This window comes from Glycomyces sp. NPDC048151, assembly GCF_043202775.1.
Lineage (GTDB): Bacteria > Actinomycetota > Actinomycetes > Mycobacteriales > Micromonosporaceae > Glycomyces.
Window position 1 is genome coordinate 451,701 of the sequence record NZ_JBIDBB010000004.1, and the last position, 173,751, is coordinate 625,451.

At 68.8% G+C, this 173,751-nt stretch carries 170 protein-coding genes, 3 tRNA genes and 1 pseudogene (1 of these 174 cut by a window edge); 74 read left to right on the forward strand and 100 right to left on the reverse strand.

Annotated features, from left to right (window positions below; translation table 11 throughout):
* The 5 genes from ACGGCP_RS11890 to ACGGCP_RS11910 all read left to right on the forward strand — a co-directional run.
* Positions 1-815, forward strand: partial view of an ABC transporter substrate-binding protein gene (locus ACGGCP_RS11890; protein ID WP_392965108.1) — the 3' portion only. Its footprint begins 478 nt before the window's first position; only the last 815 of its 1,293 coding nucleotides appear in the window; its start codon lies beyond the left edge, outside the window; the stop codon is at positions 813-815.
* Positions 816-829: 14 nt separating this feature from the next.
* Complete coding sequence (locus ACGGCP_RS11895; RefSeq protein ID WP_392964617.1) at positions 830-1,693, forward strand: carbohydrate ABC transporter permease; 864 nt, start codon at positions 830-832, stop codon at positions 1,691-1,693.
* Positions 1,693-2,511, forward strand: coding sequence for a carbohydrate ABC transporter permease (locus ACGGCP_RS11900; protein ID WP_392964620.1), 819 nt, complete (start codon positions 1,693-1,695; stop codon positions 2,509-2,511). The genes ACGGCP_RS11895 and ACGGCP_RS11900 overlap by 1 nt, the downstream gene beginning before the upstream one ends.
* On the forward strand, positions 2,508-4,388 hold the full coding sequence (locus ACGGCP_RS11905; protein ID WP_392964623.1) for a glycoside hydrolase family 127 protein: 1,881 nt from the start codon (positions 2,508-2,510) through the stop codon (positions 4,386-4,388). The genes ACGGCP_RS11900 and ACGGCP_RS11905 overlap by 4 nt, the downstream gene beginning before the upstream one ends.
* A 167-nt stretch (positions 4,389-4,555) precedes the next feature.
* Positions 4,556-5,344, forward strand: coding sequence for an inositol monophosphatase family protein (locus ACGGCP_RS11910; protein WP_392964626.1), 789 nt, complete (start codon positions 4,556-4,558; stop codon positions 5,342-5,344).
* Positions 5,345-5,426: 82 nt separating this feature from the next.
* On the opposite strand, the gene ACGGCP_RS11915 is transcribed toward ACGGCP_RS11910, so the two are convergent.
* On the reverse strand, positions 5,427-5,813 hold the full coding sequence (locus ACGGCP_RS11915) for a helix-turn-helix domain-containing protein (protein WP_208494340.1): 387 nt from the start codon (positions 5,811-5,813) through the stop codon (positions 5,427-5,429).
* A gap of 200 nt (positions 5,814-6,013) precedes the next feature.
* Here ACGGCP_RS11915 and ACGGCP_RS11920 point away from each other — a divergent pair, with 200 nt between their 5' ends.
* Entirely contained in the window at positions 6,014-7,468 is a 1,455-nt protein-coding gene (locus ACGGCP_RS11920; protein ID WP_392964630.1) for an MFS transporter, read from the forward strand.
* A 60-nt stretch (positions 7,469-7,528) separates the two neighbouring features.
* Here the strand turns inward: ACGGCP_RS11920 and ACGGCP_RS11925 are convergent, their stop codons facing one another.
* The 4 genes from ACGGCP_RS11925 to ACGGCP_RS11940 all read right to left on the reverse strand — a co-directional run bounded on the left by ACGGCP_RS11925 (position 7,529) and on the right by ACGGCP_RS11940 (position 11,210).
* Positions 7,529-8,077 carry an RNA 2'-phosphotransferase gene (locus ACGGCP_RS11925; protein ID WP_392964633.1) on the reverse strand — a complete coding sequence of 183 codons (549 nt, stop codon included), beginning with the start codon at positions 8,075-8,077 and terminating at the stop codon, positions 7,529-7,531.
* 43 nt (positions 8,078-8,120) lie between these two features.
* Complete coding sequence (locus ACGGCP_RS11930; RefSeq protein ID WP_392964636.1) at positions 8,121-8,501, reverse strand: DUF1304 domain-containing protein; 381 nt, start codon at positions 8,499-8,501, stop codon at positions 8,121-8,123.
* A 44-nt stretch (positions 8,502-8,545) separates the two neighbouring features.
* The gene (locus ACGGCP_RS11935; RefSeq protein ID WP_392964639.1) at positions 8,546-9,340 is read right to left on the reverse strand and encodes an FHA domain-containing protein; all 795 of its coding nucleotides are present in this window, start codon (positions 9,338-9,340) and stop codon (positions 8,546-8,548) included.
* Between the two features lie 85 nt (positions 9,341-9,425).
* Entirely contained in the window at positions 9,426-11,210 is a 1,785-nt protein-coding gene (locus tag ACGGCP_RS11940; RefSeq protein WP_392964642.1) for a serine/threonine-protein kinase, read from the reverse strand.
* A gap of 195 nt (positions 11,211-11,405) precedes the next feature.
* On the opposite strand from ACGGCP_RS11940, the gene ACGGCP_RS11945 reads away from it, so the two are divergent.
* The 4 genes from ACGGCP_RS11945 (at position 11,406) to ACGGCP_RS11960 (ending at position 28,117) form a co-directional block, all read left to right on the forward strand.
* Positions 11,406-12,038, forward strand: coding sequence for a TetR/AcrR family transcriptional regulator (locus tag ACGGCP_RS11945; RefSeq protein WP_392964645.1), 633 nt, complete (start codon positions 11,406-11,408; stop codon positions 12,036-12,038).
* A gap of 30 nt (positions 12,039-12,068) precedes the next feature.
* On the forward strand, positions 12,069-14,504 hold the full coding sequence (locus ACGGCP_RS11950; protein ID WP_392964647.1) for an MMPL family transporter: 2,436 nt from the start codon (positions 12,069-12,071) through the stop codon (positions 14,502-14,504).
* Positions 14,505-14,587: 83 nt separating this feature from the next.
* On the forward strand, positions 14,588-20,959 hold the full coding sequence (locus ACGGCP_RS11955) for a collagen-binding domain-containing protein (RefSeq protein ID WP_392964649.1): 6,372 nt from the start codon (positions 14,588-14,590) through the stop codon (positions 20,957-20,959).
* 186 nt (positions 20,960-21,145) lie between these two features.
* A complete protein-coding gene (locus ACGGCP_RS11960; RefSeq protein ID WP_392964652.1) occupies positions 21,146-28,117 on the forward strand; it encodes a DUF5979 domain-containing protein in 6,972 nt (2,323 codons plus the stop codon).
* Between the two features lie 44 nt (positions 28,118-28,161).
* On the opposite strand, the gene ACGGCP_RS11965 is transcribed toward ACGGCP_RS11960, so the two are convergent.
* A complete protein-coding gene (locus tag ACGGCP_RS11965; RefSeq protein WP_392964654.1) occupies positions 28,162-28,581 on the reverse strand; it encodes a RidA family protein in 420 nt (139 codons plus the stop codon).
* 92 nt (positions 28,582-28,673) lie between these two features.
* Between ACGGCP_RS11965 and ACGGCP_RS11970 the strand changes: the two genes are divergently transcribed.
* Positions 28,674-29,144 (forward strand): MarR family winged helix-turn-helix transcriptional regulator, encoded by a 471-nt coding sequence (locus ACGGCP_RS11970; RefSeq protein WP_392964657.1) that lies wholly within the window; start codon positions 28,674-28,676, stop codon positions 29,142-29,144.
* A 10-nt stretch (positions 29,145-29,154) separates the two neighbouring features.
* A pseudogene (locus ACGGCP_RS11975) lies at positions 29,155-29,328 on the forward strand (TetR family transcriptional regulator); the annotation flags it as partial.
* A gap of 60 nt (positions 29,329-29,388) precedes the next feature.
* Here the strand turns inward: ACGGCP_RS11975 and ACGGCP_RS11980 are convergent.
* On the reverse strand, positions 29,389-29,877 hold the full coding sequence (locus ACGGCP_RS11980; RefSeq protein ID WP_392964660.1) for a hypothetical protein: 489 nt from the start codon (positions 29,875-29,877) through the stop codon (positions 29,389-29,391).
* Between the two features lie 118 nt (positions 29,878-29,995).
* The gene (locus tag ACGGCP_RS11985; RefSeq protein WP_392964662.1) at positions 29,996-31,360 is read right to left on the reverse strand and encodes a cation:dicarboxylate symporter family transporter; all 1,365 of its coding nucleotides are present in this window, start codon (positions 31,358-31,360) and stop codon (positions 29,996-29,998) included.
* Between the two features lie 107 nt (positions 31,361-31,467).
* Here ACGGCP_RS11985 and ACGGCP_RS11990 point away from each other — a divergent pair, with 107 nt between their 5' ends.
* The 7 genes from ACGGCP_RS11990 to ACGGCP_RS12020 all read left to right on the forward strand — a co-directional run bounded on the left by ACGGCP_RS11990 (position 31,468) and on the right by ACGGCP_RS12020 (position 37,765).
* The gene (locus tag ACGGCP_RS11990) at positions 31,468-33,066 is read left to right on the forward strand and encodes an ATP-binding protein (protein WP_392964665.1); all 1,599 of its coding nucleotides are present in this window, start codon (positions 31,468-31,470) and stop codon (positions 33,064-33,066) included.
* A complete protein-coding gene (locus ACGGCP_RS11995; RefSeq protein WP_392964667.1) occupies positions 33,063-33,740 on the forward strand; it encodes a response regulator in 678 nt (225 codons plus the stop codon). The genes ACGGCP_RS11990 and ACGGCP_RS11995 overlap by 4 nt, the downstream gene beginning before the upstream one ends.
* 63 nt (positions 33,741-33,803) lie before the next feature.
* Entirely contained in the window at positions 33,804-34,208 is a 405-nt protein-coding gene (locus ACGGCP_RS12000; protein WP_392964668.1) for a hypothetical protein, read from the forward strand.
* Between the two features lie 44 nt (positions 34,209-34,252).
* On the forward strand, positions 34,253-34,945 hold the full coding sequence (locus ACGGCP_RS12005) for a hypothetical protein (protein WP_392964671.1): 693 nt from the start codon (positions 34,253-34,255) through the stop codon (positions 34,943-34,945).
* A 124-nt stretch (positions 34,946-35,069) separates the two neighbouring features.
* Positions 35,070-35,897 (forward strand): alpha/beta fold hydrolase, encoded by an 828-nt coding sequence (locus tag ACGGCP_RS12010; RefSeq protein ID WP_392964674.1) that lies wholly within the window; start codon positions 35,070-35,072, stop codon positions 35,895-35,897.
* Positions 35,898-35,971: 74 nt separating this feature from the next.
* Complete coding sequence (locus ACGGCP_RS12015; RefSeq protein WP_392964677.1) at positions 35,972-36,604, forward strand: DUF998 domain-containing protein; 633 nt, start codon at positions 35,972-35,974, stop codon at positions 36,602-36,604.
* Between the two features lie 141 nt (positions 36,605-36,745).
* Positions 36,746-37,765 carry a methyltransferase gene (locus tag ACGGCP_RS12020; RefSeq protein ID WP_392964679.1) on the forward strand — a complete coding sequence of 340 codons (1,020 nt, stop codon included), beginning with the start codon at positions 36,746-36,748 and terminating at the stop codon, positions 37,763-37,765.
* A 25-nt stretch (positions 37,766-37,790) separates the two neighbouring features.
* Here ACGGCP_RS12020 and ACGGCP_RS12025 read toward each other — a convergent pair whose 3' ends face one another.
* Both ACGGCP_RS12025 and ACGGCP_RS12030 read right to left on the reverse strand, forming a co-directional pair.
* Entirely contained in the window at positions 37,791-39,005 is a 1,215-nt protein-coding gene (locus tag ACGGCP_RS12025; protein ID WP_392964681.1) for a glutamate-cysteine ligase family protein, read from the reverse strand.
* Between the two features lie 407 nt (positions 39,006-39,412).
* Positions 39,413-39,486: transfer RNA gene (locus ACGGCP_RS12030), tRNA-Leu, on the reverse strand.
* 234 nt (positions 39,487-39,720) lie between these two features.
* Here ACGGCP_RS12030 and ACGGCP_RS12035 point away from each other — a divergent pair.
* On the forward strand, positions 39,721-39,879 hold the full coding sequence (locus ACGGCP_RS12035; protein ID WP_392964683.1) for a hypothetical protein: 159 nt from the start codon (positions 39,721-39,723) through the stop codon (positions 39,877-39,879).
* 81 nt (positions 39,880-39,960) lie between these two features.
* Here ACGGCP_RS12035 and ACGGCP_RS12040 read toward each other — a convergent pair whose 3' ends face one another.
* From ACGGCP_RS12040 to ACGGCP_RS12050, 3 genes are read right to left on the reverse strand one after another with little or no spacing between them, the layout of a single operon-like run.
* Positions 39,961-40,191: a hypothetical protein gene (locus ACGGCP_RS12040; RefSeq protein ID WP_392964686.1), complete on the reverse strand. Its 231-nt coding sequence runs from the start codon at positions 40,189-40,191 to the stop codon at positions 39,961-39,963.
* Positions 40,188-40,409: a hypothetical protein gene (locus ACGGCP_RS12045; protein ID WP_392964688.1), complete on the reverse strand. Its 222-nt coding sequence runs from the start codon at positions 40,407-40,409 to the stop codon at positions 40,188-40,190. The genes ACGGCP_RS12040 and ACGGCP_RS12045 overlap by 4 nt, the downstream gene beginning before the upstream one ends.
* On the reverse strand, positions 40,406-40,711 hold the full coding sequence (locus tag ACGGCP_RS12050; protein ID WP_392964691.1) for a hypothetical protein: 306 nt from the start codon (positions 40,709-40,711) through the stop codon (positions 40,406-40,408). The genes ACGGCP_RS12045 and ACGGCP_RS12050 overlap by 4 nt, the downstream gene beginning before the upstream one ends.
* 267 nt (positions 40,712-40,978) lie before the next feature.
* On the opposite strand from ACGGCP_RS12050, the gene ACGGCP_RS12055 reads away from it, so the two are divergent.
* Both ACGGCP_RS12055 and ACGGCP_RS12060 read left to right on the forward strand, forming a co-directional pair.
* Positions 40,979-41,809: a helix-turn-helix domain-containing protein gene (locus tag ACGGCP_RS12055; RefSeq protein ID WP_392964693.1), complete on the forward strand. Its 831-nt coding sequence runs from the start codon at positions 40,979-40,981 to the stop codon at positions 41,807-41,809.
* A complete protein-coding gene (locus ACGGCP_RS12060; RefSeq protein WP_392964696.1) occupies positions 41,806-41,982 on the forward strand; it encodes a DUF397 domain-containing protein in 177 nt (58 codons plus the stop codon). The genes ACGGCP_RS12055 and ACGGCP_RS12060 overlap by 4 nt, the downstream gene beginning before the upstream one ends.
* A 354-nt stretch (positions 41,983-42,336) precedes the next feature.
* Here ACGGCP_RS12060 and dcd read toward each other — a convergent pair whose 3' ends face one another.
* The 15 genes from dcd to ACGGCP_RS12135 form a co-directional block, all read right to left on the reverse strand.
* Positions 42,337-42,915: a dCTP deaminase gene (gene dcd, locus ACGGCP_RS12065; protein WP_392964699.1), complete on the reverse strand. Its 579-nt coding sequence runs from the start codon at positions 42,913-42,915 to the stop codon at positions 42,337-42,339.
* 111 nt (positions 42,916-43,026) lie between these two features.
* The gene (locus ACGGCP_RS12070; RefSeq protein WP_392964701.1) at positions 43,027-43,233 is read right to left on the reverse strand and encodes a hypothetical protein; all 207 of its coding nucleotides are present in this window, start codon (positions 43,231-43,233) and stop codon (positions 43,027-43,029) included.
* A 561-nt stretch (positions 43,234-43,794) separates the two neighbouring features.
* On the reverse strand, positions 43,795-44,106 hold the full coding sequence (locus ACGGCP_RS12075) for a hypothetical protein (protein WP_392964704.1): 312 nt from the start codon (positions 44,104-44,106) through the stop codon (positions 43,795-43,797).
* A 4-nt stretch (positions 44,107-44,110) separates the two neighbouring features.
* Complete coding sequence (locus tag ACGGCP_RS12080; RefSeq protein ID WP_392964707.1) at positions 44,111-45,052, reverse strand: hypothetical protein; 942 nt, start codon at positions 45,050-45,052, stop codon at positions 44,111-44,113.
* A complete protein-coding gene (locus ACGGCP_RS12085) occupies positions 45,052-45,234 on the reverse strand; it encodes a hypothetical protein (protein WP_392964710.1) in 183 nt (60 codons plus the stop codon). Before ACGGCP_RS12085 ends, ACGGCP_RS12080 begins: the two co-directional genes overlap by 1 nt.
* A 29-nt stretch (positions 45,235-45,263) precedes the next feature.
* On the reverse strand, positions 45,264-45,743 hold the full coding sequence (locus tag ACGGCP_RS12090; RefSeq protein ID WP_392964712.1) for a hypothetical protein: 480 nt from the start codon (positions 45,741-45,743) through the stop codon (positions 45,264-45,266).
* An 8-nt stretch (positions 45,744-45,751) separates the two neighbouring features.
* Entirely contained in the window at positions 45,752-46,255 is a 504-nt protein-coding gene (locus ACGGCP_RS12095; protein WP_392964715.1) for a hypothetical protein, read from the reverse strand.
* On the reverse strand, positions 46,252-46,749 hold the full coding sequence (locus ACGGCP_RS12100; RefSeq protein ID WP_392964718.1) for a hypothetical protein: 498 nt from the start codon (positions 46,747-46,749) through the stop codon (positions 46,252-46,254). Before ACGGCP_RS12100 ends, ACGGCP_RS12095 begins: the two co-directional genes overlap by 4 nt.
* Before the next feature lie 16 nt (positions 46,750-46,765).
* On the reverse strand, positions 46,766-47,275 hold the full coding sequence (locus ACGGCP_RS12105; protein WP_392964721.1) for a hypothetical protein: 510 nt from the start codon (positions 47,273-47,275) through the stop codon (positions 46,766-46,768).
* Entirely contained in the window at positions 47,275-50,046 is a 2,772-nt protein-coding gene (locus tag ACGGCP_RS12110; RefSeq protein WP_392964723.1) for a hypothetical protein, read from the reverse strand. The genes ACGGCP_RS12105 and ACGGCP_RS12110 overlap by 1 nt, the downstream gene beginning before the upstream one ends.
* Positions 50,046-52,745, reverse strand: coding sequence for a phage tail tape measure protein (locus ACGGCP_RS12115; protein ID WP_392964726.1), 2,700 nt, complete (start codon positions 52,743-52,745; stop codon positions 50,046-50,048). Before ACGGCP_RS12115 ends, ACGGCP_RS12110 begins: the two co-directional genes overlap by 1 nt.
* Before the next feature lies 1 nt (position 52,746).
* The gene (locus tag ACGGCP_RS12120; protein ID WP_392964728.1) at positions 52,747-53,016 is read right to left on the reverse strand and encodes a hypothetical protein; all 270 of its coding nucleotides are present in this window, start codon (positions 53,014-53,016) and stop codon (positions 52,747-52,749) included.
* 131 nt (positions 53,017-53,147) lie between these two features.
* Positions 53,148-53,600: a hypothetical protein gene (locus tag ACGGCP_RS12125; protein ID WP_392964731.1), complete on the reverse strand. Its 453-nt coding sequence runs from the start codon at positions 53,598-53,600 to the stop codon at positions 53,148-53,150.
* Positions 53,600-54,082 carry a hypothetical protein gene (locus ACGGCP_RS12130; RefSeq protein ID WP_392964733.1) on the reverse strand — a complete coding sequence of 161 codons (483 nt, stop codon included), beginning with the start codon at positions 54,080-54,082 and terminating at the stop codon, positions 53,600-53,602. The genes ACGGCP_RS12125 and ACGGCP_RS12130 overlap by 1 nt, the downstream gene beginning before the upstream one ends.
* A 3-nt stretch (positions 54,083-54,085) precedes the next feature.
* Positions 54,086-54,223, reverse strand: a complete 138-nt coding sequence (locus tag ACGGCP_RS12135) for a hypothetical protein (RefSeq protein ID WP_392964736.1) — start codon at positions 54,221-54,223, stop codon at positions 54,086-54,088.
* Between the two features lie 81 nt (positions 54,224-54,304).
* On the opposite strand from ACGGCP_RS12135, the gene ACGGCP_RS12140 reads away from it, so the two are divergent.
* A complete protein-coding gene (locus ACGGCP_RS12140) occupies positions 54,305-54,550 on the forward strand; it encodes a hypothetical protein (protein ID WP_392964739.1) in 246 nt (81 codons plus the stop codon).
* Here the strand turns inward: ACGGCP_RS12140 and ACGGCP_RS12145 are convergent.
* The 52 genes from ACGGCP_RS12145 to ACGGCP_RS12400 form a co-directional block, all read right to left on the reverse strand.
* Entirely contained in the window at positions 54,547-54,951 is a 405-nt protein-coding gene (locus ACGGCP_RS12145) for a DUF3168 domain-containing protein (protein ID WP_392964742.1), read from the reverse strand. The two genes, ACGGCP_RS12140 and ACGGCP_RS12145, sit on opposite strands and share 4 nt — an antisense overlap.
* Positions 54,944-55,327, reverse strand: a complete 384-nt coding sequence (locus ACGGCP_RS12150; RefSeq protein WP_392964744.1) for a hypothetical protein — start codon at positions 55,325-55,327, stop codon at positions 54,944-54,946. Before ACGGCP_RS12150 ends, ACGGCP_RS12145 begins: the two co-directional genes overlap by 8 nt.
* Positions 55,324-55,719 (reverse strand): DUF6093 family protein, encoded by a 396-nt coding sequence (locus ACGGCP_RS12155; RefSeq protein ID WP_392964747.1) that lies wholly within the window; start codon positions 55,717-55,719, stop codon positions 55,324-55,326. Before ACGGCP_RS12155 ends, ACGGCP_RS12150 begins: the two co-directional genes overlap by 4 nt.
* Positions 55,716-56,267, reverse strand: coding sequence for a hypothetical protein (locus tag ACGGCP_RS12160; protein ID WP_392964750.1), 552 nt, complete (start codon positions 56,265-56,267; stop codon positions 55,716-55,718). Before ACGGCP_RS12160 ends, ACGGCP_RS12155 begins: the two co-directional genes overlap by 4 nt.
* Before the next feature lie 3 nt (positions 56,268-56,270).
* Positions 56,271-56,471, reverse strand: a complete 201-nt coding sequence (locus tag ACGGCP_RS12165; protein WP_392964751.1) for a hypothetical protein — start codon at positions 56,469-56,471, stop codon at positions 56,271-56,273.
* 10 nt (positions 56,472-56,481) lie between these two features.
* Complete coding sequence (locus tag ACGGCP_RS12170; protein ID WP_392964753.1) at positions 56,482-57,702, reverse strand: DUF5309 family protein; 1,221 nt, start codon at positions 57,700-57,702, stop codon at positions 56,482-56,484.
* A 39-nt stretch (positions 57,703-57,741) separates the two neighbouring features.
* The gene (locus ACGGCP_RS12175; protein ID WP_392964754.1) at positions 57,742-58,353 is read right to left on the reverse strand and encodes a hypothetical protein; all 612 of its coding nucleotides are present in this window, start codon (positions 58,351-58,353) and stop codon (positions 57,742-57,744) included.
* Positions 58,354-58,400: 47 nt separating this feature from the next.
* On the reverse strand, positions 58,401-60,353 hold the full coding sequence (locus ACGGCP_RS12180) for a hypothetical protein (RefSeq protein ID WP_392964757.1): 1,953 nt from the start codon (positions 60,351-60,353) through the stop codon (positions 58,401-58,403).
* Positions 60,289-61,776 (reverse strand): phage portal protein, encoded by a 1,488-nt coding sequence (locus tag ACGGCP_RS12185; RefSeq protein WP_392964760.1) that lies wholly within the window; start codon positions 61,774-61,776, stop codon positions 60,289-60,291. The genes ACGGCP_RS12180 and ACGGCP_RS12185 overlap by 65 nt, the downstream gene beginning before the upstream one ends.
* 10 nt (positions 61,777-61,786) lie before the next feature.
* Complete coding sequence (locus ACGGCP_RS12190) at positions 61,787-63,415, reverse strand: hypothetical protein (RefSeq protein WP_392964763.1); 1,629 nt, start codon at positions 63,413-63,415, stop codon at positions 61,787-61,789.
* A complete protein-coding gene (locus ACGGCP_RS12195) occupies positions 63,396-63,866 on the reverse strand; it encodes a hypothetical protein (protein ID WP_392964765.1) in 471 nt (156 codons plus the stop codon). Before ACGGCP_RS12195 ends, ACGGCP_RS12190 begins: the two co-directional genes overlap by 20 nt.
* Before the next feature lie 713 nt (positions 63,867-64,579).
* Positions 64,580-64,843, reverse strand: a complete 264-nt coding sequence (locus ACGGCP_RS12200; protein WP_392964768.1) for a hypothetical protein — start codon at positions 64,841-64,843, stop codon at positions 64,580-64,582.
* Positions 64,840-65,064: a MerR family transcriptional regulator gene (locus ACGGCP_RS12205; protein WP_392964771.1), complete on the reverse strand. Its 225-nt coding sequence runs from the start codon at positions 65,062-65,064 to the stop codon at positions 64,840-64,842. Before ACGGCP_RS12205 ends, ACGGCP_RS12200 begins: the two co-directional genes overlap by 4 nt.
* Before the next feature lie 123 nt (positions 65,065-65,187).
* Positions 65,188-65,499, reverse strand: coding sequence for a hypothetical protein (locus ACGGCP_RS12210; RefSeq protein ID WP_392964774.1), 312 nt, complete (start codon positions 65,497-65,499; stop codon positions 65,188-65,190).
* Between the two features lie 18 nt (positions 65,500-65,517).
* Positions 65,518-66,123 carry a DUF6221 family protein gene (locus ACGGCP_RS12215; protein ID WP_392964776.1) on the reverse strand — a complete coding sequence of 202 codons (606 nt, stop codon included), beginning with the start codon at positions 66,121-66,123 and terminating at the stop codon, positions 65,518-65,520.
* Positions 66,117-66,488, reverse strand: coding sequence for a hypothetical protein (locus ACGGCP_RS12220; RefSeq protein ID WP_392964779.1), 372 nt, complete (start codon positions 66,486-66,488; stop codon positions 66,117-66,119). The genes ACGGCP_RS12215 and ACGGCP_RS12220 overlap by 7 nt, the downstream gene beginning before the upstream one ends.
* Positions 66,489-66,526: 38 nt before the next feature.
* On the reverse strand, positions 66,527-67,219 hold the full coding sequence (locus tag ACGGCP_RS12225; RefSeq protein WP_392964781.1) for a hypothetical protein: 693 nt from the start codon (positions 67,217-67,219) through the stop codon (positions 66,527-66,529).
* 59 nt (positions 67,220-67,278) lie between these two features.
* Complete coding sequence (locus ACGGCP_RS12230; RefSeq protein WP_392964784.1) at positions 67,279-67,767, reverse strand: hypothetical protein; 489 nt, start codon at positions 67,765-67,767, stop codon at positions 67,279-67,281.
* Positions 67,764-68,036, reverse strand: coding sequence for a hypothetical protein (locus ACGGCP_RS12235; protein ID WP_392964786.1), 273 nt, complete (start codon positions 68,034-68,036; stop codon positions 67,764-67,766). The genes ACGGCP_RS12230 and ACGGCP_RS12235 overlap by 4 nt, the downstream gene beginning before the upstream one ends.
* A gap of 161 nt (positions 68,037-68,197) precedes the next feature.
* A complete protein-coding gene (locus tag ACGGCP_RS12240; protein ID WP_392964789.1) occupies positions 68,198-68,386 on the reverse strand; it encodes a hypothetical protein in 189 nt (62 codons plus the stop codon).
* Positions 68,383-68,694, reverse strand: coding sequence for a hypothetical protein (locus ACGGCP_RS12245; protein ID WP_392964791.1), 312 nt, complete (start codon positions 68,692-68,694; stop codon positions 68,383-68,385). Before ACGGCP_RS12245 ends, ACGGCP_RS12240 begins: the two co-directional genes overlap by 4 nt.
* A complete protein-coding gene (locus ACGGCP_RS12250; protein WP_392964793.1) occupies positions 68,691-68,945 on the reverse strand; it encodes a hypothetical protein in 255 nt (84 codons plus the stop codon). Before ACGGCP_RS12250 ends, ACGGCP_RS12245 begins: the two co-directional genes overlap by 4 nt.
* Entirely contained in the window at positions 68,938-69,114 is a 177-nt protein-coding gene (locus ACGGCP_RS12255; protein ID WP_392964796.1) for a hypothetical protein, read from the reverse strand. Before ACGGCP_RS12255 ends, ACGGCP_RS12250 begins: the two co-directional genes overlap by 8 nt.
* Positions 69,107-69,697 carry a hypothetical protein gene (locus tag ACGGCP_RS12260; protein WP_392964799.1) on the reverse strand — a complete coding sequence of 197 codons (591 nt, stop codon included), beginning with the start codon at positions 69,695-69,697 and terminating at the stop codon, positions 69,107-69,109. Before ACGGCP_RS12260 ends, ACGGCP_RS12255 begins: the two co-directional genes overlap by 8 nt.
* Positions 69,697-70,053 carry a hypothetical protein gene (locus tag ACGGCP_RS12265; protein ID WP_392964801.1) on the reverse strand — a complete coding sequence of 119 codons (357 nt, stop codon included), beginning with the start codon at positions 70,051-70,053 and terminating at the stop codon, positions 69,697-69,699. The genes ACGGCP_RS12260 and ACGGCP_RS12265 overlap by 1 nt, the downstream gene beginning before the upstream one ends.
* Entirely contained in the window at positions 70,053-70,718 is a 666-nt protein-coding gene (locus tag ACGGCP_RS12270) for a hypothetical protein (RefSeq protein ID WP_392964804.1), read from the reverse strand. The genes ACGGCP_RS12265 and ACGGCP_RS12270 overlap by 1 nt, the downstream gene beginning before the upstream one ends.
* Positions 70,715-71,596, reverse strand: coding sequence for a DUF433 domain-containing protein (locus ACGGCP_RS12275; RefSeq protein WP_392964807.1), 882 nt, complete (start codon positions 71,594-71,596; stop codon positions 70,715-70,717). The genes ACGGCP_RS12270 and ACGGCP_RS12275 overlap by 4 nt, the downstream gene beginning before the upstream one ends.
* A complete protein-coding gene (locus tag ACGGCP_RS12280; protein WP_392964810.1) occupies positions 71,586-72,113 on the reverse strand; it encodes a hypothetical protein in 528 nt (175 codons plus the stop codon). The genes ACGGCP_RS12275 and ACGGCP_RS12280 overlap by 11 nt, the downstream gene beginning before the upstream one ends.
* On the reverse strand, positions 72,113-72,523 hold the full coding sequence (locus ACGGCP_RS12285) for a hypothetical protein (RefSeq protein ID WP_392964813.1): 411 nt from the start codon (positions 72,521-72,523) through the stop codon (positions 72,113-72,115). Before ACGGCP_RS12285 ends, ACGGCP_RS12280 begins: the two co-directional genes overlap by 1 nt.
* On the reverse strand, positions 72,523-73,068 hold the full coding sequence (locus ACGGCP_RS12290; RefSeq protein ID WP_392964815.1) for a hypothetical protein: 546 nt from the start codon (positions 73,066-73,068) through the stop codon (positions 72,523-72,525). Before ACGGCP_RS12290 ends, ACGGCP_RS12285 begins: the two co-directional genes overlap by 1 nt.
* Positions 73,065-73,379 carry a hypothetical protein gene (locus tag ACGGCP_RS12295; protein WP_392964818.1) on the reverse strand — a complete coding sequence of 105 codons (315 nt, stop codon included), beginning with the start codon at positions 73,377-73,379 and terminating at the stop codon, positions 73,065-73,067. Before ACGGCP_RS12295 ends, ACGGCP_RS12290 begins: the two co-directional genes overlap by 4 nt.
* Entirely contained in the window at positions 73,376-73,840 is a 465-nt protein-coding gene (locus ACGGCP_RS12300) for a DUF4326 domain-containing protein (RefSeq protein ID WP_392964821.1), read from the reverse strand. The genes ACGGCP_RS12295 and ACGGCP_RS12300 overlap by 4 nt, the downstream gene beginning before the upstream one ends.
* A 70-nt stretch (positions 73,841-73,910) precedes the next feature.
* The gene (locus ACGGCP_RS12305; RefSeq protein WP_392964823.1) at positions 73,911-75,521 is read right to left on the reverse strand and encodes an AAA family ATPase; all 1,611 of its coding nucleotides are present in this window, start codon (positions 75,519-75,521) and stop codon (positions 73,911-73,913) included.
* On the reverse strand, positions 75,512-76,354 hold the full coding sequence (locus ACGGCP_RS12310) for a hypothetical protein (protein ID WP_392964826.1): 843 nt from the start codon (positions 76,352-76,354) through the stop codon (positions 75,512-75,514). The genes ACGGCP_RS12305 and ACGGCP_RS12310 overlap by 10 nt, the downstream gene beginning before the upstream one ends.
* On the reverse strand, positions 76,355-76,942 hold the full coding sequence (locus ACGGCP_RS12315) for a hypothetical protein (RefSeq protein ID WP_392964828.1): 588 nt from the start codon (positions 76,940-76,942) through the stop codon (positions 76,355-76,357).
* A complete protein-coding gene (locus ACGGCP_RS12320; RefSeq protein ID WP_392964830.1) occupies positions 76,939-77,328 on the reverse strand; it encodes a hypothetical protein in 390 nt (129 codons plus the stop codon). The genes ACGGCP_RS12315 and ACGGCP_RS12320 overlap by 4 nt, the downstream gene beginning before the upstream one ends.
* Positions 77,321-77,557 carry a hypothetical protein gene (locus ACGGCP_RS12325; protein ID WP_392964833.1) on the reverse strand — a complete coding sequence of 79 codons (237 nt, stop codon included), beginning with the start codon at positions 77,555-77,557 and terminating at the stop codon, positions 77,321-77,323. Before ACGGCP_RS12325 ends, ACGGCP_RS12320 begins: the two co-directional genes overlap by 8 nt.
* Positions 77,550-77,780 carry a hypothetical protein gene (locus ACGGCP_RS12330; protein WP_392964835.1) on the reverse strand — a complete coding sequence of 77 codons (231 nt, stop codon included), beginning with the start codon at positions 77,778-77,780 and terminating at the stop codon, positions 77,550-77,552. The genes ACGGCP_RS12325 and ACGGCP_RS12330 overlap by 8 nt, the downstream gene beginning before the upstream one ends.
* Positions 77,777-78,151 (reverse strand): hypothetical protein, encoded by a 375-nt coding sequence (locus ACGGCP_RS12335; RefSeq protein WP_392964838.1) that lies wholly within the window; start codon positions 78,149-78,151, stop codon positions 77,777-77,779. The genes ACGGCP_RS12330 and ACGGCP_RS12335 overlap by 4 nt, the downstream gene beginning before the upstream one ends.
* On the reverse strand, positions 78,148-78,564 hold the full coding sequence (locus ACGGCP_RS12340) for a WhiB family transcriptional regulator (RefSeq protein WP_392964840.1): 417 nt from the start codon (positions 78,562-78,564) through the stop codon (positions 78,148-78,150). Before ACGGCP_RS12340 ends, ACGGCP_RS12335 begins: the two co-directional genes overlap by 4 nt.
* On the reverse strand, positions 78,557-79,396 hold the full coding sequence (locus ACGGCP_RS12345) for a hypothetical protein (protein ID WP_392964843.1): 840 nt from the start codon (positions 79,394-79,396) through the stop codon (positions 78,557-78,559). The genes ACGGCP_RS12340 and ACGGCP_RS12345 overlap by 8 nt, the downstream gene beginning before the upstream one ends.
* Positions 79,393-80,253, reverse strand: coding sequence for a PD-(D/E)XK nuclease-like domain-containing protein (locus ACGGCP_RS12350; protein WP_392964846.1), 861 nt, complete (start codon positions 80,251-80,253; stop codon positions 79,393-79,395). Before ACGGCP_RS12350 ends, ACGGCP_RS12345 begins: the two co-directional genes overlap by 4 nt.
* Positions 80,246-80,638: a hypothetical protein gene (locus ACGGCP_RS12355; RefSeq protein WP_392964848.1), complete on the reverse strand. Its 393-nt coding sequence runs from the start codon at positions 80,636-80,638 to the stop codon at positions 80,246-80,248. The genes ACGGCP_RS12350 and ACGGCP_RS12355 overlap by 8 nt, the downstream gene beginning before the upstream one ends.
* On the reverse strand, positions 80,635-80,922 hold the full coding sequence (locus ACGGCP_RS12360; protein ID WP_392964851.1) for a hypothetical protein: 288 nt from the start codon (positions 80,920-80,922) through the stop codon (positions 80,635-80,637). Before ACGGCP_RS12360 ends, ACGGCP_RS12355 begins: the two co-directional genes overlap by 4 nt.
* Before the next feature lie 88 nt (positions 80,923-81,010).
* Positions 81,011-81,646 carry an RNA ligase family protein gene (locus ACGGCP_RS12365; RefSeq protein WP_392964852.1) on the reverse strand — a complete coding sequence of 212 codons (636 nt, stop codon included), beginning with the start codon at positions 81,644-81,646 and terminating at the stop codon, positions 81,011-81,013.
* Between the two features lie 54 nt (positions 81,647-81,700).
* Positions 81,701-82,057 (reverse strand): hypothetical protein, encoded by a 357-nt coding sequence (locus ACGGCP_RS12370; protein ID WP_392964855.1) that lies wholly within the window; start codon positions 82,055-82,057, stop codon positions 81,701-81,703.
* A 181-nt stretch (positions 82,058-82,238) separates the two neighbouring features.
* Positions 82,239-82,403: a hypothetical protein gene (locus tag ACGGCP_RS12375; protein WP_392964857.1), complete on the reverse strand. Its 165-nt coding sequence runs from the start codon at positions 82,401-82,403 to the stop codon at positions 82,239-82,241.
* Positions 82,400-82,903: a hypothetical protein gene (locus ACGGCP_RS12380; protein WP_392964860.1), complete on the reverse strand. Its 504-nt coding sequence runs from the start codon at positions 82,901-82,903 to the stop codon at positions 82,400-82,402. Before ACGGCP_RS12380 ends, ACGGCP_RS12375 begins: the two co-directional genes overlap by 4 nt.
* A complete protein-coding gene (locus ACGGCP_RS12385; RefSeq protein ID WP_392964863.1) occupies positions 82,900-83,052 on the reverse strand; it encodes a hypothetical protein in 153 nt (50 codons plus the stop codon). Before ACGGCP_RS12385 ends, ACGGCP_RS12380 begins: the two co-directional genes overlap by 4 nt.
* Positions 83,049-83,531 carry a hypothetical protein gene (locus tag ACGGCP_RS12390; RefSeq protein ID WP_392964865.1) on the reverse strand — a complete coding sequence of 161 codons (483 nt, stop codon included), beginning with the start codon at positions 83,529-83,531 and terminating at the stop codon, positions 83,049-83,051. The genes ACGGCP_RS12385 and ACGGCP_RS12390 overlap by 4 nt, the downstream gene beginning before the upstream one ends.
* Before the next feature lie 270 nt (positions 83,532-83,801).
* On the reverse strand, positions 83,802-84,047 hold the full coding sequence (locus ACGGCP_RS12395) for a helix-turn-helix domain-containing protein (RefSeq protein ID WP_392964868.1): 246 nt from the start codon (positions 84,045-84,047) through the stop codon (positions 83,802-83,804).
* Positions 84,044-84,325, reverse strand: coding sequence for a hypothetical protein (locus ACGGCP_RS12400; protein WP_392964870.1), 282 nt, complete (start codon positions 84,323-84,325; stop codon positions 84,044-84,046). The genes ACGGCP_RS12395 and ACGGCP_RS12400 overlap by 4 nt, the downstream gene beginning before the upstream one ends.
* 245 nt (positions 84,326-84,570) lie before the next feature.
* On the opposite strand from ACGGCP_RS12400, the gene ACGGCP_RS12405 reads away from it, so the two are divergent.
* From ACGGCP_RS12405 to ACGGCP_RS12415, 3 genes are all read left to right on the forward strand, one after another.
* Positions 84,571-85,068, forward strand: a complete 498-nt coding sequence (locus tag ACGGCP_RS12405) for a hypothetical protein (protein WP_392964873.1) — start codon at positions 84,571-84,573, stop codon at positions 85,066-85,068.
* A gap of 179 nt (positions 85,069-85,247) precedes the next feature.
* The gene (locus ACGGCP_RS12410) at positions 85,248-85,775 is read left to right on the forward strand and encodes a hypothetical protein (protein WP_392964875.1); all 528 of its coding nucleotides are present in this window, start codon (positions 85,248-85,250) and stop codon (positions 85,773-85,775) included.
* A gap of 74 nt (positions 85,776-85,849) precedes the next feature.
* Complete coding sequence (locus ACGGCP_RS12415; RefSeq protein ID WP_392964878.1) at positions 85,850-87,043, forward strand: tyrosine-type recombinase/integrase; 1,194 nt, start codon at positions 85,850-85,852, stop codon at positions 87,041-87,043.
* Positions 87,044-87,068: 25 nt separating this feature from the next.
* Here ACGGCP_RS12415 and ACGGCP_RS12420 read toward each other — a convergent pair.
* Positions 87,069-87,135: transfer RNA gene (locus ACGGCP_RS12420), tRNA-Leu, on the reverse strand.
* Between the two features lie 138 nt (positions 87,136-87,273).
* On the opposite strand from ACGGCP_RS12420, the gene ACGGCP_RS12425 reads away from it, so the two are divergent.
* From ACGGCP_RS12425 to coaE, 4 genes are all read left to right on the forward strand, one after another.
* Positions 87,274-87,891 carry an ANTAR domain-containing response regulator gene (locus tag ACGGCP_RS12425; RefSeq protein WP_091038394.1) on the forward strand — a complete coding sequence of 206 codons (618 nt, stop codon included), beginning with the start codon at positions 87,274-87,276 and terminating at the stop codon, positions 87,889-87,891.
* A gap of 117 nt (positions 87,892-88,008) precedes the next feature.
* Positions 88,009-90,717: a DNA polymerase I gene (gene polA, locus ACGGCP_RS12430; RefSeq protein ID WP_392964882.1), complete on the forward strand. Its 2,709-nt coding sequence runs from the start codon at positions 88,009-88,011 to the stop codon at positions 90,715-90,717.
* A gap of 211 nt (positions 90,718-90,928) precedes the next feature.
* Positions 90,929-92,422, forward strand: coding sequence for a 30S ribosomal protein S1 (rpsA, locus tag ACGGCP_RS12435; RefSeq protein WP_208494375.1), 1,494 nt, complete (start codon positions 90,929-90,931; stop codon positions 92,420-92,422).
* A 72-nt stretch (positions 92,423-92,494) separates the two neighbouring features.
* Complete coding sequence (gene coaE / locus ACGGCP_RS12440; RefSeq protein ID WP_392964886.1) at positions 92,495-93,685, forward strand: dephospho-CoA kinase; 1,191 nt, start codon at positions 92,495-92,497, stop codon at positions 93,683-93,685.
* Between the two features lie 61 nt (positions 93,686-93,746).
* On the opposite strand, the gene ACGGCP_RS12445 is transcribed toward coaE, so the two are convergent.
* Positions 93,747-95,099: a hypothetical protein gene (locus ACGGCP_RS12445; RefSeq protein WP_392964889.1), complete on the reverse strand. Its 1,353-nt coding sequence runs from the start codon at positions 95,097-95,099 to the stop codon at positions 93,747-93,749.
* Positions 95,100-95,225: 126 nt separating this feature from the next.
* Between ACGGCP_RS12445 and uvrB the strand changes: the two genes are divergently transcribed.
* Entirely contained in the window at positions 95,226-97,283 is a 2,058-nt protein-coding gene (gene uvrB / locus ACGGCP_RS12450) for an excinuclease ABC subunit UvrB (RefSeq protein WP_392964892.1), read from the forward strand.
* A 151-nt stretch (positions 97,284-97,434) separates the two neighbouring features.
* Here uvrB and ACGGCP_RS12455 read toward each other — a convergent pair whose 3' ends face one another.
* Positions 97,435-97,725, reverse strand: a complete 291-nt coding sequence (locus ACGGCP_RS12455) for an antibiotic biosynthesis monooxygenase family protein (RefSeq protein WP_392964894.1) — start codon at positions 97,723-97,725, stop codon at positions 97,435-97,437.
* 268 nt (positions 97,726-97,993) lie between these two features.
* Between ACGGCP_RS12455 and ACGGCP_RS12460 the strand changes: the two genes are divergently transcribed.
* On the forward strand, positions 97,994-99,067 hold the full coding sequence (locus ACGGCP_RS12460) for a TerC/Alx family metal homeostasis membrane protein (protein WP_392964897.1): 1,074 nt from the start codon (positions 97,994-97,996) through the stop codon (positions 99,065-99,067).
* A 59-nt stretch (positions 99,068-99,126) separates the two neighbouring features.
* Here ACGGCP_RS12460 and ACGGCP_RS12465 read toward each other — a convergent pair whose 3' ends face one another.
* Entirely contained in the window at positions 99,127-100,029 is a 903-nt protein-coding gene (locus ACGGCP_RS12465; RefSeq protein WP_392964900.1) for an NlpC/P60 family protein, read from the reverse strand.
* Positions 100,030-100,280: 251 nt separating this feature from the next.
* Here ACGGCP_RS12465 and bioB point away from each other — a divergent pair, with 251 nt between their 5' ends.
* Positions 100,281-101,348 (forward strand): biotin synthase BioB, encoded by a 1,068-nt coding sequence (bioB, locus tag ACGGCP_RS12470; RefSeq protein ID WP_392964902.1) that lies wholly within the window; start codon positions 100,281-100,283, stop codon positions 101,346-101,348.
* A 139-nt stretch (positions 101,349-101,487) separates the two neighbouring features.
* Positions 101,488-102,747 carry an ABC transporter substrate-binding protein gene (locus ACGGCP_RS12475; protein ID WP_392964904.1) on the forward strand — a complete coding sequence of 420 codons (1,260 nt, stop codon included), beginning with the start codon at positions 101,488-101,490 and terminating at the stop codon, positions 102,745-102,747.
* On the opposite strand, the gene ACGGCP_RS12480 is transcribed toward ACGGCP_RS12475, so the two are convergent.
* Positions 102,744-103,763, reverse strand: coding sequence for a LacI family DNA-binding transcriptional regulator (locus ACGGCP_RS12480; RefSeq protein ID WP_392964907.1), 1,020 nt, complete (start codon positions 103,761-103,763; stop codon positions 102,744-102,746). The two genes, ACGGCP_RS12475 and ACGGCP_RS12480, sit on opposite strands and share 4 nt — an antisense overlap.
* A gap of 267 nt (positions 103,764-104,030) precedes the next feature.
* On the opposite strand from ACGGCP_RS12480, the gene ACGGCP_RS12485 reads away from it, so the two are divergent.
* The 8 genes from ACGGCP_RS12485 to ACGGCP_RS12520 all read left to right on the forward strand — a co-directional run bounded on the left by ACGGCP_RS12485 (position 104,031) and on the right by ACGGCP_RS12520 (position 115,932).
* A complete protein-coding gene (locus ACGGCP_RS12485; RefSeq protein ID WP_392964910.1) occupies positions 104,031-106,358 on the forward strand; it encodes a glycoside hydrolase family 3 N-terminal domain-containing protein in 2,328 nt (775 codons plus the stop codon).
* A gap of 55 nt (positions 106,359-106,413) precedes the next feature.
* Positions 106,414-107,511 (forward strand): Gfo/Idh/MocA family protein, encoded by a 1,098-nt coding sequence (locus ACGGCP_RS12490; RefSeq protein ID WP_392964913.1) that lies wholly within the window; start codon positions 106,414-106,416, stop codon positions 107,509-107,511.
* A 29-nt stretch (positions 107,512-107,540) separates the two neighbouring features.
* Positions 107,541-108,452: a PmoA family protein gene (locus ACGGCP_RS12495; RefSeq protein ID WP_392964915.1), complete on the forward strand. Its 912-nt coding sequence runs from the start codon at positions 107,541-107,543 to the stop codon at positions 108,450-108,452.
* Positions 108,453-108,454: 2 nt separating this feature from the next.
* Positions 108,455-109,174, forward strand: a complete 720-nt coding sequence (locus ACGGCP_RS12500) for a cupin domain-containing protein (protein WP_392964917.1) — start codon at positions 108,455-108,457, stop codon at positions 109,172-109,174.
* A gap of 112 nt (positions 109,175-109,286) precedes the next feature.
* Positions 109,287-111,134, forward strand: coding sequence for an RNB domain-containing ribonuclease (locus ACGGCP_RS12505; RefSeq protein ID WP_392964920.1), 1,848 nt, complete (start codon positions 109,287-109,289; stop codon positions 111,132-111,134).
* Between the two features lie 65 nt (positions 111,135-111,199).
* Positions 111,200-112,456 carry a tyrosine--tRNA ligase gene (tyrS, locus tag ACGGCP_RS12510; protein ID WP_392964923.1) on the forward strand — a complete coding sequence of 419 codons (1,257 nt, stop codon included), beginning with the start codon at positions 111,200-111,202 and terminating at the stop codon, positions 112,454-112,456.
* 49 nt (positions 112,457-112,505) lie between these two features.
* Entirely contained in the window at positions 112,506-114,821 is a 2,316-nt protein-coding gene (locus ACGGCP_RS12515) for a hypothetical protein (RefSeq protein WP_392964925.1), read from the forward strand.
* A 91-nt stretch (positions 114,822-114,912) separates the two neighbouring features.
* Entirely contained in the window at positions 114,913-115,932 is a 1,020-nt protein-coding gene (locus tag ACGGCP_RS12520; protein ID WP_392964927.1) for an HAD-IIA family hydrolase, read from the forward strand.
* A gap of 90 nt (positions 115,933-116,022) precedes the next feature.
* Here ACGGCP_RS12520 and ACGGCP_RS12525 read toward each other — a convergent pair whose 3' ends face one another.
* Positions 116,023-116,370 carry an SCP2 sterol-binding domain-containing protein gene (locus ACGGCP_RS12525; protein ID WP_392964930.1) on the reverse strand — a complete coding sequence of 116 codons (348 nt, stop codon included), beginning with the start codon at positions 116,368-116,370 and terminating at the stop codon, positions 116,023-116,025.
* Between the two features lie 191 nt (positions 116,371-116,561).
* Entirely contained in the window at positions 116,562-116,900 is a 339-nt protein-coding gene (locus ACGGCP_RS12530) for an SCP2 sterol-binding domain-containing protein (protein ID WP_392964933.1), read from the reverse strand.
* Between the two features lie 202 nt (positions 116,901-117,102).
* Between ACGGCP_RS12530 and ACGGCP_RS12535 the strand changes: the two genes are divergently transcribed.
* Genes ACGGCP_RS12535 through ACGGCP_RS12545 form a run of 3 tightly spaced genes read left to right on the forward strand, consistent with a single transcriptional unit; the run spans position 117,103 to position 118,535 of the window.
* Positions 117,103-117,516: a hypothetical protein gene (locus tag ACGGCP_RS12535; RefSeq protein ID WP_392964936.1), complete on the forward strand. Its 414-nt coding sequence runs from the start codon at positions 117,103-117,105 to the stop codon at positions 117,514-117,516.
* Complete coding sequence (locus ACGGCP_RS12540) at positions 117,513-117,713, forward strand: hypothetical protein (RefSeq protein WP_392964939.1); 201 nt, start codon at positions 117,513-117,515, stop codon at positions 117,711-117,713. Before ACGGCP_RS12535 ends, ACGGCP_RS12540 begins: the two co-directional genes overlap by 4 nt.
* 33 nt (positions 117,714-117,746) lie before the next feature.
* The gene (locus ACGGCP_RS12545) at positions 117,747-118,535 is read left to right on the forward strand and encodes a TlyA family RNA methyltransferase (protein WP_392964941.1); all 789 of its coding nucleotides are present in this window, start codon (positions 117,747-117,749) and stop codon (positions 118,533-118,535) included.
* Here the strand turns inward: ACGGCP_RS12545 and ACGGCP_RS12550 are convergent.
* Complete coding sequence (locus tag ACGGCP_RS12550) at positions 118,532-120,124, reverse strand: GMC oxidoreductase (RefSeq protein ID WP_392964944.1); 1,593 nt, start codon at positions 120,122-120,124, stop codon at positions 118,532-118,534. The genes ACGGCP_RS12545 and ACGGCP_RS12550 overlap by 4 nt on opposite strands.
* 221 nt (positions 120,125-120,345) lie before the next feature.
* Between ACGGCP_RS12550 and ACGGCP_RS12555 the strand changes: the two genes are divergently transcribed.
* From ACGGCP_RS12555 to ACGGCP_RS12595, 9 genes are all read left to right on the forward strand, one after another.
* A complete protein-coding gene (locus ACGGCP_RS12555) occupies positions 120,346-121,245 on the forward strand; it encodes an NAD kinase (protein WP_392964946.1) in 900 nt (299 codons plus the stop codon).
* Between the two features lie 47 nt (positions 121,246-121,292).
* Complete coding sequence (gene recN, locus ACGGCP_RS12560; protein WP_392964949.1) at positions 121,293-123,029, forward strand: DNA repair protein RecN; 1,737 nt, start codon at positions 121,293-121,295, stop codon at positions 123,027-123,029.
* Positions 123,030-123,120: 91 nt separating this feature from the next.
* Positions 123,121-124,308, forward strand: a complete 1,188-nt coding sequence (gene steA, locus ACGGCP_RS12565; RefSeq protein WP_392965111.1) for a putative cytokinetic ring protein SteA — start codon at positions 123,121-123,123, stop codon at positions 124,306-124,308.
* Positions 124,305-125,234 (forward strand): copper transporter, encoded by a 930-nt coding sequence (locus tag ACGGCP_RS12570; protein WP_392964952.1) that lies wholly within the window; start codon positions 124,305-124,307, stop codon positions 125,232-125,234. Before steA ends, ACGGCP_RS12570 begins: the two co-directional genes overlap by 4 nt.
* Before the next feature lie 10 nt (positions 125,235-125,244).
* Positions 125,245-126,141: a hypothetical protein gene (locus ACGGCP_RS12575; protein ID WP_392964954.1), complete on the forward strand. Its 897-nt coding sequence runs from the start codon at positions 125,245-125,247 to the stop codon at positions 126,139-126,141.
* On the forward strand, positions 126,138-127,835 hold the full coding sequence (gene murJ / locus ACGGCP_RS12580) for a murein biosynthesis integral membrane protein MurJ (protein ID WP_392964957.1): 1,698 nt from the start codon (positions 126,138-126,140) through the stop codon (positions 127,833-127,835). Before ACGGCP_RS12575 ends, murJ begins: the two co-directional genes overlap by 4 nt.
* Complete coding sequence (locus ACGGCP_RS12585; RefSeq protein WP_392964960.1) at positions 127,832-128,929, forward strand: glycosyltransferase family 4 protein; 1,098 nt, start codon at positions 127,832-127,834, stop codon at positions 128,927-128,929. The genes murJ and ACGGCP_RS12585 overlap by 4 nt, the downstream gene beginning before the upstream one ends.
* Positions 128,930-128,936: 7 nt before the next feature.
* Positions 128,937-131,177 (forward strand): hypothetical protein, encoded by a 2,241-nt coding sequence (locus tag ACGGCP_RS12590; RefSeq protein WP_392964963.1) that lies wholly within the window; start codon positions 128,937-128,939, stop codon positions 131,175-131,177.
* A gap of 145 nt (positions 131,178-131,322) precedes the next feature.
* Positions 131,323-132,933, forward strand: coding sequence for a CTP synthase (locus ACGGCP_RS12595; protein WP_392964966.1), 1,611 nt, complete (start codon positions 131,323-131,325; stop codon positions 132,931-132,933).
* Between the two features lie 58 nt (positions 132,934-132,991).
* On the opposite strand, the gene ACGGCP_RS12600 is transcribed toward ACGGCP_RS12595, so the two are convergent.
* The 3 genes from ACGGCP_RS12600 to ACGGCP_RS12610 all read right to left on the reverse strand — a co-directional run bounded on the left by ACGGCP_RS12600 (position 132,992) and on the right by ACGGCP_RS12610 (position 135,531).
* On the reverse strand, positions 132,992-133,354 hold the full coding sequence (locus ACGGCP_RS12600; protein WP_392964969.1) for a DUF805 domain-containing protein: 363 nt from the start codon (positions 133,352-133,354) through the stop codon (positions 132,992-132,994).
* A 182-nt stretch (positions 133,355-133,536) separates the two neighbouring features.
* Positions 133,537-133,923, reverse strand: coding sequence for a DUF805 domain-containing protein (locus ACGGCP_RS12605; RefSeq protein ID WP_392964972.1), 387 nt, complete (start codon positions 133,921-133,923; stop codon positions 133,537-133,539).
* Positions 133,924-134,013: 90 nt separating this feature from the next.
* Positions 134,014-135,531 carry an MFS transporter gene (locus ACGGCP_RS12610; protein ID WP_392964974.1) on the reverse strand — a complete coding sequence of 506 codons (1,518 nt, stop codon included), beginning with the start codon at positions 135,529-135,531 and terminating at the stop codon, positions 134,014-134,016.
* A 131-nt stretch (positions 135,532-135,662) separates the two neighbouring features.
* Here ACGGCP_RS12610 and ACGGCP_RS12615 point away from each other — a divergent pair, with 131 nt between their 5' ends.
* The 12 genes from ACGGCP_RS12615 to ACGGCP_RS12670 all read left to right on the forward strand — a co-directional run bounded on the left by ACGGCP_RS12615 (position 135,663) and on the right by ACGGCP_RS12670 (position 146,177).
* Positions 135,663-136,202 carry a TetR/AcrR family transcriptional regulator gene (locus ACGGCP_RS12615; protein ID WP_392964977.1) on the forward strand — a complete coding sequence of 180 codons (540 nt, stop codon included), beginning with the start codon at positions 135,663-135,665 and terminating at the stop codon, positions 136,200-136,202.
* 32 nt (positions 136,203-136,234) lie between these two features.
* On the forward strand, positions 136,235-136,789 hold the full coding sequence (locus ACGGCP_RS12620; RefSeq protein ID WP_392964979.1) for an NUDIX domain-containing protein: 555 nt from the start codon (positions 136,235-136,237) through the stop codon (positions 136,787-136,789).
* 199 nt (positions 136,790-136,988) lie between these two features.
* The gene (gene ald, locus ACGGCP_RS12625; RefSeq protein ID WP_392964981.1) at positions 136,989-138,110 is read left to right on the forward strand and encodes an alanine dehydrogenase; all 1,122 of its coding nucleotides are present in this window, start codon (positions 136,989-136,991) and stop codon (positions 138,108-138,110) included.
* A gap of 225 nt (positions 138,111-138,335) precedes the next feature.
* Positions 138,336-139,208: a ParA family protein gene (locus tag ACGGCP_RS12630; protein ID WP_344468997.1), complete on the forward strand. Its 873-nt coding sequence runs from the start codon at positions 138,336-138,338 to the stop codon at positions 139,206-139,208.
* 77 nt (positions 139,209-139,285) lie between these two features.
* Positions 139,286-140,158 carry a segregation and condensation protein A gene (locus ACGGCP_RS12635; protein ID WP_392964984.1) on the forward strand — a complete coding sequence of 291 codons (873 nt, stop codon included), beginning with the start codon at positions 139,286-139,288 and terminating at the stop codon, positions 140,156-140,158.
* Positions 140,155-140,916 carry an SMC-Scp complex subunit ScpB gene (gene scpB, locus ACGGCP_RS12640; protein ID WP_392964986.1) on the forward strand — a complete coding sequence of 254 codons (762 nt, stop codon included), beginning with the start codon at positions 140,155-140,157 and terminating at the stop codon, positions 140,914-140,916. The genes ACGGCP_RS12635 and scpB overlap by 4 nt, the downstream gene beginning before the upstream one ends.
* Complete coding sequence (locus ACGGCP_RS12645) at positions 140,903-141,640, forward strand: pseudouridine synthase (protein WP_392964989.1); 738 nt, start codon at positions 140,903-140,905, stop codon at positions 141,638-141,640. Before scpB ends, ACGGCP_RS12645 begins: the two co-directional genes overlap by 14 nt.
* Positions 141,641-141,684: 44 nt before the next feature.
* Positions 141,685-142,059 (forward strand): YccF domain-containing protein, encoded by a 375-nt coding sequence (locus ACGGCP_RS12650; protein WP_392964992.1) that lies wholly within the window; start codon positions 141,685-141,687, stop codon positions 142,057-142,059.
* A gap of 62 nt (positions 142,060-142,121) precedes the next feature.
* A complete protein-coding gene (gene cmk / locus ACGGCP_RS12655) occupies positions 142,122-142,799 on the forward strand; it encodes a (d)CMP kinase (protein WP_392964994.1) in 678 nt (225 codons plus the stop codon).
* Complete coding sequence (gene der, locus ACGGCP_RS12660) at positions 142,792-144,183, forward strand: ribosome biogenesis GTPase Der (protein ID WP_392964997.1); 1,392 nt, start codon at positions 142,792-142,794, stop codon at positions 144,181-144,183. The genes cmk and der overlap by 8 nt, the downstream gene beginning before the upstream one ends.
* An 85-nt stretch (positions 144,184-144,268) precedes the next feature.
* Positions 144,269-144,342: transfer RNA gene (locus ACGGCP_RS12665), tRNA-Pro, on the forward strand.
* 389 nt (positions 144,343-144,731) lie between these two features.
* On the forward strand, positions 144,732-146,177 hold the full coding sequence (locus tag ACGGCP_RS12670) for a tyrosine-type recombinase/integrase (RefSeq protein WP_392965000.1): 1,446 nt from the start codon (positions 144,732-144,734) through the stop codon (positions 146,175-146,177).
* A gap of 235 nt (positions 146,178-146,412) precedes the next feature.
* On the opposite strand, the gene ACGGCP_RS12675 is transcribed toward ACGGCP_RS12670, so the two are convergent.
* From ACGGCP_RS12675 to ACGGCP_RS12690, 4 genes are all read right to left on the reverse strand, one after another.
* Positions 146,413-147,972 carry a pentapeptide repeat-containing protein gene (locus ACGGCP_RS12675; RefSeq protein WP_392965002.1) on the reverse strand — a complete coding sequence of 520 codons (1,560 nt, stop codon included), beginning with the start codon at positions 147,970-147,972 and terminating at the stop codon, positions 146,413-146,415.
* A gap of 526 nt (positions 147,973-148,498) precedes the next feature.
* Positions 148,499-149,689, reverse strand: a complete 1,191-nt coding sequence (locus ACGGCP_RS12680) for an IS701 family transposase (protein WP_392965005.1) — start codon at positions 149,687-149,689, stop codon at positions 148,499-148,501.
* Between the two features lie 433 nt (positions 149,690-150,122).
* The gene (locus tag ACGGCP_RS12685) at positions 150,123-150,671 is read right to left on the reverse strand and encodes a hypothetical protein (RefSeq protein WP_392965006.1); all 549 of its coding nucleotides are present in this window, start codon (positions 150,669-150,671) and stop codon (positions 150,123-150,125) included.
* Positions 150,661-151,767 carry a helix-turn-helix domain-containing protein gene (locus tag ACGGCP_RS12690; protein WP_392965009.1) on the reverse strand — a complete coding sequence of 369 codons (1,107 nt, stop codon included), beginning with the start codon at positions 151,765-151,767 and terminating at the stop codon, positions 150,661-150,663. Before ACGGCP_RS12690 ends, ACGGCP_RS12685 begins: the two co-directional genes overlap by 11 nt.
* Positions 151,768-152,337: 570 nt before the next feature.
* On the opposite strand from ACGGCP_RS12690, the gene ACGGCP_RS12695 reads away from it, so the two are divergent.
* Complete coding sequence (locus tag ACGGCP_RS12695; protein ID WP_392965011.1) at positions 152,338-153,789, forward strand: tyrosine-type recombinase/integrase; 1,452 nt, start codon at positions 152,338-152,340, stop codon at positions 153,787-153,789.
* 215 nt (positions 153,790-154,004) lie between these two features.
* Here the strand turns inward: ACGGCP_RS12695 and ACGGCP_RS12700 are convergent, their stop codons facing one another.
* The gene (locus ACGGCP_RS12700; protein ID WP_392965013.1) at positions 154,005-155,120 is read right to left on the reverse strand and encodes a hypothetical protein; all 1,116 of its coding nucleotides are present in this window, start codon (positions 155,118-155,120) and stop codon (positions 154,005-154,007) included.
* 853 nt (positions 155,121-155,973) lie between these two features.
* On the opposite strand from ACGGCP_RS12700, the gene ACGGCP_RS12705 reads away from it, so the two are divergent.
* On the forward strand, positions 155,974-159,882 hold the full coding sequence (locus ACGGCP_RS12705) for a CHAT domain-containing protein (RefSeq protein WP_392965016.1): 3,909 nt from the start codon (positions 155,974-155,976) through the stop codon (positions 159,880-159,882).
* Positions 159,883-159,892: 10 nt separating this feature from the next.
* Here the strand turns inward: ACGGCP_RS12705 and ACGGCP_RS12710 are convergent, their stop codons facing one another.
* On the reverse strand, positions 159,893-160,057 hold the full coding sequence (locus ACGGCP_RS12710; RefSeq protein WP_392965018.1) for a hypothetical protein: 165 nt from the start codon (positions 160,055-160,057) through the stop codon (positions 159,893-159,895).
* Positions 160,050-160,736: a DUF6338 family protein gene (locus ACGGCP_RS12715; RefSeq protein WP_392965020.1), complete on the reverse strand. Its 687-nt coding sequence runs from the start codon at positions 160,734-160,736 to the stop codon at positions 160,050-160,052. The genes ACGGCP_RS12710 and ACGGCP_RS12715 overlap by 8 nt, the downstream gene beginning before the upstream one ends.
* 441 nt (positions 160,737-161,177) lie before the next feature.
* Between ACGGCP_RS12715 and ACGGCP_RS12720 the strand changes: the two genes are divergently transcribed.
* Positions 161,178-161,393 (forward strand): hypothetical protein, encoded by a 216-nt coding sequence (locus ACGGCP_RS12720; RefSeq protein WP_392965022.1) that lies wholly within the window; start codon positions 161,178-161,180, stop codon positions 161,391-161,393.
* 71 nt (positions 161,394-161,464) lie between these two features.
* Here the strand turns inward: ACGGCP_RS12720 and ACGGCP_RS12725 are convergent, their stop codons facing one another.
* The gene (locus ACGGCP_RS12725) at positions 161,465-165,667 is read right to left on the reverse strand and encodes a WD40 repeat domain-containing protein (RefSeq protein ID WP_392965025.1); all 4,203 of its coding nucleotides are present in this window, start codon (positions 165,665-165,667) and stop codon (positions 161,465-161,467) included.
* Positions 165,668-165,904: 237 nt separating this feature from the next.
* On the reverse strand, positions 165,905-166,051 hold the full coding sequence (locus tag ACGGCP_RS12730) for a hypothetical protein (RefSeq protein ID WP_392965026.1): 147 nt from the start codon (positions 166,049-166,051) through the stop codon (positions 165,905-165,907).
* Positions 166,052-166,148: 97 nt separating this feature from the next.
* Between ACGGCP_RS12730 and ACGGCP_RS12735 the strand changes: the two genes are divergently transcribed.
* The 5 genes from ACGGCP_RS12735 to ACGGCP_RS12755 form a co-directional block, all read left to right on the forward strand.
* On the forward strand, positions 166,149-166,841 hold the full coding sequence (locus tag ACGGCP_RS12735) for an NUDIX domain-containing protein (protein WP_392965029.1): 693 nt from the start codon (positions 166,149-166,151) through the stop codon (positions 166,839-166,841).
* Positions 166,841-168,010: a purine phosphorylase gene (locus ACGGCP_RS12740; RefSeq protein WP_392965032.1), complete on the forward strand. Its 1,170-nt coding sequence runs from the start codon at positions 166,841-166,843 to the stop codon at positions 168,008-168,010. The genes ACGGCP_RS12735 and ACGGCP_RS12740 overlap by 1 nt, the downstream gene beginning before the upstream one ends.
* The gene (locus ACGGCP_RS12745; protein ID WP_392965035.1) at positions 168,007-170,010 is read left to right on the forward strand and encodes a hypothetical protein; all 2,004 of its coding nucleotides are present in this window, start codon (positions 168,007-168,009) and stop codon (positions 170,008-170,010) included. Before ACGGCP_RS12740 ends, ACGGCP_RS12745 begins: the two co-directional genes overlap by 4 nt.
* 187 nt (positions 170,011-170,197) lie before the next feature.
* Positions 170,198-171,460, forward strand: a complete 1,263-nt coding sequence (locus ACGGCP_RS12750) for an ATP-binding protein (protein ID WP_392965038.1) — start codon at positions 170,198-170,200, stop codon at positions 171,458-171,460.
* A 578-nt stretch (positions 171,461-172,038) separates the two neighbouring features.
* Positions 172,039-173,751, forward strand: a 1,713-nt coding sequence (locus tag ACGGCP_RS12755; protein WP_392965041.1) for an NB-ARC domain-containing protein, incomplete at its 3' end; no start/stop codon positions are given.

Genomic DNA, 173,751 nt, shown 5'->3' on the forward strand with positions numbered 1-173,751 from the left:
TCCTGTTCTACAACAAGGACCTCTACACCCAGGCCGGACTCGACCCCGAGCAGCCGCCGACCACGCTGGCCGAGTTCGCCGAGCAGGCCCGCGCCGTCGACGCGCTCGGCGGCGACGTCAGCGGCACCTTCTTCGGCGGCAACTGCGGCGGCTGCTTCGTCTTCACCTGGTGGCCGACCCTCTGGGCCGAAGGCGTCGAGGTCATGAACGAGGAAGGCACCGAATCCCTCCTCGCCTCCCCGGAGGCGCAGCAGCTGTACGCCACGTACCGCAGCCTCGTCGAGGACGACGTCGTCGCCCCCGGCCACAACGAGGAGACCGGCGCGACCTGGGTGTCCCTGTTCCCCGAAGGCAACATCGGCGTCATGCCGATGCCCTCCACGATGCTCGGCCTCATGCCCGAGGACATGAACATCGGCGTCGCGCCCATCCCGGGCCTCACCGGCGGCCAGTCCACGTTCGTCGGCGGCGACTCGATCGGCATCAGCGCCAACTCCGAGAACCCGAACCAGGCGTGGGACTTCCTGCGCTGGAGCCTCGAAGAGGAGCAGCAGGTCGGCCTCCTCGCCTCCAACGGCGACGTCATGGCCCGCACCGACCTCGGCGACAACGAGTTCTACGCGGACAACCCGAACGCGGTCATCATCAACGACCTCGTCCAGGTCGGCCGCACCCCGTACTCGCTCAACTTCGGCCAGACCTTCAACGACCCGCAGGGCCCCTGGCTCCCGCTGGTCCGCGAGGCGGTCTACGGCGACGCGGGCGCGGACCTCGACGCCCTCAACGAAGACGTCACGGCTTCACTGTCGAGTTAGGAAGCAAACTCCATATGCGTCACTCGCGCAAGCTGGCCGGCATGCTCTACGCCGCACCCGTGGCGGCCTTCGTGCTGGTCTTCTTCGTCGCGCCGCTGCTGCTGGTCGGACGCATGTCCGCGTCCGACTGGCCGCTGCTCAAGGGCGACCTCGGCATCAACATGCCGCAGAACTACGCCGGCATCGCCGACAACCCGCTGTTCTGGCCCGCCGTGGGCTTCACGCTCAAGTACACCGGGATCGTCGTCGTCATCCTCATCGGGCTCTCGCTGCTCCTGGCGCTCATCGTCGCCGACCGCCGCAAGGGCACCGGGTTCTTCCGCACCGCGTACTTCCTGCCGACCACGCTCGGGCTCGCCTCGGCGTCGCTGCTGTTCTTCGGGTTCTACAGCCCCGCGATCGGCCCGCTCGACCCGATGCTGGAATTCCTCGGCCTCGAACCGGTCTCCTGGCTCGGGACGCCCACGGCCGCCCTGTGGTCCACAGTGCTCGTCGTCGTCTGGAAGATGGCCGGGTTCTTCATGATCATCCTGCTCGTCGGCCTCCAGGGCATCTCGCCGGACGTCTACGAGGCCGCCCGCCTCGACGGCGCGAACCGCTGGCAGTCCTTCTGGCACGTCACGATCCCGCTCCTGCGGCCCGCGCTCGGACTCGTGTTCATCCTGTCCGTCACCGGCTCGCTCCTGGCGTTCGACCAGTTCTTCATCCTCACCAAGGGCGGCCCGGACAACTCCACGGTCACCGTCGTGCAGCTCGTCTACCGGGAGGCCTTCCAGCGCTTCGACCTCGGCGCGGCCGCCGCGATCTCCGTCGTGATCCTCGCCGCGCTCCTCGTGCTCAACATCGGCCAGTTCCGGGCCCTCAGAAAGGAAAGCTGATGAGCACCAAGCTCTGGACGACGTCCTACTACGTGCTCGCCGGGGGCCTCTCCGTCCTCTTCCTGTTCCCCCTGATCTGGACCGGCTACGCCTCGGTCGCCCCCGCCGGGGCCACCAACCAGCAGGAGGGCTTCGGCTTCGGGAACTACGCGAGCCTCCTCGACTACGACGCCGGGCTCGGCCGCTACCTGTGGAACAGCGCGTACGTCTCGGTCCTCACCGTGGCGTTCACGCTCGCGCTCTCGATCGCGGGCGGGTACGCGTTCGCGCGCTTCACCTTCCGCGGCCGCGACACCCTGTTCCTGCTCACCCTCGCGATCCTCATGGTCCCGTACTCGACCCTGCTCATCCCGCTGTACACGATGCTGGGCGACCTGGGCCTGCGCAACACCCTGTTCGGGCTCGCGCTCGTCCTCACCCTCTACCAGCTGCCGTTCGCGGTGTTCATGATGCGGATCTCGTTCGAGTCCGTGCCCAAGGAGATCGAGGAGTCGGCGATGTGCGACGGCGCGGGGACCTTCGGCGTCCTCACCCGCATCATGCTGTTCGCGGTCTGGCCGGGCCTCATCACCGTGGGCCTCTTCTCGTTCCTCGCCGCGTGGAACGACTTCATCGCCCCGCTCATTCTCGTCAGCGAGGCCGACAAGGCCGTGCTGCCGGTGGCCATCGCCAACCTCCGCCAGCAGTCGATGGGCGCCGTCGACTTCGGGGCGACCCAGGCGGGCGTGGTCGTCATGGCGCTGCCGTGCCTGGTGCTCTTCGCCCTGCTCCAGCGCCACTATGTCCGAGGATTCATGTCAGGAGCACTCAAAGGATGACGACACCCGTCGTACCCGGGCGCGGACCGCTGCGCCCGCTCGGCCTCAACGAAGTCCGCCTCACCGGCGGGCACTGGGGCGAACGCCAGGCCGTCAACGCCGCTAACACGATCGGCCACTGCCTGCACTGGCTGGAGCAGCTCGGCTGGATCGACAACTTCACCAGGGCCGCCACCGGCGCACCGTTCGAGCGGGCCGGGCGCGAGTTCTCCGACTCCGAGGTCTACAAGCTCGCCGAGGCCATGGCCTGGGAGATCGGCCGCACCGGCGACCCGGGCCTCGAAGCGCGCTTCGCCGAACTCACCGCGATCATCGGCGCCGCCCAGGAGGAGGACGGCTACCTCAACACCATGTTCGGCCACCCCGGCCAGCGCCCGCGCTACTCCGAACTGGAATGGGGCCACGAGCTGTACTGCTACGGGCACCTCCTCCAGGCCGGGGTGGCGCGGCTGCGGTGCTACGGCGAGGACGGGTTCACGCGGCTGTGCCGGCGCGCCGCCGACCACGTGTGCGACGTGTTCGGCCCCGGCGGCGCCGAGAAGGTCTGCGGCCACGCCGAGATCGAAGTCGGACTCGCCGAGTTCGCGCGCGCCACCGGCGAGACCCGCTACCTGGAGCAGGCCCGCCTCTTCATCGAACGGCGCGGCACCCGCACCCTCGGCGACGGGGGCTTCGGCCGCGCCTACTACCAGGACGACGTGCCGGTCCGCGAGGCCGAGGTGCTGCGCGGCCACGCCGTGCGGGCGCTGTACCTCTCGGCCGGGGCGGTCGACGTCGCGGTCGACACCGGCGACGACGCGCTCCTGGAAGCCGTTCGCCGCCAATGGGACCGCACCTTGGCGCGCCGCACGCACCTCACCGGCGGGATGGGCTCGCGCTACATCGACGAGGCCTTCGGCCCGGACTTCGCGCTGCCCCCGGACCGCGCCTACTCCGAGTCCTGCGCGGGGGTCGCGGCCGTCATGACCGCGTGGCGGCTCATGCTCGCCACCGGCGACCTGGGCTACAGCGACCTCATCGAGCGGGTCGCCTGGAACGTCCTCTCCGGAGCCGCCGCCCCGGACGGCAGGTCGTTCTTCTACGCCAACCCGCTCCACGTGCGCACCGCCGACCCGCTGCCGCCCGGCGACGGCGCCCTGCCGCACCAGGCCGCGGGTGGCCAGCGCGCGCCCTGGTACGACGTGTCGTGCTGCCCCACGAACCTGGCGCGCACGTTCGCGCAGTTCGCGGTGTACCTGGCGACCGCCGACGAGACCGGGGTGCAGCTCCACCAGTACGCCCCGGCGTCGGTCGACACGGTCGTGGGCGGTTCGCGGTTCGCGCTCACCATGGTGACCTCCTATCCGGACGACGGCGCGGTCGTGGTCCGCGTGGAGGCCAACGACGGCGGCGAGCGCACCGTCTCGCTCCGGATTCCGGCCTGGGCCGAAGGCGCTTCGGTCACCGGCCCGGACGGCACGACCACCGAGGTCGAGGCCGGGAGCACGGCCGCGGTGACCGCCGATTTCGGCCCAGGCGACGAGATCCGCCTGCACCTGCCGGTGACCGCGCGGTGGACCGTGCCGGACCCGCGCATCGACGCCGTGCGCGGCTGCGCGGCGGTCGAACGCGGCCCGGTCGTGTTGTGCGCGGAGTCGATCGACCTCCCCGGCGGAGCCGACGTGGCGGAACTCACGGTCGACGCGTCGGTTCCTCCGGTCGAGCGCGACGGCCGGGTCTTCGTGTCCGCGCAGGTCCACGACCGCGACGGCGACTGGCCCTACGGTCCGGCCACACCGGACGGCGAGGGCAAGTCCGCCGAGGTCGCGCTGATTCCCTTCCGCCGCAGGGCGACTCGCGGCCCGGCGTCCATGCGCGTGTGGCTGCCGCTGGGCTGACCGGATTGGGCCGGTGTGACCCATATTGCGGGGGCACCGGCCTCTTTCATGTAACACGACGGAAATATCCGGTGGAACATCGCACTGGGAGTCCAAGTGCCGCATGGCCTTGCACCTTTAGGATGAGGTCCGTCGGGTGGGGTCGTACGGAGACGAGGAACCGAATAATGAGCGAGCTGCTGGAAATCCTGGGCACCGCCGAGCAGGCGGCCGAGACGGCGGTGGCGGCGATCCGGGCGGGGCTCGGACGCGAACGCTCCATCAGCGGCAAGGGCGACCGCGACTTCGCCACGGACCTCGACTACGCCGCCGAGGACGCGGTCCGCGCGTTCCTCGAGCAGGAGACCCCCGAGATCCCGCTGCTGGGGGAGGAGCGGGGCCGGACCGGCGACACGGAGTCCCACTACGAGTGGGTGCTCGACCCGATCGACGGGACCATCAACTTCGCGCACGGCTCGCCGATGTTCGGCGTCTCGCTCGCGTTGATGCGCAACGGGATGCCCGTGGTCGGCGTCGTCCACGCCCCCGTGTCCGAAGAGCGCTTCAGCGCCGCCCTCGGCCACGGCGCGGCCTTGAACAAGCAGGCGCTGCACTCGACTGGGCCCGCCGAGCTCGCCGAGGCCGTCGTCGCCATGGGGGACTTCTCGGTCGGCCCGGACGCGGACAAGCGGAACCTGCGCCGCCTCGCCACGCTCCAGCGGCTCGTGCCGAAGGTGCAGCGCATCCGGATGCTCGGCACCGCGGCGCTCGACATGTGCTGGCTCGCCGCCGGACGCGTCGACGCGGTCTTCCACGAACGCGTCAACCTCTGGGACGTCGCCGCGGGCACGGTCATCTGCCGCGAGGCGGGCCTCCTCGTCACCGACCTCGACGGCGTCGACTACGGCGACGGCGCCCTCTCAGTCCTCGCCGCGAACCCTCAGATCCACCGGGCCCTCCTCGCCGAACTCGCCTGACCCTCGATGTCGGACCCCTGTGGGAGAGTCGTCTCATTTCTTCGGTCGGTAGGAGGCGGATGCGGGTGGGAATGGGCGTGCCCTACGCCGCGAGCGCCTGCTCGTCGTAGGCCTTCCTGGCCTCGATGATGTCGGGCTGGTGGCGTTCGGCCCATTCGAGGAGGCCGGTGAGGTGCCCGTACAGCTCGCGGGCGCTCGGGGTCGCGCTGTACTCGACCTTCGGCGGCACGGTCGGGTAGACCGTGCGCTCCAGGAGGCCGTCGCGTTCGAGGTTCCGCAATGTCAAGGTGAGCATGCGGCGGCTGATGCCGGGCACGGAGCGTTCGAGTTCGGTGTAGCGCACCGGGTTCCGGATGGCGGCCACCAGGATCGAGACCGACCACTTGCCCGCGACGCGGTCGATGATCTGGACGATCGGGCAGGCCTCGGCCTGCACGTCGGACTTCGGCAGCACGCAGTCGTCGCTCATTCGAACCTCCATCGGCGCGGTCCGGGCCACATGTGACCCGCTTCATAGTGGGGGTTCCGGGCGGATGACCTGGACAGGAACATCGCTGTACCCCCTGGCACATGAAAGTGCCTTCTTACGGATTCCTTCATTGGAACACATGATTACCCCAGGAACAAAACGTTCCCCATGAGGAATCAAGCCCTTCCAAGGAGACTCCGATGTCACCCATTGCAGCGCAAAGCCTTCGCACCCGTTGGCTCGCGGTGATCGCACTCGCGGCCGCCCAGGTCATGATCGTCCTGGACCAGAACATCGTCAGCATCGCCCTCCCGGCCATCCGCGAAGACCTCGCGTTCAGCCAGGCGAACCTCGTGTGGACCGTCAACGCCTACGTGATCCCCTTCGGCGGCCTGCTGCTCCTCGCCGGACGGCTCGGCGACCTCATCAGCCGCAAGCAGGTGTTCCTCGCCGGTCTGGCGCTCTTCACCCTCGCCTCCGTCGCGGCGGCGCTGGCCGACTCGCAGGGCTTCCTGCTCGCGGCCCGCTTCGTGCAGGGCATCGGCGGCGCGATCACGGCCGCCGGTCTGCTGGGCATGATCGTCACGATCTTCCCTGAACCGCAGCACCAGGTGAAGGCCATCGGCGTCTACGGCTTCGCCTCCGCGGGCGGCGGCGCGGCGGGCAGCGTGGTGGGCGGCGTGCTCACCGAGACGCTCGGCTGGGAATCGGTGTTCTACGTGAACCTCCCGCTCGGCCTGATCGTGGCCGCGATGGCCTGGAAGCTCCTCCCGACCGACCGCGGCATCGGCCTCAAGGCCGGGGCCGACATCATCGGCGCGACCCTCGTGACCTCCGGTCTCATGCTCGGCGTCTACACCCTGATCGAGACCGAGCGCTACGGCCTGACCTCGGCCCGCACCCTGGGCTTCGGCGCCCTCGCGATCGCCCTGCTCGCCGGGTTCGCGATCCGCCAGGCCAAGGCCGCCTCGCCGCTGATCCCGCCGCGCATCCTGCGCTCCCGCAACGTGTCCGGCGCGAACATCGCCCAGGCGCTCATGGTCGGCTCGGCCTTCGGGTTCATGTTCTTCACCGTGCTCTACCTGCAGCAGGTGCTCGAGTTCGCGCCGCTCGCGGCGGGCCTGGCGTTCCTGCCCGCCCCGATCGTCATCGCGGTGGTCTCGATGTGGCTGGCCCCGAAGCTCCTGACCCGCTTCGGCGCCCGTCCGCTGGTCCTGACCGGCCTGGCGCTCATGGTCGCGGGCTTCATCCTCTTCGCCCAGATGCGCGCCGACGGCAACTACCTGGTGGACGTGCTCCCGGGCATGGTCACCGCGCCGCTCGGCTTCGGCATCGCGATGCCCGCCCTCATGACGCTCGGCATGGCCGACTCCAAGCCCGAGGACGCCGGCGTCACCTCCGGACTGTTCAACACCGCCCAGCAGGTCGGCGGCGCGGTCGGCCTCGCGGTCATCTCCACGGCGGTCTCGGCCCGCACCGGCAGCCTCCTCGAAGGCGGCGCGGCCCAGGCCGAGGCGCTCACGGGCGGTTTCCGACTCGGCTACGGCGTCGCCGCCGGACTCGCGGCAGCGGCGCTCCTCATCGCGATCACGGTCATCAAGGCCCGCAAGGCGTCGGCTGCGGAAGCCGAGCAGATCCCGGTCGCGATCGGCTAGGACGACCCACGCCCGGGGCCGCCGTCCACTTCGGACGGCGGCCCCGGGCGTCTCCGGGTCTCAGGCGTCGTCGGGGAAGCCGATCGCCCAGGAAGGCACGTACTCGGTGAGCCAGACGCCGTTCTCGGACTCGTAGAAGGTGTGGCCCTCCTCGGCCATGCGCGCCGCGTCGATCTTGAGGACCACCGGCCGCCCGCGCCGCGAGCCGACCTTCACGGCCGTGCCCCGGTCGGGGGAGAGGTGCACGTCGTGGCGGTCCATCGCCTTCAGGCCCTCGTCGCGGATGGCGTCGAGGAAGCGGTCGGTGGTGCCGTGGAAGAGCACCGGCGGGGGATAGGCCGGCTCCAGGTCGAGGTCGACGGCCACCGTGTGGCCCTGGCTGGCCCGGATCTTCCCGTCCCGCACGGCGAACCGCTGCTTGTCGTTGCGGGCGACGACCTCGTCCAGCTCCTCGCGGGTGACGTGGAACCGCCGGTCCGCGAGGGCCTTCAACAGGACGTCGACGTCGACCCAGCCGTGCTCGTCGAGTTCGATCCCGATCCGGCCCGGGTCGTGCCGCAGATGCCGCGACAGGTACTTCGAGACCTTCACCATCCGCCGGTCGTCCACTTGCAACTCCGTTCTGAGGGGAGGCTCAGACTATCCCGGCACCCTACAGCTGCGTCAACGCGAAAACCAGGGCCAGCAGCGGGAACAGGCCCTGCTTGAGCGCGGCCGAGGCCATCGACCGGTCCCTGAGCACGAGCACGAGCGCCGCGCCGAGCATCGAGCCGCACGCGAACACGATGAGCGTCATGCCCACCGCCGCCTCGGCCTGCACGACGGCGACGCCGACGAGCGCCCCGATCGCGAGGAACAGGTTGTACCAGCCCTGGTTGAACGCCCAGGAGCGCACGGTCTCGACGTTCTCGGTCGCGACCCGGAACACCCCGCGGTGCACTTTCGGGTCGGAGAAGCGCAGGCACTCCATGACCCAGATGTAGACGTGGAGGAGCCCGGCGAGGGCGGCGGAAATCTGGACGGCGATCAACATGGACAGCATTCTCCCCGACGCGCCGCCGCGATGTCGCCGGTCCGCTAGCTCCCGTCGAGCACGAACAGGTCCGGCGGCACGAGGGTCCGCGTGCGCAGCAGCTCGGTGACGAGGTTGTGGTTGAGCATGTTGCCCACCGGCTCCCCGACCTCCTCTCGGGTCAGGCCCGGCACGCCCGCCGCCGACAGCCGCTTGCGCACGCCCGCCACCAGGTGCTCGGCCTTCTTCGGCCGCCAGCCGCCGCCGGGGTGCAGCTCGGCGAGCTCGGCGGCGACCTGCTTCCACGACACGGGCTGCGGGTAGGCGTCGTGCAGCAGGTACCGCTGGGCGAGGCACACGAGCGCGAGCCGCTCGTCCGCGTCGAGCTTCCACGGCTTGTCCTTCAGCGTGGACGCCTCGGGCGCGGGCGTCGGCAGCCGCCCGTCGACGCCCGCGACGTACAGCTCCACGAGGTGCCGCCGCCGCGCGGTGCCGCTGATGAACACCGGCGTGTACCCGGTCTCGAGCGGATACGCCTCGTCCTCGGGGAACAGCATGCGCGCGCCCGGCAGCTGGAGCGGCAGGTGCCCGGTGTTCGCGAGCCACCAGTGGTCCCCGCGCCGCGCGAGGCGGCCCTGGCTGCGGCTGACGCGGCGGTCGTCCTCCCCGACGCACACGTGCACCTCGGGCCGGTTGCGTCCGAACAGGACGACGCGTTCCTCCTTGGGCCGGAACCGGACCCCGCCGGAGACGGAGAGGGCGTAGATCGTGCCCGGCTCGGACTCGGGCACCCCGAACGCGAGGCTCGCGTGGCTCGCGGGCAGCGGTTCGAGGCCCTCGACCTGGGGGATGTCGGTCATGGCGACTCCTTTCCGCCTCCAGCCTGGCACGTCCCCTCGGGACCCGTCCCGAGCCGCGTCGCCTGCAACGGAACGTCAAGGGCCGCTAGGCGTCCGGCAGCGCCTCCGCTGCGGGCCCGGCCATGGTCACGGCGAGGTCGCACAGCTCCTCCTGCGAGTCGCCCTCTTCGCCGAGCACCCAGACGCGCAGGTTCTCGGCGGTGATGGTGCCGTCCTCCTCCGCGCTGTGGGCCTGGCGGTAGATGACGCTCACGAGGCACGAGTCGTCGCCCCAGTGGTCGCCTTCGATGTACGCGGGCAGCCCGGCGAGCTCGATGCGCTCGCCGTCGTCGGCCTCCGGCGGGTCGTCCCGGTCGAAGAGGACCCGGACCGCCGTCTCGCTCGTGGTGCTGAACCACCAGCAGCTCCAGCCGCCGAAGCCCTCGAGCGGGTCGTCGGCGGCGACGCCGGGGAAGCCTTCGAGCGCTTCGTCGTCGAGCAGGGTGCAGGCGTCGAGGTAGAACAGCGACTCGGGGTCCTCTTCGTGCTCGCGCCGGGCCAGCGGGCCCTGTTCGAGGATCGCGAGGGCGGCGTTCGCGGCGGTGTCGACGACGGCGCAGATGTCGCTGTCCTCGCCGGGGTCCTGTTTGGAGTACATCTCCACGAAGTGCTCGCCGTCGGGGAAGATCAGCGTCCGCATGCACTCGTCGTGCGTGCCCTCTTCAGTGATGAGCCCGAAGTCGCCGACCATGGCGGTCTCGCCCTGCTGGTGCGGGTCGCCGTTCGTCTCGTAGAAGTAGAGGTTCAGGTCGACGCCGCCGGTGGCGTTCTCGATGCGCAGGTCGCAGGCTTCGAAGGGGCCGTTGTCGGCGTCGACGTTCGTCGGCCCGTAGACGCCGAGCGCGGCCTCGTCCCACAGCGCGCACGGGTCGGCGGTGGTCTGGTCGCCCACGAAGTCCCACGGGTCGAGCTCGGCGGCCTCGCCCTGCGGCGTCTCCTTCTCCTTGTCGGGCAGGCCGTTCCACACGAACGCGGCGAGCACGACCAGGGCCGAGGCGGCGGCGCCGCCGACGACCCAGCGCCGTCGCAGCCCGGTCCGGCGCGCGGCCCCGACGGTCGGCTCGCCGCCGATCCTCCCGAGCTCGATCCGGGCCTCGTCGATCTTCATGCGCTGCTTCGGGTCGGTGTGCAGCAGCCGGTCGAGCAGCGGTGCGAGCGCCCCGGCCCGCTTCGGCTCGATCCGGTCGCCCTTCGCGGTCCGCCACAGCAGCGAGTGCGCGTTCCCCTCGCCGAACGGCGACATGCCCTCGACGAGGTGGAAGATGGTGGCGCCCAACGAGAAGACGTCGGCGGCCTGCGTGAACTTCCCGCCCCGCACCACCTCGGGCGCGACGTACCCGGGCGTGCCGGTGACCGCGCCCGTCCCGGTCAGCGTCGGCTCGACGTGGACCTGCCGCGCGATCCCGAAGTCGGCGAGCTTCGCGTGCCCGGACCCGGTGACCATGACGTTCGCGGGCTTGATGTCGCGGTGGAGGATCCCCTTGGCGTGCACCGCCTCCAGGCCCCCGGCGAGCTGCGCGCCGTACCGCGCGGCCTGCTCGGCGCCGACGAGGCCGGTGTCGGCGAGGGTCCGGCCGTCCACGTACTCCATGACGTTCCACCAGTCGCCGTCCTCCTCGACGGCATCGTAGACCGTGACCACGTTGGGGTGGTTCACGCTCGCGAGCACCTCGGCCTCGCGCCTGACCCTCGCGGCGGCGGCCGCGTCACCGCCTGTGAGCGCCCGTTTGAGCGCCACCGACCGCTCGCGCAGCCTCAGGTCCGCCGCACGCCAGACCTGACCCTGGCTGCCCGAACCGAGCCGCTCCTCCAACCTGTACCGATCGCCCACAACCTGCCCAGCGCGCAACCGTCTCTCCGCTCGCCGAAAACCCGAATCGCCCCCATGTGTCGCGCTCCACATTAACGCACCCAAGTGACGCAAACCCGTCGCGGAAGACTCGATCCGGTCGCGACCGCGGCTGTGGCCGGAACCACGGGCCGAAGAATTTGCACTCAGTGCGTCGTTGCACTTAGTGTAATCAGCGTGACCGCGAAACCCGAGGCCGTCGACCGCCGCACCGCCCTGAAGGCCAAGAGCCGCAAGGCGATCCTCGACGCCGCCGCGGCACTCATGCGCGAGCGCCGCTCCGCGAACTTCTCCGTCGACGAGCTCGCCGCCGCCGCCGACGTCTCCCGCCGCACCGTCTTCAACCACTTCGACTCCCTCGAAGCCGTCGTCACCGCCGTCGCCGGGCACATGCTCACCGACATCGTCGACGCGATGGAAGCCGAAGCCGCCAACACCTCCGGCGACGGCGCCACCGTCCTCGGCGACCTCGCCGCGACCGGCTCGGCCGACCACCTCGTCCCGACCATCGCCTACCTCATCGAAGTCCTCGGCGGCAGCTTCGAAGACCCCGGCGAACGCGGAGCGGTCCTCATGGAACGCGCCCTCTCCCTCTTCACCGCCCAGATCTCGGCCCTCATCGCCCGCCGCCACCCCCGCGTGGACGAACTCCGCGTCGCCCTGGTCGTCGCCGCCTTCAGCGGCGGCCTCCTCGGCCTCGTCGCCCACTGGAGGACCGCCACCGGCGGCACCGACACCCCCGCCTCCCGCCGCACCTGGAACGACCTCCTCGCCGAACTCGTCGCGCTCCTGCGCGAACCCGAAGCCTGACCTCCCGATCCTCCGAACCGAAAGACCGCCATGGCTGAATTCCTCTACCGCGTCGGCCGCTGGTGCGCCCGCCGCGCTAAGACCGTCATCGCCGCCTGGGCCGCGGTCCTCGCCGCCGCCGCAGGGGCCTTCCTCCTCTTCGGCGGCACCCTCACCAGCGTCGTCTCCATCCCCGGCACGCCCACCGAGGCCGTCACCGAACAGCTCCAGGACGCCATCCCCGCCGCCGCCGGAGGCTCCGGCAAGATCGTCCTCAGCACCGAGAACGGCGAGGCCTTCACCGCCGAGCAGCAGGCGGCCATCGCCGACCTCACCGCCCGCGCCGCCGACCTCGACGGCGTCGAGACCGCCGTCGACCCCTTCGCCACCGAGGCAGAACGCGCCGCCCAGGCCCAGGCCCTCGCCGACGGCCGCACCCAGATCGAAACGGCCCGAGCCGGACTCGACGCCGCCCAGGCCCAGCTCGACCTCGCCCGCGAACAGCTCGGCGACACCCCCGAGCTCGCCGCCCAGCAGGCCCAGCTCGACGCCGGACGCACCGAACTCGACCTCCAGGCCGCCGCCCTCGACCACGGCACGAGCCTGCTCCAGCTCGCCGACGGCATCACCCTCGTCGCCGAGGACGGCAGCGCCGCAGTCGTCAACATCGCCTTCACCGAACCCCAGATGGAGGTCACCCCCGAGACCAAGGCCGCCGTCACCGACCTCTTCGACGACAACCCGATCGACGGCGTCGCGACCGACTACTCCTCCGACATGCTCGAATCCGTGCCCAGCGTCTTCGGCATCGGCGAGGTCATCGGCCTCGTCGTCGCCGCCGTCGCGCTCATCGTCATGCTCGGCACCCTCATCGGCGCGGCCCTCCCGCTCCTCACCGCGCTCGTCGGCGTCGGCGTCGGCGCCATGACCGTCATGTCCCTCTCCGGCGTCATCGACATGACCTCCGTGACCCCCGTCCTCGGCCTCATGCTCGGCCTCGCCGTCGGCATCGACTACTCGCTGTTCATCGTCAACCGCCACCGCCGCCAGCTCAAGGAGGGCTACGACCTCGACGAGTCGATCGCCCTCGCCACCGGCACCTCCGGCAACGCCGTCGTCTTCGCCGGGGCCACCGTCCTCATCGCGCTGGCGGCCCTGAACGTCACCGGCATCCCGTTCCTCGGCCTCATGGGCACGGCCGGGGCGCTGTGCATCGCGGTCGCCGTCCTCGTCGCCGTCACCTTCATCCCGGCCCTGCTCTCCTTGGCGGGCATGAAGATCCTGCGCCGCTCCGAACGCGCCGCCATCGCCGCCGAGCACCCGACGCCGGAGACCGCCGCCGCCGGAAGGCCCGCGTTCAAGGCCATGCGCACCCCGAGCGCGCTCCTGCGCGTCCTCGTCGGCATCGGCGCGCTCCTGGTCGTCGCGATCCCCGCGATGGACCTGCGCCTCAACCTGCCCGACGGCTCCTCTGAAGCGCACGACACCACCCAGTACCAGGCGTACGCCACGGTCGCCGAGCGCTTCGGCGAAGGCGCGAACGGGCCGCTGCTCGTCGTCGCGAACCTCCCCGGCAGCCCGGACGAGGCCGAAGCCGAGGCCGCCCAGCTCACCATCGCCATGGCGCTCGGCTCCCAGGAGGGCGTCGTCGCCGTCGCCCCCATCGGCGCCTCCGAGGACCGCACCGTCGCGGCCTTCCAGGTCCTGCCCGAATCGGGCCCGACCAGCGAGGAGACCGAGGCGCTCGTGCACGCGCTGCGCGGCCTCGACATCGTCGGCGTCGACTCGATCGGCGTGGCGGGCAACGCGAGCGGCAACATCGACATCTCCGACAAGCTCGCCGACGCCCTCCCGGTCTACCTCAGCGTCGTCGTCGGCCTCTCGCTCCTCATCCTCGTCCTGGTGTTCCGCTCGGTCCTCGTGCCGGTCATCGCCACGCTCGGGTTCGTCCTCAGCTACTTCGCCGCCCTCGGCGGGGTCGTCGCGATCTACCAGTGGGGCTGGCTCGCCGACGTCTTCGGCGTCGACAGCCCCGGCCCGATCCTGAACTTCCTGCCGACCCTGCTCGTCGGCATCCTGTTCGGACTCGCCATGGACTACATGCTGTTCCTCGGCTCGGGCATGCGCGAGGCCTACGCCCACGGCGTGCCCGCCCGCCTCGCCGTCGTCCACGGCCTGCGCGCCGGACGCTCGGTGGTCACGGCCGCCGCGATCATCATGATCGCCGTCTTCGGCGGGTTCGTGTTCTCGCACTCGGCGATGATCCGGCCGATCGGCTTCGCGCTCGCGTTCGGCGTCCTGGTCGACGCGTTCCTGGTGCGGATGCTCATCATCCCGGCGCTCATGCACCTGTTCGGGAAGCACGTCTGGTGGCTGCCCAAGTGGCTCGACCGCCTGCTCCCCGACGTGGACGTGGAAGGGGCGGCCCTGGAACGCCGCCACCCGCACGTCGAGCACGCCGAACGTGAGACAGTGCCGAGTGCCTAAATAGAGCGGTTTGACCACATTGTGTAATAACGTGACAGCATTCAGTAGTCGATGCGGTCGGGGGCGGCGTGGTCAGCTCGCAAGTGGAACTGAAGCGAAACACGAAGACCTGGAAGCGAAGGGCGGGTGCGCTCATCGCCGTTGCCATGGCCGCGTCGGTCCTGTCGGCCGGTCCGCTCGCCGGACCGGCCGCTGCCGACTCAGGGTTCGAACCGCTCGCGGGCGGCCACGGGGCGGGCCTGCTGTCCTACAAGGACGCGGTGCTCGACCTCCCCGCGCCGGCCGAGGCCGATGCCGACGTTGACTTCGACTTCGACGCACTGTTCTCCTCGTTCAAGGACCGCGCCGACCGCATGGCCGGCTGCGAGGCCGACGAGATCCTGAACGACGGCACCGCCGACCTCCGGCCCGGCCGCACGAACTGCCTCACGCTCACCGGCGACGCGCTCAACGCCCTCGACCGCCTGTGGTTCACCGAGCCGCCCAGCGCCGACGCCCCGCTGATCGTCAACGTGGACGCCCCCGGCGCGTTCAAGTGGGACGTGCCCGACGCGGGCAGCGCCTACTCCAGTCACATCATCTGGAACTTCGCCGACACCGATGACCTCGTGGTCACCGGAGGCGGGCCCGCCACCGGCACGATCTACGCCCCGCGCGCCAAGGTGAAGGTCCGCACCGACGTCGACGGCGCGGTCGTCGGCGAGCGGGTGGTGCTCAAGGGCGGCGAGATCCATGCCGATCCGTTCGCCGCCGGCGTGAACCCGGAACGCGAGCCCTATGTGCCGCCCCAGGAGGCACCGGAACCCGAGGCCGAACCGACCCAGGCGAAGGCCGAGGAGCCCGCCGCTCCGACCACCGCTCCGCCCGCCGAGCAGGACGCGTGCGCCGCACCGGTCACGCTCGCCAACGGCGACTTCGAACTGCCCGACTACAAGAACAAGAGCGTCAACTACCCCAACGAGACCGCGGTCCCCGGCTGGGAGACCAACGCGACCGACAACCTCATGGAGATCTGGGCCAACGGTTTCAACGGCGTGCCCGCCGCCGAAGGCACCCAGTTCGCCGAACTCAACGCCTACGAGGTCTCCACGCTCTACCAGGACCTGCCGACCACCCCCGGCCAGTCGCTGAACTGGGGCCTCTACCACCGCGGCCGCAACGGCACCGACACCATGCGCGTGATCATCGGCGACCCCGCGGCGCAGCTCACCCCGCAGATCCCGAACGGCCAGACCAAGGCCGAGATCGCCGACGGCAAGGCCTGGAAGCACTACACCGGCTCGTACACCGTGCCCGAAGGCCAGACCACCACGCGTTTCGCGTTCGAATCCGTGTCGGCCGCGGGCGGCAACCCCGCCATCGGCAACTTCCTCGACGGCATCGAGTTCGGCACCGAGCCGTGCATGGGCGCCGCCAAGACCTCCGTCCCCGCCACCGGCACCGCCGTCGACCCGGGCGACACCATCACCTACACCGTGACGGCCACGCACGGCGGCGGCGTCCCCGCCACCGAGGTGTTCCTGAGCGACCCCATCCCGGCCGGTACCGCGTTCGTGCCCGGCTCGATCACGCGCACCGACCCTGACGGCAAGACCAAGGCCGTCACGGACGCGGTCGGCTTCGACGGCTCCCAGGTCAAGGTCGCGGTCGGCACCCCGCTCAGCGAGACCGCCGGAGGCACCGTCTCCAGCGGCGAGACCTGGTCCGTCACCTTCCAGGTCGAGGTGGACCCCGACGCCGCGCCAGGCCCCGTCGAGAACACCGGCACGCTGACCTATGTGGACTCCACGATCGACGAGACCGAGACGGTCGCGACCGAGACCACGAGCCACCCGGTCGACACGCCCGATATCGACATCACCAAGACCGTGGACGACCCGAACGCCTCGCCCGGCGAGACCGTCGAGTACACCGTGGACATCGTCAACAACGGCCAGACCGTGCTGACCGGCGGCACCGTCACCGACGACCTGAGCGCGGTCCTCGACGACGCGGTCTTCAACGACGACGCCGACGCCACCGCGGGCACGGCGGACTACCTCGCGCCGAACCTCACCTGGACCGGCGACCTCGACCCCGGCGAAGCCGCGAAGCTCACCTACTCGGTCACCGTGAACGACCCGGCCACGGGCGACGGCGTCCTCACCAACGCGGTCACCTCGACGATCACCGGCTCGAACTGCCCGCCGGGATCGCCAGCGCCCGAATGCTCGACCTCGGTTCCACTGTCCGACATCGAGATCGCCAAGAACGCCTCGAGCGCCTCGACCTACGAGCCCGGCGACACCGTCGACTACGCGATCTCCGTCCACAACCCCGGCCCCGCCGACTACACCGGCGCCACGGTCACGGACGACCTGACCGGCATCGACGACGACGCGACCTACAACGGCGACGCCGCCGCCTCCGACGGCGGCCCCGTCGACCTCACCGGCACGGTCCTCACCTGGACCGGCGACGTCCCGGCCGGGCAGACCGTCCTCATCACCTACTCGGTGACGATCGACAGCCCCGACACCGGCGACACCGTCCTCCAGAACACGGTCGTCGGCCCGCCCGGCTCGAACTGCGAAGCCGGCTCGACCGACCCCGACTGCACGACCCGCACCATCGTGGACACCCCGCCGGTCTGCCACGACGAGGCCTACCTGATGACGACCGCGAACGGCTCGACCAGCCTCGACCGGTTCGACCTCGGCACCGGCGAGACCACGAAGATCGCCGACCTCGCCACCGCCGCCTACGGCATCACGTACAGCCCGGTCGACGGCTCGATCATCGCCGTCGACTCGCCCTACACGATCAAGCGGTACGACCCGGTCACCGGAGCGCTGAAGTCGAGCAAGGCGGTCACGGGCCTGCCCGCGAACATCGCGGGCAACGCCGTCTCGGCCTCCCTCGACGGGAAGCTGCTCTACCACTACGACTACCAGAACAACCGCTTCCACACGATCGACCTGGACCCGCGCAGCGACACCTACGGCACCAGGCTCGCCACGGCGACCCCGTCGCCCGACGTCGACAACGTGCCCGACCTCGCGATGCACCCGAAGGACGGCTACCTCTACGGCGTCCGGGTCGACAACGGCGCGCTCGTCCGCATGGACCCGGCCACCGGCCAGTGGACGGGCTTCGGCCCGAAGTTCGCGGCGACCGCGTACGGCGGGACGTTCTTCGACGCGGCCGGGAACCTCTACGCCTTCCGCAACAACGAAGGCGACATCTACCAGCTCGACCTGACCGCGTCGACCGCCTCCGCGCCGATCACCCAGGGCCAGATCGGGAACCCGGTGAAGGTCGCCGAGTCCAGCCCCGTCTCCGGCGTCGACTCCGGGTCCTGCCTCTCGGCGTGGGACTACGGCGACGCTCCCGACTCCTATGGGACGTACAAGGACTCAGGCGGCCCGCGCGCCCACTTCGACGAGCGGCTGACGATCGGCGGCGGGGTCACCGCCGAGGCCGACGCCAGCGCCACCGTGTTCGGACAGCCGCTCGACGCCACGGGCGACGAGGACGACGGCGTCTCGGCCTGGCCCGAGCTGAGCGAGGTCACCGGTTCCTACACGGTGCAGGTCGCCGTGAACAATGAGCTCAACTCTGCCGGGACGCTCGCGGGCTGGATCGACTTCGACGGCGACGGCGAGTTCACCGCCGACGAACGCGCCACCGTGCCCGTCCCGGCCGGGGCGACTTCGGTGGACCTGAGCTGGACCGGGCTGAGCCCGACCGCCGGGGACACGTTCGCGCGCCTGCGCCTCTACCAAGGCACCGTGGCCGATCCGCAGCCCACCGGCGGCTTCGGCGACTCGGGGGAGATCGAGGACCACCCTGTCACCGTGGCCGACGCGGGGCTCGCGATCACCAAGTCCGCCAATACGACCCAGGCCGAACCCGGCGATACGGTCGAGTACACGGTCACCGTGGAGAACACCGGCGCGGTCGCCTACCCGGCGGCCGCGGTCACTGACGACCTGACCGGTGTGCTCGACGACGCGGTCTACGGCGACGACGCCTCCGACGGCGGCGCCGGCGGCGCGTTCGACTACACCGCACCGAACCTCACGTGGACGGGACCGGTCCCTGTCGGCGCGACGGTGACGATCACGTACCACGTCACTGTGGACTCGCCGCCGGGCGGCGACGGCGAGCTCGTCAACACCGTGACCGCGCCCGGCTCCGACTGCTCGACCGGCTGCACCACCGAGGTGCCGCTCGGCAGGCTCGTCATCGCGAAGACCTCCGAGGCGTCGGCGACTCCGCTCACGCCAGGGGGCACGCTCACCTACACCGTGACGATCGAGAACACCGGTCAAGGCGACTACACTGGCGCGACGGTCACGGACGACCTGTCGGGCGTGCTGGACGACGCGACGTACAACGGCGACGCGACAGCGGGCGCGGTGCTTGAGGGCGAGTCGCTGACCTGGACCGGTGACGTCCCGGCCGGTGCGACCGTGACGATCACGTACTCCGTCACCGTGGACGACCCGCCCGGCGGCGACCTCGTGCTCGTCAACGGCCTCGTCGGACCGGACGGCTCGACCTGCGACCCGGACTGCGGCACTGCGGACCCGATCGCGCGGCTCGAACTGCGCAAGTCCGCCGAGGCAAACACCGAACCGGTCCGGCCCGGCTCGACCGTCGTCTACACGGTGACAATCGAGAACACCGGCCAGGCCGACTACACGGGCGCGACGGTCACGGACGACCTGTCGGGCGTGCTCGACGATGCGACGTACAACGGCGACGCGACCGCAGGCGCGGTACTCGACGGCGACACGCTGACCTGGACCGGTGACGTCCCGGCCGGGCAGACCGTGACGATCACCTACTCGGTCACCGTGGACGACCCGGACGAGGGCGACCAGGTCTTGGCGAACGCGCTGGTCGGGCCCGGCGGCTCCACCTGCGTCGCCTGCACCACAGAGACTCCCGTGGCGGTCCTGGAGATCGCCAAGTCGAACGACGGCGCACCTGAGTGGCCGCTCCAGCCTGGAGCGACCGTGGACTACACCGTCACGATCACCAACACCGGCGAGACCGCCTACACGGGCGCGGAAGTCCGCGACGACCTCACGAAGGTCCTTGACGACGCCGCCTACAACGGTGACGCCCAAGCGGACTCGGGCGACATCGACTACGAGGTGCCGGAGCTCGTGTGGACCGGCGACGTGGCGGTCGACCAGACCGTCACCATCACCTACTCGGTCACCGTGGACACGCCGCCGGGCGGCGACGCGGTCCTCGTCAACACCGTCACCGGCCCTCCGGGCACCAACTGCGCCGAGGACAGCGGCGACCCGGCCTGCACCACCAGGGTTCCGAGCGTCGACCTCGTCACGAGCAAGTCCGCCGACACCGCGACCGCCGCGGCCGGCGACACCGTGACCTACACGATCACGGCCGCCAACCGCGGCGAGGCGGACTACCCGGGCGTCACGCTCACCGACGACCTGACCGGCGTCCTCGACGACGCCGTCTACAACGGCGACGCGACCGCCTCCGACGACTCCGCAGTGGACTTCGACGGCGCGCTCCTGACCTGGACCGGCGATGTCGGTGCGGGCGAGACGGTGACGATCACCTACTCGGTGACGCTGGGGAACCCGTTCCCCGCCGGAGACGGCCTGATGCGCAACGCCGTCGCCGGCCCGCCCAGCGGCACCTGCGACCCGTGCGAGGTCGAGGTTGACGCGGACAAGCACGACTTCGGCGACGCGCCCGACCGCTACCAGACGAGCGCGAGCGACGACGGCGCTTACCACCAGATCACCGACGCGCTCCGCATCGGCGGCACGATCACGGTGGACCAGGACGGCAACCCGACCCCTGACGCCACCGGCGACGCGGACGACGCGGTCGTGTTCAGCGGCGCGTTCGTCGGCAGCACCGAGGTGGTGGCCGAAGTGGAGGCGACCAACACCGGTGCGGCCGACGCGGTCCTGGCGGGCTGGATCGACTTCGACCGCGACGGCGACCACGAGGGCTGGGAGGACGCCCGGGTGACCGTCCCGGCCCGGTCCGGCACGGGCATGTACGAACTGCGCTGGACCACAACGGTCCCCGATTCGGGGACGTTCCACTCGCGGCTGCGGCTGTTCGGCGAACTGCCTCCGGCTCCGGCCAGGGGCGAGGCCGCCTCGCCGTTCACCGAAGCGATGGCCGACCGCACCGAGGCGGTGGCGGCGATCAGCCCGGTCGGCTACGGCGGCGCGGGCGAGGTCCAGGACCACGTCGAGGTCGTCGACCAGGCCCCGGACACACCGGGCACCCCGGGCACGCCGCAAACCCCGGGCACGCCGGACGAGCCGGGAGCGCCCGGCGAGCCGGGCGACGACGGCCAGGCGATGCCGGTCACGGGCGAATCGAACGGCGTCATGGCACTCGGCGTCCTGCTGGTCGCGCTCGGAGCGCTGGCGCTCCTGGCGAGCCGCAGGCGTCCGGCCGGGCGGTAGCGACAGGCGCGGCCCGTCCGTTCCGGCGGGCGGGCCGCACCGTGCTTTGTCGACAATCCGAACCGCGTGCGCCGAATGCCCGAACTCCATGTCTCTCAGTGTTAGCGTGCTTACCATCTGTGGTTTTTGCTGGTGATGAGCGGTTCGGGGGCGCGGGAAATCATGTGGTCGGCGGGTAAGCGCGCGTTGCAGGCAGTCCTGGTCCCCCTACTCGCTCTGGGCCTCGTGCTCGTCCCGTCGCTCCCGGCGATGGCGCAGGAGCAGGCCTTCTTCCTCATCACGAAGGAAGCCTCCGTCGCGACCGTGCAGCCTGGCGGCACCTTCACCTACACGATCCAGGTGAGCTGCACCGGCACCGACGGCTGCGTGGACGCGGTCCTCACCGATCCCGTCCCCGACGAGTTCCTCATCGAGGGCACGCCGCAGGTGAGCGGCGTGGACGCCGACGCCGCAGTGGACGGCCAGAACGTCACGGTCACCTTCACCGAGGCACTGTCGGTCCCCGCCGGAGCGGTCGGCATGCCCGGCGGCTCGACCGCCGAGATCCAGATCCAGGTCCGCGCCGACCCCGACCTGCCCTACTCGGCCAACGGCGTCCCGGTCACCAACACTGCCACCGTGGACGCCGACAACGCCGACCCGAAGCCAGCCAGCGCCGACGTCACCCCCGAAGTGCCCCTCGACCTCGCGGCCTCCGCCGCGAAGTCGATCGACCCGGCCCAGGCCGTCGCCGAGCCCGGCACCACCGCGACCGCGACGCTCACCGGCACGAACGACGCGAACGCCGAAGTGGACTACCTGCGGATCACCGACCCGACCGACCCGTCCGCGAGCGGCAACCCCTTCGAGTACCTCGCCTTCACCGGGTTCGGCGCGGTCACCTTCCCCGAAGGGGCAGACCAGGTCCAGGTCGACGCGTGGACCGGCTCGGCGTGGGTCGACGGGACCCCGGCCGCGACCGCCGCGCTGCCCACCGGTGTCAGCGCGGACGCCGTCATGGGCCTGCGGTTCACGTTCACGGCCTCCTCGGGCGACCCGCTGCCGATCGGCGCGAGCGCATCGGTGGAACTGCAGCTCGAACAGCGCGACAACGTTGTCGACCTGACCGCCCAGACCACGCTCACCAACACCGTCCAGAGCGAGGTGGCCGCCGACGGCGAGACCGCCACGGGCGACGCGAGCGACACGTACGTGCTGACGCCGCAGCAGATCACGGCCGGTGCCGCGAAGTCCTTCGACCCGGACCAAGTTCCTGCGGGCGAGCCGAGCACAGTCACGCTGACCGGCACGAACGCCGGAACGCCGGTCGATACGATGACCGTCACCGAACCCGACCCGGCCGCCGCGTCGAACCCGTTCACGAGCGGCCTCACCTTCACCGGCTTCACCGACGGCGTGGTCTGGCCCGCGACCGCCACGAGCGCCGAGATCACCTACACCTACGACGACGGCACGACCGAGACGCTGTCGACGACCACCGCGGACACGCTGCCCGCGCCCACGGGCACGGTCACCGGGTTCTCCGTGGTGTTCACCGGCGACATCGAGGCCGGCGCTGTCGCCACGATCCCCTTCACCGTGGACACCGACCCGGACCAAGTCGAAGAGGAAGTGCTGCACGACAACCAGGTCCTCGTCGAGGTCGCGCGCGGCGGCCGCACCGCCACGGACACCGCGACCGCCTCGCTGACGACGATCGCCGCCCGCCTCGCGGTCGACGTGGACAAGAGCATGACGCCCGACGAGATCCTGTCCGTCGCGGGCGAGACCACCGTGGTGGAGCTCCCGGCGCAGATCGAGCCGTTCCCGGCCTCGTCCACCGACGCGACGCACTTCATCGTGCAGGACCCGCCGACCGTGCCGCCGAACCCGTCGCCCGACGAGTTCTGGAACTCGTTCGACGCCATCGCGATCACGCAGACCGCGATCCCGGCGGGCGCGACCCTCACGATCTACTACTGGGACGGCTCGCAGTGGCTCGTCCTGCCCGGCGCACAGGACCTGGCGGGCCCCGATGTCGTGAACATTCCGATCGACGCGTCGATCCGGGACGACGTCCAGGGTCTGCGCTTCGACTACTACGACCCCGACGGCTTCCCGCCCGGGACCTCGGTGCAGCCCAACTTCACCGCCGAGCTGCGCGACCAGAAGCGCGACGGCTCCGGCGCGGCGGCCGGGGGAGCGGACGAGATCAGCGACTGCGCCGGGGCGACCGCGAGCACCGACGAGGTGAGCGGCACCGCCGTCGTGCCCGACCCGTGTCCGATCGTCACCCTCACGCCGGTCACGCCCGGCGAGGGCGACCTCATGTCGAAGAACTTCGTCGAGCCGACCCCGGGCGCGGGCACCACCGTGGTCGCGCGCTCCCAGCAGCAGATCGACGCGCAGCTGCACTGGTCCACCGGCGGCTACTCCGGTCTCGACGAGGTCGTCGTGTCCGATGTGGCCGACCCGGAGACGACGGCCGTCGCCGACTCGTTCTTCAACGCGTTCGACCTGGTCGCGATCCCGGCGATCAGCGCCGCGCAGGACCCCTGGCTCACCTACGACGCCGTCTCCACCGTGGAGCTGTGGAACGGCTCGGCCTGGGTGCAGGCCGCGAACGACCCCTGCCCGGGCGCATGCGACGGCACCTTCCCCGGCCTGACCCTCACCGACGCCGAGCAGGAGTCGACCACCGGCGTGCGGCTCGTGTTCGTCGAGAGCCCGACGCGCGCCGACCGGATCGGCACCGACCCGACGCTGCCGCAGGTCGGCTCGGGTGTCTCGCGCTCTTCGGGCGACGACCGGCTCGTGACGCTCACGTTCGCGGTGCGCGACGAGGTCCGCGACCCGCAGTCGACGCCGGACCCGGCACTCGGCTCGCGCGAGTACAACGTGGCCGGTTCGCCCGGCGACGTGCTCGACACGGCCCGCGCCACCGGCTACCAGGACGGGACGCAGGTCGCGACCGACGCCGACTCGGACGACGTGACGATCATCGACGTGCCGCTGAACACCGAGGTCACGAAGGAGTGGACCGGCGGCCCGCTCGGTCTGCCGCCCGCTGGTACCGACCCGGACGACTACCCGTCGGGCCGGATCACGATCGAGGGCACCAACAACACGGCCGCCAAAGTGGACGAGCTGCGGATCGCCGACCCGCTCACGACCGACCCGATGGACGTCTTCGACATCACCGACATCGTCACGGCCACACCGGCTTCAGGGACCGAGACCGCCGCGGTCGTCCTGACCTACGAGGACGGCTCGGCGATCGAGTGGACCGTCGACGAGGCCCTCGCCCTGACCGAGGCGCAGCTGGCGAGCGTCGTCGGAGTCACCTTCCGCAACACCGGCCGCATCGACGCGGGCGCGACCGCGACGCTCGTGTTCGACACGCGCCTGCGCGCCGAGCACCGCTCCAGCGGCGACGCCGTGACGCTCGCGGACTCGCCGATCACGAACGACACGCAGGTCACCGTGGCCGACCTCGGCGGCACCGCCGACGACGCGCCCACGGACACCGACGACGCCCAGATCGAGCTCGCGCCGCTCGACATCTCGGTCACGGCCGGGAAGTCGTTCAGCCCGAACGAGATCACCGAGCCCTCGAACGGGCCGGTCACCATGCAGCTCACTGGGCAGCCCGACGGCGACACCCGCACCGAGTACATGACCGTGACCGATGACGAGCCGAAGCTGTGGAACCAGTACGACTTCGCCGGGTTCGGCGACTTCTCGTTCGCCGCGCCGATCGACCGCGTCCAGGTGGACGCGTTCACCGGCGCGACCTACACGGCCGGAGCCGACGGCGTCACCGTCACCGGCGGCTCCTGGACCGAGGGCACGCCGGGGACGGCCCCCGCACTGCCGGACGGGGTGGCCGCCGCCGACGTCCAGGGCCTCCGCTTCATGTTCACCCGCGACGACGGCGACATCTGGGAGAACCCGCACAACCCGCTGCAGGCGGTGAACGTGCAGCTGACCCGCCGCGACGAGATGCGGACCGGCGGGCCGGTGCCGAGCGACCTGGCCGCGAACGACCCGGCGCCCGGCGAGACCGAGCCCGGCGTCGCCTCGAACACCGTGGAGGTGACGGCGACCAGCGCGACCTCTGGCGGGCAGTCGATCAGCGACACCGACACTGCTGACGCCCAGGTGCGCTACAAGCACGCGGTGAACGGCGTCTCGGTGGTCAAGCTCGCTGACGGCGCGGCGAACGGCGGCGTCAAGCCCCCGGGCCAGGCCCTCCCGTACACGCTGCAGGTCACCAACACCGGCGACCGCGCGATCGTCGACCCGGTCGTGCGGGACGTGCTCCCGACCGACGCGGACGGCGCGCAGCTGATGTTCGACCCGGAGGACAACCCCGGCGGCGACGGGGCGTTCTCCTACGCCCTCACCGGTTCCGCGCCGGACCCGGCCAACGGGACCGCGATGCCGACCGACCCGGCCGATGTCACCACGGACATCACCGGGGACGTCGAGCAGATCGTGTTCACCTTCCCCGAAGGCACCGTGCTCGAGGTCGGCCAGGTCTACACGATCACCGTGCAGCTCATGATCCGCCCGGGCCTCGCCGGAGACACCTTGGTGGCCAACACCTTCGGCGTCACGGGCGACCGCGCCTGGGACGAGTGCGACGGCACGCTCGACGCGGCGACCGGCGAATGCCAGGCGTCCGCGTCCGTCACCGTCTCCACGACGGCGTCGCTGCGCGGCGTGAAGATGGTCCGCGCCGTGGACGACGAGCTCGGCGAGCTCTCGGTCTCCGACGACGTGCCCGCCGAGGACTGCGTCGAGAACGACCAGGGCTTCCATGTGCAGCCGTGCGTCCCGATCACCAAGCCCGGCGGCGACCACATCTGGCGGGCCAACATCGCCAACACCGGCAACGTGGCCATGACCAAGGTCATCGGCGTCGACCAGCTTCCGGCCGTGGGGGACACGGGCGGCATCAACCCGACGCCGCGCGGCTCGCAGTGGCGGCCGCTGTTCGAGGGCACGACCGAGATCGTCAGCGGCGCCCCGGCCGGGACCGACATCCTGTACGAGTGGACCGACGACCCGGATCCGTGCGTCTCGGTCGACGGCTGCCCGGACGGCTCGTGGACGCCGTCGCCGCAGGACGGCGGCCCGGCCTACACCGAGGAGATCCTGAAGAGCGTCACCGGGCTGCGCTACGAGATCACGTTCCCCGAGGACGACCTGTTCGAGCCGCTCGACGTCCTCACCTGGGAGCTCACCACCACGACACCGCACTACTCCGAGACCGCCGGGGCGGACACGATCGCCTGGAACACCGAGGCGCACGCGGCCGTGACCGACGAGTCCGGGCGGGTCACCGAGGCGACCGTGCTGCCTTCGGAGGGATCCAAGGTCGGCGTCGCGCTCGCGACCGGGCACCTCGCGATCGAGAAGACCGTGACCGGCGACGGCGCGGCGTACGCGCCCGACGAGTTCACGCTGAACCTGCAGTGCACGTCCGCTGTGGGCACCTGGGTCGAGGGGGAGGTCCCGCTGGGGGACAAGGCGACCCAGACCGTGACCCCGGGGGAGACCACCGTCGTCACGGACCTGCCGTACGACGCGGAGTGCACCGTGACCGAGGACGACGCCGGAGGCGCGACCTCGTTCACCGCGACCACCGTGAACGTGGTCCGCGAGACCGAGGACCCGCTGGTGATCCAAGCCGAGAACGTCTTCGACGCGGCCGGACTGGTCGTCGAGAAGACCGTCACCACGGACGCGAAGGACGCCGACGGCAACCCGATCACCTACGGGCCGTTCACCATCGATGTGGCCTGCACCTTCCTCGGCGAGGCCGTCTACGGCACCGGCTACAGCGCCGCGAACCCGATGACCGCCGCGCTGGACGACGGCGAGCAGGCCGAGTTCACCGGCCTGCCAGCCGGTGCGGAGTGCACCGTGACCGAGACCGACACGATGGACGCCGCGAGCACCACCGTCACCACGGTGAGCGGCACCGACACGCCCGTGGTCGTCGACGGGGCCACCGCGCCGATCACGCTGTCGCCCGACGACAACGGTGCGACTGCGAACACGGCGACCGTGACGAACGCCTACGAGGCCGGGCAGGTCCTGCTCGAGAAGCGCGTCTTCGGGCCGGGCCAGGACCCGATCGACGAGGGGCCGTTCATCATCGACGTGACCTGCACCCTCGACGACGCGAGCGGCAGCCGCGTCGTCTGGGAGGGCGAGTTCAGCCTCGGCGGCGGCCAGCCGCTCGAAGCGCGGATCGACGACGTGGCGGCGGGCGCGACCTGCGAGGCGACCGAGACCAACGACGGCGGCGCGTCCCTCTCGGTGGTCCTGCCGAGGTCGGTCGCCGTCGACTCCGGTAGGCCCGTGACGATCTACGCGGTCAACGCCTTCGGCGCGGGCTCGCTCCAGGTCGTCAAGGAGGTCACCGGCGACGGCGCCGAGCTGTACGGCGCCGGACCGTTCGAGGTCGCCTTGGACTGCACCTTCGACACCGGGGTCGGCGTCGTCGGCGTCGACATCCCCGGCGGCCCGACCCGTGAGTACTCAGTGGACGAACCGGCGGTCTACGACGGCCTGCCGATCGGCTCCGAATGCGTCCTCACCGAGACCGCCACGGGCGGCGCGACCGAGACGGTGATCTCCGGCGGCACCGGCGACGGCGACACCGTCAGGATCCCGCGCACCCAGGCCGACCTCACCGTGACGAACCGCTTCGACCTCGGCGGCCTCGCCGTCGAGAAGTACGTGTCCGGCGCGGACGCGGCCGAGTACGCGGACCGGACCTTCACGGTGAAGCTGGTCTGCACCCGCGATGTGAACGGCGACAGGGTGGCCGTGGACGTTCCCGGCGGCGCGTCCCGCGAGATCGAAGGCGGCGAGACGGTCACGTACACCGGCCTGCCCGCCGGGGCGGCCTGCTCGCTCAGCGAGACCGACGACGGCGGCGCCCATGACACCGCGATCGAGGTCAACGGCGAGGACACCGCCGACTTCGAAGTGACCGCCTGCGACGCGGCGGCCTGCGACGAGGCCGAGGTCTACAACTACTGGAGTGCGGACGCGCTCTCGGTCACCGGCCTCGACCTGCGCACTGCCCTGATGGGCGCCCTGCTGCTCCTCGCGGCGGGCATCTTGATGATCGTCAGCGGACGCATCGGCGCGCAGCGTTAGCGCAGCGGCCGGTCGGCGGTGCACCGCCGACCGGCCGCTCGCGTTCAGTCCCGGCCGAGGATCGCGGTCACCCGGATCTCGACGCGCATCTTCGGCGCGCCGAGCGCGGCGACCCCGAGCTGGGTCCAGATCGGGGCGCGGTCGCCCATCCGCTCGCGGAACTGCTCGGCCATGACGCGGGTGGGCCGCTCGCCGATGGTGTCCGCCTCGTCGGGCAGGTGGTACGAGTTGACGTGCACGACGTCCCGCCAGGTCGCCCCGGCGGTCGCCAGGGTCCGCTCGACGTTGTCGAAGGCCCGCACGATCTCCGCCTCGAGGTCCTCGGGGAAGTTCAGGTCGTCGTCCCACCCGCCCTGCCCCGAGATCTCGACGCGGTCCCCGATCCGCAACGCCTGCTTGTAGTGCAGCATCGCCTCCAGCTTCTCTCCCGCGCCCGGCGTGACGAAGAATTCCGGCTTGTCCATGACGGCCTCCTCAAAGTTGACTTCAAGCTTGAAGTCAACCTAGCACGTTTAACTTCAAGCTTGAAGTCACGGTCCGTGGGTATATTGCTGCCATGACCGAACCCGATGAGCGGCTGTGGCTCGACGCCGAGGAGAAGGCGGCCTGGACCGGTGCCGCCTCCTTCGCCTGGCTGCTCCCCGGGCGGCTCGAAGCGCCGCTGCAGCAGGAGTTCGGGCTCAGCCTCTTCGACTACCTGACGCTCAGCCACATCTCGGAGGCCCCCGGCCGCCGCATCCGCATGAGCGAGCTCGCCTACCTCGCCAACGGGTCCCTCTCGCGCCTGTCCAACGTGGTCAAGCGGTTCGAGCAGCGCGGCTGGGCCGAGCGCTCGCCCGACCCCGACGACGGGCGGTACACGATCGCTGCGCTCACCGACGCGGGCTTCGCGGTCGTGGAGGCCGCCGCCCCCGTGCACGTCCGCGCGGTGCGCCGGTACGTCATCGACCCGCTCGACGAGGAGGACCGGCGGGCCCTCGCCCGCATCGCCGCGAAGCTGAGCATCCGCCCCGAAGACCTCGGCTGAGCTCCGCGAGGACGCCGACCTCGACCTGCTCCTGGACCTCCTCGCGGCCACCGCCTGCCACCGGATCCTCTTCGGACACCTGCCCGTCGACGGCCGCCTCGCCCACGACGCCGTCATGACGGTCCTCGAAGGCGCGGCCGCGCCGCGCTGGCGCGAGCGCTACGGCGAGCGGCACGCCCACTGAAGACGCGAAGAAGCCGCCGCACGGCGATGCCGTGCGGCGGCTTCCATGTCGAGCCTGCGACTAGATGTTCTCGACGACCTCGTAGTTGCCGTCGCTGTCGTTGTCCTCGGCGTACGTGTCGTAGTAGCCGTCCCCGTCGGTGTCGGACGTGACGGTGTTGACGAAGCCGTCGCCGTCCGTGTCGGTGCCCTCGGTGTCCAGGAACGTGTCGCCGTCGGTGTCCACGAGGATCGTCTCGGAGTAGCCGTCGCCGTCCGCGTCCGTCGTGACGGTGTCGACCCAGCCGTCGCCGTCGAGGTCGGACTCGATCGTCTCCTCGTAGCCGTCGCCGTCGTAGTCGTACGAGGTCGACTCGTTCACGCCGTCGCCGTCGACGTCGGTGTCGGCCACCGAGGTGTAGACGTCGTCCGACGAGTCGTCGGTGTAGGCGTCCTCGGTGTACGAGTCTTCCGTGTACGAAGTGGAGTCGTCGGTGGAGAACTCGTCGACCGAGTCGGCTCCGTAACCGTCGGTGGTGTAGTCGTCCTCGACGGTGTCGAATTCGCTCATCGCTAGCCCTGCCTCGGGATTGAGAAGTGTTCGGTGCTGTCATCGGAAACCATAGATCGCAATCGCAAACCGGTTCCTCCCAGGATCGTGCCACTCCTGTAGCGCGCCTCCCGGGCCCTCAGACCGACACCGACTCCTTCGGCCGGGCCTGCTTGGGCGGCAACGTGTTCGCCGGGACGTGGTCGTCGACCAGCACCGACTCGTCGAACGGCTCGCCGCCCGCGAACACCCGGTTCGCCCGGTCGCGGTCGAAGCCCTTCGTCCACGTCCCGATGAGGACGGTCGCGACGGCGTTGCCCGCGAAGTTCGTCACCGCCCGCGCCTCGGACATGAACCGGTCGATGCCGAGGATGAACCCCACGCCGTCCACCAGCTCCGGCCGGTGCGACTGCAGGCCGCCCGCGAGCGTCGCGATGCCCGCGCCGCTCACCCCGGCCGCGCCCTTCGACGCGATGACCATGAACACCAGCAGCGAGATCTGCTCGCCCAGCCCCAGCGGCTGGCCCTGCGCGGTCGCGATGAACAGCGTCGCCATCGTCAGGTAGATCGCGGTGCCGTCCAGGTTGAACGAGTACCCGGTCGGCACGGTGATGCCGACGACCGGCTTGCTCACGCCCAGGTGCTCCATCTTCGCGATCAGGCGCGGCAGCGCCGACTCCGACGAGGACGTCGACACGATGAGCAGGAACTCCCGTCCCAGGTAGCGCAGCAGCTTGAACAGGTTGACCCGCGCCGCCAGCCACAGCACCGCGCCGAGCACGCACACGACGAACACCAGGCACGTCGCGTAGAACCCGAACATGATCACCGCGAGGCTCTTCAGCGCGTCCCAGCCGGTCTCGCCGACCACGGCCGCGATCGCCCCGAACGCGCCGACCGGCGCCGCCCACATGATCATCGCGAGGATCCGGAACACCAGCCGCTGCAGGTGCCCGATGCCGCGCAGGATCGGCTCGCCCGACTTCCCCATCTTCTGCAGCGCGAACCCGGCGAGCAGCGCCACCAGCAGCGCCTGCAGCACCGAGCCGTCGGTGAACGCCGAGACCATGCTCTCGGGGATGATCCCGAGCAGGAAGTCGACGGTGGTGTGCGAGCCCGCCTCGGCCGCCGTCTCCTGCGCCGTGCTCGCCGCCTCCGGGTCGAGGTCCATGCCCGAGCCCGGGTTCAGGAGGTTCCCGACGACCAGGCCGATCGCCAGCGCGCACGTCGACATCAGCAGGAAGTAGCACAGGGCGATGAGCCCGACCCGGCCGACGCTCGCGGCCTTCGCCACCGAGCCGATCCCGAGCACGATGGTGCAGAAGATGATCGGCACGATCATCATCTTGATCAGGGCCACGAACCCGGTGCCGAGCGGCTTGAGCTGCACGGCGAGCTCCGGGGCCGCGAAGCCGACGAGGACGCCGAGCACCACGGCCGCGATCACGGCCAGGTAGAGGTAGTGGGTGCGGTCGCGCCGCTTCGGGGGTGGGGGAGTGGACATCTTCGTCTCCTCGGTTCAGGTGGGGAATGACGAAAGTTTCCACCGAGTTGTGAAGCCAGTCACGATTCTGTTCATTTCGGTCTCGTGGCGGCCGCGTGTACACATGGATGGTGACCAAACCCTGGACCCTCGCCAGGCAGCTCCTCGTGCTGCAGCTGGTCCTGGTCGGCCTGCTCGTGGGCTCCGGTGCGGCACTCGCCTACGTCGACGCGGGGCGCGCGACCGAGGACAACGCGCGCCAGACCGCCGTCGCGGTCGCCGAGACCGTCGCCGACTCGCCCAGCGTCGCCGCCGCCCTCGCGACGCCCGACCCCTCCCGCGACCTGCAGCCCTTCGCCGAGCTGGTCCGCGCCGACACCGGGGTCGACTTCATCACGATCATGGACCCGGACGGCATCCGGTACACCCACCCCGACCCCGCGCGCATCGGCGAGCCGTTCCTCGGCAACACCGAACCGGCCCTCGCGGGCAAGGCGTTCACCGAGACCTACACCGGCACGCTCGGACCGTCCATCCGGGCGGTCGTGCCCGTCTTCGACGGCACCGGGGACGTCGTCGCGCTCGTGGCCGCGGGCATCACCGTCGAGGCGATCTCGGACGAGCTCAACGAGCGGCTCCTGCCCCTGGCCGGGGTCGCGGCCGCCGTGCTCGTCGGCGGGATCGCGGGCAGCTACTTCGTGAGCGCCCGCCTCGGCCGCCAGACCCGCGGCGTCGCGCCCGACGAGCTGCGCGACATGTTCGAGTACTACCAGGCGATCCTGCACTCGGTCAGGGAAGGCCTCGTCCTCGTCGGCAGCGACGGCCGCGTCGTCCTCTGCAACGACGCCGCACGCGACCTCCTCGACCTGCCCGACGACATCCGCAACCTCCCCGTCGCCGACCTCGGCCTCGCCCCCGACCTCTCGGAGGCGTTCACCGCGGCCGAGCCGCGCAGCGACGAACTCCACCTCACCGACAGCGGGCTGCTCCTGGTCAACTCCGTGCCCGTCCTCTCCGGCACCCGCCGCATGGGCAACGCCGTCACCCTGCGCGACCACACCGAGCTGCAGAACCTCACCGGCGAGCTCGACACCGTGCGCGGCTTCGCCGAGTCCCTGCACGCCCAGGCCCACGAGTCCGCGAACCGGCTGCACGCCGTGATCTCGCTGATCGAGGTCGGTCGCGTCGACGGGGCCGTCGCGCTGGCGACGGCGGAGCTGGAGGTCGCGCAGCAGCTCACGGACCGGGTCGTCGGCTCGGTGGCCGAACCGGTGCTGGCCGCGCTCCTGCTCGGCAAACTGAGCGAGGCGAGCGAGCGCGGCGTCGAACTGGAGCTGACCTCGGACACGGCGATGCAGGACTCCGAGGGCGTCGACGCGCGCGACCTCATCACGATCCTGGGCAACCTCATCGACAACGCGATGGACGCCGCCGTGGAGCACGCCGCCGAGCGCGCCCCGAAGGTCGAGGTCACCGTGCGGTCGGATCCGGACGGGCTGTTCTTCCGGGTCGCCGACACCGGTCCGGGCGTCGCCGACCAGGCGGACATCTTCCGCCGCGGCTGGTCGACCAAGCCCGCCGCCGCGACCGGCCGGGGTCTGGGGCTGGCCCTCGTCGGGCAGGCCGTGCGCCGCTACGGCGGCCGCATCAGGGTCGCCAACGGCAGCCCGACCGAGGGCATCGGCGCCGTGTTCACCGTCCGCCTACCGATATCGTCGGGCCGATGATACGAGTACTCGTCGTAGAAGACGACCCGGTTGCGGCCGACGCCCACCGGGCCTACGTCGAGCGCGTCGCCGGGTTCACCGTCGCCGGCGTCGTCCACTCGGGCAACGAGGCGATCCGGTTCTGCTCCCGCAACCCCGTCGACCTCGTCCTCCTCGACTTCTACCTGCCCGACACGCACGGCCTCGCGGTGTGCGCCGCGTTGCGGGCCGCGAGCGCCCCCGTCGACGTCATCGCCGTGACCTCCGCGCGGGACCTCTCGGTCGTGCGCGCCGCCGTCTCCTCGGGCGTCATGCAGTACCTGCTCAAGCCCTTCACGTTCGCGACCCTCCGCGGCAAGCTCGAGACCTACGCCGCCTGGCGCGCCCAGGTCGTCGGGCCCGGCGAGGTCGGCGGCCAGAACGACGTCGACCGGATGCTCTCCGAACTGCGCACCCCCGGCCAGGGCCCGCTCCCGAAGGGCCTCAGCGCCTCCACTTTGGAATCCATCAGCGCCGCGCTCGGCGACGCGGCCGAGGGCATGTCCGCCGCCGCCATCGCCACCACCGTCGGGATCGCCCGCGTCACCGCCCGCCGCTACCTGGAGTACTTGGCGGACAACGGCATCGCGCAGCGCCGCCCCCACTACGGCAGCGTCGGCCGCCCCGAGGTCCGCTACCTCCTCGTCAAAGGCTGACGACGCGTTTCCGCGCCCGGAAATGGGGAACTCCCGACGGGCCGATCGTGGGAGGATGTGACGATGAAATCACAGCGGGACATGCCGAAACCGGACGCCGAACCCGGCGTCGAGACCGACGCGCTCCGCCTGTCGGACATCGCAGGCGACGACCGGCCCGAGCTCTACGAGGCCGAGATCCACGACGACCTCCCCGTCCCCGCCTCCGAGGGCCGGACCGCGCGGATCGTCATGATCGCCGCCGTCGTCGGCATCGCGGCCGCCGCAGCGGTCGGCGCCAAGATCGCCTACGACCGCCGCAAGTCCGCCCAGGGCTACCGCAAAGCCGTCGAATACCTCGACGACGCCCGCGAGGCGCTCCTGACGGCCGCAGCCGAACTGCCCGACCGCGGCCGCGAGGTCCTGTCCGCGGCGGCCGAGCTCCCCGAGCGCGGCCGCGAGGCCCTGCAGCGCGTCAGGCACCGCTGACCCGCCTGTAGCGGACCGCCCGGATCCGGGGTTGGATGGCACCCATGGCCCTCCACTCCTTCCACCTCGCGCACGCGCCCCTGCGCCGGTCCGTCGGCGCCATCGCGCGCCCGCCCGCCGCCCCGGGGCTGCGTCACGTCGAAGTCCTCGCCGCCATGGAACTCGGCGCGCCCGTCGTCTCCCCGCGCCGCATGCAGCTGCGCCACCTCGCCGTGTTCGCCGAATGGGCCGACGACGCCGCCCTCGACGCGTTCCTAGCCGAACACCCCCTCGGCCGCGTCCTCGGCACCGGCTGGCACGTCCGCCTCCAGTACCTCCGCCGCTGGGGCGAGGTCCGCGAACTCGCCCACCTCCCCGCCGAGACCGGCCGCACCGACCCCGCCGAACCCGTCGTCGCCGTCACCCTCGCCCGGATGCGCCTGCCCGAACTCCCGCGCTTCCTCCACTGGGGCCGGCCCGTCGAACGCCAGGTGCGCGACCACCCCGAGACCACCCTCGCGCTCGCCGCCATGCGCCCGGCCCGCACGGTGAGCACCTTCTCCGTCTGGACCAGCTCCCGCGCCATGACCGGCATGGTCCACGGCCGCGACCCCGGCCCCGCCGCCCGCCTCCACCACGAGGCCATGGCCGAACGCGAACGCCGCGACTTCCACCGCGAGTTCACGACGCTCCGCTTCCGCCCCCTCGCCGAACACGGCGCCTGGGAGGGCCGGGCGAACATCGTCCCGACGACATGACAGTCGACGCAGGCGTCGCCTGATCCGGGCCGGCCCGCAGCTCCCTTGTGGCCAGCCGTCGCACTTCACGTTCCCGAAGGACCGCCGCGGCGATACCCTCATTCCACCGTGAAAAGGGGGTGCGATGCGCGACTGGGACTGGCGGCGCCTGCGCGAGCGCTACCGGGTCGCCATGGCCGCGCCCCGGCCGGACGCGGTGTTCGAGAGCCGCTGGGCCCGCGTCGACGGCGTGCGCCTCCACTGGCGGGCCACCCGCGAAGATCCGCCGGGAACACCGGTCCTCCTGGTCCACGGCATGGCCGTCTCGCACCGGTACCTCATGCCGCTCGCGGCGCGGCTCGCCGAGCGGTTCCCGGTGCGGGCACTCGACATGCCGGGCTTCGGCCTCAGCGGCGACCCGGGCGCCCCGGCCGACGTCCCGGCCCTCGCGAAGTGGATCGCGGCGTGGCTGGAAGCGACCGGCGAGGGGCCGGTCGCCGCCGTCGGCAACTCATTCGGCGCGCAGGTCGCGACGGCCCTGGCCGCGGAGCACCCGGCGCACGTGCGGAGCCTGGTCCTGGTGGGGCCCACCATGGACCCGGCCTACCCCACGAAGACGCGGCAGGCGTGGCACTGGGTCCGCGGCCTCCCGCAAGAGGACCCCGGCCAACTGCCGGTGATCCTGCGCGACCTGGCCGACGCCGGCCTGCGACGCGCCTGGCGGACCTTCGACATCGCCCTCGCCGACCGGATCGACCGGCGCCTGCCGCAGGTGCAGGCCCCCGTCTTGATCACCCGTGGCGCAAAGGAGACGGTGGCCTCGCAGCGCTGGGTCCGCGAGCTCGACCGGCTGCTGCCGAGAGCCGAGACCGCAGTCGTGCCCGGCGCGCCGCACGACGCGAACTACACCACGCCCGACGAACTCGCGGCGATCGTGATCCCCTTCCTCGAACGCACCGCAGATCATCCCTGAGCGGTATCTTCACCGCTCAGATCAGCGACCACAGGAGTACGACGAGAACTGTTGCGCCACTTTAGATTCACGTCATGCGAATCAAGACCTCCACCGTCGTCGCCGGCGCCGCTCTCACCGCCGCCGCCTTCCTCGCCTCCGACCTCGTCAACCACGAGTACAGCCCGGTCGCGGAGACCGTCAGCCGCTTCGTCAACACCGGCCACGGCTGGCTGGTCACCGCGGGGCTCTGCTCCTTCACCGCCGCGGCGCTGGCGCTGGCGCTCGCCGTTCGCGAACGCGCCGTCCGCGTCCTGTTCGGCGTGTTCACCGCCGGGCTGCTGCTCGCCGCGGTCTTCCCCGCCGACCCGCCCGGTCAGTGGGCGAGCCCCTCGGTCTCGGAGCAGGTGCACGGGTCGGCGGCGTGGGTCGGTCTGCTCTGCTTCAACATCGGCGCGGTGCGGTTCAGCCGCCGCTGGCGCTCCGAACTCCCGACGGGCCTCGTGCCGACCGCCGTCGCCGCCGCCGTCGCCATGGGGCTCTTCATGGTCTGCACCTTCGACGCCATGTTCTTCCGTGAGCTGCCGAACCTCATCGGCCTGACCGAGCGCCTCGCGATCGCTGCCGACCTGGCCTGGATGTGCCTGGCGGCGAGGGCGCTCGCGGCGCCGGGGCCGGTCGCGGCGACCGATCGAGTCGGCACGGAGGCCGCGGTCAGCGGCGGCTGAGGCGAAGCGCGCCCGTGGTCGCGGCGGCACCCGGATTCGACTCTGGCGATCATGGGGCGTAGTTGCTAGACTGCCGAGAGTTATTCTAAAGTGGATCTGCACGAATCCCTTGCGCCCCTTGCGCCTCAGAGGAGCTGTGAAATGAGCATCGACCAGAGCGACGCCGACCGCGCGAACGCGTTCTTCCTCCTCGACGAAGTCCTGCAGTTCTTCTGGCCCGCGGCGCTCCGCGCCGCCGCCGAGCTGCGGGTCGCCGACCACCTCGCCGACGGGCCGCTCCCGGTGCAGGACCTGGCGAAAGCAGTCGGGGCCGACCCGCGCAACCTGTACCGCGCGCTGCGGCTCCTCGCCACCCGCGGCGTGTTCGCAGAGGACGCCGAGGGCCGCATCGCCTTGACTCCCAAGGCCGACCCGCTCCGCAGCGACGCCCCGAACTCCGTCCGCTCGGGCGTCATCATGGTCACCGACGCGATGTTCTGGTCCACCTCTGGAGCGATCACCGACTCGGTGCGCGAAGGCGGGCCGGTCTTCGAGCGGATCTTCGGCGTGCCGTTCTTCGAATACTTCGCCACCGACCCGGCCACGGTCGCGCTCTTCCACGAGGGCATGGCCTCCTACTCCGACTCCGAGAACCTCCCGGTCGCCCGAGCGCTGCCCCTCGCCGGAGGCACCCGGCTGGTCGAGATCGGCGGCGGGCACGGCCACCTGCTCCGCACCGTGCTGCGCGAGCACCCGGGCGTGCACGGCGTCCTGTTCGACCGGCCGCACGTCGTCGCCGAGCACGGCCTCGGCGAACTCGGCGACGACACCCGTTGGGAGACGGCGGAAGGCGACTTCTTCGACAAGGTGCCCGCCGGCGACGCCTACCTGATGAAGCGGGTCCTCCACGACTGGAGCGACGACGAGTGCGTCGAGATCCTGTCGCGCTGCCGCGACGCGATGCACCCCGGAGGCCGGATCTACGCCGTCGACACCGTCATCCCCGAAGGCAACGCCTACGACCACGGCAAGGTCCTCGACGTACTGCTCATGGTCGCCTTCACCGGCCGGGAGCGGACGGCGGCCGAATTCGCGACCCTCTTCGACCGCGCCGGTCTCACCGTCGAACGGGTCATCCCCACGGACTCGGTCATGTCGGTGGTCGAAGGCTCCCGCGCCTGACGCCGGCGACGGACCAAGAGGGCCGTCACCGCATCGGTGCGGCCCCTTCGGGTTCGCGGGCGCCCGCACGGAGGGAATCGAGCCGGTCGTCCGCCGGGCACCGGCCCTTGTCGGTGTAGCGGAGCCGGAACTCGGCCAGGCGCGAACGCAGCCGCTGCGGGGCGCCCGTCCGTGCCAGCGCCGCAGCCGAGGCCGCGAAGCACGCGAGCGCCGCCTCGTGGAGTTCCCTGTCCGCCAAGCCGATGCGCGCGGCCCGCTCCCACACCGTCGCGGGCGGCTGCGGTCGGCCCCCGCACAGCGCCTCGGTGGCCTCGTACGCGGCGTCGGCGGCGCGCGGATCGTCGATGAGGGTCGCCGCGACGATCGTGGGGACGATCCAGCCGTCGCCGTCCTGCTGGTCGATCATGCGCAGCTCGAGCCAGCCGCGCGGCCGCACGGGCGGGAAGAGCGTGCTCATGTGGTACTCGAGGTCGTCGCGCGTGGGCCGTCTGCCGTCGTGGCCGTCGCGGATCCAGTCGCGCAGGGTCAGGCCCGGCGGGACGTCCCATTCGGCGGGCGGATCCCCGCGGTCGCACATGACCTCGGCGTCCAGCACCCATTGAGCGAAGTCGCGCCGCAGGTCGCCGTCCTCGGAGACCGGGCGGCCCCATCCGGGCAGTTCGCACCACAGCGCCCAGCGGGTGGAGTTCCACCCGCTGGGGCGTCCGCCAAGCTCGGGCGAGTTCGCGAACGCGGCTACCAGGACCGGCCCGAGCCGGTGGGCGAGGTCCCAGCGGCGGCGCAGGTCGGCGTCGTCGTCGCCGGAGTCGAGGTTGACCTGGACGGACGCGGTGCCGCACATGACCATCCGGCCCCACGGCCCCTCGCGGTCGTAGTAGGCCTCCATCGCCCGGTACCGCGCTTCGTCGACGTAGCGGACAGGGTGGCGGACGCCGTCGAAGCCCCCGCCGCGGACGGTCTGGCCCCGCGCCGCCAGGGCCGCCTCGAGCGCGGCCTGGTCGGCCTCGGCGGAGGCGACGCACGCGGCGAGGTCGTCGGCAGGGGCGGAACTCATCTCCACCTGCCCTCCGGCCTCGCGGCTGACGCCGCCGCCGTTGGGCAGCTCCCATCCGGTCTCCAGGTCGCCCCGGGGGGCGACGAGCCACTCGAGCTCGACGCCGACGCGCCGCGAGGGGCCGGTGGTGAAGCTCCTCTCCGCGATGAACGCGGCAGCTTCGTCCGCGGTGAACATCGTGTCCATGAGGCCTCCTTCCTCCCTGGTGGGGGCGTCCCGCGCGGACGCGAGCCCGCCGGGAGACGCCGAAAGGATGCCCGAGAAGTGCGCCCGCTAAGCCGTGCGGGCTCGCCGGCCGGCCTCCGAGCCCTCGGCTGCTCCCGCGCCGGGCCGCCGTTTCGCGAGCGCCCGCCAGGATCCGCTTCCCGGAAAGCCAAAAACCCGCACGGGCATCAGATGCCGTGCGGGTCAATGCTGTAGCCCGGGTGGGATTCGAACCCTGACTTCTCTGCTCGCCACGCGTGCTCCGTAGCAGGTGACTGGCACTGTCCAGTTGCAATGTGGACGGTGGTGGGGGAATAGTGGGGGAATCCCCCCTCGGACACGAAGAGGCCGCCACCTGATCCAGGTGGCGGCCTCGTGTCGGTGTGCTGTGCCCTACCTGGGATTCGAACCCAGACTTTACGGGTTTTGAATCCGTTCTCTCTGCCAGTTGGAGTAGTAGGGCGGGACCGCGCAATATGTTACCCCCCGATCTACCTCGGCCCGCTGGTGGTGGCCAGACGCAGCAGTGTGGCCCGGCTCCTCGTGGAGCCGGGCCACTGTCCCACTCGGTGTGAGACATCCCGCCGACGCTGCAGCGGGAGCACCTGGGGGTGAGTCCGAGACGATATCGCGCCTGCGCAGACCTGTACAGGTCTGCGCAGACCTCATCGTGTCTGGGGTGAGCGAAAAAGTAGGAATGAATCGATCGATCTATGTGCGTGCGGCCGACCTTGATCTGTGGAGGCGTGCCGAGGCGTACGCGCGCGATCGCAGGATGACGACGAGCGGCCTGGTGATGCTCGCGCTCGAGCAGTACCTCAACGAGGCCGACTCCGACAAGAACGAGGCTCGATAGGAGGTGTCCCGGACCCTCCCCCACCACTGGAGGGTCCGGGAGCGGGCCGCCGGAACGTGTCATGCACAGCGGCCCGCGCTATCAGGTCTCTCGAGAGTCGGCTGCCAGATCCGAAGGGACGGGAATACCGACCTGCTGCGCGTACGCGACGATGATCCCCTGGGCAAGCCGCCACGGGTCGCATTCGCCCGCCCGGACACGAACATGGAAGTGCACACGGTGGTGACCACACCAGCCGTCCTGGTCGGCGCGGTGGCGCCGCTGGACCTCCTCGGCGCGCCTCACCGTCGCCAGCGACACGTACGTGGTCATGCCGCAGCCTTCGCCGAATCGTCCACCGCGGCCTTGAGCACGTCCTCGTCGAGGTACCGGTGCTTCGGCTGGATGTAGACGCCGTAGTCGTGGACGTGGGCGACGGGCGCCTCCGGGTGGAGGTCCGTCCGGTAGATCCATGTGATGGACTCACGACTGCTCGGGTCGGTGGCGGTGTGGGCCCGGAATGACATGCCGCCGAGAGTGAACGTGCTCATCGGTACCGCATCCACTTCGCGAGTGCGTAGTAGAACTCGGTGTCGTGGAGGTCGCGCGAGTTCTGCTCGATCGAGGAACGTCCGAGGCCGTTCCACTCGACGACGTGGCGGCCGTACTCCTCGTCGTACCCGACCTCCCCGAACTCCTCGGGGGCGTTGTCGCCGACCGCGCACATGATGGCGGCGTCATACCCGCCGGTGGCGGCGAGCCAGATGCGGTACCCGTTCGTTCGCCACGACCGGATTACCTCGCGCGCGTCTTGCTCGGGGGGGCTCTCGGTCCGTACGATAGGTGATGCCATGAGAGGTCTCATCTCTGTTGGCGCGTGGGTCCCCGCCAGGCCTTAACTGGCGGGGACCTTTTTACTTGGGGCCCAGCAGATGTGCGAAAACGCTGGAACCCCGCATGACCGGACGGGGCAGTGAGCTGCGACGCCGGTCATACACTGACGGTAAGGCAGGTTTGCGGAGGTTGGGAAGGGGCGCGCCCAACTCCGTTTTGGAGCCTCCGTTGAGGAGTCTCCGTGTTGGAGGTTGAAATACGGAAGATCCCATGCGATCCTGCCTGTATGACCGAATCACAGCCGACGATCGCCAGGCGCAGCCTCGGGCGCGCGCTCGAGCGGCACCGCGAGTCGCACAATCTGAGCCGGGCCCAAGCCGGGCGCGCCATCGGGTACTCCGGGCAGACCATCCAGCGCATCGAAGAGGGCACGCAGGCGACGCGCACCATCGTCGTGGAGAAACTCTGCGCCCGCTATGGCATCTCGCCCGGCGAGATGAGCCACCTGACGACGCTCGCGTCCCGCAGCAAGGAACGCGGCTGGTGGGAGCCGTACTTCGACATCGGCGCCGAGGAGACCTCAAGACCCAAGATCCCCCTGTTCCTCGAGACCGAACAATCCGCCCTGCGGATCTCCGTACTCGAGACCGAGGTCATCCCCGGGCTCCTCCAGACGCCTGAGTACCTGCGGGTCCTGCAGGCCGCGCAGCTGCCCATGTCCGACGAGGTCGCAGAGAACTGGCGGGGGCTGCGGACGAAACGCCAGGAGCTCCTGTACGGGCGCGACCCGTTCCCCGTGCTCGAGTTCGTCATCGGACGGGCCGCCATCGACTACCTCGATGCGATGCCCGCCGCCGTACGTGACGGGCAGATCGCGCGCCTCCTCGAGGTCGCTGCGATCCCGAACGTCCAGATCCGGGTCCTCACACAGCTGCACGCCGCGTCGGCCGGGTCGTTCAACATCCCCTACCCCGGTGACGCGACTGACCCGTTCGTGTTCATGGACGCACAGGATGGCTGCAGGTACATCGAAGAACGGCGGATAGTCTCAATGTTCGAGCAGACCTTCGGGTCGGCTCGCGAGAAAACCGTTCAAGTAGAGGAGTACCTGCGATGACGACAGAGTGGCGCAAGTCCAGCCGCTCGAGCAGCCAGGGCAACGGCGACTGCGTCGAGGCCCGCGCCAGCGAGGGATCGTTCGAGGTCCGCGACTCGAAGCTCGGCGATGACTCGCCGATCTTCGGTGTCAGGGTTGAGGACTTCCAGAGTTTGCTGCGCGCCGCCCGCTAGTCTCCGGCGGCCCCGGCAGGACTAGTTGAGCGACGGCAACACGCACATCTGAGAACTAAGAGTAGCGGCTCCCGGTGACTACCGGGAGCCGCTTCGTGTTGCCCTGAAAACTTCCAAGATTCCTCGCCGAGAACCGCATGGAAGCTGCCCTGTCGGCCGCCGTCCAGTATCTCCTTGGTGACGCCACTATCGACGAGATTGGAGGCACGCGAGCGCAGTCACGGGAAGCGGCACTGCGGGACTCCGCCGCGGCAGGTTAGCCTGTGCGGGTGTCCGGTCCTCCGTGGTCGAGTGGGATCGAATAGCGGCACTCCGGGCACAACGAAAGCCCCCGCACTTGGTGCGGGGGCTTCGCTACGTCGTCGGCCAGGTGCGCCAGCCCTGCCAGGACCGCGACGGCGTCGGGCCCTCCTGCCCCTGATACCGCGACCCCGACGCCCCCGCCCCGTACGGCCGCTCCGCCGGAGACGACAGCCGGAAGACGCACAGCTGCCCGATCTTCATGCCCGGCCACAGGGTGATGGGGAGGTTGGCGACGTTGGAGAGCTCGAGGGTGACGTGCCCGGAGAAGCCCGGGTCGATGAACCCGGCGGTGGAGTGGGTGAGCAGGCCGAGGCGGCCGAGGCTGGACTTGCCTTCGAGGCGCGCGGCGAGGTCGGCGGGGAGGGTGATGACCTCGAGGGTGGAGGCGAGGACGAACTCGCCGGGGTGGAGGACGAACGGCTGGTCGTCGGCGACCTCGACGGCGGAGGTGAGGTCGTCCTGCTGCTTGGAGGGGTCGATGTGGGTGTACTTCTGGTTGTTGAACACCCGGAAGCGCCGGTCGAGGCGGACGTCGATGCTGGAGGGCTGCACGAGTTCGTCTTCGAACGGCTGGATGCCGAGGCGGTCGTTTTTGATCGCCGCCAGCAGGTCACGGTCACTGAGAAGCATCCGCCAAGCGTATCCAGTGGACACGACGAAAGGCCCCGGCCGAAGCCGGGGCCATCATGCACACTCACATGCCACCAACGCTGGTTGGCATGATCAGGCAGATCTCAAGCCTCAGGTCCCAGAGTTGGTGTCCTTCTTAGCGGCGCGCTGCTTCCAGGTCTTGACCGCGGCCATCAGGAACGCGGCAGCGGCGAGGGTCTGCGCGCCAGCGGCCGTGTACGCCTCGGACTCTTCAGCCGTCACCCAGCCCTGGCCGGACAGCAGCGCGAGCACAGCGACGAACACGGCGTAGATCGCCGCGCGAGTGGTATCGGACATTTCAGTTCTCCTAGTGGGTCTCGGTTGGTTCAGAATCAGGCCAACAAGCCCATCCGGGCTCGTAGCCGTTGCCGGTCAATACCTGTCGTTCCTGCCAGGAGTAGCCCTCAGGGCAGTCCTCGGCGTCCTCCCCGGCAGGACCCTGAGGCCCCGGCGGGCCAGACGGCCCGGCAGGGCCTGGCGCGCCATCAGCCCCATCCGCGCCGTCGCTCCCGTTCACACCCGGTGCACCCGTAGGTCCCGGCTCCCCGGTCGGACCTGCAGGTCCAGTAGGACCCGCATCGCCTTCCGGGCCAGTCGGACCCGGGTCACCCTCAGGCCCCCGGGGGCCCTCCGCGCCCGGGTCGCCACGGAGCTCCTCCAGGTCCTCGACACACGTGGCCCCCAGCCGCTCAACCTGAGCGCACGCTCCCTCGGCCATCGAGACGGCCTGATCGGCGCGTTCGGTCTGCTCCTGCTGCTGCGTCCACAGGTAGAACATGGACCCACCAACACCGCCGACGCCCCCAACGAGGAACGTGACGATCGCGATGACCACCCGCATCCTCGGCAGCCCCTTGGTCATGTCACATGCTCCTCAATCGACGTGACCTGCTTCCGCAAGCCAGCGATCTGAGCTGTGAGCTTCTCGACCTCCGCAGCGAGCTTGTCCGCGCGCGCATCAGCGGCCCGGCGGGCAGCGTGCGCTTCCTCTTCCCGTTTCTCAGCGGCAAGGCGGCGTTCATCAGCGGCGTCAGCGCGGCGCTCGGCCGCGTCGATCCGCTCCTCCGCCTGCCCGCGGTCCGCCCGGTTGTTCGTGAGGAGATAGACGATGACGAAGGCCAGCACGCCGAGACCGCCACCTGCCGTGACGAGTGGAGCCAGCTCGCCCACACGACTACTCGCCAGCCCCGGTAAGCGTGCCGCTTACGGTGCCGATCTCCACTCGCACACCGGTTGGGACCTTGACCGGGTTCGCGGCGAAGAACTTGGCGACGGCGGCGTCCACCTGTGCCTGAGTCGGGGCTGTGGCCGTCGGCAGCTTGGCGACAGCCGCGGCGATCGCCGCAGTAGTGCGGCGGTCCTGGTCGCGGCGGATGAGCTCGCGCAGGATCCAATCGGTCATGGCGCGGCCGTTGTAGCTGGCCGCCGAACCTCCGAGGCGGTTGACGAACACCCACTTGGCGGCGGCGGTCGTCTCGTCGCCCCACCGGCCGTCGCGAGTGAGCTTGGCGCCCTCGTCATGCAGGTAGCGTTGCACGAACGCCACCCACATGCCCGAGTCGCCGTGCTCGGCGATGATGCGTTCCATGGTGCCTCCGAGGTATTCGTCGAGTGATTCGCCGATGAGCACCGAGACGATGCCTGCGAGTGCCGACCAGTCGTCGGCGAACGGCGTGAAGAAGCTGAGGTGGATGTGCCACAGGTGAGAGTCGTCGGCGCTTGATGCGTACCAGGCGGTGTCGGGGCCCAGCCGTGAGCGGCCGTAGACCTCGTCGCCGTCGAGGGTGCCGAAGAACTCGCGCAGGCCCTCAAGCCGCGGGTCGTCGGCGCGCACGGCGTCGGCGAGGCGCCGCGTGAGCGTGCGCATATCGCTGTCGGACAGGGTGATGTCGAGGGCGCGGGTGACGGTGCGCGGGTCGCGTCGGTTGATGGCCTCACGGACCGAGTAGTTCGACGGCCATGACGCGAGGTTGTCCTCGACTGAGGCGTGAAACCCGGGTTTGCGCACGTAGGCCCCGCCGTAGCGCGCGCTAGGGACGCGGGCCTTGACGTGGTGGAACACCGAATAGACGGCGTCGGGCGTCTTGGCGTACGGGGAGCCGATGAGTGCGAGCATCACAGGCCCCGCGGGTTCGGGCCGTCGGCGCGCAGCTGCTCGAACTCGTCGTCGTCGAGGACGACGACACGGTCGGAGCGGTCGCGGACCTCCCACCGGTTGCCTTCGGAGCCGGGTGTGGTCTGGCGGACCTCGTAGCCGCATTCAGCGTCGAACTCGTGCCAGTCGTGCGGGTCAGCCATGGCGCCCCTCCTGCCTGTAGTTGCGAGGCCTATGCGGGGATGCAGCGGCCGGAGATCCAGATGTTCGAGCCCGACGCCCAGTCCGTGGTCGGGTCCCACACGTCCGCCGCGGTACCGGCGTCCGAGCCGTCGTTGATAGAACCGGAGATCAGGGAGTACGAGAGGCCCACACTGGCGCCGAACGTCGCGCCGTACGTTTTCGCGTACGTGTCGTCAGGAGTGACCAGGACGGAGATGATCTCCGCGCAGGCCGGGTAGTCGACCCGGACCGACGTGGAGGTGACCGCGCCGATCGTGATGTCGTCCGGGGTGTGGGCGGCGTCGTCGATGACGTACCAGCCGCTGGAGTTCGCGCGGATCGTCCCGCCGAAATCCTGGTAGGTGACGGTGTTGTTGGCGGTGTACGTGGACCCGGATGAGGGCCCGCCGTTGGCGAGGAACACGACCGCGACGAATCCGATGACGAGCAGGCCCGCGAATACTCGTCGGGCCGAGACAGTGGTGGACATGGGTCTCCCTAATCGAGGCGGTGGGCGACAGCCCACCCGTAGTCGGTGACGCTCGTGGCAGTGGTTGAGCTGGTGTTCTGCGCCCACCGGAGCGTCAATGTGGAGGGCTGGTTGCCGGTGACGACGACGAGTTTTTCCCGCACCGCGCACGGCGCCGGCGTCAGTGCCGTGCCCGACGCCCACGCACTGGTGGACTGCTTGCATGAGATGACGGTCGTGTCGCTGGAGGTGGTCCCGGCGAGCGTCATCGCCTGCGTGGACCGGTGGACCGTGGCGTCGCCGGTGACGTCCCACCCGCAGGTGATGTCGCCCGCGGTGGCACCGGTGGTCCCGAAGTTCACTTCGACGAGGTAGGTCCCGCCTGCGGGGAGGACCATTTTCAGGTCCGCATCGGACTGCAGGGAGGTCGTGGAGGAGTAGGACTGCTTGCCGTTCTTGAACGCCACGAACGGCCTGCGGGCCTGGAATTTGCGGCCGGTCAGCAGCTCCGAGGCGTTCCATGCGAGGCTCATCCGATGACCTGCCGTGTCATCAGGAACGAGCGCGCCTCGATCGTCACCGCGGTGGCGTCCACGAAGTTCTGCGCCCACTGCGCCTGCAGGAGCCCGCCGGTGCCTTCGGTGAACAGGACGCCTTCCTCGATGATCGACACGGGCGTGCCGGTCACCGTCCCGTAGGAGACCGCGGTCGGCCAGGCGTGCATCGACACCCGGAACCGGTCGGTCGTGGTCGTGGCGGTGTGCGCGGGCCCGAAGTTCGTGCGCCGCCCCTGCACCCCGGCGGGCACCGCATACCCGAACCGCAGTTTCGCGGCGGTCGGTCCGCTCACGGACAGGCACGTCGTCACGAGGTAGACGGAGAACGGTTCGAGTGGGAGGAACAGTTCGTCGTCGAGCTGGTCGACATCGGAGCTTGTCACCGACTCCGCAACGGTTTTCCACGCGTACTGGGGCTGGCCGAGGTTGAACCCGTGCGCGGTGAACCGGTCCCCGGCTCTGAGAGGCATCGCGTTGACGGACACCTCACACCACCCGGTACGCGGACATGTACGACCCCGACCACACGGTGGTGGACCCGACCGTGGCCACGAGCTGCGCCCACGTCAACGTCAGGTTTCCGGCGTTGGTGGTGGTCATCCAGATCTCCTCCCTGATCGCGGAGATCTCCGTGCCGTCGGTGTTGTAGGACAGGCTCGTGGTCAACGGCGCCGACCGGAAGTTCACGTTGTTGGCCCGCACCGAGCTGGCCCCGGTGGAGGGCCCGTGCGTGAACCGGGTCCCTGTCGCCCCCGCGGGGGCGGTCCACTGCTGTTTCCAGTCCGCAGCGCTGGGCCCGGACACGTTGACGACGAGGGACACGTGGTAGGTCGAGGACGCGGCGAGCGCGAGCGTCAGCGTGTCGTCGTTGACGAACGTCGTCGAGTTGTTGACGGTCTGGTTGCCTGTCCGGATCACCGACAAGGGCTCCCGGTCGTCCAAGAGAGCCTTGGTGGCGGTGTCCCCGGCCGTGAGGTACCGGTAGTAGTGGGTCATCACAGCCCCAAGTAATTCGGCTGGAACAGGCCCACCGCGGCGCCCGCGGCGTGGGATTTCACCACGCCGTTGACGGAGCGGGTGACGGTGAACTTCTGCGGGTGGAGGGTCGCGTCGTCGTCGACTTGGATGGCGATCGGCGTGACGTTCGTGTTCCCGGCGTTGGTCACGCACCGGACCCCGAATGCGCCCGCGGCACTGATCTGGTCGTCCCAGGCGCAGTCGCTCCACTGGGCCGGTTCAGATGCTGCGGCGGACCACACCTTCGCGCACAACGAGTTCCCCTGGACCTTGAACCGGATCCTGAAATCCGTGGTCGTGGTGTGCGTCAAACCGGTGATGGTTTTCTGCCGCAGCGTGGTCGTGGACCCGGCAACGACCCGCAGGAGCTGCAAGGTGACCGCCTGCGTGGTCTCGACGCGGACCATCGCCGCGTAGTACGTGTTCGCGGCGACATCCCACCGGGCGGCGTTACGGACCTGGATGCCCGCGCCGGTCGCCAGGACCGGGACGCGGACCGTGACCGTCCGGTCGATATTCGCCACCGGCAGGGCGCTGATGTAGGTGGAGCGCAGCGAGCCGACCGTGGTCAGGTTGATGATGCCGCGTGTGCCGTTGACGCTGTAGTCGGCGGCGACACCGCCGGTCGTCGACCAGGCGTGCCCGGACGTGGAGGTGCCCCACCCGTTCGACACCGAACGGGTGAACGTGTCCGAGAACGATCCGGTGACCGCGGAGACGCTCATGTGTTCCCCCCCGACACCCAGACTGAACCCTGACGCGGCCGTCGACCATTCGGCGCCCTCCACGGTCTCCACGTCCAGGCTCGTTCCCGTGGTGGCGGCGGCGTTGACGAGCCTCGACGAGGCCGTGTCCATGCGCCCGTACGTGGTGTGGTCCAGTTCAGCGACCCGGTACCGGGACGCGGGGGAGCAGTACGGCTCCACCGTCCACGAGAACTGGTCGAACGACTCCGTGTAGCCCTCCAGGATCAGGTCGATGTCGTCGACCACCCCCGGCGGCGGGCCGGTGATGAGGATGCGGTCGCCGAGCTCGGTGGTTTTCCAGTCCGCGATGAGGCTCGTGGCGCCGTTCAGGAGGAAGCGGATGCGAGGGTACCGGTAGTCCCTGCGGGTCCCCTGGTACAGGGCCCACCCCGCCAGGTCCGGCAGCCGGTCAGGGAACCTGACGTTCCTGGAGGTCGACGTTTCGTTCTCCACCGGCCCCGCGGCCGCTGTCGCCGACGATCCCGCGCCCGTGACCGTGACCCTCGTCGTCAGGTAGTGGTCGTCGTCGTCCTGCTCCGGGGCCGCGTAATCGTCCTGTGTGAGCGTCAGCGCGGGCGTGTCGACCGTGTGCGCGTTGATCGCCGACCGCGACACGAACTCCAGCGACCCGTCCTGGAAGTCCCTGGGTTCGTAGAGGATCCCGCCGTCGGCTTCGGCGGCGTCCTCCATCGCCGACAGGATCGTCCCGTGCGCCTGCGACCCCGACTGCTCGATCATGTCGACCTCGCCGGGGATGGTGTTGACCGAGTCCAGCACACCCGACTCCCTGCCGAGCCGGGACAGGCGCAGATCCACCCGCTCCCCGTCATCGGTCAGATGGGACCGCATCGCGTCCGCGTAGGCGTCGATCGAGTTGTGCGACAGGTCGTCGTCGTAGACCGCGAGATGCCCGACCGCGAGCAGCTGCCCGGCGGTCGCGATCGACGTAGCCGGGAATGCTGCTTTACGGATCGTCCCCAGGGTCTTGCCGGACACGGTGAACCCGAACGTGGCCCCCTCGTACCGGTAGTCGAAGTCGACATCGGCGCCCGCCTGGGTCGCGATCACCGCGATCGCATGCCACCCGCCGTCGTTCGGGGGCACCGTGAGCGCCGCCCCCGGGTACACGCCCAACGCGGTGCCGTCCTGGTCGTACGCCTCCAACTGGATGGCGTTGCCCTCGATCACCACCCGCACCTGGGACGGGTCCGTGGAGCCCTCTCCGACGTTGATGTCCAGCGACATCAACACCTGGTCGATGATCGACTCCGCGTCAACCTTGAAGGCTCCCAGGACCGTCCACGTTCCCGTGCCCGTGTACGGGCGGACGACCCCTGACAGGCTGGGCGGGTTCGCTTTCATGAACGCATAGTCGGACTGCGCGGTCGCCCGTGAACCAGACGGCGGCGAGGACGCGCCCATGTCGATACTCCCGGACGCGGTCATCGGCACGCCCGCAGGGAAGTACGAGGCGGCCTCGGTGGCGTCCTCGTCGTCTTCCATCGGCCAGTACTCGATGCACGAGCCCCCGGACACCAGCGCCGGTGTCGTCCACCGCATCGGCGACGCCGACGGGCCCTTGCCCAGACGCCGCAGCACACTGTCCGCGGTCACCGACACCCACGAATCCGAGCCCGCCGCGCCACGCCAGTTCGTGGGGAGTTTCGACAAGTAGCCGGAGAACCGGACCGACCACGTCGCGCCCGAATCCGTGGACACCGACAGCCTGACCGGCGTGTTCACCTGCAGCAGCGGGTAGTACGGGCTGGTGGGGTTCTGGGTGCAGAACCTGCCGCCGGTGTTGTCCAGGTCGAACGTCGCCGTCGCTGGAGGCGTCGACCCCGAGTCGTTCCGGCGGCCCCGGTTCACCTGGACCTTCGTGCCGTCGGCGGTCCGCACGTACGCGGAGATGTCCGTCCATGACCACGATGCGGGGTCGCCGTTGATGTCCGCGCCCAGCGCGATCTCTGCTTTGACCTCGAGCGGGTCGGTGGGGAACACCATCAGCGGCTCCCGAACGCGACTTGGACGTTGCCGTTGCCGTTGATCCGCACAGAGTCCTTGATCGCTCTCTCAAGCGACCCGGACACGTTCGAGAAGTCGAAACTGACCCGGACAACGCTCCGTTCAACGCCCATGCCCGCCATCGCATAGCCTGCGTTCATGCCGCGGCCCATGCCCGCCCACGCCGAGATGCCGCGCCCGGAGTTGATCGCCTCCAGCAGCGACCGGTACCGCGCGGTCGAGGCCGCGTTGACGATGAACTCGCCGTCGCTGACCGCGATGATGTTCGCGTCCTCGCGGGGTCCGCCGCGGCCATGGAACAGGCCGCCAGTGGGAAAGCGGGGAATGCCGCCGTTCGCGAACCCCGGCACGTAACCGCCGTCTGCGTACGCGGGCGAGAACCCGCCATGCCTAGGCATCGGGGCAGGGTTCCCTGAGGTCACGTAGGTGGTCCTCAAGACCGTCTCGACAAGGTCAGGGACGGCGTCGAATGCCTGGGCGTAGTGGTCGATCTGGTCCTCGGTGAGTCCCAGCCGCCTCCCCAGTGCACGGAACTCGGCCTCAAGGGCCTCAGCGGTCGCGATCGCGTCCTCTTGCGACCCGGTCGATTCGGCCACCGCCGAAATCTGGGCCAGGTAGGCGTCGATCAGGCTCAGAATGGTGTCCCTGTTGTCCAGGGCCTCCTCCGAGTTGCCCGACATTGCGCCGCCGTTCTCCTCGAACTGCTCCGTGGCCTCATTGACGATCCGCGCAACAGCGTCCTCGGCTTCTTCGACTGCGAACAGGGTCTCAGTGATCGCCCGGAACGCCTCGTCGAGTTCCTGCACCGCTGACTGTGCGTCCGTCGCAGACTCTGCCGTGAAGCCGAGCGCATCCGCGTACACCTGGGTCGCGGCGGACGCACCACCGGCGGACTCGGTCCCCGCGGCGATCGCGGCAGACAGGTTCTCCTGCCGCTCCTGCGCATCCGAGAACGTCCCCTGCTGCTCAGACATGATGTTGTCCAGCTGCGACAGCGTGTCGTACTGCTCCTTTTGGCCTTCATTGAGATCGCCGACGACACCGCCCGCGGCGCTCACGTCTTCGAGCCAACGGTTCACCTCGGCGCGGTTGGCCGCGAACGCGTCAGTCCCATACAGGACCGAGTCGACCAGTTCCGCCTGGGACACCCCGAGCTTCTTCGCCATCTCGAACGCGCCCTGGTCCTCCAGTTCCTTGGCGACCATGGCACGGGTGTTCTCCGTGATCGCCCCGGTCTGCTGGTCGAGTGTGTCCGCGAGCTGGTCGGTTTTGGCCTTCGATTCGGCTTGCTTGGCGGCGAACGCGCCCAAGGCGGCGACGGCTATCCCGAGCGCAGCACCCCACGGGCCGAACAGGAACCCCGTCAGGCCGCCGAGGGCCTTCTTCGCCAGCAGCGCCCTGCTGGTGCCCATCTCCGTGAGCGCCACGTTCATGGCGTGTACCTTCGGTACTGCGACGATTGCGGCCCCGCCCAGGAGCGTGATTGCCGCGCCGGCCGCGCCGACCCAGACGGCGGCCTGTTGGACGGGCTCAGGTAGGGAGGAGAACGCCTGCACTGCGTTGGTCACGTTCTGCGTCATTGACCTCAGCGCATCGTTCGCGCCCGAACCCGACTGGATCAGCGCCGTCTCCAGTGTCGACTGGAGCGTCTTCAGGTCCCCTTGGAGGTTGTCCATGCGGTCGGCGGCGACCTCGGCGGCGTACCCGGAGTCGTTGACAGCGAGGTTCCAATCGCGGATGCCTGCAGAGCCCTCCTCGTAGAGGACGTTCGCGGCCCGCAGGGCGTCGGTGCCGAAGATCTGCGCGAGCGCCTGGTCCCGCTGAGCCTGCGTCAACCCGCCCATCTGCGATTCAAGCTGCCCGGCGAGGTTCGTGAGACCGACGAACTGCCCAGAGGCGTCGTAGGCGTTGATCCCGAGCTCTTCCATCAGCTGCGCTGATTCCTTGGACGGGTTGGCGAGCATGGTGAGCATGGTTTTGAGGCTCGTACCGGCGTCGGAGCCGATGAGGCCCGCCGAGGCGAACGCGGCCAGGGCGCCAGTCGTGTCCTCGATGGAGAGCCCGAACTGGTTAGCGACGAGGCCGGACTGCTGCAGGGCCATGCGGAGGTCGTCTACGGACCCGAGGCTCTTGCCTGCCGCAGCCGCCAGCAAGTCCGCGACGTGCGGGATCTCGTTGCCGGAGAGACCGAATTGCTGCATGGCAAGCGCGGCGACCTCGGCGGCATCCGCGACCGCCATGCCGCCAGCAGCGGCGAGCGAGAGAGCACCGTCGAGTCCGCCGCCGAGGATGTCCGCTGTCGAGATACCAGCCTTGCCGAGCTCCTCGATCGCCTGCGCCGCCTCAGTCGCGCTGAAGACCGTGGTCTCTCCGGCCTTGAGTGCGGCTTCGCGGAGCATCTCCATGTTGGCGTCGGTTTCGCGCATGACCGCGTTGACGTTGGACATCTGGGCGTCGAACTCGGCGAACTTCGCGACCGCGAGTCCCACGCCGGCAGCGAGCCCGGCTCCGGCGATCATGGCCGCGTGGGAGATCTGGTCGGCCGCGTCGCGGTGGGCGAGGATGTTCTTCTGGAGCTCGTCGCGGGCATCGACCCACGCCCGCCGGTAGTTTTTGACTGCCGCGATGGCTCCGGCCATCTGCATGCGGAGGGCGACAGAGACTGTCCGTTCGGCCATGTCACCCCCGCTCTTTCACTCTGGGAAACAGGGCCTGCGGCTGCGGGCTCTTGCGGTCCCGGATCTGGTCGGCGCCGATCGCCAGCGCGGTGCACCGGTGGCACCGGGCGGGGTCGTCGGGGAGGTACCTGCCGTCGTTCTCCGGGAGCGTCGTCTCAGAGAAGCGGCCGTGGCAGCCGGGGCATTCGTCGGCCTCGGCGAGTGCGAGGGCGAGCATCCAGTCCTGCTGCTCGTCGTCCCATTCGGTTTCGCGTTCGGTGACGGTAACCATGCGGCCGTCGCGTTTCTCGCGCCACGAGTAGGCGCGGGGCTCCCAGCCGTCGAACCGTTTGAGGCTGATGCCGAGGGTGCGGGCAGTCTCGACTTTCGTTCTGAGCTCGGCTGATTCGTGGAGCCGCTCCGCTAGAAAGGGAGTTTCGAACCGATCAGGTTCAGGGTCTGCGCCACTGTGACCAGGCGAGTCCACTCGCCTTGCGTCAAGGCCTCGTCGATCTGCTCCCACTCTTCGTCGGTGGGGACCGGGTCGACGATGCACTTGCGGACCAGCGCCTCATACAGGGTGTCCTCGTTGAACCCGACCTTGCGGTCTTCGAGGTTGTCCTTGCGCGGTGGGTGCGACTTGAGCAGTTCAGTCCACTGCTTGCGTGGAAGGCCTCGCATCGTGAACCGGATCGTGGCCGCCTCGACCGCGGTCGCGAGCTCTTCGGGGACGGTGATCTTCCCGCCGAGGGAGTCCGCAGCGGCGCGGGCGGCTTCCTGCTCGGCCTCCCGGTAGGCCTCGATCGCGGACGCGTCGAGGCACACCGGGACGACCTTCTCGGGGAGTTTCGCCTTCTTGACAGCTTCAATTGCCATCAGGCGGCCACCACGGCGTTCAGCGACGGGGAGCTGGTGATCATCGTGGGCACTTCGTACCGGGCGGTCGTGTTCGCCTCAGGGGCGAGGTCGCGGCGCTCACCGCACTGGATCGGGTACACCGCGACCTTGTCGGCAGCCGTCCACGCGGCGGACGCGGCGGTGTACCGGCGGACCACGATGTAGCCCTCCACGCCTCGCACCAAGGTGGTGTAGGTGGTGTCGGTGCCGGTTTGCTTCTTGATGCGCAGCATCGTGCCGCTGAAGCTGGCGCGGCCGGGCCGCTTCGTGTCGAACGTGGACGACAGGGCCGTGGTGTCCACCTCGGCGGTCTCCGGCTCGAAACCCACCAGGCCGTCGGCGGTCATGAACCCGTCGATGTCGTCGCCGGCGTTGATCTCGGTCGTGGTCGGCGCGGCGAGCGCGGCGATGGTCGGCACGTAGGCAACCTTGACGGTGCCGTCGACAATGATGTCGCCCATGGCTTACTTGTCCTTCCCGGTGGTCGGCGCCGCCGCGGGTGCGTCGGCCTTCTTCCAGCCCTTCGCCAGCCACGCCTCGACGGCGGCCTCCGGGCACATCCATTCGCCACCCGTCTTCGGGTGGCACAACTTGACGAACATGAGTGCTCCTGGTGTTCATGTGGTTACGAAACGGCACGTTCGGCCGATGTGGAGCGGCGTGGCCGCAGGTACGGTGAGGGGTTGAACCCCAAGAGAGAGGCCCCGATGAGCCGATTTGCCCTCGTCTATCTGCTCGGCGCAGCACTTGTCGCCGTCGGCGTGTCCGTGCTGATCGCCAGCACCGACTTCGACCCGAACCCGTTCATGGAGAACCTGACGAACGAGACCGGGCAACTGTCCGGTGTTGTCGTCGCATCGGCCGGTGCCGTAGTGGTGGCGATCGCCGCCGCAGCGCATTCGGTCCGCAAGGCGTTCGACAAGGACTAAGCAGCAGCCATCCGCCACAGGTAGACGTCGATCTGGTCCATGACCGCGACGCCCGTAGACTCGTCGCGCTTCGGCGGGTTCGTCAGCTCGCGGCGGATCGGCCCGCACGCCCAGCCCGACACGGTCAACCGTGCGTCGAGGAGGGTCGCGGCGGCCTGCCCGGCGACGATCCGGGCCGCGGCCGCGGTGTTGCCGACCGAGTGGACGTAGGCGCGGATCGTGGCCTCGTTCGACGAGCGGGCAAGGTTGTCGCCGCCGTCATGCCCGCCCGCGAAGTACACGACCGCATAGGGCGGGTCCTGTTCGTTCGGGACGTCACCGTCGACGACGGTCAGGTTCACGTTCGTGCCCAGCAGGGCAAGGAACGCGGCGGCCGCGGGCTGCGCGACAGGGCTAGGCACCGAGCACGTCCTCAACGGCGTCGCCGAGGTACCGTTCCAGGCGCGGGGCCTCACGGTCCAGGGCGGGGAGGCCGCCGGGGATCGGCGGGTTGTTCACCGTCCCGAACTCGATGATGTTCCCCAAAGGGCCCTGTGGGCGGGACTTGTCGGGCCCGATCTCCCACTCGATCTCGTTGCCGCGGATACGCCGGTCGTAGTTGACCGCCCCCGGCAACGCCGGAATATGGGCGTGCCCGGACCAGGCCCGGGCCCAGTCCTTCTTGATGTTCAGGGCGGCTTTCTCCCCGACCTTCACGACCTCGTCGTGGAGGTCCTTCGGAAGGCGCCCGAGCTCGGTGATGTAGGCGCGGATCTCGGAGTCATCAATGTCGATCACCCGGTCACCTCCGTGCACATGACCCGCCGTGAGGTCGCATGGGACTTGTGGTGCAGGTCCTTGATGCGCACGACACGGCCGACCAAATCGGGGTCGTGCACGGACGCGTCGATCGTGATCTCGTCGGCTTTCTGCAGGCCCACAACAGCGATCGGCAACTGCACCTGGAGTGTCAACAGGACCAGGGCGGCCTCGCCGACGTCCCTCGCCTCGCCCCAGTTCCCGCTGGTCTGTACACGGCACTTCCCCGTGTACAGCACCGAGTAGGTCGGCGTGACCGCGCCCGTGTCCGGGTTGGTGGTGGTGCCGGTGCGGCGCCGGATCGTGCACGAGTCGACCATGATCGCCTCCGCTGCGGCACGGCCCCGCGCGAGCGCGCCTTCGAGGCTCACCAGTTCCCCGCCTTCCCCGCGTACGCGTCCAGCAGGTTCGCGCGCGCGGCATCAGGGAGGTCTTCGGCGGTGACGGCGTACCGGACCCGCCAGTCGTCGATGGACTCCGAGACCGCCGATGTCGGGTTCGCGAGCTTGTTCGCCGCCAAGGTGAGCACCATCGACCTTGCGGTCTCCAGGTGCCAGTCCCCGGCGGCCCACCCGTGCGTGTAGACGACGGTGACGGCGGTCGGCTCGGACGGGCACGGGCGCCAGCCCGTGCCCCTCCACAGCCGGTCCCCGAACCGCTTGTAGTCGTCCCCGACAGTGAGCGCGTCCCCGTCCAGTTCGACGGAGGCGACAGCGGTGACCGGCGATTCGGGCAGTTGAAGCCAGACGCTCGTAGTGCCCATGATGGTCAACTCGTCGTCGACCACCTGGGAGAGCGTCTGGCCGACCGCGCCCCGCACGACACCGCTCGCCGTGTTCAACAGCAGTGCGGCTTTGTCGGAGTCGATCTGCTGCCCGGTGAGCAGCTCCAGTTCAGCCTCGGTCGCCAGCGCCGCCATCGCCTACCCCTTCGACCTCGGGGTCGCTTTCTTGACTGGCTTCTTCGGCTCCTCCCAGGAGATCCCGAACGAGCCCGGGACTTCCTTGAGGGCCGCGGCGAGGTCGCCTTCGACGTCGGCGGTGCCGTCAACGAACATGACGACACCGGCCTTGGTGCGGATCGGCACCTCCCCGACGGGGAAGCGCGAGCACGTGAAGCGCATGACTGCCCCCTTAGGCGGCGGCGCCGACGCGCAGCATCTTCGCGTGGCGACGCTCGTTGCCGAACTTGAGGCCGACCTCGCCGTACATCTGCCGCTTCTCCGAGGCGCCCACCTTCGAGAGCTCCTCGACGAACAGGAACCCCTTGTCAGGGATCGGGAAGAACACCGGGGCGCACTCCCCGAGCGACACGATCTGGAGGGCCGCGGTCGGCATGTGCCGCTCCAGCATCAGATTCAGGCGACCGAAGTCGGTCTCGATGGTCTGCACAGCGACACCGCCGATGTTGCGGGTCTGCTCCTGGTAGTTCTTGTCGGTGATGAACAGCTTCGTGAGCGCCCGCTTCATGGTGGCGTTGCACAGGACCGTGCCCAGGCCGCCGGAGAGGCCGCCGTTCTCCCACGCGAGCTGCATGAGGTCGAGGACGAGCGCCTCCGTGAGCGGGGTCGGCTCGTACACGACCGCGCCGCCGTCGGTCGCGAACGCGATTGCGGAGCCGCCCGCGCGCGCGGACACGGTGAACGTGTTCGGGTCCGGGACGGTGGCGACGTAGTAGAGCTGGTTCTCGACCAGCACGCCGTCGGCACCGCCGGTGGGCGTGGTGATGACGATCTCGTCGCCCACGGCCAGGCCGTGGCCGGTGATCGTCCACACCTCAGTGTCCGATTCGATCGTGGCCGTACCGACCGCGGCGCCGCCCTGGGTGGACACGTTCGTGGAGGTGGCCTCCATGATGCCCTTGGTGCGGCGGGCGGTCGCGTTCGTCGACGGGTTGTTGAACGTCCCCGTGATGAACGACTTGTTGATGTCGAGCGCCACCTGGGTGAGCGCCTGCGTGATCTGCCAGCCGAGCTCGTCGGCGATCGGGTTCGACCCGGCGATCCCGACGGCGCCCGCGTGCGAGGAGCCGGTCGAGTTGTACTGGCCGGTGGCGCCCATCTTGGTGTAGGAGACCTCGACGGCTTCCTGGTGGATCTCGACGACGTTGACGACGTTCGAACGGGTCCGCTCCTCAGCGGTGGGGGCGTTCGCACCCTCCAGGCGCTGCCGGGTCGCCGACGCGTCGCGGAGGTCGTAGCCCTGCCACTGGAACAGGGTGTGGTTGACGCTCTCGCCGCCGGTGAGCCCGCCGATCGCGGACAGGAACGGCGTGTCGGTGGGCGTGATCGCGAACAACTCGCCCACGTAGTTCGGCAGGTTGAAAGTCGTGCCCTGCCCGGTGATACCAGCCATGCTGGTGTCCTCCTTGGTGTTTGGGCAGGCCGGGCCTGCCTAGTTGATCAACATCTGGTTCTTGAGCGCCATCGCCTGCTGCCAGTCGCCTGCCTTCTCGGCGGCGGCGATCTGGGTCTGCAGGTCTGGCGGTGCGCCTCGGCCGCCCTGTGTCGGGTCCGGCGCGGGACGGCGCGGCCCCTCCTGGACGGCGGGGAATAGTTCCTTGAGTGCCGCGGCGTCGGCGGCGAGCTCTTCCCGCGTCGTGCCCTGGAGCCGGGCGGCCTGCTGGGCGGTGAGCCCGGCTTCGGTGGCGACTTCCAGGCGGAGCCGTGAGAGCCGTTCCTGGTCGGCTTCGGCGCGGATCGATTCGAGCTCTTCGCGGAGCCGTTCGACATCGGTCTTGTCCTCGTCGGCCACGCCCTGCTTGCCGCCGCGGATCGCCTCCACGAGGCCCTTCAACGGCGCGTAGGTGTCGCTGAGGTCCTTGAGTTGCTTCTCCAGTTCGGAGCGGGCCTTCCGTTCGGCCTCAAGGGCTCTCTTGCCGCCCTCGCCGAGCGGTTCGTCCTGCGGCTGCGGGTCGCCCGCGGCAGGGTTCGCGGCCGGGTCGCCCGGCTGCTGGGTCGGGTCGGCAGGCGCCGACGGTTGGTTGGTGTTGTCCGGGTCGGCCATCGCGGTCTCTCCAGGTCGGGCCCGGCATCGCGCCGGGCAATGGGCGGCTACACGAAGCCGCGCGTCCGCAACAGGCGGGCGCGCCAGTCCTCGGTGATGTAGCCGTTGGCGGCGAGCAGTTGAAGCGCGTGCTCCCTGTCGCGTGCGATCTCATATATGGCTTCCGGCATGAGCTGGACACGCCGGTCGTTCTTGCGCCCCGAGTAGGTGACGGGGACGTTGAGGCCGTTCGCCAGCTCAACCCGCTGCAAGGCCCTGCGGGCGCCGGGGATGGAGTCGGCGACGGACAAGCCCGCGGCCCGGCGGCGGACGTTGACGACCCTGCGGAGGTCGGCGCCGTCGCGGATCGCCTGCGCGCCCGCGACGGTGAACACCCGGTCCTGTTCGGCGCGGGAGAGTGAATCGAAGTACACGTTGGGGTCCGTTACCGCGTCGGTGTCCTGGGAGCCGAGCGGCACTTGGATGCAGTCGCAGTTTGATACAATGAGATTGTTAGCGCTGTACCAACCCTCTGAGGAACTGAGGTTGTAAACGTGACCGCTCCAGTGGACCCTGCGAAGCTCGACAATGCGATCCAGCTCTACCTGGTCGGAGAGCCGATCCAACAGATCCTGTCCACGACTGGCGTATCCAGCACGCGATTCCACCGAGAACGCGTCGCCAGGGGCATCCCACCTCGCCGCATCCGCAACGACCTGCCCGCCGAAGCGATCGCCGCCGCCTACGAATCCGGGGCTAGCGAATTCGCGCTGAGCCGCCAATACCAGGTCTCCCGGCAGGTAATCTCGCGTCTGCTGAAGGAATCTGGCATCGAACGACGAGGAACCAGCGAAGCTGGTGTAGTCAGGGCCAGCCAGATGACCAGCGCTGAACGGAAGAAGCAAGCCGCTGCGGCCAACCGTGCGGCACGAATGCGCCGCTCCAGCCAGATTGACAAACTCCGGCATGCACTCGCTGTTGAGTCCGCCGGAGCCGCCCAAAGCGAAGGCGAAACCCTGCTCCACGACCTGCTCGTCGAACGCGGTCTGCAACCGACGCGACAACGCGCCATCGGAGTCTGCAATGTCGACCTGGCCGTGCTGCCCGTCGCCGTGGAAGTCCTCGGGGGAGGATGGCACGCGGCTAAAACCATCCACACTGAACGAACCCCATACATCCTCGATGAGGGATGGCATCTCGTGATGGTCTGGGATTACGAGGGGCGTAGCGCCCTCGGGCCTGGTGCTGCGGACTACCTCATCGCCTACATCGAGGAGGTTCGCCGGAACCCACCCGCGACGTGTCAGTACCGGGTGATTACCGGTCAGGGGGAGCTCCTGGCCGCTCGCGGTCGTGAGGACAACGAGTTCCCCCTCGTACCACCGCCTCGTGGTCGCCTCGAACTGAGGCCCTGACACCACCGCCCCCGCCGGAAGGCACCTGGGGTGGCGTTTGAACGCGGTCCGCCACGAGGAGACCTCGCCGAGGAGGACCACACAGCGGGAGCACGACGGAGGGGACAGGGCCCTGGTGTACATCTGGACGCCCCGGGTGGCGCCAGAGATGGTCCCGGCGACCCGGAACGCGTCCTCCACTTGGGTTGCGACGATCGTCAACAGGGCCGCGAGGCCTTGCGAGAGCGCTGCCTCCAGGGCGGCGCCTTCGGAGATCGCGGTCAACGTCGTCACTGTCGGCTGCATCAACAGGGTGTCCAGCGGCCGCCCGTCCGACGCGACACCCACGAGCCCTTCAGGGTTGATGACCCCGTCCGGTTCACGCTCGATGCCCTGCTCGTTCAGTGCGGCCGCGATGTACCCGTCCGCGGTCTGCCCGGCCAACAGCTGCGAGGCGGCCACCACGGTCAGGAGCCTGGGGACCTGCGCCGCCCAGGAGGAGCGGATGTTCCCGGTCTCGACCAGCCGCCACAGGCGTTTCGCCTCAGCGGTCGCCGTCGAGCTAGTCGCCTTCAGCAGGCGCTGTCTGCGGTGCGCGATCCCCAGCAGGCTCTGCGCCTCCGTCATCGCCGGTGCCGTTCGTCGAGTTCATGTCCAGTGCACGGCCCAGCGCCGCCACCGGGTCCTGCTGGCGGGCCTTCTCGTCCTCTTCCTCCATGCGGGAGATCTGGACGTCCGTGTACCCGAGGTCTTCGCGGGTCTGCCTGAGCGGGACGATCGGCATCTGCCCGGCAGGCGCCGCATACAGCTTGATAGCCCGGTCCGCGGCCTGCGCGATCGTGGGTGTGGCGGCGTTGCGCCACATCGTCTCCATGCGGTGCAGCGCGGGGTCGTCCTTGGAGGAGGGGTCCTGGAAGCGCCGTACGAGACGCATGACCCGCTCCCACGAGCCGCCGAACGCGACCTGCTTCCGCTCCGCCCGCTTGATCAACCGGGACTCGGCCGACCGGATCGCATCCGCCGAGGCGGGCTGGTCGGACGCGTACCCGAGGTACTGGGGCGGCAGGCCCGCCATCGCCGCGACGACATGCGCGAGCGCGTTGATCGCCTGAATGAACTTGTTCAGGTCCGCCGTGGAGAACTCGAACGTTTTCGCGTCAGTGCCCTTACCGGGGATGGCGAGGAGCTGCCCCATGAGCACCTGGGTGGGGGAGAGCTGGTTGCCGTTGCCGTCGCGGAACTTGTCCGGGCCGACGTTGAGGAACCCGCGCTGCGGGATCGCGACGAACTCGGCGGCGACCATCATGTCCGTCGCCAATTTGTTCGCCGCGTCCGACAGCGGCAGCACCGATGCGAGCTCGCTTCGTCCGTACCGGAGCTGGTAGGCGTTCGTGCGCGTCTTTCGTGCCTGGCGCAGGCGCGGCCGATTCACGATCGGCGTCACCGGGACCTCGCCCAGCTTGTGCTCGTCGCGGTCGACTTCCTTCCAGGCGCCGCCCGACCAGTCGTACCAGATCGTCTCGTCCGGCAGGTACAGCGTCGCGGTGCGTTCAGCGACCCGCGCGAGGTCTTCAGGCTGGTTGACGCGCCGCAGCGCGGCCCGGACGGACCTGTCTCGCGGGTCGATCGCCGCGAACAGCTCCAGCGGCGACTCCGCAGTCACCAACGGAATGTCACTGCCTTCACGGCTGCCGACCGTCACATACGAACGAGACAAGGCGAGGGCGTCCACATGCGCCTGCGGGGCCTGCTCGTCGAGGTCGTTGTACTGCCAGACCTTCCACAGGTCCTCGTCAGCGCCCGTGGCGCCAGGAAGACGGAACCCGGTGATGTCCAGGCGTTCCTCGATCGCGTCCACCACCAGCTGCGGCCAGCCGATGATCACGGCTTTGAGCCGGTCCTGGACCTCCGCGAGGATCTCCGGGTTCATGTAGGTGAGCGGCTGCTCGCCCTCGTAGTAGGCGTCCAGGCCCTCCAGGGAAGGCAGTTCGGTGTCGTGCAGCCGCTGGAGGTACAGGACCCATTCGTCAGGTGTGGTCGGGTAGGTCACGGGCACCTCCTCATCGCATGACGATCACGTACTGGTCGGCTTCGGGCCACAGCTCGGCGGCGGTCGCGTCACACGCCGCTTCATGGCACAGGATGGAGGTCACGCAGGCGTCGATCTTCTGCGTCGGTGAAGGCTTCTCCAGGACGTACCGGTTCATCGTGCGAGGTGCCTTGCGGGCGTTCTGGACATGAAGCTTCGTGATCGGGCAGTCGTCGTGCGACCAGGTCGCCTCGTCCTTCGTGATATCCACGTGCAGGCGTTCGGCGGCGGCGTGCATCTGCGTGATCCGGCCCGTCGCCCAACGGAACACGATGTCGTCCCCGTACATCGCGGACCAGTTGTCGATCTCCGTCGACCACCACCACGGGTCGCAGTACATGCGCACCACCTGGAAACGGTCCATGAGCTCCTCGACCGCCGCAGCAACCTGGAGCCGCGGGATCTGCCCGCCGTGGTCGGCAGGATTCCAGATCGTCGGCAGCCCATCCCCGTAGGTGGGGGTGAACTGGTAGCCGTCCTCGGTCTCCGCCCTGATGGCGGTCCAGTCCTCCGTGTCCGAGCCGTCGAAGCCGAGCACGATCGCGGTGCCGTCCTCGACTGCCTTCGGTGCCGCGCGGCGCTTCCACTCGACGGTTTCGAGCCAGTGGCCCGCGCCGTACACGATCCGGTTCCCGTAGAACCGCTCCGCCTGTGCGGCGTCTTTCTCCATGAGCTCCAAGGCCTCAGCCTCGATGCCGTCAATGTTGACGTGCTTGGAGCCCGTGTAGACGTAGCGGAGGATCTTGCGCCGCTCGACCTTGTTCTTGAACGACCACTGCTCCGGCGGCGGCTCGTAGAACTTGAAGATGTCCTTCACGTTCGACTCGAACGTGCGTTGCGCCACCGAGTCCTCGGACGGGTCCCACGGGTTCGTCGTCTCGATCGACCGGCCGCCCATACCGGCGAGGCCGCGCCGCATCGTTTCCGCGACCTTCCGCAGCTTGTTCGTGTCGTTGTACAGGCCCGACTCGTCCATCATGGCGTGATGGATCGGGTTGCCGAGGCGAGCCTGCGCGGAGGCCGTCACCGTGTCGATCCGGCCGCCATTGGAGATGCGGATGAACTGCTCGCCCACGCGCATCTGCTCACCCAAAGGGCCGAGCCGGATCATCTCCTGCAGCGGCCCGAAGATGTTGTCGGTCTGGTCCTCAGCGGTCGCGAGCAGTTGGATCAGCGGTTTCGGCCACGGCATGCCCATCGGCTCGCCCGGCTCGTACTCGTACACCCAGCCGCAACCACACCCGTGGTCCTCGCACCGGTACACCTCGCCGCCGACCGCCCAGCCCGCGAACACCACCGGCCCGACCGCCTCCGCAGAGACCGTCGCCGCCGACCACGGGCCCTTACCGGTCTTCTGTGGGGCGACAATCAGGCTGCGGCGGTTGTGGAACGCCGGGGCCAGAATCGGCCGCTCCGGTATCCACGGCGTACCAGGTTTGATCCGGTAGTGGTTGACCAGGCACCAAAGCTGCCAGTCGTAGAGGTCGAACGGCTTCCCCCGCTGGAACCCGTCCGGGACTAGGCAGTGCGCTTGAATCCAGTCCGGGACGATCCACAACGTCGGGAAGTCGACGACATACTCAGGCCGCGCCAGTGCCATTGATGACCTTGAAGCGCGACTTCGACGACGGTGCCGCCGGAGCGTCAGGCTTCGACTCATCCTGGCTGGCCGAGGCCTTCTGCCCGCCGATCGTCCAGCCGTTCTCCTTCAACCCCGCGGGCGTCATCCCGATCTGGTCGCCCAGGCGGATCATCGCCGCCACGTCAGCGGCCGTCGCATCCCCCGATTCGGCGATCGCGGACCGACGCACCCACAGAGCGATGGTCTGCCACCGCCAGGACTCCTCGATCCACGCCCACGCCTGCGGAGACTTCCACGCCGCGTTCCACAACGCCACCTCGCGCGGCGTCGCGTCCGGGAGCGGGACCTTCGGGTACGCCCGGTTGAACTCCTTCGCCGGCAACACCCGCAATGCCGCCCGAGAGGCCCCGCGAAGCGAGTTCGGATCGGGCTGCGGGCCCGAGCGGATGCGTGCGCCTCCACTAGCCATGGTGGTCTCCTTCGGCCGCATCGCACGGCACTCAGGGTCGCAGGACGGCATCGCACCGACCTGGATGGTTGTCACTTTGGGTAACCGGGTCTGGAATTTGAACCTGCCGGACCAGGCAGCGCCCTCCCCGGCGGTCCGGGCCCCTGCCGGTCGAGGGGTCTCCCCCCGGGTTTTCGTCACTGTGTGTGACGATCGATTGATGTGGTTCGATGGCTGTTCGGGGTCAGCTGGTCTGGTCGCTGTTGTTCCATCCGCCTTGCTGGGTGGTGGCGGTGTGGTGGTTGTGGCATGGGGTGCATAGGCCCCGGCCGTGCTTGGGATCGTTGGGGTCGAGGCCGAGTGCTTCGAGGTCGCGTCTGCTCTTGGGGTGGTGGTCGGCGATGGTGGACCAGTGGGTGCATGGCCTGCCCTCGTGTGCAGTGTGGTCTGGTGGGCAGGTGCAGATGGGGTCACGCTGGAGTACTGCTGGCCTGAAGTACTTGGTGTGTCGGTGTCCGTAGCCTCGCTGTGCTGCGGTACCCCTGGCCTGGTCTGCCTGCCGGGTGTGGGTGGGGCACCGGGAGGTGCCGACGGGTACTGGTGTGGGGCATCCGGGTACGGAGCAGGGGCGTTTAGCGCGGGGCATGGGCTAGCCGTGGTGGTCCTTGTGGATGGGGCAGGCGTCCCATCCTTCAGGGCGGAAGCAGTAGGGGCAGTTGTTCATGCCTGCTCCCTCAGTCTTCGTGTTCGGCGTCTTCGTAGTCGAGGATGGGTACGTGGCTGACGATCCAGTAGGCGCCGTCGACGTGGTTGGGCATGAGTTCGACGTCGGGGCGGCAGAGGCAGTGTTCGTCCTGGTGTAGAGAGATCTCGTCGGCGGGGAGGTCTTGCATGGCGTGCCGGTGGCGGATGCCGTCGAGGAGACGTTCCGCGTGTGAGAGCGCGAGGGCTGCGAGGTCGTCGAGGATGCGCAGGGAAGGTGGGAGGTGGTGGTTCATGCGGTTACGAGCTTGCGTCGTCGTGACCGTTGCGTCTGGCTTCGGGCTTTCATTTCGGCTTCGCGGAGGTCGGCGAGCCTGTAGCGTGCGCCGTTGCGTGGGCCGTTGTGGTCGGCGGGGGTGAGGTAGCCGCGTCGGGCCCAGTTGTGGATGGCTTGGGGGGTGATACCGAACCAGTGGGCGACGGCTTTGGGGGTGACGGGTTCGTTGGGGTTGAACATGGTCGCCTCCCGGATATGACGAAACCCCGCCTGGCGAGGGGCGGGGTTGGTCGTGTTCAGGGCACAGCACAGCTGTCTAGGTCGATGGTAACGCGAGATGTTTACAGTGTCAAGGAGACTGGTTCAGAAGTTGAGTTTCCATCCGTCGTCTCCGGTGGAGAAGATCATGACCTCTTCCGCTCCTGGCCGCAGCCCGGCATCGATGCGCATGGTTCCCTCTTCGAGGCCGTAGTGGGTGTCACCGATTTGGAAGGCAAGCTTCAGGCCAAGGTGGGCGTCTCCGATGAGGTCGACTTGTTGCTTGGTCAGAGGGTTGACGTGCAGTCTGATGGCTGCGTAGTTCCCTCCCTGGAACAGCCATTCGATGCGTCCGGTCAGGATGTGCCGGTCAGCCCAGTAGAGGTTGCCTTCCAGTAGCTGATCGTGTTGGTCCATGCCCTGATGGTAGGGCTGTTAGTCGGTCTCTGGGCTGGTTTCAGGTGCCCACTCAGACCGGTAGTCGGGGTGGTCGCTGTAGACGGCGGCGAGGCGCCGGAGGGTCGCATTTGCTTCAGGCAGGTGCTGGCGGATCCAGTCTTCAGCGAACGCTTGGCAGGCGGTTCGGGTCTCCCTGGCAACGATGCCGGAGGCTGCGATCCCGGGACCTTCTTCGCCGCCGATGCTGGCACTGACGGTGTTGTCGGGCCAGTAGTTCGCGAAGAACCCGGGGCCGCTGAGGCACCAGTCGCCGCCGCAGTCGGGCGTCCACTCAGGCAGGTCGACCCTTGACTCGCGCTGGATGATCGCCCGCTTGGCCGCGACCTCGCGGAGGACACGGGCAGGGTCGTGGCGGGCGACGTGCTCGATGATCCCTCCGAGGTCAGGTGTTCCGTCCTCGGCCCACGGACCTTGCTCAAGGCAGGTGACTTCCCAGAACGGGTCTCCGCCGTAGACGCGGGCCATCCAGCCTCGGTCGTACACGTCCCACGGCGGCGGGTAGTACTTCGCCATGAGGTTCGCTGCGTCCTCGTCCTCTTGGATTCGTTCGCGGAGAAAGTCGACGATGGAGAGGGTCACCACTGCTCCAGTCTGCCGATGACGCGGAAAATGACTTCGCTCTGCATCGTGTCCCGGTAGTCCGGGGGGAGCGGCGGCCAGTCCTTCGGTCTCAGGCCGGGAACGTCGTGGAGTTGGTTCCAGATCTGTTCGATGTCGCGGCCCGCGTTCGTGATAGATCGCCTCTGGTCAGGAGAGAGGTGTTCGGGGCCGGGGTGGGTCATGGTGCGACCGTCGGTGAACGTGAACTCGAAACGCTCGAACCGGTCCTGGATCTCACGGATCTTGATGATGCTGGACGGGACGAGCCCGAGTTCGATGATGTACGCCCGGAGCTCCATGAGCCATCGGACCCGTTCAGGTGTCGGGTAGGACTGCTGGTCGGTCATCCTTCATTCTCCCATACTGGCAAGACAGTTCACGCAGGTCATGCGGCCTGTTGGTCGGTCATTCGGGTCACCGCGTCAGCGATCGCGTCCACCCACGCTCCGGAGTACTGGGAGCAGTTGGTGCACACCACTTGGGTGTCGACGCGAACGAGTGCGATGTGCCCGCACTTCTTGCAGGGCGTGGCGGGCAGCGGCTCGGGGTCGCGGCTCCGGGTGTTGCCGTTCAACGCGTGCAACCTGCCGCAGAGGGCCCGGATCTCGGTGGCGTTGTCGCCGATGGAGTCCGGGAGGCGTTCGCACGCCCAGTCCAACCGGTCCGTGAGCCACGCGCACAGGTTGACGACGGTCGGGACAGGACGGTGCTCGCGGAGGCCACGTTCGCGCCGGACCTCCAGCCACTCCTTCGCGATCGCGTCGAGGACGGCGGCGGCTGGTGTCTCTCCCACCTGGTCCCGGTAGAGATCCCGGATCGGTGCGTCCGTGTAGGGGCCGACGGGAAGGAGCTGGTCGAGGACATCGACGCGGGCGCCGATCGGGGCCTCCCTTGACCCGGTGACCTTCTCGCTCGCGGTCCCGCCGGGGGTGGGGTCGAGGAGCAGCCACTGCTCGGCGATGCCGTTCAGGTGGTGGCGGAACCGGTCTCGGCACGGGAAGCAGGCGTGGGCGTGCTCGTAGTGGACGGGTTCTTGCCCGTAGGCGGCGCAGAGGACGCATTTGCGGTTGGTGTTCATGGTTCCCCCGTGATGTGGACGATCGATGGTGTCAGTTCGGGCAGTGCATGTGTAAGCGTCTATTCGTTGAGTCCGGTGAAGATCTCGTCGGTGACGGCATCGAGGTTGCGTTGGATCCTGGCGAGATCGGCTGCCATCGAGTCGGGCGGCGGCGGGTACTCGTCCGGTGGCTGTTCAGCGCGGCGCCTGCGGTCTTCCAGGAGGTCTGCGGCGAGCTGCGCCTGCCAAGGGTGGAGGTCTTGTCCTGTTGTGGCTTTCATGAAGTCGCGGATCTTGTCGGCCATGGTCGGCGTCCATCGCATGGTGTCGCCGTCGGACTGGTACGGCTGCGTGCGTTCGAGGGCAGCCGTGACCTGCTGGTTGAGGGTGGGCCCGTCGGGGAGGCCGTGGCCGAGCCGGTAGCGGTCCCGGGGACCGGTGTACCCGTACTGGCATGCGGGTGAGCAGTAGTCGAGGGACGCGCCGCCTTCGGGGATCTCCCGGCCGCAGATGCAGAGCGCGGTCTGGGCGTCGATCGCTGCCAGGACGTCGTTGATGCGGTCACTCATCGCTTGATCTCCTCAACGGCATCGAGGATCACGCTGAACTGCTCGTACATCCGGCTGACCTCTCTGAGGGCTGCATCCCGCTCAAGGAGGGCCTTCTCCAGCCGTTCCTTCAGCTCGTCATTGCCGCGCTTGTCGCGGATCTCGTCGATTTCTGCAGCAGCCGCGGCCGAGAGCCCGCAGCTTGGGCACGGGTCTCCGTTGCGCCATGCAATGCCGATGCTGGATGACCAAGAGTTGCATCCGGGACAGGTGCGCTTTAGGTCACTCATTGGTCCTCCTCTTCGAACTGGTCGCTGTAGCAGTCCTCGCAGAGTCCGTCGGCGCCGTCCTCGGCGTCGTCGTACTCGCCGTAGCAGTTCTCGCAGGATCGGATGGTCATGTCGTTCCTTTCGTTGGGTGGGGCGCGGGTGCCGGACCCGCGCCGGGTCGTCTACTGGTTGCGCAGTTCGATTGCGCGGGCGATCATGGCGTCCTTGTGCGTTCTCGCGGCGGCCGCGGCCGTCTTGGTGCGCTTCGCGTCGCTCTCGGCGCGGAGCGCCCAGTGGCGGGCCCGGTAGCAGAAGGCGATGCTGACCGCCAGGAAGGCGGCCTCGATGGTCAGGGTCACGATGTCGTTCATGTGGTTCCTTTCGTGCCGAGTCGTTGCTGGACAGCGTCTTCGACGAGGTGGAGGATGCAGTCCGCGTGGAAGTCGTAGCGGCGCTGCCGGTTCTCGGGCTTCTGCTGCTCCTCCCATGATTGGCGGCGCTTGCGCAGGTCTGGCGGCCACAGCAGCCAAACGCGTTTGGTGCGTGGCATCTCGACCTTGCGGGCGATCCACCCATCGGTGAGTGATCCGCCCTCATCGGGTCGGCCTTCGGGGATCTCCTCGTCGCACAGGTCGCAGACAGTCATGAAGGTCGGCTTTGGCCGGTGGGTCTGGGTCATGCGAGGTGCCTTCCGTAGTAGAGGCGGTCCCCGGGGTACTCGGCGGGGGCAGGGTCGGTGTCGGTGATCCACTGCCGGAGCGCGGGATCGGTGACGGGCGGGCAGTGGCCGCAGCCGGTGACGCCGCAGGTGCGCAGCCCGGGGTCGTCGCGGTAGGCGGTGGTGTTGGTTCCGAGGCCAGCGAACAACTCCCCGGTGCAGCACGGCTCGGTGCACGGCGGCTGCGGGGCGGGCTTCCAGGGCTCACTCATCGGCCACCACCACGACCACGAGCCCGCCGTACACGACGGCCAAGCCGATGAGCGCGCACACCCACCAGGGGATCTGGGTGCCGAACACCGGCTCGTCGAGGAACCCGACAGCGACGGCGATGACGGCCGACAGCGCGAGCAGGCCGAGGTGCGCGAGGACGTCACGCATCGGGTTCACCTCCGAGGCCGAGGGCGCGCGCGATCGTGAGGAGGCGTGCCGGGATCGGGTCGACCAAGCGAGCTGAGCTTGCCGCGTCCTCGTGGTCCGCCGGTCCGTAGATGTCGATGACGAGTCGGCCGGATCGGCGTCGGGCCCTGCACCATCCGTGCTGGTGCTCGATGAATCCGTTCGGGTTGCGGCGGCCCCAGTGGACCTCGCCGGGCATCCATACCTCGGCGGTGAACCCGGCAGCACGAGCGGCCTTGCCGACGTGCGCCCACGTGACCCGGGCTCGTGCGCCGGTCTTCATCAGCGGGGCCAGGAACGGGTAGGACCTGTCTTCCTGGGTGGTGCAGGCGTCAAGGACGCGGACGATGATGTCGAGGTCGGTTGGGAACTTGTGGAAGTCGCCTCGGTGGACCTCGCCGTGCATGTTGCCGTGGACGAAGCCCATGACGGCGGCGTTGTGGAGGAGCTTCCGCTCGTCCTCGGTCATCGCGCGGATGGCGGCGTTTCGAGCGTCGCGGCGCTCCTGGTCGCGGGCGGTGAGGTATTGCGCGAACCGCGCCTCGGTGGTCTGCTCGGTGCCCATCAGGAGCCCCCGCCCAGCTCGGTTCGTGCCTCGGCGATGATCGCGTCGGTGTCGAGGCCGAGTTCGCGGCCCCGGGCGACGTCGCGCGCCAGCTCGTCCAGGCCGTGCGTGACGGCGTACCAGATGTGGTTCCGGGTGAGGTCCTGTGCGGCGCACCGGTCCTCGAAGATCGGGTGCTCTCCTCGCGGCGCCCCGTAGACGGTGCCGTCTTCTTCGATGCCGTGGTTGATGAGCAGCAGGTAGGAGTTGGGTTCCTCGGTGCCGCAGCAGGGGCAGGTGGCTGGGAGGGCCGCGGCCCGGTCGCGTTCCTGCCGCGCCTCCCACTCGCCGAACAGGTCGGGCTGGACGAGGGCCATCACTCGCTGCCTCCGTCCTCACCGAGAGCGGCGGCGATGGCGCGGACATCACGGCCCGCGTCCCCGTACCCCATGCGGTAGCTGGTGGACCATGTGCCGGGTCCCGGGTTGTCCGGAAACGAGCGGAACTGGTCCAGGGCGGCGGCGAGCGTGTCGCGTTCGCCGGTCACGGCCGCCAGAGCAGTCTCGGCCTTGTGCTTGTTGAGCTCGACCTGGCGCAGCATCTCCTCGGTGACGAGGAGATCCCGGCGGCTGGGTCTGTCGGCCAGCTCGGCACGGAGCCGGTCGACCCACCGGACCAGGGACACGATCCGGGGGCCTGGGTCCCGCTGGTCCGGCCCCGCGATGGTCGGGAAGATGTTCTCCGGGTAGTGCTGCTCCACAAGGGCCATGAGGCCGTCCCACGAGTGGTGGAAAGCAACCTCTCCGTGAGCCTCGTCCAATTCCTGACGGAGCTGGTGGTAGCGGCGGCGGGCGTGCGAGCGCTGGTCCTTCAGCCGGTCGACCTCGGCGAGGAGAAGGCGGATGTCGTGCACCCAGTTCCCCTGGTACTCGATGTCGTTGATGACGTACCCGTAGATGCCGCCACGGCCGTGCGCGCTGGTGCGCTGCTGGATGGCGTCCAGCTCCTCGCCGGTGAGTGGCTGGGTGGGTTCGGTGGTCACTGGTGGGTCCCTTCGGTGTCGGTGAGGGCGTCGTCGAGGTCGTCGGCGGTGTGGCGCAGGAGGGTCGCGGCGTAGGCCACGCCTGCCCACCACTCCGGGGTTTGGGCGGTGGCGGCATCGGCGATCTGGTCGAGCGAGTCCGCGGCCTCCCTGAGGTGGACGGGGCGGGCGGCGTCGGCGGCGAGGACGGCCATCTCGTCGGCGTTGTCGTAGCCGTGCGCGTAGTCGGAGTTGAAGCCGCAGAGAGCCTTGAAGACCGCGGCGGCGGCAGGCTCCAGGGCGGCCGTCGTGCGGTCGGCGAAGCAGTCACATTGGCGGCCGGTGCACATGGTGCCCTCGGGGACCGGGATGGACGGGTAGTACTCGTGGATGTTGCTCCAGGGGAGTCCGTCGTGGAGCAGCCCGGCGACGTCGGCGGCGGGAACGCGGGTGCCGCGCATGACGGGCTCGCCGCCGCGGATGCCCGGGTGGGATTCCACGAGGGCCGCCGGGATCAGGGCCGGTCGGGAGTCCATGTCGTCCAACGAGGTCTGCGCGCCACAGGTCTGGCACCAGAACTCGTCGAGGTCCTCGCCGTCCGAGGCCTGGAGGCCGTCGGTCCACTCAGCCCAACGGTCGCACTGCGGGCAGCAGTATTCGACGGCCTCAGGACGCGCGTGCGGGTTTCGGTCTCCCGTACCCCGGATCTCGGCTGCGGGAGCCGCCACGGGCTCCACAGCGGGCGGACGGGGCGCTTCCGCAGGCCGCCCGCCCATCTCGAAATCGTTGAAGCAGTCGTACGAGCAGTAGCCCGAGGGGTGGCCCTCGGCGGACTGGCCGCACGGGCAGCGGGTGTCGGGGCCGATGATCTCCTCGGCGCGCGTCGGTTCAGGTTTCATCGGTGGCCTCCCCGAGTCCGAGGGCCTTCGCGGTAGCGCACGGCCACATCGCGTCCATGTAGTCGGCGATGGGCACTGAAAAGGACATCTCCAGCTCGCCGCAGTGAGCGCAGATGTCGAAGTGCTCGACCTCCGCCATAGGAATGTCGGCTTCGGCGGAGCAGCGGGCCGCGGTTGTCCAGGAGCCGTTGCCGTCCGGGTCGGTGTAGCGCCGTTCGCGGACGTGCAGGGCGCCGACCGCACCGCGCTGTCCCTCCAGCTCCTCCACGCGCCCCAGGAGGTACGCGAGGTCCGTGGGGGCGTTGGCGATCAAGGCGGCTTCGGAGCGGTGCCTCCCGGCGAGGACCCCGCAGTCGTCATCGCCGAAGGACAGCACGTTTTCGCCGTCCCCGCTTGAGCCACCGAACCACCATTCGTCGCCGTAGTCGTTGTACTCGGTGGACCACGGTCCAGTGCTGACGGCGTCGAGGCGCGCGCGGATCTCGGCGGCCCGGTCTGCGGGCGGGACAGAGGACATCAGGACTCCTCGCGGACGACGGTCAGCGTGCAGAGGTCGTCGTCCCAGTCGTCCTCGACGATCCACTTGCCGGGTCGGAGCGGGCGCAGCTCGTCGGGCACCTCGACGTCGTTTCCCTGGACGACGCACCCCACATAGGGGACGGTCCAGCCGTGGTAGTCGACCCACTTGTGCTCTTGGCCGTGGAACTCGAACTCATCCAGGCCGTCCCAGGGCGCGCCTTCTTCGGCGTCGTACGGGCCGTTGGCGGCGCTGACGCCGTTGGCCTCGTGGGTCTTGTTGCACTCCTGCCAGCCCTTGCACTGGTCGGGGTACAGGCAGGTGATCCCCCAGCGGTGCTGTGCTTCGGCGTCCGGGAAGCGCTCGGCGTACTCGGTGTCGACTTCGACGGTCAGCAGGTGGTCGATCATCAGGACTCCTCCTTGGAGCCGGGCCCGAACGTGTTGAACGAGAACGACAACGCCATGCAGATCTCGTCCTGGAGGTGCCAGACGGCCTCGTTCCAGCCCCGCTGCGCGTCCCGGTCCTCCTCAGCCACCGACTCGGGATCGGTCTGCTCGACTGCGAGCGCCGCGAGCAGCGCCTTCATCAGGTCGCCGACAGGGACCATCTCGATCTCGGTCGCGCCGTTGTGGCCGTGGATCCGCTTGACGTGGTGCGGGGAATCCCACACGCAGGTCTGGGCGATCCCGGACGTGCCGCCGCGCCAGCGGGTCACGGTCTTCATGTCGGGGAAGATCACCCCGTCGGCGACGACCCCGGTGCCGGAGACGCCGGTGACGTCCTCGGTGCGGCGGAGCACGAACGGCGTCACCGAGTTGGTGAACGTCTTGATCCACTCGGCGGCCTGCGCGGGCTTCGGGTCGTTGGCGTAGTCCTCGGACATGTGGGTCTCGTATTCGTAGTCGGGGTCGCGTTCAGGGGACTGGTCGTCCCACAGCTCGTGGTCGGTCATCGGTTGGTCTCCTCAGAGGTGGAAGGGCGGGCGGCGACGGCACGGCTGACGAGCCACTCGGGGCCGCCTGCCTCGTACATCCGCCAGAAGTCGTAGGCGCCGTCGTTGTCTCGGCGGTGTTCGAGGAGGTATGCGGATGCCTCGCGGAGCGCTTCCTCGGCGATCAGCGGCCTCGCTGCGGCGACCACCGCGCGAGCTTCGCTCTCGAAGTCGTCCGGCCGGAGACGTTGGATGCCGTCACCGTGGTTGATGTTGAAGTCCCGCGCCAGCGCCTCGGCGGCGGCGTGTTCGGCTGGGGTGAGATCACTCATCGGGTGGCCCCGTTCGCAACCCGCAGCAGCACATCCGCGTGGCACGGCGCATCCGGCTCGCACCAGCAGGCGAGATCCTTGCCCGCCAGCTCGGTGCGCACCTGGTCGGCAGTGAACGCCGCCGAGCCCCACTCGATGTCCTGCTCGAACAGGTCGACCGCGTGGACGATCGCCGCGCGGTGCTGCAGCTCGTCCGAGGGCGAGGGGCCCGGGTCGAGCACGATGCCCATGGTCGCCTTCTCGCCCCGGGCAGCGGCGTGGTCGACGTGGTGGGACACGCCGTTGTCGTCGATCACGTCCCAGTGGCCGCAGCAGTCGCAGCGGTAGACCCGGAACGGATTGCCGAACACGGTGCGCCGGTCAACGATCACGGCGTCCGGGTTCAGGTCCCGCCAGGTCTTCCCGTCGGCGTCTCGGGTGCGGGTGATCCGCACCCGCTTCGGTGTGGTCAGGGTGCTCATCGGTTTGCTTCCCTTCGTGCGTTGTTGATCTGGGTGAGGGCCTCGGCGCGGCCGAGAGATTGCGGGTCGGTCATGTTGCGGCTCGATTCGAGAGAGCGTCAGCGGACAGCACCCCAGGGTTGGGCTTGATGGGCCACTCCGGCATCCACGGCCAGTCACCGGATCGGCCATGCCGGAACCCGACCGGCCAATCCCGCTCATCACGGGCCCCGCGCCACGCCTCGAGGTCGACCAGGGACGGCCGCGGGTCGGACGGGTCGCACTCCTTCGCGCGCCTGAGCCCGAACCCGAACTCCGGCCACCGCAGCAACAGCGACGAACCAGCGGGGCGGAGCATCCGGCCAGCGCCGTCCTTGGTGTGCCCGGCGTGCGCCTCCATCAGGAGCACACAGCCGCTACCGACGGTCCGGATAGCGTCGAGGACTGCGACGGTCTTGCGGGCGGCGACCTCGTCGTTGATGTCGGAGTTGTGGAGCCGGTAGAACGGGCCGATGTAGACGACATCCGGCTTGTGCGCGTGGATACGTTCGAGGAGCCATTCGGCGTCGTCGCCGCGGACGAGGTCGATGCCTTCGGGGCGGTGAATGAGCCGCAGCCCGCCTTCTGGGACGCGGCGTCCCTTCGTCACCGACAGGCCTGCGAGCGCCCCATAGTGGCGGCGGTTCTGCCGCGGCGAGTTCTCGCAGTCGACCACGAGCCCGCGCAGCGGCTTCACGGTCTCCTCGTGACGGAACGGGTGAATGCCCGCGGCCAGCATGACGAGGAGCTGTCGGCACCACACGGACTTGCCCAGGCCTTCGGCGCCGGTGACCATGAGCCGGTCACCGCGCTCGAACAAGTCCGGGACGAGCCAGTCGTAGGCGTCGTCACCCGCGGCCAGGAACGCCCACAGGTCGGGTGCGAGCACAGGTGCGGTCTCGTCGCCGGAGACGCGAGTCTCGACGAGGTCCTCGAGGCCGTGACCGGCGCCGAGGTGGTCGGCGATGTCCTTGTGGTTCGGGGCCTCGTAGACGGTGACTTCACAGTCGACCTTCGCGAGTGCCTCAGCGACCATGCGGGCGTGGGCGCGGCCGGGCTTGTCGGCGTCAGCGCAGATCGCGACAGCGGCGTCCCGGAACACCTCGGAGTACTCCAAGAGCCACTTCCCGGCCCCGCCGGGGTTACAGGTGGCGACCATGCCGGCGTGCTCGACGGCATGGACATCCTTCTCGCCTTCGACGATCCACACGAGCTCTCCGGCGGCGACCGCCTTCACGACTTCGGGGAGCCGGTAGAGAACGCGGGGGGTATCGCCGAGCCGCCAGTCCCAACCGCCGCGGCCGTCGGGTTTCCGCTGCCGGAACGACTTCGGTTGGAGGCGGCACACCTGGAACAGGAGCTCGCCGTGTTCGTCGAGGTAGTCGTAGGTGGAGATGATCTCGGTCTTGCCGAACCGTTGGGCGCGTTCTTCCTTCGGCGCGGACAGGTCCGCCCATTCGAGCCCGAGGGCTTTGAGGATGTCCTCGGGGGCGCATCCGGCGTGGCAGTTGAAGATCACCGGGTGCGTGGTCCCGTATGTGAGGGACAGGGACGGCGAGTTGTCCTCGTGGGCGGGGCAGCGGGCGGTGAACCCGTCGGCGGTTTTCTGGACGCGGTCGAGCTTGGGGAGGACGATCTCGCGGAGCACATCGGTCAGTCCCATATCGAGCTCCCGGCGCCTTGCATCGGACGCGGCTCGGGATGCTGCTCGTCTTCCCACCGGCGGCCGTTGATCCAGCCTTCGGCCATCTTGATGTGCTTGCGTTCGGTGCCGTCGCGGCGGACACGCTCGGCGTAGGCGAGCATCCCGGCGATGATCACGTCAGGGTCGGTCTGCTTGATCGGCTGGCCCTTGTACGTGCCTTTCCCTTGGACATGCTTGGCCCAGGCGGCGCGAGCGTCGTCTTTGCCGTCCTTCTTGGGGACCGCGGCCCAGAACTCGCAGAACTTCGGGTCGTCGTCGGAGCCGATCACATACGTGGGATCAATCAATGGCTCGTCGAGTTGGAAGTCCTCGAACGCCTCGGTCGACGAAGTCGATCGAGATATGTGTTTCCCTGTTCCCTGTTCCCTGTTCCCTGTTCCAGCACTGCTTTGTGTGCCTGTTGCACTTTCTTGCACACTTCCGCGTGAACCAAGCGTTTCGATCTCTTGACCTGCGGAAACAGGCGGGTACTTGGCTTCGCCCCTGCGGTAAGCCGCGGCCTGGTGCTGCTCCCACTTCACGACCTCGTAGTAGGCCTCATCATCGATCTGATACAGCCTGATGTGGCCCGTCGCAGCCAGCATGTCGACGTGTGCAGAAACGTGCAAGAAAGTGACGTCGTCGTCAAGCGGCCAGATCGCGCCCTTGAGAAGTCGCGCATCAGCGATCCCGCGACCGTGATCGTCAGCCTCACACCACATGCCCGCGAACGTCAGACGAGCGTCACGCGGCAGCTTCGCCAGCGACCGGGACTTGAAAAACCCGGGCTTCAGCGTCCTGATCCTCGCCATCTACGCGGCCCCCTCGTTGAAGAACTCGTTGAGTCGCTGCGTCTCGCGGCGCCCCCGCGGCGCGCGAGTGAACGGCAGCTCACCGGGACGGAACAGGTCGCCCTCGGGCTCGGTCCAGAACTTGTTGGGCTCCTTGCGGATCCGCATGTGGCTCCTGCACGACCACGTACCGGCGAGGTCCATGAATCCGTGGTGGCCGCATTCGGGGCACAGGACCATGACGAGGTCCTGGCCGTTGACGGCGTTCTCCCACCAGGCGCGTTCACCGATGCCGTTGCGGCCGACTCGAGGGGGCCGGAGGATGACGACGAGGTCGGTGTCCCAGTCGAAGGAGTCGGTGGACAGGCCCGCCTGCAGCGTCGATGCTTTGTCGATGCGTTCGTTGTGCGGACCTTTCACCTCGGCCCAGACACGTTGTACCGGCAGGTAGAAGTCGGGCCGGTACCACTGGCCGTCGTCGAGCTGGACGCCCACGGGCTCGTACTCCCACGTCCAGCCGAGGTGGTCGAACATGGCGGCCCAATCGGCCTCCAGGGTTGAGGCGAACTTGATGCCGCGGTAGACGGTGGGGATCGGTTTGATGTTCACGAGGCCTCCTCTTCGGAGATCTCGATGACGAGCACGCCGAGCGGGTGCTGCTTGCGGTCGACGGGTTCGCCAGCGCGCATGGTGACGGCGGTGACGTGCTTGTCGTTGTCGTCGTCGAGGATTCCGGCGTCGACGAGGCCATCGATGACGGCTTTGACGGTGAGGATGCGGTTGTGGGCGTCGGCGCGGCGGGTGTCGGTGCGGCAGACCCAGCCGGTGATGTGGACCGGGGTGTCGATGTGCGGGAGTTTCGCGGCGCGTGCGTGGAGGGCTCCGGCTTCGCGCCAGATCTTCACGAGGCGCGCTTTCGACTGCCAGTGGGACCGGTCGTTCGCGGACACCCATTGGGTGGGTGCGGGGATGGTGAGCGTCCAAGAGTCAGCCACAGTCGTGCTCCGCTCCGATGCGGCAGCAGGTGCCGATGCTGGTGTAGTAGTCGTCGAGGTAGTCGCAGACGAGGCATTCGTTGTCGTCTTCTTCGACCCAGTTCGATTCGGTGCAGTCGGCGCCGCAGAGGCCGAGGTTGGTGTCGCAGACGCAGACGGTGTGGGTCAGGTTGTCGTCGTCGCTGGTAGACGCGGATACGGGTTGCGGTGCCGGAGCGAGGTCAGCCACGGTCGTCTCCGTCCACGACGGCAACCCACGTCTCGTACATGGAGGCCGCGGTCTGCGCGCGGGAGATCAGCGTGAGTTCGCCGGGGTTGGTCTGGGCGGCGGTGATGGTGGTGGCAAGGATCTGCCAGAGGCCAGCGCCGATGCGTTCGATCTGGGCGGCCATGGCGTCGCGTTCTTTCTCGGCGGCGGCGCGGAGGTTGTTCAACGGCTTCGTGTCGCTCACGCCGCACCGCCTTCTGTCAGCTCGTTGAAGAGCGTGTCTGTGGCAAGGTCGACCACGTGCTCAAAGGTCTGCGCGGCTCGGTAGGCGAACGCCTTGCCCTCGGTAGGGTCGTCGGCGTATCCCACTTCGTAGATACCCACCATCCGGTTGACCTGCTGATTTACGCGAGCCAGCTGTTGTTCGAGTTCGACGGCGATCCGGCGCGCCCGGTCGCGCTCCTCGGTGCGCTCCGCAGCTTCCTCGGCGAATGCGTCGCGGTCCCTTCTGGCCTCATCGCGCTCGTACTTCAACCGGTCGCGCTCCGACTTGAGCGCAGAGATGGTGTCCTGGGCCGCCCGTGAAGGGCTGCTTCCTCGTCCGTCGATGCTCATGCCGACACTCGCTTCCGGTTGGTCTTCCGCTTCGCAAGCAGTCGGTCCTGGTAGCACTGACGACAGGATCGTTTGCCCGCGTAGACGATGGTGTTTTCCTCGGTGAATTCGTGCTCGTACTTGCAGTGGGTTTTCGCAGCGTTGACAGCGGCCATGCCGCCCGGTGCGACCGTGCGCGTGACCCTCCCAGTGGGAGTGGTCTTCGCAGTCAGCCGGGACCGCTGGGTTTCCGACAGGCCGCCCCACACGCCCTTCGTGCCGGGGACCTGGAGCGCGGCTCGCAGGCACTCGTACTGGACGGGGCATCTGCGGCAGATGAGTTTGGCGAGAGGCATGGTGGTTTCGGCCGATCCGAACCAGATCTCGGTGTTCATGCCCTGGCAGGCGGCCCGTTCGTCCCAGCGGTCAGCCATCGGAGGGCTCCTTCGCGGGTGCGGCGGTGAGTTCGGCGGCGGTGACAGCGGGTGGCGGGAACGCCTCCTCTGCGTCGAGCTCGTTGCGCTGGATCGCCTTGTACGTGACGATCAACTGGGTCACGTCCTGCACCGTCCACTTCGCCGAGGGGCGGCCGACCCGCTGCTCCAGCTGATCCTCGGAGACGTTCAGGTCGTTCTCGAACGTCTTGATGGCGCCCGCGATCCGTTCCGCGAGGGGCTTCTCGCCCGCGCCGCCTGCGAGGGTGCGCCGGCAGGCTTCTTCGGCGCGTTCGACGAACCAGGTGGGTAGGACGGATTTGATCGCTTCACGGACGCGGCGGGCGCCGTTGTTCGCGGTCGCTTCGTAGATGTCGCGCAGGTCGGTGAGGTCGGTTGCGCCGCCGCGCTTGTCCCTCTTGTGGGGGACGATGAAGTTCTGGACGGCGCGCGTGTTCGTCTCGAGGTCCCACGCCCACGCCTGCACTTCGGATTCGCGGCGGATGTCGTCGCGGCGGAGCTCGGAGATCCCGTAGGTGACGTTCCCGAAGACGCGGGCGAGCTCCCTCATGAGGTGCACGGTCGGGCCGGAGACGGCGCCGCCGCCGCGCGAGAACGAGTAGAAGGCCCGTTCGGCGAGGGCCATCTGGGAGCAGGACTCTTCCATGCGGGCGAGCGCGGAGGCGACGTTGCGGGGGCACTGCTGGGCGACGACGACCATGGCTTGGACTTCGGCGATGGCGCGGGCGCGTTCGATGTTCCCGGCTTCGGAGGCGGATGAGGGCAGGTTGATGGTGTTGGTGGCGGCCTGGGCGGGCAGGTTCGTGTTCACAGGTACTCCTCGGCTTCGCGGTTTTCTGCCCAGGCGGGCATGGAGATGGAGGTGACGAGGTCGCCGTAGCCGGGCCAGGTGCCGGTGTCGGTGCACTCGCGGTAGATCTGGAGGGCGCGCTTGTTCTTGGCGGCGCCGATGTTGAGGTTGTAGGCGTCGATCTCGACGACGTTGACGAGGAACGGCGGGGTCTTCTCTTGGAAGATGTGGACGAACGCCGGGTTCTCGTCGAGGCCGGTGGCGCGCATGCCGGTGAGGTAGTGGGCGGCCTGCTGGTGGTAGCCGAAGTCGTGGACGGCTTTCGCGATGTCGGGGAGCGCGGCGGACCGGCAGGTCTTGTATTCGGCGGCGATGAGCCGCTGCCCCTCGTTGCGGTCGGGGAGCCAGTCGAGGCGGCCCCTGCACCACACGCCGGTGTCGGGGTCGACCCAGAACATGGAAAGTTCGGCCTGCCCGGGACGGTTGAACAGGGGCCCTGCGATCGGGTGGCGGCGGATCATGGTCGCCATCGCGAGGACGTTCTCGTATTCGTGGGCCAGGAGCGGCACGGCGCCGTCCGAGTAGGCGGCGTCCCGCTGGTTCTTCGCGTCCTTCGTGGTCCAGTTGTCGGCTTCGATGACGGCGATCTCGGGGCCGGTACCGAGGATGAGCTTGTGCGCTGCGGACCCGTAGTCGAACGCTTTCTTGTGGACGGTGCGGCCGCGCTCATAGTGGTACTTCGCGGGTGTCCCGGGCGGGAGGAGCGCGCGTGCCCCGGTGGAGGACAGGGACCCGCCGGGGACGGGGTCGGCGTGGTAGATGGCCTCGTCCATGTCTTCGTAGACGCAAGCCTCGGTGACGGTGACGCGCTCAGCCACGGGCCTCCTCCCCCCAGTCGGTGAGGCGCGTGCGGGCGATCTCGGGGAGGCGGTCGACGTCCAGGCCGTGGTTGAGGTCGTCGATGAGGTCGGCGGCGATGTCGTCGAGGACGTTCTCCGGGACCTCGTGGTCGTCGGTGCCGTCGGAGACGCCCCGCAGGACTCCGATGTTCGTTTCGATGACGTGGCAGACGAGGACTTTGTGGAGGTGGGCTTCGTGGCCGTCGGCGCGGTTCTTCTCGTTGTCGGCGAGGGTCTCGGCGCGTTCGGTGAGGATGATCTGTTCGGCGACCCGGTCTTCGGCTTGCTGCCGGGCGGCGCGTTCGTGTTCGAGGTCGCGGCGGGCGCGGTACAGCTTCGTCTGCATGGGGATCACGTCGGTCATGAGGCACCACGATCTGCCCGCAGCGACCGCATCCGGGCAACCCTGTTGATCTGGGAGTAGGCCCGAAATGCGGCGTACCAGTCGTCCCAATCGAGAAGCTGGGCCTCATCCCACAGGGGGATCTCAGCGCCGAACTTCTCAACGACGAACGCCGCAGGGGCTGGAGTTGGGACCTGCTGGTGCTCCGGCGGGTACTTCTTGCGCCAACCGATGACGGTCACGTGGTGCACGTTGAAGCGGCGAGCGATGGTCGAGTTGTTGACGTATCGGGGCTCGGTGCTCATTGCTCCTCCTCTGTGCGAACGGGTGTGGGTTTGGGTCGGTGTTTACGTCCACCACGACGGCCAGGACGGCGACGGCGAGGCGCGGGCATCAGTGCCCCTCCCGCTTGAAGTCCTTCGCCTTGACCTTCACCGAGATCCGCTTCCCCGCCCGGTCCAGCAGGCCGCACTTCGGCACACCCACCAGGCCTTCGGCGGTGAACGGCCCCCACGACGAGTCCAGGCCACCGGAGACGCGCGCGATCGCGTCGTGGAGTGTCCCCTCCAAGACAACCGGGACGACGTCGACGCCGAGCTTCTCGGCGACGTCCTCGACCGCATCCCGCAGCAGCCACCAGCCGCCCACCGACACGTCGAACAGCACGAACCCCATGTCGGGCCGGTACGTGCCGCCGGACTGGATGCCCGCGCCGTAGCCCTCACCGAACAAGGTCGCGGTGTTCTCTCCGAAGGTCTGCTCGAACAGCTCCTCGGGGAACAGCCCATCGAGGACGGCGATGAGCTTCGCGGGGATCTGGGCCCGGTCGGTGCGGCCCCCGTAGTTGACCTTGTGGCCGTCCCAGTGGACGCGGATGTTCGTACCGTCGACCTTCTCGGTGAACAGCCACGTGGTGTGCTGGAGCGCTTCGAGGGCGGGGTGAGTCCACACGCCCTCGATCAGCTTGTTCCGGTCGGGGCCTTCGGTGTGGCGCTTGTAGGGGCCGTAGATCTTCGGGTACTCGTGCATGGTGTTCCTTTCGGGTGGTGCCGGGCCGCGAGCAGCAGCGGCCCGGCAGGCGAATCAGGTCTTGGAACGGGTGGTGCGGGCAGCAGCCCGCAGGCGAAGCCGGAAGCGGAAGTCACGGCGCAGGTGGTAGGCGATGACACGGAACCGCGCTTCGGTCCACGCGTCCGTGTCGGCGTCAAGCTCGCGAGCCAACTGGGCAGCCGATTCCGGGTCCTCAGCGAGGATCTCCGCGACCGTCTTCCCATGGACCTCACGCCGGAACTCCGACGCCCTGGCCTGGAACATGTCCCGGAGACGGGCGTCCATCTCGGCCCGCTGCCGCTCACGGGCCTCCAGGCGCGCGGTCCACCAACGCCACAAGCGCGAGCAGCCCGCGACGGCCAGCAGGAGAGCGCACGCGATCGCGGTCATGACCGGCCCCTCTCGGACTGGTCGCCGTCATACGGAGCGAAGCTCGTGCCCCCGTGGTGGCAGGTTCGAGCCCGCCACGAGTCGGCCTCACGGTGCGCCTCAGCGACCCGCGTTTCCTCGACCACCAACAACGTCACCAGGAGGACGGCAGAGAGAACCAGCACGATCCACAGATGCAAGGTCACCGGGACCACCGCCCGGCGCGGTGCCCCGGCACGAACCGCAGCGACTCCACCTCAGGCTCCGGGGACGACCACGCGCCGACAGCAGCCATCACAGCCACCGTGCCAGCGACCACGACCACCACGGCCAGCCAGAACAGAAACACCACCATCAGCGGGGTCATGACACACCCCCGTCCACGCTCGACACGACATCGTCGTAGACAGCAGCGGCCTCGACCTGGGCGTCCGAACACAGGACCGCGTCCGCCTTCGCCTTCAGCGCCTGCGCGTTCGCGATCACCGAGGAAGCCAGCCGGGCAACCTCACGGGCACCTTCAACGGAGTCGATTGCCGCGAGCGCCTTTACGATCTGGCGGGCATCCTGGACGAGGTCGCCAGCGAGCACGACCGTCGCGGCCTCCCGCTCGTCCCGTGCGAGGTGCGCGGTCGCGTACTGGCCGCCGAGTGCCGAGTCGTGCTGGGTGATGGCCTCGGTGAGCCGGTAGCCCTTGGAGCGCAACTGAACCATGGCGGCCTCGGCGGCGGCGGACATGCCGTCGTTGGTGCGAACGTCGAACGCTTCGACCACGATCATCGGGTCGGTGCTCGCCACGGTCACGTGGTACGAGGGGGTGAAGATCGCACGCTCGCGGCGTACGACGAGTTCGAGGTCGGTGCTCATCGCTGCACCCCCTGAGCGGCCACGCGGGGGTTGTCCCACCGCTCGTGGACCTCCGTGCAGTACGCCGAGCCAGGCATGGCGGCGGCGCTGCACCCGCGGCGCTTGCACACCTTGACGGCAGGGGACTGGTCCTGCATGAGGATGGTCATCGGGACTCACCGTCCTCGCGGGCCTGGTAGCCCCGGTCCTGCCACGCGGACTGGGACTTGACGTGCCGAGCCGCCATCGTGAAGTCGGCGGCGTCGTTCTCGTCGAGCGCAGCCGCGACGGACTCGCGCACGACCAGGGCGCGGTCCCGCAGCGCCCACAGGTAGTCGTTCTCGGCCTCGGGGGTCCGCGCGGGGAGCGGCAGGGTCAGGGCCTTCGCGACCTCACTCAGCAGGTCGGTGCTGGCGTCGAGCTGGTCGATGAGGGCGCCGACGTTCTTGTCGTGGAACGCGCGGAGCTTCGCGTGCATCTCGCGCACACGCTCGACCTCGTCGCACAAGGCCAGCAACTGGTCCTCGGCGCGATGCTTGGTGACCTCGCCGGACTCGACGATCTCGCGGATGGCGTCGACGTCGACGTGACCGTCCTCGCGCCACCCTTGCCGCGCCTCGGCGGTCTGGTTATCGTTCTGCTTGGACATCCACTTCTCCTTAGATCTGGTTGTCCGCCTCCGACCGTCAGCCGTTGCATCGGCTGGCGGTCCTTGTCGTTGTGCCCCGCCCGGTTCTCGTTCCCCATGCGACCGGGCGGGCGCTGTCCTGTTGATTCAGTTGCCGCGTCCCCGAACGCGGGGCTTAAACGGGGTCCCCGGTACCCCTCGAACCGAGGACCCCAATGGGGCGAGCCGTAAGCGGCTCAAGCCCCGTCCCTGCCACACCCCACCCCTCAAGGGCGTGGCCGGGAGTCTGCGTCAGGCCGGTGCGCGGAGCCTGGAACGCGCCGGCTGTTCGTAGTGCCACACCGGCTGTTTGCCGTCGGCAACGATCGCGGCGAGGTCGTCTGCGTCGAAGCGCACGTGCTTTCCCAGGCGGGTGCACTGGACATCTCCGGCGCTGACCTTCTTGCGAAGCCACCCCTCGGGGACGTTCAGCCACTCGGCGGCAGCGGGGATGTCCAGCAGGCCGTCGGGGTAGACGGTCACGGATTCACGGTTCATTGCTGCCTCCCAGGTCCATCTGAGGGTTTGGGGCCAGGCCGGGGAGCTCCTTGCGGGCGATCTCCGTCCGGGGTGCGGGCGAGGTAGAAGCGCTCTACTTCGTCGGCCGGCACGCAGATGCCGTTGGGGTACTCGACGCGGGTGAGCTTGCCGTCTTCCAGCCAGCGCATGACAGTCCGCCACTCGACGCCGAACATGGCTTCGATGTCTTTGACCAGGTAGTGGTCTCTGTCCTTGATCCGGATTACGCAGTCCGGACGACTGAGTGTCATGCTCACATGACGAACTTAGCAGAGCGGTGTCATGTTTGTCATGTGTCTGGAGGTCATACTTTCGGTCAGCACATGACAGTCGTTTGGATGATCGTTGTCATGTGCACATGACATACGATTGCCTGATGACCCGCGTAGTAGCAACCGCGAGAGCGAAACGCAAGGCCCGAACGGGCATCGTTCTCAGCCGACCACATGACAGTCCGTCCACTTATCGGCGCCGTCATGCACATGACGGGTATGCTGTTCGTATGTCATCCGGACATGACAATTCGGGACAGCTCCAGGACTTCCAAGGCGCCATCAGGGCCACGGTCCGGGAGCTCGAAGACGACCCCGAATACCCCATGTCAAGGACCGCCATCGCCAAGGCCGGTGGCCTCTCGAGGAACCAGCTCTACGCCTGGATGGGCAAGGGCTCCCAGGGCATCAAGCAGGTCCCGCCGAAGGAACGCGTCGTTCGCTTCTACAAGGGCGTCCGAAAGTCGTGGCGGCCGATCTTCGAGAAGCTTGGCTGGTCCGTGGTTGGCGAGTTCGCTGAACCTCCGCCTGCTCCGGAACCTGCTCCGTTGTCCGGGATTGATCGCCGGATTGATCTCCTCTGGCTTGCCATCAACAGGCCCGGCATCAAGCCGGAGGAGCGACGAGAACTCGAGACGCAGATGGTTCGGCTGCAGGTGGCGAAGCAGATGAGCGACGACGCACTCGCTTCTGCCGACAAGGCGTTGAAGCGGCACGGCGCGGCATAGGTTGCGGTTGCACTGATCCCCTGCATGGTTGTTCACATGGTGGACACCATCGTCCATTCGGGTGAAGCGTGGGTCACAGTACTGTCGGTAACCTGACACTTACCGTTCTCAGACGGACAGGGAGTCCGGCACCCTCTCGCCCCACAACAGGACACACAACGTCACGGGGGACCACACCTATGACCGCACCCACCTCTCCACCCGACAGCCCATACAACCCAGTCAGCCGGTTCCTCCTCGGAGCAGCACCACCCGCCGTCGCCACCATCGCCGCCCTCTGGCAAGTCCTCGAGCCCTACATGCCACCAGGACACCGCGGATTCCTCTTCATCACCGTCCTCATCGCCTGGATCTGGCCGATCGCCGTCTGGATCGCAGGCAAAGTCGACCGCACCGACCGTAAGTTCGACGACAACGACAAGGCCGCCGAACAGCGAGAAATCCAGCGACACCAGAAAACCGTCGACCGCATCGAGCGGTTCCAACAGGAGATGTTCGTCCTCGGGGAAACCCTCGAGCAGAACCAGAACGTCATCCTCGAGAAGCTCGAAGCGATGGAACGGTCCATCAAAGGCCTGCACCGGCACCTCGACCAGACCGACGAGGCCCTCGACGAGGTCACCAAGGAAGTCGCACACCTGCGCAAGCTCGTCCTCGGGGTTGACGAGACCCCAGCACAGCGGCTCGGCCCGCGGTCGCTGCCATAGAACGAGTGGCCCCGGGCTCGTGGGGACCAGCCCGGGGCCACCTCCCTGTCCCCGGTCCCCTGAACGGAGACCCCGTGTGGATCGAACAGCATAAGAGCAAGTACCGAATCCGAGACCTGGTCAACGGCAAGAAGATCACCGTCGAATCCGGCATCCCCACCAAGACCATCGCCCGCCAGCGCAAGCAGCGACTGGAGATCGAGCAGGCCGACTACGGGCCCATCAAGGCCGGAGCCGACAAGATCAGCTTCAAGGAATGGGCCGAACCCTGGTGGAACGCCCACGAGCGGACCCTCGGCTCGGAAGCAACCAAGAAGTCCGAACGGTCCAGATTCACCCGCCACATCGTCGGACGCCTCGGGCACCTCTCCATCCGCGAGGTCGATGCGTCCGTTGTGCGCTGGTGGATCGACCAGCTCGCCGAACCCGACGACGCCGACTACGACCCCATCAGCGCCAAGACGATCAAGAACACCCACGCCTACCTGTACATGTGCATGGAGGCTGCGGTCGCCGAGCGGGTTATCCGGGCGAACCCGTGCGGTCATTCCAAGCTGCCGAAGTGGGAGCCGCCGCAGCACCGGTACCTCACGCAGACCGAGCTGGGGGAGGTAATCGCGAAGATCCCGGCCCATTGGCGCCCCTTGGGCCTGTTTATCGCCGCGACCGGGTGCCGCGTGAGCGAAGCCCTGGGGATGAAGCAGCGGTGCGTGGATGTCCTCGGCGCGCGGGTGCGGTTCGAGTCGCAACTGTCCTACGTGAAAGGCGTCTACGTTGACGTGCCACTCAAGACGAAGGCGTCTCGCCGGACGATCGGCATCCCGCCTTCGCTGGTGGCGATGCTCGCCGAGCGGGCCGACATCGACGAGGGAGCGTACGTGTTCACTGCGATCCGCGGGGGGCCGATCTTCTACGACTACTTCAGGGAGGTCTGGCAGAAGGCGTTGAAGACGACAAAGTTCGAGGGGGTGCGGATCCACGACCTGCGGCACACGCACGCCGCGCACCTTATCTCTATCGGACGGCCGTTGACGGTGATCCAGCGCAGGCTCGGGCACTCCTCGATCCAGGTCACCTCCGACGTGTACGGCGGGCTGCTGCCAGAGGTTGAAGATGACACGGCGGCGGCCGTGGAGGGGTTCATCTCGGGTATCGATCTCGGGGGGATTGGTGGGGGAATAGTGGGGGAACAGGTCGGCGCACAACGGCCTACATTGACCGACGACGATACGCAAGGAACAAGAGAACCCCAGGTCAAGGCCGATTAGCCGCTGTGACCTGGGGCTGGGGAAGTAGCCCGGGTGGGATTCGAACCCACACTGTACGGGTTTTGAACCCGTACAGCGCGGGTTGCGCCGCTCACGTTTCGGTTCCATCGTCCGAAACGCTCGGCATAGGAACGTGCGGGCCCGGAACGCGGCGGCTAAGCTAGCGTCCTGGTGTGCCGGAAACGACGCACGCCCCCACACCGTCCAGCGCACGAAAGGTACGGACCCGCATGACGAGCAAGGCCGCCGAGGAGCCGCGCAAGCGCGTGCTCATCGCCGAAGACGAGGGGCTCATTCGCCTCGACCTGGCCGAGATGCTCACCGAGGAGGGCTACGAGGTCGTGGCCGAGGCCGCCGACGGCGAAGCCGCCGTGCGCCTCGCCCAGGAGCACCAGCCCGACCTGGTCATCTGCGACATCCAGATGCCGATCATGGACGGCCTCCAGGCCGCGGAGAAGATCGTCTCCGCGCGCATCGCCCCGGTAGTGATCCTCACCGCCTTCAGCCAGCGCGACCTCATCAGCCGCGCCCAGTCCGCCGGCGCCATGGCCTACCTCGTGAAGCCCTTCCAGAAGTCGGACCTGGTCCCCGCGATCGAGCTCTCCCTCACCCGCTTCGCCGAGATGACCGCCCTCGAGAAGGAGGTCGCGAACCTCACCGAGCGCCTCGAGGTCCGCAAGCTCGTCGACCGCGCCAAGGGCCTCCTCATGACCCAGTACGGCATGCCCGAGCCCGACGCGTTCCGCTGGATCCAGCGCGCCGCGATGGACCACCGCCTCTCGATGCGCGCCGTCGCCGAGCGCGTCATCGCCGAAGCCGAGCAGAAGGAAGCCCAGGAAGCCGAGTAGGCCTCCCACAGGTTCCACAAGGCCCGCGTCACCTGACGCGGGCCTTTCCTCTTGCCCGGGCCACGCCGTCACCGGCTTGTGCCGGACTTGTCGGACCCACTCGCTAGGCTCGGGGACGTGACCGCTTCGCAATCGCGCCTGCTCCTGATCGACGGCCATTCGATGGCCTTCCGCGCCTTCTTCGCGCTGCCCGCCGAGAAGTTCGCCACCGACGACGGCCAAGTCACCAACGCCGTCTACGGGTTCGCCTCGATGCTCATCAACCTGCTCAAGGCCGAGGAGCCCACCCACGTCGCGGTCGCCTTCGACGTCTCCCGCAAGTCCTTCCGCACCGAGGAGTACGCCGGGTACAAGGACGGCCGCGGCGAGACCCCCGAGGAGTTCAAGGGCCAGATCCCGATCATCCAGGAGCTCCTGGACGCCTTCGGCATCAAGTGGCTCACCAAGCAGAACTTCGAGGCCGACGACATCATCGCCACCCTCGCCACCCAGGGCGAGGCGGCCGGGTTCGCCACCCTCATCTCCTCCGGCGACCGCGACGCCATCCAGCTCGTCAACGACGCCACGACGCTGCTCTACCCGATCAAGGGCGTCACCGAGCTCGCCCGCTACACCCCCGAAGCCGTCGAGGCGAAGTACGGCGTGACCCCCGACCGCTACCGCGATCTCGCCGCGCTCGTGGGGGAGAAGGCGGACAACCTCCCCGGCGTCCCCGGCGTCGGCCCCAAGACCGCCGCGAAGTGGATCGTCAAGTACGGCTCCCTCGACGGCCTCGTCGCCAAGGCCGACGAGATCACCGGCAAAGCCGGCCAGAGCCTGCGCGACCACCTCGACGACGTCCTGCGCAACTACCGCCTGAACTGCCTCGTCTGCGACCTCGACATCGACCTCCACACCGGGGTCGAAGACCTCGAATGGCACGGCTGGAACGTCGCCGACACCAACCGCCTGTTCGACGCCCTCCAGTTCCGCGCCCTCGGCGAACGCCTCAACGCCAACCTCGCCGCGAAGGCCGTCGGCGCCGTGGCCGCCGTCCCCGCCGTCGAGGTGAGCAACACCGAGGCCGCCGCGCTCGTCCCCGGCGGGCTCGCCGCCTGGCTCGGCGAACGCGAAGCGGAGGTGGCGATCGCCTACTCCGGGACCTTCGCGTCCGGCGCGGGCTCGTTCGAGTCGATCGCGCTGGCCGAAGGGGGCCAGGCGCTCTGGTTCGAGCCGTCGCAGCTCGACGCCGAGGACGAGTCGGCCTGGGCTGCGTGGCTCGCCGACCCGGCGAAGGCCAAGGTCGTGCACGACGCGAAGTCGTTCCTGTGGGGCGCGGACGCGGCGGGCTGGCCCGAGGTCGCGGGGCTGAAGGCCGACACGGTGCTCGCCGCGTACCTCCTCAAGCCCGAGCAGCGCTCGTACGCGCTCGGCGACCTCGCGATGCAGTTCCTCGGCCGCGAGCTGGAGACCCCGGAGACGCCCGCCGACGACGGCGCCCTCGTGGGCCTCGACGCCGCCATGAACGACTCGACCGCGAAGCTCGAAGCCGACTGCGCCGCCGCAGCGGTGATCGCCGACCTCGCGGTCGAGCAGACCGCGCGCCTGGCCGACCGCCACCAGGCGAAGCTCGCCGAGCAGATGGAGTACCCGCTCGCGGGCGTCCTGGCGCGCATGGAGATCACCGGCATCGCCGCCGACGAGGGCCACTTCGCCGACATCGAGGCCGGGTTCGCGATGCAGTCGAAGGAGGCCACGGACCGCGCCCACGAGATCGTGGGCCGCCCGTTCAACGTCGGCTCCCCGAAGCAGCTCCAGGAGATCCTCTTCGAGGAGCTGAAGATGCCGAAGACGAAGCGCACCAAGACCGGCTACACCACCAATGCCGAAGCGCTGCAGCAGCTCTACGCGAAGAACCAGCACCCGCTGCTGGAGCAGCTGCTGCGGTTCCGCGATGTGGAGAAGCTCAAGCAGATCGTCGCCACCCTGCGGGCCACGATCCAGACGGACGGGCGCATCCACACCACGTTCCACCAGACCGTGGCCGCGACCGGGCGGCTCTCCTCGGCCGACCCGAACATCCAGAACATCCCGGTCCGCTCCGAGGCCGGGCGCAACATCCGCGCCGGGTTCGTCGTCTCCGAGGGCTTCGAGTCGCTCATGACCATCGACTACAGCCAGATCGAGATGCGGATCATGGCGAGCCTCACCGGCGACGAGGGGCTGATCGACGCGTTCGTCGCGGGCGAGGACATCCACAACGCCGTCGCCGCGAAGGTCTTCGCCGTCGCGCCCACCGCGGTGACCGCCGAGCACCGCCGCAAGATCAAGGCCATGTCCTACGGGCTCGCGTACGGGTTGTCCACGTACGGGCTCAGCCAGCAGCTCGCGGTCTCCACCGAGGAGGCCCAGCAGCTCTCGAACGACTACTTCGACCGCTTCGGGAAGGTCCGCGACTACCTGCACCGCGTCGTCGAGGAGGCCCGCAAGACCGGCTACACCGAGACGATCATGGGCCGGCGCCGGTACTTCCCCGACCTCACCTCCGACAACCGCCAGCGCCGCGAGATGGCCGAGCGGGCCGCGCTCAACGCCCCGATCCAGGGCAGCGCCGCCGACATCATGAAGACCGCGATGCTCGGCGTCGACCGGGAACTGCGCGCCTCCGGGCTCGCCTCGCGCGTGCTGCTCCAGGTCCACGACGAATTGGTGTGCGAAGTCGCACCCGGTGAGTCGAAGGCGCTCGAAACGCTCGTGCGCGAGCAGATGTCGAACGCCGCCGAACTCGCGGTGCCCCTCACGGTGTCGGCCGGGTTCGGCGAATCGTGGGAAGCCGCTGCCCATTAGCCGTGGCTGTCGACACGAGGTACAGGCCCGGACTGGCGCGCGGTAATCGCGCACGGTAACCTGGACTGGCCTGGGCATGTCCGCGTCCTCAGAAGGGAGCAGGACGCGTTGCCAGCGGCAAGGGCGGCCCGGGAACGAACTGCGAGCATTCGCGTCTAGCGAGGGCGCGGGCGCGAGCCCACGAATTTACGTATCCGGAGCACCAGCCCACATGACGAGCAGCATCGAGGCCACCTCGAGCAACGCTGAGAACAGCACGGTCGAAGAGTTTCTTTCCGACGAGGACCTCCTCGCCGCGATCGACGCGACCATCAAATACTTCAATGACGGCGATATCGTCGAAGGTACCGTCGTCAAGGTCGACCGGGATGAAGTCCTGCTCGACATCGGCTACAAGACCGAGGGCGTCATCCCCTCGCGCGAGCTGTCGATCAAGCATGACGTCGACCCTGAAGACGTCGTCTCTGTGGGCGACCACGTCGAGGCCCTCGTCCTCCAGAAGGAAGACAAAGAAGGCCGCCTGATCCTCTCCAAGAAGCGCGCCCAGTACGAGCGCGCCTGGGGCACCATCGAGAAGATCAAGGAAGAGGACGGCGTCGTTCGCGGCTCCGTCATCGAAGTGGTCAAGGGCGGTCTCATCCTCGACATCGGCCTGCGCGGCTTCCTGCCCGCGTCCCTGGTCGAGATGCGTCGTGTGCGCGACCTGCAGCCGTACGTCGGCCGCGAGCTTGAAGCCAAGATCATCGAACTCGACAAGAACCGCAACAACGTGGTCCTGTCGCGTCGCGCCTGGCTCGAGCAGACCCAGTCCGAGGTCCGCACTGAGTTCCTGCACCAGCTCGCCAAGGGCCAGGTCCGCAAGGGCACGGTCTCCTCGATCGTCAACTTCGGCGCGTTCGTCGACCTGGGCGGCGTGGACGGCCTCGTGCACGTCTCCGAGCTGTCCTGGAAGCACATCGACCACCCGTCCGAGGTCGTCGAGGTCGGTCAGCCGGTCGAGGTCGAGGTCCTCGAGGTGGACCTGGACCGCGAGCGCGTCTCCCTGTCGCTGAAGGCGACCCAGGAAGACCCGTGGCGCCAGTTCGCCCGCACCCACGCGATCGGCCAGATCGTGCCGGGCAAGGTCACCAAGCTCGTCCCCTTCGGCGCGTTCGTGCGCGTCGAGGACGGCATCGAGGGCCTGGTGCACATCTCCGAGCTGGCCGAGCGCCACGTGGAGGTTCCCGAGCAGGTCGTCAAGGTCGGCTCCGACGCCATGGTCAAGGTCATCGACATCGACCTGGACCGCCGCCGGATCTCGCTCTCGCTCAAGCAGGCCAACGAGGCCTACGTCGAGAACGAGGAGCAGTTCGACCCGACGCTGTACGGCATGGCCGCGCAGTACGACGACCAGGGCAACTACATCTACCCGGACGGTTTCGACTCCGAGACCGGCGAGTGGATGGAAGGCTTCGACGAGGCCCGCGAGGAGTGGGAGCGTCAGTACGCCGAGGCCCGCACCCGCTGGGAAGAGCACGGCAAGCAGATCGCCGAGCGCGTCATCACCGAGGCCCCCGCCAAGCCCGCCGAGGGCGAAGCGGCTCCGAAGGGTGACAAGAAGGGCGGCAAGGCCCCTGAGAAGAAGTCGGCCCCGGCCGAGCCTCAGGGCACCCTCGCCACCGACGAGGCGCTCGCCGCGCTTCGCGAGAAGCTGGCCGGCAACTAGTCGTCGCCCGTTTAGCTGAAATACACACTGCCCGTCCCAGGCCGTTCGCCTGGGGCGGGTAGTGTTTTATTTGTGCTTAGAGTCGCATTGACAGGTGGCATCGGAGCCGGTAAGAGCACGGTCGCAGCGAAGCTGTCAGATCTCGGGGCCCGCGTCGTCGACGCGGACGCCCTCTCCCGCGAAGTCGTCGCCCCGGACACCGAGGGCCTCGCCGCGGTGGTCTCCCGTTTCGGACCCGCAGTCCTGGACGCCGACGGCGCGCTCGACCGCGCCGCGCTCGCGAAGATCGTCTTCGACAGCCCGGCCGCCAGGTCCGAGCTGGAGGCGATCGTGCATCCGCGCGTCCGCGCCCGCGCCCGAGAACTCACCGACGCCATGCCCGACGACGCGATCGTCGTCCAAGACATCCCGCTCCTGGCCGAAACCGGCCAGGCGCCCGGCTTCCACCTCAACATCGACGTGGAGGCGCCGCGAGAGCTCCGGCTCGAACGGCTCGAACAGCGCGGCCTGCCCCGCGCCGACGCCCTCCGCAGGATCGACGCGCAGGCCTCCGACGCGGAGCGCCGCGAGGTCTGCGACGTGGTCCTCCAGAACGGGGGCGACCGCCACGAGCTCGAACGACGCGTGACCCTCCTGTGGGAGGACCGCATCGTGCCGTTCGCCGAGAACCTGCAGCTCGGCCGCTACGAACCGCGGCCCGAGAAGCTCCAGCTCGTCGAGACCGACCCGTCCTGGGCGCACCGCTTCGAGCACCACGCCGCGCGGCTGCGCCGCGTCATGGGCCCCAGCGCCGTCCGCATCGACCACGTCGGCTCGACCGCCGTCCCCGGGCTCATCGCGAAGGAGGTGATCGACATCCAGGTCACCGTGGTGACGCTGCACATCGTCGACGCCTTCGCCGAGTCCCTGGGCGACGCCGGGTACTTCGGCAAGGTCCTCCACGACTCGGTCAAGCCCGAGTTCCCGGACCCGGCCCAGTGGGAGAAGCGCTTCTACGGGTACGCGGACCCGGGCAACATCGCCCACATCCACTTCCGGCCCATCGAGAGCCCCGGCCAGCGGTTCGCGCTGCTGTTCCGCGACTGGCTCCGCTCGGACGCGCGGGCGAGGGACGAGTACGCCCACGCCAAGCGCGCGCTCGCCGCGAAGTTCGAGCTGGCCGGCGACTACACCGCGGCCAAGGAGCCCTGGTTCGACAACGAGGCCTGGACCCGTGCGAACCGCTGGGCCGACGAGACCGGATGGCACGCCCCGGTTTGCTGATCGGGAGGTGATGCAGACGGGCCCGGTCATTCTCGACCGGGCCCGTCGCATCGCCGAAGGGTCAGCCGATCTGCTCGGCGAGCTCCAGGGGGATCTCCGTCATCGGGAAGTCCTCATCGGACAGTTCGGCGCTCGCGACGCCGTAGAACGACATCATCTCGACCTCGGCCAGGTCCTCGCCGCTGAGGTGGTAGCGGAACGCCGACTGGCCCGCGGCGGCCTCCGCGTCCCCGGCGACCGGGAACTCGACCACCTGCACCTGGTCGCCGTCCCGTTCATCGGTGCGCAGCAGGAACGCCTTCTCCTGCATGGTCTTCGGGTCGTCGGCCTCCGCAGCGGCCATCTCCAGGAGCCGGAACACGAGCGACTCGACCGCGCCGAAGTGCTCGGCCGCGTCCTCGTCCGCCAGCGCGTGCGCCTCCCAGCCCTCGCTCGGCGGCGTCTCGGGCAGCTCATCGCCCTCGGCCGCGACCGTGGCGTACCCGCCGGGCCTGGCCAGGAACAGCCGCTGGCCGCTCGCGTCCGTCAGGTGCAGGTAGGCGGTCATGGTGCGCCAGTCGACCGAGCCGTACCCCGTGGTCACCTGGCCGTCGCCGGTCGGCACGGTCAGCTCCACCTCGGCGGTGTCCTCCCAGTTGCCCTCACGCACGGCGGCGATCGTCTCCGCCAGGTCCTCGTCGACCGGGGCGGGCGCGATCACCGGGCCGCCCAGGAGGTCGTTGGCGACCAGCCCGCTCGCGTCGAACTCGACGTCGCGCAGGAAGTCCACGGACGAGAGGCTCGCCTCGCCGGTGTTCACCTGGAACCGGCGCAGGTCCCCGGCCGCGTCGAGCGAGTACAGCGCCTCGGGGCTCGCCGCGCCCCGCTGGCTCGACTCGACCATGATGGGCGCGCGGAACGAGTCGACGGGCTGGCCGTCGATGACGCCCTCTTCGCGCCAGGTGGCCTTCTCGGCCAGTTCGGCCGGGTCGTCCGCTTCGGCGCTGGTCAGGGTGAACAGCGACGACGCGAGGATGTCGACGGTGGTCTCCAGGGGCGTGGCCGCGCCGGAGAGCATCTGCCGGGTCGTCCAGCCGTCCTCGGGGACGCGCAGCTCGTCGAAGGCCGCCTCGTCGTCCGCGTGCGTCGCGATCAGGCCCGGGATGGCCTGGACCAGCCGGTGGCCCTCGCCGTCGGGCACGCGCGCGTACAGCAGCGGCACCTGCCAGTCGAGGTAGCCGTCCGCGACGACCGTCTCGCCGTCCATCGGCACGCTGAAGCGCAGCGCGACCGGCTCGGCGCCGAAGTTGCGCTCGCGCATCCCGGCCAGCAGCGCGGCCTCCTCCTCGTTCACGGGCCGCTCGGCGTTCGTGCCGCCGGGACTGCAGGAGACGGCGAACCAGCCGGCGACCGCGATCGCGACGAGGATGGCCATGACCCACATCAGGGCCGATTTCCAGGGAACTGCGGTAGTGGAGCTCACGCAGGGACCAACGAGTCGGACCGGGAAAAGTCACCGCCGATCGCGAAGTGTGTCGTACCCCGGCGCTACGGTTGGGCCGTGGCATTCGATATTCCGCGCGCCGAGGGGCGCTTCGAGGTGGTATCCGACTGGGAGCCGTCGGGGGACCAGCCGACCGCGATCAAGCAGCTGACCGAACGCGTCGAACGGGGCGAGCGGGACGTGGTCCTGCTCGGCGCGACCGGCACCGGCAAGTCGGCCACGTCGGCGTGGCTCATCGAGCAGCTCCAGCGCCCGGCGCTGGTGATGGTCCACAACAAGACCCTCGCCGCGCAGCTGGCGAAGGAGCTGCGCGAGCTGCTGCCGAACAACGCGGTCGAGTACTACGTCTCCTACTACGACTACTACCAGCCCGAGGCCTACGTCGCGCAGTCCGACACCTACATCGAGAAGGACGCCTCGATCAACGAGGAGGTCGAGCGGCTGCGCCACCGCGCCACCTACTCGCTGCTGACCCGCCGCGACGTCGTCGTGGTCGCCACCGTCTCGGCGATCTACGGCCTCGCCACCCCCGCCGAGTACCTGGAGCAGGCCACCGAGGTCGCCGTGGGCCAGGAGTGGGACCGCGACAAGCTGCTGCGGCGGCTCGTCGACGTCCAGTACGGCCGCAACGACGTCGCGTTCACCCGCGGCACCTTCCGGGTGCGCGGCGACACGATCGAGATCATCCCGGCCTACGAGGAGCTGGCGATCCGCATCGAGATGTTCGGCGACGAGATCGACCGGCTCTACTACCTGCACCCGATCACCGGCGACGTCATCCGCGAGGTCGACCGGGTGCTCATCTTCCCCGGCTCGCACTACGCCACCGGCAACGAGCGGATGGCCCGCGCGATCCGCGACATCGAGGTCGAGCTGGAGGAGCGGCTGACGGAGCTGGAGTCCCAGGGCAAGCTCCTGGAGGCGCAGCGGCTGCGGATGCGCACCGTGTTCGACCTGGAGAACATGAAGCAGATCGGCACCTGCAACGGCATCGAGAACTACTCGCGGCACATCGACGGCCGCGCGGCGGGCACCCCGCCGCACACGCTGCTCGACTACTTCCCGTCCGACTTCGTCACCATCGTCGACGAGTCGCACCAGACCATCCCCCAGATCGGCGCGATGCACGAGGGCGACGCCTCGCGCAAGCGCAACCTCGTGGACTTCGGGTTCCGGCTGCCCAGCGCGCTCGACAACCGGCCGCTGCGCTTCGACGAGTTCCGCGAGCGCGTGGGCCAGAGCGTCTACCTCTCGGCCACGCCCGGCAAGTGGGAGCTGGAGCAGACCAAGGGCCAGTTCGTGGAGCAGGTCATCCGCCCCACCGGCCTGGTCGACCCGCACGTGGAGGTCCGCCCCACCAAGGGCCAGATCGACGACCTCATGCACGAGATCAACGAGCGCGCGAAGCGGAACGAGCGCGTCCTGGTCACGACGCTGACCAAGAAGATGGCCGAGGACCTCACGGACTACTTCATGGACAACGGCATCCGGGTGCGGTACCTGCACTCCGAGGTCGAGACGCTCCGCCGGGTCGAGCTGCTGGGCGAGCTGCGGCGCGGCGACTACGACGTGCTCGTGGGCATCAACCTCCTCCGCGAGGGCCTCGACCTGCCGGAGGTCTCGCTCGTGGCGATCCTCGACGCGGACAAGGAGGGGTTCCTGCGCTCGGGGACCTCGCTGATCCAGACGATCGGCCGCGCGGCCCGCAACGTCTCGGGCACCGTGATCATGTACGCGGACAAGCTCACCGACTCGATGAAGTCCGCGCTCGACGAGACCGACCGGCGCCGCGAGAAGCAGATCGCCTACAACAAGGAGCACGGGATCGACCCGCAGCCGCTGCGCAAGCGCATCGGCGACATCATGGAGGACCTGTACGACTCGGCCGCCGAGACCGCGAAGGTCCTCGAGGACGACCCGTGGGCGACCCTCCCGAAGGGCAAGCGCGAGCAGGGTGCCGGGAAGGTCCGCTCCGAGATCCTCAAGCAGCTCGAGGAGCGCAACGAGCAGATGCTTGCGGCCGCAAGGGAACTCAGGTTCGAGCTCGCGGCGGCCTACCGCGACGAGATCACCGACCTAAAACGCGAGCTCCGCGAGATCGACGAGGCGAGCTAGAGCTCCGCCGTGGCCCGGGTGGGCCGCCTGAGAGAAAATCTGGACTGCGGATCCCTCGTCGCAAGTACTGCTCCGCTGCGCTCCGCTTACGTACTAGCTTCCTCACGATCCTTGCCAGATTTCCACTCAGACGGCCCCTGGGGCCCGGGCGTCAGTCGAGGTCCTCGAAGTGCTCGACCAGCGGGGGCTGGGAGAAGTACGGGCCGATGGCCTCGCGCCACTTCGGGAAGCGGTCGGTCTCGCGGAAGCCCGTCTCGTGGGCCTCGACGGAGTCCCACTCGATGAGGAGCACGAAGCGGTGGGGCGTCTCGACGCCCTGGGTCATGCGCATCGAGCGCAGGCCGGGGGAGACCTTGACGAACTCACGGGCTTCGCGGTACGCCTTCTTGAAAGCGTCTTCCTGCCCCGGGGTGATCTTGATTTCAGCGACTTCGAGAACCATAGGCGGAGCCTTCCACAGCTCCCGCCACAGCGGCACCACCCGCTGTAGTGTCGAGAGTGAAGTCACAAATCTGACTGGTGACAAGTCGGCTTTCGGCAGGCAGAATGGTCCCGTCTGTTCAGAATCAGGTATGTGGGGAGTATCCCGCAGCGCCCAGCGCTGTTAGCGTCGTCGTCAATGCACGGGACCGCGATCGGTCCCCGGTGGCGCTGGTCCGCGAGGATCGGGAGAGACCATGTGACCCTCCAAAGGCAAGGAAGGCAACACATTGGACCTCCCCGCGTGGGCCTGGGCTCTCACGATGGTGGTGCTGGCGTCCGTGGTCGTGCTCGACCTGGCGATGGCCATCCGCAACCCCCACAAACTCTCGACAAAGGAATCCGCCACCTGGGCGGGCGTTTACATCGGTGCGGCGCTGGTCTTCGGCGCCATCATGTTCGTCACCCAAGGTGCGACCTACGGCGGCCAGTTCTACGCCGGATACCTGACCGAGCTCGCGCTCTCGGTCGACAACCTGTTCGTCTTCCTGCTCATCATCCAGGGCTTCCGCGTCCCCGCGGTCCTCCAGTCGCGCGTGCTGCTCGTCGGCATCGTGCTCTCGATCGTCCTGCGCGGCGGCTTCATCGCCGTCGGCTCGGTGCTCATCGCCAAGTTCAGCTGGGTCTTCCTCATCTTCGGCGCGATCCTCATCTGGACCGCGATCGGGCAGCTCCGCGAGAACGCCCACGAGAACGACGAAGAGGGCCCCGAGCACTACGAGAAGTCCCGCTTCATGAAGTTCGCCGAGTCGAAGCTGCGCGTCAGCGCCGACTACCACGGCAGCAAGCTGTTCGCCCGCATCGACGGCGTCAAGTTCGTGACCCCGCTGCTGCTGGCCATGATCGCGATCGGCTCGACGGACATCCTGTTCGCGCTCGACTCGATCCCGGCGATCTTCGGCCTCACCCAGGAGCCGTACCTGGTCTTCACGGCCACGATCTTCGCGCTCATGGGCCTGCGCCAGCTGTACTTCCTGCTGGCCGCGATGCTCAAGTCGCTGAAGTACCTGCACCTGGGCCTGGCCGCGATCCTCGGCTGGATCGGCGTCAAGCTCGTCATGAACGGCCTGGCCGAGAACCAGCTGCCGTTCATCAACGGCGGCCACCACATCGAGTGGATGCCGCACATCCCGACCACGCTCTCGCTCGGCGTCATCGCCGGCGTGCTCGCCGCGGTCGTGCTCGCCAACTGGATCATCCTGCGCCGCCAGGGCAAGTCCTTCAAGGAGCTCTTCGCGGAGTCCGAGGCGGAGATGGACGCGACCGGCGGCGGGGCCCCCGCCGTGGCCGTGGCCGAGAAGTAAGCCCAGCAAGCGGAACGGCCCGCCTCCCCATCACGGGGAGGCGGGCCGTTCCTTTTGTCTTAAGGCCGCACGGGCAGGCGGCGGCACGCGGTGATGCCGGACAGCTCGGAGTCCTTGAGCGATTCGATGACGACCTTGCCGTAGACCGAGGACGAGAAGATGACCTCGGGCAGGTCCGACTGACTGCGCTCGGCCATGATCGCCGGGGTCTTCGGGTCGCCTCCGTGCTCGATGAATACAAGGTCGCCCGGGTGCAGGTCCTCGAACTCGACGGCCTCGCCGGACTCGATGAGCGCGTCGTTGAAGCGCGGCACGTCGATGCCCAGCTGGCGGTAGACCACCCAGATCAGGCCGGGCGCGTCGATGCCGTAGGCGCTGACGCCGCCGTGCAGGTACGGGATCTCCAGGAGCTGCTGGGCGAGCTTGACCGCGTCGAGCCCGGCCGCGATGAGGCCGGTGGCGGGCGCTTCGCTGACCGGCTCGCTGGCGAGGTCGCGCTGGGGCACCCAGCCGGGCTGCCGCGGCCCGGGCAGGCCCACGGGGACCCAGCCGCGGTAGGCGGCGCCGACGACCCGCAGGCGCGTGCCGAGCGTGACGCCGGGGATGGCGACGTCGCCGCCCGGCTCGTCGCGCACGGCCGTCGCGGTGGCGCTCACGAAGTGCTCGACGCCGTCCGTGTCGCCCTCGGCGGGGTGCACGAGCTGGTCGAGCGGGACCCAGCCGGAGGTGTGCTGCTGCGCGCAGGAGACCTCGGCCCAGCCGTCGGCGATCTGGAGCACCTCGACGCGGGTGCCGAGGAGGCACTGCGTGCGCACGCGTCCTTTGAGGCCGTTGGCGCGGATGTCGTTGGTGAGCCGGGCGACCCATTCGCGGATGGCGGACGGCACGCCGAGCGCGAGCCGGTCCTCCGGTCCGGGGGCCGAGGGCTGGGCCCAGAGGGTCGCGACTGCGACGTTGATCAACGCCGGTTGTCCAGGTGCGATCGGCACGGTTGGTTCTCTCCGGATGGCTTGAGCGGTTTCGTCGTATGAAACGCGAGCAGGGGGGACCTCCACCAGCCCGCCGCGTTCGTCGCAGCACCGACCACCCACTGTAGCAAGTGTATCCAGATCGCGACGCTGCGGTCTGAGTGTGATGCCGGAGGCCTATTCCGCCCAATGGCCGTGAACCATGCGAAATATCCCTGTGACCGCCCTGTGGCAAGATTTTTGCCATGACCGCAGTGCACGAAGCCCTCAGCCGCCTGTCCGCCGCCGCCGACGCGGGGGAGGCCCCGGCCGCCGCCGACCTCGAAGCGGTGCTGGCGAGCGCGGACGCCGAGCTCATGGACGTGGTCGCCGCCGCGGCGCGACTCCGCTTCCGCCACTTCGGGAACACCGTGAAGCTGAACTACCTGGTGAACCTCAAGAGCGGGCTGTGCCCTGAGGACTGCGGCTACTGCTCGCAGCGGCTGGGTTCGAAGGCCGACGTGCTGGTCTACAAGTGGCTGAGCCCGGAGCAGGCGGCCGAGCAGGCCGCCGCGGGCGTCGCGGGCGGCGCATCGCGGGTGTGCCTGGTCGCGAGCGGGCGCGGTCCGACCGATATGGACGTCGAGCGGGTGGGCAAGACGATCGCCGCGGTGAAGAACGCGGCGCCGGGCGTCGAGGTGTGCGCGTGCCTGGGCCTGCTCAAGGACGGGCAGGCCGAGCGCCTGGCCGACCTCGGCGCGGACGCCTACAACCACAACCTGAACACCTCCGAGGACACGTACGCCGAGATCTGCTCGACACACACGTTCAACGACCGCGTCGACACCGTGAACACGGCCCACGGCGCGGGCCTCTCGCCCTGCTCGGGCCTCATCGCGGGCATGGGGGAGTCGGACGCCGACCTGGTCTCGGTCGCGTTGGGGCTCAGGGGCCTCGACGTGGACTCCATCCCGGTGAACTTCCTGCTGCCGTTCGACGGGACGCCGCTGGAGGACACGTGGGAGCTGGACCCGCGCCGGTGCCTGCGGATCCTCGCGATGGTGCGCCTGGCGAACCCCGCCGCCGAAGTGCGGCTCGCGGCCGGGCGCGAGGTGCACCTGCGGCACATGCAGGGCGTGGCGCTCCAGGTCGTGAACTCGATCTTCCTGGGGGACTACCTGACGAGCGAGGGCCAGGCCGCGAAGGACGACCTCGCGCTCATCGCCGACGCCGGGCTCGTCCCGCTCGGACTCGAGAGTGCTCCGGAAGCGGTCCGCGAAGCGGTCAAGCCGCGCAAGCGCGGCGCGGGCACGGACGTGGCGCCGAACGCGTAGGACGCCGAACGGCCGATCTGATATCCGGCCGAACGCCGGACCCCGAAAATCGACAAAAGCGCATACGATTTCGCTTCGACCTTTACTTACTCGCCAGTAAGTGACCCATCGGTAGCGAATACACCTTGAGGTGATCGGAATGCGTTCCCCCGCAACAACGTCGGCGCTCGCAGCACTCGCCGCGACGGCGTCGATCGCCCTCGTGGCGTGCTCCGAACCCGAGGAGGCGCCGACCCCCGGCGTCACCGAGACGACGGTGACGATCGGCACACACCAGCCGCTGACCGGGCCCGCGGCGGCCGGGTACGCGGCCGTCTCGGCGGCGACCCTGGCGTACTTCGAGTACGTGAATGCGAACGGCGGCATCAACGGCCGCAGCATCGAGTACCTCGTCAAGGACGACGCGTACGACCCGGTCGCCACCCAGACCGCCGTCACCGAGCTCGTCGAGCAGGACGACGTGCTCGCCATCGTCAACGGCCTCGGCACCCCCACGCACTCCTCGGTCCTCGACTACGTCGACGACGAGGGCGTGCCCGACCTGTTCATCTCCTCGGGCTCGCGCGTGTGGAACCAGCCGGACATCTACCCCAACACCTTCGGCTTCAACGCCGAGTACGTCACCGAGGGCGCCGCGCTGGCCCAGTACGCGGTCGACCGGGAGCCGGACGCCACGGTCTGCGTCCTCGGCCAGGACGACGACTACGGCGAAGGCATCCTCGAAGGCGTCGAGATCATCGTGGAGAGCAACGAGATCACCGAGGTCCAGACCTACGCGTCCTCAGACGAGGACCTGAACAGCCAGATCGGCGCGCTCATGGCCGCCGGATGCGAGGTCAACATCCTCGGCACCATCAACGGGTTCACCGCCATGGCGATGGCCACCGCCGCGCAGGCCGACTGGTTCCCGCAGTGGTACGTCTCCTCCTCGGGCGCGGACTACCCGACGCTCCTGGAGTACCTCGGCGAGGCGGGCCCGGCCCTGCTCGAGGGCATGGTCAGCGTCAACTACCTGCCGTTCAACGCCGACAGCGAGTGGAACGTCCTGTTCAGGGAGATCAACGACGAGTACAACGACGGCGCGCCGTTCACCGCGAACACGGTGTTCGGGATGAGCGTCGGCTACCTGTTCGCCGAGGCCCTGGCCGCCGCGGGGGACGAGCCGACGCGCGAGTCGCTCATCGCCGCGGTCGAATCGGGCGAGCTGCAGGGCAACGGCATCGTCCCGCTGGGCTACAGCGACAGCAACCACGCCGGGTACCAGACCGTCGGCATCGCCACGATCAGCGACGGCGTCCAGAGCTACGAGGGCACGACCTACCGCGTGGACGTGGCCGAGGTGGTCGAGGTCGACGCCGCGCCGGTGCCGCTGGAGCACCTCGGCATCCCGCAGGGCTAGTTCAGCGGCGCGGTCGACTCGCGGACGACGAGCTCGGTCGCGAGCTCGAGGCGCGGGGAGTCGATGTCGTTGCCCGCGGCCATCTCCAGGACCGTGCGGGCGGCGAGGGCGCCCATCTCGGCCAGGGGCTGGCGGATCGTCGTGAGCGGCGGGCTGCACCAGCGCGACTCGGGCAGGTCGTCGAAGCCGATGACGCTGACGTGCTCGGGGATGCGCAGGCCCTGCTGGCGGATCGCCTCGTACGCGCCGAAGGCCATCTGGTCGGAGGACGCGAAGATCGCGGTCGGCGGCTCGGGCAGGCGCAGGAGCGCGGCGGCGGCGTCGAAGCCGGACTGGTGGTAGAAGTCGCCGTCGTAGATCAGCGCCGGGTCGTACGCGATGCCCGCCGCGTCGAGGGCGGCGCGGTAGCCGTCGAAGCGCGCCCGCGAGCACAAGACCTGCTTCGGGCCGTGGATGAAGCCGATACGGGTGTGGCCCAAGGAGATCAGGTGCTCGGTCGCGGCCAGGCCGCCCGCCCAGTTCGTGGCCCCGATCGCCGGGGCGTCCATCGTCGGGCCGCCCGAGGGGTCGAGCACGACCATCGGGACGCCCAGGTGCCGCAGCTGCTCCAGGATCGGCGACGCGAGCTGCGAGACGACCAGGATCACGCCGTCCGAGGCGCGCGTGCGGAGGTTGTCCAGCCACTGCTCGGTCGAGGCGCGGCGGCGGTGGACCGCCGAGACCACGGTGCCCACCCCGGCCGCGTGCGCGGCGTCTTCGACGCCGCGGATGATCTCCACGGCCCAGGGGCTGTCCAGCTCGTTGAAGACCAGGTCGACCAGGCGGGCGCGGCTGGGCGCGCGCGTGGAGCGGCGGCGCTGGTAGCCGCGCTCGTTCAGCAGCTCCTCGACGCGCTTGCGCGTCTCGGGGGCGACGTCCGAGCGGCCGTTGATGACGCGCGAGACCGTCGGCACGCTGACGCCGGCCTCGTCCGCGATGGCGCGGATGGTGATCCGGCCGTGTTCGTCTTCGCTCAAGGGTCCTCCTGGTCGTTCCTGCCCAACCGTAGTGCCGACATCTTATAGCGGCGCCTCTGGGCTCCCGGATTCCACCCGAAACTTTCGAGAACTTTGCTCGATCAAGCGGCCTGGGCAAACGCATCCCACGATGAAATCAAGCCTAGAAGTACCCCGTCATCAATGTTATGGTGTGCAAACCTGTATCGAAAACGATCAGAAAAGTTTCAGAAACTATCGGCCCCGGAGCTAGCAGTTCAACCTCCAGGGCCGCTTGAGTGGAGCAGCATGGACACCGACACCCCCGCCGAGGCGACCGAACGGGCCGCAAGTCTGGTCAAGCGCATGACGCTTGAGGAGAAGTGCGCGCAGCTGTACAGCCTCTGGCTCGGCGTCGACGCGGACGCCGGCGACATGGCCCCGCACCAGAGCGAGCAGGCGGGCGGCAACGACGACGGCGGCGACCCCACCGCCCACGGACTCGGCCAGATCACCCGCCCCTTCGGATCCGCCCCCGTCCCCGCCGCCGAAGGCGCCGCGAACCTCGCCGCCTTCCAGCGGCGCATCCGCGCCAACAGCCGCTTCGGCATCGCCGCCCTCGCCCACGAGGAATGCCTCACCGGCTTCATGGCCCACGGCGCGACCATCTTCCCCACGGCACTCGCCTGGGGCGCGACCTTCGACCCCGACCTCATCGGCGCGATGGCCCAGCAGATCGGCGTCACCATGCGCGGCGTCGGCGTCCACCAGGGCCTCGCGCCCGTCCTCGACGTCGTCGCCGACTCCCGCTGGGGACGCACCGAGGAGACCATGGGCGAGGACCCCTACCTCACCGGCACCCTCGCGACCGCCTACGTCGCGGGCCTCCAGGACTCCGGCATCATCGCCACCCTCAAGCACTTCGCCGGGTACTCCGCCTCCCACGCCGCCCGCAACTTCGGCCCGGTCTACATGGGCCCCAGGCAGTTCGCCGAGACCTACCTGACCCCCTTCGAGATGGCCGTCCGCATCGGCCGCGCCGGGTCCGTGATGCCCTCCTACGCCGCCAACGACGGCATCGCCTCGCACGCCAACCCCGAACTCCTGCAGACGGTCCTGCGCGACGAATGGGGCTTCGACGGCACCGTCGTCTCCGACTACTTCGGCGTCAACTTCCTCAACTCCCTCCACAGCGTCGCCGCCGACAAGTCCGAGGCCGCCGTCCTCGGACTCGCGGGCGGCGTCGACGTGGAGCTCCCCGGCGTCGACTGCTACGGCGGGCCCCTCCAGGCCGCCGTCGCCGCCGGACGCATCGACGAAGGCGTGGTCGACCGCGCCGTCGAACGCGTCCTCACCCAGAAGATCCACCTCGGCCTGCTCGACGAGCTCCCCGAGCCCGCCGCCGAGATCGACCTGAACCCGCCGAGCGCCCGCGCGCTGGCCGCCGAGGTCGCCCGCAAGTCGATCGTGCTCCTGGAGAACGACGGCACGCTGCCGCTGCGCGCCGACCTGGGCCGCGTCGCGCTCCTCGGGCCGGTCGCGGACGACAAGGCCGTCATGCTCGGCTGCTACGCCTTCCCGAACCACCACGGCCGCAACGACGCCGCGTCGATCGACTCGGACGACCCCTACCCGCACGTGGACATGGGCGTCGCGATCAGCACGGTCCTCGACCGGCTCGCCGCAGACCTGCCGGGCGCGGTCGTCGAGCACCTGGCCGCGGGCTCGGTCCTGGACGCGACCGACACCGAGATCAGCGCGGCCGCGAACGCCGCCGCCTCGGCCGACCTCGCGATCGTCGCTGTCGGCGACCGCTCCGGCCTGTTCGGCCGCGGGACCTCCGGCGAAGGCTGCGACGCGCCGTCGCACGCGCTGCCGGGCCGCCAGGCCGAACTGCTCGAAGCGGTGCTCGACTCGGGCACGCCCACGGTCGTCGTCGTCATCTCCGGCCGCCCGTACGCGCTCGGCACCGCCCCCGAGCGGGCCGCCGCGATCGTGCAGGCGTTCCTGCCCGGCCAGGAGGGCGCGAGCGCGATCAGCGCGGTGCTCACCGGCGCGGCCGAGCCCGAGGGCCGCCTCCCCGTCGGCGTCCCCGCGCGCCCGGACTCGCCGCCCGCGACCTACCTCGCGCCCGAGCTGGCGCGCCGCTCGTCGGTCTCGTCGGTGGACCCGACGGCCCGCTACGTCTTCGGCTACGGCCGCTCCTACACCGAGTTCGCGTGGGAGGAACCGGAACTGGTGTCCGGCGCCGAGGTCGGCCCGGAAGGGACGGTCGAGGTCGCGGTGCGCGTGCGCAACACCGGCGAGCGCCACGGCACCGAGGTCGTGCAGCTCTACCTCCACGACCCGGTCGCCTCCGCGGTCCGGCCCGTGCAGCGCCTCGTCGGCTTCGCGCGGCTCGACCTGGCCCCCGGAGAGGCCCGCGAGGCCCGCTTCGCCATGCCCGTCGACCTCGCCGCGTTCGTCGGCGTCGACGGCGCGTGGACCGTCGAGGCCGGGGCGCTCGAACTGCGCCTGGCCCGCTCGGCCGCGGACACCGTGGCCTCGCTGAACGTCGAGGTGACCGGCAGCCGCCGCCTGGAGCCGGGCACGCGCGCCCTGGCGACCCAGGTCACTTCGAAGACCGTCGTCGGCTAGTATCGACAAGACGCTGGAAAACGCTTACACAACCGTTGTGACGAAGGAGTCCACTGTGTCCTCCCCCTACCGCCTCGCCGTCGTCGGCACCGGCGGCATCGCCCACCTGCACGCCGAGCAGCTGCGCGAACACTGCAAGGGCCGCATCGAACTGGTCGCGGCCGTCGACCCCGACGCCGACCGCCTCGAGGCGTTCAAGGCGAAGTTCGACGTCGAGCGCGGCTACGCCTCGATCGAAGCGCTGCTCGCCGCCGAGACCCTCGACCTCGTCGACCTCTGCACCCCGCCCGTGGCCCACGCGCCCGGCGCCATCGCCGCCCTCGAAGCGGGCGTCGGCGTCATCTGCGAGAAGCCCCCGGCGCTGAGCCTGGAGGAGTTCGACCGGATCGCGGCCGCCGCGGCCGCCTCCACCGCCGACTTCGCGCTCATCTCCCAGCACCGCTTCGGCTCCGCGGCCGAGCGCGTCCGCGACATGACCGCCTCCGGCGTCCTCGGACGCCTCGCCGTCGCCAAGTGCGACACCCTCTGGTACCGCCCCGAGGAGTACTTCGCCGTCGAGTGGCGCGGCCGCTGGGAGACCGAGGGCGGCGGCCCCACCATGGGCCACGGCATCCACCAGATCGACACGCTCCTGTCCCTCGTCGGGCCCTGGTCCGAGGTGGTCGCCACCGCGCACCGCCACCGCCGCATCACCAACACCGAGGACGTCTCTCACGCGATCGTCACCCTCGAGTCCGGTGCGTCCGTGGTCATCACGAACTCGCTGCTCAGCCCCCGCGAGGTCTCGCAGATCCGGCTCGACTTCGACAACGCCACCGTCGAACTCGACCACCTCTACGGCTACGGCGACGACAACTGGTCGATCCACCCGATCGAGTCGGCCGCCGACGAGGTCAACCGCGCCTGGGCGGGCGAGCCCCGCGGCAAGTCCTCAGGCCACTACGCCCAGTTCCTGCGCATCGCCGACGCCCTCGACGGCAAGACCGCCCCGCCGGTCACCGTCGACGACGCCCGCCGCACCCTCGAGCTCCTCGCCGCGATCTACGCCTCCGCGTTCACCGGCAAGCGCGTCCGCGCCGGGGAGATCGACCCGACCTCGCCGTTCTACCAGCGCATGGACGGATCCGGCGCACCCTGGCCCGACCGCAAGTGACCGCAGAGAACCGACTGGAGAGAACACCGATGACGCTGCAACTCGCCGACGACGGCACCGCCCTCTCGATCACCAAGGGCGACCTGGAGATCCTGCGGTACGTGTACCGCCCCGACAACGACCAGTTCGAGTCCCCGCGGCCCTACTTCGAGCCGCTGCACGACCTCGCCGGGCACCAGGTCAGCCTGTACCGCCCGCACGACCACGTGTGGCACAAGGGCATCGCCCTCTCGCTGCCGAACGCGGGCCCAGAGAACTTCTGGGGCGGGCGCACCTTCCGCCGCGACCAGGGCTACGTCGACGAGAAGAACGACGGCACCATGGCCCACAAGGAGTTCACCGAGCTCACCGCGAACGAGCACGGCGTGCGCGTCGCGGAGACCCTCGACTGGATCACCGAGGACGGCCGCCACTTCTTCTCCGAGCAGCGGGCCTTCGCGGTCACCCTGCTCTCGGACGACCAGTGGGTGCTCTCCTTCTCGACCGCGTTCACCAACGACACGCGGGACACGGTCGTCATGGGCAGCCCCACCACCGAGGGTCGCGACAACGCCGGCTACGGCGGCTTCTTCTGGCGCGGGCCGCGCTCCTTCACCGAGGGCCGCGTCTACACCGCCGACGGCGAAGGCGGCGACGAGCTCATGGGCGTGCGCGGGGACTGGATGGCCTTCCGCGGCGCGCACGACTCCGTCGACGCCTCCTCCACGCTGGTCTTCACCGACCACGCGGAGAACCCCGGCGCGCCCGTCAAGTGGTTCGTCCGCACCACCCCGTTCGCCGCGGTCTGCCCCGCGCCGTTCTTCGACACCGAGCTGCCGATGGCGCCCGGCGACACCGTCACCCTCCGCCACGCCGTCGCGATCTGCAACGGCGACACCGGGATCGACGGGGCCGCCAAGGCCGCCGAACTGGCCGCCGCAGAACTGGCCCGGCTGGGGTAGCGATGAGCGGCTTCCCCGGCGGCACCGCCGTCTCCCTCGTCACCGTGTACGACTGGCCCACCGCGGACGGCCAGGCGGGCGGCAGCCCGCACCTGCACACCGCCTCCACCGAGGGCTACGTCGTCACCGGCGGCACCGGAGCGGTCGAGACGCTCTCGGGGAACGGCTACCAGCGCCACGACCTCGCGCGAGGGACCGTCCTGTGGTTCACCCCCGGGACGGTCCACCGCCTGGTCAACGGCTCCGGCGACCTCCAGCTCGTCGTCGTCATGCAGAACGCGGGCATCCCCGAGGCCGGGGACGCCGTGTTCACCTTCCCCGACGCGGTCCTCGCCGACCCGGAGGCGTACCGCGCCGCCGCGACGGCACCGGCCGCGGAGGGCCTGAACGAGACCGAACGCGGCGAGGCCACCAGGGCCCGCCGGGACCTCGCGATCGACGGCTACCTCGCCCTGCGCGAACGCGTCGAGACCGAGGGCCCGGCCGCCATGCGACCCCTGTGGGACGCAGCGGCGAACCTCGTCTCGTCCCGCACCGAGACCTGGCGCAAGCTCTGGGCCGACGGGCCCAAGGCGCAGGCCGACGCCACGGGCGCCCACCTGGACGCCCTCGCGAAAGCCGACCCGGCCCACCTGTGCGACGCCCACGTCGCCGACGCCGGGGACCCCGCCGCCAAGTGGGGCATGTGCGGACGCCTGGAGACCTGGGACCTGCGTCCCTGACACTGGCGCGGCGCGGGCCGGGAGTTCCCATGGCGAACTCCCGACCCGCGCCGTCCACTCTCTCAGTGTGTGGCTGCGGTTACCATTGCTGCTGGACTTCGAAGGAGCGCAGTTGGCCGACCACAACCCAGCCGAGACCGGGATCATGATCGACGCCGCGACCACCGTGGACCGCGACGATGCCATCTGGATCGAACCCCACGACGACGGCTTCGACGTCTGGGTCCACATCGCCCGGGTCGCCGACCACGTCACCACCGGCGGCCGCGCCGACACCGAGGCCCGCCGCCGCGTCCACACCAAGTACCGGCCCGAGCACACCAGGCACATGCTCCCCGCGCCCGTCGTCGAAGCAGCCTCCCTCGAACCCGGCCGCGACAACGACACCTTCGCCGTCCACCTGCGACTCGACCACGCCGGGCAGATCCTCTCCGCCGACCTCGGCCCCGGCCGCCTCACCACGTCCTGGATCCTCACCCACGGCGAGGCCGCCACCGCCGCGAACGACCCCGCCCACCCCCTCCACGGCACCCTCGCGCTCGCCCTGCGCTTCGCCCAGACCATGCTCGCCGCCCGCCGCAACGCGGGCGCCCTCGCGTTCTACGACCTCCTCTCCGGCTTCGCCACCAACGAGGAGGGCCAGCTCGTCCGCCTCGACAGCGCCGAGCGCAACTCCGGGTACATCATCGTGCAGGAGTTCATGATCGCCGCCAACGCGCAGATCGCCGCGTGGGCCGTCCGCGAGGACCTGCCGATCCTCTTCCGCAACCACCGCCTCGCCGCCGTCGCCGGCGACCCCGCCGAGCTGCGCGCCGAACTCGAGTCGATCGCCGCGTCCGGCGACGGCACCGCCTTCGAGATGCTCCGCACCCGCATGCGCATGGTCGCCCGCGCCGCCACCTACGGCCCCACCGTCCACGGCCACCACGGCCTCCAGCTGCCCGCGTACACGCACGCCACCAGCCCCATCCGCCGCTACCCCGACCTCGTCGTCCAGCGCATCCTGCTCGCCGCCGCCCTCGGGCGCCCCAGCCCCTACCCGGCCGAGGAACTCGACGCGATCGCCGCGCACGTCAACGAACGCGTCGAGGAGGAACGCCGCGCCAAGGCCGAGTACTTCAAGCAGAAGGCCCACGAGCAGACCGCCCGGCACGCCGAGGCCGCCGACTTCACCGCCCTGCCCTACAAGCAGTACGCCCGCGTCCTCCAGTTCGCCGTCGAACGCGGCGAGACCCCCGCCGGGCTCGCCGAGGACACCGCCCGCCGCCTCGCCGCCCGCGAGCTCCAGCTCCGCGAGTTCGCCTCCGTCTACCTCTACGGGCGCGGCGAGTTCGAGCCGCTGCGCGAGCGCATGAACCGGCTCCTCGCCGACGAGCCGCAGCAGGCCCAGTCGATCGTCAACGTCTACCTCCAGGACCGCCTCGGCGGCCCCGTCAGCAACGAGACGAACGTCCTCTGGACCGTCGAGGACGAGCCCGCCTTCGAAGGCCCGCTGTTCTCCGCTCAGGTCTCCATCCGCTACAACGGCGAACAGGTCGACTCACCGAAACGCCTGCAGCGCAACAAGAAGGAAGCCCGCAACCAGGCCGCGCTGGCGCTCGTCGCCCAGCTCGCCGGTCTGCCCGACCCGTCGACCGACGCGGCCGCCAAGCCGCGCGTCGAGGGCCCGAAGCGACTGCTCGTCGACGCTTCGGTGAACCCCGCCGAGGCGGTCCAGATCTACGCCGCCCGCGGCGTCGTCAAGCCGCTCACGTGGGACTTCTCGGTCGACGGTCCCTCGCACGAGCGGACCTTCACGTGCCGCGCCGAAGGCTGGATGCCGGCCTCCGAGGAGCACGTCGCCGCCGAAGGCAAGGGCCCGACCAAGCAGGTCGCGAAGACCAACGCGGCCCTTGAGCTGCGCGTCCACATCGAGACCGCGCTCGCGCTCGGCGAAGCGGGCCGCCGCGCGGAGGCCTGACGGCGCGGGTCACGCCCGCTCCCGGAGCGCGAAAAGCGTTTCGCCCGCTAGGGCACAATGAACGCGTGCATATTCTCGACGACTTCGCATGGCGCGGCCTCCTCCAGGACTCCACCGGCACCGATGCTCTCCGCGAGCACATCGACGCGGGCCCGGTGACCTTCTATGTGGGCTTCGACCCGACCGCGGTCAGCCTGCACGTCGGCCACCTCATGCAGGTCATCACCGCCCGCCGCCTCCAACAGGCCGGGCTGAAGCCGCTGTTGCTCGTCGGCGGCGCGACGGGCCAGATCGGCGACCCGAAGGAAGCGGGGGAGCGCAGCATCAACCCGCCCGAGGTCGTCGCGGGCTGGGTCGAGAAGATCCGCGCGCAGCTGGCCCCGTTCGTCACCTACGACGGCGAGAACGGCGCGATCCCGGTCAACAACCTCGACTGGACCAGCGAGATGGGCGTCGTGGAGTTCCTGCGCGACGTCGGCAAGCACTTCCCGATCTCGAAGATGCTCGCCCGCGAGGTCGTGAAGGCCCGCCTCGAATCCGGCATCTCCTTCACCGAGTTCTCCTACCAGCTGCTGCAGTCCAACGACTTCTACGAGCTGTTCCGCCGCCACGGCTGCACCGTCCAGTTCGGAGGGTCGGACCAGTGGGGCAACATCACCGCGGGTGTGGACTTCGTGCGCCGCAGGGCCGCCGAGCACGTCCACGCGTTCGTGACCCCGCTGGTGACCAAGGCCGACGGCACGAAGTTCGGCAAGACCGAGGGCGGCGCGGTCTGGCTCGACCCCGAGCTGACCAGCCCGTACGCGTTCTACCAGTTCTGGGTGAACTCCGGCGACGCCGACGTGGTGCGCTACCTCAAGTACTTCTCCTTCAAGTCCCACGAGGAGATCGAGGAGCTCGAGCGGGCCACCGTCGAGAAGCCCGCCGCGCGCCTCGCGCAGAAGGCCCTCGCGGAGGAGCTGACGACGCTGCTGCACGGCGCCGAGGAGACCGCGCACGTCGTGGCCGCCTCGCAGGCCCTGTTCGGCCGCGGCGAGCTGGCCGAACTGCCCGAGCCGACGCTGCGCGCCGCGCTCGTCGAGGCCGGCCTGGCCGAGTTCACGAAGCCGGACGTCACCGTGGCCGAGGCCATGAAGGAGTCCGGTGTCGTCGCGAGCCTGGGCGAGGCCCGCCGCGCCGCGAAGGAGGGCGGGGCCTACTTGAACAACGTCCGTGTGAGTGATCCTGCGGCCGTTATCGACCCGTCTGACCTGCTTTACGGGCGGTACGGAGTGATCCGGCGCGGCAAGAAGACCGTCGCCGGGTTCGAGGTCGTCGGCTGAGGCATACACTTGGTTGGTTTTGTCGCGGTGAATAGAGGGGGAGAATCGAGTGGCTGAAGACGGCCGCGCCCGCAAGGGTGGAGATGACCGACGAGGCGGCTACGGCCGTCGCGAGGGCGGCGGCTACGGCGACCGTTCCGGGCGAGGCGGGTACAACCGCGACGACCGGGGAAGCCGGGGCGGCTACGGCCGCAGCGAAGGCCGCGACGACCGCCCGCGGCGCTACGAGGACCGGGACGACCGTCCTCGCCGCGACGGCGACAACCGCGGTGGCTACAACCGCGACGACCGCGGCCCGCGCCGCGACGGCGACAGCCGTGGCGGTTACAACCGCGACAACCGCGGCGGCGGCTACAACCGCGACGACCGTCCGCGCAGCGGCGGGTACAACCGTGACGACCGCGGCCCGCGCCGCGACGGCGACAGCCGCGGTGGCTACAACCGCGACAACCGCGGCGGCGGCTACAACCGCGACGACCGTGGCGGGCGTGGCGGCTTCAACCGCGATGACCGTCCGCGCAGCGGCGGGTACAACCGCGATGACCGCGGTCCGCGCCGCGACGGCGACGACCGTCCCCGCCGTTTCGAAGGCGGCGACCGCGACCGTGGTGGTTACAACCGCGACAACCGCGGTGGCGGTTTCAACCGTGACGACCGGCCGCGCAGCGGCGGCTACAACCGTGACGACCGCGGCCCGCGCCGCGACGGCGACAGCCGTGGCGGCTACAACCGCGGCGGCGGCGGTTTCAACCGCGACGACCGTGGTCCCCGTCGCTACGAAGGCAACCGCGAGGACCGCCCGCGTCGCGACGGCGACGACCGGCCCCGCCGGTTCGAGAACCGTGAAGGCCAGGGCCCGCGCCGTTTCGAGGGCGACCGCGACAACCGCGGCGGGTTCAACCGCGATGACCGCGGCCCGCGTCGCTTCGACGGCGACCGCGGCCCGCGCCGCGACGGCGACAACCGCGGTGGCGGCTTCAACCGCGACGACCGCGGCCCGCGCCGCTTCGAGGGCGGCGACCGCGGCCCGCGCCGCGACGATGACCGTGGCGGGCGTGGCGGTTTCGACCGTGACGACCGTGGTCCCCGTCGCTTCGAGGGCAACCGCGATGACCGGCCGCGTCGCGACGACGACCGTCCCCGCCGCTTCGAGAACCGCGACGACCGCGGTCCCCGCCGTGACGACCGGGGCGGCCCGCGCCGCTTCGACCGTGACGACCGTCCGCGTCGTGACGACCGGGGCCCGCGCCGCGACGACCGGGGCGACGACCGCCTGGGCCGTGACGGCCGCGAGCGCCGGGGCCGCGACAACCTGCGTCCGCTCGAGGAGCGCGAGGCCGGCCACGAGGGCCCGATCCGCATGGGCGAGTCCGACGAGGCCCCCGACCTGCCCGAAGGCGTCGAGTACGGCTACGACCAGCTCGACAAGGAGACCAAGGCCGGGCTGCGCAGCTTGAACAAGCAGCTCGCCGAGGCCGTCGGCAACCGGCTCATCGCCGCCGCCGCGCTCCTCGCCGAGGACGATGTCGAAGGCGCTCTCGAGCAGGCCCGCTACGCCCGCCGCAAGGCGTCCCGCGTGGCCGTGGTCCGCGAGGTCACCGGTGTGGCCGCGTACGGCGCCGAGGAGTGGCAGCTGGCCGTCAACGAACTGCGCGCCGCGCAGCGCTTGGGCGGCACGCACGACCACGTGGCGCTCATCGCCGACTGCGAGCGCGCCCTGGGGCACCCCGAGCGCGCGATCGACCTCTACCGCGAGTTCGGCGGCGACGAGAGCGTCGACCCCGAGGTGCGGGTCGAGCTGCTGATCGTCGCGTCCGGCGCCCGCCGCGACATGGGCATGGGCGAGGCCGCGACCGCGATGCTGAAGGTCGGCGGGCTCAACTCGCCGAAGACCGAGCCGTGGGTCGCCCGCCTCCGCTACGCGTACGCCGAGGGCCTGCTGGCCGACGGCCGCGAAGACGAAGCCCGCGAATGGCTCTCGAAGGCGGTCGCCGCCGACGAGACCGGCGAGACCGGCGCCGCCGAGCGGCTGCTGGAGCTCGAGGGCATCGTCGTCGAGGAGTACGACGAGGACGACGAGTTCGAAGACGACGACGAATTCGAGGACGACGAAGACGACCTCGACGACGAAGACGACGAGGACGAGGACTCCGACGACGACCTCGATGACGAGGACGACTACGAGGACGACGACGACGAATTCGACGACGAGGATGACGAAGACCTCGACGACGAAGACGATGAAGACGACGACCTCGACGAGGACGACCTCGAAGACGAAGACGAAGAGGAAGACGAGGACGGCGAGCCCGAGGCCCCGCGCGAGGCGCGGCCCGAGGAGAAGTCGAACCCCGAGTCGAAGTAAGCAGTGAACGGCCCCGCAAGGGGCCGTTTCCGCAACGCCTCCGCCTCTCCGGGCGGAGGCGTCGTGTCGCCCCCGACATGAAGGAGTCCGGATGACCCGGCTGAAAGGCACGGCCGCGCCGCTCGCGAGCGCCTACGACCAGGCGCTGCTCGACCTCGACGGCGTCGTCTACCTCTTGCACAACGCGATCCCCGAGTCGGCGCCGACGATCACGGCCCTGCCGGGCTTCGGCTGCGAGCCCGTGTTCGTCACCAACAACGCGTCCCGCTCCACCGAGGTGGTCGCGGAGTCCATGCGCGGCATGGGGATCCCGGCCGAGGCGTCCCAGGTGATCACCACCGGGCAGGTCCTCGCCGCGGAGCTGGTGTCGCGGCTGGGCAAGGGCGGCAAGGTCTTCGTGCACGGCTCTCCCGCGCTGCGGGCCGTCGTGGCCGAAGCGGGGCTCGAACCGGTCGAGGACCCGAAGGCCGCCGCGGGCGTCGCGTTCGGCCTCTTCCCTGAGGCCACCTGGCGTCTGCTCGCCGACGCGACGATCGCGGTCCGCAACGGCGCCTACTGGGCCGTCGCGAACCTCGACGCGACCCTGCCGACCTCGGACGGGCCGCTGCCCGGCATGGGCGCGATGGTGCAGGCGGTCGCGACCGCGCTCGGCCACGGGCCGCACTTCACGGCAGGCAAGCCCGAGCAGGCGATCTACCAGGCCGCGTTGGCGCGCAAGCCCGGCGGCCGGGCGATCATGGTCGGCGATCGGCCCGACTCCGACATCGAAGGGGCCAACCGGGCCGGGCTCGATTCGCTCCTGGTGTTCACCGGCGTCGCGTCGCCGCGCATGGCGCTCACGCTGCCGCCCGAGCAGCGGCCGACGTACCTCGGGTGGAGCCTCGGCGCGCTGACCGAGACTCACGCTGAGCCGCAATGGGTCGAGGACGGCGAAGCGGTGCAGTGCGGCGGCTGGTCGGTGAAGCTCGAGCAGGGCTCGCTCCTGCTCGGCGGCTCCGGCGATCCGCTCGACGCCTGGCGCGCGATGTGCGAGTTCTCCTGGCACCACAACGGAATGCCGTTCCCGCTCGTCGGGTCCGGCGACGCCGCGCAGAAGGTCCTCGCGGACTGACCGCGGACAAGCGAGAAGCCCGGACTGCCGCAGTCCGGGCTTCGTTTTCTTTGCGAGTGCCGTGCCCTTGGGGCGCAGCGTCTCAGTGCTCTAGTCGACCTTGAGGGCCTTGCGCAGCTTGGCGAGGTCCTTCACGGAGGCCTTGATCTTGATCTTGCCGGTGAGGATGGCCTTGGCGGGCTTGAGCTCCTTCTTCGACAGCGCGATCAGGTCGTCGGAGCTGATGAGGATCCGGACCTCGGCGTCGGCGGCGTCGCCGTCGAGCAGGTCGGTCAGCTTGTTGCCGGCGAGCTTGGCGCTGAAGGCCTGGCCCAGGTCGGTGATCTCAACGGCCAGCGTGCGCTCGAAGCCCTCTTCGAGCTCCAGCTCGTCGGACTTCCGGGCGACCTTGCCCGCCATCTTCTCCAGCACATTGCGGCATTCGTCAACAGTGGCCATACGGTCCTCCCGGATTAGTTCTTGAGCTCGAAGCGCTCGACTGCCGAGAGATTACAACGTGGCCCGAATGCCGTTGCGTCCGACCGGGACGCATTTGACCCTGTGGAACACGGTAGGCGCGGGACGGGCCTCACGGCCCGCGCCCGCGCACCCTACGTCCGTACGATGTGCAAGCGGCCCAAGCGGTCGCCTTAGAGCACGCCGCGGAGTTTCATGAGGTCCATCATGTTCGCCTTGAGCTTGACCTGGCCTCCGGTGAAGGCCTTCATGAAGTCGAGCTCCCCGGCGACGAGCGCGAGCAGGTTGTCCGAGGAGACGATCATGCGGATCTCCGCGTCGGGGTTGTCGCCGTCGGTGATGCCGGACAGCTTGCCCTGGTCGAACTTGCCGTTGAACGACACTCCGAGGTCGGTGATGTCGGCGGCGAGGGAGCGCTGGAAGCCCTGGAGCTTGCGCACCGACTTCGGGTTCGAGGCGAGGTTCTCCGCGAACTGCTCGAGTGCGGTCCGGCATTCGTCGATGGTGGCCATGGGCCCTCCTGTTTCGATCGGCGCGGGCGCGGCGGTGCGCCCCGTCAGAATGTTACCGGCCAGTACGACCATGCGGGCACGGCCGTGTGCCGGTAGCTTGGCAGTACCGTTGACGCCAGAGCCAGACTACGGCTCGCGAGCCTCACCGAGGCGGGGACGCCAACCCGCGGTCTCGGCAGACCCTGAAGGGAGTGGGACCACCATGACCGACAACGCCCGCGCCTACTTCGACTCATTCCTCGGCATGGCCGGCGAACCCGCCCGCCGCGCCCGCGAGTTCGCCGGGAAGGTCCGCAGCGACCTGCGCTCGGGCACCGAGCAGGTGCGCGAGCACGGCAACCGCACCGCCTCCGACATCGGGAACTTCCTCCGCGCCGAGTTCGACGCCAACCTGAACCGCTTCGGCGTCGCCACCCAGGCCGACCTCGACGACCTCAACCTGCGCCTCGAGCACTCCGAGGAGCAGATCCGCGACCTCCGCATCCGCCTCGCCGAAGCCGAGGCCCGCGCGAACGCCGCCGAGAAGCGCGCCTCCGCGACCCCCGCCGCCGAACCCACTCCCGCCGCCCCCGCCGCGACCATGGAGCCGATCGACGACGAGGAAGAGGACGCATGACCGACATGCCGAGCCCGGGGGCCCTGGCCGACCGCCTGAAGCCCTCGGCCGACACCGAGGACGTGGAGATGGAGGTCGAGGAGGCCCTCGGCCGCCTCGAGGCCCTGCCCGACCTGCCCGTCACCGAGCACGTGCAGGTCTTCGAGGGCGTCCAGCAGCGCCTCTCCGAGATCCTCAGCAACGTCGACGACGCCTGACCCGCCAGAACTAGAAAGCACCGACACCGCGCCATGCCGACGCGCTACCGACTCGACGCCGAACTCGTGCGCCGCAAGATCGCCCGCTCCCGCGAGCACGCCCGCGAACTCATCGCGGCGGGCCGCATCCACCTGCGCGGCATCCCCGCCACGAAACCCGCCACCAGCGTCACCGGCGACGACTCCATCCGCCTCGTCGGCGACGTGGACGACTACGTCTCCCGCGGCGCCCACAAGCTCATCGGCGCGCTCGACGCCTTCGACGTCGACCCGAAGGGCCTGCGCGTCCTCGACGCCGGGGCCTCCACGGGCGGGTTCACCGACGTCCTGCTGCGGCGCGGCGCGGCCGAAGTGCTCGCCGTCGACGTCGGCTACGGCCAGCTCGCGTGGAAGCTCCAGACCGACGACCGCGTCGTCGTCCACGACCGCACCAACGTCCGCCACCTCACCCCCGAGCAGCTCGGCGGCCCGGTCGACCTCACGGTGGGGGACCTGTCGTTCATCTCGCTCGAACTCGTCCTGCCGGCGCTCGCCGCGTGCACGAAACCGAGCGGCATGATGCTGCCGATGGTCAAGCCGCAGTTCGAGGTCGGCAAGGGCCAGGTCGGCGCGGGCGGGGTCGTCGGCGACCCCGCCCAGCGCGCCGAAGCCGTGTGGGGGGTCATCGCGAAGGCCGGACAGCTCGGCTGGACCACCACCGCGGTGGCCGCGAGCCCGCTGCCCGGCCCGAAGGGGAACGTGGAGTTCTTCTGCCGCATGGTCACCGAAGGCGAACCGATCGGCCGCGCCGGCGTCGACGCGGCCTGCGGCGTCCCGGCTTAGAAGTCCGCGGCGAGGATCGCCTCCAGGTTGCGCTCGGCGAGCGCCGTGATCGTCACGAGCGGGTTGACGCCGATCGAGCCGGGGATGAGCGAGGAGTCGGTGGCGTACAGCCGCTCGTAGCCGTTGAGCCGCCCGTACGCGTCGGTGGCCTCGCCGAGGACGCAGCCGCCCAGCGGGTGGTAGCAGAAGTCGTCCGCGAAGGCCCGGTCGTCGCCGAACAGGTCGTACCGGTACGACGTGCCGTGCTTCTTGTTGATCCTGTCGAACATCGACTTCGCCGCCCGGACGCCCGGCTGCGCCTGCTCGAGGCTCCAGTTGAGCACCGCCCTGTCGGCGGCCGCGTCGTACGTGAAGTGCCCGCGCTCGGGGTTGTCGGTGATCGCCAGGTACAGGCTGATCCACGTCTCGATCCCGGCCGGGAGCGGCGCGAGCTCGGCGAAGACCCGGGCCTCGGGGTTGTCCCAGTCGTCGATGCCCATCACGGGGATCGTCGACTGCTTGAGGCCCGTGGGGTTCCACAGGTGGTTCGCACGGGCGGTCATGACGTTCCCGTTCGGGCCCCAGCCCGCGCCGACCGCCGCGTCCAGGTCCGGCAGCGCGCCGGTGTCGCGGGCCCGCAGCAGCAGCTCGGTCGTCCCGAGGCTCCCCGCGCCGAGGAACAGGTGGCGGCACGTGAGCCGCTTGGCCTCGACCAGCTCGTCCGCGTCGTCCCGGTGCTCGACGTGGAGCACGTAGTTCCCGTCGGCGTCGACCTCGATCGCGGTCACCTGGTGGCGCGCGGCGATCGTCACCTTCCCGGTGGCGAGCGCCGACGCCAGGTAGGTCTTGTCGAGGCTCATCTTGCCGTGGTTGTTGCCGTAGATGACCTCGCCGCCGAGCGCGGACTTCTCGGCGGTCCCGGCGGCCTCCCGCTCCATGTAGTCGAAGTCGTACACGTCGGGGACGAACACCGTCTTGAGCCCGGCCGCCTCGGCCTGGGCGGCGGCCACGCGGCTGAACCGGTAGTACTCGGTCTTCTCGTAGAACCCGGGGTCGATGGTGTTGACCTGGAGTTCGGCCTGCGCGAGCGGGAAGTACCGGTCGTACATCGCGGCCGCGTCGACCCCGGGCAGGACCTCCTCGAAGTAGTCGCGGCGGGGGACGACCGCCATGCCGCCGTTGACGAGTGAGCCGCCGCCGACGCCGCGTCCGACGTAGACGGACATGTCCGCGTAGTTGACGCGGTCGAGCACGCCCGGGTACGGGTCGATGTTCCGGTTGACGACGTCGAGCCAGAGCAGCGTCGACAGCGGCGCCTCGGTGCGGCGCTTGAACCACATGCTGCGCTCGTCGGGCGCGGTCATCGTGCAGAACACGTTGCCGTCCTCGCCCGGTTCGTTCCAGAGGCGGCCCATCTCCAGGACGGTGGTCTCGATCCCGGCCTCGCCGAGGCGCAGGGCCGAGACGGCCGCGCCGTAGCCGGAGCCGATGACGATCGCGGGGACGTGCGCGCCGTTCGCGGCGGCGGCCCGCGGGCCGACCGTGGTGAGTCCGGCCGCTGCCGCCGCCGTGAGCGCGGAATAGCCGAAGAGCTGTCTGCGGGTGGCCATGGGGTCTCCTTCGTTTCCGGTGGTGTTGGGGACACATTGTGCCGCAAGGGATCACACCAGGCCAGACCTCAGAGGAGCCTGCCCCGCAAGGGAAGCCGGACGCTGGGCATTCGCGCCGAACCGCCCGCTGCAAGCGCTATCCTCGGTATGCTCACCGATACGCCCGGTGAGGCCGCCTGGAGTACAGTTCGAGGCCCTGAAACCGTCTGAGTAGGAGCGCAGTGGAGCCGCAGCAGAAGCCGAGCCGTGTCCTGGTGGTCACGCACCCGCTCCGCGAGGACGTCGCCGAGCTCGCGGCCAAGCTCGCCGCCGCCCTGCGGGCCGAGGGCGTCGAGGTGAAGGTCTGCTCCGGCGCGACCCAGTCCCTCCAGCGCCCCGACGCGCTCCTCGTCGGCGGCGAGGTCACCGGCCACACCGCCGACCTCGTCCTCGCCCTCGGCGGCGACGGCACGGTCCTGCGCGCCGCCAAGAAGGCCGCGAGCGCCGACGTCCCCCTGCTCGGCGTCAACTTCGGCAAGGTCGGCTTCCTCGCCGAGGCCGAGACCGGCGAGCTCGAGACCGTCGTCTCGCGCCTCCTCGCCGGCGAGTACACCGTCGAGGAGCGGACCGCGCTGGCGGTCGAGGCCATGGGCACCGACGGCGAGGACCACGTCTCGTGGGCCTTCAACGACATCGCCGTGGAGAAGGCCGAGCCCGCGCGGATGCTGGAGCTGTACATCGAGATCGACGGCACCCGCATCGCCCGCTACGGCTCCGACGGCGTCGTGGTCGCGTCCCCGACCGGCTCGACCGCGCACGCGATGTCGGCGGGCGGCCCGGTCGTGTGGCCCGATGTGGACGCCCTCGTGGTCGTCCCCATGAACGCCCACGCCCTGTTCGCCAAGCCGATGGTGGTCCACTCCTCATCGCTGATCCGCATCGGCGTGGAGTCCACGGGCACCGAGGGCGCGCTCATCGCCGACGGCAAGGAGCTGACCCGCCTCACGAGCGGCTCGACGGTCACGATCCGCCGCTCGGAGCGCCCGGTGCGCCTGGTGCGCATGTCCGGTCAGCCCTTCGCCTCCCGCCTGGTGTCGAAACTCTCTCTGCCCGTTGACGGTTGGCGTCACGGCCGCATCTAAGGCCGCTCGGGCGCCGATTGTCAGACCGACCGGCTAGGCTTCGAAGCGTGTTGGAGGAGCTTCGCATCCAGAATCTGGGCGTGATCGCTGACGCCACCTTGCCGCTCGATTCCGGCCTGACCTGCATCACCGGTGAGACCGGCGCCGGTAAGACCATGGTCGTCGCCGGTCTGGGGCTGCTGTTCGGCGGTCGTGCCTCCCGTGCCCCCCTCGGTGCGGAAAAGACCCTTGTGGAGGGCCGCTTCGCCGTAGGCGAGCGCGCTCTCGAGCTGCGTGAACGCGCCATCGAGGCCGGTGCCGACCTCGAGGACGGCGAGCTGCTGCTCGCCCGCTCGGTGTCGTCCGAGGGCCGCTCGAAGGCCTGGGTCGGCGGCCGCGCCGCGCCCGTCGGCGTGCTGTCCGAACTGGGCGAGCTGGCGATCTCGGTGCACGGCCAGTCGGACCAGATGCGGCTGCTCAACGCCGCCGAGCAGCGGGCCGCGCTCGACCGGTTCGCCGGGGCCGACCACGGCAAGGTCCTCGACGCCTACCGCGCCGTCTTCCACGAGCTGGGCGCGTGCGCCGCCGAGCTCTCGCGCCTGCGCACCAGCGCCCGCGAGATGGCCCGCGAGGCCGACATGCTGCGTCTGGGCCTCGACGAGATCACCGCCGTCGACCCCCAGGAGGGCGAGGACGCCGAACTCGCCGAAGAGGCCCGCCGCCTGGAGAACGCCGAGGCCCTGCGCCTGGCCGCCGCCACCGCGTACGGCGCGATCACCGGCGACCCGGCCACCGGCGAAGGCGGTGCGACCGACACCGTCGGCGCCGCCGCGCGCGCCCTGGAGCACGACGCCCACGCCGACCCCAAGCTCGCCGAGTTCGCCGAGCGCCTCGCCGAAGCCGGCGCGCTGCTCGCCGAAGCGGCCGTGGACCTCTCCGCGTACCTCGACGACCTCTCGGCCGACCCGCAGCGCCTGGAGGAGATCTACCAGCGCCAGGCGGCCATGAAGACCCTGTTCCGCAAGTACGCCGAGGACCTCCCCGGCGTGCTCGCGTGGGCCGAGAACGCCCAGAAGCGGCTCGGCGAGCTCGACGTCTCGGACGAGCGCGTCGCCGAACTGGAGTCCCAGCACGCGGAACTGACCGCGCGGGCCGCCGAGCTCGCCGCGCAGCTGCGGGCCTCGCGCCGCGCGGCCGCCGAGCGGTTCTCCGCGGCGGTCTCGACCGAGCTCAAGGGCCTCGCCATGCCGCACGCCGAGGTCACGGCCTCGGTCGAGCCGCGCCCGGCCGGACGCGGCGGGGTCGACCTCGCCGTCGACGCCGCGATCTCCGGGGCCACCGAGGACGGTGCCGACGAGGTCGAGCTGCTGCTGCGCCCGCACCCGGGCTCGCTCCCGGCCGCCCTGCACAAGGGCGCCTCGGGCGGCGAGCTGTCCCGCGTCATGCTCGCGATCGAAGTGGTCTTCGCCGAGATCGGCGGCCCGCCCGTCCTCGTGTTCGACGAGGTCGACGCCGGTGTCGGCGGCGGCGCGGCGATCGAGATCGGCCGATGCCTCGCCAAACTCGCCCGCCGCCACCAGGTCCTCGTCGTCACCCACCTGCCGCAGGTCGCGGCCTTCGCCGACCGCCACCTGGTGGTCTCGAAGGACACCTCGGGGGCCGTCACGGTCTCCGGCGTGCGCGTGGTCGACGACGCGGCGCGGGCGCGTGAGCTTGCTCGCATGCTCGCCGGCATGCCCGACTCCCACCTGGGCGTGGCCCACGCCGAGGAACTCCTGGCAGAGGCTGCGAAGATGAAGTCGTAGCAACGATCCGCGAGTGCGGGTCGTTGCGGCGTGCCGTCGCTTCGGCGCGTGTGATCGGATGGCATGATGATGCACGATGCGTGTACCTAGCTTGCGTTTGCCCGGGCGGAACCCGGAGGGCGACCCCTCCGACGATCGGCTGGTCGGCACCGCCCGCCTCGACCGCCGTACCAAGCGGCTGTGCGGCCGTCTCGAACCCGGCGACATCGCCATCATCGACCACGTCGACCTCGACCGGGTCGCCGCCGACACCTTGGTCGGCACCGGCGTCCCGGTGGTCGTCAACGCCTCCAAGTCGATCTCCGGCCGCTACCCGAACCTCGGCCCCGAGGTCCTCGTCAAGGCCGGGATCGCCCTCATCGACGGCGTCGGCGACGAGATCTTCGACCGCGTCCGCGAAGGCAAGTCCGTCTCGGTGGACCTCGAAGCGGGCCAGATCTTCTCCGGCGGCGACCTCATCGCCGAAGGCGCGGTGCAGACCGAGGAGACGGTCAGCGCCGACATGGAGGCCGCCAAGGAGGGACTCTCGATCCAGTTGGAGGCCTTCGCCGCCAACACGATGGAGTACCTCAAGCGCGAGCGGGACCTCCTGCTCGACGGCGTCGGCGTGCCCGACGTCAAGACCTCCTTCAACGGCCGCCACGCGCTCATCGTCATCCGCGGCTACAACTACAAAGAGGACATCGACGTCCTGCGCCCCTACATCCGCGAGTTCAAGCCCGTGCTCGTCGGTGTGGACGGCGGCGCGGACGCCCTCCTCGAAGCCGGGTACACGCCCGACATGATCGTCGGCGACATGGACTCCGTCTCCGACGACGCCCTGCGCTGCGGCGCCGAGATCGTCGTCCACGCCTACGCCGACGGGCGCGCCCCAGGCATGGAGCGCATGGACAAGCTCGGGGTCCCCGCGATCCCGTTCCCGGCCGCCGCGACCTCCGAGGACATCGCGATGCTCATGGCCGACGAGAAGGGCGCCGAGCTCATCTGCGCCGTCGGCACCCACGTCACCATGGTCGAGTTCCTCGACAAGGGACGCGGCGGCATGGCCTCCACGTTCCTCACGCGCCTGCGCGTGGGCGGCAAGCTCGTCGACGCCAAGGGCGTCTCGCGCCTCTACCGCCAGGACATGTCGATCTCCGCCCTGCTCCTGCTCATCGTCTCCGGGCTCGCCGCCATGGCCACCGCCGTCGCCATCTCCACCGTCGGCCGCTCCTTCGTTGACGTCATCGCCGACTGGTGGGACGGACTGCTCTTCCAAATCCAAAGGCTGTTCTCGTGATCAACTTCCGCTACCACCTGGTGAGCCTCACCGCGGTGTTCCTCGCCCTCACCGTGGGCCTCATCCTCGGCACCGCGGCCCTCAACGGCCCGGCCATCGAGGCCTTCGAGAGCAACATCCAGTCCCTGCGCGACAGCAACGAGCAGCTGCGCTCCCAGGTCGAGCAGATGGAGAACGACCTGGAGGACGACCAGGCCTTCGCCGAAGCCGTCGCCCCGTCCTACCTCGCCGGGCAGCTCACCGCGAAGAACGTCCTCGTCATCGCCCTCCCCGGCGCCGACACCGCCTATGTGGACGGCACCGTCGAGATGCTCGGCCTCGCCGGGGCCACCGTCTCAGGCCGGATCTCCGTCCTCGACGAGTACTTCGACCCGGCCAACGCGGACCAGCTCGGCGACCTCGCCGAGACCACCACCCCCGACACCGTCACCACGCCCGTCACCTACGACGGCGTGACCGCGATGAGCTACGTGCTCGCCGCCGTCACCACCGGCGAGGCCGCGGGCGCGACCGTGGCGATCGCCCCCGGCGACATCACCACCGTCACCACGGGCCTGAGCGAACTCGGCATGCTCACCGTCGAGACCCCGCCCACGGGCGTCGCCGACGGCGTCATCATCCTCGCCGGGCCCGGCTCGACCGACGCCGACGCCGCCGACCGCAACGCGGGCATGGTCGCGTTCACCAACGAGTACGCCGCCGACGACCCGACCGTCTACGCCGCCACCACCGACACCGGCGACGGCAACCCGCTCAAGACGATCCGCACCGACGACGCCGAGACGGTCGCGACCGTCGACAACGTCGCCGTGCTGCAGGGACAGATCGCCGCGGTCGCCGCGCTCGCCGACTTCATCAACACGAACACCGTCAACCACCTCGGCACCGGGGAGGGCGCTTCAGACCTGCTTCCCGCCGCGGCCTAGTATCGCGCCCATGAGCCAGCTAACGCGCACGGTAGGGCGGGCGTTCATCGGAGGCCTCGCCGCGGGCGGCACGATCGCCGCGATCAGCGCCGTACGCCGCTCCAAGTGGGCGGCCGAACTGGAACGCACGAACCACAAGGGCGACACCGTCTCCCTGGCAGAAGGCCCCGGGATCACCTTGGGCGCCACCGCGGGAGCGGTCGTCGGGGCGAACTCCCCGGCGTACGCCGCCGCCGCGGCGACCGCCGGACTCACCTCCGGCGCGGTCGGCCTCTACGACGACATCGCCGACGCCAAGGGCGAGAAGGCCAAGGGCTTCAAAGGCCACGTCGGCGCGCTCCTCAAGGGCCGCTTGAGCGCCGGACTCGTCAAGGTCCTCGGCATCTCCACCGCCGGGATCGCCTCCGCCGCCCTCATCGACCTGCAGAACGGCGAACTCACCGACGAGCGCCGCCCGCTCATCCGCCGCCTGTGGAACGTCGGCGTCGGCGGCGGCGTCATCGCGGGCGCCGCCAACGTGATCAACCTCTTCGACCTGCGGCCCGGCCGCGCCCTCAAGGTCGTCACCCTCGCCTCCGCGCCCCTGTCGCGCCCGGTGGGCGCCAAGTCCCGCCGCCGCACCGCGGCCGGCGGCGCCAACACCGCGCTCGCGGTCTCCGCGGCCGCGGGGGCCGCGATGGCCGAAGACCTCGACGGCAAGACCATGCTCGGCGACGGCGGCGCGAACGCCCTCGGCGCGCTCCTCGGCCTCGCCTACATCGCGCGCACCGGCATGATCGGACGCCACGTCGCCCTCGCGGGCGTCGCCGCCCTCATCGCCGCCTCCGAAAAAGTGAGCTTCACGAAGGTGATCGCCGAGACGCCCGTGCTCCGGGAGTTGGACGAGCTGGGTCGGACGAAGTCTTGACCGAGACCCGACGCGAAGTCGGTCGTGCCGCCTCGGTCATCGGTGCGATCACCGTCGCCTCCCGCCTGGCCGGATTCGGCCGCACGATGGTGTTCACGTGGGCGATCGGCCTGGGGACCCTCGGTACCGCCTACCAGACCGCCAACTCCATCCCGAACATCATCTTCGAGCTCGTCGCCGGTGGCGCCCTCGCCGCCCTGGTGATCCCGCTCCTCGCGGCCCCGCTCGCCCGCCACGACCCCAAGCAGGTCAGCCACATCGCCTCGGCGCTGATGACCTGGGCGCTGACCATCCTCATCCCCGCCGGACTGCTCGTGGCGGCGTTCGCCCGTCCGATCATCGTCCTGCTCATGCCGGACAACGACGCCGTCGACAACCCGGCCGCCCGGGAAGCGACGATCGACGCGGCCACCGAAATGCTGGTCCTCTTCGCCCCGCAGATCCCGCTCTACGGCGTCGCGGTCGTCCTCACCGGCATCCTCCAGTCCCACCGCCGCTTCGCGTGGCCCGCCCTCGCCCCGCTGCTCTCCAGCATCGTGATGGCCATCGTCTACGTGGTCTACGGAGGCATGTCCGGGCGCGAATACAAGGTCGAGAACCTCGGCCAAGGTGAGATCGTCTTCCTCGCCCTCGGCACCACCTGCGGCGTCGCCGTCCTCGCGGGCTGCCTCATCTTCCCGCTGCGCGGCCTCGGCCTGCACCTGCGCCCCGCCTGGCGGCTCGACACCCACGTCGCCTCCGGCCTCAAGTCCCTCGCCATCGCCGGAGCCATCACCGTCGGGGCGCAACAGCTGTGTCAGGCCCTGCTCATCCGGCTCGCCAACGGCAGCTCCGATCCCGGCGCCGTCGCAGTGTTCACGGTCTCGCAGACCTTCTTCCTCCTGCCCTGGGCCATCCTCGCCGTCCCGCTCGCCACCGCCGCCTATCCCGTTCTCGCCGAAGCGTTCTCCCTCGGAGAGAACGACCGCTACCAGCGCCGCCTGTCGCAGACCGGCCGCGCAGTGCTGCTCCTCTCCGGACTCGGGGTCGCCGCTCTCGCGGGCCTCGCCGAGCCCATGGGGACGGTCCTGGCCTCACTCTCGGCCGACAGCGGCACCAACACCCAGGCGCAGATCCAAGGCACCCTCACCGGCCTCGCCTTCGGCCTCTTCGGCTATTCAGTCTTCGCGATCTACTCGCGCGGCCTCTACGCCATCGGCCGCAACAAGTACGCCGCCGGAGCGACCTCGATCGGCTGGGCCGCCGCCGCCGTCGCCGCCGTCGTCCTCTCCGAGACCATGCCCCCCGTGGACCGCACCCTCGCGCTCTCGATCGCGTGGTCGATCGGCATGACCGTCATCGGCCTCGCCCTCACCGCCGCGATCGCACGCCACACCGGCGCGGCCAGCCTCAAGGGCATCCCCCGGGCAGCGCTGGCGACCATCGTCGGCGCGATCGTCGCCGTCCTCGCCGCACGCGAACTCATCCTCCTGTGGGGCCACGCCGACACGATCATCTCGGCCCTCGTCCAGGGCGTCGTCGTCGGCGCCGCAACCGCCGTCGTCTACCTCGGGGTCGCCGCGCTCATCGGGGGTTCCGGTGTCGTGCGCCCGGTGCTGCGACGCGCTGGCATAATCCGAGCGTCTGAAGAACCCGGCGACAGTCCCTCAGACGACGAGCAAGCACCCGACGAGAACCGTGGAGCAGACCAGTGAGCCAACGCCGTATCGCCTTGGTGCTCGGCCCTTCGACCGGCGGCATCGGGACGCACGTCGCGTCGCTCGCCGCGGGCCTCGTCGAACGCGGCGACGCCGTCCTGGTCGTCGGCCCGCCCGAGACCGAGGAGCGCTTCGGCTTCCGCGCCAGGGGCGCCCGGTTCGCGCCCGCGCCGATCACCGCCAAGCCCTCGCCGGAGCTGCCGCTCGCGTGGTGGGCGGCCCGGAACGCGTTGCGCGGCATCACCGGTCGCGGCGTCGACCTCGTGCACGCCCACGGCCTGACCGCCGGGATCACCGCGCTCGCGGCCCGTCCACAGGGCGCCGCCCTCGTCACCACGTGGCACAACCAGCTCATCACCGCCGGTTTCAAGCGGCGCGTCTCCGACGAGATCGAGAAGCGCCTCGCGCGGGGCGTGGACGTGGCCCTCGCGGCCTCGTCCGACCTGCACGAGCACCTGGTGGCCCTCGGCGCGCGCGACGCCCGCCTCGCGCCCGTGGCCGCCCCGCCGCGCGTCGCCGTGAGCGACGCCGGAGCGGTCCGCGCCGAGCTCGGCATCGGCGACCGCCCGCTGCTGCTCTCGGTCGGCCGCCTGCACCCGCAGAAGGACTACGACACGCTCATCGCCGCCGCGAAGCGCTGGACCGCCCTCGGCGAGCAGCCGGTCGTGGTCGTCGCCGGTGACGGCCCCGAACGCGAACGCCTGCAAGGGCTCATCGACGCCGCGAAGGCCGACGTGCGCCTGCTCGGCCACCGCACCGACGTGGCCGACCTCCTGGCCGCCGCCGACCTCGCCGTCATCTCCAGCCAATGGGAGGCCCGCCAGCTGTTCGCGCAGGAGGTCATGCAGGCCGGCGTGCCGCTCGTGACCACCCGCACCGGCGGCATCCCCGAACTCGTGGGCGACGCCGCCGTGTACTTCGAGGTCGGCGACGTGGACGGGCTCGACCGGGCGGTCCAAGACCTCCTCGGCGACCCCGCGCGCCTCGCCTCCTACGGGGAGAAGAGCCTCGCCCGCGCGGCCACGTGGCCCGACGAGGCCCAGATGCTCGACTCCCTCGACGCGCTCTACCTGGAACTGACGGGAAGATAGCGCCGCCGTGTCGCGAAAACTCGATGCCGGGCGCCTGACCCGCAAAGCCCGCAAGGCGGTCGCCCGCGGCGTCTCCGAGAACCTCGGCCTGATCGGGGCCTGGTTCGGCGTGGCCGCCCTCGCAGCGCTCGCGGTCTTCCAGCTCCTGCCAGAGGACGGCGAGGAGTCGCTGCCGACCACTGTGGACTCCGTGGTCGTCCTCGGCGTCAGCGGCCTCACTTGGACCGACATCGACGCCGAGACGACGCCGAACCTGGCCGAGCTGGCGCAGAACGGCTCGCTCGCCGAGCTGAACACCAACTCCGGCCGCAACTTCACGTGCGCCCTCGACGGCTGGCTCACCCTCTCCGCGGGCGCGCCCGCCGTGAGCGACCCCTACGGGCAGGGCGCCGAGTGCGAGCCGGTCTCGGCCGACCAGATCAGCGTCGAGGACGGCACCGCGACGGTGGGGGACATGACCGACCTGGTCACCCTCAACCGCGACCTCGACAAGGGCACCCAGCTGGGCACGCTCGCCGCCGGAACGAGCTGCTCGACCGCGGTCGGCCCCGGCGCGGCGTACGCGACCGCGAACTCCGTCGGCCGCGTCGGCGAGTATGAGTCCGTCCTCCCGACCGGCCCGGAGCTGTCCGAGTTCCTGGCCGAATGCCCGCTCACCGTCGTCGACGGCGGCGTCCTGCCAGTCGACGCCGACTCGCGGGCGAGCTCGCTCGCGGCCCTCGACGCCAGGGTCGGCGAGCTCCAGGCCGCGCGCGGCGCGGACTCGGCGCTCATCGTCTCGGGCCTGAGCCAGGTCGAGAAGCCGAACCGGCTGCTCGCCACGATCGCGAACTTCGGCGGCGAGGACGGCCACAACCTCATCGACCTGCCCGCCGAACGCCCCGGCTACCTGCGGCTCACCGACCTGACCGCGACGATCCTGACGCTCCTGGACTCCCCGCCGCCGGACACCGTGACCGGCACGGCCGCCGGGGCCACCGCCGACTCGCTGTCCTATGAGGACCGCCAAGCGGTGTTCGACGACACGGACACGCGGCTCATGGCCGCCGCCGTCGCGGCCCCGGCCACGCAGTGGCTCCAGGTCTTCCTGTTCCTCGCCTTGACGTTCGTGGCCTGGCCGCTGCTGCACCTGCTGCGCGAGGCGGGCCAGCCCGGCGTCAAGCCGCCGCCGCTGTGGCTCATGCGGCTCAACATCGTCTCGGCGCTCGTGTGCGCCCTGTTCGTCGCCGCCGGGATCCTCGCCGACTTCTTCGGCTGGTGGTCCGCCGCGCACCCCGGCGTCGTCGGGCCGCTCACCGCGCTCGGCATCGCCGTCGTGTGCGCGTTCGTCGCGATCGCGCTGCCCGGCCGCCGCGGCCCCGCGAGCCTCATGGTCGCCGTGTCCGCGTTCGGGATCCTCGTCACGGTCCTGGCGATGCTCCTGCACACCGAGGACCCGCTGGGGACCCTCCTGGGCGACTACACCGTGGCCGACTCCGCGTCGAACCAGCTCGGGCCGGTCGCCACGGGCATGTTCATCGCCTCGCTGTGGCTGCTCGCGGCGGCCGTCTCGTGGCGGCTCCCGCGCCGCTTCCAGTCCCCGGCGATGGCCGGGATCGGCTGCGTCGGCGTGCTCGTCGTCTCGGCCGGGTTCCTCGGCGACTCCGTCCCGGCGGCCGTAGCCATCATCGTCGGCACCTGCCTCGCGGCGGCGCTCGCCACCGGCGGCTGGGTCACGTTCCCGCGCTTCGTGTGGTCCGGCCTCGCCGGGGTCGCGGTGCTGTTCGGCCTCTCCTGGATCGACTACCAGCGGCCCGAGGCCGAGCGCGGCGAGCTCGGCTCGTTCCTCGGCGACATCATGGGCGACACGAACGGGGTCATCGCCTCCGGCGTCGGCTCGAACATCGTGGCGGTCTTCACGTCGCCGCTGAGCGTGCTCACCGTCATGGCCGGGGCCTACTGCTGGCTGGTCCTCCTGCGTCCGGGCGGCGGCCTGCGCCGCGCCTGGGGCCTGTACCCGCCGCTGCGGGCCGCGTTCTCGGCCGCCGTCGCCGGGTCGGCCGTCGCGGGCCTCCTCCTCGGCAAGGGCCTCATGAGCCTCGGCGCGGCCCTCGCCGTCATGGTTCCCTTGGCGGTCATCATGAGTCACCGCGTCCTGGCCCGCGCGCACGTCAAGGACGGCCAGTACTCGGACATGATCGTCGACGCACCGTCGTGGGTCGATGAGGAAAACGGCGGTGAAAGTGTTAGTGTGGAATCCCGTGGATGATGCGATCCACCGGCTGCTTTTGTAAGCGGCTCGTTCGCCACGAACATCACGGGAGTCCGCCTTGGCCAGCGCCGCTAATGGTCAGATCCGTTCCACGAAGCACCTCTTCGTCACCGGCGGGGTAACCTCCGCCCTGGGCAAGGGCATGACCGCCGCCAGTCTCGGCAACCTGCTGACCGCGCGCGGACTGTACGTCGTGATGCAGAAGATCGACCCCTACCTCAACGTCGACCCCGGCACGATGAACCCGTACGAGCACGGCGAGGTGTTCGTCACCGACGACGGCGGCGAGACCGACCTCGACATCGGCAACTACGAACGGTTCCTCGACCGGAACCTGTCGAAGCACGCGAACGTGACCACCGGCCAGGTGTACTCCGACGTCATCGCCAAGGAGCGCCGCGGCGACTACCTGGGCGCGACCGTGCAGGTCATCCCGCACATCACCAACGAGATCAAGTCGCGCCTGGCGGCGATGGCCGACCCGGACCCCGAGACCGGGCGCGTCCCCGACGTCGTGATCACCGAGGTCGGCGGCACGGTCGGCGACATCGAGTCGCTGCCGTTCCTGGAGGCGATCCGCCAGTACCGGCACGACATCGGCCGCGACAACTGCTTCTTCCTCCACGTCTCGCTCGTGCCGTACCTGGCGGCGTCCTCGGAGATGAAGACCAAGCCGACGCAGCACTCGGTGGCGCAGCTGCGCAGCATCGGCATCCAGCCCGACGCGATCGTGTGCCGCTCGGACCGGCCCCTGCCGGACGGGCTGAAGGGCAAGATCGCCGGGTTCTGCGACGTGGACGACGCGGCGGTCGTCTCCGCTCCCGACTCGAAGTCGATCTACGAGATCCCGAAGACCCTCCACGCCGAGGGCCTGGACGCCTACGTCGTCCGCAAGCTCGACCTGCCGTTCCGCGACGTCGACTGGGCGCGCTGGGACGACCTGCTCGACCGCGTGCACAACCCGGTCGCCACCGTCGAGGTCGCGATCGTTGGCAAGTACGTCGAGCTGCCGGACGCGTACAAGTCCGTGGTCGAGGCGCTGAGCGCGGCCGGTTTCGCGAACCGCGCGAAGGTCAAGGTCCGCTGGGTCATCTCCGACGAGTGCGCGACGCCCGAGGGCACCGCGAAGGCCCTCGCCGGGGTCGACGCCGTCGTGATCCCGGGCGGCTTCGGCGACCGGGGCGTGCCCGGGAAGCTGCAGGCGCTCACGTGGTCGCGCACCCGCCTCGTCCCGACGCTGGGCCTGTGCCTGGGCATGCAGTGCATGGCGATCGAGGGCCTGCGCGAGGTCGCCGGGCTCGTCGGCGCGGACTCCGAGGAGTTCAACCAGGAGGCCGAGCACCTGGTCATCTCGACGATGGCCGACCAGACCGATATCGTCGCCGGGCGCGGCGACATGGGCGGCACGATGCGCCTGGGCACGTACCCGGCGGAGCTCGCCGAGGGTTCCATCGCCGCCGAGGTCTACGGTGCGACCGAGGTCAACGAGCGCCACCGCCACCGCTACGAGGTCAACAACGCCTACCGCGACCAGCTGGTGAAGTCCGGGTTCGTGATCTCGGGCCTGTCGCCGGACGGGCGCCTCGTCGAGTTCATCGAGCTCGACCGCGAGGTGCACCCGTATTACATCGCGACCCAGGCCCACCCGGAGCTGAAGTCGCGCCCGACCCGCCCTCACCCGCTCTTCGCCGGGCTCGTCGAAGCGGCCCTCAAGCGCCAAGCCGGCGAACGCCTCGACATCGAAGCGGCGTAAGCAGACACGAGCAAGCGGGCCGCTCCCACCGGGAGCGGCCCGCTTGCTCGTGTCAGGGCTATCCGACCGGGGGCGCCTTCGGGTCGGGACCGTACTGGTTCGCGCCCTGCGTGCCCTCGGGGATGCAGATGATCAGCAGGATGATGCCGCCGACGAACGGCACGAAGTTGATGAGGTACCACCAGCCCGACTTGTCGACGTCGTGCAGGCGGCGCACGAACGCCGCGATCGTGGGCACCAGGAGCGCCAGGGAGAACAGGCCGAGCGCGAAGACCATCGGCGAGCCGGGGTCGGTCTGCACGGGGATGAAGAGCGCCAGGAAGATGACGTAGAAGACGCCCATGTAGGGCCAGAACTCCTTGCGGCGGGCGCGGCCGGAGAAGGTCGCGTACTTCTTGAGGGGAGCAAGAATCCACTCCATGGTGATTCCTTTCAGGAGCGTCCGGGGCAGGACGCGACGGGGGGTTCTATCGGGGTATGGGCCCTGGGCTGGGCCGGGAGAGAACGTATCACGTCCGCTGTGGATTCGGCGCGGCAGTTTGCGCTGGTCTTCGGGAATGGGAAAGGCGGGGCTCGAATGAGCCCCGCCTTTGTCGTATCCGGTTACGCGCCTTTGGGATTGGGCCCGTACTTGTTGGGTCCCGGCTGGCTGTCGAACAGGTTGAAGACGAGCAGGACGATCCAGCCGACGCACGGGACGAGGCCGATCCACCACCACCAGCCGGTGCGGCCGGTGTCGTGGAGGCGGCGCACCTGGACGGCGATGCTCGGGATGAGGACGAAGAGGGCGTAGATCGTGAGGATCCAGTTCCAGAAGTTCGGATCGTCCCCGAGGTAGTTCCAGTAGCTGCTGTCGTCCGGCTCGTTGGCCGGGATCGACAGGATGAACGTGATGATGAAGTTGACGAGGACGAACCACCAGTACTCGCGGCGGCGGGAGCGGCCGCTGAACACCGCGTACTTCTTGAGGGTGGTCATGTACCAGCTCATTGCCGTGCCCCTTTCCCGCCCCCGCGGGGCGATGCCCTGACCAGGTGCCGGATAGCACCTGGTCAGGGCATCGTAGGACGAATTACACGGTTATGAGCCGACTTCGGCGTTCCGCGTGCGCAGCGCCCGGCCGACGGCGACCGCGGCGACGACGACGAGGACCGCGGCGACCACGGACACCGTCCGCAGGCCGTCGGTGAACGCGACCCGGGCGGCCTCCATGAGCGCGTTCCCGGCCTCCGCCGGAAGCGTCGCGGCCACGTGGACGGCCTCGCCCAGGGTCTCGGACGCCGAGGCCGGGGCGTCGCCCAGCTCGGCCCGGTAGATGCCGGTGGCGAGCGAGCCGAGCAGCGCCACGCCCATCGCGCCGCCGAGCTCGTACGCGGTCTCGGAGATCGCCGAGGCCGCGCCCGCCCGGTCGGCCGGGGCCGCCGCGAGGATCGCGTCGTTGGTCACGGTCTGCGCCAGGCCTGAACCGCCGCCGATGAGCGCGAACGCCACCGCGACGACGGCCGCGCCGGAGTCGACGCCGATGAGCGTCATCGCCGCGAACCCGGCGATGATGAACACCAGGCCGCCGATGATGGTGCGCACCAGGCCGATCCGCTCGGAGAGGCGGACCGCGAACAGTCCGGCCAGCACCGAGACGGCCATGCCCGGCAGGAGGAGCAGCCCCGCCTGCATGGGGGAGAAGCCCAGCACCAGCTGCAGGTACTGCGTCAGCAGGAACAGCGACGAGATCATCGCGAACACGATCGTGAAGTTCGTGGCCAGCGAGGCGCTGAAGCGGCGCAGCCGGAACAGGCGCACGTCGATCAGCGGGTGCTCCAGGCGCTTCTGGCGCCGCACGAACCACACGCCCGCCAGGGCCCCGACTGCGATCGCGGCGACCGCCGTGACGGTGACGCCGTGCTCGGCGATCGTCTTGACCCCGTACACGAACGGGAACATCGCGAGGAACGACAGCGCGACGCTGGCGATGTCGATCCGGCCCGGGTTCGGGTCCTTCGACTCCGGCAGCAGGAACGGCGCGGCGATGACCACGGCGATCGAGACCGGCGCGGCCATGAGGAACACCGAGCCCCACCAGAAGTGCTCGAGGAGCCAGCCGCCGAGGATCGGGCCGAGGGCCGCCCCGGCGGAGAAGCCCGAGGCCCAGATCGCGATGGCGAACTTGCGCTGGCGGTCGTCGTGGAAGAGGTTGCGCATGAGCGCCAGCGTGGTCGGCATGAGCGTCGCCCCGGCCAGGCCGAGGAGGGCCCGCGCGGCGATGAGCGCTTCGGCGCTGGGCGCGTAGGCGGCGAGGACGCTCGCGACGGCGAACGCGGCGGAGCCGATGACGAGCAGCCTGCGGCGGCCCACGCGGTCGCCGAGGGTGCCCATGGTGACCAGGAGTCCGGCGAGGACGAAGCCGTAGACGTCGACGATCCACAGCAACTGCGAGCTGGAGGGGCCGAGGTCTTCGGACAGGAACGGCACGGCGAAGCCGAGCACGGTCATGTCGATGGAGATGAGCAGCACCGGGAGCACCAGCGCGGCCAGTGCCCAGCCCTGCTTGGCGCTGATGCGGGCGCGGGGCTCCTGCGGTGCGCGAAGCGTGGTGGTCATGGGTTTCTCGACTTTCTGGACGTGAGCCGGAGCACGGCTCGCGAAGGGCATCCCGGAAGATGGGCGGGTCGGAGGCCGACACGCCCCTTGACTGTACCGTCCGGACGGTACAGTTGTCACCAGGAGGAAACATGAACGAGCCGGAGATCACCACCCGGGACCGCATCCTGAACGCGCTCCAGCGACTCCTCGTGGAGGAGGGCGGCGCAGGCGTCACCCTGGAGAAGGTCGCCGCCGAGGCCGGGGTCTCCAAAGGCGGCCTGCTGTACCACTTCAAGTCCAAGCCCGACCTCTACGACGGCCTGGCACGGCGCTTCCGCGAGCAGGAGGAGGCCAACATCGCCAGGGCCCGGGAGGCGGGCGCGGTCGAGACCTTCCTGCGCGTCTCCGAGATCGAGAACGCCGAGTCCGCCGCGGGCCTGTGGGCGCTGCTCACCGCCATGCGCGGCAAGGACCAGCTCTCCGAGGCCGCCCAGGCCGACGTGCTCTTCATCTTCGAAGGCTGGGCCGCCGTCCTCCACGAGCAGATCGAGGACCCGATCACGGCCGAGATCGTGCGCCTGGTCGGCGACGGGCTGTTCCTCTCCGCCCTCTCCGGCGCGCCCCTGCCGTCCCAGGCCACGGTCGACGCGATCCTCCAGCGCCTCAAGGCGGACGCCGGAGAACCGTGATCCCGAAACCTGAGCGGACTAGTGTGGCCCTCGTGCATGAGTACCGAGTCCTCGACAGTGAAATCATCCACCGCGGCTGGGCCTACGAGCTGACCGCCGAGACCATCGCGATGCCCGGCGGCGGCACCGCCAAGCGCGAGTTCATCAAGCACGTCGGCGCGGTCCTCACCGTCCCGCTCGACGAGCAGGGCCGCGTCGGCCTGATCCGCCAGTTCCGGGTCCCGGCGCGCGAACTCCTGTGGGAGCTCCCGGCGGGCCTGCGCGACATCGAAGGGGAGGACCCGGCCGTGGCCGCCCGCCGCGAGCTCGCCGAGGAGGCCGACCTCAACGCCGCCGACCTCGTCAAGCTCGGCGAGTTCTACTCCACCCCGGGGATCTCCAGCGAGGTCATCCACTACTACCTCGCCACGGGCCTGACCCCCGTGCCCGAGGACGAGCGGCACGAGCGCACCGACGAGGAGACCCACATCGAGCTCGTCTGGTGGGACCTCGACAAGGCGCTGGCCGCCGTCGCGGACGGGGAGATCCGCAACGGCGTCTGCGCGCTCGCGCTCACCCTCACGAAACTGCACCTCGACCGAAACTGATCCGTCATTTCCAAGGCGCACGCTCACATGGCCCGTCGCATCGTTGTGCGGCGGGCCGCTTTACGATCACGGCGACGACGCCGTCCGAACCGCTGAACCCACAAGGAATGCGGGCTCCTGGACGTCTGGCGTCCTAGACTGCCCGTGCGGGATGCCGACCGGCCCCGAACTGGCACAACGCTTCGGAAGGAACCCGCACGTGAAAGTCGCCGTCCCCCGCGAGATCAAGAACAACGAGTACCGCGTCGCCCTCACCCCCGCCGGGGTCCACGAGCTCGTCGCCGCAGGCCACGACGTCGCGATCGAGACCGGGGCCGGCCTCGGCTCCGCGATCAGCGACGCCGACTACCGCGAGGCCGGGGCGCTCATCTGCCCCGACGCCGACGCCACTTGGGGCGCAGGCGATCTCGTCCTCAAGGTGAAGGAGCCGATCCAGGACGAGTTCCACCGGATGCGGCCCGGCCAGACCCTCTTCACCTACCTCCACCTGGCCGCGAGCGTCGAGTGCACCGACGCGCTCCTGGAGCGCCACATCACCGGGATCGCCTACGAGACCGTGCAGACCGGCGACGGCCGCCTGCCGCTCCTGGCCCCGATGAGCGAAGTCGCGGGCCGCCTTGCCGTCCAGGCCGGCGCGTACCATTTGCAGCGCCCCGAAGGCGGCCGCGGGACCCTCATGGGCGGCGTCCCCGGGACCGCGCCCGCGCGCGTGGTCATCATCGGCGCGGGCGTCTCCGGCATGAACGCGGCCGCGATCGCGGTCGGCATGCGCGCCGACGTCGAGCTCCTCGACCTCAATATCGACAAGCTCCACGCTGCCGACGACCTCTACCAGGGCCGCCTGCGCACCATCGTCTCCAACCGCTTCGAGGTCAAGCGCGCCTGCCGCGAGGCCGACCTCGTCATCGGCGCCGTCCTCGTCCCGGGCGCCAAGGCCCCCACCGTGGTCGACGACGAAGTGCTCGCCGAGATGAAGGACGGCGCGGTCCTCGTCGACATCGCGATCGACCAGGGCGGCTGCTTCGCGCACTCCAAGGCCACGACGCACGACGACCCGACGTTCACCCATGCGGGCAAACTCTTCTACTGCGTCGCGAACATGCCCGGGGCCGTGCCGAACACGTCGACGTACGCGCTGACGAACGCCACACTTCCGTACGTCATGAAGCTCGCCAACCTCGGCTGGGTCGCGGCCCTCAAGGCCGACCCGGCCCTCGCGCGAGGACTCAACACGTTCGCCGGGCAGGTCGTCAACGAGCCCGTCGCGATCACGCACCACCTGCCGCTCAAGCCGATCGCGCAGGTGCTCGCGGAGAACTGACGTCCCAACAGGACTCAGGGCCCACGCCGCACAGCGGGCGAACTCACGCCGGGTGCCTCGGAGTCTCCCAAGCCGTCGACAGCCTCGATACACTGACGTACAGTCGCTAAGACAGGCAATGGTGAGACGCCCGGCACCCGGTGTCGACCTCGCACCCGGAGGCGCGAAGAAATGAGCAGTGTGGACAGCAACGACAAATGGGCGGCCCTGCGCGGTGCCGCGCAGATGCCTCCCGCTGACGGAACCGAGGACCTCTCCTCGCCCGACCCGGAGACCTACACGAACAAGCGGGAGATCCCGCAGCCCCAGCCGCTGGAACGCCACGGCCCGGCCCGCGTCATCGCCATGGCCAACCAGAAGGGCGGGGTCGGCAAGACCACCACGACCATCAACCTCGGTGCGGCCCTTGCCGAATACGGCCGCAAGGTCCTCCTCGTCGACTTCGACCCGCAGGGCGCGCTCTCAGTCGGCTTCGGCACCAACCCCCACACGCTCGACCTCACCGTCTACAACCTCCTCATGCAGGACGACGTCGACATCGACGACGTCATGGTCAAGACGAACGTCGCCGGCCTGCGCCTCCTCCCGGCCAACATCGACCTCTCGGCCGCCGAGATCCAGCTCGTCAACGAGGTCGCCCGCGAGCAGACCCTCGCCCGCGTCCTGCGACCGGTCATCCCCGACTTCGACTACATCCTCATCGACTGCCAGCCCTCCCTGGGGCTCTTGACGATCAACGCGCTCACCGCCGCGCACTCGGTGCTCGTGCCCCTGGAGTGCGAGTTCTTCTCCCTGCGCGGCGTCGCCCTCCTCCTCGACACCGTCGACAAGGTCCGCGAACGCCTCAACTACGACCTCGAACTCGACGGCATCCTCGCGACCATGTACGACTCGCGCACCACGCACTCGCGCCAGGTCCTCCAGCGCGTCGTGGAAGCCTTCGGCGACAAGGTGTTCTCCACCGTCATCACCCGCACCGTGCGCTTCCCCGAGACCACCGTCGCGGGCGAGCCCATCACCACCTGGGCCCCGGCGTCTTCGGGCGCGCGCGCCTACCGCCAGCTGGCCCGCGAGCTCATCGCGGCGACGGACAAGTAGGTCATCGAACGCGTTCCGCCCCAAGAAACCCGGAGTTCACCCTTTAGCGTCCGCAGCGCCCGTCTAAGCTTGCGAGCGTGACCGACCAGCAGCCGCCCCAGCTCCCGACCCAGCGGGAGGGCGAACCGGAGGAGGCCGAGAGCGGCTTCCACGTCCGGCTCGCCAACTTCGAGGGCCCGTTCGACCTGCTGCTCCAGCTCATCGGCAAGCACAAGCTCGACGTCACCGAACTCGCGCTCCACCAGGTCGCCTCCGAGTTCATCGCCTATGTCACGAGCCTCGACGACGCCTGGAACCTCGAGGAGACCTCCGAGTTCCTGCTCATCGCCGCCACCCTCCTCGACCTCAAGACCGCCCGGCTCCTGCCCGGCACCGTCGTCGACGACGAAGAGGACCTCGCGCTCCTGGAGGCCCGCGACCTCCTCTTCGCCAGGCTCCTGCAGTACAAGGCCTACAAGGAGGCCGCCGGGGTCCTCTCGATGTTCGCCGAGTCCGCCGCGACCCGCGTCGCCCGCAACGTCGGCCTCGAAGAGCGCTACAAGGGCCTGCTCCCCGAACTCGTCCTCGACCTCACCCCCGAAGCCCTCGCCGCCTTGGCGGGCAAGGCGATGAAGCCCAAACCGCCGCCCACCGTCGGCACCGGCCACATCCACATGCAGCGCGTCTCGGTGCGCGAGCACGCCGTCATCCTCTCCCGCCGCCTCCAACGCGTCCAGACCGCGACCTTCCGGGCCCTCACCTCAGACTGCGAATCCCACCTCGAAGTCGTCGCCCGGTTCCTCGCGCTCCTGGAGCTCTACCGGGAGGCCCTCGTCGGGTTCGAGCAGATGCAGGCCCTCGGCGAGCTCACCGTGCGCTGGCTCGGCGGCACCGGCAACACTGAGATCGAAGTCGACGAATACGCAGGGAGCCCTGCGGAACCGGAAGCACCAGCGGGGGAGAACGCATGACCGAACACCTGGGGGAGTCCCTCGAACAGGAACTGGCGACGTGGAAGATGCCCGGCGCACGCCAGGAGGCCGCGCCGCTGCGCCCCGACACGCCCGCCGACGAACCCGCGGCCGACGACGAGTACGCGGCCGCCCTCGCCGCCGTCCCGGCCCAGACCGGACCCGACGACGACGAAGAACCCGAGGTCACGGCCACGAGCCCCGTCCCCGACGACGTCGACCTCGGCGCCGTCCTCGAAGCGATCCTCATGATCGCCGAAGAACCCCTGAGCGAGGAGTTCCTCTCCGCGGTATTGGAGCGGCCACGTTCACAGGTGCGCGAGCAACTGGGTCGGCTCAGCGCCGAATACACTGGTGACGGACGCGGATTCGATCTGCGTCGCCAAGCCGGCGGCTGGCGCTTCTACACCCGGGCCGACTACGCCCGCTACGTGGAGCGGTTCGTGACCGACGGCGCCTCCGCCCGCCTCACCAAGGCGGCACTGGAGACGCTTGCCGTGGTCGCCTACCGGCAGCCGGTCACCCGCGGCCGCATCTCGGCCATCCGGGGGGTCAACTGCGACGGCGTCATGCGCACGCTGGTGTCGCGCGGCCTGGTCGAGGAGTGCGGGACCGACCCGGACTCGACGGCGACGCTCTACCGCACCACCACCCTGTTCTTGGAGAAGATCGGACTGGACACGGTCGACCAGCTCCCCGAGCTGGCCCCGTTCCTACCTGACGACGTGACGGATATCGAGGAAGATGAACAACGCTGACGAAGAGGGCATCCGCCTGCAGAAAGTGCTGTCGCAGGCCGGGATCGCCTCCCGCCGGGCCGCAGAGGACCTCATCTCCCGCGGGAAGGTCAAGGTCAACGGCGAGCGCGCCCACCTCGGCCAGCGCGTGGACCCCGAGAAGGACGTCATCCACGTCTCGGGCAAGCGGGTCGTGACCGACGTCGACAAGGTGTACTTCGCGATCAACAAGCCCCGCGGCATCGTCTCGACCATGGAGGACGAGGAGGGCCGCCCCTCGCTCGCCGAGTTCGCCAAGGGCATCGACCAGCGCGTCTTCCACGTCGGCCGCCTCGACACCGACTCCGAGGGCCTGCTGCTGCTCACCAACGACGGGGAGCTCGCCAACCGCATCATGCACCCCTCGCACGGCCTGCCGAAGGTCTACCGGGCGCAGGTCGCCGGGATCATGGACCGCAACACCTGGAACCGGCTGCTCAAGGGCGTCGAGCTCGAGGACGGCATGGCCAAGGCCGACAAGCTCAAGATCATCGACGAGCACGCCGGGCAGTCGTTGATCGAGATCACCATCCACGAGGGCCGCAAGCACATTGTGAGGCGGCTCATGGACGAGGTCGGGCACCACGTCTCGCGCCTCGTCCGCACCGAGATGGGGCCGGTCAAGCTGCGCAACCTCAAGCCGGGGACGCTCCGCAGGCTCACCCCGAACGAGATCGGGGAGCTCTTCCGCGAGGTCGGACTCTAGCTAGCTGTAATGACTGAAGGGCAAGGCCCGGTTAGGGTTCGGACATGTCAACCATTCTGAACGTGATCTGGTTCGTGCTGGCCGGGCTGTGGCTCGCGATCGGCTACTTCCTGACGGGCCTGCTCTTCTGCGTCTTCATCGTGACCATCCCGTTCGGCATCGCGAACATGCGCCTGGCCGGGTACGTGCTGTGGCCGTTCGGGCGCACCGTCGTCTACGACCGGGGCGCCGGGTGCTTCTCGCTGATCGGCAACGTCCTGTGGCTGATCCTGTTCGGCTGGGAGCTCGCGCTGGCGCACCTCGTCACCGGGTTCGCGCTGGCGATCACGGTGATCGGCATCCCGCTGGCGGTCGCGAACTGGAAGATGATCCCGATGGCGCTGTGGCCGATGGGCGCGCGGGTAGTCGACAAGCGCTGACCAGGGAGAACCGGGCATGATGTAGGTTTGCTTGGTTTGCATTCGAAGAACGGAGCGCGACAGTGCCTGAGCAGAAGAGCGGACCGGTCGTCGCGATCGACGGCCCGTCCGGAGCCGGGAAGTCGACCGTCGCCAAGACCTTGGCGACCGCGATCGAAGCCGCGTACCTCGACACCGGCGCCATGTACCGCGCCGCGACCCTGGCGGTCCTCAACGCCGGCGTCGACCCCTCGCAGACCGCGCAGGTCACCAAGACCGTGAAGAACGCGAAGCTCGAGTTCGGGACCACCCCCGACGACCCGTTCACCCGCGTCGACGGGGAGGACGCCGACCTGGCGATCCGCGGCGACGACGTGACGAAGGCGGTCTCGGCGGTGGCCGGGAACAAGACCGTGCGGAAGTTCCTCATCGACGAGCAGCGGCGGATCATCGCCGATGCCAAGGCGGGCATCGTGGTCGAAGGCCGCGACATCGTCTCGGTCGTCGCCCCCGACGCCGACGTGAAGGTCTACCTGACCGCCGACCCGGTGGAGCGCGCGAAGCGCCGCGCCGCCGAGAACGGCGCCGACGCGAACGCCACCGCGAAGGACATCGAACGGCGGGATACCGCCGACTCGAAGACCACCAAACCCCTGGAGGCTCCGGAGGGGGCCGTGGTGATCGACTCCACGACGCTGCCGATCGTGGAGGTAGTGGCCAAGATTCTGGCCTTGCTGAACAACAGGGACATCGATGAGTGACGAAGAGACCTGGACCGACGACGGGGACTGGAGCGAGAGCGACGACCTCGAAGAACGCGGTCCGGTCCCGACGGTGGCCGTCGTCGGCCGCCCCAACGTGGGCAAGTCGACGCTGGTCAACCGCATCCTGGGCCGCCGCGCCGCGGTGGTGCAGGACGAGCCGGGCGTGACCCGGGACCGCGTCGCATACGACGCGGAATGGGCCGGGCGCGAGTTCAGCCTGGTCGACACCGGCGGCTGGGACCCGGACGCCGAGGGCATGGCGAGGTCCATCGCCCTGCAGGCGGAGCTGGCGATGCGCACCGCGGACGTGATCGTGTTCGTGGTCGACTCCCGTGTCGGCCCCACCGACGCCGACGAGGCGGCCGTGCGCATTCTGCGCTCGACCCGCAAGCCCGTGATCCTGGTGGCCAACAAGGCCGACTCGGAGCGCCAGGAGGCCGAGGTCCACGAGCTGTGGAGCCTGGGCCTGGGCGAGCCGTTCCCGATCTCGGCCCTCCACGGCCGCAACTCGGGCGACCTGCTCGACAAGATCATCTGGGCGTTCCCGGAGCAGCCCACCGGGCAGCTCAAGGAGCGCGGCCCGCGCAAGGTGGCCCTGGTCGGCCGTCCGAACGTCGGCAAGTCGAGCCTCCTCAACCGCATCGCGGGGGAGGACCGCGCGGTCGTCGACAACGTCGCGGGCACCACGGTCGACCCGGTCGACTCCGTCGTGGAGATCGACGGCGAGGACTGGATCCTCGTCGACACCGCGGGCCTGCGCAAGCGCGTCAAGTTCGCCTCGGGCACCGAGTACTACGCCAGCCTCCGTACCGAAGCAGCCGTAGAAGCCGCCGAGGTCGCGTTGGTGCTCCTCGACGCGTCCGAACCCATCAGCGAGCAGGACCAGCGAGTCCTGACCCAGGTGACCGAGTCGGGCCGGGCGATGGTCCTCGCCTTCAACAAGTGGGACCTCGTGGACGAGGACCGGCGCTACTACTTGGAGAAGGAGATCGACCGCGAGCTCGGCCAGGTCTCCTGGGCGCCGCGCGTCAACGTCTCGGCCATGACCGGCCGCGCCGTCGAGAAGATCGCCCGCGCCCTCCGCGAAGCCCTCGCGGGCTGGGGCCAGCGCATCAGCACCGGCGAGCTCAACAAGTGGATCAGCGACCTCCAGGCCGCCACGCCGCACCCGGTCCGCGCCAACAAGGCCCCGAAGGTCATCTACGCGACCCAGGCCGCCGCGGAACCGCCGCGCTTCATCCTCTTCACGAACGCGCCGTTCGAGAAGCAGTACCTGAAGTTCATCACGCGCAAGCTCCGCGAGGACTTCGGCTTCGTGGGATCGCCCATCGAACTGGTGGTCAAACCCCGTGAATCCCGCAAGAAGGACAAACGCAAATAGCCTCGCTCACACCGGGGACCTCGCCTCAGAGGCCCCCGGGGCTATAGGCTAAAGTTGTGACCGCCGCGGACAACGCGGCGGAAAACGGGCTGTGGCGCAGCTTGGTAGCGCACTTGACTGGGGGTCAAGGGGTCGCAGGTTCAAGTCCTGTCAGCCCGACGTTTTCGCAGGTCAGAGCTTTAAGCTCTGACCTGTTTTCGTCTCTCTGTACGAATTTTCCAGCTTTCCGGCCGCGAACAGACACTCCAGGTTCGAGTTCCCGCATCGGAGTTCAGGGGCTGAATCCCCAGGTCGCGCGGTGATTCACTGCCCGCCCTATGCATCGGACCTAGTGTGTCTCGAGCGGCCTGAGCGCTCGAACATGTTGGGCGCCAATGGGTTACGGTGCAGGTCAACGTGATGTGGCAGGAGCGCTCGGGCGGCCCGCGGGGCGTGTCCATGAGTCGGTCCATGGGCGGGAACAGGAAGAAATGACGGCAACACCAGGAGCCTTGACGAGTCGTCGACGCGGAAGCGTCCGCTCCCGCGGGCGCACCTACCAGGTCCGCGTGTACGTGGGCGTCGATCCCGAAACCGGGAAGCAGCGGTACCTCACCGAGACGTGCCGGAACCCGGATGAGGCGGAGGCGGCACGCGTGCGAATGGTCGCCCAAGCCGACTCCGGCAAGGGATTCGCCGGCAGGCTTGAGTTCGGTGACGCGATCAAGCTGTGGCTTGCCTCCCGCGATGAGTACGTCGCGGCAGGGGAGCTTGCCGCATCCAGCCAGCGCAACTCGCGACAACTTGCCGAGACCCACGTCATCCCGGTGCTCGGGGCCATCGCCCTCGGCGATCTCGAGCGTGAACTTGTCCCGGCTGCCGAGGCGTTGTACCGCGAAGTCGGCAAGTGCCGTCTGCGCTGCCGGGGCCGCACGGACTTCGAACATTATGAACCGGGCAGGGGCAACGCCCGAATCGCGCGTGATCTGCACGGTCACCAGTGCGGCAAACGTTGCCGACCCCACGAGTGTCCCCGCGCGTCGGCCTCGATGCTGCGCAAAGTCCACAGCGTGGTGACCGGCACCTGCGGCATGCTGCACCGGTGGGGATGGATGCCGGGCAACACCTCCAAACGCATCGTGGCTCCAGCGAAACCACCGCTGAACCCGAAAGCGCCAACGACCGTAGAAGTGGCTGCACTGGTCGACGCTGCGTTTGCCCGGAACCAGGATTGGGGCACGATCGTATGGCTGCTCCTGGTAACCGGCGCTCGCCGCTCGGAGATCGTCCGATCCCAACTCAAGCACGTCGACTTCGAACGCAGCCTGATCTTCATCGACCCCACCAAGGTCAAGGACACCTCTCGGTGGCTCGCGCTCGATCCCGTCACCATGGACTTGCTCGAAGCGTTGCGCGCCCGCATCACCGACCGCCTCGGCGCCCTGGGGCGGACGGTCACGGGGGAGGAGTACCTGTACTCGTTTGAGCCCGACCACGCCCTGCACGGCTCAGCGGGATATCTCAGTCTGCGCTTGAAATCGATGGGGCGGTCGATCGGCATCGACACCCACACGCACGCACTGCGCCACTATGCGGCGACCGAGCTCATAGTCGGTGGAGTCGACATCGTCAACGTGGCGCACCGCCTCGGGCACCGGTCCCCTAAATCGACTTCTGACATCTATGCTGCCTGGCGGCCCGACGTCGACCGCCGTGCCGCCGCCTTGCTCGCCGGTGGTCTGCAGGCCCCGGCCGCGAAGGTGCCGGGACCAGACCGTGACCGTTCCGCTGAACAACCCCGCCGTACCGCCCATGAGATCGAGCAGCGCATCCGCGAGGTACGCCAACGCACCGGATGGGGACCGCGGCGAATCAAGCACCATCTCGCCGTCGAAGGCGTCATTAGGGCCGAATCCACCATTTGGAAGATTCTGCATCGCCACGAGCCCAACATCACCCGTCCACCGGCCGCAATCGGAACGACCCTGCATGATGGCCAACCAGATCCGGAATGAGCGCCGTCATCGGCGCCTGACGATTGCCCTCCGGCTTAGCTACTGGAGTCGTTGACCATATGGGGCTTCGGTGACGCCGCATTGCAGAGGTCGGCGTGGACCCCGAGCGGGCCTGACCTGCCTCGGCGCTTGATTCTCATACGATGATCGGCGCATGCTGGGATGTTTTTGTTGCCGCCCAGTTGGTGTGTGATGTTGCCGGGTGCGGTGGGATGGCTGATGCCGGTCGTGGGGCTTAGTCGCTTGGGTCGGGACCGTCCTGATCGGTACGCGTCACGTATCCCCATCGCGGGTCTACTGTACTTGGATCAAGACGCCAGCCGTCGGGGAACTGGTGTGGCGCACGCATGTCCAACAGCACCTTCTGGTCCTTGAGAAGGTTGAGGAGGGTCGGGCTCGGATGCCGGAGTGGACCGCGAATCCGAGAATCGGTGAACTTGCTGTCTTCGGTGCCATGGGCGAAGGTGGCGCCGGCGAAGTCCGTTGCGCCGGCGAAGGTCGCTTTTGAGAAACTGACGCCTTTCGTGAAGATCGTGCTCTCAAATTCGGTGTCGTTGAAGGTGGCACCGTGGAAGTTGGCGGGGCGATTGAAGGTCGAGTTGTTGAATCTTGAGGTTGAGAAGAACGTGGTGCCGAGGAACAGTGCGCGCTTTGTGAAGGTCGCGCTGCTGAAGTCCACTTCGCCAGTGAAGGTTGCGGCGACGAAGCTGGCAAGGGCGGTGAACGTCGCGGCCCCGAATTCGGCCCAGCCGTGGAAGTTCGCGCTTTGGAAGTCGGCCTCGCCCGTGAACGTCGCGAGTTCGAAGCTCGTGTAGCGGCTGAACTCTGCAGAGGAGAACTCTGCATCGCCGGTGAAGGTCGCGGTCTCGAAGCTGGAGGAGTCATGGAAGACCGCAGCGGAGAAGTTGGCGTCTCCGGCGAAGGTCACGGCTTCAAATCCGGTGTAGCCGGTGAAGGTCACGCTGCTGAAATCTGGCGACGCCAAGTGGCAGCCGCTCAACCGGATGCCGCTGAGGTTGGCGTTGCGCAGATTCAGACGGGTGTGTTCCCAGTGATCATCGCCGCGTTTGAGGTGGCGTTGCAGGATCTCCTGTGCGATCAGCCGAACTTCGTGCTCGGCGTCGGCACCATTTGTTGCGGGCTCGGCCGGTGGCGGGCCGATGGGCTCGAACTGTCTGGCCGGGAGCCGCTCTCTCATGACTGGTCCTGGTGGACTGTGGGGGAGCCGGAGGTAGGAGCAGACTTCGTCGAGGACGACCTGGCGCAATTCCCTGTGCTGCTGACCGATGCGTTCGAGGTTGTGAAGCCCGCCGATCCGCACCGCTGGGTTGTCGGAGCCGAGCTGCTCGACGGCGCGGATCCTGGCGTCGGTGATCCGGCGTTGGAGGGCGTCGTCCGCGGTCGCGGTTGCGGTCCGCTCCAGGTGCTCCTGGCGGCGGAGCGCGTCGGCCTCGGCGTTGGCTGTCGAGCGTTCGAGGTGCTGCTGGCGGCGCAGTGCCAGGATCAGGGCGGCAATGGCGACGAACCCGGCGCCGGTGGCCAGGGCGTTGCGGCGGGCCTCGGCGCGCATCCGCGCGATCTCCAGCTCAACCGCGACCTGCTCGGCCGAAGCATTCTGGGTGCCCTGGCCGGCCTCGGGGGCAGCGGTGTGGTCGGGGATGGGGGCGGCGAGGAAGAAGTAGGAGGCGAAGCTCGCCGCGAGGATGAGCGGGACCGCGATCAGCGCCGTCCAGGTCCACATGCTGACCCGTTTGCTGGGCACTGCGGGCTCGGCCGGGGGAGGCTGCGGGGGCATCGCCCCAGCATAAGCGTCCAGCGCTCACGATGCGGTCCACGAGCGGGGCCGCCAGGTCGACTATTCGCATCGTTTGCTCCGTTCGAGGCCAGCGCTGCCAGCTCGGTCAGGTGACGGGGTGGGGGGCTCGGGGACAGGCACAAGACGCAGCACGGTGACGTCGTCGACAGTGGTCCATCCACTGGTTCAGATCCCGATCCGAGAGTAGGAAGACCCCGGTATGGGCGGTCGCACCAGTGCAGTCGAATCGTGTCTGGATCACCAGCAAGGAGGACCGCGCCTACTGAGCTACGCGAAGCGACTCCGCTTCGCAAGAAGACTCGAGCCAGGTTCAAGCGGGCTGTCGTTCCGGATCGCGATTCTCGCCTACCACTGTAAGACGCTCGCACAGCTTAACACGACAGCTGTATTTCGTTGTGCTGCAACTATTGTTGCTGGTAGCGGGATTGGCGGGCGCGGGTTTGATGTTGGCGTCGCCAGTGGGCGGCGGCGAGGGCGTGGGCGAGGGTGCGAGCGGGGTGGAGGATCACCGCCAGGAGACGGCGGATTTCGGGGACTGTGAGTCTTCCCAGCTCGCGTGGGCTTTTGGGTCGGTTGCGGCGGTGACGGCGAGGAAGGCGTGGGCGAGCATGGCCATGGTGATGTGCCGGTACCAGCCCTCCCACCTGCGGACCTGGTAGTGGTCGAGCCCGCATTCGCCCTTGGCGGCCTGGAAGCACTCCTCGATCGCCCACCTGGCTCCGGCGACTTGGACGATCGCTTCGCGCTCGACCGAGTCGGGGTGGAAGCACAGGTAGTAGGCGATGTCGGCGGGGTCCTCGATGGAGCGGCGGGCCAGCAAGGTGCGCACGAACCCAACCGGAAGATCACCATAGGAGGGCACCGTTGCCCAAGCCCAGTCGTACTCGCGCTCACCGCGGACGCCAGGCCCTGACGAGACCCGATGCCAGGCCTCGTCCGGGGCGCGGCCGATCAGCGTGTCCACACGGCGCTTGCCGTCCAGGTCCTCGACGGTCTGCTTCACCGGCACCTCGACCACATAGGGCATGCGGCGGGCCTCGAGGAAGGCACGGAACCTGCCATCCCTGCCGTAGGCCGAGTCGGCAGTCAACCATCCGGCCTCGACCCCGGCGGCCAGGGCCCGGCCGATCATGGCCTCGGCCAAGCGCGGCTTGGTGAGCACGCCTTGGTGCCAGCGGTCGTCGGGGATGCCGGCGTCGTCGCAGCGTTCGCGGTCGGCGATCCAGGACTCGGGCAGGTAGAGCTCGCGGTCGATCAGCGCCCGCCCGGTCGGGGCGGCGTAGGCGAGGAAGACTCCGAGCTGGGAGTTCTCTACTCGGCCCGCCGTTCCCGAATACTGCCGCTGCACTCCGGCTGACCTGCGGCCCTTCTTGACGAAGCCGGTCTCGTCGACCACGAGCACGCCGTCGGGCCCGGCCAGGCTCTGTGTCACATAGGAGCGCAGCTGGTCGCGAACGGCATCGGCTGACCACTTCGCGCGACCCAGAAAGTGCTGCACCCGCCACGGATCGGCATCTCCGGCCGCCTCGGCCAACTGCCAGGAGTTCTTCCGCTCCACCGGCGCCAGCAACCCGACCAGGTACGACCTGGCCCGCCGCCGCAGCTCCACCCGACCGAACAGGCCAGCGACCAGCGCAAACATGTCGTCCAGGCTCGACTTCCACGCCGAAACATCCTCTGCCACAACATCATCCATCATCCCGATGATGCTAGATCACAAGCAGCACAACGAAATACAGCTGTCGTGTTAGTACTGCTGCGGCACTTGGCGTTTCCGGTTGCGAGGGTGGTTCGTTCTCCGGTCATGGAGGATGTGAATCTGGCTCGCTGGAGCGCGGAGTTCGGGGAACTGATGTACCGGATCGACCCGAGGTTCGCCAGGCCGGAGCCGCGGGAGCGAGTCCGAAACTACATCGCGGCTCGTGTCGGGCTTGCAGCGCAAGCAATCATCGAGCGGGCGGAAGAGCCCGGGCTGTCGTTCCGATCGGTGACGGCCGGCACGGACATCTGGGCGCCTGCACGCAGAAACACGGATACGCGTTTCACCTCTGACGTCGGACAAGACCGTCAGCACGACGCGCACACGACGCAGGATCCGCTTGGGCAGCAACCAAAGCTTGAGATTCAAGTCAAGGAAGTAGTTCTTGTTCGTATGCCCAGGCGAACAGGCTCGCGCCGTCTTTGATCGGGAGGCGCATGTCAGTTGCGACCAGGTCGTCGACTACCTGGGCCGCTTGGTCACGGCTGCGATTGAAGATCGTTTTGAACGCTTCGACGACAATCCACAGCGTGTCCACACTGCGCACCCCAAGCGCCTCGGCCTGCACTATGGCGCTGCGATCATCCAACACCGCGGTGAAGCCACGGTGATGTGCACAAGCAATGACTGCGCACTCGCCGAGGTGTTGGAGCGGCCCGCCGCTGAGTTCGGCCTTGACCTGGAGCACAGTCCACCGCTCTTCCTCGGTGAGCACTGCCAACTCGGCCCAGTCCACGTCGGTGGCTGCGCGAATACCTGGGTAGCGTTCCCGCCCCCGCTCGATTTCGTCGTTGACTTCGGTCGGGACGACGACGACACCGCCCGGCGCGAGCTGCTCAAGGAGGCTGGCATGGCCGGCCCGGCAGAGGTGCGTGTATGTGCTGGTGTCGATGACCCAGCGCCGATGCTCAGCCGTCATGTCCTGCGAAGGAGCGGCGGAGGTCCTCGATCGAATCTTCGGCTCGAGTGGGGAGTTCGCTTACGGGGAGTGTCCCGCGCAGGAGCTCGAGTGAACGTGCGGTGGTCAGTTGACCATCAACGTAAGCGTTAAGGATCGCAGCGGTGAGCGATGGTGATAGGTACGGGGCGGCGCACTCTTCGCGCCAGTTGAGCTTGAGTCGCAGGTAGTCCCCGGAGTTCGGTTCATGCTCTCTGAAGGAGCGGTGCTGGCTGGGGTTGACGAGTTCGAGGTTTCGCAGCTGGTTGATGGCAGCTGACCAGCTCAGCCGGAATATCGCAGCGACGGCCAGCGCGCGATCACGAGGCTTCCAAGTTCGGTACTCGTTCCATACCTTGCTCACACCTGCCCGGGGAGCGAGAAAGTGGATGGCAAAGGAGCTGACCATACTCTCGGCATCGTTCGTCGCTTCCGAGTCGTACGCATCGCCGAAGATCCAGTGACCGAGCTCGTGCGCCAGGGTCATGCGCCGTCGACCAGGGGCAATATCGCCGTCCAGTACCACGGCGCCCGCTGTGCGGGTCTCAGTTTCGACTTCAACACAACCACCATCGGCGCCCTGCGCGCCGAGGTGGGCCGAAAACGTGTACATCCCGAGCTCTTCACAGACTTGGCCAAGATCCTCGATCGGGCCGCTCTCGAGTGCTATTTGGGCGCGGACGGCCGTGGCAGTGTGCTCAGCCTCGGTGTGGTTTCGAGGAGTGCGGTAGTCAACCCGCTCGCGTACAGGTAGGAAACCGCGTCGCAGCAGCCCTTGGATGTCTGAAGCGAACTGCTCGAGTTCGACGTCGAGTCGTTGTGTGGTTTCATGGGTCGGTGCAGCGTCGGTTCGGCGGCTGACCACTGCAGGGACCGGATCGGCGACAAAGAAGGACAGCGGACGGCCGAGGGCTTCCGCTATCTGTACGAGTTCGGGCACATTGAGTTTTCGCTCGCCCAGCTCAAGTCGAGAGATCGCTGAGCGATCGAGCTCGACGGCACGGCCCAGGTCGACCTGGGTCAACCCAGCGTCCTCGCGAGCTTGCGCAACCCGCTGGCCCAGCAATGCCTTGTCCATGTGTGTGATTATCACACATCCATGTGCTGGTGTGACTCCTCAGCGGTCGGTCATTTGCAAATGTGACGCTTTCGGCGAGTCAGAACCTCAGCAAGCGGCCGGATCTTTGCTGAGGGGTTGAAATCGGATGTCTCGCGCCTGTGGTGACGTCCGGGCGCACACATCGCTCTGCAAGCGCATCCTAGCCAGGCTCCAGGTGTCTGGCGCCAAGGCCGCCAGATCACGCGAGCAGGTACGGCCGATTTGGGAAAACGGACGCAGGGACCGTAAAGCTGTTTCCGGGCATCAACGGCCAAGGATCGGAGCGCGGAGGCGGCAGGCGACGGAGCCCTCTCGCTATTCCCGCCTCAATGTGCTGCAGCTGTGTGTCGGAACCGACGCTTATGGTTCAAGGCGTGGCTGCAGCGATTGACGGCGGTGACGCACGCAAGCATCCTGGTCTCAATACGTGTTGTTCCAGCTTCGCCTGCCAAGGGCTCTTTCGACGGCGAGTATGGAAGTATGGCTCACTCATCTGCACGAGCCCCACGGCCGCGAGGACCCCTCCACGCTCGTGGAAGTGCGTTTCAGGTGCATGTTTACAACGGATTCAGCGCAGCGGCCACTCGCCAGCGTTCCTTCACTGCGACCGGCCAGGACCCTATTGCGCGCGGAGTCGCGCCCGGAGAGCCGATCACTGCCAGCGATCGCGCGGTGGCTTGTAGGACGTTCGGTGATGCGATCGGAGAGTGGCTTGCCATTCGTGACGAGCGGGTCAGGGCGGGCGACCTCGCGGTGACGAGCCAGTCCCATTCCCGATCACTGGCCGAGCTCCACGTCATACCGGTCCTGGGCCCGATCCCGCTGCCCGCTCTGGAACGCGAACTCGTGTTCGCCGCCGAGCGCCTGTACCGCGACCTGGGCGTATGCCGCATTCGCTGCACGGGGCGAATGAGTATTGAACACCACGCCCCAGGTTCAGGCAACGCCCGCCTCGTGCCTGAAACTGCCGGCCATGTGTGCGGCCGGCGATGCCGACCGCACGTGTGCATGCCCGCGTCGGCGTCGATGCTGCGGAAGGTCCATGGAGTGGTGACCGGGACGTGCGCCATGCTCTACCGGTGGGGCTGGATCACGACCTATCCCTCCACACGTATCGCCGCGCCGAAGGCGCCGCACACACTTCCCGCTGCACCGACCCGAGTCCAGGTCACCGCGCTGATCAAGGCGGCATTCGCACAGGATGCGGACTGGGGCACCGCCGTGTGGATGCTGCTGGTCACCGGCGCCCGCCGCAGTGAGATCGTCCGCTCTCAGCTCAAGCATGTGGACTTCGCGCGGTGCCGGCTGTTCATTGGCTCGACGAAGGTCGAGGGGACCGCCCGTTGGGTGGGGCTCGACGAGGCCACCATGGGCTTGCTGTCGACGCTGCGCGGTCGCATCGAGGACCGCCTCGCCACCGCCGGTATACCGGTCACGGGGGAGGAGTACCTCTACTCCTATCGGGCCGACCACAGCAGGCCCGGCACAGCGGGGTACTTCACTCACCGCTTCAAAGCCATGGGCGCCGCGGCCGGTATCGACACGCACCCCCACGCACTGCGCCACTACGCCGCGACCGAACTCATCACCGGCGGCATCGACCTCGTCGCCGTGGCGCACCGCCTCGGACACAAGACGCCGTCGACCACGGCGGACATGTACGCCGCCTGGCGGCCCGAAGCCGACCACCGCGCCGCGGTACTCCTCCCCGCCACACTGGCACCGCTGGCAGGCCTGCAACCGCCCCAGCCGGCCCGCGACCGCTCAGCCGAGCAGCCCCGCCGCACTGAGCCCGGCCTCGAACAACGCATTTGCGACATGCGCCGACACACCGGCTGGGGACCCCGGCGCATCAAGAAACACCTCGCTGCCGAAAACGTGGCCATCGCCGAATCCACCATTTGGCTCATCCTCAAACGCCACGGCCTCAACACACCGGCAGGCGCGCACCCGCCAGGTGGGTTTGATCTATTCCCTCCCCTGGCTCATCCCTCTCCGTGAACTGTCCTGAAGGCGAACCGGATGACCCTCGACTGCCAGCTCTAGAGCGCCCTGGAGTCAGTTTCGCGACCTCGCCATCGGAGCGCTCCGTTCTCGCCGGACACGACAACCTCGCCACCCGGCACAAAGACCCGAAACCCTTACGGGCCACTGCCGTACATCGGAATCGCACCACATAACCAGCACTTCAGACTCTCGCCCACACGCTGGACTTGCTACGACGTGTGGTTGATCGCGTAGTCGCCACTGCCCTGGAAATCGTGCGAACTCCCGTCGTGGCAGACGCCGCCACCACCGCCGTTTCCGGTGCCACCGTATGCGAGCACCTGGCACCGGTTGCACCAGCGCCAGCCGTTCTGCGTCCCCTGCGGCTGGCCCACTTCGTAGTAGAGGAAGTAGCGGCCGCTCGCGGACAGGTCGTGCGCGGCGCCATCGTGGCAGATGCCTTCGCCGAAACCGCTGTAGACAAGGCAGTTGCAGCGCTTGCACCAGCTCCAGCCGCCTTGGGTCCGTGCAGCGGTCGCGGCGGCCATGTACCCGTGGAACGCCTGGTACCGCCCGCTCCCGTTGCCGTTGTGGACTCCGCCTGCGGTACACGCGGGCACCAGTCCCAATACGCTCGCTGCGGGGTCGTGCCCGGTGCCGTCGGTGAAGATCAGGGCCTGGCAGTTCCTGCACCAGCGCCAACCCTCTTGGGTGGACGACCCCATCGGCGCGGGCGCCGGCGCGGGGGCGATTGGCATCGGGGCAGGCGCGGGCGCCGGGCGTTGCCAGCGGATAACTGTCCAAGGAGACCAGCCGTGGGCCGACCCGTAGCCCTTGACCTTGAGGTCGAAGACGTGCCCGACCGCTATCCTTGTGCGAATCGCGCCCGACGTGGATCCTCCGGCTTGTTTGAGTTGGTGGTGCGCCCCGGGCTCCAGTGTCACGTTCGTCCAACCGACAAAGACCTCCCCGTAGGTTTGGCCGTTCCACCACTCCACGTCGACATGGTCGTCGCCCCAGCCGGTCACGTGCAGGCCCGAAGGCGGCTGGGTGGGGGCGGACGCCTCCGCCCGTTGGAGGCATACGCCGATTTCCTGTCCGGCTTGATCTGACGAGACTTGGAGCAGCTGCGCGGCGTACCCGCCCTGACCGATGAGCAGGCGGACGTCGTCGATGTTGTCGGCAGGCTCCACGATCAGTCGGCCGCCGCCGTCGGCGATCGCCGTGTAGCTCACCTCAGGCGTCTGGTCCTCGTACTCGTAATAGCCCTTCACATGGACGGTCGCGCCCGAGATCGGCGAACCGCCGACGCAGTCGGTGACGCGGACAATGAATCTCCAGCTCATCGTGCATCCTTTGTTGGGGAAGGGAACGGGCAGAGGCGGCGCGGGATCTTGGGCGACATTGTCGCTGACCGCGACCGATGTGTGATCCACACTACGCTGATGTGGAAGTCTCATGGGGACTGCACCAGTCCGTTCAGGACTCGAGAACAGACCGGTCGAGGATCCACCTAGTCCTAGTACTGCTGCGACGCTTGGTGCCTCGTGTCAGGTTCGAGGATCAAGTTCAAACGTCAACTTCCGTACTGGCTCGCCGGTGTACTCGGTGAGTTCGAACGATCCGGGTTCCGGACTTGGGTGGACCTGGACTTTGAAGTCCGATCCGTCCTCGAATACGAGATGGAAGATCAAGTCGGTGCCGCAGAGCAGCTCCTCGCTTGTGATCGCGCGGCCCTCGAGGTCCTGGACGGACAGTGCACCCGACCTACACCAGTCACCTACGTCAGGGTCGATTCGACCACCGTGCGCGCCCACAACGCCGCCGCCGGAGCCGGTCGCGGAGCCAGCGGCTGATGATGGCGACGTGCGCGGTGGCGAGGTGGCGAGCGCGTCCGTGAAACTGGCCCGGGGCCGTAGTAGTTCGGCAGATCTGATGTCAGCCTGGCGACGAACCTCTTACCAGATTGTCATTTCTGTCGGCTTCGAGGATGTCGACCTTCCTCCCCCGTTCCCTCGCCGGGCTCAGAGCGCCTTGGCCCCTTCCGGATAGGGGTGCGCGGTGGTCCTCGCCAGACGGGTAAGACGGCGCTGTCTGCGCCTGCTCCATGGTCGACATGCACCGGAACGATCGGGCCCCCTCCGGGTGGATCCGCTGCCCTACGATTTTCGGAGAGCCCGCTTCACAAAGGATCAGCACATGCAGGATCGGGACTACCTCGCGTCGGAGATTCAGCAGGGCGAGCACTACTTCCGCCGATACGAAGCCCGCGGCAAGCGCAAAGATCTCCACCGCTCAGCGCGGCATTACCTGCAGCTGTTCGCGTTCGAGTCATATGCCTCAGCGCCACTGGAGTTGTACGAGCGCGTTCCGGCCGCCGTGGCAGAGCTGATCCTCGAATCCCTGTTCCGGCCCTCGTATGAACTGCTCAGGGCCAGCGGCATCAGCGGTGATCCGGCTGCGCAGGACCTGGCGGTCGAGGTCTGGCGGCGGCTCGCGGCGATCTCCGGGCCGTGGGACCCGATGTACTGGCGCAACCGGTCCGATCTGGGCCTGGCGCTGTTCAACAGGTTCGAGGCCTCCGGCGACCCCGCCGATGTCGACGAGGCCGTCGAGCACATGGCGGCAGGCCTCGCGGCCTCACCCGATACGAACGAGTTCAAGCCGCACCTCCACGGGCCCCTCGGTGTCGCGATGCTGCGGCGGTACGAGTACTTCCATGGGATGGAGGACCTCGACGGCGCGATCGAGCACCTTACGGTGTCGGTCAACACGCTGCCGATGCGCCGGTCGATCGAATGGGGCGGCGCTCGGGAGCTCGCGAACGCGTTGGAGTTGCGCAGCCGCCTCAGAGGGCGTCCTGACGACCTCGACGCATCGATCGACCTGCTCCGCGAGATCACCGAGACCGACGACGGGCCGCTGCGGAACGCACACCTTGGGCTTCTCGCCGCCAGGGTCTTCAGCCGCTACGAAGCGGAGGGCCGGGAGGCCGACTGCGACGCGGTCATTGAACTGTGTCGGCGCGTCCTTGCGTCGGCGCCGCCCGACGATCCGGCCCGACCAGTGACTCGGTTCATGCTCGGCAGCGCGCTCTTGGACCATTGCCAGCGCGATTGGATTCCGGCGTTGCTTGACGAGGCCCTCGAGATGCTTCGCGAAGCGGCGGCCGACTCGGGGCTCGACCTGGACACGAGAGGCACGGCCAGGAGGGAGCTGGGACGGGCGGAGCATCTGCGCGACTGGCACGCTCAGGGCACCGTCCCCGGGAGCGGGCCGCAAGACCCATTCGGGGCCTTGCTCTCCGACTATGAACGGGCCCTGAGGTTCGTGGACGCGACCGGCAGCGACGACGCCGTCGACAGAGCCGTCCGCGCCGGCGAGGCGGCCCTCGGGATCATGCCCGAGGACCATCAGCGCTATGCCGAGTTGGTTCTGGGACTGGCGATCCTGCTGGAGAAGCGGTTCAGCCGCGGCGGCGATGTGGCCGACATTGAGGCCGCCGTGCGGTACGGCACCATCCTCGTCGAGCGGTCGAGGGCTGATGCGTCCGCACGGAGGTCGGCGGAGATCGCCCTCGGCAAGTTCCACCTCGCCCGATTCGAACGGCTCAGTGACCTGGAGGCGCTCCAGCATTCGGTGGAGCACAATAGGAACGCCGTGTCGGCGGCCGAAGGCGACCGGGATGGCGAAGCGTTCGCCCGCTCCAATCTTGCCGGCGCGCTCCAGAGCCGGTACACGGTCCTTGGCAATCGGATCGACCTCGACGACGCCGTGGCCCAGCTCGAATTCGCCCAGTCGACGGTAGGACCCGGCGACCACCGGCATCCGGACTACTGTTCCAACCTCGGCATGGTGCTCCGACAGCGTTTTGAGGCGATGGGCGACATCGAGGACCTCATGGCATCCGTCCGGTTCGGCACCGAGGCGCTGGAGCCGGGGCCGGCGACCGGGTCGGCGTTCCACATGCCGCGCGCGAACCTGGCGCTCACGCTCATGGTCGTGTACCAGGCGACGGGGGATTCGGAAGGTCTCGATCAGGCCGTCGAGTTGTGCCGGGAGGCGTTGGCGGACGTCTCGAATCAGAGCGCGGAGTACCTGTGGTACCAGTCGAATCTCGCTATTGCGCTGACGTGCCGGTACTCGGCGTTCGCCGATGAGGGGGACCTCGACGAGGCCGTCGAACACGCAGCCGGTGCCGTCTCGGGTATGCCGGAGAGTAACCCGCGGCGGCCGTCGGCGGTGGCGACGCTCGGAGGACTCTACCTGCTCCGATATGAGCGGCACTCCCATCCGAGGGACCTCGACCAGGCCCTCGCTCACTTGGGAGCCGCAGTCGACGGCGCCGATCCCGCCAACCCAGTTCGGGCGCTGCGCCTGGACAACCTTGCCAGGGCGGTGGCACGGCGGTGGCTCGGACTCGAGGAGGCGGGGGAGGCGGCGGCTGCCGCCGACTACCTGTCATTGGCTGCCGACTGCTACAGCGAGATTCTCGAGACAACCAACGCGCCGGTGCGGCGCCGTATCACGGCGGGTGGAAACGCCGGTCGGTTGCGCGCCGACCTCGATCCCGAGCGAGCTGCCCGCGAGCTGTTGCAGGCCGCCATGCTGTTGCCGGAGGCTGCTGCCTGGCGGCTCGATTGGGAACAGCGGCTTCAGGTCTTGTCCGAGTTCCCGGGGATCGCAGCGGATGCGGCGGCGATGCTCCTTGAGACGCGTGGTGCCACGGCCGCGGGGCAGGCGGTCCGGATCCTCGAAGCCGGGCGGGCAGTGCTCCTCAACCAGGCGGTGGCGGCCAGGGGCGAGGTGGACCGGCTCGCCGAATACGACCCCGAGCTGTCGGAGCGGTTTGTCGCGATCGGTTCGGTTCTCAATGGATCATCGGGAGAAGGTCCGTTCAACCTGGAGGCTCAGGGCGGCCTCCCGCACAATCTGCGCCACCGTCTCGCCGAAGCGCATCGGAGGCTTGTCGAGGAGATCCGCGGGATCGAGGGCTTCGCGGATTTCATGGAGCTGCCGTCCCTCGACGCGATCCTCGCCGAGGCCGCCGCGGGTCCCATCGTCATGCTCAACGCTTCCGCATACGGCTCGCACGCCCTCATTGTCACCACCGGTGGCATCGACTTGCTCGCGCTCGACATTGAAGGCGAAGAGCTGACCGAGCTGGTTGTGGGGTTTCACGAGGCGACGGGCGCATTGGGAAGTGGCCGGGACCTCCGGCCGGCGCTGCGGAGGCTGTGGCAGGGGATCGTCGCGCCGGTGCTGGATCGTTTGGGCATTGACGAGCCTCCGCCAGTGCCGCAACGGCTTTGGTGGGTCCCCGGCGGTGCGTTCGGCTCGCTGCCGTTGCACGCGGCGGGCCCGTATCCGGACGGCGACAGTGCGGCGCCGGTGGCGCTCGACTACGTGGTCTCCTCGCTGACACCATCGATCAGGCAGCTTCACTTCGCGCGCCGCCGGGCCGCGGCGGGAGACCGGAACGGAGTCATGGCGACCGTGTCCATGTCCACCACCCCGCTCCTCGACGCAGAGGCGGGCGACCTCGGTGACCTGCGCTTCGTCAAGGCCGAGGTGGACTGGATCCGCGAGCGTTGGGACGCACCTGCCGATCGCGCGTTCGACGACGGAGCCGCCACCTTCGAAGCCGTCACGACGGCGATGCGGACCAGTTCCTTCGCGCACCTCGCGTGCCACGGCGTCAGTGACCGGTACGATCCGGCGGTGAGTCGACTGCTCTTGGCCGACCATGCGACTCGGCCGCTGACGGTCGCCGACCTGGCCGCATTGGACCTCTCGGACGCTCGGTTCGCGTACTTGTCTGCATGTGGGACAGCGCGGAGCCTGCACGGGCACCTGCTCGACGAATCGCTCCACCTCGTCGCCGCGTTCCAGGCAGCAGGCTACGCAGCAGTTGTGGGAACACTGTGGAGCGTCAACGACCGTGCGGCCTTCGAGATCGCTAAGAAGTTCTACAGCCGATTCGGTCCCGGCTCCGACCCCGCCTCCGCAGCGGAAGCACTGCACGCCGCCGTGCGGGAGGTGAAGTCCGAGTTTGGACTCCACTCGCGGCCCGACCTGTGGGGCGCCTGGATCCACTCGGGAGCGTGACGGCAGTCGATCAGCGCTGCCCCGAGGCCGGGCTGCCGTAGTCGTCGATGTCCGGCGGCTCGGCATCGAGGTCGTCCTTCGGTTGAAAGCCACGGACACCTTCGTCCCAGCCGTCCGGGAGGCGAACCTCGTCGGGGAGCCCGTCGAAGTTCTCGGGAAGCGCAGGATCAGTCATGGTCAGAGTCCTTTCTCACTGCCTTCGCGGTTCGGCTCGCGCCCCCATGGAACTCGACGAAGGCGATCTCGTCGCCGTTGATCCAGACTCCGCCGCTGCCCGGCACCGCCGGTCCGTAGACTTTGCCTTCACCGGGCGCGTATTGGCGTTCCAAGTACAGGTCCCGGTTCGGCGAACCTGAGGCGGCGAATGACCGCGAACCAAGATAGCCCAGGACGATCCGCTGGTCCTTCAAGTGCACACGCACGTAGTACGGCTGGCGGTCGCTGAAATGCCACTGCCACGCATCCGGCACTCGGACATGATGCGCCAGACCGGTGAAATCGAGCACCGCCGCGAACCAGTGCGGGCGCCGCAACCGGACCACAGCCGCAGCAAGGGAACCCGCGACAACCGGTGCCGCGACGAGTACGACGAGCGCCCACGCTGCCATGTTCCACGGGCTGGCCACGCCGGCACGGGCCTGCTCGAGCAGGTGGACCGTCCACGGCAGCGCGAGCGCCTGGACGATGAGCGAACCGACCACCGTGCGCGCCAGAAACACCCGATCCTGCGCCTCGGGCGTCCGCATCCCGCGGCTGTAGGCGGTGTGAAGCAGGTAGCCGGGGACCGTGAACAAGACGGTGATCGCCAGACCGGAAACTATCGCCGCTGCGGCGGAGGACAGGAAGTCGTTCAAACTACCTCCAGAGGGGAGTGACCACATGGTATCCGCCCGGGCATGTCGATGAGGGGTGACTTCCGGCCCATGAACACGCTGGTGCCGCAGCGAGCGTGAGGTGGCGGTGGGTGGAGTTCCGGGTGACACGGGTCGTTACCCGCTTGACACGGCGCATTTGGGTTGCGTCCAGTCTGGATCGGTGCTGGGGCTACCGTCCTGCCCGGCGTGTGCATCGGCCGCACTCGTTCAGGGGCGCCCGCAAGGATGAGCGGCACCTCACCCGTTCGTTTCGAATCCTCGGGGAGCCCGGCTACTCTCGCCCCACCAGCAGACCTCCTGCTCAGGCGGATCTCCTGTCCCGGAAACCGAGTCCGTGCCCAGAGCCTCGCGGCCTTATCGTCCATAGAGTGGCCTTACCCGAGCTCGCATCGCGAGCGATTCCCCGCCTGAGGAGCGCCCATGGACAACCCCCTCCTGAACGCCGAAGACGCCCGTGAGCGCTTGGACCAGTGGAAAGCCCGCTCCGACGGCCCCGCGGCGAGGTGCAGGCCGCCGGCGAAGGGAGCACAGGACCTCTTGCTGTTCTTTGTCCACGAGGTGCAAAGCGGCCGAGTTTCTCGGGTTCTCGAGCGGTCGAATGTTCCCACTGTGCGGCTCGAAGCCGGTGCTGCATAGCCCCTCGTCTCACGCAGAGTCGTCGGGGCCGGTCGGCAGGGCCTGCGTCGGGTCTCGGAACGCCGCGGAGGTCAAACCTGTCTGCCGCAGACGGAGAGTTCGTCTCGGTCGACGCCCGGCAGGTAGGTCTCCCATTCCTTATCGGTTAGATCCCTACCCGTCTCTTCGCACACGGCGGCATACGGATCGGCGAGGTAGCCGATGTCGGCGATCCAGACCCCTGAATAGCTCGCAGCGACAAGACTCCAACCGTCAGAGATGAAGCCGCTCGTAGCCACCGAGCTGAGCGTCTCGAAGGTCTTGGCCGCCTCCATGTCACGTGTGATGTCCCAGATATGCAGACCTTCTCCGTCACTGATGAGGGCGTACTGGTCATCCGGGGACAAGCTGAGGGACAATTGCGCGTCGCTGCCACCGAGGAGTTCCGCTGCGAGATTGCGGTGCGCTTCGGAGTCGATGTCCCATATGGAAAGTCCGCTGTCGGTCGCCGCTGCGAGCTCGGCGCCGTCACTGGTGAAGGCAAGCTCGGAGACGTAGCTGCCGTTCCCGAGGAGCCTCGCCGTCATCGCCGCGCCCCACGTATCCTGTGCCTGGAGATCCCAGAGGCGGACCACCCCGAAAGCGTCGGCGGTGGCGAGAGTTCGGCCATCGGGGCTGAAAGCTACAGCGGCGACACCACCTTCGTGCATATCGATCGTCTTGATCTCCTCACCGGTGTCCATGCTCCAAAAGCGCACTAGGCCGTAGTCTGGGCTATCGAGATCGGATGCTTGCCCCTCCGCAGTAACAAGAACGCGGCCGTCGGAGCTGAACACCAGCTCCTCGACCGTCCGATCGTGGCCGCCCAGTGTCATGAGGACTTCACCAGTCTCAGGATCCCAGATATCGACCTCTTCCAACCGTTCCCCCCACGGGGCGGTTGCCGCGAGCGTGCCGTCGGGGCTCAGAGCGCTGACCCCGCCTGCACGATCGGGATACTGTCCGACGAGCGCCGCCTCCACTGATGGGTCCCCATGCAGATCCCAGACGTAGGCGCCGTCCCATCCTGTCCCCAGCAGCCGGTCCGACTGGGAAGCCGATACGTAGCCAAGCTGGTGGCCTGCACTGGTGAGATCGGATTGCAGGAGATCCTGCGAGGTACTTCTGACCCGGTCCAGGTCCCACAGCTGTATGCCCTTTTCCGTGCCCGCGGCGAGAATTGAGCCACCCGGCTGGAACGCCATGTCGATGACGTCCGTAGCGGGCAGGAGGGCCAGTAGTTCGGAGCTCGACAGGTCCCACACTGACACTGAGCCCTCCTGGTCCCAGGTGGCGATGCGATCTTCGTCCGGGCTCACTGCGGCCTGCCAAGCTGGGGTCGACAGGAACGTTGTCCACGCGCCGTCGCTGCCCCGCGACAGGCATCCTGTGTTGGCGCATGCGATCACGCGTTCCGGGTCGCTCGGACTCGCCCAAAGAGCGGTCAAGTGTTCGCCGATGGGCTCGGAAGCGACGACCGAACCTGTCCCAAGGTCCCACTGGTAGACCCCGGAGTCATCACCGGTGAACAGGGACTCCCCGTCGGCAGAGAACACGACCGCCTCGGCCGAGGCCTCGCCTTCGAGCTCGGTCAGCAGTTCCCCGCTCTCAAGATCCCAGATCCTCGTCACCAGTCCCTCCGCGGTCGCGATCATCGAGCTGTCGGCGCTGATCGCGATATCGAAGACGTCCCAGGGTTCGAGCGTCATCTTGTGGTCGCCGTTCTCGGCATCCCATATCCGCGTGCCCTCAGCGATATTCGCGGCGATCACCTTTCCGTCTGGGCTGAACTCTGTGTCGGCAAAGCCGCCGCCTGCGCTGCCGTTGAGTGCGTAGGGTTCCCAAGTTTCGGTCGACCAGAGCGTGTAGGAACCGCTGCCCTCCCTGGCGAACAAACTCGATCCGTCAGGACTGAACCGCAGCGCCTGCACCGAGGACACGAGATCGCTCGTCAGCCCTCCGATGGAAGCATCGTCTGCGGCGCTGGTCATCGCCACGAAAGCTTCGTCGGTTTCACTGAGCTGCCATGCCGCCGCGGCAAGCAGTTGAGCGAGCTGGCCGTCGACGTTGTGGAGCTTCGCACTTTCGGCGGCGAGCTGTACCGAGAGCGCCCGGTTGCGTTCATCGGTGAGTTCGCGATTCGCAACGAGGACAAGCCCGAACGCTATGAGCGCGAGCGCAAGGAGCGAGGCAAGGGTGCTCGTCACCGCCCGCCGAATTCGCTTGGCTCGTGCTTCACGGCGACGTGAGGCGCCGAGGAATTCCAAGGTAGTGACGTCAAGTGGCGCAAACCGGTCCGGATGTTCCGCCCAGCGCTGTTTGCACTCATCCTCTGCCAACTCCAATCGGCCGCCGCGGTAGAGAAAGGATTGATCTCGACCGCTCGCCTCCCATTCTTCGGCATCCTCGATCAGGGCGGTGAGAACGGCAAGGCTGTCGCTGTCGCTCTCGAGCCATTCGCGCACCTTTGGCCAGTGCCTCAGGAGCGCATCGTGGGCGATCTCGACGGTAGCTTCGCCTACCACGAGCAGGCGCGCAGCAGTGAACGCCTCGACCACGTCATTCCCCTCCGGGCCGAGCTCTTTCAACGCGCTCAGGCGCAAGGGGACCCGGACCAGCTGTTTGTCTCTGGTCACCTTGGCCAGTCTCCGAAACAGCAGCTCAGCTGCCTCACGCTGGCTCGGCGACAGCGCTTCGTACACCTCGTCAGCGCTCGCCTGAAGGGCTCTGGATACACCGCCGACCTGGCCGTAGGCGGTCTTGGTGAGACACCCGTTCTTGCGGCCCTCCCAGAGCTTGCGCATCGCTTGCGACAGCAACGGCAACGCGGCAGGACTGAACTCGGCTCCGGTCGCCGAGCCGCGCAGGTCGTCGAGGATCACCTCGGCCAAGCCCTCCTCGAAGGCCAGTCCGGTGGCGAAGGCTGGACCGGTGATGGCCTGCCGCATCTGATCCGCGTCCATCGGAGCAAGAAAATGCAGGTGGCGCTCCACAGCTGGCAACAGCTCGACATGCTCCGCACACTGATCGAGAAAGTCGCTGCGGACACCGAGCACCACCAAGCCGCAACCGCCGCGATGCGCACTCCGTTTCGAGGTCGAATCACCCTCCCGCGAGGGGCCCTGGGAGATCGAGGCGAGCGCGGTGATGAACGCCTGCCGTTCGGACTCGTCATCAGTGAGCGTGAACAGTTCTTCGAACTGGTCGACTACCATCACCATCCTTGCCGACCCGTCACTATCGGATCGCTGCAACGCCTGTTTTGCGAGTAGGTTCGCGCGGTGAGGTTCCTCCCGCAATACCCGCCGAACATCGGGTGTGAGCGCTCCGTCGATCCGGGTGGCCAGTTCGGTTGCCAACGCCCCCAAGGGGTCGATGCCCGGTGTCAAGTACACCAAGGGCCAAGATTCAGATCCTGGCTGGTCGATCCACCAGCCCTCGGCGATCGCGGTAAACACGCCCGCGCGCAGCAGCGAAGTCTTCCCCGCACCGGAAGCGGCAGTGAGCGCCATCATCCCGTTCGCATCGAGACTGGCCGACGCGTACTCCAAGACCTTGAAGGTCTGATCATCGCGGCCGAAGAAGACTTCGGCGTCATCCTCCCTGAACGGGTACAAGCCGCGGTAAGGCGAAGTGCGCTCGAACCCACCGGTGCGCCTGGCGCCATCATCACCACGGTTGATGCGGCCCAGCAGAGTATGGAGCATCTGCGTGATTCGTCTCGAAGACTCGAGGCTCTCCTGTTCGAATCGGCGGCGCTCGGTCACGTCGGCCGCCAAGCTCCGTTCCAAACGCACCTGGCCTGCGGCGGATTCGCGACTGACGCGCAGGTTCTCAATCACCACGTCGCGGACCTCGGCGAAAACCCCCACAAACTCATCGAAGGCGTCGAGCCGTTCAAACTCGCCCTGTAGACGTTCCAGCAGCTGCTCGTCCGAGTCCCGGATGACACTCTCCAAGGCCGCGGTAACCGCCCCGGTCTCGGCCAGCAGAACCGCCATGCCGCGCCGGACCTCTGCGGCCTCTTCCCCCACCTGTGAGACGACATCGTCGAGAGCCGCGGCCAACGCGGCTTCCAGATCGTCGTCGGAAACTTCGGCACCATCGTCGTCACGAAGGCGGTCGATGGTCCGGGAGATGACGTTGGTGAAAGCACCGCTGCTGACGCTGCCGATCGCCGCGAGCACCGCCGCCAGGACCGGTGAGGCACCAACTGCCGCCCCGATGACCGGCACAACCGCGCCAGCACAGAACATCGCGGTTAGGCTCCGATGCGTACCGCTGCGCGTCTTAGCGAACGCCTGCCTGACGGCGCCAAGAACCGCTGACCGCAACCGTCGGCGAACATTCTCAGGTTCAGGGGGTGTGGGAAAGGCCATCCCACGACGATAGCGACATCGGACAATCGATGTTGGCCAGCGCGAACCCGCTCATGAACGCACCCCTCCTGTATTGCGCGCAGGATGACAGGAAACCGAAACCCGAGGCTGCGGTCAGGAGTGGGAGACGGCGTAGAGAGTCGTGGTCTCGGCGGCGCGGGTCGCGGCGTACAAGGAGCTGCGGTCCATGCCGGGGGTGAGGAGCGGGTGGGTGGTCTCGACGGTCAAGCCTTGGGAGCGGTGGTGTTCGCGGGTTGCCATGAGCTCCATCGTGTTCTACTATTACTGTCACTTAGACAGTAAAGGATGATTGCTTGTGGCTCACGCTGAAGAACCTTGGTCACCGCCGGCGGTGCTCATGACTGTTGACCTCGTGATCTTGACCATGCGGGCCGCGACATTCCATGTGCTGCTGATCGAGCGGGGGATTGAGCCGTTTAAGGGGTGTCAGGCGCTGCCCGGAGGGTTCCTGAACAACGCCGGGGAAGGCATTTATGACGCTGCGCTACGGGAGCTCCAGGAGGAGGCGAGTCTCGATGGGACGCAGCTGCACATCGAACAGCTTGGCACCTACGGCGCACCCGACCGTGATCCTCGCGGACGGGTGGTGTCGGTGGCCTACTTGGCGATCGCGCCCGGCCTCCCCGACCCGGTTGCCGGTACCGATGCTTCGGAAGCGGCTTGGACGCCAGTCGAACCGGTGCTCTCAGGACAGGTGCGATTGGCGTTCGATCATTGGCAGATCGTCAACGATGCCGTCGAAAGAGCCCGAGCGAAGCTCGAGCGCACGCCTCTGGCAACGGCGTTCTGCAGCGAGACGTTCACGATCGCCGAGCTCCAACAGGTCTACGAAGCGGTGTGGGCAGTGCAATTGGACGAGCGCAACTTCTACCGCAAAGTTCAACGGGCCTCGGGCTTTATTGAGCCTGCCGGGACCGAACGCCGAGTTGCCAGAGGCCGACCGGCGCGGTTGTTCCGAGCCGGAAACGCCAAGGTGCTGCATCCCGCGCTCGCTCGTCCCGAGCCGCCAAGTGAATCCGAGGAGGAATGATGACCGACACCGACATCGTGGTGGTTCTGACGGCACTGGATCTGGAATACAAAGCGGTCCGAGCGCATCTGGACGATACCGAGGTCCGTCGTCACGAGGCGGGAACGCGATTCGAGACCGGCACCATCCGCGGCACCTCATGCCGGATCGCGCTTGCCCTGACCGGCGTGGGCAACCAGTCCTCGGCGGTGATCGCCGAGCGCGTCATCCAGGAATTCTCCCCGCTGGCAGTGCTATTCGTCGGCGTGGCCGGTTCCTTGTGGGACAAGCCGGTCCGCGGCGATGTGGTCGTGGCAGAGCGGGTTTATGCCTACCATGGCGGGACCAGCGAGGACGGCGGTCTCAAAGCGCGGCCCCGCGCTTGGGAGGCACCGCACGCGGTCAGCCAACTCGCCCACTTGCTGGATCGCTCCGGGGACTGGCGGGAGCGACTGCCGGCCGAATCGGGTTCGCCAGACGTCCGCTTCGGTGCGATCGCAGCCGGTGAGATCGTGCAGAACTCGTCGAAGTCCCGTGAGGCGAAGTGGATTCGCGATCACTACAACGATGCGATCGCCATCGAGATGGAGGCCGCCGGAGTCGCTCACGCTGGCCACCTGAACAGCGCGACGGTCGGGATCGTGCGCGGCATTAGCGACATGGCCGACGGCACCAAGGATGCCACCAGCGATGTGCAGTGGCAGCCGCGAGCAGCCGCCAACGCCGCCGCCTTCGCCATCGCCCTGGCAGAGGAACTCGTCACCGAACGAAAGGCGCTCGACATGTCACGAGCCGAATCACGACCTGAAGCAGCTACTTCGACGGGCGGCACCACCGTCCACAACGTCGCCTCCGGGCAAGTCGGCATCCAAGCCGGGACCGTCACTGGCAGCACGGTATGGATGAACGTCGCGCCGACTAGTGACAGGATCGACGATCTCGCTGCGGCGGTAGCCGATCTGCGCGTCCGACTTGATCGGGCTCGGGCCGCAGGCGAATTCGACGCCGACACCTACGAGGCCGCCGAGGAAGAGCTGGACACCGCCGCGACCGCGCTGCGAGCGCCTAACAAGGACGGCCGGAAGAAAGCGGTGCTGGCACTGAAACGGCTCAATGGCCTGGCCGCCGAGACGACCGACGTCGCCGCCCAGATCGCCCTGGTGATAGCCGCGGTGAACGGACTGTCATGACTCCACACACCCCTCCCGCAGCATCGTCGCACGACACGACCGTGAACTCGGCCGGGCCGGGCGCCACAGTTGGCGTCCAGGCGAAAGTGGTCCACAACGTCAACGTCTACCAAGTGCCGCCCGGCGCTTCGCCCCAGGAAAAGTTCGAAGCCGGTCTGCGGTACCTCAACGACGGCGTACCGTTCAAAGCTAGAGAACTCATCAGCGAAGCCATCGCCGCCGGCCACGACAACGCAGAGATCCGGTTCCATTGGGTGCTGGCAATGTTCAGCAAACGCTCCTACCGGGACCTTGATCGCCTCGAGCGCGAAAGTCTCGACGATTTCGCCAACGGCGTGCACACTTACACCGACGGCAGGTATCGCAGTGCGCTGGAGGGCATCAAGGAGCTGCTGGCTCATCTGAGCGGCCAGGGCGGCGACCCGGACACCGCAGAGAAGCAGATCCTGGCCCTTGACCCCGAACTGCTCGCCTTGATCCAACGCCATCTTGAACTGGTGCTTTCAGGAGCTACCAAGGACAAACTCTGGGAAGCGACCAAAGAGCGAGCGAAGGCCGACCGGTACGCCTCCGACCGATCGAGTCGAGTGTGGGCCTACTTCCACCCCGAGCCGATCCGAGCACGGGCCCGCGGAGCGGACGAACCCCAGATCGGACCTGCCGACCGGCCGCGCGCCATGGCAGCAACGGTGCTGTTCGCCCTTGCCACCGGATACCTCGGCTGGCTGCTCCTATCCCAGGTAGAGGTCGTGGCGTTGCTTGCGTACCTGCTCGCCGCTGCCACTGGCTACGCCGGGATTCGCGACGCATCAATGTGGCGCTACCGGACCGGCCGAGTCAGACTCGAGGACTACCGCAACACCGCTCGCCCAGCCGGGGAACACCTCCGCGGCAAGGGCTTCGCCAAGAACGTCAGCCGCTCCTTCGAACACTACTTCGCCAAGTACCGGCCACACGGGATGGACTACGCCGCGTGGCTAGCCGAAACCGCCGGCGTCCGAGGACGCCTCCGCGTCGAAATCGCCGAAATCTACCGCGAACAGTCAACACCCATCGGCCGAGTCAACTGGCTCATCGGCTACCTCGCACGGGACGTCAGACACTGCTGGCAGCAGGGCACTCTCTACGACTACAGGGAGCGTTATCACGTCACGCTCGCCTTCAAGGCCAGATGCATGGTGACGCTGATGGTCATGCTGGCCGCCGGGATCAGCGTTGCCGTCGCGGCCGCTGGGGTTGCACCGGTAACTGCTTCGGCCGCTATCGTTCTCGCGGCGTTCAGCGGCCCATACGCTGCGATCCGATGGCAGCACATCGTCAGCGAAACCCGTCGTTACCACGACGACGGTGTGGAGGCGGCACAGCGATTGCAGGAACGGAGTGCGGCCTACCAGCGCTGGAAGGCAAAACTGGATGCGACCCGACCGGACGAGACCGAGATGGAAACCTGGCTGCACAGCGACAAGACCATCATGATCGATCAAGCGCTTCGCCACTACCGACTGTCATGGCGCGACGTCATCTCCCATGCGGTACTCCAATCCCCAGCCCGCAGGCCGAAAGCCGGCCGAGCGCGCGGCGGGCCCTGGCGCTACTCCAGATACGACTTGCGGCTGTTCCTGATCACCAACGACGGGGTCCGCGAAGTCATCTCCGAACTGGACTTCGAACACATCGCTTTCAACGGCCAAGAGCGCAACAACTTCCGCTTCGAAGCCCTCTCCTCGGTCAACGTGACCGAAGACCTAAACAACAGCCGCAACCTCAACCTGACCCTGACGAACGGCCCGACCAGGATCATCAACGTCACCGACGCTGAGATCATGGAACCCGACCCCGCAACTGTGCAGTCCGACGTCGTCGACACGCCCGTGAACTTCCTCCGGATGAATCTCAGCGCTGCCGGCTTCACACACGCCCTGCGAATCCTCGAAGGGATCGCCGCCGAGGGCAAACGCTGGATCGACCGCGACCATCACTCGCCGGGCTCCGTTGGCTAGGGGCGCTGGTCGGTAAGTGGGCACTGCTGGTCAGGACCCCAGCGGGGAGCGTCGATCAGGTGCTTCCTTCGGTGCCCTTCGGCCCTCCAGATCGCGACCAAACCGTCAACAGGGCATCGGCAAATCTGTTATTACAACATCGGCATATCTACTATTAGGTGTTGACACTGCCCTGTAAGCTCCTGACATGTCTATGCTGCTACCCCGGCGCGCGCTGACCGGACTCAACGAGCGCCTCGACGCCTTCCGGATCGTCATCGTCGGCGGGCCCCGCCAAGCAGGAAAGACCACGCTGCTTCGCCTGTTGCACGAAGAGCGCGGCGGCACCTTCAACACGCTCGACGACGCCACCACCTTGCAAACCGTTCGAGCTGACCCGACCGGGTTCGCCGAGTTCGGGGCCGCACCCAAGATCATCGACGAAGTGCAACGCGGCGGCGACGACCTCCTCATCGCCATCAAACGGCTGGTCGACCTCGACGACAGCGCGGGCCAGTTCGTGCTCTCGGGCTCGACCCGGTTCCTGACCGTACCGAGCCTCTCAGAGTCCCTCGCAGGCCGCGCCGTCTTCGTAGACCTGTGGCCCCTCAGCGCCGTCGAGCGGACCCGGGCCGACATCGACGCACCAGCGCTGCTGTTCGAACCCGAAAAGCTGCGAGCCCTGCCACTCGCCACCACCTGGAAACGAGCCGCATACTTCGACCTGATCTGCGCAGGCGGATACCCCGAAGCAGTGCGGATCGGCTCGGACCGGTTGCGCGCGGACTGGTTCGAAGGCTACGTCTCCACCGTCGTCCTCAGAGACGTCGCCGCCTTCGCCGACATCCGCCGCGCCGACCTCATCCCGCGGCTGCTGCGGCTCATCGCCGCCCGCACCGGCTCCGGACTCGTCATGGCCGACCTCGCGCGCAGCCTCGAACTCAACCACGCCACGGTCCGCGACTACCTCGGCTACCTCGACATCGTCTACCTCACCGGCAACCTGCCCCCGTGGTCGACCAACCTCACCTCCAAACTGGTCAAAACCCCGAAGGCCTACGTCACCGACTCCGGCCTCGCCGCCGCACTCCTCGGTGCCGAGCCCGGCGCGCTCGCGCAACCGGGTCACGAGCTCGCCGGGCCATTGGTGGAGACGTTCGTGTTCGCCGAGCTCACCCGGCAACTCGCCACCAGCGAGCTGCGTGCCGAACTGTCGTTCTTCCGGGACCGGGACGGCCGCGAGGTCGACTTCGTCCTCGAACGCCGCGACGGCACCATAGTTGGTATCGAAGTCAAAGCCGCGGCCACGGTCCGTGACGACGCTTTCAAACACCTCCGCTGGATGAAAGAGCGCCTCGGCGACCGCTTCAAGGCCGGATACGTGATCTACCTGGGCGACCAGATCCGCCCCTTCGGCCCCGACCTCACCGCTCTACCGCTCTCAACGCTCTGGGCCGGCGCGCCGCTGTAGCTTGCGGGCCGTCGGAGTATGGGAAGGGTCCGGCTGGGCGGGACGCGAGATCAAGGCTTGCTCACCTCCGAATATCCAGATGATCCAACGTGATGGGCGTAGCAGTCTCGGACGGCTGGTAGCGGGGCGCTCGGCTGGTCCGAACGCTCGGCATTTACAGCGATTGCTCGCAAAGCTTGAAGTCGACGGCCGTCTGCTTCGATCCTCAGCTGTGCCGACTCACGCCAAATTCGCCCCTGTATCCCAGCCAACGTTCGTACCTCGATCCAGGTTGAAACGAGCTCACCGTGGTGCTGATTGGACGAGGTGACAGTGACCATCCACCCGGTGGCGGAGCGGGGCACATCCTTCGGCAACCCCTGTGTCCCGGTCACTCACATGGGTGAACCAGGTCGCGAAGTCCGCATCTGCGATGCAGGATGTGGACTCGAAGGCCTTGTGAATCGCATTCGGTCCAGAGCCTACGGTCCCGCATCATCTGCGGCATTTGAACGGCTAGCGGGCGCAATCGCGCGGCTTCCACCATGCCGTTCGAGGGAGCTTCAAGGACCCCCAGTAACCCAAGGAGCTGTAGCAAAGTGCGACGTCTCAACCCCGTCCTAGCGGTACAGAAGTGGCTCTATGCGGTCAGCGGCAATCAATGCGCCTTCACCGACTGCCAGGCCCCCGTTGTGCAGCTCGCCCCTACAGGACGCCCATTCGTTTCGAGCGATGTCGCCCACATCATTGGCGCGGTGGAAAATGGGCCACGCGGCAAGTCCGACCTCAGCGCCGAGGACCGGCGGAGCGTCGCCAACCTGGTCCTCCTGTGCCAGACGCACGCTCGGCTCGTCGATGCGCACAAGGAGGACTACCCGGACGAGGACTTGCTCCGCATGAAGCACCTCCACGAGAGCCGGGTCGGGAACCGCGCAGGGACGCTGCTGCTGTCGACACTGCCCAGAGCCGGCACCTGTCTCCATGGGAGAGATGCCGAGCTCGCTCTCGCCGTCGACTGGGGGGCGCCTTCGACCGATACGACCTCCAGCACGCGGCTGCTGCACCTTCACGGCGCGCCGGGCATCGGGAAGTCGGCGCTCGCCATCGAAATCGCAAACCGGATCGCGTACTCCTTTCCCGACGGCGCCATCTACGTTCATGCTCCCGGCACCGCTGATGCGACGTTCGACATCGTCACTGAGCTCCTGGCGGCGTTCGATCTGTCCGCTCTCCCCGAGCGGGTGCCTTCACGACAGCACCTCGCCAGTCTGAGAAGCCTCGTCGAAGGCAAGCGGATGCTGATCGTCATCGATGGCGACCCGACCGAGGGATCCATACGGCAGGTGCTCGCTCTCGACGGCGTCTCAGTCATCTGCACCAGCAGGACCCGCATGAGCGGTCTCGCCGATACCGACATCAACTCTGTTGAGCTCGAGGCGTTGTCGAGGGACGCAACTCAGGCGCTGATGCGCTCTATCATCCCAACAGGCCGCGTCACCGATTCGCAGCTCGAACGGATGTCGGAGGCAAGCTCTGGCAACCCTCTGGCTGCTCGCATCCTCGCTGCCCGCATTTCCTCGCGGCCGAGCCTCGATGTCGATCGCTTCCTCTCGATCATCACCGATCCCGCCCGTGGAGTAGCGCCGTTCGTCGTCGGCGAGCGGAACATGTTCGTGATTCTCGACGAGGCCACCCGGCATCTCTCGGACATGCACCAGTCGGTCATGCGCACGCTCGGAGTCCTCCCCGGCACCGCGATCTCCCTGTACGCCATCACCACCGCCCATGCCGGACAAGTCGACGAGATCGGTGACGATGAAGTCTCCGCAGTTGAAGCGATCCTCGACGACCTATTCGAGTTGAACCTCGTCGAGCACCCCGCCGAGAACCACTTCCGTCTGCACGGCCTGATCCATCGGTTCCAGCAGCATCATGTTGCGGCATTGCCGGACACGGTTGCCGCGGCAATGACCGGCAACGCGGCAGCCACGTACGTGTTCTTGCTCAAGTCGATGCGGGAGGCGATCGGGTTCCTCGACGCGGAAATGACCAGGCCTGCCCCGTCCAATAGCCGCGCCATCGTCGATTTCGAGCAGCACCGGGCAGCCGCGACGGAGCTGCTCCGGCTCGCCGACGATCATAAGCTCACCGACCTTGTCGGACTCCTGTTCTCTGAACTCGCTCCGCTCCTGTCACATCGATGCCAATGGCAGGACCTGTGCTCCCCCCGTTTTTCCGGAGAGGTTTTATCTTGGTTCTGGAATGAACCAGAAGGGGACAAGGTTCGCATGCCTATCCGGAAGTACCCGCCT

Excerpts from the sequence above, each read along its gene's own strand:
- ACGGCP_RS12275 (WP_392964807.1), bottom strand. The coding sequence starts at position 71,596 with ATGAAACCTGAACCGACGCGCGCCGAGGAGATCATCGGCCCCGACACC.
- ACGGCP_RS12000 (WP_392964668.1), top strand. The coding sequence starts at position 33,804 with ATGAAATCACAGCGGGACATGCCGAAACCGGACGCCGAACCCGGCGTC.
- ACGGCP_RS12410 (WP_392964875.1), top strand. The coding sequence starts at position 85,248 with ATGACCGCACCCACCTCTCCACCCGACAGCCCATACAACCCAGTCAGC.
- ACGGCP_RS12115 (WP_392964726.1), bottom strand. The coding sequence starts at position 52,745 with ATGGCCGAACGGACAGTCTCTGTCGCCCTCCGCATGCAGATGGCCGGA.
- ACGGCP_RS12375 (WP_392964857.1), bottom strand. The coding sequence starts at position 82,403 with ATGACCCCGCTGATGGTGGTGTTTCTGTTCTGGCTGGCCGTGGTGGTC.
- ACGGCP_RS12340 (WP_392964840.1), bottom strand. The coding sequence starts at position 78,564 with ATGGCTGACCGCTGGGACGAACGGGCCGCCTGCCAGGGCATGAACACC.
- ACGGCP_RS11980 (WP_392964660.1), bottom strand. The coding sequence starts at position 29,877 with ATGAGCGAATTCGACACCGTCGAGGACGACTACACCACCGACGGTTAC.
- ACGGCP_RS12455 (WP_392964894.1), bottom strand. The coding sequence starts at position 97,725 with ATGGTTCTCGAAGTCGCTGAAATCAAGATCACCCCGGGGCAGGAAGAC.
- ACGGCP_RS12085 (WP_392964710.1), bottom strand. The coding sequence starts at position 45,234 with ATGGCTGACCCGCACGACTGGCACGAGTTCGACGCTGAATGCGGCTAC.
- ACGGCP_RS12240 (WP_392964789.1), bottom strand. The coding sequence starts at position 68,386 with ATGAACGACATCGTGACCCTGACCATCGAGGCCGCCTTCCTGGCGGTC.
- ACGGCP_RS12645 (WP_392964989.1), top strand. The coding sequence starts at position 140,903 with ATGAACAACGCTGACGAAGAGGGCATCCGCCTGCAGAAAGTGCTGTCG.
- ACGGCP_RS12160 (WP_392964750.1), bottom strand. The coding sequence starts at position 56,267 with ATGGCGGCGCTGGCGACCGAGGCTGAACTGGAGCTGCTCACCGGGCAG.
- ACGGCP_RS12735 (WP_392965029.1), top strand. The coding sequence starts at position 166,149 with ATGACTGTTGACCTCGTGATCTTGACCATGCGGGCCGCGACATTCCAT.
- ACGGCP_RS12210 (WP_392964774.1), bottom strand. The coding sequence starts at position 65,499 with ATGGACCAACACGATCAGCTACTGGAAGGCAACCTCTACTGGGCTGAC.
- ACGGCP_RS12250 (WP_392964793.1), bottom strand. The coding sequence starts at position 68,945 with ATGAGTGAGCCCTGGAAGCCCGCCCCGCAGCCGCCGTGCACCGAGCCG.
- ACGGCP_RS11900 (WP_392964620.1), top strand. The coding sequence starts at position 1,693 with ATGAGCACCAAGCTCTGGACGACGTCCTACTACGTGCTCGCCGGGGGC.
- ACGGCP_RS12690 (WP_392965009.1), bottom strand. The coding sequence starts at position 151,767 with ATGGACAAGGCATTGCTGGGCCAGCGGGTTGCGCAAGCTCGCGAGGAC.
- ACGGCP_RS11970 (WP_392964657.1), top strand. The coding sequence starts at position 28,674 with ATGACCGAACCCGATGAGCGGCTGTGGCTCGACGCCGAGGAGAAGGCG.
- ACGGCP_RS12370 (WP_392964855.1), bottom strand. The coding sequence starts at position 82,057 with ATGACCGCGATCGCGTGCGCTCTCCTGCTGGCCGTCGCGGGCTGCTCG.
- ACGGCP_RS12445 (WP_392964889.1), bottom strand. The coding sequence starts at position 95,099 with ATGGCCATCCTCGTCGCGATCGCGGTCGCCGGCTGGTTCGCCGTCTCC.
- ACGGCP_RS12175 (WP_392964754.1), bottom strand. The coding sequence starts at position 58,353 with ATGGCCGACCCGGACAACACCAACCAACCGTCGGCGCCTGCCGACCCG.
- ACGGCP_RS11905 (WP_392964623.1), top strand. The coding sequence starts at position 2,508 with ATGACGACACCCGTCGTACCCGGGCGCGGACCGCTGCGCCCGCTCGGC.
- ACGGCP_RS12335 (WP_392964838.1), bottom strand. The coding sequence starts at position 78,151 with ATGAGCATCGACGGACGAGGAAGCAGCCCTTCACGGGCGGCCCAGGAC.
- ACGGCP_RS12260 (WP_392964799.1), bottom strand. The coding sequence starts at position 69,697 with ATGGGCACCGAGCAGACCACCGAGGCGCGGTTCGCGCAATACCTCACC.
- ACGGCP_RS12530 (WP_392964933.1), bottom strand. The coding sequence starts at position 116,900 with ATGGCCACCATCGACGAATGCCGGACCGCACTCGAGCAGTTCGCGGAG.
- bioB (WP_392964902.1), top strand. The coding sequence starts at position 100,281 with ATGACCGCAGTGCACGAAGCCCTCAGCCGCCTGTCCGCCGCCGCCGAC.
- ACGGCP_RS12080 (WP_392964707.1), bottom strand. The coding sequence starts at position 45,052 with ATGCTCGCACTCATCGGCTCCCCGTACGCCAAGACGCCCGACGCCGTC.
- ACGGCP_RS12180 (WP_392964757.1), bottom strand. The coding sequence starts at position 60,353 with ATGACGGAGGCGCAGAGCCTGCTGGGGATCGCGCACCGCAGACAGCGC.
- ACGGCP_RS12190 (WP_392964763.1), bottom strand. The coding sequence starts at position 63,415 with ATGGCACTGGCGCGGCCTGAGTATGTCGTCGACTTCCCGACGTTGTGG.
- ACGGCP_RS11990 (WP_392964665.1), top strand. The coding sequence starts at position 31,468 with ATGGTGACCAAACCCTGGACCCTCGCCAGGCAGCTCCTCGTGCTGCAG.
- ACGGCP_RS11985 (WP_392964662.1), bottom strand. The coding sequence starts at position 31,360 with ATGTCCACTCCCCCACCCCCGAAGCGGCGCGACCGCACCCACTACCTC.
- ACGGCP_RS11950 (WP_392964647.1), top strand. The coding sequence starts at position 12,069 with ATGGCTGAATTCCTCTACCGCGTCGGCCGCTGGTGCGCCCGCCGCGCT.
- ACGGCP_RS12225 (WP_392964781.1), bottom strand. The coding sequence starts at position 67,219 with ATGAACACCAACCGCAAATGCGTCCTCTGCGCCGCCTACGGGCAAGAA.
- ACGGCP_RS12245 (WP_392964791.1), bottom strand. The coding sequence starts at position 68,694 with ATGACCCAGACCCACCGGCCAAAGCCGACCTTCATGACTGTCTGCGAC.
- ACGGCP_RS12255 (WP_392964796.1), bottom strand. The coding sequence starts at position 69,114 with ATGCGTGACGTCCTCGCGCACCTCGGCCTGCTCGCGCTGTCGGCCGTC.
- ACGGCP_RS11930 (WP_392964636.1), bottom strand. The coding sequence starts at position 8,501 with ATGTTGATCGCCGTCCAGATTTCCGCCGCCCTCGCCGGGCTCCTCCAC.
- ACGGCP_RS12135 (WP_392964736.1), bottom strand. The coding sequence starts at position 54,223 with ATGTTCGTCAAGTTGTGCCACCCGAAGACGGGTGGCGAATGGATGTGC.
- ACGGCP_RS12040 (WP_392964686.1), bottom strand. The coding sequence starts at position 40,191 with ATGACCACGTACGTGTCGCTGGCGACGGTGAGGCGCGCCGAGGAGGTC.
- ACGGCP_RS11920 (WP_392964630.1), top strand. The coding sequence starts at position 6,014 with ATGTCACCCATTGCAGCGCAAAGCCTTCGCACCCGTTGGCTCGCGGTG.
- ACGGCP_RS12305 (WP_392964823.1), bottom strand. The coding sequence starts at position 75,521 with ATGGGACTGACCGATGTGCTCCGCGAGATCGTCCTCCCCAAGCTCGAC.
- rpsA (WP_208494375.1), top strand. The coding sequence starts at position 90,929 with ATGACGAGCAGCATCGAGGCCACCTCGAGCAACGCTGAGAACAGCACG.
- ACGGCP_RS12650 (WP_392964992.1), top strand. The coding sequence starts at position 141,685 with ATGTCAACCATTCTGAACGTGATCTGGTTCGTGCTGGCCGGGCTGTGG.
- ACGGCP_RS12475 (WP_392964904.1), top strand. The coding sequence starts at position 101,488 with ATGCGTTCCCCCGCAACAACGTCGGCGCTCGCAGCACTCGCCGCGACG.
- ACGGCP_RS12095 (WP_392964715.1), bottom strand. The coding sequence starts at position 46,255 with ATGAGCCTCGCATGGAACGCCTCGGAGCTGCTGACCGGCCGCAAATTC.
- ACGGCP_RS12730 (WP_392965026.1), bottom strand. The coding sequence starts at position 166,051 with ATGGCAACCCGCGAACACCACCGCTCCCAAGGCTTGACCGTCGAGACC.
- ACGGCP_RS12680 (WP_392965005.1), bottom strand. The coding sequence starts at position 149,689 with ATGGATGATGTTGTGGCAGAGGATGTTTCGGCGTGGAAGTCGAGCCTG.
- ACGGCP_RS12355 (WP_392964848.1), bottom strand. The coding sequence starts at position 80,638 with ATGACCGACGTGATCCCCATGCAGACGAAGCTGTACCGCGCCCGCCGC.
- ACGGCP_RS12365 (WP_392964852.1), bottom strand. The coding sequence starts at position 81,646 with ATGCACGAGTACCCGAAGATCTACGGCCCCTACAAGCGCCACACCGAA.
- dcd (WP_392964699.1), bottom strand. The coding sequence starts at position 42,915 with ATGCTTCTCAGTGACCGTGACCTGCTGGCGGCGATCAAAAACGACCGC.
- scpB (WP_392964986.1), top strand. The coding sequence starts at position 140,155 with ATGACCGAACACCTGGGGGAGTCCCTCGAACAGGAACTGGCGACGTGG.
- ACGGCP_RS12610 (WP_392964974.1), bottom strand. The coding sequence starts at position 135,531 with ATGACCACCACGCTTCGCGCACCGCAGGAGCCCCGCGCCCGCATCAGC.
- ACGGCP_RS12285 (WP_392964813.1), bottom strand. The coding sequence starts at position 72,523 with ATGATCGACCACCTGCTGACCGTCGAAGTCGACACCGAGTACGCCGAG.
- ACGGCP_RS12485 (WP_392964910.1), top strand. The coding sequence starts at position 104,031 with ATGGACACCGACACCCCCGCCGAGGCGACCGAACGGGCCGCAAGTCTG.
- ACGGCP_RS12600 (WP_392964969.1), bottom strand. The coding sequence starts at position 133,354 with ATGGAGTGGATTCTTGCTCCCCTCAAGAAGTACGCGACCTTCTCCGGC.
- ACGGCP_RS12425 (WP_091038394.1), top strand. The coding sequence starts at position 87,274 with ATGACGAGCAAGGCCGCCGAGGAGCCGCGCAAGCGCGTGCTCATCGCC.
- ACGGCP_RS12360 (WP_392964851.1), bottom strand. The coding sequence starts at position 80,922 with ATGAGCACCGAGCCCCGATACGTCAACAACTCGACCATCGCTCGCCGC.
- ACGGCP_RS12105 (WP_392964721.1), bottom strand. The coding sequence starts at position 47,275 with ATGACCCACTACTACCGGTACCTCACGGCCGGGGACACCGCCACCAAG.
- ACGGCP_RS12200 (WP_392964768.1), bottom strand. The coding sequence starts at position 64,843 with ATGAACCACCACCTCCCACCTTCCCTGCGCATCCTCGACGACCTCGCA.
- ACGGCP_RS12500 (WP_392964917.1), top strand. The coding sequence starts at position 108,455 with ATGAGCGGCTTCCCCGGCGGCACCGCCGTCTCCCTCGTCACCGTGTAC.
- ACGGCP_RS12525 (WP_392964930.1), bottom strand. The coding sequence starts at position 116,370 with ATGGCCACTGTTGACGAATGCCGCAATGTGCTGGAGAAGATGGCGGGC.
- ACGGCP_RS12740 (WP_392965032.1), top strand. The coding sequence starts at position 166,841 with ATGACCGACACCGACATCGTGGTGGTTCTGACGGCACTGGATCTGGAA.
- ACGGCP_RS12710 (WP_392965018.1), bottom strand. The coding sequence starts at position 160,057 with ATGACTGATCCTGCGCTTCCCGAGAACTTCGACGGGCTCCCCGACGAG.
- ACGGCP_RS12290 (WP_392964815.1), bottom strand. The coding sequence starts at position 73,068 with ATGACCGACCACGAGCTGTGGGACGACCAGTCCCCTGAACGCGACCCC.
- der (WP_392964997.1), top strand. The coding sequence starts at position 142,792 with ATGAGTGACGAAGAGACCTGGACCGACGACGGGGACTGGAGCGAGAGC.
- ACGGCP_RS12020 (WP_392964679.1), top strand. The coding sequence starts at position 36,746 with ATGAGCATCGACCAGAGCGACGCCGACCGCGCGAACGCGTTCTTCCTC.
- ACGGCP_RS11910 (WP_392964626.1), top strand. The coding sequence starts at position 4,556 with ATGAGCGAGCTGCTGGAAATCCTGGGCACCGCCGAGCAGGCGGCCGAG.
- ACGGCP_RS11995 (WP_392964667.1), top strand. The coding sequence starts at position 33,063 with ATGATACGAGTACTCGTCGTAGAAGACGACCCGGTTGCGGCCGACGCC.
- ACGGCP_RS12495 (WP_392964915.1), top strand. The coding sequence starts at position 107,541 with ATGACGCTGCAACTCGCCGACGACGGCACCGCCCTCTCGATCACCAAG.
- ACGGCP_RS12750 (WP_392965038.1), top strand. The coding sequence starts at position 170,198 with ATGTCTATGCTGCTACCCCGGCGCGCGCTGACCGGACTCAACGAGCGC.
- ACGGCP_RS12540 (WP_392964939.1), top strand. The coding sequence starts at position 117,513 with ATGACCGACATGCCGAGCCCGGGGGCCCTGGCCGACCGCCTGAAGCCC.
- ACGGCP_RS12010 (WP_392964674.1), top strand. The coding sequence starts at position 35,070 with ATGCGCGACTGGGACTGGCGGCGCCTGCGCGAGCGCTACCGGGTCGCC.
- ACGGCP_RS12025 (WP_392964681.1), bottom strand. The coding sequence starts at position 39,005 with ATGGACACGATGTTCACCGCGGACGAAGCTGCCGCGTTCATCGCGGAG.
- ACGGCP_RS12615 (WP_392964977.1), top strand. The coding sequence starts at position 135,663 with ATGAACGAGCCGGAGATCACCACCCGGGACCGCATCCTGAACGCGCTC.
- ACGGCP_RS12295 (WP_392964818.1), bottom strand. The coding sequence starts at position 73,379 with ATGAGTGATCTCACCCCAGCCGAACACGCCGCCGCCGAGGCGCTGGCG.
- ACGGCP_RS12165 (WP_392964751.1), bottom strand. The coding sequence starts at position 56,471 with ATGCGCTTCACGTGCTCGCGCTTCCCCGTCGGGGAGGTGCCGATCCGC.
- ACGGCP_RS12675 (WP_392965002.1), bottom strand. The coding sequence starts at position 147,972 with ATGCCCCCGCAGCCTCCCCCGGCCGAGCCCGCAGTGCCCAGCAAACGG.
- ACGGCP_RS12550 (WP_392964944.1), bottom strand. The coding sequence starts at position 120,124 with ATGGCCACCCGCAGACAGCTCTTCGGCTATTCCGCGCTCACGGCGGCG.
- ACGGCP_RS12045 (WP_392964688.1), bottom strand. The coding sequence starts at position 40,409 with ATGAGCACGTTCACTCTCGGCGGCATGTCATTCCGGGCCCACACCGCC.
- ACGGCP_RS12100 (WP_392964718.1), bottom strand. The coding sequence starts at position 46,749 with ATGCCTCTCAGAGCCGGGGACCGGTTCACCGCGCACGGGTTCAACCTC.
- ACGGCP_RS11965 (WP_392964654.1), bottom strand. The coding sequence starts at position 28,581 with ATGGACAAGCCGGAATTCTTCGTCACGCCGGGCGCGGGAGAGAAGCTG.
- ACGGCP_RS12310 (WP_392964826.1), bottom strand. The coding sequence starts at position 76,354 with ATGGCGAGGATCAGGACGCTGAAGCCCGGGTTTTTCAAGTCCCGGTCG.
- ACGGCP_RS12235 (WP_392964786.1), bottom strand. The coding sequence starts at position 68,036 with ATGAGTGACCTAAAGCGCACCTGTCCCGGATGCAACTCTTGGTCATCC.
- ACGGCP_RS12630 (WP_344468997.1), top strand. The coding sequence starts at position 138,336 with ATGCCTCCCGCTGACGGAACCGAGGACCTCTCCTCGCCCGACCCGGAG.
- ACGGCP_RS12055 (WP_392964693.1), top strand. The coding sequence starts at position 40,979 with ATGACCGAATCACAGCCGACGATCGCCAGGCGCAGCCTCGGGCGCGCG.
- ACGGCP_RS12280 (WP_392964810.1), bottom strand. The coding sequence starts at position 72,113 with ATGTCCTCTGTCCCGCCCGCAGACCGGGCCGCCGAGATCCGCGCGCGC.
- ACGGCP_RS12380 (WP_392964860.1), bottom strand. The coding sequence starts at position 82,903 with ATGAGCACCGACCTCGAACTCGTCGTACGCCGCGAGCGTGCGATCTTC.
- ACGGCP_RS12120 (WP_392964728.1), bottom strand. The coding sequence starts at position 53,016 with ATGGTTACCGTCACCGAACGCGAAACCGAATGGGACGACGAGCAGCAG.
- ACGGCP_RS12265 (WP_392964801.1), bottom strand. The coding sequence starts at position 70,053 with ATGGCCCTCGTCCAGCCCGACCTGTTCGGCGAGTGGGAGGCGCGGCAG.
- ACGGCP_RS12725 (WP_392965025.1), bottom strand. The coding sequence starts at position 165,667 with ATGTTCTGTGCTGGCGCGGTTGTGCCGGTCATCGGGGCGGCAGTTGGT.
- ACGGCP_RS12405 (WP_392964873.1), top strand. The coding sequence starts at position 84,571 with ATGTCATCCGGACATGACAATTCGGGACAGCTCCAGGACTTCCAAGGC.
- ACGGCP_RS12705 (WP_392965016.1), top strand. The coding sequence starts at position 155,974 with ATGCAGGATCGGGACTACCTCGCGTCGGAGATTCAGCAGGGCGAGCAC.
- ACGGCP_RS11895 (WP_392964617.1), top strand. The coding sequence starts at position 830 with ATGCGTCACTCGCGCAAGCTGGCCGGCATGCTCTACGCCGCACCCGTG.
- ACGGCP_RS12595 (WP_392964966.1), top strand. The coding sequence starts at position 131,323 with ATGACCGCCGCCAGTCTCGGCAACCTGCTGACCGCGCGCGGACTGTAC.
- ACGGCP_RS12195 (WP_392964765.1), bottom strand. The coding sequence starts at position 63,866 with ATGGCTAGTGGAGGCGCACGCATCCGCTCGGGCCCGCAGCCCGATCCG.
- ACGGCP_RS12605 (WP_392964972.1), bottom strand. The coding sequence starts at position 133,923 with ATGAGCTGGTACATGACCACCCTCAAGAAGTACGCGGTGTTCAGCGGC.
- ACGGCP_RS12700 (WP_392965013.1), bottom strand. The coding sequence starts at position 155,120 with ATGAGCTGGAGATTCATTGTCCGCGTCACCGACTGCGTCGGCGGTTCG.
- ACGGCP_RS12060 (WP_392964696.1), top strand. The coding sequence starts at position 41,806 with ATGACGACAGAGTGGCGCAAGTCCAGCCGCTCGAGCAGCCAGGGCAAC.
- ACGGCP_RS12385 (WP_392964863.1), bottom strand. The coding sequence starts at position 83,052 with ATGACCATCCTCATGCAGGACCAGTCCCCTGCCGTCAAGGTGTGCAAG.
- ACGGCP_RS12395 (WP_392964868.1), bottom strand. The coding sequence starts at position 84,047 with ATGAACCGTGAATCCGTGACCGTCTACCCCGACGGCCTGCTGGACATC.
- ACGGCP_RS12070 (WP_392964701.1), bottom strand. The coding sequence starts at position 43,233 with ATGTCCGATACCACTCGCGCGGCGATCTACGCCGTGTTCGTCGCTGTG.
- ACGGCP_RS12205 (WP_392964771.1), bottom strand. The coding sequence starts at position 65,064 with ATGTTCAACCCCAACGAACCCGTCACCCCCAAAGCCGTCGCCCACTGG.
- ACGGCP_RS12130 (WP_392964733.1), bottom strand. The coding sequence starts at position 54,082 with ATGGGCGACATCATTGTCGACGGCACCGTCAAGGTTGCCTACGTGCCG.
- ACGGCP_RS12110 (WP_392964723.1), bottom strand. The coding sequence starts at position 50,046 with ATGGTGTTCCCCACCGACCCGCTCGAGGTCAAAGCAGAGATCGCGCTG.
- ACGGCP_RS12535 (WP_392964936.1), top strand. The coding sequence starts at position 117,103 with ATGACCGACAACGCCCGCGCCTACTTCGACTCATTCCTCGGCATGGCC.
- ACGGCP_RS12005 (WP_392964671.1), top strand. The coding sequence starts at position 34,253 with ATGGCCCTCCACTCCTTCCACCTCGCGCACGCGCCCCTGCGCCGGTCC.
- ACGGCP_RS12220 (WP_392964779.1), bottom strand. The coding sequence starts at position 66,488 with ATGACCGACCAGCAGTCCTACCCGACACCTGAACGGGTCCGATGGCTC.
- ACGGCP_RS12230 (WP_392964784.1), bottom strand. The coding sequence starts at position 67,767 with ATGAGTGACCGCATCAACGACGTCCTGGCAGCGATCGACGCCCAGACC.
- ACGGCP_RS12685 (WP_392965006.1), bottom strand. The coding sequence starts at position 150,671 with ATGACGGCTGAGCATCGGCGCTGGGTCATCGACACCAGCACATACACG.
- ACGGCP_RS12170 (WP_392964753.1), bottom strand. The coding sequence starts at position 57,702 with ATGGCTGGTATCACCGGGCAGGGCACGACTTTCAACCTGCCGAACTAC.
- ACGGCP_RS12015 (WP_392964677.1), top strand. The coding sequence starts at position 35,972 with ATGCGAATCAAGACCTCCACCGTCGTCGCCGGCGCCGCTCTCACCGCC.
- ACGGCP_RS12745 (WP_392965035.1), top strand. The coding sequence starts at position 168,007 with ATGACTCCACACACCCCTCCCGCAGCATCGTCGCACGACACGACCGTG.
- ACGGCP_RS12575 (WP_392964954.1), top strand. The coding sequence starts at position 125,245 with ATGAGCCAGCTAACGCGCACGGTAGGGCGGGCGTTCATCGGAGGCCTC.
- ACGGCP_RS12125 (WP_392964731.1), bottom strand. The coding sequence starts at position 53,600 with ATGGCAATTGAAGCTGTCAAGAAGGCGAAACTCCCCGAGAAGGTCGTC.
- ACGGCP_RS12390 (WP_392964865.1), bottom strand. The coding sequence starts at position 83,531 with ATGTCCAAGCAGAACGATAACCAGACCGCCGAGGCGCGGCAAGGGTGG.
- ACGGCP_RS12720 (WP_392965022.1), top strand. The coding sequence starts at position 161,178 with ATGGACAACCCCCTCCTGAACGCCGAAGACGCCCGTGAGCGCTTGGAC.
- ACGGCP_RS12090 (WP_392964712.1), bottom strand. The coding sequence starts at position 45,743 with ATGTCCACCACTGTCTCGGCCCGACGAGTATTCGCGGGCCTGCTCGTC.
- ACGGCP_RS12520 (WP_392964927.1), top strand. The coding sequence starts at position 114,913 with ATGACCCGGCTGAAAGGCACGGCCGCGCCGCTCGCGAGCGCCTACGAC.
- ACGGCP_RS12545 (WP_392964941.1), top strand. The coding sequence starts at position 117,747 with ATGCCGACGCGCTACCGACTCGACGCCGAACTCGTGCGCCGCAAGATC.
- ACGGCP_RS12050 (WP_392964691.1), bottom strand. The coding sequence starts at position 40,711 with ATGGCATCACCTATCGTACGGACCGAGAGCCCCCCCGAGCAAGACGCG.
- ACGGCP_RS12300 (WP_392964821.1), bottom strand. The coding sequence starts at position 73,840 with ATGAGCACCCTGACCACACCGAAGCGGGTGCGGATCACCCGCACCCGA.
- ACGGCP_RS11935 (WP_392964639.1), bottom strand. The coding sequence starts at position 9,340 with ATGACCGACATCCCCCAGGTCGAGGGCCTCGAACCGCTGCCCGCGAGC.
- ACGGCP_RS12035 (WP_392964683.1), top strand. The coding sequence starts at position 39,721 with ATGAATCGATCGATCTATGTGCGTGCGGCCGACCTTGATCTGTGGAGG.
- ACGGCP_RS11915 (WP_208494340.1), bottom strand. The coding sequence starts at position 5,813 with ATGAGCGACGACTGCGTGCTGCCGAAGTCCGACGTGCAGGCCGAGGCC.